205 protein-coding genes, 1 tRNA gene, 1 other RNA gene and 2 pseudogenes (2 of these 209 only partly in view) are annotated in these 228,054 nt (G+C 66.0%); 120 read left to right on the top strand and 89 right to left on the bottom strand.

Annotation, left to right across the window (positions count from 1 at the left end; translation table 11 throughout):
• From QM707_RS08730 to QM707_RS08685, 10 genes are all read left to right on the top strand, one after another.
• Window positions 1–403: the 3' portion of a GspH/FimT family pseudopilin gene (locus tag QM707_RS08730; protein ID WP_415001461.1), read on the top strand. 119 nt of this gene lie to the left of the window's left edge; only the last 403 of its 522 coding nucleotides appear in the window; its start codon lies beyond the left edge, outside the window; the stop codon is at window positions 401–403.
• Window positions 400–861 carry a type IV pilus modification PilV family protein gene (locus tag QM707_RS08725; protein ID WP_415001460.1) on the top strand — a complete coding sequence of 154 codons (462 nt, stop codon included), beginning with the start codon at window positions 400–402 and terminating at the stop codon, window positions 859–861. Before QM707_RS08730 ends, QM707_RS08725 begins: the two co-directional genes overlap by 4 nt.
• Window positions 861–1,547, top strand: a complete 687-nt coding sequence (locus tag QM707_RS08720; protein ID WP_415001459.1) for a prepilin-type N-terminal cleavage/methylation domain-containing protein — start codon at window positions 861–863, stop codon at window positions 1,545–1,547. The genes QM707_RS08725 and QM707_RS08720 overlap by 1 nt, the downstream gene beginning before the upstream one ends.
• Window positions 1,544–2,425, top strand: coding sequence for a general secretion pathway protein GspK (locus tag QM707_RS08715; protein WP_415001458.1), 882 nt, complete (start codon window positions 1,544–1,546; stop codon window positions 2,423–2,425). Before QM707_RS08720 ends, QM707_RS08715 begins: the two co-directional genes overlap by 4 nt.
• Entirely contained in the window at window positions 2,425–3,561 is a 1,137-nt protein-coding gene (locus QM707_RS08710; RefSeq protein WP_415001457.1) for a PilN domain-containing protein, read from the top strand. The genes QM707_RS08715 and QM707_RS08710 overlap by 1 nt, the downstream gene beginning before the upstream one ends.
• Window positions 3,545–4,147: a type II secretion system protein GspM gene (gene gspM / locus QM707_RS08705; RefSeq protein ID WP_415001456.1), complete on the top strand. Its 603-nt coding sequence runs from the start codon at window positions 3,545–3,547 to the stop codon at window positions 4,145–4,147. The genes QM707_RS08710 and gspM overlap by 17 nt, the downstream gene beginning before the upstream one ends.
• Window positions 4,144–4,875: a hypothetical protein gene (locus QM707_RS08700; RefSeq protein WP_415001455.1), complete on the top strand. Its 732-nt coding sequence runs from the start codon at window positions 4,144–4,146 to the stop codon at window positions 4,873–4,875. Before gspM ends, QM707_RS08700 begins: the two co-directional genes overlap by 4 nt.
• Window positions 4,876–4,879: 4 nt before the next feature.
• On the top strand, window positions 4,880–7,000 hold the full coding sequence (gspD, locus tag QM707_RS08695; RefSeq protein WP_415001832.1) for a type II secretion system secretin GspD: 2,121 nt from the start codon (window positions 4,880–4,882) through the stop codon (window positions 6,998–7,000).
• Between the two features lie 66 nt (window positions 7,001–7,066).
• Window positions 7,067–7,918: a glycosyltransferase family 2 protein gene (locus tag QM707_RS08690; protein ID WP_415001454.1), complete on the top strand. Its 852-nt coding sequence runs from the start codon at window positions 7,067–7,069 to the stop codon at window positions 7,916–7,918.
• On the top strand, window positions 7,915–8,820 hold the full coding sequence (locus QM707_RS08685; protein ID WP_415001453.1) for a glycosyltransferase family 2 protein: 906 nt from the start codon (window positions 7,915–7,917) through the stop codon (window positions 8,818–8,820). The genes QM707_RS08690 and QM707_RS08685 overlap by 4 nt, the downstream gene beginning before the upstream one ends.
• A 15-nt stretch (window positions 8,821–8,835) precedes the next feature.
• Here QM707_RS08685 and pyrF read toward each other — a convergent pair whose 3' ends face one another.
• The 3 genes from pyrF to ettA are packed head-to-tail and all read right to left on the bottom strand — an operon-like array spanning window position 8,836 to window position 11,721.
• Window positions 8,836–9,648 carry an orotidine-5'-phosphate decarboxylase gene (gene pyrF / locus QM707_RS08680; RefSeq protein ID WP_415001452.1) on the bottom strand — a complete coding sequence of 271 codons (813 nt, stop codon included), beginning with the start codon at window positions 9,646–9,648 and terminating at the stop codon, window positions 8,836–8,838.
• 16 nt (window positions 9,649–9,664) lie between these two features.
• Window positions 9,665–10,033 carry a hypothetical protein gene (locus QM707_RS08675; protein ID WP_415001451.1) on the bottom strand — a complete coding sequence of 123 codons (369 nt, stop codon included), beginning with the start codon at window positions 10,031–10,033 and terminating at the stop codon, window positions 9,665–9,667.
• 26 nt (window positions 10,034–10,059) lie between these two features.
• On the bottom strand, window positions 10,060–11,721 hold the full coding sequence (ettA, locus tag QM707_RS08670; protein ID WP_415001450.1) for an energy-dependent translational throttle protein EttA: 1,662 nt from the start codon (window positions 11,719–11,721) through the stop codon (window positions 10,060–10,062).
• Between the two features lie 184 nt (window positions 11,722–11,905).
• On the opposite strand from ettA, the gene glyA reads away from it, so the two are divergent.
• The 10 genes from glyA (at window position 11,906) to QM707_RS08620 (ending at window position 19,566) form a co-directional block, all read left to right on the top strand.
• The gene (gene glyA, locus QM707_RS08665) at window positions 11,906–13,156 is read left to right on the top strand and encodes a serine hydroxymethyltransferase (RefSeq protein ID WP_415001449.1); all 1,251 of its coding nucleotides are present in this window, start codon (window positions 11,906–11,908) and stop codon (window positions 13,154–13,156) included.
• 115 nt (window positions 13,157–13,271) lie between these two features.
• On the top strand, window positions 13,272–13,787 hold the full coding sequence (nrdR, locus tag QM707_RS08660; protein WP_415001448.1) for a transcriptional regulator NrdR: 516 nt from the start codon (window positions 13,272–13,274) through the stop codon (window positions 13,785–13,787).
• Window positions 13,787–14,266, top strand: a complete 480-nt coding sequence (locus tag QM707_RS08655; RefSeq protein ID WP_415001447.1) for a GNAT family N-acetyltransferase — start codon at window positions 13,787–13,789, stop codon at window positions 14,264–14,266. Before nrdR ends, QM707_RS08655 begins: the two co-directional genes overlap by 1 nt.
• On the top strand, window positions 14,263–15,369 hold the full coding sequence (ribD, locus tag QM707_RS08650) for a bifunctional diaminohydroxyphosphoribosylaminopyrimidine deaminase/5-amino-6-(5-phosphoribosylamino)uracil reductase RibD (RefSeq protein ID WP_415001446.1): 1,107 nt from the start codon (window positions 14,263–14,265) through the stop codon (window positions 15,367–15,369). Before QM707_RS08655 ends, ribD begins: the two co-directional genes overlap by 4 nt.
• A complete protein-coding gene (locus tag QM707_RS08645; RefSeq protein WP_415001445.1) occupies window positions 15,369–15,971 on the top strand; it encodes a riboflavin synthase in 603 nt (200 codons plus the stop codon). The genes ribD and QM707_RS08645 overlap by 1 nt, the downstream gene beginning before the upstream one ends.
• Entirely contained in the window at window positions 15,968–17,065 is a 1,098-nt protein-coding gene (gene ribB, locus QM707_RS08640) for a 3,4-dihydroxy-2-butanone-4-phosphate synthase (protein ID WP_415001444.1), read from the top strand. Before QM707_RS08645 ends, ribB begins: the two co-directional genes overlap by 4 nt.
• 63 nt (window positions 17,066–17,128) lie before the next feature.
• Window positions 17,129–17,608 carry a 6,7-dimethyl-8-ribityllumazine synthase gene (ribH, locus tag QM707_RS08635; RefSeq protein ID WP_415001443.1) on the top strand — a complete coding sequence of 160 codons (480 nt, stop codon included), beginning with the start codon at window positions 17,129–17,131 and terminating at the stop codon, window positions 17,606–17,608.
• Complete coding sequence (nusB, locus tag QM707_RS08630; protein ID WP_415001442.1) at window positions 17,605–18,066, top strand: transcription antitermination factor NusB; 462 nt, start codon at window positions 17,605–17,607, stop codon at window positions 18,064–18,066. The genes ribH and nusB overlap by 4 nt, the downstream gene beginning before the upstream one ends.
• 52 nt (window positions 18,067–18,118) lie before the next feature.
• Window positions 18,119–19,081: a thiamine-phosphate kinase gene (gene thiL, locus QM707_RS08625; protein ID WP_415001441.1), complete on the top strand. Its 963-nt coding sequence runs from the start codon at window positions 18,119–18,121 to the stop codon at window positions 19,079–19,081.
• Window positions 19,078–19,566 (top strand): phosphatidylglycerophosphatase A, encoded by a 489-nt coding sequence (locus tag QM707_RS08620; RefSeq protein ID WP_415001440.1) that lies wholly within the window; start codon window positions 19,078–19,080, stop codon window positions 19,564–19,566. Before thiL ends, QM707_RS08620 begins: the two co-directional genes overlap by 4 nt.
• On the opposite strand, the gene QM707_RS08615 is transcribed toward QM707_RS08620, so the two are convergent.
• Genes QM707_RS08615 through QM707_RS08595 form a run of 5 tightly spaced genes read right to left on the bottom strand, consistent with a single transcriptional unit; the run spans window position 19,563 to window position 24,502 of the window.
• On the bottom strand, window positions 19,563–20,162 hold the full coding sequence (locus QM707_RS08615; RefSeq protein WP_415001439.1) for a uracil-DNA glycosylase family protein: 600 nt from the start codon (window positions 20,160–20,162) through the stop codon (window positions 19,563–19,565). The two genes, QM707_RS08620 and QM707_RS08615, sit on opposite strands and share 4 nt — an antisense overlap.
• Entirely contained in the window at window positions 20,159–20,977 is an 819-nt protein-coding gene (locus tag QM707_RS08610) for a hypothetical protein (protein ID WP_415001438.1), read from the bottom strand. The genes QM707_RS08615 and QM707_RS08610 overlap by 4 nt, the downstream gene beginning before the upstream one ends.
• A gap of 11 nt (window positions 20,978–20,988) precedes the next feature.
• Window positions 20,989–22,368, bottom strand: coding sequence for an FAD-binding oxidoreductase (locus tag QM707_RS08605; protein ID WP_415001437.1), 1,380 nt, complete (start codon window positions 22,366–22,368; stop codon window positions 20,989–20,991).
• Between the two features lie 42 nt (window positions 22,369–22,410).
• Window positions 22,411–22,785, bottom strand: coding sequence for a YraN family protein (locus QM707_RS08600; protein WP_415001831.1), 375 nt, complete (start codon window positions 22,783–22,785; stop codon window positions 22,411–22,413).
• Window positions 22,775–24,502, bottom strand: a complete 1,728-nt coding sequence (locus QM707_RS08595; RefSeq protein ID WP_415001436.1) for a penicillin-binding protein activator — start codon at window positions 24,500–24,502, stop codon at window positions 22,775–22,777. Before QM707_RS08595 ends, QM707_RS08600 begins: the two co-directional genes overlap by 11 nt.
• Window positions 24,503–24,566: 64 nt before the next feature.
• Between QM707_RS08595 and rsmI the strand changes: the two genes are divergently transcribed.
• The 17 genes and pseudogenes from rsmI to lpxC all read left to right on the top strand — a co-directional run bounded on the left by rsmI (window position 24,567) and on the right by lpxC (window position 42,968).
• Window positions 24,567–25,403 (top strand): 16S rRNA (cytidine(1402)-2'-O)-methyltransferase, encoded by an 837-nt coding sequence (rsmI, locus tag QM707_RS08590; protein WP_415001830.1) that lies wholly within the window; start codon window positions 24,567–24,569, stop codon window positions 25,401–25,403.
• A gap of 117 nt (window positions 25,404–25,520) precedes the next feature.
• An RNA gene (rnpB, locus tag QM707_RS08585) (RNase P RNA component class A) lies at window positions 25,521–25,894 on the top strand.
• A gap of 381 nt (window positions 25,895–26,275) precedes the next feature.
• Window positions 26,276–26,719 carry a division/cell wall cluster transcriptional repressor MraZ gene (gene mraZ / locus QM707_RS08580; RefSeq protein ID WP_415001435.1) on the top strand — a complete coding sequence of 148 codons (444 nt, stop codon included), beginning with the start codon at window positions 26,276–26,278 and terminating at the stop codon, window positions 26,717–26,719.
• A 20-nt stretch (window positions 26,720–26,739) separates the two neighbouring features.
• Window positions 26,740–27,687: a 16S rRNA (cytosine(1402)-N(4))-methyltransferase RsmH gene (gene rsmH / locus QM707_RS08575; protein WP_415001434.1), complete on the top strand. Its 948-nt coding sequence runs from the start codon at window positions 26,740–26,742 to the stop codon at window positions 27,685–27,687.
• The gene (gene ftsL, locus QM707_RS08570) at window positions 27,684–27,953 is read left to right on the top strand and encodes a cell division protein FtsL (RefSeq protein ID WP_415001433.1); all 270 of its coding nucleotides are present in this window, start codon (window positions 27,684–27,686) and stop codon (window positions 27,951–27,953) included. The genes rsmH and ftsL overlap by 4 nt, the downstream gene beginning before the upstream one ends.
• A complete protein-coding gene (locus tag QM707_RS08565) occupies window positions 27,950–29,719 on the top strand; it encodes a peptidoglycan D,D-transpeptidase FtsI family protein (protein WP_415001432.1) in 1,770 nt (589 codons plus the stop codon). The genes ftsL and QM707_RS08565 overlap by 4 nt, the downstream gene beginning before the upstream one ends.
• Window positions 29,716–31,194, top strand: a complete 1,479-nt coding sequence (locus QM707_RS08560) for a UDP-N-acetylmuramoyl-L-alanyl-D-glutamate--2,6-diaminopimelate ligase (protein ID WP_415001431.1) — start codon at window positions 29,716–29,718, stop codon at window positions 31,192–31,194. Before QM707_RS08565 ends, QM707_RS08560 begins: the two co-directional genes overlap by 4 nt.
• Before the next feature lie 37 nt (window positions 31,195–31,231).
• On the top strand, window positions 31,232–32,614 hold the full coding sequence (locus tag QM707_RS08555) for a UDP-N-acetylmuramoyl-tripeptide--D-alanyl-D-alanine ligase (protein ID WP_415001430.1): 1,383 nt from the start codon (window positions 31,232–31,234) through the stop codon (window positions 32,612–32,614).
• Entirely contained in the window at window positions 32,604–33,686 is a 1,083-nt protein-coding gene (mraY, locus tag QM707_RS08550; RefSeq protein WP_415001429.1) for a phospho-N-acetylmuramoyl-pentapeptide-transferase, read from the top strand. The genes QM707_RS08555 and mraY overlap by 11 nt, the downstream gene beginning before the upstream one ends.
• 2 nt (window positions 33,687–33,688) lie before the next feature.
• Window positions 33,689–35,005 carry a putative lipid II flippase FtsW gene (gene ftsW, locus QM707_RS08545; protein ID WP_415001428.1) on the top strand — a complete coding sequence of 439 codons (1,317 nt, stop codon included), beginning with the start codon at window positions 33,689–33,691 and terminating at the stop codon, window positions 35,003–35,005.
• Window positions 35,002–36,081, top strand: a pseudogene (gene murG, locus QM707_RS08540) (undecaprenyldiphospho-muramoylpentapeptide beta-N-acetylglucosaminyltransferase); the annotation flags it as partial. The gene ftsW and the pseudogene murG, both read left to right, overlap by 4 nt.
• A gap of 8 nt (window positions 36,082–36,089) precedes the next feature.
• Window positions 36,090–37,535 (top strand): UDP-N-acetylmuramate--L-alanine ligase, encoded by a 1,446-nt coding sequence (gene murC / locus QM707_RS08535; protein ID WP_415001829.1) that lies wholly within the window; start codon window positions 36,090–36,092, stop codon window positions 37,533–37,535.
• The gene (locus QM707_RS08530) at window positions 37,532–38,503 is read left to right on the top strand and encodes a D-alanine--D-alanine ligase (protein ID WP_415001427.1); all 972 of its coding nucleotides are present in this window, start codon (window positions 37,532–37,534) and stop codon (window positions 38,501–38,503) included. The genes murC and QM707_RS08530 overlap by 4 nt, the downstream gene beginning before the upstream one ends.
• Window positions 38,500–39,240 carry a cell division protein FtsQ/DivIB gene (locus QM707_RS08525; protein ID WP_415001426.1) on the top strand — a complete coding sequence of 247 codons (741 nt, stop codon included), beginning with the start codon at window positions 38,500–38,502 and terminating at the stop codon, window positions 39,238–39,240. Before QM707_RS08530 ends, QM707_RS08525 begins: the two co-directional genes overlap by 4 nt.
• The gene (gene ftsA, locus QM707_RS08520; protein ID WP_415001425.1) at window positions 39,237–40,472 is read left to right on the top strand and encodes a cell division protein FtsA; all 1,236 of its coding nucleotides are present in this window, start codon (window positions 39,237–39,239) and stop codon (window positions 40,470–40,472) included. Before QM707_RS08525 ends, ftsA begins: the two co-directional genes overlap by 4 nt.
• Window positions 40,473–40,527: 55 nt before the next feature.
• Window positions 40,528–41,751, top strand: a complete 1,224-nt coding sequence (ftsZ, locus tag QM707_RS08515; protein ID WP_415001424.1) for a cell division protein FtsZ — start codon at window positions 40,528–40,530, stop codon at window positions 41,749–41,751.
• 293 nt (window positions 41,752–42,044) lie between these two features.
• The gene (gene lpxC / locus QM707_RS08510) at window positions 42,045–42,968 is read left to right on the top strand and encodes a UDP-3-O-acyl-N-acetylglucosamine deacetylase (protein WP_415001423.1); all 924 of its coding nucleotides are present in this window, start codon (window positions 42,045–42,047) and stop codon (window positions 42,966–42,968) included.
• Between the two features lie 144 nt (window positions 42,969–43,112).
• Here the strand turns inward: lpxC and QM707_RS08505 are convergent, their stop codons facing one another.
• Window positions 43,113–43,583, bottom strand: coding sequence for a DciA family protein (locus QM707_RS08505; RefSeq protein ID WP_415001422.1), 471 nt, complete (start codon window positions 43,581–43,583; stop codon window positions 43,113–43,115).
• On the opposite strand from QM707_RS08505, the gene QM707_RS08500 reads away from it, so the two are divergent.
• From QM707_RS08500 to QM707_RS08490, 3 genes are all read left to right on the top strand, one after another.
• Entirely contained in the window at window positions 43,582–44,496 is a 915-nt protein-coding gene (locus QM707_RS08500) for a M23 family metallopeptidase (protein WP_415001421.1), read from the top strand. The two genes, QM707_RS08505 and QM707_RS08500, sit on opposite strands and share 2 nt — an antisense overlap.
• Window positions 44,497–44,615: 119 nt before the next feature.
• Window positions 44,616–47,351 (top strand): preprotein translocase subunit SecA, encoded by a 2,736-nt coding sequence (gene secA / locus QM707_RS08495; protein ID WP_415001420.1) that lies wholly within the window; start codon window positions 44,616–44,618, stop codon window positions 47,349–47,351.
• 113 nt (window positions 47,352–47,464) lie between these two features.
• On the top strand, window positions 47,465–48,415 hold the full coding sequence (locus QM707_RS08490) for a Nudix family hydrolase (protein ID WP_415001419.1): 951 nt from the start codon (window positions 47,465–47,467) through the stop codon (window positions 48,413–48,415).
• Window positions 48,416–48,421: 6 nt separating this feature from the next.
• Here QM707_RS08490 and coaE read toward each other — a convergent pair whose 3' ends face one another.
• Genes coaE through pilB form a run of 4 tightly spaced genes read right to left on the bottom strand, consistent with a single transcriptional unit; the run spans window position 48,422 to window position 52,898 of the window.
• On the bottom strand, window positions 48,422–49,039 hold the full coding sequence (coaE, locus tag QM707_RS08485) for a dephospho-CoA kinase (protein ID WP_415001418.1): 618 nt from the start codon (window positions 49,037–49,039) through the stop codon (window positions 48,422–48,424).
• On the bottom strand, window positions 49,040–49,906 hold the full coding sequence (locus QM707_RS08480) for a prepilin peptidase (RefSeq protein ID WP_415001417.1): 867 nt from the start codon (window positions 49,904–49,906) through the stop codon (window positions 49,040–49,042).
• 4 nt (window positions 49,907–49,910) lie between these two features.
• The gene (locus QM707_RS08475; protein WP_415001416.1) at window positions 49,911–51,173 is read right to left on the bottom strand and encodes a type II secretion system F family protein; all 1,263 of its coding nucleotides are present in this window, start codon (window positions 51,171–51,173) and stop codon (window positions 49,911–49,913) included.
• A gap of 3 nt (window positions 51,174–51,176) precedes the next feature.
• Window positions 51,177–52,898, bottom strand: coding sequence for a type IV-A pilus assembly ATPase PilB (gene pilB / locus QM707_RS08470; protein ID WP_415001415.1), 1,722 nt, complete (start codon window positions 52,896–52,898; stop codon window positions 51,177–51,179).
• Window positions 52,899–53,023: 125 nt separating this feature from the next.
• On the opposite strand from pilB, the gene QM707_RS08465 reads away from it, so the two are divergent.
• Genes QM707_RS08465 through QM707_RS08455 form a run of 3 tightly spaced genes read left to right on the top strand, consistent with a single transcriptional unit; the run spans window position 53,024 to window position 56,316 of the window.
• Complete coding sequence (locus QM707_RS08465) at window positions 53,024–53,875, top strand: glycosyltransferase family 2 protein (protein ID WP_415001414.1); 852 nt, start codon at window positions 53,024–53,026, stop codon at window positions 53,873–53,875.
• Window positions 53,868–55,085 (top strand): glycosyltransferase, encoded by a 1,218-nt coding sequence (locus QM707_RS08460; protein ID WP_415001413.1) that lies wholly within the window; start codon window positions 53,868–53,870, stop codon window positions 55,083–55,085. The genes QM707_RS08465 and QM707_RS08460 overlap by 8 nt, the downstream gene beginning before the upstream one ends.
• 40 nt (window positions 55,086–55,125) lie before the next feature.
• Complete coding sequence (locus QM707_RS08455) at window positions 55,126–56,316, top strand: CDP-glycerol glycerophosphotransferase family protein (RefSeq protein WP_415001412.1); 1,191 nt, start codon at window positions 55,126–55,128, stop codon at window positions 56,314–56,316.
• 6 nt (window positions 56,317–56,322) lie between these two features.
• Here QM707_RS08455 and QM707_RS08450 read toward each other — a convergent pair whose 3' ends face one another.
• From QM707_RS08450 to QM707_RS08385, 14 genes are all read right to left on the bottom strand, one after another.
• Complete coding sequence (locus tag QM707_RS08450; RefSeq protein ID WP_415001411.1) at window positions 56,323–57,339, bottom strand: LicD family protein; 1,017 nt, start codon at window positions 57,337–57,339, stop codon at window positions 56,323–56,325.
• 22 nt (window positions 57,340–57,361) lie between these two features.
• Window positions 57,362–58,006, bottom strand: coding sequence for a class I SAM-dependent methyltransferase (locus QM707_RS08445; RefSeq protein ID WP_415001410.1), 645 nt, complete (start codon window positions 58,004–58,006; stop codon window positions 57,362–57,364).
• On the bottom strand, window positions 57,996–59,252 hold the full coding sequence (locus QM707_RS08440; protein ID WP_415001409.1) for an HAD-IB family phosphatase: 1,257 nt from the start codon (window positions 59,250–59,252) through the stop codon (window positions 57,996–57,998). Before QM707_RS08440 ends, QM707_RS08445 begins: the two co-directional genes overlap by 11 nt.
• Before the next feature lie 132 nt (window positions 59,253–59,384).
• Window positions 59,385–60,827 (bottom strand): hypothetical protein, encoded by a 1,443-nt coding sequence (locus tag QM707_RS08435; RefSeq protein WP_415001408.1) that lies wholly within the window; start codon window positions 60,825–60,827, stop codon window positions 59,385–59,387.
• Window positions 60,828–60,840: 13 nt separating this feature from the next.
• A complete protein-coding gene (locus QM707_RS08430; RefSeq protein WP_415001407.1) occupies window positions 60,841–62,544 on the bottom strand; it encodes an ABC transporter ATP-binding protein in 1,704 nt (567 codons plus the stop codon).
• Window positions 62,545–62,581: 37 nt separating this feature from the next.
• Window positions 62,582–63,703: a phosphonoacetaldehyde reductase gene (locus tag QM707_RS08425; protein ID WP_415001406.1), complete on the bottom strand. Its 1,122-nt coding sequence runs from the start codon at window positions 63,701–63,703 to the stop codon at window positions 62,582–62,584.
• Window positions 63,700–64,815, bottom strand: coding sequence for a phosphonopyruvate decarboxylase (gene aepY / locus QM707_RS08420; protein WP_415001405.1), 1,116 nt, complete (start codon window positions 64,813–64,815; stop codon window positions 63,700–63,702). The genes QM707_RS08425 and aepY overlap by 4 nt, the downstream gene beginning before the upstream one ends.
• Entirely contained in the window at window positions 64,812–66,113 is a 1,302-nt protein-coding gene (gene aepX, locus QM707_RS08415) for a phosphoenolpyruvate mutase (protein WP_415001404.1), read from the bottom strand. The genes aepY and aepX overlap by 4 nt, the downstream gene beginning before the upstream one ends.
• Window positions 66,114–66,281: 168 nt before the next feature.
• Window positions 66,282–68,204 carry a hypothetical protein gene (locus tag QM707_RS08410; RefSeq protein WP_415001403.1) on the bottom strand — a complete coding sequence of 641 codons (1,923 nt, stop codon included), beginning with the start codon at window positions 68,202–68,204 and terminating at the stop codon, window positions 66,282–66,284.
• Between the two features lie 16 nt (window positions 68,205–68,220).
• A complete protein-coding gene (locus QM707_RS08405) occupies window positions 68,221–70,263 on the bottom strand; it encodes a tetratricopeptide repeat protein (RefSeq protein WP_415001402.1) in 2,043 nt (680 codons plus the stop codon).
• Window positions 70,264–70,342: 79 nt separating this feature from the next.
• A complete protein-coding gene (locus tag QM707_RS08400) occupies window positions 70,343–70,774 on the bottom strand; it encodes a pilin (RefSeq protein ID WP_415001401.1) in 432 nt (143 codons plus the stop codon).
• Between the two features lie 164 nt (window positions 70,775–70,938).
• Window positions 70,939–71,370, bottom strand: coding sequence for a pilin (locus QM707_RS08395; RefSeq protein WP_415001400.1), 432 nt, complete (start codon window positions 71,368–71,370; stop codon window positions 70,939–70,941).
• Window positions 71,371–71,740: 370 nt separating this feature from the next.
• Window positions 71,741–73,105 carry a sigma-54-dependent transcriptional regulator gene (locus tag QM707_RS08390; RefSeq protein WP_415001399.1) on the bottom strand — a complete coding sequence of 455 codons (1,365 nt, stop codon included), beginning with the start codon at window positions 73,103–73,105 and terminating at the stop codon, window positions 71,741–71,743.
• Window positions 73,106–73,297: 192 nt separating this feature from the next.
• A complete protein-coding gene (locus tag QM707_RS08385) occupies window positions 73,298–74,905 on the bottom strand; it encodes a sensor histidine kinase (protein WP_415001398.1) in 1,608 nt (535 codons plus the stop codon).
• A gap of 151 nt (window positions 74,906–75,056) precedes the next feature.
• On the opposite strand from QM707_RS08385, the gene sucC reads away from it, so the two are divergent.
• The 3 genes from sucC to QM707_RS08370 all read left to right on the top strand — a co-directional run bounded on the left by sucC (window position 75,057) and on the right by QM707_RS08370 (window position 78,903).
• Complete coding sequence (sucC, locus tag QM707_RS08380; RefSeq protein WP_415001397.1) at window positions 75,057–76,220, top strand: ADP-forming succinate--CoA ligase subunit beta; 1,164 nt, start codon at window positions 75,057–75,059, stop codon at window positions 76,218–76,220.
• A gap of 88 nt (window positions 76,221–76,308) precedes the next feature.
• Window positions 76,309–77,184 (top strand): succinate--CoA ligase subunit alpha, encoded by an 876-nt coding sequence (gene sucD, locus QM707_RS08375; RefSeq protein WP_415001396.1) that lies wholly within the window; start codon window positions 76,309–76,311, stop codon window positions 77,182–77,184.
• Window positions 77,185–77,274: 90 nt separating this feature from the next.
• A complete protein-coding gene (locus tag QM707_RS08370) occupies window positions 77,275–78,903 on the top strand; it encodes an NAD+ synthase (RefSeq protein ID WP_415001395.1) in 1,629 nt (542 codons plus the stop codon).
• 51 nt (window positions 78,904–78,954) lie between these two features.
• On the opposite strand, the gene QM707_RS08365 is transcribed toward QM707_RS08370, so the two are convergent.
• Entirely contained in the window at window positions 78,955–79,800 is an 846-nt protein-coding gene (locus QM707_RS08365) for an outer membrane protein assembly factor BamD (RefSeq protein ID WP_415001394.1), read from the bottom strand.
• Between the two features lie 122 nt (window positions 79,801–79,922).
• Here QM707_RS08365 and rluD point away from each other — a divergent pair, with 122 nt between their 5' ends.
• The 5 genes from rluD (at window position 79,923) to clpB (ending at window position 86,636) form a co-directional block, all read left to right on the top strand.
• Window positions 79,923–80,918, top strand: a complete 996-nt coding sequence (gene rluD / locus QM707_RS08360) for a 23S rRNA pseudouridine(1911/1915/1917) synthase RluD (protein WP_415001393.1) — start codon at window positions 79,923–79,925, stop codon at window positions 80,916–80,918.
• Window positions 80,919–80,925: 7 nt separating this feature from the next.
• Entirely contained in the window at window positions 80,926–81,678 is a 753-nt protein-coding gene (pgeF, locus tag QM707_RS08355) for a peptidoglycan editing factor PgeF (RefSeq protein ID WP_415001392.1), read from the top strand.
• 52 nt (window positions 81,679–81,730) lie between these two features.
• The gene (locus QM707_RS08350) at window positions 81,731–82,420 is read left to right on the top strand and encodes a glycosyltransferase family 2 protein (protein WP_415001391.1); all 690 of its coding nucleotides are present in this window, start codon (window positions 81,731–81,733) and stop codon (window positions 82,418–82,420) included.
• Between the two features lie 13 nt (window positions 82,421–82,433).
• Complete coding sequence (locus QM707_RS08345) at window positions 82,434–83,951, top strand: glycosyltransferase family 39 protein (protein WP_415001390.1); 1,518 nt, start codon at window positions 82,434–82,436, stop codon at window positions 83,949–83,951.
• A gap of 102 nt (window positions 83,952–84,053) precedes the next feature.
• Window positions 84,054–86,636 carry an ATP-dependent chaperone ClpB gene (clpB, locus tag QM707_RS08340; protein ID WP_415001389.1) on the top strand — a complete coding sequence of 861 codons (2,583 nt, stop codon included), beginning with the start codon at window positions 84,054–84,056 and terminating at the stop codon, window positions 86,634–86,636.
• A gap of 37 nt (window positions 86,637–86,673) precedes the next feature.
• Here the strand turns inward: clpB and QM707_RS08335 are convergent, their stop codons facing one another.
• Window positions 86,674–87,303 carry a hypothetical protein gene (locus QM707_RS08335; protein WP_415001388.1) on the bottom strand — a complete coding sequence of 210 codons (630 nt, stop codon included), beginning with the start codon at window positions 87,301–87,303 and terminating at the stop codon, window positions 86,674–86,676.
• Window positions 87,304–87,391: 88 nt separating this feature from the next.
• A complete protein-coding gene (gene ybaL, locus QM707_RS08330) occupies window positions 87,392–89,056 on the bottom strand; it encodes a YbaL family putative K(+) efflux transporter (RefSeq protein ID WP_415001387.1) in 1,665 nt (554 codons plus the stop codon).
• Between the two features lie 149 nt (window positions 89,057–89,205).
• Here ybaL and abc-f point away from each other — a divergent pair, with 149 nt between their 5' ends.
• Window positions 89,206–91,125 (top strand): ribosomal protection-like ABC-F family protein, encoded by a 1,920-nt coding sequence (gene abc-f / locus QM707_RS08325; protein WP_415001386.1) that lies wholly within the window; start codon window positions 89,206–89,208, stop codon window positions 91,123–91,125.
• Between the two features lie 125 nt (window positions 91,126–91,250).
• Entirely contained in the window at window positions 91,251–91,559 is a 309-nt protein-coding gene (locus tag QM707_RS08320) for an FmdB family zinc ribbon protein (RefSeq protein WP_415001385.1), read from the top strand.
• Window positions 91,560–91,615: 56 nt separating this feature from the next.
• Here QM707_RS08320 and QM707_RS08315 read toward each other — a convergent pair whose 3' ends face one another.
• Window positions 91,616–92,557, bottom strand: coding sequence for a DUF3011 domain-containing protein (locus QM707_RS08315; RefSeq protein WP_415001384.1), 942 nt, complete (start codon window positions 92,555–92,557; stop codon window positions 91,616–91,618).
• Window positions 92,558–92,592: 35 nt separating this feature from the next.
• Complete coding sequence (locus QM707_RS08310; RefSeq protein WP_415001383.1) at window positions 92,593–93,714, bottom strand: diguanylate cyclase domain-containing protein; 1,122 nt, start codon at window positions 93,712–93,714, stop codon at window positions 92,593–92,595.
• A 160-nt stretch (window positions 93,715–93,874) separates the two neighbouring features.
• Between QM707_RS08310 and aspS the strand changes: the two genes are divergently transcribed.
• From aspS to QM707_RS08215, 19 genes are all read left to right on the top strand, one after another.
• Complete coding sequence (aspS, locus tag QM707_RS08305) at window positions 93,875–95,626, top strand: aspartate--tRNA ligase (protein WP_415001382.1); 1,752 nt, start codon at window positions 93,875–93,877, stop codon at window positions 95,624–95,626.
• A 111-nt stretch (window positions 95,627–95,737) separates the two neighbouring features.
• Window positions 95,738–96,355: an esterase/lipase family protein gene (locus tag QM707_RS08300; RefSeq protein ID WP_415001381.1), complete on the top strand. Its 618-nt coding sequence runs from the start codon at window positions 95,738–95,740 to the stop codon at window positions 96,353–96,355.
• A gap of 48 nt (window positions 96,356–96,403) precedes the next feature.
• Window positions 96,404–97,135, top strand: coding sequence for a YebC/PmpR family DNA-binding transcriptional regulator (locus tag QM707_RS08295; protein WP_415001380.1), 732 nt, complete (start codon window positions 96,404–96,406; stop codon window positions 97,133–97,135).
• Window positions 97,132–97,653, top strand: a complete 522-nt coding sequence (gene ruvC / locus QM707_RS08290; protein WP_415001379.1) for a crossover junction endodeoxyribonuclease RuvC — start codon at window positions 97,132–97,134, stop codon at window positions 97,651–97,653. The genes QM707_RS08295 and ruvC overlap by 4 nt, the downstream gene beginning before the upstream one ends.
• Window positions 97,654–97,813: 160 nt before the next feature.
• Complete coding sequence (ruvA, locus tag QM707_RS08285) at window positions 97,814–98,407, top strand: Holliday junction branch migration protein RuvA (RefSeq protein WP_415001378.1); 594 nt, start codon at window positions 97,814–97,816, stop codon at window positions 98,405–98,407.
• Window positions 98,408–98,430: 23 nt separating this feature from the next.
• Complete coding sequence (locus tag QM707_RS08280) at window positions 98,431–100,317, top strand: potassium transporter Kup (RefSeq protein ID WP_415001377.1); 1,887 nt, start codon at window positions 98,431–98,433, stop codon at window positions 100,315–100,317.
• 90 nt (window positions 100,318–100,407) lie between these two features.
• The gene (locus QM707_RS08275) at window positions 100,408–101,205 is read left to right on the top strand and encodes a hypothetical protein (protein ID WP_415001376.1); all 798 of its coding nucleotides are present in this window, start codon (window positions 100,408–100,410) and stop codon (window positions 101,203–101,205) included.
• A gap of 19 nt (window positions 101,206–101,224) precedes the next feature.
• Entirely contained in the window at window positions 101,225–102,157 is a 933-nt protein-coding gene (locus tag QM707_RS08270; protein WP_415001375.1) for a hypothetical protein, read from the top strand.
• A 39-nt stretch (window positions 102,158–102,196) separates the two neighbouring features.
• Window positions 102,197–103,237 carry a Holliday junction branch migration DNA helicase RuvB gene (ruvB, locus tag QM707_RS08265; RefSeq protein ID WP_415001374.1) on the top strand — a complete coding sequence of 347 codons (1,041 nt, stop codon included), beginning with the start codon at window positions 102,197–102,199 and terminating at the stop codon, window positions 103,235–103,237.
• Window positions 103,234–103,659: a tol-pal system-associated acyl-CoA thioesterase gene (gene ybgC, locus QM707_RS08260; protein ID WP_415001373.1), complete on the top strand. Its 426-nt coding sequence runs from the start codon at window positions 103,234–103,236 to the stop codon at window positions 103,657–103,659. The genes ruvB and ybgC overlap by 4 nt, the downstream gene beginning before the upstream one ends.
• Window positions 103,656–104,426: a protein TolQ gene (gene tolQ, locus QM707_RS08255; RefSeq protein WP_415001372.1), complete on the top strand. Its 771-nt coding sequence runs from the start codon at window positions 103,656–103,658 to the stop codon at window positions 104,424–104,426. Before ybgC ends, tolQ begins: the two co-directional genes overlap by 4 nt.
• Before the next feature lie 42 nt (window positions 104,427–104,468).
• On the top strand, window positions 104,469–104,906 hold the full coding sequence (gene tolR, locus QM707_RS08250; protein ID WP_415001371.1) for a protein TolR: 438 nt from the start codon (window positions 104,469–104,471) through the stop codon (window positions 104,904–104,906).
• A 6-nt stretch (window positions 104,907–104,912) separates the two neighbouring features.
• Window positions 104,913–105,815: a protein TolA gene (locus tag QM707_RS08245; protein ID WP_415001370.1), complete on the top strand. Its 903-nt coding sequence runs from the start codon at window positions 104,913–104,915 to the stop codon at window positions 105,813–105,815.
• Entirely contained in the window at window positions 105,815–107,137 is a 1,323-nt protein-coding gene (gene tolB / locus QM707_RS08240) for a Tol-Pal system beta propeller repeat protein TolB (protein ID WP_415001369.1), read from the top strand. Before QM707_RS08245 ends, tolB begins: the two co-directional genes overlap by 1 nt.
• 67 nt (window positions 107,138–107,204) lie before the next feature.
• On the top strand, window positions 107,205–107,723 hold the full coding sequence (pal, locus tag QM707_RS08235) for a peptidoglycan-associated lipoprotein Pal (RefSeq protein WP_415001368.1): 519 nt from the start codon (window positions 107,205–107,207) through the stop codon (window positions 107,721–107,723).
• A 3-nt stretch (window positions 107,724–107,726) separates the two neighbouring features.
• The gene (gene ybgF, locus QM707_RS08230; RefSeq protein WP_415001367.1) at window positions 107,727–108,533 is read left to right on the top strand and encodes a tol-pal system protein YbgF; all 807 of its coding nucleotides are present in this window, start codon (window positions 107,727–107,729) and stop codon (window positions 108,531–108,533) included.
• Window positions 108,534–108,546: 13 nt separating this feature from the next.
• On the top strand, window positions 108,547–109,209 hold the full coding sequence (gene queE, locus QM707_RS08225) for a 7-carboxy-7-deazaguanine synthase QueE (RefSeq protein WP_415001366.1): 663 nt from the start codon (window positions 108,547–108,549) through the stop codon (window positions 109,207–109,209).
• A 186-nt stretch (window positions 109,210–109,395) separates the two neighbouring features.
• Window positions 109,396–110,079 (top strand): 7-cyano-7-deazaguanine synthase QueC, encoded by a 684-nt coding sequence (queC, locus tag QM707_RS08220; protein ID WP_415001365.1) that lies wholly within the window; start codon window positions 109,396–109,398, stop codon window positions 110,077–110,079.
• Window positions 110,080–110,147: 68 nt separating this feature from the next.
• Window positions 110,148–110,223 (top strand) — tRNA-Lys (locus QM707_RS08215).
• 755 nt (window positions 110,224–110,978) lie between these two features.
• Here the strand turns inward: QM707_RS08215 and QM707_RS08210 are convergent.
• Both QM707_RS08210 and QM707_RS08205 read right to left on the bottom strand, forming a co-directional pair.
• On the bottom strand, window positions 110,979–111,389 hold the full coding sequence (locus QM707_RS08210) for a hypothetical protein (protein ID WP_415001364.1): 411 nt from the start codon (window positions 111,387–111,389) through the stop codon (window positions 110,979–110,981).
• A gap of 201 nt (window positions 111,390–111,590) precedes the next feature.
• Window positions 111,591–114,686 carry an EAL domain-containing protein gene (locus QM707_RS08205; RefSeq protein WP_415001363.1) on the bottom strand — a complete coding sequence of 1,032 codons (3,096 nt, stop codon included), beginning with the start codon at window positions 114,684–114,686 and terminating at the stop codon, window positions 111,591–111,593.
• 1,065 nt (window positions 114,687–115,751) lie between these two features.
• On the opposite strand from QM707_RS08205, the gene QM707_RS08200 reads away from it, so the two are divergent.
• The gene (locus QM707_RS08200) at window positions 115,752–116,831 is read left to right on the top strand and encodes a tetratricopeptide repeat protein (protein WP_415001362.1); all 1,080 of its coding nucleotides are present in this window, start codon (window positions 115,752–115,754) and stop codon (window positions 116,829–116,831) included.
• Between the two features lie 139 nt (window positions 116,832–116,970).
• Here QM707_RS08200 and QM707_RS08195 read toward each other — a convergent pair whose 3' ends face one another.
• From QM707_RS08195 to QM707_RS08180, 4 genes are all read right to left on the bottom strand, one after another.
• Window positions 116,971–117,462 carry a hypothetical protein gene (locus tag QM707_RS08195; RefSeq protein WP_415001361.1) on the bottom strand — a complete coding sequence of 164 codons (492 nt, stop codon included), beginning with the start codon at window positions 117,460–117,462 and terminating at the stop codon, window positions 116,971–116,973.
• A 206-nt stretch (window positions 117,463–117,668) separates the two neighbouring features.
• A complete protein-coding gene (locus QM707_RS08190) occupies window positions 117,669–118,232 on the bottom strand; it encodes a GIY-YIG nuclease family protein (RefSeq protein ID WP_415001360.1) in 564 nt (187 codons plus the stop codon).
• 27 nt (window positions 118,233–118,259) lie between these two features.
• Window positions 118,260–119,486: an acyl-CoA dehydrogenase family protein gene (locus QM707_RS08185; protein WP_415001359.1), complete on the bottom strand. Its 1,227-nt coding sequence runs from the start codon at window positions 119,484–119,486 to the stop codon at window positions 118,260–118,262.
• Between the two features lie 93 nt (window positions 119,487–119,579).
• The gene (locus tag QM707_RS08180; RefSeq protein ID WP_415001358.1) at window positions 119,580–120,047 is read right to left on the bottom strand and encodes a Dps family protein; all 468 of its coding nucleotides are present in this window, start codon (window positions 120,045–120,047) and stop codon (window positions 119,580–119,582) included.
• Between the two features lie 100 nt (window positions 120,048–120,147).
• On the opposite strand from QM707_RS08180, the gene hrpA reads away from it, so the two are divergent.
• The 5 genes from hrpA to QM707_RS08155 all read left to right on the top strand — a co-directional run bounded on the left by hrpA (window position 120,148) and on the right by QM707_RS08155 (window position 128,866).
• Entirely contained in the window at window positions 120,148–124,116 is a 3,969-nt protein-coding gene (gene hrpA, locus QM707_RS08175) for an ATP-dependent RNA helicase HrpA (protein ID WP_415001357.1), read from the top strand.
• A 198-nt stretch (window positions 124,117–124,314) separates the two neighbouring features.
• A complete protein-coding gene (locus QM707_RS08170; RefSeq protein ID WP_415001828.1) occupies window positions 124,315–126,423 on the top strand; it encodes a RelA/SpoT family protein in 2,109 nt (702 codons plus the stop codon).
• Window positions 126,424–126,459: 36 nt separating this feature from the next.
• Complete coding sequence (locus QM707_RS08165; protein ID WP_415001356.1) at window positions 126,460–126,828, top strand: cupin domain-containing protein; 369 nt, start codon at window positions 126,460–126,462, stop codon at window positions 126,826–126,828.
• Between the two features lie 110 nt (window positions 126,829–126,938).
• On the top strand, window positions 126,939–127,328 hold the full coding sequence (locus QM707_RS08160; RefSeq protein WP_415001355.1) for a BlaI/MecI/CopY family transcriptional regulator: 390 nt from the start codon (window positions 126,939–126,941) through the stop codon (window positions 127,326–127,328).
• Window positions 127,328–128,866, top strand: coding sequence for a M56 family metallopeptidase (locus QM707_RS08155; protein ID WP_415001354.1), 1,539 nt, complete (start codon window positions 127,328–127,330; stop codon window positions 128,864–128,866). Before QM707_RS08160 ends, QM707_RS08155 begins: the two co-directional genes overlap by 1 nt.
• Window positions 128,867–129,032: 166 nt before the next feature.
• Here QM707_RS08155 and QM707_RS08150 read toward each other — a convergent pair whose 3' ends face one another.
• From QM707_RS08150 to QM707_RS08125, 6 genes are all read right to left on the bottom strand, one after another.
• Window positions 129,033–129,728 (bottom strand): aquaporin, encoded by a 696-nt coding sequence (locus tag QM707_RS08150; protein ID WP_415001353.1) that lies wholly within the window; start codon window positions 129,726–129,728, stop codon window positions 129,033–129,035.
• A complete protein-coding gene (locus tag QM707_RS08145; RefSeq protein ID WP_415001352.1) occupies window positions 129,728–130,120 on the bottom strand; it encodes an arsenate reductase ArsC in 393 nt (130 codons plus the stop codon). Before QM707_RS08145 ends, QM707_RS08150 begins: the two co-directional genes overlap by 1 nt.
• Window positions 130,121–130,144: 24 nt before the next feature.
• Complete coding sequence (locus QM707_RS08140) at window positions 130,145–130,633, bottom strand: ArsI/CadI family heavy metal resistance metalloenzyme (RefSeq protein WP_415001351.1); 489 nt, start codon at window positions 130,631–130,633, stop codon at window positions 130,145–130,147.
• Window positions 130,630–130,971: an ArsR/SmtB family transcription factor gene (locus QM707_RS08135; RefSeq protein ID WP_415001350.1), complete on the bottom strand. Its 342-nt coding sequence runs from the start codon at window positions 130,969–130,971 to the stop codon at window positions 130,630–130,632. Before QM707_RS08135 ends, QM707_RS08140 begins: the two co-directional genes overlap by 4 nt.
• Before the next feature lie 81 nt (window positions 130,972–131,052).
• The gene (locus tag QM707_RS08130; RefSeq protein ID WP_415001349.1) at window positions 131,053–131,253 is read right to left on the bottom strand and encodes a YbdD/YjiX family protein; all 201 of its coding nucleotides are present in this window, start codon (window positions 131,251–131,253) and stop codon (window positions 131,053–131,055) included.
• Window positions 131,240–133,288, bottom strand: a complete 2,049-nt coding sequence (locus QM707_RS08125) for a carbon starvation CstA family protein (protein WP_415001348.1) — start codon at window positions 133,286–133,288, stop codon at window positions 131,240–131,242. Before QM707_RS08125 ends, QM707_RS08130 begins: the two co-directional genes overlap by 14 nt.
• A 135-nt stretch (window positions 133,289–133,423) precedes the next feature.
• On the opposite strand from QM707_RS08125, the gene QM707_RS08120 reads away from it, so the two are divergent.
• On the top strand, window positions 133,424–134,908 hold the full coding sequence (locus QM707_RS08120; RefSeq protein ID WP_415001347.1) for a hypothetical protein: 1,485 nt from the start codon (window positions 133,424–133,426) through the stop codon (window positions 134,906–134,908).
• 256 nt (window positions 134,909–135,164) lie between these two features.
• On the top strand, window positions 135,165–139,733 hold the full coding sequence (locus QM707_RS08115) for an RHS repeat-associated core domain-containing protein (RefSeq protein WP_415001346.1): 4,569 nt from the start codon (window positions 135,165–135,167) through the stop codon (window positions 139,731–139,733).
• Between the two features lie 649 nt (window positions 139,734–140,382).
• Here QM707_RS08115 and QM707_RS08110 read toward each other — a convergent pair.
• The 3 genes from QM707_RS08110 to QM707_RS08100 form a co-directional block, all read right to left on the bottom strand.
• The gene (locus tag QM707_RS08110) at window positions 140,383–141,342 is read right to left on the bottom strand and encodes a transposase (protein ID WP_415001345.1); all 960 of its coding nucleotides are present in this window, start codon (window positions 141,340–141,342) and stop codon (window positions 140,383–140,385) included.
• Between the two features lie 633 nt (window positions 141,343–141,975).
• Window positions 141,976–142,743, bottom strand: coding sequence for an outer membrane protein (locus QM707_RS08105; RefSeq protein ID WP_415001344.1), 768 nt, complete (start codon window positions 142,741–142,743; stop codon window positions 141,976–141,978).
• A gap of 137 nt (window positions 142,744–142,880) precedes the next feature.
• A complete protein-coding gene (locus QM707_RS08100; protein WP_415001343.1) occupies window positions 142,881–145,019 on the bottom strand; it encodes a glycosyltransferase in 2,139 nt (712 codons plus the stop codon).
• 123 nt (window positions 145,020–145,142) lie between these two features.
• Here QM707_RS08100 and mrcB point away from each other — a divergent pair, with 123 nt between their 5' ends.
• From mrcB to tsaB, 4 genes are read left to right on the top strand one after another with little or no spacing between them, the layout of a single operon-like run.
• Window positions 145,143–147,521 carry a penicillin-binding protein 1B gene (gene mrcB, locus QM707_RS08095; protein ID WP_415001342.1) on the top strand — a complete coding sequence of 793 codons (2,379 nt, stop codon included), beginning with the start codon at window positions 145,143–145,145 and terminating at the stop codon, window positions 147,519–147,521.
• On the top strand, window positions 147,518–148,027 hold the full coding sequence (locus tag QM707_RS08090; protein ID WP_415001341.1) for a hypothetical protein: 510 nt from the start codon (window positions 147,518–147,520) through the stop codon (window positions 148,025–148,027). The genes mrcB and QM707_RS08090 overlap by 4 nt, the downstream gene beginning before the upstream one ends.
• 25 nt (window positions 148,028–148,052) lie before the next feature.
• The gene (locus tag QM707_RS08085; RefSeq protein ID WP_415001340.1) at window positions 148,053–150,017 is read left to right on the top strand and encodes an ATP-dependent DNA helicase; all 1,965 of its coding nucleotides are present in this window, start codon (window positions 148,053–148,055) and stop codon (window positions 150,015–150,017) included.
• Window positions 150,014–150,715, top strand: a complete 702-nt coding sequence (tsaB, locus tag QM707_RS08080) for a tRNA (adenosine(37)-N6)-threonylcarbamoyltransferase complex dimerization subunit type 1 TsaB (RefSeq protein WP_415001339.1) — start codon at window positions 150,014–150,016, stop codon at window positions 150,713–150,715. Before QM707_RS08085 ends, tsaB begins: the two co-directional genes overlap by 4 nt.
• An 83-nt stretch (window positions 150,716–150,798) precedes the next feature.
• On the opposite strand, the gene QM707_RS08075 is transcribed toward tsaB, so the two are convergent.
• Window positions 150,799–151,125: a DUF6249 domain-containing protein gene (locus QM707_RS08075; protein WP_415001338.1), complete on the bottom strand. Its 327-nt coding sequence runs from the start codon at window positions 151,123–151,125 to the stop codon at window positions 150,799–150,801.
• Window positions 151,126–151,632: 507 nt separating this feature from the next.
• Here QM707_RS08075 and QM707_RS08070 point away from each other — a divergent pair.
• Both QM707_RS08070 and QM707_RS08065 read left to right on the top strand, forming a co-directional pair.
• On the top strand, window positions 151,633–152,202 hold the full coding sequence (locus QM707_RS08070) for an RNA polymerase sigma factor (protein ID WP_415001337.1): 570 nt from the start codon (window positions 151,633–151,635) through the stop codon (window positions 152,200–152,202).
• A complete protein-coding gene (locus tag QM707_RS08065) occupies window positions 152,199–152,627 on the top strand; it encodes a hypothetical protein (RefSeq protein WP_415001336.1) in 429 nt (142 codons plus the stop codon). Before QM707_RS08070 ends, QM707_RS08065 begins: the two co-directional genes overlap by 4 nt.
• A gap of 98 nt (window positions 152,628–152,725) precedes the next feature.
• Here QM707_RS08065 and QM707_RS08060 read toward each other — a convergent pair whose 3' ends face one another.
• A complete protein-coding gene (locus QM707_RS08060) occupies window positions 152,726–153,028 on the bottom strand; it encodes a hypothetical protein (RefSeq protein WP_415001335.1) in 303 nt (100 codons plus the stop codon).
• A 31-nt stretch (window positions 153,029–153,059) separates the two neighbouring features.
• Window positions 153,060–154,292 (bottom strand): autotransporter outer membrane beta-barrel domain-containing protein, encoded by a 1,233-nt coding sequence (locus QM707_RS08055; RefSeq protein WP_415001334.1) that lies wholly within the window; start codon window positions 154,290–154,292, stop codon window positions 153,060–153,062.
• A gap of 80 nt (window positions 154,293–154,372) precedes the next feature.
• Here QM707_RS08055 and QM707_RS08050 point away from each other — a divergent pair, with 80 nt between their 5' ends.
• The 5 genes from QM707_RS08050 (at window position 154,373) to QM707_RS08030 (ending at window position 158,343) form a co-directional block, all read left to right on the top strand.
• Complete coding sequence (locus tag QM707_RS08050; protein ID WP_415001333.1) at window positions 154,373–155,758, top strand: MBL fold metallo-hydrolase RNA specificity domain-containing protein; 1,386 nt, start codon at window positions 154,373–154,375, stop codon at window positions 155,756–155,758.
• A gap of 26 nt (window positions 155,759–155,784) precedes the next feature.
• Window positions 155,785–156,396, top strand: coding sequence for a DJ-1/PfpI family protein (locus QM707_RS08045; protein ID WP_415001332.1), 612 nt, complete (start codon window positions 155,785–155,787; stop codon window positions 156,394–156,396).
• A 147-nt stretch (window positions 156,397–156,543) separates the two neighbouring features.
• The gene (locus tag QM707_RS08040; protein ID WP_415001331.1) at window positions 156,544–157,047 is read left to right on the top strand and encodes a hypothetical protein; all 504 of its coding nucleotides are present in this window, start codon (window positions 156,544–156,546) and stop codon (window positions 157,045–157,047) included.
• 32 nt (window positions 157,048–157,079) lie between these two features.
• Window positions 157,080–157,520 carry a hypothetical protein gene (locus QM707_RS08035; RefSeq protein ID WP_415001330.1) on the top strand — a complete coding sequence of 147 codons (441 nt, stop codon included), beginning with the start codon at window positions 157,080–157,082 and terminating at the stop codon, window positions 157,518–157,520.
• 403 nt (window positions 157,521–157,923) lie between these two features.
• Window positions 157,924–158,343, top strand: coding sequence for a DUF4288 domain-containing protein (locus tag QM707_RS08030; protein ID WP_415001329.1), 420 nt, complete (start codon window positions 157,924–157,926; stop codon window positions 158,341–158,343).
• 69 nt (window positions 158,344–158,412) lie between these two features.
• On the opposite strand, the gene QM707_RS08025 is transcribed toward QM707_RS08030, so the two are convergent.
• From QM707_RS08025 to QM707_RS08005, 5 genes are all read right to left on the bottom strand, one after another.
• Entirely contained in the window at window positions 158,413–160,212 is a 1,800-nt protein-coding gene (locus QM707_RS08025) for a DUF885 domain-containing protein (RefSeq protein WP_415001328.1), read from the bottom strand.
• 64 nt (window positions 160,213–160,276) lie between these two features.
• Complete coding sequence (locus QM707_RS08020) at window positions 160,277–161,041, bottom strand: queuosine precursor transporter (RefSeq protein WP_415001327.1); 765 nt, start codon at window positions 161,039–161,041, stop codon at window positions 160,277–160,279.
• A gap of 3 nt (window positions 161,042–161,044) precedes the next feature.
• Window positions 161,045–161,686 (bottom strand): DUF502 domain-containing protein, encoded by a 642-nt coding sequence (locus QM707_RS08015; RefSeq protein ID WP_415001326.1) that lies wholly within the window; start codon window positions 161,684–161,686, stop codon window positions 161,045–161,047.
• Window positions 161,687–161,752: 66 nt separating this feature from the next.
• Entirely contained in the window at window positions 161,753–164,089 is a 2,337-nt protein-coding gene (locus QM707_RS08010) for a protein kinase domain-containing protein (RefSeq protein WP_415001325.1), read from the bottom strand.
• An 87-nt stretch (window positions 164,090–164,176) separates the two neighbouring features.
• Window positions 164,177–164,638 carry a DUF4442 domain-containing protein gene (locus tag QM707_RS08005; protein ID WP_415001324.1) on the bottom strand — a complete coding sequence of 154 codons (462 nt, stop codon included), beginning with the start codon at window positions 164,636–164,638 and terminating at the stop codon, window positions 164,177–164,179.
• Window positions 164,639–164,824: 186 nt separating this feature from the next.
• On the opposite strand from QM707_RS08005, the gene QM707_RS08000 reads away from it, so the two are divergent.
• A complete protein-coding gene (locus QM707_RS08000) occupies window positions 164,825–165,637 on the top strand; it encodes a DUF3667 domain-containing protein (RefSeq protein ID WP_415001323.1) in 813 nt (270 codons plus the stop codon).
• A 4-nt stretch (window positions 165,638–165,641) separates the two neighbouring features.
• On the opposite strand, the gene trxA is transcribed toward QM707_RS08000, so the two are convergent.
• Window positions 165,642–166,502 carry a thioredoxin gene (gene trxA / locus QM707_RS07995; protein ID WP_415001322.1) on the bottom strand — a complete coding sequence of 287 codons (861 nt, stop codon included), beginning with the start codon at window positions 166,500–166,502 and terminating at the stop codon, window positions 165,642–165,644.
• Window positions 166,503–166,640: 138 nt separating this feature from the next.
• On the opposite strand from trxA, the gene QM707_RS07990 reads away from it, so the two are divergent.
• Entirely contained in the window at window positions 166,641–167,264 is a 624-nt protein-coding gene (locus QM707_RS07990; RefSeq protein WP_415001321.1) for a hypothetical protein, read from the top strand.
• Between the two features lie 7 nt (window positions 167,265–167,271).
• The gene (locus QM707_RS07985; protein WP_415001320.1) at window positions 167,272–167,490 is read left to right on the top strand and encodes a helix-turn-helix transcriptional regulator; all 219 of its coding nucleotides are present in this window, start codon (window positions 167,272–167,274) and stop codon (window positions 167,488–167,490) included.
• A gap of 21 nt (window positions 167,491–167,511) precedes the next feature.
• Here the strand turns inward: QM707_RS07985 and QM707_RS07980 are convergent, their stop codons facing one another.
• Both QM707_RS07980 and QM707_RS07975 read right to left on the bottom strand, forming a co-directional pair.
• Entirely contained in the window at window positions 167,512–168,270 is a 759-nt protein-coding gene (locus tag QM707_RS07980) for an ABC transporter permease (RefSeq protein WP_415001319.1), read from the bottom strand.
• Window positions 168,267–169,190 carry an ABC transporter ATP-binding protein gene (locus QM707_RS07975; RefSeq protein WP_415001318.1) on the bottom strand — a complete coding sequence of 308 codons (924 nt, stop codon included), beginning with the start codon at window positions 169,188–169,190 and terminating at the stop codon, window positions 168,267–168,269. Before QM707_RS07975 ends, QM707_RS07980 begins: the two co-directional genes overlap by 4 nt.
• 129 nt (window positions 169,191–169,319) lie before the next feature.
• Here QM707_RS07975 and QM707_RS07970 point away from each other — a divergent pair, with 129 nt between their 5' ends.
• On the top strand, window positions 169,320–170,177 hold the full coding sequence (locus tag QM707_RS07970) for a hypothetical protein (RefSeq protein ID WP_415001317.1): 858 nt from the start codon (window positions 169,320–169,322) through the stop codon (window positions 170,175–170,177).
• Between the two features lie 18 nt (window positions 170,178–170,195).
• Here the strand turns inward: QM707_RS07970 and QM707_RS07965 are convergent, their stop codons facing one another.
• Genes QM707_RS07965 through QM707_RS07955 form a run of 3 tightly spaced genes read right to left on the bottom strand, consistent with a single transcriptional unit; the run spans window position 170,196 to window position 171,352 of the window.
• Window positions 170,196–170,450: a DUF1272 domain-containing protein gene (locus QM707_RS07965; RefSeq protein WP_415001316.1), complete on the bottom strand. Its 255-nt coding sequence runs from the start codon at window positions 170,448–170,450 to the stop codon at window positions 170,196–170,198.
• Between the two features lie 38 nt (window positions 170,451–170,488).
• The gene (locus QM707_RS07960; protein ID WP_415001315.1) at window positions 170,489–170,683 is read right to left on the bottom strand and encodes a hypothetical protein; all 195 of its coding nucleotides are present in this window, start codon (window positions 170,681–170,683) and stop codon (window positions 170,489–170,491) included.
• 27 nt (window positions 170,684–170,710) lie between these two features.
• Window positions 170,711–171,352, bottom strand: a complete 642-nt coding sequence (locus tag QM707_RS07955; protein WP_415001314.1) for a CsgG/HfaB family protein — start codon at window positions 171,350–171,352, stop codon at window positions 170,711–170,713.
• Between the two features lie 232 nt (window positions 171,353–171,584).
• On the opposite strand from QM707_RS07955, the gene leuS reads away from it, so the two are divergent.
• The 11 genes and pseudogenes from leuS to tldD all read left to right on the top strand — a co-directional run bounded on the left by leuS (window position 171,585) and on the right by tldD (window position 186,977).
• Window positions 171,585–174,242: a leucine--tRNA ligase gene (leuS, locus tag QM707_RS07950; RefSeq protein WP_415001313.1), complete on the top strand. Its 2,658-nt coding sequence runs from the start codon at window positions 171,585–171,587 to the stop codon at window positions 174,240–174,242.
• A gap of 10 nt (window positions 174,243–174,252) precedes the next feature.
• Window positions 174,253–176,358, top strand: a complete 2,106-nt coding sequence (locus QM707_RS07945) for a tetratricopeptide repeat protein (protein WP_415001312.1) — start codon at window positions 174,253–174,255, stop codon at window positions 176,356–176,358.
• An 8-nt stretch (window positions 176,359–176,366) separates the two neighbouring features.
• A complete protein-coding gene (gene lptE / locus QM707_RS07940; RefSeq protein WP_415001311.1) occupies window positions 176,367–176,861 on the top strand; it encodes an LPS assembly lipoprotein LptE in 495 nt (164 codons plus the stop codon).
• Window positions 176,861–177,904, top strand: a complete 1,044-nt coding sequence (holA, locus tag QM707_RS07935) for a DNA polymerase III subunit delta (RefSeq protein ID WP_415001310.1) — start codon at window positions 176,861–176,863, stop codon at window positions 177,902–177,904. Before lptE ends, holA begins: the two co-directional genes overlap by 1 nt.
• Complete coding sequence (nadD, locus tag QM707_RS07930; RefSeq protein WP_415001309.1) at window positions 177,904–178,548, top strand: nicotinate-nucleotide adenylyltransferase; 645 nt, start codon at window positions 177,904–177,906, stop codon at window positions 178,546–178,548. The genes holA and nadD overlap by 1 nt, the downstream gene beginning before the upstream one ends.
• A gap of 37 nt (window positions 178,549–178,585) precedes the next feature.
• The gene (rsfS, locus tag QM707_RS07925; RefSeq protein ID WP_415001308.1) at window positions 178,586–178,975 is read left to right on the top strand and encodes a ribosome silencing factor; all 390 of its coding nucleotides are present in this window, start codon (window positions 178,586–178,588) and stop codon (window positions 178,973–178,975) included.
• 12 nt (window positions 178,976–178,987) lie between these two features.
• Window positions 178,988–179,460 (top strand): annotated as a pseudogene (rlmH, locus tag QM707_RS07920) (23S rRNA (pseudouridine(1915)-N(3))-methyltransferase RlmH).
• Between the two features lie 59 nt (window positions 179,461–179,519).
• On the top strand, window positions 179,520–180,089 hold the full coding sequence (locus tag QM707_RS07915; RefSeq protein WP_415001307.1) for a Maf family protein: 570 nt from the start codon (window positions 179,520–179,522) through the stop codon (window positions 180,087–180,089).
• Between the two features lie 25 nt (window positions 180,090–180,114).
• Window positions 180,115–181,596, top strand: a complete 1,482-nt coding sequence (rng, locus tag QM707_RS07910; protein ID WP_415001306.1) for a ribonuclease G — start codon at window positions 180,115–180,117, stop codon at window positions 181,594–181,596.
• Between the two features lie 19 nt (window positions 181,597–181,615).
• Window positions 181,616–185,473 (top strand): YhdP family protein, encoded by a 3,858-nt coding sequence (locus QM707_RS07905; protein ID WP_415001305.1) that lies wholly within the window; start codon window positions 181,616–181,618, stop codon window positions 185,471–185,473.
• Window positions 185,474–185,534: 61 nt separating this feature from the next.
• Window positions 185,535–186,977: a metalloprotease TldD gene (gene tldD, locus QM707_RS07900; RefSeq protein ID WP_415001304.1), complete on the top strand. Its 1,443-nt coding sequence runs from the start codon at window positions 185,535–185,537 to the stop codon at window positions 186,975–186,977.
• A gap of 68 nt (window positions 186,978–187,045) precedes the next feature.
• Here the strand turns inward: tldD and yjgA are convergent, their stop codons facing one another.
• The gene (yjgA, locus tag QM707_RS07895; RefSeq protein WP_415001303.1) at window positions 187,046–187,579 is read right to left on the bottom strand and encodes a ribosome biogenesis factor YjgA; all 534 of its coding nucleotides are present in this window, start codon (window positions 187,577–187,579) and stop codon (window positions 187,046–187,048) included.
• 48 nt (window positions 187,580–187,627) lie between these two features.
• Here yjgA and pmbA point away from each other — a divergent pair, with 48 nt between their 5' ends.
• Window positions 187,628–188,968 carry a metalloprotease PmbA gene (gene pmbA, locus QM707_RS07890; protein ID WP_415001827.1) on the top strand — a complete coding sequence of 447 codons (1,341 nt, stop codon included), beginning with the start codon at window positions 187,628–187,630 and terminating at the stop codon, window positions 188,966–188,968.
• Between the two features lie 125 nt (window positions 188,969–189,093).
• On the top strand, window positions 189,094–189,429 hold the full coding sequence (locus QM707_RS07885) for a DUF4870 domain-containing protein (protein ID WP_415001302.1): 336 nt from the start codon (window positions 189,094–189,096) through the stop codon (window positions 189,427–189,429).
• 16 nt (window positions 189,430–189,445) lie between these two features.
• Here QM707_RS07885 and QM707_RS07880 read toward each other — a convergent pair whose 3' ends face one another.
• The 24 genes from QM707_RS07880 to yhbY all read right to left on the bottom strand — a co-directional run bounded on the left by QM707_RS07880 (window position 189,446) and on the right by yhbY (window position 212,426).
• Window positions 189,446–190,324 (bottom strand): polyprenyl synthetase family protein, encoded by an 879-nt coding sequence (locus QM707_RS07880; protein ID WP_415001301.1) that lies wholly within the window; start codon window positions 190,322–190,324, stop codon window positions 189,446–189,448.
• The gene (locus QM707_RS07875) at window positions 190,314–190,571 is read right to left on the bottom strand and encodes an exodeoxyribonuclease VII small subunit (RefSeq protein ID WP_415001300.1); all 258 of its coding nucleotides are present in this window, start codon (window positions 190,569–190,571) and stop codon (window positions 190,314–190,316) included. Before QM707_RS07875 ends, QM707_RS07880 begins: the two co-directional genes overlap by 11 nt.
• A 31-nt stretch (window positions 190,572–190,602) precedes the next feature.
• A complete protein-coding gene (gene tilS, locus QM707_RS07870; RefSeq protein ID WP_415001299.1) occupies window positions 190,603–191,916 on the bottom strand; it encodes a tRNA lysidine(34) synthetase TilS in 1,314 nt (437 codons plus the stop codon).
• A gap of 2 nt (window positions 191,917–191,918) precedes the next feature.
• Window positions 191,919–192,227, bottom strand: coding sequence for a hypothetical protein (locus tag QM707_RS07865; RefSeq protein WP_415001298.1), 309 nt, complete (start codon window positions 192,225–192,227; stop codon window positions 191,919–191,921).
• Between the two features lie 76 nt (window positions 192,228–192,303).
• Entirely contained in the window at window positions 192,304–193,263 is a 960-nt protein-coding gene (locus QM707_RS07860; protein WP_415001297.1) for an acetyl-CoA carboxylase carboxyltransferase subunit alpha, read from the bottom strand.
• Window positions 193,264–193,320: 57 nt separating this feature from the next.
• Window positions 193,321–196,836, bottom strand: a complete 3,516-nt coding sequence (dnaE, locus tag QM707_RS07855) for a DNA polymerase III subunit alpha (RefSeq protein ID WP_415001296.1) — start codon at window positions 196,834–196,836, stop codon at window positions 193,321–193,323.
• Between the two features lie 192 nt (window positions 196,837–197,028).
• On the bottom strand, window positions 197,029–197,670 hold the full coding sequence (locus QM707_RS07850) for a hypothetical protein (RefSeq protein WP_415001295.1): 642 nt from the start codon (window positions 197,668–197,670) through the stop codon (window positions 197,029–197,031).
• A 198-nt stretch (window positions 197,671–197,868) separates the two neighbouring features.
• The gene (locus QM707_RS07845) at window positions 197,869–198,492 is read right to left on the bottom strand and encodes a hypothetical protein (RefSeq protein ID WP_415001294.1); all 624 of its coding nucleotides are present in this window, start codon (window positions 198,490–198,492) and stop codon (window positions 197,869–197,871) included.
• A gap of 171 nt (window positions 198,493–198,663) precedes the next feature.
• A complete protein-coding gene (rnhB, locus tag QM707_RS07840; protein WP_415001293.1) occupies window positions 198,664–199,260 on the bottom strand; it encodes a ribonuclease HII in 597 nt (198 codons plus the stop codon).
• Window positions 199,257–200,396, bottom strand: coding sequence for a lipid-A-disaccharide synthase (gene lpxB, locus QM707_RS07835; protein WP_415001292.1), 1,140 nt, complete (start codon window positions 200,394–200,396; stop codon window positions 199,257–199,259). The genes rnhB and lpxB overlap by 4 nt, the downstream gene beginning before the upstream one ends.
• 4 nt (window positions 200,397–200,400) lie before the next feature.
• Entirely contained in the window at window positions 200,401–201,171 is a 771-nt protein-coding gene (lpxA, locus tag QM707_RS07830; RefSeq protein WP_415001291.1) for an acyl-ACP--UDP-N-acetylglucosamine O-acyltransferase, read from the bottom strand.
• Window position 201,172: 1 nt separating this feature from the next.
• The gene (gene fabZ, locus QM707_RS07825; protein ID WP_415001290.1) at window positions 201,173–201,643 is read right to left on the bottom strand and encodes a 3-hydroxyacyl-ACP dehydratase FabZ; all 471 of its coding nucleotides are present in this window, start codon (window positions 201,641–201,643) and stop codon (window positions 201,173–201,175) included.
• 2 nt (window positions 201,644–201,645) lie between these two features.
• Window positions 201,646–202,659 carry a UDP-3-O-(3-hydroxymyristoyl)glucosamine N-acyltransferase gene (gene lpxD, locus QM707_RS07820; RefSeq protein WP_415001289.1) on the bottom strand — a complete coding sequence of 338 codons (1,014 nt, stop codon included), beginning with the start codon at window positions 202,657–202,659 and terminating at the stop codon, window positions 201,646–201,648.
• A gap of 21 nt (window positions 202,660–202,680) precedes the next feature.
• Complete coding sequence (gene bamA / locus QM707_RS07815) at window positions 202,681–205,224, bottom strand: outer membrane protein assembly factor BamA (protein WP_415001288.1); 2,544 nt, start codon at window positions 205,222–205,224, stop codon at window positions 202,681–202,683.
• Between the two features lie 34 nt (window positions 205,225–205,258).
• Window positions 205,259–206,602 carry an RIP metalloprotease RseP gene (gene rseP, locus QM707_RS07810; RefSeq protein WP_415001287.1) on the bottom strand — a complete coding sequence of 448 codons (1,344 nt, stop codon included), beginning with the start codon at window positions 206,600–206,602 and terminating at the stop codon, window positions 205,259–205,261.
• Window positions 206,599–207,789 (bottom strand): 1-deoxy-D-xylulose-5-phosphate reductoisomerase, encoded by a 1,191-nt coding sequence (locus QM707_RS07805; protein WP_415001286.1) that lies wholly within the window; start codon window positions 207,787–207,789, stop codon window positions 206,599–206,601. The genes rseP and QM707_RS07805 overlap by 4 nt, the downstream gene beginning before the upstream one ends.
• Window positions 207,774–208,601, bottom strand: a complete 828-nt coding sequence (locus tag QM707_RS07800; RefSeq protein ID WP_415001285.1) for a phosphatidate cytidylyltransferase — start codon at window positions 208,599–208,601, stop codon at window positions 207,774–207,776. Before QM707_RS07800 ends, QM707_RS07805 begins: the two co-directional genes overlap by 16 nt.
• On the bottom strand, window positions 208,598–209,338 hold the full coding sequence (gene uppS / locus QM707_RS07795; protein WP_415001284.1) for a polyprenyl diphosphate synthase: 741 nt from the start codon (window positions 209,336–209,338) through the stop codon (window positions 208,598–208,600). The genes QM707_RS07800 and uppS overlap by 4 nt, the downstream gene beginning before the upstream one ends.
• 17 nt (window positions 209,339–209,355) lie before the next feature.
• Window positions 209,356–209,913 carry a ribosome recycling factor gene (gene frr / locus QM707_RS07790; RefSeq protein ID WP_415001283.1) on the bottom strand — a complete coding sequence of 186 codons (558 nt, stop codon included), beginning with the start codon at window positions 209,911–209,913 and terminating at the stop codon, window positions 209,356–209,358.
• A gap of 35 nt (window positions 209,914–209,948) precedes the next feature.
• Entirely contained in the window at window positions 209,949–210,680 is a 732-nt protein-coding gene (gene pyrH / locus QM707_RS07785; protein WP_415001282.1) for a UMP kinase, read from the bottom strand.
• Between the two features lie 72 nt (window positions 210,681–210,752).
• Window positions 210,753–211,163 carry a cupin domain-containing protein gene (locus QM707_RS07780; protein ID WP_415001281.1) on the bottom strand — a complete coding sequence of 137 codons (411 nt, stop codon included), beginning with the start codon at window positions 211,161–211,163 and terminating at the stop codon, window positions 210,753–210,755.
• Window positions 211,139–211,735, bottom strand: coding sequence for a D-Ala-D-Ala carboxypeptidase family metallohydrolase (locus tag QM707_RS07775; RefSeq protein WP_415001280.1), 597 nt, complete (start codon window positions 211,733–211,735; stop codon window positions 211,139–211,141). Before QM707_RS07775 ends, QM707_RS07780 begins: the two co-directional genes overlap by 25 nt.
• Window positions 211,735–212,112, bottom strand: a complete 378-nt coding sequence (locus QM707_RS07770) for an Mth938-like domain-containing protein (RefSeq protein ID WP_415001279.1) — start codon at window positions 212,110–212,112, stop codon at window positions 211,735–211,737. Before QM707_RS07770 ends, QM707_RS07775 begins: the two co-directional genes overlap by 1 nt.
• 8 nt (window positions 212,113–212,120) lie before the next feature.
• Entirely contained in the window at window positions 212,121–212,426 is a 306-nt protein-coding gene (gene yhbY / locus QM707_RS07765) for a ribosome assembly RNA-binding protein YhbY (RefSeq protein ID WP_415001278.1), read from the bottom strand.
• 73 nt (window positions 212,427–212,499) lie between these two features.
• On the opposite strand from yhbY, the gene rlmE reads away from it, so the two are divergent.
• The 5 genes from rlmE (at window position 212,500) to QM707_RS07740 (ending at window position 217,094) form a co-directional block, all read left to right on the top strand.
• A complete protein-coding gene (gene rlmE / locus QM707_RS07760) occupies window positions 212,500–213,117 on the top strand; it encodes a 23S rRNA (uridine(2552)-2'-O)-methyltransferase RlmE (RefSeq protein ID WP_415001826.1) in 618 nt (205 codons plus the stop codon).
• Window positions 213,118–213,127: 10 nt separating this feature from the next.
• Entirely contained in the window at window positions 213,128–215,032 is a 1,905-nt protein-coding gene (ftsH, locus tag QM707_RS07755; RefSeq protein WP_415001277.1) for an ATP-dependent zinc metalloprotease FtsH, read from the top strand.
• Between the two features lie 95 nt (window positions 215,033–215,127).
• A complete protein-coding gene (locus QM707_RS07750) occupies window positions 215,128–215,295 on the top strand; it encodes a hypothetical protein (RefSeq protein WP_415001276.1) in 168 nt (55 codons plus the stop codon).
• 36 nt (window positions 215,296–215,331) lie between these two features.
• Window positions 215,332–216,231 (top strand): dihydropteroate synthase, encoded by a 900-nt coding sequence (gene folP, locus QM707_RS07745; RefSeq protein WP_415001275.1) that lies wholly within the window; start codon window positions 215,332–215,334, stop codon window positions 216,229–216,231.
• A gap of 44 nt (window positions 216,232–216,275) precedes the next feature.
• The gene (locus tag QM707_RS07740; RefSeq protein WP_415001274.1) at window positions 216,276–217,094 is read left to right on the top strand and encodes a cytochrome c; all 819 of its coding nucleotides are present in this window, start codon (window positions 216,276–216,278) and stop codon (window positions 217,092–217,094) included.
• 33 nt (window positions 217,095–217,127) lie between these two features.
• Here the strand turns inward: QM707_RS07740 and QM707_RS07735 are convergent, their stop codons facing one another.
• Together QM707_RS07735 and QM707_RS07730 are read right to left on the bottom strand one after the other, a co-directional pair.
• Window positions 217,128–217,556: an ExbD/TolR family protein gene (locus QM707_RS07735; protein ID WP_415001273.1), complete on the bottom strand. Its 429-nt coding sequence runs from the start codon at window positions 217,554–217,556 to the stop codon at window positions 217,128–217,130.
• The gene (locus QM707_RS07730) at window positions 217,553–218,632 is read right to left on the bottom strand and encodes an alkane 1-monooxygenase (RefSeq protein ID WP_415001272.1); all 1,080 of its coding nucleotides are present in this window, start codon (window positions 218,630–218,632) and stop codon (window positions 217,553–217,555) included. Before QM707_RS07730 ends, QM707_RS07735 begins: the two co-directional genes overlap by 4 nt.
• A gap of 17 nt (window positions 218,633–218,649) precedes the next feature.
• On the opposite strand from QM707_RS07730, the gene miaA reads away from it, so the two are divergent.
• The 7 genes from miaA (at window position 218,650) to QM707_RS07695 (ending at window position 225,122) form a co-directional block, all read left to right on the top strand.
• Complete coding sequence (miaA, locus tag QM707_RS07725) at window positions 218,650–219,627, top strand: tRNA (adenosine(37)-N6)-dimethylallyltransferase MiaA (protein ID WP_415001271.1); 978 nt, start codon at window positions 218,650–218,652, stop codon at window positions 219,625–219,627.
• Window positions 219,628–219,843: 216 nt separating this feature from the next.
• A complete protein-coding gene (gene hfq, locus QM707_RS07720) occupies window positions 219,844–220,113 on the top strand; it encodes an RNA chaperone Hfq (RefSeq protein WP_415001270.1) in 270 nt (89 codons plus the stop codon).
• A gap of 15 nt (window positions 220,114–220,128) precedes the next feature.
• Window positions 220,129–221,445 carry a ribosome rescue GTPase HflX gene (gene hflX / locus QM707_RS07715; RefSeq protein WP_415001269.1) on the top strand — a complete coding sequence of 439 codons (1,317 nt, stop codon included), beginning with the start codon at window positions 220,129–220,131 and terminating at the stop codon, window positions 221,443–221,445.
• Window positions 221,446–221,482: 37 nt separating this feature from the next.
• Window positions 221,483–222,598, top strand: a complete 1,116-nt coding sequence (hflK, locus tag QM707_RS07710) for an FtsH protease activity modulator HflK (protein ID WP_415001268.1) — start codon at window positions 221,483–221,485, stop codon at window positions 222,596–222,598.
• Window position 222,599: 1 nt separating this feature from the next.
• Complete coding sequence (hflC, locus tag QM707_RS07705) at window positions 222,600–223,472, top strand: protease modulator HflC (protein WP_415001267.1); 873 nt, start codon at window positions 222,600–222,602, stop codon at window positions 223,470–223,472.
• Window positions 223,473–223,478: 6 nt separating this feature from the next.
• Complete coding sequence (locus QM707_RS07700) at window positions 223,479–223,670, top strand: DUF2065 family protein (protein WP_415001266.1); 192 nt, start codon at window positions 223,479–223,481, stop codon at window positions 223,668–223,670.
• A gap of 159 nt (window positions 223,671–223,829) precedes the next feature.
• Window positions 223,830–225,122 carry an adenylosuccinate synthase gene (locus tag QM707_RS07695; RefSeq protein ID WP_415001265.1) on the top strand — a complete coding sequence of 431 codons (1,293 nt, stop codon included), beginning with the start codon at window positions 223,830–223,832 and terminating at the stop codon, window positions 225,120–225,122.
• Window positions 225,123–225,158: 36 nt separating this feature from the next.
• Here QM707_RS07695 and QM707_RS07690 read toward each other — a convergent pair whose 3' ends face one another.
• A protein-coding gene (locus QM707_RS07690; RefSeq protein ID WP_415001264.1) for an error-prone DNA polymerase crosses the window boundary here: on the bottom strand, window positions 225,159–228,054 show its 3' portion. Its footprint extends 245 nt past the window's final position; the window shows 2,896 of its 3,141 coding nt (coding positions 246–3,141); the start codon falls outside the window, past its right edge — the gene reads right to left on this strand; it ends in the stop codon at window positions 225,159–225,161.

Below are 228,054 nucleotides of genomic sequence, written 5' to 3'. Positions count from 1 at the left end.
GCTGATCGTGGGCAGCGCGGCGCTGGCTGCGATGGTGATCGGCGATCGCATGCCTGGGCAGCAGTTGCGCGGCGCCGCACGCGAGGTCGCGGCGCAGTTGCGCTACACGCGGGCGCAGGCCATCGCCAGCGGACGCCCGCAGGTATTTACTCTGGACGCGCGTACCCGCCAGTGGCTCGGGCCGCAACGACGTCATGGCGAGCTGCCGCCCGAAATCGAGATCAAGGCGACGACGGCGCGCATCGAACAGCGCCAGGCGGATTCGGCCAGCGTGCGTTTCTTCCCGCAGGGCTCCTCCACCGGCGGTCGTTTCGTCCTGTATCGCGAACGCGCCGCTTGGCAGGTCGACATCGATTGGCTGACCGGGCAGGTCAACCTCAGTCGCACCGAGCCGCCGCGATGAGGCGCACGGCCGTGGTTTCGCGCCAGGACGGTTTCACCTTGCTGGAGGTGATGCTCGCCTTCGTACTGCTTTCTACGGCGTTGGCCCTGCTGATCGCGATGCTGTCCAACGGATTGCGCCAGGTGCGTCAGGCGCAGGACGAAACGGAGGCGACGTTGTTCGCGCAGTCCCTGTTCGAACAGATCGGTACGCTGGAGGCATTGAAAGCGGGCGTGCGCGAGGGCGAATTCGCCGGTGGACGCTACCGCTACCGGCTGACGGTGGAGCGGGTTCCCGATCCCTTGCCGGTGTCGGCGGCGCCAAGCCGCAGCGCGGCACTGGAATCGCTGGATTCCGCGCAACTGTTCCGTATCGACCTTCAGGTGCAATGGGGCGAAGGCGGGGCTGCGCAGCGCTTGAACTTCGTCACCCTGCGGGCTCGCGCGGCCGATGGCCAGGAATCGGGAGGCGATTCGTGATGCGGCGCGCGCGCCAACATTCCGGATTCACCTTGATCGAAGTGGTCGTCGCGCTGACCTTGTTCGTGGCGGCGCTGGTGCTGGTGTTCGGGCTCGTGCGCAGCGCGAGCCGGGCGACCGAACGCGCCGAGGCCACGGCCCAGCGCAGCGAACGCATGCGTGCAGTCCAGGGCCTGCTGCGTTCGCAACTGGCGGCGGCGATGCCGATGCCGATGCGCGTCGATGCGGAGTCCGGCGAAGCGGTTTTCCTCGTCGGCGAAGGAAGCAGCGTGGAATTCGTCGGCAACATGCCCGGTTACCTTGCGCGCGGCGGGCCGTACTGGCAGAGATTCGATCTCGTGCGTGGCGACAAGGGCCTGCAACTGCGCTTCCAGTTCCGGCAGATGACGCCGGATGGGCCGCTGGACGCCGAGAGACCGCCGCAGGTGCTGCTGGACGGCATACGCGATGCCAGTTTCGAATACCGTAGCCTGGACGATGAGATGAAGCCGGGACCGTGGACGGACGAATGGACGTATCGCGCCATGCTGCCGCCGCTGGTGCGATTGAAATTGCGTTTCGAAGACGAAACCCGCCTCTGGCCTGAGTTCGTCAGCCAGCTGCGCCTGGGTTCCAGCTACGGTTACGGCCCCTCGCCGCAGGCCGGCGATGGATTCGTGCCGCGTCAGGGAGATCTGACGCAATGAGGCGCGGGCAGAATCGCGGTGCGGCCTTGTTGATGGTGCTGTGGCTGCTGGTGCTGCTGATCGCGCTATTGAGCGTGTTCGCCCTCAGCGCGAGGACGGAAGGCCTGCAGGCGCATTACCTGGCGCGCAGCGCCGCCGCCCGTTATGCGGCCGAAGCCGGCCTGGAACTGGCCGTGTTGCGTCTGCAGAGCGACGACGACGCGCGCCGCTGGGTCGGCGACGGACGGCCGTACCGGTTTTCGTTCGAGGACGAGGCGATCGAAGTGCGCATCGTCGACGAAACCGGCAAGGTCGACCTGAATGCGGCCACCGCCGATCTGTTGATCGGTTTGATGCGCGCCCTCGGTACCGATGAGCTGCGCGCGCAGGCGATCGCGGGCGCCATCATCGATTTCCGCGACAGCGACGACCTGCTCAATGCCGTCGGTGGCGCCGAGGACCGCGAGTACTCGGCGGCGGGTTTGCCTTACGGCGCGAAGGACGCCGGTATCGCGACGATCGAAGAACTGCAGCAGGTACTGGGCATGGACGCCGAGTTGTACCGGCGCATGCGGCCTTACCTCACCGTGCATTCGGGCCAGGTGCGGCCGGACCCCACCTACGCCCAGGCCCCGGTGCTGGAGGCCATGGGCCTGACCCCGGACGAGGTGAATCGCATCGTGACCGCTCGCGAGCAGCCGCTGGGGCAGGGGCTTCCGGCCCGGCCGGATGGCGGCGAACTCGCCCCGCGCGGCACGGGCACGTATAGTATTTCCAGCCGCGCGACCCGTCGCGACGGCACCCAGGCCCGAATCACCATGACGCTGCGTCTTGGCGGCAATGGTGCTTCGGGCTCGTTATATACGCCTCTGGCCTTGCTGGAGGGAGATTCGGACTGATGCCCGCCAGCCCTGCTTTTTCCAACGCCGTGCAACCTCTGCGCACCCGTTTGCTCGACAGTCCGCTGCCGGGTTGGTGGGACGCCGGGGTCGAGGCCGTGGCGGGATTGCTGCCGCAAGGCTTGAGGCGGCGCATTGGTGCGCAGAAGCGCGCCTTGCTGCTTTCGCTGTCCGGCGAAACGCTGCGCCTTCGCGCCGAGACCGACCGTCGCATCGTCGAGCTCGGTAACTTGCCGATGGATGCGGAACTGCTGGCGAACCTGCGGGCCCGCCTGGATGCGCAGGCAGGTGGCGTCGGTCGCTGGTTGCTGCTCGATCCTTCGCAGGTGTTGCGCCGATCGTTGACGCTGCCGTCGTCGGCGGAACCGCGGTTGCGCGAGGTGCTGGCCCACGAGATCGACCGGCAAACGCCATTCCCGGCCGACCAGGTCGTGTTCGAAACGCGCGTGCTGGGCCGGGACACGGCGACCAAACAGCTTCAGGTCGAGCTGGTGGTCGTGCCGCGTGCGGTGCTGGACGCGCAACTCGAAGCGCTGGGCCCGCTGGCCGATCGCCTGGTCGGCGTGGACGTCGCCGACGGCGAAGGCGCGCGTCTCGGCGTGAACCTGTTGCCGACGGCGCAACGCGGTGCGGGCGGCGATCGCGATCGTTGGCTCAACCGCGGCCTCGTCGTCGCGACCGTGCTGCTCCTGCTGATGGCGATGCTGCAGGTGCTCGACAACCGCCGCACCGCGCTGGCCGAGGTGCGGCAGCGCGTGGACGAGGCGAACAAGCAGATCGTCGGCGTGCGTCTGCTGCGCAACAGCCTCGGCAGTTCGCGCCAGGCCGCCGACTTCCTGGCGAAGAAGCGCGGGCAACAGCCGACCATGCTCGAACTCCTGGCCGACCTGACGCGACGCATTCCGGACGGAACCTCGCTGGAAAAACTTGCGGTCAACCAGGGCAAGATCGTCATGATCGGCCAGAGCCAGGAGGCGCCGGCGCTGGTCGGATTGCTGCAAGGCTCGTCCCTGATTCGCACGCCGGCCCTGGCCGGCGCCGTGCAGCGCGATGTGCGCACCGGCAAGGATCGTTTTACCCTCACCGCCAATATGGTCGGTGCCACGGCGGAGGTGCGCGATGGCGGTCAGCGCTAATCGCAACCGTGCCGGCGTTCTTGCCGCCGTCCTGTTGTTCCTCGTCGTCGCCTATCTGGCGCTGGTGCACTGGTGGTTCACCGCGCCGCTGCTGTCGATGAGCGATGAGCTCGACAGCCTGCGCCAGCAGGAACAAGAGCTCAGGCTGGAGCTCGCGCAGCGTCCGCAGTTCGAACAGCAGCTCGCCCAGGTCCGCGAATTCGAAGCCGCCAATCCCGGCTTCCTGCCCGAAGCGAACAAGGAGCTGGCCAGTGCCGCCCTCGTGCAGCGCCTGGAGCAGGTGGTGGGAAGCGCGAGCGCGAACCCGAACGCCTGCCAGATCACGGCGCGCACGCCGTCCGAAGCCACCGAAAAAGAACAATTCCAGCGCGTCGTCGTGCAGGTTCGCCTGCGCTGCGGCATGGCCGAGTTCGCGACCGTGCTGCATGCGCTCGAAGGCGGGCAGCCGCAGTTGTTCGTCGACAACGTCGACCTGCTTTCGCGACGCAGCTACCTGGCTGCCGGCGCCGATGTCGGTGGCGCCGCGATCGACGTCGGCTTCGATCTGTACGGCTATATCAAGTCGCCGCCGGGAACGGGACCATGAGCGATTCCCTGCGCCCGGCGACCTGGCTGCTCGGTACCGCCTGCCTGTGGGCGGCGGCCGTATTCGGGTTGGCGCTCGCCGGCCTCGGTTCGCGGGTCGCACCGACGACGCTGCCGAAAGAAGGCGTTCCGACGCTTCCCAAGCTCGTGCTGCAGTCGGCGCCCTCGCGGCTGGGTCCGATGGGCGACTACTTCGACGTCGGCGCGCGCCCATTGCTGGCGCCCGATCGTCGTCCGTCCCCCGTCGCGGCGGCGGAAGGCACCAGCGATTTCGACGCCGTGCTGACCAGCGTGCTGATCACGCCGCAGCTGCGGCTGGCGATCCTGACCGACAAGCAGAACGGCAACAGTCGACGCGTTCGTCTGGGCGAAACGGTGACCGGCACGAACTGGCAGTTGGTGCAGCTCGATCCGCGACGCGCCGTGCTCGAAGGCCCGTCCGGGCAGCGCACGCTGGACCTGCGCGTGTTCGACGGCAATGGCGGCAGCGCTCCGACCGAGGTCGCGCCCGTGAACGAAGCCGAGGCTTCGACGCCGGCGCAGGACGCCAAGGCCGCGCCGGTCGCCGCCCAGCCGCCTCCGCCGCCGAAGCCGCAGGCCGCGCCGTCGCCGCCGAGCGCCCAAACCCAGGAAGACCAGGTGGCGGAAATCCGTCGCCGGATCGAGGCGCGCCGCGCCCAGATGCGTGCCGATGCGGCGCGCGAAGCACAGCAAAGCAAGAAGGACTAACGGTATCCCCATGAAAGCATCGTCCCGTTTCCTGCCGATGAGCCTGATGATCCTGTCGGCCTTGCTGACTGCCTGCGCGACCGCCACGGCGCCGCGCATGGAGCGCAATCCGGTCTTGCTGCAGCCCTCGGCGCAGGACGCCAACGGCACCGCCATCGGTTCCGGTGAAGACAAGCCCGCCTCGCGCATCACCCGCGGCAATGGCCAGCTGATCAACGAGCGCGTCGCCTCGGCGCCGCCGCCGAGCCTGGGCACGACCGGCGAAGCGACCTTCAATTTCGAGGGCGAATCGGTGCATGCCGTGGTCAAGGCGATCCTCGGCGACCTGCTGCAGCAGAACTACGTCATCGCGCCGGGCGTGCAGGGCACGGTGACATTGGCGACGCCGAAACCGGTGAGTCCGGCGCAGGCGCTCTCGCTCCTGGAAATGGTGCTGGGCTGGAACAATGCCCGTCTGATCTGGAGCGACGGCCGTTACAACGTGGTGCCGGCCGACCAGGCCGTGGCCGGCAACCTGTCGCCGCGCACGGGCTCGGCGGCCAATGCGCGCGGCTTCGAAGTGCGCGCGGTGCCGTTGCGTTTCATCTCGGCCACCGAGATGGAAAAACTGCTCAAGCCCTATGCGCGCGACCGCGCCGTCGTGCAGGTCGACAATGCGCGCAATCTCATCGTGTTGGCCGGCACGCGCGCGGAGTTGCAGAACTACATGCGCACGGTCGAGATTTTCGACGTCGATTGGTTGGCCGGCATGTCGGTCGGCGTGTTCCCGCTGCAATCGGGCGACGCCGGCAAGATGGTCGGCGAACTTGAGAAGGTGTTCGGCGAGGGCGGCAAGACGCCGATCTCGGGCATGTTCCGTTTCATGCCGTTGGAAAGCCAGAACGCGGTGATGGTGATCACCTCGCAGCCGCGCTACCTCGGCGAAGTCGAGAGCTGGATCGAACGCATGGATGCCGGCGGCGACGGCGCCCGTCTCTACGTGTACGACGTGCAGTACATGAAGGCGACGGACCTGGCGCAACAGCTGGCATCGGTCTATGGCGGCGGTGGTGGCGGAAGCTACGGCGGCGGCGCGCCTTCGCTGATGCCGGGCCTGGAACCGGTGGAAGTGCGCACCACCGATATGCCGCCTGCCGGCAACGATTCGCCGTCGTCTTCGAACGGCGCATCCTCCACGACCCTGACGATCGGCGGCAGCGAAGTCGGCGTCAGTGCGGTCGAGGAGAGCAACGCGCTGCTCGTGCGCGCCAGCCCCGGCCAATGGGAGTCGATCCGCCGCGCGATCGAGAAACTGGACACGATGCCGCTGCAGGTGCACGTGGAAGCGCAGGTGGTCGAGGTGAAACTGACCGGCGACCTCAGCTATGGCGTCAGCTGGTTCTTCGGCAATGCCGTGCCGGCTGCGAACCAGGCCGCCACCAACGCCTTCAACGATTGGCACAACACCGCCACGAGCATCCAGCCGGCGACCAACGGCGCCAGCTTCACCTTCCTCGGCCCGAGCGCGCAGGCGATCCTCAGCACGCTCGACTCCGTGTCCGACCTGCGCGTGTTGTCGGCGCCATCGGTGCTGGTGCGCAGCAATGTCGAGGCCGATTTCAACTCCGGCCAGCAGATTCCCGTCGCCAGCACGATCATCAACAACGACAGCAACACCAATATCGACAACAGCTACAGCCAGGTGCAGTTCCGCCAGACCGGCATCAGCCTCAAGGTGAAGCCGCGCGTCGGCAAGAACGGCATGGTCTTCATGGAGATCGTGCAGGACGTCAGTTCGCCCTCGGCCACCGGCCCGGTGATCGGCGGCAACGTCAGCGTCGACAACAACAAACTCAAGACCGAAGTCGCCGTGCAGAACGGCGAGACGGTGATGCTGGCCGGCCTGATCAAGACCGAAGACGGCAACGGCAGCTCCGGTATTCCCTACCTGAGCCGCATCCCGGTGATCGGGGCCCTGTTCGGCAAGCAGACGCGCGTGCAGAACCGCAGCGAGGTCCTGGTGCTGATCACGCCCACCGTGGTGCGCGATCCGTCCGAAGCGCGCAAGCTCACCGACGAGTACGGCGAGCGCTTCCGCGCGCTGGAACCGCTGCGCAAGCAGCAGTCACAGGGCAACAAGCGCTGACCGGTGCCGTCGGGCCCGAACCTTCCCGTACGCCGCCCGTTCATCCGGGCGGGGTAAGCTTCGCCGATGACCGACGATTCCCCCCTCGTCCTCGTCTGCCTTCGCAACGCCGCCGGCGAACTCGACGGTTGCCTGGCCTCGCTCGACCGCGACCTTTCTCCGCGCGATGAGATCGGCCTGGTCGGCGATGCGTCGATCGATCCGCAGATCCTCGCCCTGGTCGCGCGCTGGCGCGAAGGGACGCGCCTGCGGGTCGGCGAATACTTCCACGATGCCGAAGCCGGTCCGGTGGCCGCCTGCAACGCCGCGCTGCAGACGCTTGGCGAACGCGACGCAGTCCTGCTGCATCCGGCGATGCGCGGCACCCACGGCTGGTTGCCGCGCCTGCGCCGTGCGGCGGCCGATCCCCGGCTGGCGACCTTGTCGCCCTGGTCGAACGATGCCGAGTTCCTGTCGTATCCGAGGTTCTGCGAAGCGAATCCACCGCCGGAACGGCCGGACGAAATCGCCGAGGCCGCCGCCGCCTGGCCCGAAGCCGCCGATGTCGAACTGCCTGGTGCGGCCGGCGTGGCGATGTTCCTGCGCGGTCGCGCCGTTCGCCAGCTCGGTGGCCTCGATGCCGAGAGTTTTTCCAGCCTGACCGGCGCGCTGGGCGATTTCTCCCGGCGCGCCGCCGCCATGGGCTGGCGCAATGGTTTTTGCCCGGGCGTATTCGCGGTGAATGCGACCGGCGCGGCGACCGGCGCCAGCGGCGAGGACCTGCAGCGGCTGATGGTGCGCTGGCCGGAATTCCAGGAGCAGGTCGCGCGTTTCGTGATGGACGATCCGATGCGCGTCTGGCGCGATCGCCTTTCGGCGCGCATCGCCGAACTCGGCCAGCAGGGCCCGCAGCGCGACCTGTTCGGGCCGTCGCCATGACGACGAACGAATCACGCCACTCGTTCCAGGGCCAGCTGATCGGCGTCGGACGCGGACGCAAGCCCAGCGATCTCGGCGTGGTCATCGTCGGCTTCGAATCCGCCTCCACGATCGAGGATTGCATCCGTCGCGTACTGCGCGAGCCGTCGGTGCGCCGGGTGATCGTGGTGGACAACGCCTCCGGCGACGATACCGCCGCACGCGCCGAGGCGATCGCCAGTCGCGATCCGCGCGTGCGCGTGTCGCGCAACAGCGAAAACCGGGGCTTCGCCGCGGCCTGCAACCAGGGCGCCAGTGCGCTCGACACGCCCTGGGTCGCCTTCATCAATCCCGACTGTTTCGTCGAACTCGGCACGCTCGAGCGACTCGTCACGCTGGCGATCGATTGCGCCGGCGCCGGTCTGCTCGGCGTGGTGCAGGTCGACGAGGCCGGCGTCGAGGATCCCGCCAGCCGTCGTCGCGATGCGTCGCTGGTCGAGGCCATGCGCCATTTCGGCCGCAAACCGGACTGGTTCCTGGGTCGCGATCCGGCCGAGGACCTGCAGGAAGTCGAAGCGGTGTCCGGCGCGCTGATCCTGATGCCGCTCGGCCTGTTCCTCCAGCTCAGCGGCTTCGACGAGGATTACCTGATGCACTTCGAAGACCTCGATCTTTGCCGCCGCGTCCGTGCCGCCGGCTACGAAGTGCGCATCGCCAACAAGCTCAAGACCACGCATGTGCGCGGCGTATCCAGCCGTGCGCGGCCCTTATGGGTGCATTGGCAGAAATACCGCAGCTTCTGGCGCTACTTCGAGAAGTTCGAGGACGAGGAGATCGACGAGCCGCAACGCACCGGTTTGCGACTCGGACTGTGGGCGCATTTCGTCGCGACGCTGCCCAAGGCCTTGCTCGGTCGTTCCTGAGCCGGGGCGCGCGGCTCAGCGGTTGCGGTTGATCTGCTCGCGCAACAGCATGGCGGCATTACGCGCGGCATCGGCGAAGTCCTCGCCCTGGCTCGCATACAGGATCGCGCGCGAGGAACTGACCATCAGGCCGGTGCCATCGGCGGTCTTCGCATTGAGGACGAGCGCATCGACGTCGCCACCCTGCGCGCCGACGCCCGGCACGAGGAACGGAAGGTCGCCGACGACGGAGCGCACCTCGGCCAACTGCTGCGGCCAGGTCGCGCCGACGACGAGGGCGCAATTGCCGTTCGTATTCCATTCCTGCGCGACTTTTTCCGCCACGTGGCGATACAACGGGCGACCGTCGATGAGCAGGTCCTGCAGGTCGCCGGCACCCGGGTTCGAGGTGCGGCACAGGATGATCACGCCCTTGTCGGCGCGGTCTAGGAAGGGCTGCACCGAATCGCGGCCGAGGTAGGGATTCACCGTCACCGCGTCGGCGCCGAAACGCTCGAAGGCTTCGATCGCGTAGTTCTGCGCCGTGCTGCCGATGTCGCCGCGTTTCGCATCGAGGATCACCGGCACGCCCGGATGGTTGGCATGGATATGCTCGATCAGCCGTGCCAGTGCGTATTCGGCGCCGAGTGCGGCGAAGTGGGCGATCTGCGGCTTGAAGGCGCAGACCAGGTCGGCGGTCGCATCGACGATGGCGCGACCGAATTCGAAGACGGCGTCGGGATGTTCGCGCAGCGGGGCCGGGAACTTCGCCGGTTCGGGATCGAGGCCGACGCAGACCAGGGAGTTCGCGTCGATCCAACGCTTGCGCAGGGCTTGCGAGAAGTTCATCGATGCCTCCGGAAGGTCAGTACACGAGCGCCATGCGCGCGAGCATGGCAAGTAAGAACAGCACGAAAGCTGCGGTACGCGCGAGTATCAACAGATAGAGTCGACGGCCACGCAGACGCAACGAAGCGTCGCCCAGCGCGTCGTAGCCATGGTGCTTGAGATAATCCATCTGCGAGATCGGCAGCGGATCGTAGTTCTCGTAGTGCCGGCGGCGTATCGAATCGATCCAGTCGCGCGGCCGTGGTTCCTTCCAATCGATGGCGACGAAGAATCTCTCGCCGACCCTCGCAGAGGCGATGCCTAACAACACCGTCGCTATGCCCGAGGCCCAGCACAAGAACGTCACGACGCCGAGTACGAGAGGCGTGCGCAGCGGCTCGATCATGGCATCCGGATCGAGCATCCCGCTGCTTACTTAAGCGCCTTGTAACGCAGACGGTGCGGCCTGGCGCCTTCTTCGCCGAGACGACGCTTCTTGTCTTCCTCGTATTCCTTGTAGTTGCCCGGGAAGAACTCGACGTGCGAGTCGCCTTCGAAGGCCAGGATGTGCGTGGCGATGCGGTCGAGGAACCAGCGATCGTGCGAGATGACCATCGCGCAACCCGGGAACTCCAGCAGCGCATCTTCCAGCGCACGCAAGGTCTCCACGTCGAGATCGTTCGAGGGTTCGTCGAGCAGCAGCACGTTGCCGCCCTGCAGCAGGGTCTTGGCCAGGTGCAGGCGACCACGCTCGCCGCCGGACAGGGTGCCGACGAGTTTCTGCTGGTCGGCCCCCTTGAAATTGAAGCGACCGATGTAGGCGCGCGACTGGATCTCGACCTTGCCGATAGTGATGATGTCCGAGCCGCCCGACACTTCTTGCCAGACGTTCTTCTCGCCTTCGAGCTTGTCGCGACTCTGGTCGACATAGGCGACCTTGACGGTGTGGCCGATGTTCACTTCGCCCTGGTCGGGCTTCTCGGCGCCGGTGATCATCTTGAACAGCGTCGACTTGCCGGCGCCGTTGGGGCCGATGATGCCGACGATCGCGCCTGGTGGTACCTGGAAGCTAAGATCGTCGATCAGCAGACGGTCGCCGAAGCTCTTCGAGACGTTCTTGAACTCGATTACGCGGTCGCCGAGGCGCTCGCCCGGCGGAATGAAGATCTCGTTCGTCTCGTTGCGCTTCTGGTATTCCTGCGAGTTCAGTTCCTCGAAGCGGGCGAGGCGGGCCTTGCCCTTCGAGCGGCCGCCCTTGGCGTTCTGCCGCACCCACTCGAGTTCCTTGGCCAACGCTTTCTGTCGCGCCTTTTCGGCCGACTCTTCGCGCTTGAGGCGATCGCCCTTCTGTTCCAGCCACGCCGTGTAGTTGCCCTTCCACGGAATGCCGCGGCCGCGGTCGAGTTCGAGGATCCATTCGGCGGCGTTGTCGAGGAAGTAGCGGTCGTGGGTGACGGCCACCACGGTGCCCGGGAAGCGCGTCAGGAACTGTTCGAGCCACTCCACCGATTCGGCGTCGAGATGGTTGGTCGGTTCGTCGAGCAGCAACATGTCGGGCTTGGACAGCAGCAGGCGGCACAGCGCCACGCGGCGCTTCTCGCCGCCGGACAGCGGACCGATCTTGGCGTCCCAGGGCGGGATGCGCAGCGCATCCGCAGCGACTTCGAGCTGCTGTTCGAGCGTATCGGCGTCGCCACTGGCGAGGATCGCTTCCAGGCGCTGCTGCTGCGCCGCGAGTTTGTCGAAGTCGGCGCCTTCTTCGGCATAGGCGGCATAGACGGCGTCGAGCGCGGCCTGGGCATTCAGCAGCTCGCCCACGCCTTCTTCGACGGCCTGGCGCACGGTGTGTTCGGGATTGAGCTTCGGTTCCTGCTCCAGGTAGCCGACCTTGATGCCCGGCTGCGGGCGAGCCTCGCCCTGATAATCCTGGTCGACGCCGGCCATGATGCGCAGCACCGTGGACTTGCCGGCGCCGTTCAGACCGAGCAGGCCGATCTTGGCGCCCGGGAAGAAGCTCAGCGAGATGTCCTTGATGATTTCGCGCTTCGGCGGCACGGTCTTGCTCACGCCGATCATGGTGTAGATGTATTGCATGGTCTTCCTCGGGCTTCGCTCGCGCGCGGCCGGCGGCCCGGAAGGGGCCGTCGACGACAGGGCGGTAGGGCGGCGATTATCGCGGAAAGGCAGCTTTTTTGCGAGTTCGCCGGGCATGCCGATGGCCCTAAACCCGCGCCGGCGCTACAATTTCGCCTCTCTCCGCCCTCCCGAGGACCGCCGAATGTTCCCCCGCGACATGCGCATTGCCGGCTACGACGACGCCCTGGCCAAGGCCATCGAATCCGAACGCAGCCGCCAGGAGGACCACGTCGAGCTGATTGCGTCGGAAAACTACGCGTCCCCGCGCGTGCTGGAAGCGCAGGGCAGCGTGCTGACCAACAAGTACGCCGAAGGCTACCCGGGCAAGCGCTATTACGGCGGCTGCGAGTTCGTCGACATCGCCGAGAAGCTGGCGATCGAGCGCGTGAAGCAGTTGTTCGGCGCCGATTACGCCAACGTGCAGCCGCATTCGGGCTCGCAGGCGAACCAGGCCGTGTATTTCGCGCTGCTGAGCCCGGGCGACACGATCCTCGGCATGTCGCTCGCGCACGGCGGCCATCTCACCCACGGCGCCAGCGTCAACATCAGCGGCAAGCTGCTCAAGGCCGTGCAGTACGGCGTGAACGAGCAGGGTCTGATCGATTACGACGAAGTCGAGCGCCTCGCGCTCGAGCACAAGCCGAAGATGGTCGTCGCCGGGTTCTCGGCCTACTCGCGCGTCGTCGACTGGGCGCGCTTCCGCGCCATCGCTGACAAGATCGGCGCCTATCTGTTCGTCGACATGGCGCATGTCGCCGGCCTGGTCGCAGCCGGCGTCTACCCGAATCCGGTACCGCATGCGCACGTCGTCACCTCGACCACGCACAAGACGCTGCGCGGCCCGCGCGGCGGCATCATCGTCGCCAAGGCCAACGAGGAGATCGAGAAGAAGCTGCAGTCGATCGTTTTTCCCGGCATCCAGGGCGGCCCGCTGATGCACGTCATCGCCGCCAAGGCGCTCGCTTTCAAGGAGGCGCTGGATCCGGCCTTCACCGAATACCAGCAGCAGGTGGTGAAGAATGCGCAGGCGATGGCGAAGACGATCATCTCGCGTGGCTACAAGATCGTCTCCGGCGGCACCGAGAACCATTTGATGCTCGTCGACATGATCGGCAAGGGCATCACCGGCAAGGATGCCGAGGCGGCTTTGGGCAAGGCGCACATCACCGTGAACAAGAACGCGGTACCGAACGATCCGCAGAAGCCCTTCGTCACCTCGGGCCTGCGCATCGGCACGCCGGCCGTCACGACGCGTGGCTACAAGGAGCCCGACTGCGTGGCGCTGGCGAACTGGATGTGCGACGTACTCGACGCCCCGAACGACGACAAGGTCATCGCCGGCGTACGCGAGAACGTGACGCTGCAGTGCAAGCAGTTTCCCGTCTATGGATAAGAAACGAGTGAATAAGAACGAAAAACGAGTGGGGAGGAACGAGGAACGAGTGTTATTCGCTCGCACCGGCGTTGCTTTCTCTCGTTTCTCTTTTCTCTCCACTCTTTCCTAGCTCATGCATTGCCCCTTCTGCCAGCACGAAGACACCCGCGTGATCGATTCGCGTGTTTCCGAGGATGGTTCGACCATCCGTCGCCGGCGCGAGTGCGAGTCCTGCGGCGAACGTTTCAATACCTTCGAGACGGCCGAGCTGAAGATGCCGACGCTGGTGAAGAGCGACGGTCGGCGCGAGAGTTTCGAAGAGCGCAAGCTGCGCACCGGTTTCGAGCGCGCCTTGCAGAAACGCCCGGTCTCGGCCGAACAGATCGATGCGGCCGTGCGCGGGGTCATCCATGCCCTGCGCATGAGCGGCGAGCGCGAGATCCCGTCGCGCAGGGTCGGCGTCTTCGTGATGGAAGAGCTGAAGAAGCTCGATCAGGTCGCTTACGTGCGTTTCGCCTCCGTCTACCGCCGCTTCGAGGACGTCGCCGATTTCCGCGAGGAGATCGAGCGTCTCGAGCGCGACCTGCCCGGACTCGCGACTGAGCAGCTGCCGCTGCTCGACGAGCCGCAGAAGAACAACAAACGTTGATGATGCGCATCGAACCGATCGCAGCGCACCCCGAGCGTGTCGCTGAACTGGCCGCCTGGCATCACGCGCAGTGGGCGCATCTGTACGACGACTGGACGCTGGCGGTGGCGATGCAGGAGCTGCGCGATCACGCCAGCCGTCGCGGTATTCCGACCACCTTGCTGCTGCTGGAGGGCGACAGCCTGCTTGGTTCGGTCAGCGTCGTGACGGAAGACGCGCCCGCCTTGCAGTTCATCGGCAGTCCCTGGCTGGCCAGCCTGTATGTCGTGCCGGAAGCGCGCGGTCGTGGGCTCGGCAAGGAGCTCGTGCTGGCGGCAGTGCGACTTGCCGCCGAAAACGATGTGCCGCGCCTGCTGCTGTTCACGCCCGAACATGCGGACTTCTACCGGCGCCTCGGTTGGCAGGCGTTTCGCCGCGAAGATCTGCTCGGTACGCCGGTCGATGTGATGGCCATCGAACCCCGGAGGCTCGCCGCATGAGTGGATTCAGCGCCGACGACCACGCGTTCATGGCCCGTGCGCTGCGCCTGGCCGAACGCGGCGTCTACACCACGCGCCCGAACCCGATGGTCGGCTGCGTGCTGGTGCAAGATGGCGCAGTCGTCGCCGAGGACTTCCATCGGCGTGCGGGCGAACCACATGCCGAAGCGCTTGCGCTGCAAGCGGCAGGAGAGCGGGCCCGTGGTGCCACCGCTTACGTGACCTTGGAGCCATGCGCGCACCAGGGCCGTACGCCGCCTTGCGCCGATGCCCTGGTGGCCGCCGGTGTTGCACGTGTCGTGGCCGCGACACGCGATCCGTACGCGCAAGTGGATGGAGCTGGCCTGGCGAAACTGCGCGAGACCGGCATCGCCGTCGAAACCGGATTGATGGAAGCTCAGGCACGCGAGCTCAATCGCGGATTTTTCTCGCGCATCGAGCGCGGCCGGCCTTGGCTCCGCATCAAGCTCGGCATGAGCCTGGACGGACGCACGGCCCTGGCCAGCGGCGAATCGAAATGGATCACGTCGGAGGCCGCGCGTCTCGATGTGCAGCATTGGCGCGCGCGCAGCGGGGCCTTACTGACGGCAAGCGGTACGGTGCTCGCCGACGATCCGCAGCTCACCGTGCGATTGCCCGAAGACAGGGAGGTGATGCCGCCGTTGCGCGTCGTTCTCGACCCGGGTTTGGCGACGGTGGCACGCGGTCGTGTTCGCGACGGTAGCGCGCCGACGCTGTACCTGCACGCTGCCGGCGCGCGTGCGCCCAGAGGCTTTTCCGGCGCCGAACTCGTGGCCTTGCCGAAGGCGGGCGAGGGCAGGCTCGATCTGGAGGCGGCGCTGAAGGAACTCGGCCGACGCGACATCAACGAAGTACAGGTGGAGGCAGGCGCCACGCTGGGCGGCGCCTTGCTGCAGGCGGGACTGGTCGACGAGCTGCTGCTCTATGTCGCGCCCGTCCTGCTCGGCGACAGCGCACGACCGCTGTTCGGCGGGCTCGACATCGCCAGCATGCGCGATCGCCTCGGTTGGCGTGTGGTCGATGCGCGCCGCATCGGCGACGACCACCGCTTCCTGCTGCGACCGGCACCGCAGGCGAGCTGATGTTCACGGGACTGATCCAGGCCGTGGGTCGCATCGCAAGCCGCGAAGCCCGCGGCGGTGATCTGCGGCTGGGCATCGCTGTCGGCGCCTTGCGCATGGACGATGTGCAGCTCGGCGAGAGTATTGCCGTCTCCGGCGTCTGCCTGACCGTCGTCGCTTTCGATGCCGAGAAATTCTTCGCCGATGTGTCGAACGAAACGCTGGCGCTGACGACCTTGGGGAGTCTGGCGGACGGCGCGCCGGTCAATCTGGAGCGCTCGCTTCGTGCGAGCGATCACCTCGGCGGCCATCTGGTCGCCGGCCATGTCGACGGCGTCGGCGCGGTCGAGCGCATCGTCGAGGACGGGCGTTCGCAGCGCTGGCGTTTCGCAGCGCCGAAAGCCCTTCTGCGCTACATCGCCGTGAAGGGTTCGATCGCCGTGGATGGCGTCAGTCTCACGGTGAACTCCGCCGACGATCGCGGCTTCGAGGTGAACCTGGTGCCGCATACGGTGGCGCACACGGCCTTCGCAGCGACCACGGCGGGTTCGCCGGTGAACCTGGAAATCGATGTCGTGGCGCGTTACGTCGAACGCCTCGCGACCACCAAGGACTGGACATGAGTTTCGCTTCCGTTCCCGAACTGCTGGCCGACATCCGTGCCGGTCGCATGGTCGTTGTCGTCGATGACGAGGATCGCGAGAACGAAGGCGACCTGATCATGGCCGCCGAGCTGGTGCGCCCGAGCGATATCAATTTCATGGTCACGCATGCGCGTGGCCTGGTCTGCCTGGCGCTGACGCGCGAGCGTTGCCGGCAACTGCAGTTGCCGCTGATGGTCAGCGACAACCGCTCGCCCTACCAGACCAACTTCACCGTCAGCATCGAGGCCGCCGAAGGCGTCAGTACCGGCATCTCCGCCTACGACCGCGCGCATACGATCCGCACCGCCGTGCGGCCCGATGCGAAGCCCGATGATTTGACCCAACCCGGGCATATCTTTCCGTTGATGGCGCAACCCGGCGGCGTGCTGACACGCACCGGGCATACCGAAGCGGCGAGCGATCTCGCCCTGCTGGCAGGGCTCGAACCGGCGGGCGTGCTGGTGGAGATTCTCAATGCCGATGGCAGCATGGCGCGTCGCCCGCAACTGGAGGCCTTCGCGGCCGAGCACGGTTTGAAGATCGGTTCGATCGAAGACCTGATCCGTTATCGCCTCGAAACCGAACATACGGTCGAGCGCGTGGACGAGCGCGTCATCGATACCGCACAGGGTCCGTTTCGGCTTCACACGTATCGCGATCGCCTGACGCACGAGCTGCACTTCGCATTGATCTGCGGCGAGCCGTCGGCGGACGCACCGACCCTGGTGCGCGTGCACGTGAAGAATCCGCTTTCCGACGTGCTGCACTGGCGCCGCGCGGATTTCGGCATCAGCGCGGCCGAGGCCATGGCGGCGGTGGCGAAGGAGGGCTGCGGCGTCGTCGTCGTGCTGGCCGAAACACTGGCGCCGGCCGACCTGCTGGCCCGCATCGGCGAGCTCCCGGAGACCGAGGCCGGCAAGACGGCGCAATGGCGCCGCAACGGCGCGGGTGCCCAAATACTGGCCGACCTGGGTCTGAAGCGCCTGCGCGTGCTCGGCACGCCGCGCCGGCAGATCGGGCTGGCTGGCTACGGCCTGGAAGTGGTCGAGTACGTGCGCCTGGCCACCGACTGAGCCCTCGGGCGCGTCCGCCGGGCACGCCTGATAAACTGACCGTCCACGAGCCCAAGCACTGCCATGCCCCGTTACGAAGGCGATATCCGTCCGCTGCCCGAGGCGCGCTACGCGATCCTGGCGAGCCGCTGGAACCCGCGCATCACCGATGTGCTGGTCGATGGCGCGCGCCAGGCCCTGATCGGCAACGGCGTGCGCGAGGAACAGATCGACATCGTGCGCGTGCCCGGTGCCTGGGAGTTGCCCGGCATCGCCGCTTCGCTGGCGCATGCCCGCAGGCACGCGGCCTTGATCGCGCTCGGTTGCGTCGTGCGTGGCGAGACGCGGCACTACGAACACGTCGCCGACGAATGCGCCAGTGGACTGATGCGCGTTGCCGTCGACTACCGATTGCCGGTGGCCAACGGCGTGCTGGCGGTGGAGGAACATGCCCATGCCGAGGCCCGCGCCGGCGGCAACCTCGGGAACAAGGGCGAAGAGGCCGCTTTGGCGGCGATGGAAATGGCGCACCTGCTGCAGCAACTGGAACACGGCAAGGCATGAAACCGCATCGCAACGATGGCATCGATCCCGCCGCGCGTTCGCGCGCCCGTCGCCGCGCCCTGCAGGCGGTCTACGCCTGGCAGCTGTCGCAGTCGTCGATCGACAAGGTCATCGACCAGTTCCGCCACGAGCAGGACATGGAAGTGGCCGACCTCGAATACTTCGAGGCCCTGGTGCGCGGCGTGGAAAGCAACTGCGCCGAGCTCGATGCCGGGCTCGCGCAGTTCATCGACCGCGGCATCGCGCAGGTCGACCCGATCGAGCGCGCGGTGCTGCGCATCGCCGCCTACGAATTGAAGTTCCGCCCGGACGTGCCGTACCGCGTCGTCATCAACGAAGCGATCGAGACGACGAAGCGTTTCGGCGCCGACCACGGCCATACCTACGTCAACGGCGTGCTCGATCGTGCGGCTTTGTTCTGGCGCGCGACCGAGGCGCAGTCGTCGCGTCGCGGCTGAGCCGCGGCGTGCCGAACGTCCGGCGCCTCGCCCTGATGCATGGGATGACGACGTGGCCGAGTTCTCGCTGATCGAACGCATTCGCGCCCGCGCCGCGACGCGCGGCGATGTGTTGCTCGGCATCGGCGACGACGCGGCCCTGCTGCGCGTGCCGGAAGGGCAGGCGCTCGTCGTCAGCACCGACACGCTGATCGCGGGGCGCCATTTCCCCCGCGAATCGAGCGCGGCGGACATCGGCTGGAAATCATTGGCGGTGAACCTCAGCGATCTGGCGGCCATGGCGGCAACGCCGGCCTGGGCCTCGCTGGCCCTGACCTTGCCGTCGCCCGATGCCGACTGGCTGGACGAGTTCCTCGACGGTTTCCTCGAATTGGCGCAGGCGCATGAAGTCGCGTTGATCGGCGGCGACACCACGCGCGGCGAGTTGTCGATCACCGTGACGGTGCAGGGATTCGTTCCTGCGGACCAGGCGCTACGGCGCTCCGGTGCGCGTGCGGGCGAAGACATCTGGGTCACCGGTTCGCTGGGTGATGCTGCCGGCGCTTTGAAGCAGTGGCGTCAGGGAGGACTGCAATCGGCGAAATTGAGGTATCGACTCGACCGGCCGACGCCACGCATCGAAGCGGCGCTGGCCTTGCGCGGCCTGGCGACGGCCGCGATCGACCTCAGCGATGGCCTGGTGGCCGATCTCGGCCATGTGCTCGAAGCCAGCGGCGTCGGCGCCGAACTCGATCTTGGCCGCCTGCCGACCTCGCGCACGCTGGCCGATCACTATGCCGACGAGACCCTGCGCTGGAACCTGCAACTCGCCGGCGGCGACGACTACGAACTATGCTTCACCGCGCCGCCTTCCGACGCCTTGGCGATCGAGCAGGCGATGGCGGCCTGCGAGACCAGCGCTACCGTGATCGGACATGTGCGGCGCGAGCGCGGCCTGCTGTTGCGTACGCCGGAAGGCGAAGCCTTCGTGACGCAGTCTTCGGGCTTCGATCATTTCGGCGAGGCTGGCGCATGAACGCACCGGCTTCGAAACGCGTCGTGCTGACGCATCCGCTGGGATGGATCGCCAGCGGTTTCGGCGTCGGCTTGGCGCCCTATGCCGCCGGCACCTTCGGTTCGCTGGCCGCGTTGCTGCCTTGGTGGTTCTGGTTGCGTCATCTGCCGCTGCCGTATTACGTCGGCATCGTCGCGCTCGCTTTCGCGCTGGGCGTCTGGGCCAGTCAATGGGTCATCGACCGAACGCGCATCGAAGACCCCGGCGTCGTCGTCTGGGACGAATTCGTCGGCCAATGGCTGGCGCTTGCCTTGGCTCCGGCGGGTTGGATATGGGTCGCCGCGGGCTTCGCGCTGTTCCGCCTGTTCGACATCTGGAAGCCCTGGCCGGTGCGTTGGGCCGATCGCGAACTGCATGGTGGCTTCGGCGCGATGGCCGACGATGCGTTGGCCGGTCTGCTCGCTTGCGGATGCCTGCAATTGCTGGCGCGTTTCGTTCCGCTCTAGAGCAAGGCACCCGCCACGCGCTCGCGCAAGGCCGGCAACACCTCGCGCTCGAACCAGGGGTTGTGCTGGAACCAGGCGATGTTGCGCGGGCTGGGATGCGGCAGCGGGAAATAGCGCGGCGCGTATTCGTCCCATGCGCGGACCGTATCGGTCAGCGACTTCTTGCGTTGCGTGCCCAGGAAGTACTGCTGTGCGTACTGGCCGATGGCGAGCACCAGGCGCACGTCCGTCAACAAGGGCAACAGGCGCGGGTGCCAGGTCTGCGAACACTCCGGTCGTGGCGGCAAGTCGCCGGAAGCGCCGCGCCCGGGATAGCAGAAGCCCATCGGCACGATGGCGACGCGGCTCTCGTCGTAGAAGGCATCGCGATCGATGCGCAGCCAGTCGCGCAGGCGCATGCCGCTGGCGTCGTTCCAGGGAATGCCGCTGCCATGCACGAGCGTGCCCGGCGCCTGTCCGACGATCAACAGCCGCGCGGTCTCGGACGCCCGCAACACCGGCCGCGGTTCCAGCGGCAAGTGCGCCTCGCATAGCCGGCAGGCGCGGACCTCCGCCAACATGGCAGCGAGCGGCGTGGCCGGCGGGATCGGGTTCACGGCGCGGTCGTCGCGGCCAGCAGCGGACGCAGCCGCGCGGCATCGATGCGAACGATGCCGCCATCCCCACGCATGTCGGCTTGCTGCGAAAGCGGGCGGTCGGCCCGGACGGCCGCGCGCGTAGGCAACAGGGCTGCCTGCGTTTCGAAAGCGATCGGTTCGGCTGCACGACCTTCGATCTGGCGATAGAGGCGACCCGCAGCCAGCAGGCTCGCGTCGAGCGCGGGATGCAGGGTCGAATCCGTATACAGCTTCGTTTCCGCGTGCGCTTCGCCGTAGGCGCGTACGTCGGCACCGATGTCCACGGCTTCGGCGCTGGTGGCATCGGCGAGCTTGCGCAGTCCGCGACTGAGTTGGCCCTGCCAGATGGCATCCGGTCCCCAGGTGCCGAACAGCAGTACGCGCATGCCGTGCCGCTTCGCCAGCGCGGCGAACTTGCGATGCGCCGCGACGATCGCCTGGCATTCCGGTTCGCTGCGCGCATTCGGCTTGCCCAGGCAGGCCAACTGGCCGCCGCGCTCCTGCAGTACCAGCACCTGCCAGCGACCACTGGCGATTTCGCCGGCGGCCACGCCGTCCTGCCAGCGTTCGGCGATGCTTCCGCCGGGCGCTGCGATGAGGTCGGCTTCGTAAGAGTTCCTGCCCGGTTGCGCGTTCGCGAGTGCGACGAACAGCGCCGGCAGGTTGTTGACGTAGGTGTAGCTGTTGCCGACGAACAGCACGCGCGTCGGGGCGGCGGATTGCACCTGCGATCCCGTCGGCAGGGCGAACGCCGCAGCGAAAAGCACGATCAGGATCCGGATGATGCGGTGCATGCGATCGCTCCTCAGCCGCCGGCCGGCAGGATCTTGCCTGGATTCAGGATGCCATCGGGATCGAAGACGCGCTTGATCGCGCGCATCGCCTCCAGCGTGGGCGGCTCCAGCGCTTGCGCCATGAAATCGCGTTTTGCCAGGCCGATGCCGTGCTCGCCCGACAGTTGCCCGCCCAGCGACAAGGTCGCGGCGAATACTTCGGCCAAGGCATCGGAAGCGCGACGTTCCTGCGTCGCGTCGTCGGCGTCGTAGAGAATGTTCACATGCAGGTTGCCGTTGCCGGCATGGCCGAAGCAGACGATTCGCAGGGCGTGCCTCTCGGCGATGTCGCCAACGCGCCGCAGCAGATCGGGAATGCGCGAGACCGGCACCACCACGTCCTCGTTGATCTTGCCGCTGGCGATGCTGCGCAGGGCCGGCGACAGGGCTTTGCGCGCAGCCCACAAGGCTTCGGACTGCGCGGCATCGATGGCATCGCGCACTTCCAGGCATCCGTTGCCGGAGGCCGCTTCGCGCAACGCCGCGATCGCGGCATCCAGGGACTGGGCATCGCCGTCCGCCTCGATCATCAGCAAGGCCCCGGCATCGGGCAGCGGGACGCCGCCGAGGTCGCGCGCCAAGCGTACGCAGTCGGCGTCCATGAACTCAAGCATCGAAGGCGTCACCGGCTGCGCCATCAGGCGCGACACGGCCTGCGCGGCGGCATCGACATCGCGGTACAGCGCACGCAACACGCGCCGCTGCGGCGCCACCGGCACCAGGCGCAGGCTGGCCTCGACGATCAGTGCCAGCGTCCCTTCCGAACCGATCAGCAACCGCGACAGGTCGTAGCCGGTGGACGACTTGCTCGTCGCCGCACCGAAGCGCAACAGTTCGCCGTTGCCGGCGACGGCAGTGAGCGCGAGCACGTTGTCGCGCGTCGCACCGTACTTCACTGCGCGCGGCCCGCCGGCATTGCAGGCGATATTGCCGCCGACGCTGCAATAAGGCGCGCTGGTCGGGTCGGGCGGCCAGAACAGGCCGTGCGGGCGCAACGCGAGCTGCAGATCGCCATTGAGCAGGCCCGGTTCCACCACCGCGCAACGATCGCCGGGGCGGATACCGAGGATGCGGTTCATGCGCTCGAAGCCGACCACGACGCCGCCTTCGACCGGTACGCTGGCGCCGGTGGTGTTGGTGCCGCGCCCGCGCGCGACCAGAGGCACGCGACGCATGCGTGCCCAGCGCACGAGTGCGATGACTTCCTCGCGGGTGGTCGGCAAGGCGACGGCATCGGGCAGGGCCTGTCGGCGCGAATTGTCGTAGCCATAGGCCAGGCGTTCGGCCGGATCGTCCAGCAAGGCGCCTTCGCCCAGCAGGGCGCGTAGTTCGCTTAGCGAGGCGGGGTCCATGCGCCGATTCTAGAACCTATCCTGGCGCGTCGCTCGCAAGGACTACAGGTCGTCCATCGTGAACGCGTTGCGGATCCATTCGCATTGCAGGCCATCCGCAGCGGGCGTCGCGGCGACTACGTCGAAACGGCAGGGCGCATCGCCATGGCGCGGATTGGCCGCCAGCCAGGCCTGTGCCGCCAATGCCAGCTTGCGGCGTTTGCCGAGATCGATCGAAGCCGCGGCCCCGCCGAAACGCGGATCGCGACGCAAGCGCACTTCCACGAAGACCAGTGTCGCGGCATCGAGCATCACCAGATCGAGCTCGCCGAACGGATAGCGCGCGTTGCGTTCCAGCAACTTCAGTCCCGCGCGCTGCAGCAGCATGCAGGCGGCGTCTTCCGCCGCCGCCCCCGAGGCCTGTCGCTCAGCGGCCAGAAGTCGATTCCGTGCGCAATGCGCGTTCCGGCGCGGGGCGCGGACGCCCGCCACTGAACACGGCCCAACCCGGGTTGCGTTGCACGGTGCCGAAACTGTCGAGGCTCAATTCGCCGGTCGCGCCACGGAGGGAGAAAGACGGATCGCTGCCGAGCCGATCGAGATAGGCCGCGAGTTGCCAGGCGTCCATGCCGAAAGCGAACAAGCGTTGCGCCGGCCCGCGCGCGCTGGACAAACGCTTGGCCAGGTCGTCCGGGGCGGGCAGGTTCGAACGCTGGTCGAGCAACCAGGGCAGTTCCGGGAATTCGATGCCGTCCAGATCGCCATCGAGACGCGCGCTCGCGCCGCTGAGGATCAGCGAAGTCGACAGGCGGGGCAGCGCCGCCATCGGCGAGGTCTTCAGTTGCGAGGCGATCAGGCGCGCCGCCGGTGCTTTCACTGCGAGGAACACCGCATCGGCGCCCTTGCCGTCCTGCAGCGCCTGCGAGAGGTCGCCGACCTCGTCGCCGACGGTGCTTTCCCCGACGATCTCGCCGCCGCGCGCGCGCAGTTGTTCGCGGAATGCGACCAGCGTGCGTTGCGAACTGTCGTCGCGTTGCACGAACACGCGTACGCGACGCAGTCCGCGATCGACCAGGCGATCGGCCGTCACCAGGCCTTCTTCGTCCGGCGTCAGAGCGAAGTTGATGCTGCCCGGCGCCGTGCTCTGGCCGCGGTTGAGCGCGATCACGCCGATACCGGGTTCATTGCCGTCCAGAAGTCCGTTCACTTCTTCGCGCGCCAGCGGACCGAGGATGAGTTGCGCCCCGTCGGCGGCGGCCTGCTTCGCCGCTTTCTGCGCCCCTGCGGCGGTGCCCGCGCTGTCGTAGAAACGGATATCAGGACGGCGGCGCGTTTCGGCGTAGTACGCGGCGAGGATGCCGTCCCGCACGCTGGCGCCAGCCGAGGCCAGGCTGCCGCTGGCCGGCAACAGCACAGCGAGTCTTTCCGGCGGGCGGTAGCCATCGCGTTCGGCGGCCGGGAAGCCCTGCGTCAGCGCCAGGCCTGAGCGCGGCAACGGGAAGGGCAGGGGCAGGCCGCGCTTGCCGAGTTCTCGCGCGACGAAAGGATAGAGCGGGTCGGACGGATTCATCCCGCCGCTGCGCTGGCTCAGCTGCTGGCTGTCCAGGCGGCCGAGTTGGCGATCGATGTTGCGTGCGCCCGCGCTGCGTTCGCGCGGCGACAACCCCTGCAGCAGCCAGGCTTGTTCGGCGGCTGTTTCGAAATACATGCCGGCCGCCTCGAAGGCGCGGGCGCGCAGCGCATGCCATCGCGTGCGGAGCGCCGTAGGTACGCTGTCGCGCGATTGGCCGAGCAAGGGCACTGCATCGCCGCCGCGTCCGGCATCGATCATGAACTGCGCGCTGAGCATATCGTGCAGGAAGGCGCCGTCGCCCTGCAGCTTGCGCCGGTTCGCGAGCGCCAGCGCCTGCAAGGCCTTGTCCTTGTCACCGGCGCGCTCCCAGGCATCGGCCGCGAACACCAGCGCGCGATCGCGAGCCGGACTGCGCGCGGTGTCGGCCAATGCCTGCCAGGCAAGGGCGGCATCGCGGTACTTGCCGTCGGCAGACAGCGAAATCGCGTTCTGTTCTTCCGGACTCAGAACGACCGACGTCGTGCTGACCGTGGCGCAACCGACGAGGAGCAGGGGGATCAACAGGGCAGGCAGCAGGCGCATGGGGGGCTTCCGGGGCGATACGACTAAGATGATACCCATTCGGACCGACGAGACTCCCATGGCCGTGATTTCTCCCGGCACCCTTTATGTCGTGGCTACGCCGATCGGCAATCTGGCCGACCTGAGTCCAAGGGCCCGGGAGACGCTGGCTGCGGTGGATGCCGTCTGCGCCGAGGACACCCGGCACACCCGGCAATTGCTGGCCGCCTTCGGCCTGGAGCGGCCGCTCGTGGCCCTACATGAACACAACGAGGCCGAATTCGCTGCCCGGCTGATCGCACGCCTGCGTGCCGGCGAGAGCCTGGCCCTGGTCTCGGATGCGGGCACGCCCCTGGTCTCGGACCCGGGTTATCGACTGGTGCGCGAGGCGCGCGCCGCAGGTTTGCGCGTCAGTCCGCTGCCGGGCGCATGCGCGGCGATCGCGGCGCTGTCCGTAGCCGGGGTGCCGAGCGATCGCTTCTGTTTCGAAGGCTTCCTGCCGGCGAAGTCGTCGGCGAGGCGCGAGCGATTGCAGCAACTCGCGCGCGAAACGCGCACGCTGGTGTTCTACGAGAGCTCGCATCGCATCGAGGAATCGCTGGCGGACATGGCGGTCGTGTTCGGCGGCGCGCGCGAGGCGGTGCTGGCGCGCGAACTGAGCAAGCTGTTCGAAACCGTGCTCGGCGATACGCTGGGCGAGCTGACGGCGAAAGTCGCTGCCGACGAGAACCAGCGCAAGGGCGAGTTCGTGCTGATCGTGCGCGGTTGCGAGGACGATGCGGCTGCGCGCCTGGCGGAAGGCCAACGTTTGTACGCGAAACTCGGCGAATACCTGAAGCCCTCCCAGGCCGCGAAGCTGGCGGCTGAACTCAGCGGCGCGCCTCGGAAAGCGCTGTACGGCGGCGAAGCCGGACAGGATTGAGTGCGCGTGCTGCATGCGGGCGGCGTAGCGAACCCAACATGACCTGTACGGATGCTTCTCAGCGAGGCTGCGATGCGCGCGGCCTGATGCTGCGCCTGTGAGACAATCCGCTGTGGCGGAGTCGGCCAGACAACCGCGTCGCGACTCGATCGCGCCGAGGAAAGTCCGGGCTCCACAGAGCAAGGTGCCAGGTAACGCCTGGGCGGCGCGAGCCGACGGAAAGTGCAACAGAAAACAAACCGCCGAACGGCGGTTGCTACCCGCAAGGGCGGTGACCGTGCGTGGTAAGGGCGAAACGGTGGGGTAAGAGCCCACCGCCTGCGGGGCCAACGCCGCAGGGCACGGCAAACCCCACCTGGAGCAAGGCCAAATAGGGGGACGATGGGTTGGCTCGGCCCGTCCCCGGGTGCGCTGCTTGAGCCCTGCCGTGAGGCAGGGCCGAGAGGAATGGTTGTCCACGACAGAACCCGGCTTATCGGCCGGCTCCGCCACTTCTGTCCCCCAACGGCTCCCGGCTGGCCCAAGGCCGGTGGGTAGCGGGCTTGGTTCCGCCCGTCTACCAGCTCCTGGCCTGGCCAGCCTTACTGTCCTCGGCGCCGTTTGCGCAATCCCTCCGGTTCCACGCCCGGGCTGGCGCGCTTTTGACCAGTTCCGCCTCCCTTCCCACCGACCGAGACCGCGGTCACGACTCGGTGCAATGTCGAACGGAAACAAGACTAACCAAACGGTTCTTAAACCAGTCTCTCAAGATTGGTGCAAGACATTGATTCCCAAAGCGAATTTTCCCGATTTTTTGCTTGACAGCCCCCCGACCCAGGACTAACGTGGGCTTCCGAGGGAATTTCGGGTTTTTTGTGGGGATCAGTGGGGAAATGTTTCAGGGCGAAACGGCGATCACCATCGATGACAAGGGCCGCCTGGCTATCCCGGTCGCATTCCGGGAGCTGGTGGCGAGCGCCGGCGGCCGTCTGATCGTGGCCTACAACCCCTACGAAGCCGGCTGCCTCTGGCTGTACCCCGAAGCGGATTGGACCAAGGTCCGCGACCAGGTCATGGCGCTGCCGAACGCGAAGAAGGTGCATCGCAACCTGCAGCTCAAGCTCGTCGGCGCCGCAACGCCGGTCGAGCCGGACGGCAATGGTCGCGTGCTGATTCCCGCCAGTCATCGCAACGCCGTCGGCATCGACAAGAAGGCGGTGCTGCTGGGCATGGGCAACAAGTTCGAACTGTGGAGCGAGCAGGCGCACCTCGCGCAGATCCGTCTGACGATCGCGGAAGACGAGGTCAGCGAGGACATGCTCGATTTGAGGCTTTAACGGTGACGGTCGGGACATCTGTGGAGACGCAGAACCCGAGCCATCTACCGGTGATGTGGACGCAGGTGCTCGATGGCCTGCGCGTGATCGGGAACGGCAGATATCTCGACGGAACATTCGGTCGCGGCGGTCACGCACGCGGCGTGTTGGACCGGCTCGGGCCGGCAGGAAGGTTGTTGGTGATGGACAAGGACCCCGCTGCGATCGCGTGCGCTGCCGAGCTGTTCGGCGACGACGCGCGCGTCGCCGTATATCGGGGTTCCTTCGCCGAACTCGGGCAGTGGAGCGAAACGACCGAAGGATTGGACGGCGTGCTGTTCGATCTCGGCGTGTCTTCGCCTCAGCTCGATCAGGCCGAGCGCGGCTTCAGCTTCGGCAAGGACGGCCCGCTCGACATGCGCATGGACAACGAGTCCGGCGAAAGCGCCGCCGACTGGCTGGCGCGCGCCGACGAGAAGGAAATCGCCGACGTGCTCTGGACCTACGGCGAAGAGAAGCTCAGCCGCAAGATCGCCCGCACGATCGTTGCGCGCCGCGCCGCGACGCCATTGCTGCGCACGGCCCAGTTGGCCGAGCTGATCGCCTCGGTCGTCGGTCGCGGCGATAGCCGCATCCATCCGGCGACCCGCAGCTTCCAGGCGATCCGCATCCACATCAATCGCGAGCTCGCCGATCTCGAACGCGGTCTGGATGCCGCGCATGCGCGCCTGAAGCCCGGCGGCCGGCTCGCCGTGATCAGCTTCCACTCGCTGGAAGACCGCATCGTCAAACAGTTCATCGCGCGTCACGCGAAGGCGCCCCCGGGCAACCGCCGCATGCCGATCGCGCAGGAGTTCCACGCCAGCCTGGTCGACATCGGCGGCGCCCAGCGCGCCGACGACGAGGAAGTGGCGCGCAACCCGCGCGCGCGGAGCGCCGTGCTGCGCGTGGCGGAAAAGACGGGCGGATCGCCGCAGGTGCGCGCATGAGCCCGCGCGTATTCCTGATCGCGCTGTTGCTGATGGCGGCCGTCGGCAGCGCCGTCGGTGTGGTTTACGCGCGCCAGCAACATCGCCTTGCCTATGTCGAACTGACGCGATTGGAACGCGCGCGTGACGAACTGAACATGGAATTCGGCCGCCTGCAGCTCGAGCAGGCGACGTGGTCGGAAACCAATCGCATCGAACAGGCCGCGACCGAGCGCCTCGGCATGGCTTTCCCGCAGGACGCCGACGTGGTGGTGCTCAAACCATGAAGACCCGCGCCCGTCCTTACGACTTGAAAGTGCGCCTCACCGCGCTGGCCGGCGTGCTTGGCCTGTGCGGCGTGGTGCTGGTCGGTCGCGCCGCGCAGATGCAGCTGCTGAACAAGGATTTCTACCAGCACCAGGGCGAGGCGCGTTTCCTGCGCGAGATCCCGATTCCGACCTCGCGCGGCATGATCATGGACCGCAATGGCGAGCCGCTCGCCGTGTCCACGCCGGTCGAGTCGGTCTGGGCCAATCCGCAGGAGCTACTGCAGCACCCGGAACGCCTGCCGGAACTGGCCAAGGCGCTCGGCATTCCGCAAGACGTGCTGACCCAGCGCGTCGCGCAGCGCTCGGACAAGGAATTCGTTTACCTGCGTCGGCACATCAACCCGGACGATGCGCAGGCCGTGGTCGCGCGCGGCATTCCCGGTGTTTATGCGCAGCGCGAATTCCGCCGGTTCTATCCGCATGGCGAGGTGATGGCGCATGCTCTGGGCTTCACCAATATCGACGACCGCGGGCAGGAAGGCCTTGAGCTGGCGTTCGACGGTTGGCTGACCGGCAAGCCGGGCGCGCAGAAGATCATCCGCGATCGGCGTGGCCGCATCGTCGAGAACGTCGACCTGGTCCGCGCGGCCGAACCGGGCAAGGACCTGACGCTGTCGATCGACCGGCGCATCCAGTACCTGGCCTACCGAGAACTCAAGAGCGCGCTGTTGGCCAACCAGGCATCGAGCGGCTCGGTGGTGGTGCTCGACATCCCGACCGGCGAAATCCTCGCCATGGTGAACCAGCCCGCCTACAACCCGAACGCGCGCGAGGCTGCGATTCCCGGCACGCATCGCAACCGCGCGCTGACCGACGTGGTCGAGCCGGGTTCGGTGATCAAGGCGTTGACCGTCGCGGCCGCGCTGGAAAGCGGCGTCGACTCGAACGTCGTCGTGCCGACGACGCCCCTGGTGGTCTCCGGTCACCCGATCCGCGACGTGCACGACTACGGTCCGGTCACGCTGGAGCGCTTGCTGCAGAAGTCCTCGAACATCGGCGCCAGCCGGCTCGCGCTCAACATGAGCAACGAGCACTTCTACGACGTGCTGCATCGCTTCGGGTTCGGACAGAACACTGGCTCGGGTTTTCCCGGCGAATCGGCCGGCGTGCTGGCGCCGCCGCGCAGCTGGGGCCAGCTCGAGAAGGCGACGATCTCCTATGGTTACGGCCTGTCTGTCACGCCGTTGCAGATCGCGCAGGCCTACGCCGCGCTCGGCAACGACGGTCGGCTGATGCCGCCGACCTTCGTCAAGGGCGGCGGCAGCAGCGGTCGGCAGGTGCTCGATCCGCGCATCGCGCGCGAAGTACTCGGTATGCTGGAAAGCGTCACCAAACCGGGCGGCAGCGCCACGCGCGCGGCCGTCACCGGTTACCACGTCGCCGGCAAGACCGGCACCTCGCGCAAGTTCACTCGCGGCGGTTACGAGAAGAAGTACATCTCGCTGTTCGCTGGCGTCGTGCCGATGGACCATCCGAAATTCGCGATGGTCGTCGTCATCCACAACCCGAGCGGTCGCGACTACTACGGCGGCCTGGTTTCCGCGCCGGTCTTCCACAACGTGATGGATGGCGCGCTGCGCCTGATGGATGTGCCGCCCGACCATGTCGAGCAGTGGTACGCCAGCGAACCGGTGGCGAATGCGCCGCAGGCCGCCACCACCCCCGCGACCGCACCGATGGAGGCGCAGGATGCCGCCGCCACGCCGACGGGAGTGGCGCAATGAGCCGCGCCCTGCGCCTGCACGAATGGCTGGACGGCGAAGTTTCGCCGCTGCCTGCCTTCGATCCGTTGCTGCACGAACTCAGTGCCGATAGCCGCGAGCTGGGCGAGGGCGATGTCTTTGTCGCGCTGGCCGGCGCGACCACGCACGGCCTGCGCCATGCAGACAAGGCGCAGGCGGCGGGTGTCGCCGCCATGGTCTACGAAACGCCGATTCCCGAAGGCGTAATCGCGCCGGGGAACGCCATCGCGATCTCCGGCTTGCGCGCGAAGCTCGGCCACTTGGCCGACAAATTCTATTCGTCGCCGTCGAAAGCGCTGGCGATGACGGGCGTTACCGGCACCAACGGCAAGACCTCCACCGTGCAACTTATCGCCCAGGCGCTGCATGCCGATGGCGCCATTGTCGGCAGCATCGGTACGCTGGGCACGGGCCTGCATGGCCGCCTTGTCGCTGGCGAACGCACCACTCCCGACGTGGTCAGCGTGCATCGTCTGCTGGCGAAGATGCGCGACGCAGGCGCGACCCACGTGGCGATGGAAGTCTCGTCGCACGCGCTCGAGCAGGGCCGCGTCGACGATGTCGCCTTCAAGGTGGCGGTCTTCACCAACCTCACGCGCGACCATCTCGATTTCCACGGCACGATGGAAGCCTACGGTGCGGCGAAGGCGAAGCTGTTCGCCTGGCCGACGCTGCAAGCCGCGGTGGTGAACCTGGACGATGCCTTCGGCGCCGAGTTGCTGGGTAACGTGGATGCCGGCGTTCGCCGCATCGGCCTGAGCTCACGCGGGCACGCCGATGCCACGCTGCATGCGGACGAGCCGCAGCTTTCGCCTGAAGGGATTCGTTTCGCCCTGCGCGAAGCCGGCGAAGCCCACTCGGTGAGATCGCCCCTGTTGGGCCGCTTCAATATCGACAATCTGCTCGCTGTGGCCGGCGCGCTGCGTGCCCTCGGCTGGCCCCTGGAAAAAGCGGCTCGCGTGCTGCCCTCGTTGCTGCCGGTCGGCGGCCGCATGAGCCGCGTCGGCGGCGAACGCGGCCAGCCGCTGGTCGTGGTGGACTATGCGCATACGCCCGATGCCCTGGAACAGGCGCTGGCTAGCCTGCGCGAGCACCGGCCGCGCCGCCTGACTTGCGTCTTCGGCTGCGGCGGCGATCGCGATCGCGGCAAGCGGCCGCAGATGGCGGCGATTGCCGAGCGCGGCGCCGACCGGGTGATCGTGACCGACGACAATCCTCGCAGCGAGGAGGGCGATGCCATCGTCGCCGACATTCTCGCCGGCTTTGCCAACGCTTCCGGCGTCGAGGTGCAGCGGGATCGCGCGCTCGCCATCGCGCTTGCGTTGCGGGGCGCGGGAAGCGACGACATCGTGCTGGTAGCCGGTAAGGGCCACGAAAACTACCAGGAGATCGCGGGCGCGCGCCATGCGTTCGACGACCTGGCCGTGGCGCGGCATTTGTTGGGGGAGCGGGAATGACTTCCTCATGCCTCCGCGATCAATACGGGATTGGCCCATGAAGCCCGTCCTGCTTTCCACGGTAGCCCATTGGTGCGAAGGCCGCCATCTCGGCGATGACGTGGCCATCAGCTCCGTTAGCACCGATACCCGCACGATCGCGTCCGGCGCCTTGTTCGTGGCGCTGCGCGGCGAAAATTTCGACGCGCACGACTTCGTCGCCGAGGCGCAGACGCGTGGCGCCGCCGCTCTGCTGCTGCATCACGACGTCGAGACCGATCTTCCGCGCGTGCTTTGCGCCGATACCCAGGAAGCGCTGGGCGAATTCGCCGCCGGCATGCAGCACTCGCGCCGCGCCGTCGTCGTCGCCCTGACCGGCAGCAACGGCAAGACCTCGGTCAAGGCGTTGACGCAAGGCATCCTGTCGCGGACGGGGCGGACCTACTTCAATCCCGGCAACCGCAACAACGAGATCGGCCTGCCGCTGGCCGTGCTCGATGCGCCGGAAGACGCCGAGTTCGCCATCTACGAAATGGGCGCCGGCAAACCCGGAGACATCGCCTATCTGACCAGCATCGTTCCGCCGCAGGTCGCGCTGGTGAACAACATCGCGCCGGCGCACATGGAGCGCATGGGCAGCCTGCTGGGCATCGCCGAAACCAAGGGCGCGATCTACGAGGCCCTGCCGGACGACGGCGTGGCCGTGATCAACGCCGACGATGCCTTCGCGCCGTACTTCGCCGGCATCGTCGGCGCTCGCCGCAGCTTCCGTTTCGGCATCGAGAACGACGCCGACATCCGCGCCAGCCGAATCGTCACGGAGGCCGACGCTTCCCGCTTCCTCTTGCATACGCCTGCCGGCAGCGAAGAAATCGCGCTTCCGCTGCCCGGGCGGCATAGCGTGATGAACGCACTGGCCGCCGCCGCGATGTCGCTGGCGGCCGGCGCGCCCTTTTCGGCCATCGTCGAAGGCTTGCGGCATGCCGAGCCGGTGAAGGGCAGGCAGATCGCCCATGCGCTGGGCAATGGGGCCATCGTCATCGACGACAGTTACAACGCTAATCCCGGTTCCGTTTCCGCCGCCATTGCCACGCTCGCGCCGCATGGCGCCAGTGCGTGGCTCGTGCTCGGCAATATGGCCGAACTCGGCGAAACCGCGCCGGCGCTGCATGCCGACATCGGCCGGCAGGCGAAGCGCGCCGGCCTCGGTCGCGTGTTGACGCTGGGCGAGCTCGCGCGTGAAGCCAGCGCTGCGTTCGGCGAAGGCGGAAGGCACTTCGAATCGCAGGAGGCGCTGATCGCGTCCCTGTCGACGGAGCTGCGCGGAGGAGTGCGCTGCCTGGTGAAGGGTTCGCGTTCGAGCGCGATGGACAAGGTGGTCTCGGCCTTGCTCGATCAAAACAACAATAAGAAAACGGAGGGGACCGGCCATGCTGCTTGAACTGGCCCGCTTGCTGCAGGCCTGGGCGCGATTCTTCGCGCTGTTCGACTACATCACGATGCGCGCGATCCTCAGCGCGCTGACGGCGCTCGCCCTGTCGCTATGGCTCGGCCCGACCGTCATCGAGCGCCTCTCGCGGCTGAAGGGCGGCCAGCCGATCCGCAAGGATGGCCCGCAATCGCATTTCTCCAAGGCGGGCACGCCGACGATGGGCGGTGCGCTGATCCTGCTGACGATCACGCTGGCTACGCTGCTGTGGGGCGACCTGCGCAACCGTTATGTCTGGATCCTGTTGTCCGTGCTCGTGGCTTTCGGTGCGATCGGCTGGCTCGACGACTGGATCAAGATCGTCAAGCGCGATCCGAACGGGCTGAAGTCGCGACACAAGTACGCTCTGCAGTCGGTGTTCGGACTGGCGGCGGCGATCGCGCTGTACATGAGCGCGGACGTGCCGGCGGCGACGACGCTCTATCTGCCCTTGTTGAAGAATTTCGCGTTGCCGCTCGGCGCGGGCTTCGTAGTACTGGCCTATTTCTGGATCGTCGGTTTCTCCAATGCCGTCAACCTGACCGACGGCCTGGACGGCCTGGCGATCATGCCGACGGTGCTGGTCGCCGCCGCGCTCGGCGTCTTCGCCTATGCCTCGGGCCACGCGCAGTTCTCGCAGTACCTGCAGATTCCGGCGATTCCCGGCGCCGGCGAGTTGACCATCTTTTGCGCCGCCATCGCGGGCGCCGGACTCGGATTCCTCTGGTTCAACACCTATCCGGCCATGGTCTTCATGGGCGACATCGGCGCATTGGCGCTGGGCGCCGCGCTTGGCACGATCGCCGTAATCGTGCGCCAGGAGCTCATCCTGGTCGTGATGGGCGGCATCTTCGTCATCGAGACGCTCTCGGTGATGATCCAGGTGGCCAGCTTCAAGCTGACCGGTCGGCGCGTGTTCCGCATGGCGCCCATCCACCACCACTTCGAGCTCAAGGGCTGGCCGGAGCCGCGCGTGATCGTGCGCTTCTGGATCATCTCGGTGGTGCTGGTGCTCGTCGGCCTCGCGACCCTCAAGGTGCGCTGAAGATGAACCTTCGCGACCGCGCCAGCCAGGCACTGCGTTTCGACGACCTCGAAGGTCGCTTCGACCCGTGGCTGCTGACCGTGGTCGTGACGCTCGCGTCGATCGGCGTGGTGATGGTGGCGTCGAGTTCGATGCCTTATGCGCTGAGCAACGGTGTCGGCGCGTTCTACTACTTCAACCGCCACCTGATGTTCCTGGCCGGCGGCATCGTGTTGGCCTTGTTGGCGATGCGCACCGAAATGAAGCAGGTCGAACAGCACAGTCACCTGTTCCTCGCGCTGTGCTTCGTGCTCCTGCTGGCGGTTCTGGTGCCCGGCATCGGACACACGGTCAACGGCGCGCGCCGCTGGATCAACCTGGGCGTCTCGAACTTCCAGGCCGTGGAGGCGGTGAAGCTGATGTTCATCGTCTGGCTGGCCAGCTACCTCGTTCGTTTCCGCGACGAGATCGGCAACAGCTGGAAGACCCTGCTCAAGCCGCTGATCCTGGCCGGCGCCCTGGTCGGCCTGCTGCTGATCCAGCCGGACTTCGGATCGGCCATGCTGATCCTCGCCGTGACCGGCGGCATGGTCTGGCTCGGCGGCGCCCGCATTCGCAACCTGGCCTTGCCGGCGCTGGCGGGCATGATCGCGATGTCCTTCATCGTGCTGCTCGAACCCTATCGCGTACGCCGCCTGATCTCGTTCAGCAATCCGTTCGAAGACGCGTTCGGCAGCGGCTATCAGCTGGTGCAGGCGCTGATCGCCATCGGTCGCGGCGAAAGCACGGGCGTCGGTCTCGGCGGTTCCATCCTGAAGCTCGACTACCTGCCGGAAGCGCATACCGACTTCATCTTCTCGGTGACGGCCGAGGAGTTCGGCTTCCTCGGCGTTTGCGTCATTGTCGCCTTGTTCGCGCTGTTCGCCTGGCGGGCCTTGCGCATCGGCTGGCGCTGCATCGGCATGCGCCGGCATTTCAGCGGCTACTGCGCGTTCGGCATCGGCCTGTGGATCAGCCTGCAGGCGGTCGTGTCGATGGGCGTTAATCTCGGCGTACTGCCGACCAAGGGCCTGACCTTGCCGCTGATCTCGTCGGGCGGTTCCAGCATCCTGATGACCTGCGCCGCCATGGGCGTGTTGCTGCGCATCAGCTACGAGCTCGATCGCGCCGAACTGCGGGCCGCTCGTTTGCGCGGCGGTGCCTTGCCGATGGAGTCGGTGGGCGAGGAGGACCTCGAACCATCGCCGCAGACGGCGAACTATCGCCACGATGCCGTCGCGACGCCGCCGTTGCGCGAGCCGCGCGCGCGCGTCGAACCGAAGTTGGGAGCGCAGCGATGAGCGCGGCCCGGAACGCACCCGTGATGATCCTGGCAGGCGGTACCGGTGGCCACATCTTCCCCGGCTTGGCGGTGGCGAATGCCCTGCGCGCGCGCGACGCCGCGGTCCTGTGGTTGGGTGCGGATGGCGGCATGGAAACGCGGTTGGTGCCGGCGCACGATCTGCCGATCCGCACGATCGCGGTGCGTGGACTGCGCGGCAAGGGTTTCGCCAGCACGCTGGCGGCGCCGCTCGTGCTCTTGCGCTCGCTCTGGCAAGCCTGGTCGGTGTTGCGTCGCGAAAAGCCGCGCGCCGTCGTTAGCTTCGGCGGTTATGCCGCCGGCCCCGGCGGGCTGGCGGCCTGGTTGCTGCGTCGTCCTCTTATCGTGCACGAACAGAATCGCGCTCCCGGCATGACCAATCGTGTGCTGGCGCGTTTGGCGCGGCGCGTGCTTTGCGGCTTCCCAGACAGTTTCCCGCGCGTGAAGAACGAGACCGTCGGCAATCCCGTGCGCGCGGAAATCTCCGCGCTGCCCGCTCCGGCCGAACGCTTCGCCGGACGCGCAGGCGCGATCCGCCTGCTGGTGCTCGGCGGCAGCCAGGGCGCGCGCGCAATCAACGAATCGGTTCCGAAAGTGATCGCCGCGATGCAGTCGCAGCATCCGTTCGAAATCCGGCATCAGTGCGGCGAGAAGATGCTGGAGCAGGCCCGGGAGGCCTATGCGAACGCCGGCGTGCAGGCCAGCGTCGAACCCTTCATCACCGACATGGCCGCTGCTTACGGCTGGGCCGACCTGGTGATCGGGCGTGCGGGCGCGCTGACGATCGCCGAGCTCTGTGCGGCTGGCGTCGGCAGCATCCTGATTCCGTTCCCGGGGGCGGTCGACGACCACCAGGCCCGCAATGCGGACTTCCTGAAAGAGCGCGGCGGCGGCGACTGGCTGCGCCAGGACGGCGCGATGGATGTCGAGCTTCGCGGCCGGCTGCAGCCGCTGGTGGGCAATCGTGCGCAACTGCTGCGGTTGGCCGAAGCGGCACGGGCCGCGGCATTTCCCCAGGCGGCGCAACGCGTCGCCGACATCGTGATGCAGGAGGCCCGTCCATGATGCAGCGACGCCTGAAGGAAACCGGCGACCTGGCTCGCGCGTTCCCGCGCGTGCATTTCATCGGCATCGGCGGCGCCGGCATGAGCGGTATCGCCGAAGTGATGGTCACGCTCGGCTACCAGGTTTCCGGTTCCGACCAGAACGATTCGGCCGTGACGCGTCGCCTGGCGCAACTCGGCGCCAAAGTGCACCAGGGCCACGCCGCCTCCCATGTCGGCGACGCCGACGTCGTGGTGATCTCCAGCGCCATCAAGGCCGACAATCCGGAACTGGTGGCGGCGCAGCGCGAGCGCATCCCGGTGGTGCCGCGCGCCGAAATGCTGGCCGAACTGATGCGCTTCAAGCGCGGCATCGCCATCGCCGGCACGCACGGCAAGACGACCACCACCTCGCTGACCGCGAGCGTGCTGAAGGAGGGCGGGCTCGACCCGACGTTCGTGATCGGCGGTCAGCTGCTGTCGGCGGGCGCCAACGCCAAGCTGGGCAGCGGTCAGTGGCTGGTGGGCGAAGCGGACGAGAGCGACGGCAGCTTCCTGCGCCTGAATCCGCTGATCGCCGTCGTCACCAACATCGATGCCGACCATCTCGAGAACTACGGCGGCGATTTCAATCGCGTGAAGGCGGCCTTCTCCGAGTTCCTGCACCGCTTGCCGTTCTACGGCCTGGCCGTGCTGTGCGTCGACGACGCGGAAGTGGCGGCGTTGGCCGAACAGATGCCGCGCCATCTGATGCGCTACGGCTTCGCCGAAACGGCCGACGTGCGTGCGACCGACGTGACGCAGGACGGCAATGTCATGCAGTTCGTACTGCATTTGCCCGAGAGCGAACCGCATACGGTGCGCCTGAACCTGCCGGGTCGGCACAACGTGCAGAACGCGCTGGCCGCCGCCGCGATCGGCTGGCAGCTCGGCGTGTCGAACGAAGCGATCGCCAGCGCATTGGAGAAGTTCCAGGGCATCGGCCGCCGTTTCAACCTGAAGGGCGAGCTCTCGTTCGCGGGTACGTCCGGTCGTGGCAGCGTGCTGCTCGTCGACGACTATGGTCATCACCCACGCGAGCTGGAAGCGGTCTTCGCTGCGGCTCGCGGTGGCTGGCCGTCGCGCCGGCTGGTGGTGGCCTTCCAGCCGCATCGCTATAGCCGCACGCGCGATCTGTTCGACGATTTCGCCGCGGTGCTGTCGGGCTGCGACGCGGTCGTGCTCACCGAGGTCTACGCCGCCGGCGAAACCCCGATCGCGGGTGCCGACGCCAAATCGCTCGCGCGGGCGATACGCGCGCGCGGACGCATCGATCCGGTCGTCGTCGCCTCCACGCGCGAGCTGCCGGAACTGCTGCCCGACGTACTGCAGGACGGCGATCTGCTGCTGATGATGGGCGCCGGCGACATCGGCTATGTCGCGGCAGAAATCGCCGCCAAAGGATTCGAAGGAGCCAAGAAAGCATGAGCAGCGCATTCCGCAAGGTTTCCGACCCGCGCCAGTTCGGCCGCGTGGCCGTGTTGCTGGGCGGTACGAGCTCCGAGCGCGAAGTTTCCCTGAACTCGGGCGCCAACGTGCTCGACGCGCTGCGCGCGCGCGGCATCGACGCCCACCCGGTCGACGGCATTCCCGCCCTGATCGAAGCACTGGCCGCGAAGAAGTTCGATCGCGTCTTCAACATCCTGCACGGCAACAAGGGCGGCGGCGAAGACGGCGTGTTGCAAGGCCTGTTGGAAGCGCTCGGCGTGCCCTGCACGGGCTCGGGCGTGCTCGGCACGGCCTTGGCCATGGACAAGATCCGCAGCAAGCAGGTCTGGTTGAGCCTCGGCTTGTCGACGCCGCGTTACGCGCGCCTTTCGCCTGGACAGGATGTGCATGCGGCCGCTCGCTCGCTCGGCCTGCCGGTGATCGTGAAGCCGGCCTGCGAAGGTTCGAGCGTCGGCGTCAGTCGGGTCTTCAACGACGCCGATCTCGATGCGGCGGTCGAGCTGGCCGCGCGCTATCCCGGCGAACTGCTGGTAGAGCAGCTGATCGAAGGGCAGGAGCTAACCGTCGGCATCCTCGGCGACCAGGCCTTGCCGTCGATCCGCATCGTGCCGCCCGGCGAGTATTACGACTACCACGCGAAATACGTCAGCGACGACACCCAGTACCTGTGTCCGGGACTGGAAGGCGACGCCGAGGCGGAAATCCGCGCGCTGGCGTACGCCGCGTTCCAGGCCGTCGGCTGCAGCGGCTGGAGCCGCGTCGACGTCATGCGCGACAAGGCCGGCAAGTTCTATCTTCTCGAAGTCAACACGGCGCCGGGCATGACCAGTCATTCGCTGGTACCGAAAGCGGCGCGCGAGGTCGGCATCGATTTCGAGACCCTGTGCTGGCGGATACTGGAAACCAGCTTCAAGTCCGATGCGGGCGACGAGGTGGCGCACGGATGAGAGCGCTTCTTCGCATCGCCGCCTGGGTGTTCGCGATCGGCCTGGTCGCGTTTCCCGCGATCGCCGTCGTGAATGGCTGGATCGGCGGTGCGCGCTGGCCGATGCGTCACCTGGCGGTGACCGCCAAGTTCGAGCAGGTCAGCGACGCGCAAGTGCGCGCGGTGGTCATGCCTTACGTCAAGCGCGGCTTCTTCGCGGTCGACCTCGAATCGATCCGCACCAAGCTCGCGGCACTGCCCTGGGTACGCAAGGTCGAAGTGCGCAAGCGTTGGCCCGATCGTCTCGAAGTCACGCTGGACGAGTACCGGCCGTTGGCGCGCTGGGGCAAGGAACGCATGTTGTCGGAGAACGGCGAGCTGTTTCCGGCGCCGGCGCTCGTCTCCCCGGCCTTGCCGGTGTTCGAAGGCGCCGACGAGCGCGCCAGCGAAATGATGTCGTTCTACAGCCAGGCGCGCCCGCTCTTCCTGGCGATCGGACTGCAGGTCAATCGGGTGAACCTCTCCGCGCGCGGCAGCTGGAGCCTGGCCCTGTCTGATGGCACAGAAGTCGAAGTCGGCCGTGGCGAAACGCAGGCCCGCCTGCAGCGGTTCGCGCGCATGCTGCCGCGCCTGCGCCAGACCGACCCGCGGCCATTGCTGCGCGCCGATCTTCGCTACACCAATGGATTCGCCTTGACCTGGGGTGCCGCAGCCGCTCCGGACAAGGCCACGCAAACGCAGCAACAGGCGAGAACATGAACCGCAAAGGCGACAAATCGCTGATCGTCGGCCTCGACATCGGCACCTCCAAGATCACCGCCCTGGTGGGCGAATACGCGCCCGGTCACGAGATCGAAGTGATCGGCATCGGTTCGCACGAATCGCGCGGCATGAAGCGCGGCGTCGTCGTCGACATCGAATCGACGGTGCAATCGATCCAGCGCGCGATCGAGGAGGCCGAATTGATGGCCGGCTGCGAGATCCGTTCGGTCTACGCCAGCATTTCCGGCAGCCACACGCAGTGCCGCAATTCGCCCGGCATCGTGCCGGTGGCGGGCGGGGAAGTGACCTACGGCGATCTCGACCGCGTGCTGGAGGCGGCCAAGGCGGTCGCGGTGCCGGCCGATCAGCGCATCCTGCACGCGATTCCGCAGGAGTACATCGTCGACAACTCGCAGGAAGGCATCCGCAATCCCGTCGGCATGTCCGGTGTCCGCCTCGAAGTGCGCGCGCACCTGGTGACCGGCGCGTTGTCCGCTGCCGCGAATATCAGCAAGTGCGTCAATCGTTGCGGCCTGCAGGTGGACGACCTGATCCTGGGTTCGATCGCGTCCAGTACGGCGGTGCTGACCGGCGACGAGAAGGAGCTCGGCGTCGTGCTGGTCGATATCGGCGCCGGCACCACCGACATCGCGGTATTCGTGCAGGGCGCGATCCGCCACACGGCCTCGCTGCCTATCGCCGGCGATCAGGTCACCAACGACATCGCGCATCTGCTGCGTACGCCGACGCCGGAAGCCGAGCAGATCAAGGTGCGCTACGCCTGCGCCCTGGCACAGTTGGCCACGGCGGAAGAATCCATCCAGGTGCCGAGCGTGGGCGATCGCCCGCCGCGTCGCCTCGCGCGCCAGGCGCTGGCCGAGGCCGTGCAGAACCGCTACGAGGAAATCTTCGAGATGGTGCAGGCCGAACTGCGCCGCTCCGGGTTCGAGGAACTCGTGCGAGCCGGCCTGGTGCTGACCGGCGGCGCCGCGCGCATGGAAGGCGTGATCGAACTGGCCGAGGAAATGCTGCACATGCCGGTGCGCGTCGGCATTCCGCAGCACGTCACCGGACTCGGCGAGGTCGTCGGCAACCCGGTGCATGCCACCGGCGTCGGCCTGCTGCTCTGGGGTAGCCAGATCGAGCATCCGCATCGCCCGCGTATCAACGCCGGCAAGGCGGGAACGGTTTTTGGAAAGCTGCGGACATGGTTCCGCGGCGAGTTTTGAGTCACGGCAACAGCGATAACAAGAAAACACACATACACAGAACGAGGACACGGACATGGCACATTTCGAACTGGTAGAGAAGCTGGCCCCCAATGCGGTAATCAAGGTTTTCGGCGTCGGCGGCGGTGGCGGCAACGCGGTCGCGCACATGGTCAACGCGGGCGTCGAGGGCGTGGAGTTCGTCACCGCGAACACCGACTCGCAGGCGATCAAGCAGTGTGGCGCCAAGTTGCAGCTGCAACTCGGCGGCAACGTCACCAAGGGTCTCGGCGCCGGCGCCAACCCGGAAGTCGGCCGCCAGGCCGCGCTCGAGGATCGCGAACGCATCCTGGAAGCGCTCGACGGCGCCGACATGGTGTTCATCACCGCCGGCATGGGCGGCGGCACGGGCACCGGCGCGGCGCCGGTCGTGGCGCAGCTGGCGAAGGAGCGCGGCATCCTTACGGTCGCGGTCGTGACCAAGCCGTTCCCGTTCGAAGGCCGTCGCCGCATGCAGGTGGCGCTGAAGGGCATCGAGGAACTGGCGAACCATTGCGACTCGCTGATCACGATCCCGAACGAAAAACTCATCACCGTGCTTGGCCGCGACGCGACGATGGTGCAGGCCTTCCGCGCCGCCAACGACGTGTTGCTCGGCGCCGTGCAGGGCATTGCCGACCTGATCGTGCGCCCCGGCCTGATCAACGTCGACTTCGCCGACGTGCGCACCGTGATGTCGGAGATGGGTCTGGCCATGATGGGCAGCGGCTCGGCACGCGGCGACGATCGTGCGCAGGCGGCGGCCGAAGCGGCCATCAGCAATCCGCTGCTCGACGAGGTCAACCTCGCCGGCGCCAACGGCGTCCTGGTCAACATCACGGCGGGTCCGGATTTCACCATGCGCGAGTTCGACGAAGTCGGCCGCACGATCGAAGAGTTCGCCTCGGAAGACGCGACGGTCGTCATCGGCACTGTGCTCGATCCGGACATGGCCGACGAAGTGCGCGTGACGGTCGTCGCGACCGGGCTGAATCGCCAGGCGCAGCGCCAGCCGGTCCGCAACGGCGACCGCGACTCGCTGCGCGAGCCGATGCGGCAGCCGGTCAAGCTGGTCCGCAACGCCACCACGGGCTTGGCCGATTTCGACGCGATGGCGAATGCGTCTTCCTCGTCGATGGCTGGCAACAACCTGGGTCTGCGCGCCAGCCGCGGCGCCGAACCGTCGGCCCCGGCGACTGCCCTCGACAACGACAGCAGCTACCTCGACATCCCGGCCTTCCTGCGCCGGCAGGCCGACTGAGCCGTGTCACGCGCGGCCACCTCTGGGTTCAAGGGCCCGGTCGGCCGGCTGCGCTCGCTTTATCCCCGGCCTGGATGGCTGGGGCTGGTGTCACGTCCCCTTTGCCCGCCGGCACTGCCGGCGGGATTTTTCAGTTGGGGCAGGAACTTGTCCGGGCGGGGATTGTCCGAATGGAGCTTCCGGATGCCCGTTCTGAGACGCAGTGTTCCCTTCCTGCGGGGGCGTTCAGGGAGGGGTGTGGTATCCTTATTCGTTAATGTTTTGTGTCCTCTGTCCAGGGGAACGGCAAATTTATGATCAGACAGCGCACGTTGAAGAACGTGATCCGCGCCACCGGCGTGGGCTTGCATAGCGGTGAGAAGGTCTACATGACCCTGCGTCCGGCTGCGCCGGATACGGGCATCGTATTCCGTCGTACCGACTTCACGCCGGCCGTCGAGATCAAGGCCCGCGCCGAACTGGTCGGCGACACCAGCCTGTGCACCGCGCTCGTCCAAGGCGAAGCCCAGGTCAAGACTGTCGAACACCTCATGTCCGCCTTCGCTGGACTGGGCATCGACAACGCTTACATCGACCTGTCCACGGCCGAAGTGCCGATCATGGACGGCTCGGCCGGCCCCTTCGTGTTCCTGCTGCAATCGGCGGGTATCGAGGAGCAGAACATGGCCAAGCGTTTCATCCGCATCAAGAAGACGGTGCAGGTGGAAGACGGCGACAAATGGGCCCGTTTCGAGCCGCACGATGGGTTCAAGGTCGGTTTCACCATCGACTTCAAGCATCCGCAGTTCAGCAAGGCCACCTCCAGCGCCGAGATCGATTTCTCCTCGACCTCCTTCGTCAAGGAAGTCAGCCGCGCGCGCACCTTCGGCTTCATGAAGGACATCGAATACCTGCGCGAGCGCAACCTGGCGCTGGGCGGTTCGATGGACAACGCGATCGTGCTCGACGATTACCGCGTGCTCAACGACGACGGCCTGCGTTACGACGACGAGTTCGTGCGCCACAAGATCCTCGACGCGATCGGCGACATCTACTTGATGGGCCATGCCCTGATCGGCGCGTTCTACGGCTACAAGTCGGGCCATGCGCTCAACAACAAGCTGGCCCGCGCCCTGCTGGCCCAGACCGAGTGCTGGGAGTACGCCAGCTTCGAGGACGAGTCCGTCCTGTCCCCCACCGCGCCTACGGTGGTCATCCGGCCCGTTCCGGCCCGCTGAAGCCTGGCCGGAAACGGCGTCAAATCGGGTCAAAACTGAACCGTGGCCGGTTCATTGGCCGTTTTGCGTGGCCGATCACGCGCTTTTCACCTGAATTAACCCGGATTTAACGGCCGGGGCGAATTCCTGCGGCAGAATGCCCCCTCACCGAGTTTCAGGCAAGGACGCCAGTTTCAAGAGTTGGGCCCGGAGTTCCGGGTCGCCCACGGACTGGGCGGTCGTGCGCAATGATTCGCGTACGGCTTGCGAAAGGGGTTTGCCAGCGGTTTCACCCGGGGAGATCGGGGTCGCGGGTACCACTTTGACGACCAGCGTGCGGGCCGGCAGGCCAGCCGCGGCAGCCGCGTCCAGCAGGATGTCGGCCGAAAGCCGCAGCTTGCTCTTCCAGATCGGCGCGCTGACCAAAAAAACCAGCTTGTCCTTATCCACGTTCGCCAGGCGACATTGCCCGGCCAGCGCGGCGGGCAGGCTCTGGCGCAGCAAGGCATCGAGCCGGTCCAACCACTGGGCGCGTTCGATGACCGAACCGAGTTCGCCACCCGCCACGGCCTGCAAGGCGTCGGGAGGAGAACCGGGAGCGGCGCCACGATCCTGAGAGTGAGTACGTTTCGACATGCTGAATGTCATCATCGTATCGAAATTCCTGCGCGCCCCCCAGAAACTGGCGCTGCACGAACCGAAAGTAGCCGCTTCCGCCGCGGCAGTCGCGATCGCCATCCTGGGCCTGAGCTTCGGCGCCGGTTTCGCGGCGCGGGGCGCCAATGGCGCCGCCAAGTCCGAGATCGCGCAGCTGCGCAGCGATCTCGGCACCCAGCAGGCGGCGCTGAAGGAAGCGCGCGAGAACGCGCAGATCGAAATCAACGCCATCGCCGCGCGCGTCGGCGAGCTGCAGGCCCAGGCCAATCGTCTGAACGCGCTCGGCGAGCGCCTGACCCGCAGCGGCAAGCTCAATGACGGCGAGTTCGATTTCGAACGCACGCCCGGCATGGGCGGTAACGAAACCGTCAGCGACGCGCCGGCGGGCGACCTGCTGAAGGACCTGAATGAGCTGCAGGCCCAGTTCGACGCTTCCGGCCGTCAGCTCTCGGTGCTCGAATCGATGCTGTACAACCAGCAGCTCGAGCGCCAGTCGGTTCCCTCGCAGCGCCCTTCCAACGGCTATATCACTTCCGGCTTCGGCACGCGCTCCGACCCCTTCTCCGGCGGCCGCGCGCACCATCTGGGCATCGATTTCGACGCTAACACCGGCGACCCGGTTCGTTCCGCGGCCGGCGGCGTCGTCAGCTATGCCGGCGTCAAGACCGGTTACGGCAATGTGGTCGAGATCGACCACGGCAATGGTTACAGCACCCTGTACGGTCACAATTCGCGTCTGCTGGTTCGCGTTGGCGATCTGGTCCGCTCCGGTCAGGAAATCGCCAAGGCCGGTTCCACCGGCCGCTCCACCGGTCCGCACGTGCATTTTGAAGTGCACCAGAACGGCCGCCCGGTCAATCCGCGCCCCTTCCTGGACAAGATCGGCGGCTGAGCTTGATATCTCGGGGCCCGTCCCCAAGTTAAACTAGGCGGCCCTCCGCGAGGAGGGCCGTTCTCGTTTCTGCGCCCGGCCATCGCGCGCGCTCCCTCCCAATCCTGACCGGCTTTCCCATGCTCAACAGCTTGCTTACCCGTCTTTTCGGCAGCCGCAACGAACGCCTGCTGCGGCAGTTCCAGAAGTCCGTCGCCCGCATCAATGCATTCGAGCCGCAGTTGGAGAAGCTCGACGATGAGGCGCTGAAAGCCAAGACCGAGGAATTCAAGCGCCGGATCGCCGATGGCACCAGCCTGGACGAACTGTTGCCGGAGGCATTCGCGGTTTGCCGCGAAGCGTCGCGCCGCGTGCTCGGCCTGCGCCATTACGACGTGCAGCTGATCGGCGGCATGGTGCTGCATTCGGGACGCATCTCGGAAATGCGCACCGGCGAGGGCAAGACCCTGGTGGCGACCTTGCCGGTCTATCTCAACGCGCTGTCCGGCAAGGGCGTGCACGTGGTGACCGTCAACGACTATCTCGCCAAGCGCGACGCCGCCTGGATGGGACGTTTGTACAACTGGCTGGGCCTGAGCGTGGGCGTGGTCTACCCGGGCATGCCGCATTCCGACAAGAAGGGCGCCTACGGCGCCGACATCACCTACGGAACGAACAACGAATACGGTTTCGACTACCTGCGCGACAACATGGCGCTGGCCAAGGAAGACCGTTTCCAGCGCGGCCTGAATTTCGCCATCGTCGACGAAGTCGACTCGATCCTGATCGACGAGGCGCGCACGCCGCTGATCATCTCGGGTCCGTCCGACGAGTCGCAGGACCTTTACCTGCGCGTGAACCAGATCGTGCCCCGCCTGACCAGGCAGGAGAGGGAAGACGGCGACGGCGACTTCTGGGTCGACGAGAAGCAGAAGCAGGTTCACCTGTCCGAAGCCGGCATGGAGCACGCCGAGCGCCTTTTGCGCCAGGACGGCCTGGTGGCCGAGGACGACAGCCTGTACAGCGCCAACAATCTCGCGGTCGTGCACCACCTCAACGCGGCCCTGCGCGCGCACGCGCTTTACCAGCGCGATGTGGACTACATCGTGCGCGACGGGCAGGTCATCATCGTCGACGAATTCACCGGCCGTACCCTGCCGGGTCGCCGTTGGTCGGACGGCCTGCACCAGGCGGTCGAAGCCAAGGAAGGCGTGCGCATCGAACGCGAGAACCAGACGCTGGCCTCGATCACGTTCCAGAACTACTTCCGCATGTATTCGAAGCTGGCCGGCATGACCGGTACCGCCGACACCGAAGCCTACGAATTCCAGCAGATCTACGGCCTGGAAGTAGTGGTGATCCCGACCCATCGCCCGATGGTTCGCAAGGACAGCGCCGACCTCGTTTATCTGAGCAAGCCCGCCAAGTTCCGCGCCGTCATCGAGGACATCAAGGATTGCTACGCGCGCGGCCAGCCCGTGCTGGTCGGCACCACTTCGATCGAGACTTCCGAACTGCTGGCCGACCAACTGGGCGCCGCCAACATTCCGCACGAAGTGCTCAACGCCAAGCAGCACGAGCGCGAGGCGCATATCGTCGCCCAGGCTGGCCGCAGCAAGGCGGTTACCATCGCCACCAACATGGCTGGTCGCGGTACCGACATCGTTCTCGGCGGTTCGCTGGAAGCCGAACTGCACGCCTTGGGCGAAGGCGCGTCCGAACTGGAGAAGGCGCGGGTCAAGGCCGAATGGCAGAAGCGCCACGACGAGGTCCTGGCCGCCGGCGGCCTGCACATCATCGGCACCGAGCGACACGAATCCCGCCGCATCGACAACCAGCTGCGCGGCCGTTCGGGTCGCCAGGGCGACCAGGGTTCCTCGCGTTTCTACCTGTCGCTCGAAGACAACCTGATGCGCATCTTCGCCGCCGAATGGGTGCAGACCGCGATGCGCAAGATGGGCATGAAGGAGGACGAGGTCATCGAGTCGGGCCTGGTCACCAAGCAGATCCAGAACGCGCAGCGCAAGGTCGAAGCGCACAACTTCGACATCCGCAAGAACCTGCTCGATTTCGACGACGTCGCCAACGACCAGCGCAAGGTGGTCTACCAGCAGCGCAACGAGTTGCTCGAGTCCGAGTCGGTGCAGGACGTCGTGGCGGCCATCCGCGAGGACGTGATTTCCGAGCTGTCGCGCCGCTACGTCCCGGAAAACTCGATCGACGATCAATGGGATCTCGACGGCCTGCAGCGTGCGCTCGAGGACGAGTACGGCATCGTCGAGGACCTGAAGAAGCTGCATTCGGAACGCGAAGAGCTCGACGACGCGGCCCTGGTCGCGCACGTGCTGGCAACGGCGGAGCGCCACTATGCGGCCCGCGAAGAGCAACTGACGCCGGAGATCATGCGCCACCTGGAAAAGCACCTGATGCTGAATGTGCTCGACCAGAGCTGGAAGGAGCATCTGGCGCGCATGGACTACCTGCGCCAGGGCATCCATCTGCGCGGCTTCGCCCAGAAGCAGCCGAAGCAGGAGTACAAGCGCGAGAGCTTCGAGCTGTTCTCGGAGATGCTCGAGAAGGTCAAGCGCGAAGTGATCAACCTGCTGGCCCGCGTGCGCATCCGCAGCGAGGAAGAAGTCGCAGAAATGGAAGCGGCCGAGCGTCAGCGCCTGCAGGCGCAGTCCAATCGCATGCAGTTCCAGCATCCCGAAACCGGCGGCTTCGGCGCCGACGAGGAAGCCGCGCAAGCGCAGGCGTTGGCGGCGATGGGCGAGGGCGTGCTGACGCGGACGAACGGGCCGAAGGTCGGTCGCAACGATCCTTGTCCCTGCGGTAGCGGCAAGAAATTCAAGCAGTGCCACGGTCAACTGGCCTGACCGCGGCGGATTGAAGCAGTGACCGAGCACGGCATCCCTGCCTCGCCGAGTCACCCAGCCCTCCGCATCCTGCGGGCGTTCGGCCCGGCACGCGATGCGATCCAACGCATCGCGTGAGTAGCCGGGACCCCATCCACGTGGTCGCCGGCGTCATCGCGGATGCGCGCGGACGCATCCTGCTGGCGCGACGCACGGCCGGGCGCGATCTTGCCGGCGCCTGGGAATTCCCCGGCGGAAAACTGGAGGCGGGCGAAGCGCCGCTGGCCGCGCTCGACCGCGAGCTGCACGAAGAACTCGGCATCCGCGTATTGGCCGCCGAGCCGTTGCTGGCGGTACCGCAGCAGTATCCGACCAAGCGCATCGTCCTCGATGTCTGGCGCGTGACGCGCTTCAGCGGAAAGCCGCATGGTCGCGAGAAGCAGGCCCTGGCCTGGTCGCCCCCCGAAAAACTGCATACCTATCCGATGCCATCCGCGGACCGGCCGGTGGTGTCGGCACTGACCGAGCCGGATCGCTACCTGATCACACCGGAGCCGGGCAGCGATACGCGCGCGTTCCTGCGCGGCATCGAAAAGGCCATCGAAGGCGGCATCCGACGGATCCAGTTGCGCGCGCGCGAACTGGCGCCGGATCGCCTGTCATCGCTCGCGGAACAAGTCCGGTCGCGGTGCCGCGAACACGACGTCGAGCTGCTGCTCAACGGCGATATCGAACTGGCGCACAAACTAGGTTGCGGCGTGCACCTGCGCAGCTCGCAGCTCGCCTCGCTCGCCGCAAGGCCCCTGCCGGTCGATCTTCCCGTCGCGGCTTCCTGCCACGATGTCGAGGAACTGCGTCGGGCCGAAGCACTCGATGTCGATTTCGCCGTACTCGGACCTGTCGCACGCACGCCGACGCACAAGGAACGCGAGCCGATCGGCTGGAGTGGTTTCGCCAGCCTGCGCGAATCGGTCTCCTTGCCGATCTATGCGTTGGGCGGGCTCAAGCCGGGCGAGGTGGCGATCGCGCGCCGGCATGGGGCCCAGGGCATCGCGGCGATACGCGGCCTGTGGTCGCGCGCCTGAGCGCGTTCAAGTTTGCGCGACGGCGAGTTGCCGATAGCGTCGATCCAGTCGTTCGACGATAGCCTCCAGTGCGTCGCGTGAGCCGTCGTTGACGATCACATCGTCGGCGATCGTCAGTCGATCGAGTCGACTGGCCTGGGCAGCGATCATGCTGTCGGCCAGGGCCTCGTCGATGCCATCGCGTTCGAGCAGGCGTCGCCGCTGCAACGAGGTCGGCACATCCACCAGCAGGATGCGCTGTAGCCATGGATACGAGGAACGCCCGCCGCCTTCCGCCAGGAGCGGGATGGCAGCCAGCGCATACGGCCCACCGGCCTCCCGGCAAAGATCGCGCAGGCGCTGCCGGATGCGCGGATGGGTGATGGCCTCGAGCTCGCGCTTGGCGGCGGCGTCGGAAAAAATGATCTCGCGCAGTCGCGACCTGTCCAGTTGTCCGTCCGCCTTCAGGACGCCGTCGCCGAAGCGTGCGCGGATCTGGTCGAGGGCGGTTTCGCCGGGTTCGACGATTTCGCGTGCGACGATGTCGGCGTCGGCCACCGCGATGCCATGCGACTGGAACAGCGCGCAAATCGCCGACTTGCCCGCGGCGACGCCCCCGGTGACGGCGACGACGAAGCCGGCCATTCAGTGCGGCACGGCCCAGCGCAGGTACAGGCCGAGCAGGTCAACACCGAGGAAGAACTGAATCCAGCCCGCGATCGCCAGATAGGGACCGAAAGGAATGCGCGTCGCGCGATCGCGCCCCTTGATCAGCAGCCAGGCCGAACCGATGATCGCGCCGACCAGCGACGAGATCAGCAGGATCGGCAGGATCGCCTTGATGCCGCACCAGGCGCCGAGTGCCGCCAGCAGCTTGAAGTCGCCCGCCCCCATGCCTTCCTTGCCCGTCACCAGCTTGAACAGCCAGTACACGCTCCACAGGCTCAGGTATCCGGCGACGGCGCCGAGGATCGCCGAGACAGGATCGACGAAAACGCCGAACAGGCTGGCTAGCAGTCCCAGCCAGAGCAGGGGTTGCGTGAGCTGATCGGGAAGCAACTGCGTGCGCAGGTCGATGCCCGACAGCGCGACCAGCGCGGCCGAGAAGACCAGGCCGAGCCCCGCCTGCAAGCCGAAGCCGAAACGCCAGAGGCAGGCGGCGAACAAGAGGCCGGTCAGCAATTCGACGGCGGGGTATTGCCAGCTGATCGGAGTCTTGCAACCGCGGCAGCGGCCGCGCAGGGCGATGAAACTCAACAGCGGAACGTTCTCCCACGGCGCCAGCTTGTGCCCGCATTGCGGGCAATGCGACGACTCCACGACGATGCCGGCGGGCGCCGGCTCGTATGGCTCGTTCAGGCCGAGCAACTCGCGACTGTCGCGTTTCCACTCCCATTCCAGCCGCTTGGGCAGGCGCAGGATCACGACATTGAGGAAGCTGCCGATCAGCAGACCGAAAAACAAGGCGGCCAGGATGGCCGCCTTGGGGTGAAGCACGAAGTAATCGAGCATGCGATCAGACGGTCGCGGCCAGCTTGAAGATGGGCAGGTACATGGCGATCACCATGCTGCCGACCAGACCGCCGATGATGACCATGATGAACGGTTCGAGCAGGCTGGCCAGGGCGTCCACGGCGTTGTTCACTTCCTGCTCGTAGAACTCGGCGACCTTGAACAGCATGGTGTCGAGCGCACCGGCTTCTTCGCCGATCGAAGTCATCTGGATGACCATGTGCGGGAACAGGTCCACCTGTTTCATCGACATGTTCAACGAATAGCCCACGGCCACGTCTTCACGGATGCGCTTGACCGCCTGGTTGTAGACGATGCTGCCGGTGGCGCCGCTGGTGATTTCCAGCGCTTCGACCAGGGGCACGCCGGCCTTGAAGGTCAGGGCGAGGGTACGGGCAAAGCGGGCGATGGCGGACTGATGGAGAATCTGCCCGATCACCGGCAGCTTCAGCATGAAGCGATCGGTGAGGTGCTGGACTTTCTCGGATCGCTTGTACGCGCCGATGAAAACCACGACCGTGGCTATCGCCACGAACAGCACCAGCCACCAGTACTTCACCATGAATTCCGAGGCATTCACGTACATCATCGTGAACGCGGGGAGTTCGGCGCCGAAGTTGTCGAACACCGCCTTGAACTGCGGGATGACGAAGATCAGCAAGATAGCAGACACGATGATGGCGATGGCCATGACGCCCGCCGGGTAGAAGAGCGCCTTCTTGATCTTGCCCTTCAGCGCTTCGATGCGTTCCTTGTAGGTGGCCAGCGTATCGAGCACGGTATCCAGCACGCCGGCGCCTTCGCCGGCGCGGACCAGGTTGCGGTACAGCTCGTCGAACTGCACCGGATGCTTGCCGAGCGATTCGTACAGCGACATGCCGCCGGAGATCGAGTTGCGGATGTCCTCCAGCATGTCCTTCATGCGCTGGTTCTTCTGGCCGCCCGACAGGATCTCGAAGCTCTGCACCATCGGCACGCCCGAGGCGAGCATCGTGGCGATCTGGCGGCTGAAGATGGTGATTTCCAGCGCCGAGATGCGCGAGCCGGCCTTGCCGAAGAGCGGCTTGGGTTTCGGCTTGACGATCGTGGGATTGATGCCCTGCTTGCGCAGTTCGGCCTTGACCAGATTGGCGCTCTTGGCCGAAATCTCGCCCTTGATCTTGGTGCCACGCTTGTCCGTTCCCTGCCAGATGAAGACTTCGAACGGATTCGAGCGGGCGGCGATGGTCGCGGCGTTGCGGGCGGCAGCGGCTTTGGTGGTAGCCATGGCTTAGTCCTTGGTGACGCGGTTGATTTCCGCCAGGCTGGTGACGCCGTTTCGGGCCTTCAGCAGTGCGGATTGGCGCAAGTCGTTGATGCCGGACCGTTTGGCGGCGTCGGCGATCTGCAGGGCGTTGCCGCCCTCGAGGATGATCTTCTGGATCTCTTCCGTCATCGGCATCACCTGATAGATGCCGACGCGGCCCTTGTACCCGTCATTGCAATCGGAGCAGCCGACCGGCTCGTAGATCTTCATGCCGTTCTTGATGTCCGCGTCCGTATAACCTTCGGCCAGCAGGGCGGCGGCGGGCAACTGGACTTCACGCTTGCAGTCGTGCAAGCGGCGGGCGAGGCGCTGGGCGATGACGATGGTCACCGAGCTGGTGATGTTGTAGGGCGCGATGCCCATGTTCATCAGGCGCGATATGGTCTGCGGCGCGTCGTTCGTATGCAGGGTGGAGAGCACAAGGTGGCCGGTTTGCGCCGCCTTCACCGCGATCTCGGCCGTTTCCAGGTCGCGGATCTCGCCGACCATGATCACGTCCGGATCCTGTCGCAGGAAGGAACGCAGGGCGACCGCGAAGGTCATGCCCTTCTTGATGTTCATCTGGACCTGGTTGATGCCCATCACGCGGATTTCCACCGGGTCTTCGGCGGTGGAGATATTGCGTTCCTCGGTGTTGAGGATGTTCAGGCCGGTATACAACGAGACCGTCTTGCCCGAACCGGTCGGACCGGTCACCAGGATCATGCCGTACGGCTTGGCGAGGGCATCGAGGTAGAGCTGCTTCTGGTAGTCCTCGTAACCGAGCTTGTCGATGCCGAGTTTCGCGGCCGAACCGTCCAGCAGTCGCAGCACGATTTTTTCGCCGAACAGCGTCGGGCAGGTGCTGACGCGGAAGTCCATTTGTTTGGTCTTCGACAGGTTCAGCTTGATGCGGCCGTCCTGCGGCACGCGCTTTTCCGCGATATCCAGCTGCGCCATGACCTTCAGGCGCGCGGAAATGCGCGGATGCAGCTTGATGGGGGCTTTCGCCACGGCGCGCAGGATGCCGTCCAGGCGCAGGCGCACGCGGAAGTCGTTCTCGTACGGCTCGAAGTGGATATCCGAGGCGCCGCGCTTGATCGCATCGAGCAATACCTTGTTGACGAACTTCACGACCGGGGTGTCGTCGCCCTTGGCTTCGACGCCGGTGCTGTCGGCCATCTCGTCGTCGCCGCCGCTGGACTCGAGGTTCTCGAGACCTTCGTCGTCGCCCATGTCCTTGGTGATGTCCTCGCCCGCGACGAGAGTCTGGTCGATGGCCCGGCGCAGGCGATCTTCGTCCACCAGGATCGGTTCGACGGTGACGTTGGCGGCGAACTTGATCTCGTCCAGCGCCCGCGTATTGGTCGGGTCGGCGATGGCGACGTACAGGCGGTTGCCGCGCTTGAGCAGCGGCAGGGCCTGGTGCTTGGTGATCAGGTCTTCGCTGATGAGCTTGTGCGCGGAGAAACGCAGGTCCATCGCCGAGGGGTCGAACAGCGGGATGCCGAACTCGGTCGAATTGGCCGCCGCGATATGCGAGGAGTTGATCAGGCGCTGTTCGAGCAGGTAGACATGCGCCTGCTTCTTGGCCTTGGTCGCTTCCTCCAGGGCCTTGCGCGCGTCTTCCTCGCTCAGGACGCCGTCGATGACCAAGCGTCGGGTGAGTCCGGTGATTCCTGCCAGGTTGGCGGTAGCCGCATTCATAGCCATTTCCCCAGTCGCACTAGGACTTTACCGCAAATTCCTCAGCCCGCGTAGCACCAGCCGGGCCCGGCTGACCGGGGCCCGGCCTTCAGGGTAATCTGTCCCCTGATTTTCGGGGAGCGGAAATGCGTATTTCATTGATTCTCCCGGCAAAGAACGAGGCGGAGGGGCTGCGTCGGACACTGCCGGGACTGCGGGAACTGCTACCCGAAGCCGAATTGATCGTCGTGGACGACGGCAGTACCGACGAAACGGCTGCGGTGGCCCGGGACCATGGGGCCCGGGTGCTGTCCTCCCCTTATTCGATGGGTAACGGCGCCGCCATCAAGCGGGGTGCGCGCGCCGCCCAGGGCGAAATCCTGATGTTCCTGGATGCCGATGGGCAACATGGCGCGGCCGCCATCCCGGAACTGCTGGCGAAGCTGGAGAACGGCTTCGACATGGCCGTCGGTGCCCGCGGCTGGGATGGTCAGGCCAGCGTGGGACGCGGTCTGGCCAACGGTCTGTACAACCGGGTCGCGAGTTGGATGACCGGGCACCGCGTGGCGGACCTGACCTCGGGCTTCCGTGCCGTGCGGGCGGCCAAGTTCAAAGAATTCCTGCATCTGTTGCCGAACGGGTTCTCGTATCCCACCACGATCACGATGGCTTTCTTCCGCAGCGCCTATCCGGTGGCCTACGTGCCCATCCCGGTCGCCAAGCGGCTGGGCATGAGCCATATCCGCCCGCTTCGCGACGGCGTCCGATTCCTGTTGATCATCTTCAAGATCGCGACGCTCTACTCGCCGATGAAACTGTTCGTGCCGACCGCGGCCGTGTTCGGCTTGCTGGGACTGGGCAACTACGCCTATACGTACATCACCGAGCATCGGTTCACCAACATGAGCGCGCTGATGTTCAGCGCGGCGGCCATCGTCTTCCTGATCGGCCTGATTTCCGAACAGATCACGGCGTTGACTTACCGACGCCATGACTGAAGCGCCGCCGGAGGGCAGGCCCCGGTTACTGGTGCTGACCTCGACCTATCCGCGCTGGAAGGGCGACCCCGAGCCGGGTTTCGTGCACGAGTTGTCGCGACGCCTGGCGTCGAGCTTCGACGTAACGGTGCTTGCGCCGCATGCTGCGGGGGCTTCCGTCGAAGAAACGTTGGACGGCGTGCATGTGCAGCGTTTCCGCTACGCGCCGGTGCGCTGGGAAACGCTGGTCAACGATGGCGGCATCGTCGCGAATCTCAAGCGACATCCCGTCAAGTACTTGCTGCTCCCATTCTTTTTCCTGGGGCAGGCGCTGGCTGCCTGGCGTCTGGTCCGGCGTTGGCGGCCGCAGGTCGCGCATGCGCACTGGTTGGTGCCGCAGGGCTTCCTCGCCGGCTTGCTGCGGCGTTTCGCCGGTGGCCCGCCGTTCCTGGTGACATCGCACGGAGCCGATCTGTATGCGCTGCGCTCCGCGCCCCTGCCCGCGATCAAGCGATGGGTGGCGCGCGAGGCGACGGGCCTGACCGTGGTCAGCCACGCGATGAAGGACGAACTCGCGCGTATCGGCATCGATCCCGCGCGCGCGCAGGTGCAATCCATGGGCGTCGACCTGAAGGGCGGGTTCACGCCGGACCCGGACTGCGCGCGCGACGAAGAATCCCTGCTGTTCGTCGGCCGGCTGGTCGAAAAGAAAGGGCTCCGCCATCTCATCGACGCGATGCCGCTGATGCTGGCGCAGCGACCTGCGCTCACGTTGCGCGTGGCTGGCTTCGGTCCGGAGGAGCCGGCCCTGCGCGCGCAGGTCGCCGCTTTGGAGCTGGCCGGAAACGTGCAGTTCCTCGGCGCCATGCCGCAGGCGGAACTGCCGGCGCTGTATCGCCGCGCGACCCTGTTCGTCGCCCCCTTCGTGGAAGCGGCCTCGGGCGACCAGGAAGGGCTCGGCCTGGTCATGATCGAGGCGGCGGGTTGCGGCTGCCCGGTCATCGCCAGCGACCTGCCTGCGGTTCGCGACGTGCTCGAAGAGCGCGTCGCGCCCGGCGATGCCGCTGCGTTGGCGGAGGGCATCCTCGGATTCCTCGAACAGGACGTGGATGCGAGGCGACGCAAGGCCGAGATCCTCAGGCAGCGGCTGCTGCACCGCTTCGACTGGCATCATGTCGCCGATGGTTACGCCGACGCGTTGACGCGGGCCATGACGGCGGGAGCGCGATGATGGTGACAGGGGAGGCCGTGGCGGTCGCAGGAGGGCGCATTTGAAGCTGGACAAATCCAATCCGCGGCACTGGTGGTGGCTGCTGCGCTTCGGCTGTTGCGTGCTGATTGCGCGTCTTCTGCGCCCCTTCTTCCGGCGTTCGCGCGAACCCTCCGTCGTGGTGCTGTACGGGCATCGGCTCACCGGCAATCTTCTGGCGATCCGACGCGAACTGGCGCGCGGTGGCGCCGGCGACATTGACGCCACTTACCTGACCATGGACCGCGACTACGCCGCCGTGCTCGAAGCGGCGGGGGAAAAGGTTTGCCGGGCCGGCACGTACGCCAGTCTGCGCCTGATGCTGCGCGCGCGCGCCATCGTCAGCGATCACGGCCTGCATGTGATGGTCTGGTTGCTGGGCAGCGGCGATCTGCGCTTCTTCGACGTCTGGCATGGCATTCCGTTCAAGGGATTCGACGGCGAGGACTTCCGCGTGCAGCGCCGCTACGACGAAGCCTGGGTGGCATCGCCATACCACCGAGAGTTGTACGAACGGAAGTTCGATTTCCAACCGTCGCGCTTGCGCATTACCGGCTATGCGCGTACCGACGAGCTGACGGGTCAGCCGCTGGATCGCGAGGCCTTGTTGCGCGAGTTTGGCCTCGAGCGCTACCGCGGCCGCCCGCTCGTCCTGTTCGCGCCGACCTGGAAGCAGGATTCCGGCGACCGCAGCCTGTTTCCCTTCGACTTGTCCGGGCAGGAGTTCATGCAGCGGCTCGTCGAGGTTTGCGCGGCCAAGGACGCCGTGGTGCTGTTCCGTTGCCATCTCAACAGCGACGGCACGCTCGATGCGATGTTCGCCGCCAGCGACGTCGTGCAGGTGCCGTTCGGGCGCTTCCCCGACACCGAACGCCTCTTGCAACTGGCGGACGTCCTGATCTGCGACTGGTCGTCGATCGCGTTCGATTACCTGTTGCTGGAACGGCCGACGATCTTCCTCGAGGTGCCGCCGCCGTTCCGCAAGGGCTTCTCGCTCGGGCCCGAGCATCGTTTCGGCGCGGTCGTCGGCGACATGCCGCGATTGCTGGACGAGTTGGCCTTGGCGCTCGCGGGTGGGCCGGCCTACATGCAGGAATGGTTGCCAGCCTATCGTCGCGAACGGGAACGCATCTACGGCGACTTCGCCGACGGGAAGTCGTCGGCGCGTTGCGTCGACGCCCTGCGCGAAGCGCTACGGAAACGGGGCGAGTGAACCACGTTATCGCCGCAGGTTGACCAGCCCTCGCCAGACCCGCGCCAGAGCGTCGCGGGCGCCGCTGATCAGCGCATTGAGCCAGCGTACCGGGAGGCGCGATTCGTACTCGCGCAGTTCCTCGTCGCGATATTTCAGCCGGTTCAGGGCCAGTCGATGGCAGGCGACCAGTCGCGCATTGGCTGCGTCGATGTCATGCGCATCGGGAGCTTCGTCGGGCAGGTCTTCCAGGTGCTCGTGCCGGGCGATCCAGCGCGCCGTGGTGTGGGTGTCGATGAAGCGGATTTCGCGCGGCCAGCGCGGGCGGCCCGGGTAGCGCGGTATCCAGCCGCGCTCGAGCGCGTGCCGCATGCCCGGTTCGAGCGGCGCGTCGAGATAGGCGCCAGCGAAGTTGTATCCCTTGATGCGCGGGCCGTGGCGACGATAGGGCGTCCGCCACAAGGGGCCGTAAATGCGTTCCAGCATCATCGCCGGTTCGGCGGGCGCGAAGAATTCCCGGTCCCGGATGCGAACCTTGCAGCGGTTCTCCACGAACCAGTACGGAAAGCTCATCTTGGCGTTGAAGTAGGCGCCTTCTTCGACGTTGAATCGGCGAAGGATGCCATCGGAGAACAGCGTCTGGATGAAGAAGTCGCCGTGGAAGCGTTGCTGCTCGTCCGCCACTTTGATGATGCGCCGTTCTATTTCGTGCGGAGAGGGGGTGCCGTCCCTGAAGGATGTCATCGGCCGGGCGACCGGATATTCGAGAACCAGCGCGCGGCGGGCGAAGAGGTCGCGCGCAGCCAGGATCTTTTCGACGTCGCTGTCGATGATCTCGATGTCCCAGTCGGTGTCGTTGGCGAGAAGATCGCCGTGGCGTACCGCACCGAGCAGGGTGCCGCCGGACAACACGTACTCGATGCCGAGGGATTCCAATATCTCGTGCACCGCGCACAGCGAGGCGAACAGATCGTCCGTGGGGCAAGGGACGTAGTCGGCGAAGGTGGACTTCGCCCTGCCGCCATGGTCTTTCGTCCGGTCCATGCGCCTGGGTCCCGATATCCGGTCAGCGGTCGGCGGGTCGTTCGGCGAGCAACGCGACGAAACGAGTATTCGGCCAGCGGTTGAAATGCTCGGGATAGATATCGTCTTGGCGCAATACCTTCAGCCCGGTCGATTCGATCAGGCGCATTTCGTGCGCTGGCGTCCGGTATTCCGAGTAATAGCTGCTCTGCAGTTCCTGAGAGAGGCCGTCGACGACCACGTCCTCTGTGCGCCCCATCTGGTTCTTCACCACGAGCTTGCCGCCGGGTTTCACCCAACGGGCGATCTTGCGATATAGCCCAGCCGCTTCCTCGGCGTTGAAATAGTTCATGACGCCGAAGAGAATGACGATATCGAAAACAGCGTCGGTTTCGAAACCGAGCAGGTCGGCATTGACGATCTGGACGTGCGCAGCCGGCGTGATGAACTTCGAGAACGCCGGATACAGTTCGACCGCCACGATCTGCCCGAAGTCGTCCATGATCCGGTTGAGCAGCAAGCCCGTGCCGGCGCCGAGTTCCAGCAGGCTCGCCGAAGGATCGGCGAACTCCTTCATGTAGGCGACGTCGAACTCGGTCGAATCCGGCGCCTTGTTGCGCGTTGCGTCCGCCGATTCGATGCGTCCCGCCAAGGCGTCGTAGTAGGAGCGGATCTTCTCATTGCTCACCGATGTAGCTCCTGAAGTTCTCCTGCGCCCGATGATAGTCGGCCACGGTGTCGATATCGAACGCGCGCACGTGCAGCGCCGGAATCGGCAGCCGGTCGATCAGGCCTTCGAAGACGTTGCCGCGCACGTTGGCGACTTTCCTGCTGATCAGTCGTGCCGGGCCCGACCATTCGTAGGGCGTCCGGTGCTCACGCGTGAACCCGACGACGCCATCCGTTCGCTCGTCGACCTGCGCGAACACGGCTTCTTCGGTCACGGCCTCCGAAACGCCAAGGTACTCGCCCTTGTGCTGCAGGCACGATGCCAGGCTCTCGTGATGCACGACCAGATCGCCGTCCCAGGCGATGACGTATTCATTCGCGTAACGCGACCCCAGATACAGGCTCTGGCCGGTGCCGGTGGAGAAATAATCGTGGTTGAAGACGAACACCGCATCGTTGCGCACGGCCCTGACGGCCTGGATGACGTCCCTGGCCTGGAAACCCACGACCACGCGGATATCCTCGACGTCCCGGAAGCCATCCAGCTGCCACTGCACGAACGGCCGCTGCTCGAAATTGATGAGCGCCTTGGTCGAATTCAGTCCGAGCCGCGACCCGAGGCCCGCGCAGCTGAGCACCAGGGTGTTGCTGCCCGGTTCTGGTTCCGTCGTTCTCAATTGTTCGAGCAGGCGCAGCAGGGCGGATTCGTCGAACACGGCGAAATCGGCGACGTCGAGCACGGAGCGCGCGGGCCAATGCACGAGCCCGGTGGCGACGGCGACGTCGGCCTGCCGCATCGCTTCGGCATCGTTGTTGCCGTCGCCGATGAAGACGACCGTCTCACCCTGCGACTGCCAGTGCCTGACGATGTCTTCCTTCCTGAGGATGGACGTGAGCTTGGTCACGCGATCGTCCACGATCGTGGCTTCCGAGCAGCAGACCTGGCAATCGATCCTGCGACACAGCCCTTCGATCCACGGACGGAGGTTGCCGGTAGCGATGATGCAATCCGCCGAATTGCGCCGGATGAATTCGATGACCCCCGCGAACAGTTCCACATCGGCGAGCAGCCGGTTCATTTCCGAGACGGGATACTGTCCGAGGATGCCGACCCGGCGGATGAAGCTCTCGATGAAGGGCACGTTGCCCCGGATGGTCTCTTCCGTCAGCGCATCGATCCTGTCCTGGATGCCGAAGCGGGCGGCCATGATCGGAAGCGTTTCGTGCCGGCTGATGGTTCCGTCAAGATCGAAGATGAACTTCATTGTTAGGGTCCTGGCCCCGATGCCATGCCGGCAAGTATACCGGCCGGCGCATGCGCCGCGACCCGGGCGGGCGCGATGCCGCATGCCGAAGCCAAGCAACAGGTTGCGCGACGCCAAGTCGAATGCGTGCCGCTACCAGTCGCAGAGTTCTTCGTAGCGTTCCAGCGGATAGATGGACTGGGAGCCATTGGCAATCAGCATTCCGGTTCCGGCGGCCGGGGGGGGCGCGATGCGCGATTGCATCTCGCCGACCAGCGCCGGCGTAACGCAAGAGCGGCGCAGCAAGCGCACTTTCCAGCCAGGAAACGGCCGTGAGGCGGTGGAATAGGCGGGGTTGGGCACGCGCCAATCCGCGCCGTAGTAGGCCGACAGGAAAGCTTCGGGTTTGGCTGGTACCGTTACTTCCACATCGCGCATGCGCGCCTTGCCGGCCGGTAGGAAATCCGTTCTCGCGCAATCCAGGTTGGCGCGCGGATGGATCCACAGGCTCTCGCGCTCGCGCCACACGGCATGCACGTCCAGGTGACAGGCAGGCGCCATGCCCGGTAGGCGCAAGCGGAACAAGCGCCCTTCGCGGTTGAGCGTCACCACGAATCCGGCCCGCACCAGTTTCACCACGAAGGCCATGCCTTCGCTGCGCACCTCTTTCGACGTGGCGGCGTCGGACCAGTAGCCGACATCGAAGTCGTCGTCGCCCGGGATGAAATCGCCGCCGCGATGCTGGCCCAACAGCGTTCCGTACAGCACGAATAGGGGCGTGCCGAGTTCGGCTTCGAAAAAACGACTGGCGGCCTGGTATATCTGCAGGAAGCCACGCTGCAACTCGGCGACGCCGGGCTTGTCCTTGAGCAAGAAGCCCTTTTTGTCCAGTTTTACGTTGAGGTCGCCAACTCCAGCGGCATTCTGGCCGTGCGGGATGTCGAGCAGCGTCTCTTCGCATCCGCGGAACAGCAGCGCTCCGCCATCGGACAGGTGCAGAGAGAGTCGGGCCGACGACGGCAACGCGGCGAGCGCGTCGCGCTGGATATGTACGACCAGCAGATACAGGCCCCGGACCACTCGGCTGGCCGAGGTCTGTCGTATGGACCGGCCATCGACCAATACATCGATCTGTCTTCCTTTCACCCCGGGGCGCAGGAAGCCGTCGATGCGCAGGCCGCGATGGGTGACATGCACTTCGTAATAGCCCGCAGCGGCGTGGCGCGGCGTGTCGGTCCTGCTCGTCGGATCGGGCATCGCGCTCACGTGGAACAGCGGGTCCTGCACGCGTGGCCGCCCTTGCCGGAACCGGTTTCGCTCCGCGATGAACTGCCAGCCCTGGCGCACCAGGAACGTTCCCCGACTCGACGAGCGATCGGCGCTACGGATCGCCCGTTCGTATGCTCCGGATGCGAGGCTCCTGAATCCCAGTTTCTCGAAAGCGGCGCCGCCCAGATGGAGCAGGCTCGCCGGCGTGAGGCCCGCCTGAAGCAGGTAGTGCGCGGCACTCTTGAGTGCGCTGAGCATGGCCTCGAGCGGCAGGGGCAAGGGCCACCCTTCGCGCGCGGCGCGCGGAGCGATGCTGCTGTCGTTCATGCGCGGCGACCGCTCATAACGACAACACCTGCTGGCAATATTCGAGCGATGTTTCCTTGTGCGCGATGACGACGATCGTCTTGCTGCCTGAGAGGTTGCGGATGGCTTCGTTGAGCGCTTCTTCCGTCTGCCCGTCCAGCGCGCTGGTAGCCTCGTCGAAGAACAGGACAGGCGGGTCGCGATAGAGGGCACGGGCGATGCCGACGCGCTGGCGCTGGCCACCCGACAGGCGGATGCCGCGATCGCCGACGATGGTGTCGTACCCGTTCTGGAGTTCGGCGGCGACGAAGTCGTGGATCTGCGCCGCTCGCGCCGCTCGCTCTACCGCTTGCATGTCGATGTTCTGGCGCGGCACGCCGAAGGCGATGTTCTCGGCCACGCTGGCGTCCGCCAGGTAGATGTGTTGCGGAACATAGCCGATGGCGCGTTGCCATCCGGCGATGTTGCTTGCCGTGATGGGGACGCCGTCGACGGTCAGGCGTCCGGCTTGCGGTCGCAGCAGCCCTAGCAGCAGGTCCATCAACGTGCTCTTGCCTGCGCCGCTCTTGCCGGCGATCCCGATGCTGGCATTGGCGGGGATATGCAGATCGAAGTCGTCGAGTACCGGTTTGTCGGGTGTCGATGGATAGGCGTAGCGGATATTTTCCAGCCTGATTTCGCGCTGCGGCGCCAGGGGCGCGGCGGCAGGGGGAGAGCTCTCCTCGGGAAGGTTCAGGTCGCGCTGTAGGCTCTGAAGCGATGCCGAGGAAAACTTCAGTTTGGCGAAGCCGCGGTAGATGATCTGCGCCGCCGGCAGCATGCGGAACGCCGCGAAGCCGTACAGGCCCAGTGCAGGCAGGACATGGCCGACATCGTTCGAGCGCAGCAACAACAACAGGGCCACGGTGATCAGCATGCTGTAGCCGATCGCCTCCACCAGGTACAACGGCGACTGGCTCAACGTTTCGCTGGTCGCCATGTGGCGAGAATACAAGCGCGAGGCACGGTCGAACTTGCCGCGGTAGGCATCGGCCGAATGCGTGATCTGTACGTCCTTGATGCCGCCCAGGGCCTCGTTGCAGGCCTGGTAACGCTGGCCGTTGGCGACCTGTCGCTCACGCCCGATCCGAGCCAGGCGTTTGCGCACGAGGGTGTAGATTCCGCCATACAGTACGACCAGTACCGCGACGATGCAGGTCGCCGTCAGCGGATCGTAGTAGAAGATCAGGATCGCCATGGCCAGCACCACGGCTCCCTGGGCCAGCATCTGCGATACCGGCTTGATCAGGTTGACCAGCAGCTGGTCAACCTCGGACAGGACGTTCTTGCCCAGCAGCGAGGGGTTGCGCGTCAGGAAGAACTCGTAGGGCTGGTGCAGGTAGCGCGACAGCAGTCGCGCGCTGATCGAATGCCGTTGCAGATACACGAAACGGTTGATCAGGTGCAGTGTGATGGTCTTGAACGCGGACGAAGCGACGACCACGGCGATCGAAGCCAGGCCCAGGGCGATGGTGAAGCCGCGGTCATCCGCGAAGGCGAATCGCTGGTAAAGCGATTGCAGCATCGCGTTCTCGTGGATCACCGCCGGCCGTCCGAGTACGGACAGGAAGGGCATGATCGACAATACGCCCAGCGTTTCGGCGCCGGCCATCAGGATCACGAGGACCATCATCCATAGCGTCTTGCGTCGCTCGATAGGCGTGAAGACGGCCCAGATGTTTTTCAGGTCGGCGATCATCGGGGGGCTGTCTCGCGCACGGGTTGCGTTCGGTCGGTCAATCTGCCGATGTTGCCATGGACTCGCGCAGCACCGCCTCGGTATCGGGTGCGAAGATGAAGTTGTCGGCGCGGCCAGGCGTGTTCATCTGCGGCAACAGCGCCAGCACCTGCGCCGGCGTGGCGAAACGCCGCACGTGCTCATCCAGTCCGAGTCCGGCGAGCATGCCGGCTATCCGCGAAAGAACCTCCCGGCGCGCGGGATCCGTCGCCAGCGCATCGACGTGGCGACGCAGCAATGCCGGCAGCGTGAAGCTGCAGGCGAGTCCATGCGGTACACCGTGGTGCAGGGTCAGGGGATAGGAAATGGAATGGGCAAGCGCCGTGCGCGTGTGACTGATCGCCTGGCCCGCCATCATGCTCGCCTGCTGCATGCCGGCGCGCGCTCGCAGGTCATGGCCGTCGGCTAGTACCGTGGGCAAGGCATCGGCCGCGATGCGCAGCGCGCCCAGGGCGAGGGCTTCGCTGACTGGCGTTGCGTGGCGGTTCCACAAGGATTCGAGCGCGTGCGAAATCGTGTCCAGCGCAGGGTACAGGGTGTCGTCGTGTCCCAGGCTCAGCGTCAGCTCCGGGTCAAGCACACAGGCCGACGGGAACACCGTGTCGCCGGCGACGGAAAACTTGCGGTGCGTGCGCTGATCCCAGACCGTGGCGAAAGGCGTCACTTCCGAACCGGTGCCGGCGGTCGTCGGTACGGCAACCAGTGATATTCGACCGCTCCACGTCGCTTGTGCGCCTTCGCGGAAAACGCGATGCAGGGGATGCGCCTCTTGCGCGTCGAGGATGGCTGCGATGGCCTTGCCCGCGTCGATGGCGCTGCCGCCTCCGATGGCGAGCACCGCGACGGGCGAAGACGCACGATGGCGTTCGGCGGCGCGCTCGAGATCGTCGAGTTCCGGGTTGGGCGTTACCGAATCGTGCACGACCAAATGGCGTTCGCCCGGTCGCTCCACGAGAGCGGCTACGCGTCCCGTGATGCCGCGGCGCGTGAAACCTGCCGTCGTCACCAGCAGAATCGCGCCTCGCTCGGGCAACAATGCCGGGAGCTCCCCGAGAGCACCCGGCCCGGCGACCACACGTACCGGGTTGTAGTGTTGCCAACGGGCAAAGTCCGGACTCATCGGGCTGCTCGCATGAAGGCGAGCTTGTTCTCCTCGGGCGTGCTGGTGGGCCGGCCCAGGTCGTCGCGCGAGCCGACCGAGATGTCGATTTCGAGCAGCGCCGGACCGGGCAGGGCGCGCAGGCGCGTCCATGCGTCGGCGACGCCCGCCTCGTCGGCGGCCCGCAGATAGGAGGAGTAACCGCAGGCGCGCGCGATGGCCTCGAAATCCATGCGCCCGGCGACCGTGGGCTGCCCGCCCACCGATTCGTGCGCGGCGTTGTTGAGCAGCACATGCACCAGGTTCTTCGGCTTGAGATCGCCGATGATGGCCATCGCGCCGAGGTGCATCAGGGCCGAACCATCGCCGTCCAGGCAGACGACGCGTCGTTCCGGATTGCCCAGTGCGACGCCGAGCGCGATCGACGAGGTATGTCCCATCCCGCCGACAGTGAGGAAATCGCGTTGCGCGCCGTTGGCGCGAGCGCGCAGTTCGAACACTTCGCGCGAGGTCTTGCCGGTGGTCGAAACCACCAAGTCGTCGCCGGCGAGATCGAGCAGTTGGCGCAGGGCCTGTTCCCGACCGAGACTCGAACGCTTCTCGGCCTTGCGGCCGCCCTTGTAGTTCGCGAAGGCATCCTTGCGCACCAGAAGGGCGACCGGAGCATTGCTTTCCACCATTTTCGAGAGAGCGGCGTCGAGTGTGGGCGTCACATCGCTGTCGGCATGGAGGATCCAGTAGGGGACTTCGAGCAGGTCGAGTTGCTCGCGCGAAATGCGGCCTTGCTTCACATGCTGCGGCTCGTCGTGAACGCCGGGTTCGCCACGCCAGCCGATGATCAACAGCATCGGGACTCGGTAGACCTCCGGGTCGGCCAGGGATGTCAGCGGATTGACCGCGTTGCCCAGACCCGAATTCTGCATATAGACCGCAGCGTAACGGCCGGTGGCGAGGTGAAAGCCGAGCGCCATCGCCACGGCGTTCCCTTCGTTGGCTGCGATGACGTGGCCGACCGAGCCGCCATGGTCGTCGACATAAGCGCAAAAGCTCTTCAGCAGCGAGTCGGGAACGCCGGTGAAGAAGCCGATCCCTCTGGAAACCAGGGCTTCGAACAGTTGTTGCGGCGCGATCATTTGGTGCCCGGGATGAGTTCGAGGATGTCCTTGATCGGCAGCATGCGCGCATCGCATTCGGCCGATCGGCCGTGTTCGAGGATGGAGCGCGCCGTATCGAGCATGGCCGGGTAGGCGCTGCGCAGCAACTGGTTGGCGTAGATGACGATGTTGATGCCGTTGCTCATCAGCTCTTCTTCCGTCACCTGGTTGTAGCTCGACGGTACCGCCACCAGCGTCTTGCGATTCTCGAAGGTATTGTAGGTCCGGCAGAACTCGAAAATCTCGGCCGGCGACTTGTCCCTACCGTGGATCATGATGCCATCAGCCCCGGCCGCCAGGTAGGCGCGAGCGCGTTCGAGCGCATCGGCGACGCCCTTGCCGAGGATCAGGCTCTCGATGCGCGCGATGATCATGAAGTCGTCGGTGGCTTGCGCATGTTTGCCTTCGCGGATCTTGTGGCAGAAGTTTTCGATGCTGTCCTGCGTCTGCGGCACATCCGTGCCCAGCAGGGAGTTCTTCTTCAGGCCGGTCTTGTCCTCGATGATCACGGCCGACACGCCTAGTCGCTCTAGGTTGCGCACGGTGAAGACGAAATGCTCCGTCTGGCCGCCGGTGTCGCCGTCGAAAATCACCGGCTTGGTGGTGACTTCCAGCACCTCGCTCAACGAGCTGATGCGCGCGGACATGTCGACCGCCTCGATGTCGGGCTTGCCGCGCGCCGTCGAGTCGGTAAGGCTGCTGCCCCACATGCCGTCGAACTCGCGCTTGCCTTGCGGCGTATCCATCGACGTGTTCTCGATGATCAGCGCGCTCAGCGGATTGTGGATGTCCAGGAAGCGAATCAGCGGCTTGACGCGCAGCATTCGGCGCAACGACTTCAGGCGAAGGTTGGGCGTCGTGCCGACCTCCTTCAGGGCCGCATGCAGCGCAGTCGAAGAGATGTCTTTCGTGTACGGGACTTCGACCAGCTCGCCGCCCCATTGCGCCAGGGTGTCGATCACGCGTTGCCGCGTCTTGCTTTGCACGCCAGTGCGCCAGTCGTCGCCATGAACGACGATGTCGGGTTTGAGCTCGACTAGGTTGGGAACGTAGTCCAGCGTCGTCTGCGGTACCACGCGGCTGACCCAGCGCAACGATTCGATGATCTCGCGGCGCTGCTCGAATTCCATCATCGGGACGCGCTTGTAGCTGGCGATGGCCTCGTCGGTCAGCAGGCCGACGACGACTTCGCCATGGCGGGCGGCTTCGCGAAGGATATTGAGGTGCCCGGGGTGCACCAGGTCGGCACTCATGCCGACGTAAACGATTTTGCTCATGGGGGTCCTGAGTCGATTCTGGTGCCGGCACCCTGGCGCCTCTGCGGCGGGCGTGGGGTCCGGCTCATGCCTACCCTTGTTGTATCCGAGGCGTTCCGGCGCCGCAAGACTTGTGTGGGCTGCCAGGCTTTGGAAGGCGAATGGACGCCTGGCGCAAGAAGGCGAGGCTCAGTGGCCGGGCGCCGTCTTCAGCCGCGCCTTTTCAAGCCGGCGCTCCATGGCGTCGGCACGGGTGCGGGCCGATCCGAAACGCCCGGACTCCCGCAGGACGGCGATCTGGGCACGTGCCTCGTCGTATTTCCCAAAGGCGATCAGGACGCGGATCAGGTTTTCGCGATACTGCAGGTTCCGCGGCGCCCGCGCGCTGACTTCGCGCGCGATGTTCTCGGCGAGAGGCCGATCGCCCAGCACGTTCAACGCGTAGTTTCCGTAGACATTCAGTACTTCGAGATCGTCGCGACGGCTGAGGGCCGCAGCGAAGACCGTGAGCATCCTGCCGGGAGGGAAATGGCATCGCCGGGATATCGCGCATTCGTTCAGGGAGGCGAGGGCGCCGCGTTCCTGCGGGCCGATCGGTCGGGTCGCGAGCTTGGACGTCAGCTCATCCCACCATTCGTCCTTCAAGGGCGAGCCCGTCTGGGCGGCGAACAGCAGCAGCCCCTGGACCGGCAGCACATTGCTGTTGGGCGCACGCCGCGCGCGTTCCAGCGCGGCGAACGCTTCCTGGCCGATCGCCGAGTGCTTGTCGCCCTTCGAGAGGGCGACAAGCAATTGCGCCAGCGCGTAGGTCGCTCGCGGCGAATCGGGGTGCTTGCTCGCTTCCGTCTGGGCGAAGGACAAGGGGTCGCGCCATTCGCGCGCGCGCAAGTGCGTCAGACCGGCGTGCATGACCACCGTCACCAGCAGCACGGCCGCGCCGAGTTGCTTCCGCGTTTGGTCGCGTGGCGCCAGCAGCAGGAGATCGACCAAGGCGATCGCGACGCCCAGCGAAGCGAAGTAGTTCCGGTGCTCGAACACCAGTTCGAGCGGAATGAACGTTGCCGTCAGGGCTTGTGCGGCGAAGAACCAGGCGATGCCAAGGCATAGAAGCGGTCGCCGCGATCGCAGCGCGATGGCCAAGGCGATCAGGGACGGAACCAGCACCAGCCCGAGCAGGGTCGACGGTGGCGAGAGCAAGCCGCGCGAGACTGGGTAGTCGTCGTGATAGAGGCCAAGTTCGGACAAGGGCGGGAAGATCGTCCAGCGCAGGTAGTCGATCAGCACGCGTGGTTGGGTCAGCAACCTTTCGCCCAGGTCGAAATCCCGGCGCGCATAGGCGTTCTCCGACATCGCCTTCGGCAGCAGCCAGGCGACAGCGGCGATCGCCGGCAGCAGCAGGACGATGGCGTAGAGCCAGTGCAGTCGCCGATCGCGCCTGCCGGCAGGACCGCGAAAACCGAAGACGAAAACTTCAAGCAGGAACGAATACAACGGCAGCAGCACCGCCGATTCCTTGCACATCACGCCCAGCACGCCGCCGAACGCGAGCCCGCACACGGCCAGGCCGAGGCCCGGCATGCCCTGCATCTGCCGGTGCCGGCCCAGCACGTAGATCCACAGGCCGGCGAAGACGAAGGTATGGCTGAGGCTCTCCATGCGCTGGACGATGAACAACACGCCCATCAGGTTTATCGGGAAGAAGGCCCACAACGCGGCCATCGCCATGGCGGCCCATGTGTCGCGCCGTTCGTCGCCGCCCATCGTGCGGAGGATCGCGCGGCATAGTCCGAAGACCAGGACCGCGTTCAATGCATGGATCGCGATGTTGGCGAATTTCATCGGTGCCGGCGCCAATCCGGTGAAGTAGTGCTGGATGGCGAAGCTCAGCATGGCGAGCGGCCGCTGCAATCGGCCGGCGTTGGACGAGAACATCGCGGCCAACCAGTCGGGCCCGTCCAGATCCTTCACGTGCAGGAACTTGTTGAGCACGATGTTCGGGTAGTCGTCGAAGGCAAAGCCGCCGCCGAGGCCGGGCCAATACACGGCGAAGACGCCGACGACGATCGCCAACAGGCCGAACAGGCTCGCCTTCGATGTTCCCGTGCTTGTCATGTTCGACGGTTGGTTTTCACGGCGGGGTGGCGGGTGCATCATCGTTCGGCACGGCGTCGTTTCCGCGATCGCCACCCTCGACGGGTCGAGATGCAATCTCTTCCTGTAGTTTCCTGCGCAGTTCGCCCATCTCGTGCGGCCAGAAGCCTTGCCATTGCATTACCTTGGCATGCAGGCGCGCCATGCCGAAGCGTGGCCGCGACTGCCGGTGGCCGATCGTTTCGTATTCGTCCAGCAGGGCGAGCGCCTGCGCGTAATGCCCGTGAGCGGCGAGGAAGGCGACCATGCGCGCCGCGAAGTCCGGATTCGGCTGCGATCGCAAGGCCTTGCGATAGTGCTGCAGCGCCAGGTCCGGATCGCCGCGATGCACGGCCAGTTCGCCGAGCAGGGGTTCGAGTGTCTGGTCGATCTGGCCGATGCGCGCGATATGCGGGTTCGCGCGCGCCGCCGAGATCCAGCGTTCGACGGTGGACAGGTCCATGCCCGGGCAGGCGTTGCCGGCCGCCGCGCCGAGGCTGCGGCTCAACCAGCGGTGCGTGAGCAGGTCTTCGCCGTCGCTGCCGCGCAGGCTTCGCGCGACCGCCTCGGCTTCCTGCGTCGTAATGCCACCCATCGCACAGCGGGCATTGACGTAGTTGAAGGCGAGCTGCAGCTCGTAGGGGCGGGCTTGCCACAACGGAAGCAGGATGCGCGCGGCAAGCTCGGGTTGCTTTTGCCCCATCAGCGCCAGCGCCGCGTTGGCCTGGGCCCGCGGCGAGTCGGGATTGCGAGCCGCCCACAGCTGGGCCAGTCGATCCGGTTGCCCCCAGAGACTGGCGCGCTGCCAGGTCGTGAACGACAGGAGCGCGAGCAGGCCGATGGCAAGGGCCGCGCGCCAGGCGACCGGTCTTTGCCAACCTACGATGACGTGCGCCAGCGGCCAGAACAGCAGCATGGCCGGGAGATAGTTGCGGTGCTCGAAGTACAGCTCGAGCGGCACGACCGTGGATTCCAGCACGTGGCCGGCGAAGAAGAACAGGATCGCGGCGGAAAACCGCGGCATTCGCGAGCGCCAATGCCATGCCGCCGCCATCAATCCCAGCACGAGCATCAGACTGGGAAGCGTGGTCGCCGGTTGCCACCATCCGGTCGAGACCAGGTACTCGTCGTTGAACAAGCCGGTCGAGATCGAACGCGGGACGAACAGCAGGCCGAGATATTCGCAAAGCACGCGCGGCTCGGTGAGCAGTCGTTCTCCGATGGTCCATGCGCGATGGGCCAGGTCCTTGTCGAGGCGGAAAAGGAAGCGCGACAGGTAGGCCGCTACGGCCAGCGCGGGCAAGACCAGCAGGACGAACTCGTGGCGGCGCAGGGCGCTGCGTGCAGGTGCGGATAGTTCGGCATCATTGCGCCGAAGCGTCGTGGTCGCGAGGGTGGCGGCGAGCAAAGGCAGCAGGATGCCGTTGGCCTTGCAGAGCAGCGCGCAGAACGTGCCGGCTCCGATGCCCAGCCACATCGCCGCGATCCCGCGCGTCCCCGCGCTTTCGGCATAGCGCCGCCGTCCGTCGACGTAGACGATCAGGCCCAGCAGGGAAAAAGTCGCCGGCAAGATCGCTTCGCGTTGGACGATGTACAGCGTGGTCGAGACCAGCAGCGGATGCAGCAGCCAGAACGCGGCGGCCAGCAAGGCCACCCATCTGCCCGCGTCGTCGCGGCCGCTTAGCTGGTTTTCGAGACGACGCAACAACAGATAGAGCAGGCCGCCATTGAGCAGGTGCAGGATCAGATTCGTGCGCAGGAACGGATAGGGATCGGCCGGCCAGTCGCGGGCATCGATGAGGAAACTCAGCAGGGCGAGCGGTCGCCCGGTCGGATCGGCCGTCCCGGAGGTGAGGTAGCGAAGGAAGGAGGGCCAGTCGTCGATCGCGCCGCGCTTTCCGAGGGCGTCGAGATTGACGAAGTCGTCGAACAGGAATCCTCCGCTCAGCCCCGGCAGATAGCTGGCCCAGGCAAGCAACAGGATCGCCGCCAGGCCTGCGAGGGGCAGGAAATCGAGTTTGCGCGCGGGAATGGCGGTCATCCGTAGAAACAGGAAGGGCCGCACAAGCGGCCCTTCCGATGGTAGCCGATTGTCGAATCGGCGTAGTCGCGGCGATCCGTCAGTTGCGGCAGATCGTCGGCACCCACTTGGTCTTCAGATCGCTGGAGCGGTTGCAGACCCACTCGATGCTGCCCGAGTGCGTGATCGGCGAGAACTGCAGGGTCTGGTCGCGGATCACTTCGTTCGACTTGGGCTGGTCGAAGTGGGCGGTGATCACGCCACTGGCGACGCCGACGGACGAGACGTAGGTACCGACGATCGAGTCGGGGGCGGCCAAGCCGTAGGAGGAGTTGGACTCCGCGAAGCGGCCTTGGTTGTTGTAGAACTCGGCCACGGCGGTCTTCATGCCGTCGATCAGGGCCGAACCCTCGGAGAGCTGGGACCGGATCACGTAGTCCGAGTACTGGCTGATGGCGATGGCGGCGAGGATCGCGATGATGGCGACCACGATCATCAGTTCGATAAGGGTGAAGCCGTGCTGCGTTTTCATCTGAAGCCCCCTGGTTAAGCGCCCTAAATTCCCAGCCCGGCGAAAGTACCCGCGGCATGCTGGCTCCCAGAGTAAAAAGCAGGAAACGTGCCAACCGCCCTGTCAGAGAGGCAAAGAAAAAGGGCCGCGCAAGCGGCCCTTTCCTGGAACTAAGCAGCAGACAGTTAGTCGCGGCAGATCGTGGCGACCCACTTGTTCTTCATGCCGTCCGACTTGTTGCAAGCCCATTCGATCGAGCCCGAGTGGGTGATCGGCGAGAAGCTCAGGGACTCGGCGGTAATCGCGTCGTTCGACTTGTCCTGGTCGAAGTGGGCGGTGATCACGCCACCGGCGACGCCGACGGACGAGACGTAGGTACCGACGATCGATTCCGGAGCGGCCAGGCCGTAGGAGGCGTTGGCGTCCGCGAAGCGGCCCTGGTTGTTGTAGAACTCGGCCACGGCGGTCTTCATGCCGTCGGCGAGCGAGGAGCCTTCCGAGACCTGCGAACGGATCACATAGTCCTGGTACTGGCTGATGGCGATGGCGGCCAGGATCGCGATGATGGCGACCACGATCATCAGTTCGATGAGGGTAAAGCCTTTCTGGTTCTGCATGGTGTATCCCCTAGGGTGTGTGGTTTAAAGCTCACATGCATGACGCTGGCGTTCCGGTCCTTCAGGCGGCGCACGCCATGCACATGCGATGGTGACCTTGCATCATCCGTGCCAGAAAATCCAGTCCGGCTCGGCTTTGCGATCTGGGTCAAGTTTCGGGAAACGCAGAAAGACGCCGATTCCGGCAAGCGCGGCTTGCCTCACGCGATGCCATGCCCGGAACTGTTGAGCGGCGCACGCTTTTCGCGGCACGGGAGTCCGCCGGGCCGGCGTGGAGGCTGCGCAAGGGGGCATCAAGGAAGGCTGCTGGGCCCAAGGGCAGTTTCTGACAAATTTCGTCAGTCGCATCTGGGTTGTGAGCAAATCTTGCTCAATCCATGCCCAGCTTCTTGAGTTTGTACCGCAGCGCCCGGAAGGTGATGCCGAGATGGGCTGCCGCCTTTGTCTTGTTGTAGCGGCAGGCCTCGAGCGCGGCCTGGATGGCTTCGCGTTCGATCTGTTCGAGCGCATCAGGCAGGGCGGCCTCGGCGGTGGTGCGTGCGACCAGGCGTACACCGGTGTTCTGCGCCGAGTCGACGATGAATTCGCTGACGGCCGGTAGATTCAGATCGCCGATCTCGATGCGCGCGCCGTCGCACATCGCCACGGCGCGTTCGAGGATGTTCTCGAGTTCGCGCACGTTTCCCGGGAAGGGATAGCGCATCAAGGCGGTCATCGCCGCATCCGACAGCGGCGGCAGGTTTTCGCCCAGCTCGACGCTGAGCTTGAGCAACACCGACTCGGCGATCATCGGGATGTCTTCGCGGCGCTCGCGCAACGGCGGTACCGGCAGTTCGATCACGTTGATGCGGTAGTACAGATCGTGGCGGAAGCGGCCGTCCTCGACCAGCTTGGCCAAGTTCTTGTGCGTCGCCGACAACACGCGCACGTCGACCGGCGCTTCGTTGGGGGCGCCGATGGCGCGCACGGTCTTCTCCTGGATCACGCGCAGCAGCTTGACCTGCATGTGCAAGGGCAATTCGGCGACTTCGTCGAGGAAAAGCGTGCCGCCATTGGCGGACTGGAACAGGCCTTCCTTGTCGGCGTGAGCGCCGGTGAAGCTGCCCTTCTTGTGGCCGAACAACTCGCTTTCCATCAGTTCGGTCGGGATGGCGCCGCAATTGACAGGAACGAAGGGCGCGCCCGAGCGCGCGCCTTGTTCGTGGATCAGGCGCGCGACCAGTTCCTTGCCGACGCCGGATTCGCCGCTGATGTACACCGGAGCCTGACTGCGCGCCACCTTGGCGATGGTCGCGCGCAGCAACTGCATGCGTGGCGAGTCGCCGATCAGGCGATTGCTGGCCGGCTGCTGCAGGCGGCGTTGTTCGCCGAGATCCAGTGCACTCTGCACCAGGCGACGCAGCACCGAGAGGTCGACCGGCTTGGTGACGAAATCGAAGGCGCCGGCTTTCAAGGCGCTGACGGCGGCTTCCACGTTGCCATGGGCCGTGATCATCGCCACCGGCGTTTCCGGATGCCGCTGGCTGATGTGACTGACCAGATCGAGGCCGGTGCCGTCCGGCAGACGCATATCGGTCAGGCACAGGTCGTATTTGTCCGAAGCCAGTTGCGCCCTGGCGGAAGAGAGATCGGCGGCGGTATCGACGCGCAACCCCATTCGACCCAAGGTCAGGACTAACAACTCGCGGATGTCGCGTTCGTCGTCGACCACCAGCGCACTGCGAGTCACGGCCATCTCAGCGGAGCTCCCGCGCGGAAGACCGGCAGGGGCTGGACGGCCGACCACGGCAAAGGCTCAACGGGGCCCGTTTTCTGACATCGCGGCGGGAACTCATGGGGGAAGCGGGCAGGTCATCCGGGGGGATGGGAGACACGATAGCCGGAATGGCCGGAGGCCGGAAGCCTTGGCGCATGCCCTGGGTCCGACTCAGGCCGAGATCAGCGATTTGACCGCAGGCAGGGCGATCCTGAAGCAACTGCCGCCGGCCGGTACCGACTCGTAGTTGAGCACGCACTGGTTCGCCTCGCAGAGCTGGCGCGCGATATACAAGCCCAGGCCGGTGCCGTGTTCGCTGGTCGTGTAGAAGGGCGAGAAGATCTGCTCGGCCACTACCGGCGGGATGCCCGGGCCGCGGTCGATCACCTCAAGCACGGGCGAGGTTTCCTGCGAGTCCTGCCTTACCGCGACGGTCACCTGGGCCGGACGGCCGGGTTCGCGACCATAGGTCAAGGCGTTCTGTACCAGCACCGTGAGCACCTGGTGCAGATGGCGCGGGTCGGCCATGGCGTAGACCGGGTAGCCGGACGGATTGACCATCTGCAGCACGTCGTTCTCGAGCGGATGGCTGACGCGATACTCGTTGACGAAACTGCGCGCGAACGCCGCCAGGTCCATGCTTTCCGTCTGCGCCCGCTCGCGCCTGGCCATGCCGAGGATGTTCTGCACGATCGCGTTCATTCGTTGGCACTGCGAGTGGATGATTTCCAGCAGGCGCCGGTCGGTTTCCGGAAGATCGGGCGATTCGTCGAGCAATTGCGCCGAATAGCTGATCGAAGCGAGCGGATTGCGGATCTCGTGCGCAATGCTGGCCGACAAACGGCCCAGCGTCGTCAGCGTCAGTTCCTCGGCGCGGCCGGAGTAGATGCGGCTGTCGTCGAGGAAGATCAGGAAGAGCTTGTCCGTCAGGCTCAGTGCGACGAAACGCGGCAACACCTCGGCCAGGCCTTCGGCGAACACCATCGCTTTCGGGATGTCGCCACGACCCTGGCGCCAGTGCCACAGGCTCTGGTGCAGGGTGGGCGCGACGTCGGCGAGATCGCGTCGATCCGGCGACGGGTGGCCCAGCAGGCCCCAGGCGGCTTCGTTCGCGAGGCGGATGCGATGGGCGCCATCGACCACCAGGACGCCGGTACGCATGCGCCTGATCACCAGTTCGTTGAGCTCGGCGAGATTGGCCAGCTCCTCGCCGCGCTGCTCGGCCAGCGCTTCGCTCTTGTGCATCTGCTTGCGCAGTTGCTGGCAGAGCAGGGCGGTCGCCATGTAGGTCACCGAGAACATCATGGGCTCGGCGATCGGACGGTTCTCGGTCCCGAGCAGACGACTGAAGACGTATTCGGCGAGCAGGGCGCAGGCGGCGGCGATGGCGAACCCGATACTGGCGCTGGCGGTGAGGATGAGGCTGCCTGCGGCCAGGTTGAATACGAGGAACATCGAGATGCTGCCTTCGCCACCCTCGGTCGCGATCAGCGCGCCGGCCGCCGCCGCGATGTCGATCGCCAGCCCGACGGCCACCTGTCGGCGAAGGCGGTGATCCGGGTTGCGGCTGGCGACCAGCAGCACCGCGGAGGCGATGAGATAGACGATGGCGATCGCCTGCGCGACCAGCGGATAGGGAATGTCGACGACCCGCAGGCCAAGGGGCGTCAGCGTCGCCAGCGCCATCAGGCTCGCTTCGAGCATCCGGAACAGGGTGAAGAAATACAGCTCCTGCCGCTGCATCGTCACGCTGGTTCTGAGGGTGGTAGGGCTCGGCATGCGTGGTCGGCGCGCGGTTGCGGTTGCCATCGGGTCGGGTACCCATTTTGCCTTTACCGGGAGGGTCGGCGACAATACGCCCCCTCGTTTTTCGACGATTCGGGCGGCACATGCCCCGATCGACCCCGCTGGTTCCTTCCCAAGGTGACGCATGAATTTCCACGAATACCAGGCCAAGCAGCTGTTCGCCGACTACGGCATCGCCGTACCGACGGGTCGCGTCGCCCGTAACCCGGAAGAGGCCGTCGCCGCCGCCAAGGCCATTCCGGGCGACCTTCGGGTCGTCAAGGCGCAGATCCATGCCGGCGGTCGCGGCAAGGCCGGTGGCGTGAAGCTGGCCAGGTCCTACGACGAGGTCCGCGACTACGCCAAGGGCATGCTCGGCACCCGCATGGCGACCTACCAGTCCGCCGGCGTCGCTCTGCCGATCGACTGCGTGCTGGTTTCCGAAGGCACGGACATCGCCAAGGAACTGTATCTCTCGGTCCTCACCGACCGCGCCAGCAAGACGATCACCTTCATCGCCTCCGCCGAAGGCGGCGTCGAGATCGAGAAGGTGGCGGCCGAAACGCCGGATGCGATCAAGACGTTGCACGTGAACTATGTGCAGGGCCTGCAGCCCTACCAGTGCCGCGACATGGGTTTCTCGCTCGGCCTGAACGCCAAGCAGGTCAATCAGCTCACGAAGATCATGCTGGGCCTGTACAAACTGTTCAACGAGAAGGACCTGGCGCTGGTCGAGCTCAATCCGCTGGCCATCCTGAAGAACGGCGATCTCGCCGTGCTCGACGGCAAGATCAATTCCGACGACAACGCCACCTTCCGTCATCCGGAACTGGCGGCGATGCGCGACATCCGCCAGGAAGACGAGACCGAAGTGCTGGCCAGCCAGCACGACCTGAACTACGTGACCATGGACGGCAACATCGGCTGCATGGTCAACGGCGCCGGCCTGGCTATGGCGACGATGGACGTGATCGCGCTCAACGGCGGTTCGCCGGCCAACTTCCTCGACGTCGGCGGCGGCGCCACCAAGGAGCGCGTGACCGAGGCGTTCAAGCTGATCCTGAGTTCCGACAAGGTGAAGGCGATCTTCGTCAACATCTTCGGCGGCATCGTGCGTTGCGACATGATCGCCGAGGGCATCATCGCCGCGGTCAAGGAAGTCGACGTCAAGGTTCCGGTGATCGTTCGCCTGGAAGGCACCAACGTCGAAGCCGGCAAGGAACTGCTGAAGAACAGCGGCCTCGCGATCACGCCGGCCGACGACATCAACGACGGCGCCAGGAAGGCCGTTGCGGCCGCCAAGGGCTGAACAGCGTAGGAGCGACGCGAGTCGCAACCTCGAACAACACTCCCGTCGCGGCCGCGGCCGCTCCTACGGAAAGAACCAGGAATACCCAATGAGCGTCCTGATCAACAAGAACACCAAGGTCATCGTGCAGGGTTTCACCGGCACCCAGGGCACCTTCCACGCCGAACAGATGGTCGAGTACGGAACCCAGGTGGTCGGCGGCGTCACGCCGGGCAAGGGCGGCACGACCCACATCGGCCTGCCGGTGTTCAACACGGTGCGCGAGGCGGTGGACGAGACCGGCGCCGACGCTTCCGTCATCTACGTGCCGCCGCCGTTCGCGGCCGACGCCATCCTGGAAGCGGCCGATGCCGGCATCCGCGTCATCGTCTGCATCACCGAAGGCATTCCGGTGCTCGACATGCTGCGCGTGAAGAACACGCTGCGCGGCTACGACGACGTCGTGCTGATCGGTCCGAACTGCCCCGGCATCATCACGCCGGGCGAGTGCAAGATCGGCATCATGCCGGGACACATCCACATGCCGGGCAAGATCGGCATCGTTTCGCGTTCCGGCACGCTGACCTACGAAGCGGTGAAGCAGACGACCGACGCCAAGCTCGGCCAGTCCACCTGCATCGGCATCGGCGGCGACCCGATGCAGGGCATGAACTTCATCGACTGCCTGCGACTGTTCCAGGACGACCCGCAGACCGAGGGCATCATCATGGTCGGCGAAATCGGCGGCAGCGCCGAAGAGGAAGCCGCCGAGTTCATCGCGCAGTACGTCACCAAGCCGGTCGTCGGCTTCATCGCCGGCGCCTCGGCGCCGGCCGGCAAGCGCATGGGCCACGCGGGCGCGATCGCTTCGGGCGGCAAGGGCACGGCGGCCGGCAAGTTCGAGGCGTTGGAGAAGGCCGGCGTCACCACGGTGAAATCGCCGGGCGACCTCGGTGCGGCCATCGCCAAGCGCCTGCAGGGCTGAACGCGCCGCCGACCGCGACGCAACGATGGCTGACAAACACGAAAGGCCGCGCTAACTTGGCGCGGCCTTTCGCTTGATGGATACCGACGGATGACGATCCGCATCGCGCTGGCCCAGTTCGATTTCCCGGTGGGCGACATCGCCGGCAACGCCGCGCGCATCGCCAGGATGATCGACGAGGCGCGCGATACGCATCATGCCGACTTGGTGCTGTTCCCCGAACTCGCGCTCTGCGGATATCCGCCGGAAGATCTGTTGCAGCGCCCGGCCTTCCTGGCCGATTGCCAGCGCGCGATGGATTCGCTGGCGGCCTCGGTGCACGGCATCGTCGTCGTCGTCGGTTGGCCGCAGGCGGTGGGCGCGGTCGTGTTCAACGCGGCCAGCGTGTTGCGCGACGGTGCGATCGAAGCGACCTATCGCAAGCAGGAATTGCCCAACTATGCGGTATTCGACGAGCGGCGCTACTTCAGCGTCGATCCGGACGGCGAGGCCTGCGTCTTCGATGTCGCGGGCGTTCCGGTGGGCCTGGTGATCTGCGAAGACCTGTGGTTCGCCGAACCGCTGGCCCGCACCGTCGGGGCGGGCGCCAGCCTCGTCGTCGTACCCAACGCTTCGCCCTACGAACGCGGCAAGCTCGAACAGCGCGATGCCTTGCTGGCCCAGCGCGTGCGCGAAACCGGCGTCGGCCTCGCCTACCTCAACGTGGTTGGCGGACAGGACGAAGTCGTGTTCGACGGCGCATCGGATCTCGCCGATGGCGATGGCGGTTTTCATCCGGCCGCGAAAGCGTTCGAAGACCACTGGCTGGTTGCCGACTACGACGCGCAGTCGCGGTGTTTCGCCCGCCGCCTCTGGCCGGAAGAAAGCGATGGCAGCGCCGAATCGCTGGCCTGGCGCGCGATCGTGCGGGGCATCCGCGATTACTGCGGAAAGAACGGCTTCGGCAAGGTCTGGCTCGGATTGTCCGGCGGCGTCGATTCGGCCCTGGTGCTGGCCCTGGCAGTCGATGCATTGGGCGCGGAGAACGTCAACGCCGTGCGCATGCCTTCGCGCTACACGGCCGATCTTTCCAACGATCTTGCCGAAGTGCAGGCGCGCAAGCTGGGCGCGACCTTGCACGCGGTGCCGATCGAAACGCCGTTCCAGGGCTTCCTGGATGCCCTGGCGCCCATGTTCGCCGGCCGTGCGCCGGACACTACGGAAGAAAACCTGCAATCGCGCTCTCGCGGCGCGATCCTGATGGCGCTATCGAACAAGTTCGGCGGCCTCGTGCTGACGACCGGCAACAAGAGCGAGTATTCGGTTGGCTACGCGACCATCTACGGCGACATGTGCGGGGGATTCGCGCCGATCAAGGATCTGTACAAGACCGAGGTGTTCGCCCTGTGCCGCTGGCGCAACCGACAGGGCGACGGCGAGGTGATCCCGCAGGCGGTGATCGATCGGCCGCCGTCGGCGGAACTGCGCGAGAACCAGAAGGACCAGGACTCGTTGCCGCCCTACGACCTGCTCGACGCCATCCTCTATCGCCATGTCGACCAGGAAAAATCCGGGGCGGAAATCATCGCCGAGGGCTTCGATGCGGAGGTTGTCCGCCGTGTGCTGCGCCTGGTGAAGATCAGCGAATGGAAACGGCGGCAGGCCGCGCCCGGGCCGAAACTTTCGCGCCGGGCCTTCGGCCGCGAACGGCGCTATCCGATCACGTCGGGATACGGCTGATCGCTTCGAGCGATCCGTTACAAAAAACCCCGCCGAAGCGGGGTTTTTTTCTTACTTCATTTCGCCGGCGAAGGGATTCAGCTGGCGCCAGAAGCCCTTGCGTCGCGGCCAATCGCCGGAGAGGTAGGGGTGGTTGGGGTAATTCTGCTGCAGCACGCGCTTGGCATCGGCATTCAGCGTTTCCTGGCCGAGCTTGTCGTACGAAGCCGCCATCAGCGCCACCGCGTCGCCGTCGTATTCGCTCTGGGGGTAGGTTTCCAGGGCGTACTTGCCGCGCGCCGCCGCCGAGACATAAGCGCCGCGACGGTAGTAGTACAGGCCGACGATGATGTCGTGGCGGGCCAGCAGATTACGCAGATAGACCATGCGCTGGCGCGCATCGGCGGCGTAACGGCTGTTCGGGTAGCGACGGATGACGTCGTTGAAGTCGTTGTAGCTCTGCGTCGGGCTGGCGAGGTCGCGCTGCGACAGGTCCAGGCGCGCCAGGCGGGTGAAGATGGTGCGCTCGCGATCGAAATTGATCAGCGCCTTGAGATAGTAGGCGTAGTCGATGTGACGATGGCGCGGATAGGTGCGGATGAAACGGTCGATGCCCGCCGTGGCGTCCTCGAGCTTGCCGGTCTTGAACTGGGCGTAGACCAGCTCGAGCTGCGCCTGTTCGCTGTAGGGGCCGAACGGGAAGCGCGCGACGAGGCGCTGGTAATACTTGATCGACTTGGATTCGCTGCCCTCCACGAGGTATTCCTTGCCGCGGGCATACAGCGCCTCGACCGGCAGGGTCTCGGTCTCCGGCTCGGTGTCGCCGCCGAACCAGCCGCCGATGGTCTTGCAGCCGCCCAGACTCAAGGCGAAAGCCACGAACAGGAATACGCGCAGGGCGACGGAGAGACGAATCATCGGGCCGAATTTCTCTGGGGGCTGCGGGGCAGCAGTTGAGGGATAATAACCGAAAGCTCCGAGCCGCCTCCATGAAGGGCCCGGGGTCCGTCCGGGGCCTGGCCCCTACCCGAGGCCAAGGCATGAATCCAGGCGCCAGCCATTCCGACGATTCCGAACACGAGCTGCTCGAGGCCGAGGTGCCGCTGGAACTGGCCGGCAGGCGCTTCGACCAGGCGCTGGCCGAGATGTTCCCGGAATTCTCCCGATCCCGCCTGACCGAGTGGATCAAGACCGGTCAGGCCTTGCTCGACGGCGAAACCGTCAAGCCGCGCGATCCGGTTCGCGGGGGCGAGGCCGTGTTCCTGCGCGCCAAGACCGAAATCGAGGTCCGTTCCCTGCCCGAGGCCATCGATTTCGAGCGGGTTTACGAGGACGAGGACCTGCTGGTGATCAACAAGCCGGCCGGGCTGGTGGTGCATCCCGGTGCGGGCAACGCGTCGGGCACGCTGGTCAACGCCCTGCTGCATTTCGATCCGCGCATGGCCGAATTGCCGCGTGCCGGCATCGTGCACCGCCTCGACAAGGACACCTCCGGCCTGATGGTCGTGGCGCGTTCGCTGCGGGCGCACGCGGCCCTGGTGGAGCAATTGTCGGAACGCGAAGTCCATCGGCAGTACGTGGCCGTGGTGGTCGGGCCGATGATCGCCGGCGGCACCGTGAACGCGCCCATCGGTCGTCATCCCACCGATCGGCTGCGGCAGGCCGTGGTGAAGGAAGGCCAGGGACGCGATGCGGTCACGCACTATCGCGTGCGCGAACGCTTCCGCGCCCACACGGTGGTGGAGTGCCGGCTCGAAACGGGCCGCACGCACCAGATCCGCGTGCACATGATGCACGCCAAGCATCCGCTGATCGGCGATCCGCTGTACGGCGGATCGTTCAAATTGCCGAAAGCGGCGACGCCGGATCTGGCCGAGGCCTTGCGTGCGTTCAAGCGCCAGGCGCTGCACGCCGAGAAGTTGGAGTTCGAGCACCCGGTGGACGGCCGCACGGTCAGTACGCAGGCTGCGATTCCGCCCGACATGCAGGCCCTGATCGGCGCCCTGCGCGCCGACACGGCCGCGTTCAAGGGCTGAGCGGGCGATGGCGGGAGTGCTTGCGGCCGACTGGCCCGCGCCGACGAACGTGATCGGGCTGACGACGCAGCGCGACGGCCCCGGCGTGTCGGAACGCCCGTTCGACCGCTTCAATCTCGGCATCCGCTGCGGCGACGATGTCGCCTGCGCCACGGAGAATCGCCACCGCCTTCGGCGGGCGCTCGAACTGCCCTCGGCGCCGAACTGGTTGCAACAGGTGCACGGCGTGGCGGTCGCCCGTTTCGACGCTGCCGTAACGCAGGACGATCGCACGGAACCGGTCGCCGACGCGTCGGTGACGTCGACGCCGGGCTGCGTGCTGGCGGTCCTGACCGCCGATTGCCTGCCGGTACTGTTCTGTGCGGCCGACGGCAGCGAAGTCGGTGCCGCGCACGCGGGCTGGCGCGGCTTGGCGGCCGGCGTATTGGAAAGCACGGTATCGGCGATGCGCACGCCGCCCGCGCGATTGCTGGCCTGGCTGGGGCCGGCGGCGGGACCGACCGCCTATGAAGTCGGCGACGAAGTGCGCGAGGCTTTCCTCGCTTCCGATGTCGCCGCGGCTTCCGCCTTCGCCTCGACCCGTGCGGGGCATTGGCGCGTCGACTTGTACGCATTGGCGCGACAACGCCTGGCGCGCGTCGGGCTCGATCGCGTTTTCGGCGGAGGCCTGTGTACGATTTCCGACCCGCAGCGCTTCTATTCCCATCGGCGCGACCAGAGTACCGGCCGCATGGCCAGTCTGATCTGGATGCGCCCGTGAGTCCCTGGCGGCAGGCAGCCCCCTCCTGTCGCGACCATCCAAAGGAACGGTCTTGAAGCTTTCCGTCGTCATTCCCTGCTACAACGAGACCGCCACGATCGTGGCGCTGCTCGAGGCCGTGCGCGCGGCGCCATGGCCCGACATCGAGGTGATCGTTGTCGACGATTGTTCTACCGACGGCTCCCGCGATCTGCTGCAGGCGATGCAGCCCGCGTTGTACGACCGCCTCGTGCTGCACGAACGCAATGCCGGCAAAGGCGCTGCTTTGCGCAGCGGCATCGCAGCGGCCACCGGCGATGTCGTGCTGATCCAGGATGCCGACCTCGAATACGACCCCCGGGAATACCCGCGCCTGCTGGCGCCGATCGTCGAGGGCGAGGCCGACGTCGTGTACGGCTCGCGCTTCATCGGCTCCGGGCCGCATCGGGTCCTGTACTTCTGGCATCGCTTGGGCAATGGCCTGCTGACCCTGATGTCGAACATGTTCACCAACCTCAACCTCACGGACATGGAAACCTGCTACAAGGTCTTCCGTCGCGAGATCATCCAGTCGGTGCGCATCGAGGAGAACCGTTTCGGTTTCGAACCGGAGATCACCGCCAAGATCGCGCGGATGAATTGCCGGATCTACGAGATCGGCATTTCCTACCGCGGCCGCACTTACGAGCAGGGCAAGAAGATCGGCTGGAAGGACGGAGTGCGCGCGATCTACTGCATCATCAAGTACAACCTCTTCCGCTAGGGCGGCCGTCCGCGTGAGCGACTCGAGCGCAGAAACCCCGATTTCCTCCGGCGCGCACCGCCAGTCCGGCGCCGGCCCGCTCATCCTGCTCGGCGTGCTGATGGCGGCCTTGGTGGTCGCGGGAACGCCTTGGGGCGTGGGCATGACGCCGGACTCGATGGCCTACGCCGCCGCCGCGCAAGCCCTGGTCGATACCCTGGATTTTTTGGCCTTGCCGCCCAAGTGGCCGCCCTTGCTGCCCTTGCTTCTCGCGGCTGCGACGGCGATCAGCGACGACGTGCTGGTGGGTGGGCGTTGGATCAACGCGCTGGCGGGTGCCTGCAACCTGGCCCTGGCCGCCTATCTGCTGCGGCGCTGCGGTGCCGGCGCCATCGCAGCCTGTTGCCTGGCCCTGCTCCTGGCCGTGCAGCCCGGGTTCCTGCACATGCATCTCGTGCTGTGGTCGGAGCCGATGTTCCTCGCGTTCGCCTTGCTCGACGTCGTGGCCTTGGAGCGCGTCCTGTCGCGACCGGGAGATGCGCGTTGGCGCGCATTGTTGGTCGTCGCTTGCGCGGGAGCGATGTTGACGCGCTATGCCGGCGTGTTCCTGTTGTTGCTCAATGCCGCCGCGCTATTGCTTCATGACGGCGAAGGGACGAGGGTTGCGCGCCTGCGCGTCTTGCTGCTGACGTCGGTGCTTCCCTTGTTGCCCTTCCTTGCCTGGTTGGCGTTCAACGCCTCGCGCGGCGCCGGTTCGCTGGGCCGCTCGCTGGCCTGGCATCCGCCCGGACCGGCTCACTTCGCGGATGCGAACCGGGTGCTGTCGGGCTGGTTGCATTTGCCGCGCGCCGCCGGTCCCGTCGTCGTCCTGGTATTGCTCGCGGCGGCCATCTGGCTGGTGCGGCGGAGCGTTCGCGGCAGGGCGGAGCGGTCGAGCATGCCGATGATCGTGGCGCTCTATGCGCTGGCCTACGCCGCCTTCATCCTGTTCTCGATTTCGCTACTGGACTTCCAGACGCCGTTGGACGAGCGCATCCTGTTTCCCCTGCTGCCGATAGCGCTGGCCGTTGCCGTGGCGTGCCTGGCGGCGATCCGGCGCAAGTGGCTGTCCAGGGTCGGGCTGGCCATGCTCGTGGTCGCGTTCGCCCTGAATGTTCCGGCCGGCCTGTTGTTCTGGTCGATCAGCCGGAGCGAAGGAATCGGGTTCGCGTCGCATTCGGTGCGCGATATGTACATCCTGCGCTGGATGCGCCAGGTGCCGGCGAACTGGCCGCTGCTGAGCAATGCGCCGGAGCTCATCGCCCTGCACATGCATCGGAAGGCGGGAATGCTGCCATCGCGTTTCCAGCCCAATTCGCTGCGACCCAACGCGCAGCACGATGCGCGTTTGCGCGAGCGCGCTGGACGCGCGCGACTCATCGTCTATTTCCACTCGGTGAAATGGCGCGACTACCTGACTACGCCGGAAGAGCTGAATCGGCTGGAAGGCTACAGGATGATCTACGACGATGCCGATGCTACGGCATGGATACGCGAGCCGGCGCCACGCTGATCGCCGGCTGTCGGGCGCTCCGCAGTTGCCTTGAATTCTCGATTTCCGACCGCATGAATCCGGTATCGCGGCCTGGCCGCCCCGTTTCCGGACGACCTCCCCATGCGGATGGAAAAACTGACCTCGCGCTTCCAGCAGGCCCTGAGCGACGCGCAATCGCTGGCCGTCGGTCGCGACCACAATCTGATCGAACCCGTACATCTGATGGTCGCCCTGATCGACCAGCCGGGCGGGAGCACGCGCCCCTTGCTGGCGCAGGCGGGCGTCAACGTCGCCCTGCTGCGGCAGCGCCTGGGCGAGGCTCTCGATGGCTTGCCGAAAGTCTCGGGCCAGGAGGGCAACCTCAGCGTCGGCAACGAACTGGCGCGCCTGCTCAACATCACCGACAAGCTAGCGCAGCAACGCGGCGACGCTTTCATCGCTTCCGAGCTCTTCGTGCTCGCTGCGATCGACGACAAGGGCGAGCTCGGTCGCGCATTGAAACAGGCCGGCGCGAACAAGGCGAAGATCGAACAGGGCATCGACGCCCTGCGCGGCGGCGAGAAGGTCGGCGATGCCAATGCCGAAGAAAGCCGTCAGGCGTTGGAGAAATACTGCATCGACCTGACCGCGCGCGCCGAAAGCGGCAAACTCGATCCGGTCGTCGGCCGCGACGAGGAGATCCGTCGCACCATCCAGGTGCTGCAGCGGCGCACCAAGAACAATCCGGTGCTGATCGGCGAGCCCGGCGTCGGCAAGACGGCGATCGTCGAAGGCCTGGCCCAGCGCATCGTCAACGGCGAAGTGCCTGAGGGCCTGCGCGGGCGACGCGTGCTGTCGCTGGACATGGGTGCGCTGATCGCCGGCGCGAAGTTCCGCGGCGAGTTCGAGGAGCGCCTCAAGGCGGTGCTGAACGATCTCGCCAAGCAGGAAGGCAATGTCATCCTGTTCATCGACGAACTGCACACGATGGTCGGCGCCGGCAAGGCCGAAGGCGCGATGGACGCCGGCAATATGCTCAAGCCCGCGCTCGCGCGCGGCGAGCTGCACTGTATCGGCGCGACGACGCTGGACGAATACCGCAAGTACGTCGAGAAGGACGCGGCGCTGGAGCGCCGCTTCCAGAAGGTTTTCGTCGGCGAACCCTCGGTAGAGGACACCATCGCCATCCTGCGCGGCCTGAAGGAACGTTATGCCGTGCACCACGGCGTCGAGATCACCGATCCGGCCATCGTGGCGGCCGCGACGCTGTCGCACCGCTATATCGCCGATCGCCAGTTGCCGGACAAGGCCATCGACCTGATGGACGAGGCGGCCTCGCGCATCCGCATGGAAATCGATTCCAAGCCGGAGGAGATGGATCGCAAGGAACGTCGCCTGATCCAGCTCAAGATCCAGCGCGAAGCCTTGAAGAAGGAAAAGGACGCCGAGTCCCGGCAGCGCCTGTCCGATCTCGAAGCCGAGATCGAGAAACTCGAGCGCGAGTTCAACGACCTCGAAGAAATCTGGAAGGCCGAAAAGGCCACGCTGACCGGCGCGACGAAGATCAAGGAGCAGATCGAGCAGGCCAGGCTCGATCTCGAAGCCGCACATCGCGCGCAGGACTTCGCCCGGGCCAGCGAGATCCAGTACGGCCGCATGCCGGAGCTGGAGAAGCAGCTCAAGTCGGCGCAGGAAGCCGAGACCAAGGGCTTCCGCCTGCTGCAGGACAAGGTGACGGCCGAGGAGATCGCCGAGGTGGTCTCGCGCTGGACCGGCATCCCGGTCAGCAAGATGCTGGAAGGCGAACGCGAAAAGCTGCTGAAGATGGAAGATGCGCTGCATGCGCGCGTGATCGGCCAGGACGAAGCCGTGAAAACGGTTTCCGATGCGATCCGGCGTTCGCGCGCCGGCCTGTCCGATCCGAATCGACCGAACGGTTCCTTCCTGTTCCTCGGCCCCACCGGCGTCGGCAAGACCGAGCTGTGCAAGGCGCTGGCGGAGTTCCTGTTCGACTCCACGGACGCGATGGTCCGCATCGACATGAGCGAGTTCATGGAGAAGCACGCGGTCAGCCGACTCATCGGCGCGCCCCCGGGCTATGTCGGTTACGAAGAGGGCGGTTACCTCACCGAAGCGGTGCGACGTCGCCCCTACAGCGTGATCCTGCTCGACGAAGTCGAGAAGGCGCACGCGGACGTCTTCAACGTGTTGTTGCAGGTGCTGGACGACGGTCGCCTGACCGACGGCCAGGGCCGTACGGTCGACTTCCGCAACACCGTCATCGTGATGACCTCGAACCTGGGCTCGCAGTACATCCAGGAACTGTCCGGTCAGGGCGATGCGGCCTACCTGGAAATGAAGGCGTCGGTCATGGCGGCCGTGCAGAGCCATTTCCGTCCGGAGTTCATCAACCGGCTCGACGATATCGTCGTGTTCCATCCGCTGGAACAGGAGCAGATCCGATCGATCGCGCGCATCCAGACCGCCGGCCTGGCGCGCCGCCTGGCCGAGCGCCAGATCCGCATCGAGATCAGCGACGCCGCCCTGTCGCTACTGGGCGAAGCGGGTTTCGATCCGGTCTACGGCGCGCGGCCGTTGAAACGCGCGATCCAGCAACAGCTGGAGAACCCGTTGGCGCAGAAGATCCTCGGCGGCGAATTCGCCGCGGGCGATGTCGTGCGCGTGGATGCCAAAGCCGGAGGCCTGGTGTTCTCGAAGGAGTGAATGCGCAACGGGCATCGCCCTTTGCAGCGGATCCCGACTACTCGCTGAGCGCCGGCTTGTCCGGCGCGACGCATTTCAGGAAGTGGCTGGTGTCGCGCATCACGTTCGCCTTGACGTCCTTGGCGTCGCGCTTCGAGTAGTACTCGACCAGGGCGCGCAACCGGTCGCGCATGTCCTTCGATGCCGAAGGTTCGATCAGCCGTTCGACGATGGCGTCCTCGGCCATTCCCCGCTTGCGGTAGCCGGGTACGACGACCGACAGGTAGTAGGACAGCAGGTAGCACACGCCGCTACGCTCGGCATCGAGCGGAACCTGGCGCGCCGCGAGGCAGCGCACGAAGGTCGAGCTGCCCCAGGCGGGCATCGAACTCGGCTTGGCCTCGTAGATGACGCGCAATCTTTCTTCGACCAGCGCCTTCGGCGGCGGAGCCTTGCCGGGCGGCAGGGAGGTCATCGCGCGTTCGACCGCCTTCTCCAGCGGTTGACCGCTGGAGTACAGGGAGTATTCGGCCAGTCGCAGCGAGGATTCTCCGCCGCAGGCCATGGTGAAGGCGACCTGCTCGCGGTTGAGTCCGTACATGGTCTGCTCCGCCCGGGCCGGCGGGGCGAATACCGTCGCGAGTACCGTCGACAGCGTGAATGCGGCGAAGGCGATCCTGTGGTTCATTCCGGGGTCCGACGATGACGAGCGCCTAGTTTGCCGCTTCGGGGGCGACGCTGACAGCGCCGAACTGAACCTCGCACAACCACCGGGTTCAAGCGGCCGGCATCGCGGCCGGCGCCGCCATGACCATTTCCGCCAGCGAATGCGCCAGTTCGCGTTCGGCCATCACGACGCCATCGGCGCCGTGTTTCATCAGGTGTTCGACCTCGGCATCGCTGTGCGCGCGCGCCAGCAGGGTCAGGGCCGGGTTAATGGCGCGCAGCTTCGCCAGGGTCTCGCCGGCTTCCAGCGGTTGCGGAATCGCGAGGATGGCGATGCGTGCCTTCCCGGGCTGCGCTTCGGCCAATACCTGGTCGGAAGCGGCGCTACCGCGGATACCGGGGATGCCGGCGGCATGCGCCCGCACAACGTGATCGATGTTGTCGTCGATGATGAGCACGGGCATGCCGCGGTCGCGCAGCAGCCCGGCGAGCGTGCTGCCGACGCGGCCGTAACCGATGACGATGGCATGCGCATCCAGGTCGAGAGACGGCCCGGGCGCGGCCTCCTTCGGTGGCAGCGGCGTGCCGGCGATGTTGCGTGCCTGCCAGCGCGCCAGCCAGGTGAACAGGAAGGGGTTGGCGATGATCGACAGCAGGGCGCCGGCGAGGATCAGATCGTGGCCTTGCTGCGAAAGCATGCCCTGCGCGAGTCCCAGGCCGGCGAGGATGAAAGAGAACTCGCCGATCTGCGACAGGCTGACCGCGATCGTCAGCGCGGTGGCGACGGGTAGTTTCAGCAGTCGTACGATCGCGAAAGCGATGGTGCCGTTGCCGATGATGATGATGGCCAGCGTCGCCAGCACCAGCCAGGGATGCGCGATCAGGATGCCCGGATTGAACAGCATGCCCACCGAGACGAAGAACAGCACGGCGAAGGCATCGCGCATCGGCAGCGAATCGGCGGCGGCCTTGTGGCTCAGTTCCGATTCGTTGAGCAGCATGCCGGCGAAGAAGGCGCCGAGCGCGAACGAGACATCGAAGAGTTTCGCCGCACCGAAGGCGACGCCCAGCGCGATCGCCAGCACGCACAGCGTGAACAACTCGCGCGAGCCGGTGGCGGCGACGCGTTCGAGCATGGACGGAATCACTCGGCGTCCGACGATCAGCATCACCGCGACGAAGCCCGCGACCTTGACGAAGGTCAACGCCAGCGCGGCCCAGATGCTGCCGCCCTTGCCGTCTCCCGCGCCCATCGAACCGGCGACGGCCGGCAACAGCACCAGGGCCAGTACCATCGCCAGGTCCTCGACGATCAGCCAGCCGACGGCGATCTTGCCGCGTCGCGTATCCAGCAGGCGGCGTTCTTCCAGCGCACGCATCACCACCACGGTACTGGCGACCGACAGGGCCAATCCGAAAACGAGGCCATCCATCGGCGACCAGCCGAGACTCCAGCCGAATCCGTAGCCGAGCAGGGTGACGAAGGCGATCTGGGCGATCGCGCCGGGCAGGGCCACGGTTCGAACCTCCATCAGGTCCTTCAGCGAGAAATGCAGCCCTACGCCGAACATCAGCAGGATCACGCCGATCTCGGCCAGCTCCCCGGCGATTCCCGCATCGGCCACGAAGCCCGGCGTGAAGGGGCCCACCACCATGCCGGCGAGCAGATAGCCCACCAACGGGGGCGTGCGCAGGCGCTGCGCCAGGCTGCCGAAAAGGAAGGCCATCACGAAACCGATGGCGAGCGTGGCGAGCAGGGGCATCGAATGGGGCATGCGACTCCAGGGTTTGGGCGGACGCGCGGCGGAAACCCACGCCGGCAACCCCGAATTTAACCGATCGACCGGCCTCGGTCTCCCCATGCCCGCAGGATGGTCACGCTGCAGCCCTGCGGTTCGTTCCGGGCTGGTAGAATGCGCGATCTATGATTTCCCTGAAGAACTTCGCCCTGCGGCGCGGCGAACGCCTGCTGCTGTCCGACGTGAATCTCGCCCTGCACGCCGGTTGGCGCGTGGGTGTGATCGGTCGCAACGGCTGCGGCAAATCCAGCCTGTTCGCGACCATCCTCGGCGAAGTCGAACCCGACCGCGGCGATCTCGATTTGCCGGGCAAGGTGCGCATCGCCAGCGTCGCGCAGGAAACGCCGTCGCTGCCCGATCCGGCCATCGATTTCGTGCTCAGCGGCGACGAGCTGGTGTATTCGATCATCCGCGCCGAAGCCGAGGCCATGGATCGCGAGGATTACGACGCGGTCGCCGAAGCGCACCAGAAGCTCGCCGAGATCAACGGCTACGACGCCACCGCGCGGGCCGGTCGCTTGCTGCATGGCCTGGGCTTTCCGGCGGAAACCCACGCGCGTCCGGTGTCAGATTTCTCCGGCGGCTGGCGCGTGCGCCTGAACCTCGCGCGTGCGCTGATGTGCCCGTCGGACATGTTGCTGCTCGACGAACCGACCAACCACCTCGACCTCGATGCGGTGCTGTGGCTGGAGCAATGGCTGCTCAAGTACACCGGCACGCTGCTGATGATCTCGCACGACCGCGAGTTCCTCGATGGTGTCTCGACACATACCCTGCACCTGCACGAAGGCAAGGCGAAGCTCTATACCGGCGACTACACCAGCTTCGAGCGCCAGCGCGCCGAGCAATTGCGCCAGCAGCAGATCGCCTTCGAGAAGGAGCAGGCCGAACGCGAGCACCTGCAGAAGTTCATCGATCGATTCAAGGCCAAGGCCAGCAAGGCCAAGCAGGCGCAGAGCCGCATGAAGCGCCTGGCCAAACTCTCCGGCACCGAGGCCGTACGCGCCGAGCGTGCGTTCCGCATCAATTTCGCCGAGCCGGCGAGGCTGCCGCATTCGCTGATCCGCCTGAATCACGTCGATGCGGGTTATCGGGTTGCAGCTGGCTCAACCGGAAACCCAGCGTCGGCGGTGGGAAGTGACTCGCCGAAAGCCGTTACGATCTTGCGTGACATTGGTTTCGGATTGGAGGCCGGCGATCGCGTCGGCCTGCTCGGCCCGAACGGCGCCGGCAAGTCCACGCTGGTGAAAACCCTGGTCGGCGAATTGCCCTTGCTGACCGGCGAGCGCGTCGCGCATCCGGACCTGCGCATCGGCTACTTCGCCCAGCACACGGTGGAAAGCCTGCACGAAGGCCAGAGTCCCCTGTGGCATCTGAAGGAAATCGCGCCGGACGCCGGCGAACAGGTGCTGCGCAACTACCTCGGCACCTGGAATTTCGTCGGCGACCGCGCTTTCGAATCGGTGGACGGCTTCTCCGGCGGCGAACGCGCGCGCCTCGCGCTCGCGCTGATCGCGTATACGAAGCCGAACGTGCTGTTGCTCGACGAACCGACCAACCACCTCGACCTCGACATGCGCGAAGCGCTGGCCGAGGCGCTCAGCGATTTCGACGGCGCCATCGTGCTGGTTTCGCACGATCGCCATCTGATCGGCCTGGTCTGCGAAACCTTCTGGCGCGTCGCCGACAGCAAGGTCGAGGAATTCAACGGCGACCTGGACGAGTACGCGGCCTGGCTGCGTTCGCGCGGCTCCGAAACGAAGGCGCCGAAGGCCGAGAAAGCCGCGTCGCCGGCGGCGGAAGCGAAACCGGCGAAGCCAAAGCCCGCATCGGACGTGGGCAGCAAGCGCCTGCGCCAGGTCGAGGAACGCATCGCCGTGCTGCAATCGGAACTGGCGCATATCGAGCACGAGCTGGCCGATCCCTCGCTCTACCGCAGCGACGGCGGCGGCGCCCTGCTGCAGTTGAGCGAGAAGCAGGCGGCACTGGTGCGCGAGAAGGATACGCTGGAAGCCGAATGGCTTGGCCTGTACGAAGCGGGTTGATGGTGGATGGTTGGTGGGAGGAATGCCATCGACCTCGCTGTCCACCACCAACCACGAACCACGAACCACGAACCACACACCATCAACTACCCATCACTCACTAACTCTCCACTCGTTCCTCGCTTATGCCCATCTACGCCTTCGAATGCGCCGCTTGCGGACACAGTTTCGATCGACTGCAGCGCATGTCCGATCCGGATCCGACCGTCTGCCCGGAATGCGGTGCCGAACAAGTACGCCGGCAGCTGACCGCGCCGCAATTCCGCCTTTCGGGCGGAGGCTGGTACGAAACCGATTTCAAGAAAGACGGCGACAAGAAGCGCAACCTCACCGGCAAGGATGAAAGCGCCGGCAAGACCGAAAGCAAATCCGAGGCGAAGAGCGAAAGCAAACCCGAAAGCAAACCGACGCCTCCGGCGAAATCATCGGAATAGGCGGGCAGAAAGAAGGCCGGGTTTCCCCGGCCTTCCTTTTTTACTTCGCCGCGCTATCAGCGCGATACGCCGAAACGGCCGCGACAACCGTTATCCACCCACAGCTGGCCGTTGCGATAGCCCCAGGTGCGACCTTCGACGCAGGCCGTCTTCGACAGCTGTTCGACCAAGCGCGGGCGCCCGTTACGATCGATCCAGGCACAGGTGCGATAGCGGCCATCGTCGCTGGAGCAGGTGACGTTGTAGCCCCAGTTGCCGCCGCCACCGCCGCCACCCCAATTGCTGTCCTCGAACTTGGCGCGGCAGCCGCGCGCGACCCAGACATAACCCGGACCCTGGCCCCAACTACGGCCTTCGATGCAGGCGTTGTCGGACAGCTTGCGCACCAGGCGCGCCTGGCCGCGGAAGCCGGTATTGCACTGGCGGTAGCGCATGTCTTCGCTCTGGCAGATCACTTCGCGCTGCCCGCCCGGGCCTCCCGGCCAGGTCGGCCAGCCGCCGCGGTCTTCGGAGAAGCGGGCGCGGCAACCTTCATCGACCCAAACCAGACCGGGGCGAGAACCCCAGTTGCGGCCCTCGATGCAGCGCGTGTCGGAGAGCTGCGCGACGAGGCGGGCGGGGCCGCGGTACGGCGTGCGGCATTCGCGGTACCGGCGATCGCTGCTCGAGCAGATGATGTCGTTCTGCTGCCAACCGCCGCCGGAGGGCGGACGCCATCCGCCGTTGTTGTTGCCGCGCAGGGAATCGGCGATGTCGGAGCGGATGCGGCTGAAGGTCCAACGCTGCGCGCGAATCATGTCGAGATAGAAATCGAGCTGATCGTCGGGGATGTTCCGGCCGCGCGACTGTTCGCGATACTCGCGCTCGATCGCGAATACCTGCTCGGACGTGGACAGCTGACTCATGTTCTCCGGCGCGTACGCGCGCTGCTGCGCGACGGCGGGAGTGGCGCTAAGGGCCAGCAGTATCGAAAGGCTGGCCAGCAACATCCTCATCATGGCTTGTTCCTCCTGGTGAACAACGATGCCTCGGGTCAATGATTGCGCGTGCCGCTGGCTCTGGGCTGAACGGCCCGATGCAACGCCGGGCCCAGGGCTTCGGACCAATGCACGAGACGGTCCCGGCCCAGGTGCTTGGCTTCGAGCAAGGCCAGGTCGGCGCGATGCAGCAGATCCGACAGGCTCTCGCCGGGCTGCCAGCCGGCGATACCGACGCTGGCCGTTACGCGCGTCTCGCCGATGCGCAGGGCGGCGATTTCGCTGCGCAGCCGTTCGGCCAGTGCCTGTGCTCCCTCGGGATCGCAATCGCGCAACAGCAGCGCGAACTCCTCGCCACCGAGGCGACCGATGACGCGCGTATCGTCGGCCAGCGGCAACATGCATTGCGCGACCGCGACCAGGAGCTGGTCGCCGACGCGATGTCCGAATTCGTCGTTGACCTGCTTGAAGTGATCGAGGTCGAGGAACAGCGCGGCGAAAGGACGCGGCTGCCGCTCCAGTCGCAGGATCAGCACTTCGCCGAGCTCAAGGAAATGCCGGCGGTTGAGCAGCGAGGTCAGGCTGTCGATGCGCGCGCGTTCGGCCAGCTCTTCTTCCGCCTGGAAATAGCCGCGACGCGCTTCGTCGATGGCCGAATGCAGGGTGAGGGCGACGACGATGCCCAGCGCGGCCTGCACCACATAGGCGATCCAGACCGTGCTGCCGGCCAGCGCATGCCAGAGCGCCACCGATCCCGCCAGATAGGCGAGCAGGGTGGATACCAGGACGGTGCTGCGTCTTGCCCAAAGGGGCGCGGTCACCAATGGCGTGGCGATGAAGATCGGCAGCACGAGGGCGAGGGCGCCATGGCCCGGCAGTGTCAGGAAGGCGCAACTGAGGATGAACACCGTCTGTAGCGCGAGGCCGGCCCAGGCGAAACGGATGGGGTCCTTGAGCCGGCGCATCAGCAGACCGAGTGCGATCATCGCCGTCGCGCCCGCCAGGAAGGCGGGGCTGCCGAGCAGATCCAGCAGAGGTTTGCGCAGGATGAAAGCCTGCAGAACGCCGAACAGGGCAAGCATGGCCGGCGCAAACAGAATCACCAGGCGCAGGCGCTGACCCTGCCAGCGGAACATGCGCAGGAGATAGGCCGACTCGCGTTCGGGGGTGAAGGCCATGGGACTTCCCAGGTCCGCCGGTTGTCAGCCTGCGCCCGAACGGTCCGGACCGCAAGCCGGCGGGCCGGCCGGCCAGGAGGGCTTGCCGTGACCGGGGCAGGGCGCGGGCGTCTCTGGCAAAATAGCGGGCTGTTTAGGCCCCTGCGGCCCGGAGAATTCCATGCGTACCCATTACTGCGGTCTCGTCGACGAGACGCTGATCGGCCAGACCGTCACCCTCTGCGGCTGGGTCAACAAGGCCCGCGTCCAGAGCCACCAGGTCTTCGTCGACCTGCGCGACCACGAAGGCATCGTGCAGGTGCTGGTCGAAAGCGACCAGCCCGCGCTGTTCGCCGCGGCATCGGCCCTGGGTCACGAGGATGCGGTGCGCATCGTCGGCGTCGTGCGTGCGCGCCATGCCGTCAACGACAAGATCCGCACCGGGCGGATCGAAATCGTGCCGACCGCGATCGACGTATTGAACAAGGCCGAGCCGCTGCCCTTCCATGCGCACGAGAATCCTGGTGAGGAGACGCGCCTGAAGTATCGCTATCTGGATCTGCGCCGTCCCGAGATGCAGCAGATGATGCGCACGCGCATCCGCCTGGTGCAGTCGCTGCGCCGCTGGCTGGACGAGCGCGGTTTCCAGGACATCGAAACGCCGATCCTGACCAAGGCCACGCCGGAAGGCGCGCGCGACTTCCTGGTGCCGGCGCGCATGCATCCGGGCGAGTTCTACGCCCTGCCGCAATCGCCGCAGCTGTTCAAGCAGATCCTGATGATGGCGGGCTTCGATCGCTACTACCAGATCGCGCGCTGCTTCCGCGACGAAGCCCTGCGCGCCGATCGCCAGCTCGAATTCACCCAGCTCGACATGGAGTTCGCCTGGGTCGGCGAGCGCGAGGTGCAGGACACCGTCGAAGAGATGATCCGCGTCGTGTTCCGCGATGTGATGGGCGTCGAACTCGCCACCGAGTTCCCGCGCATGCCCTATGCCGAGGCGATGCGCCGCTATGGTTCGGACAAGCCCGATCTTCGCATTGCGCTGGAGCTGGTGGACGTGGCCGAACTGGTGAAAGGCAGCGAATTCGCCGTGTTCAGCGCGGCCGCCAACGACCCGCATGGCCGCGTCGCCGCCCTGCGCATCCCGGGCGGCGCGTCGCTGTCGCGCAAGCAGGTCGATGACTACGCCGCGCATGCGGCCAAGTACGGCGCCAAGGGCCTGGCCTACATCAAGATCGCCGAGAACGGCGAGGTCAGTTCGCCGATCGCCAAGTTCTTCGCCGAAGACGCCTTCGCCGCGTTGATCCGGCATGTCGGCGCCGGCAACGGCGATATCGTCTTCTTCGGCGCCGGCGCCTACAACAAGGTGTCGGACTTCATGGGCGCGCTGCGCCTGAAGGCAGGCAAGGAGTTCGGTCTCGTCGCCGAAGGCTGGGCGCCGCTGTGGATCACCGATTTCCCGATGTTCGAGTGGGACGAGGAAGAGCAACGCTACGTCGCCCTACACCATCCGTTCACCGCGCCCGCGGTGGACAGCATCGACGATCTGCGCGCCAACGCCAGGACGGCGGTTTCGCGCGGCTACGACATGGTGCTGAACGGCAACGAGATCGGCGGCGGCTCCATCCGCATCCATCGCCCGCAGATGCAGAGCGCCGTGTTCGAACTGCTCGGCATCGGCGCCGAGGAAGCGGAGGCCAAGTTCGGCTTCCTGCTCGACGCGTTGAAATTCGGCGCGCCGCCGCACGGCGGCATCGCCTTCGGCATCGATCGCATCGCCGCCCTGATGGCGGGCACCGAATCTATCCGCGATGTCATCGCCTTCCCGAAGACGACGACGGCACAGTGCCTGATGACCGGTGCGCCTTCGCCGGTGCCGGACAAGCAGCTGGCCGAAGTGCACATCGCCGTCCGTCCGAAAGCGGACTGAAGCGGGCAGGACCGGTGGTCAGCGCCGGTCTTCCGACCAGCGGTCGGTCCAGCCCCGGACCGACGGCCCTCCGATCGGATAAGCTCGCGCGAATTCCCTGGCGCCCGGCGCATGCCCGAAACCGTCCTCCTGCTGCATGGTCTGATGATGCGCGGCCCGATGCTGTTGCCGCTGGCAGGCCGTCTTCGACGACGGGGATTCCGTCCGCTGCTGTTCGGCTACCCGACGCTGTGGAATGCACCCTCGCGTGCGATGGACAAGCTGGCGATGCGGCTCTACGAGACCGGCCAGGACACCGTGCATATCGTCGCGCACAGCCTCGGCGGGCTGATCGCGATCGAGACCATCAACCGCTACCAGCAACTGCCCCAGGGGCGCGTCGTCTGCCTGGGCGCACCGATCGCCGGCAGTTCCGCCGCGCGCGGCCTGGCGGACAAGGGCCTGGGTTTCGTCGCCGGCAAGAGCGGCCCGCTGCTGCGCGGCGGCCTGATCCAGCTTCCCGAGAAACGACAGATCGGTGCGATCGCCGGTTCGCGATCGGTCGGCCTCGGCAAGTTCTTCGGCGGCCTGGACGGCATCAACGACGGCACGGTCGGCATGTGGGAAACGCGCCTGCCCGGGCTGGCCGACCATATCGTCGTTCCTTCCAGCCACTCCGGCCTAATCCTGTCGCCGCGCGCCGCCGAAGTGACGGCGAACTTCCTTGAAACCGGCCGCTTCCAGCCTTGAGGGCGGGCGCCGGTATAATTCGCATCATCCGGGAATACGAGAAGAATCATGGGCAGATTGATGGCCATCGAAGGCCGCAAGAGCGCGCAGGACGCCAAGCGCGGCAAGGTCTTCACCAAGCTCATCCGCGAACTCTCCGTAGCCGCGCGCGCCGGCGGCAGCGATCCCAAGGCGAACCCGCGGCTTCGCCTGGCGATGGATCGCGCGCTGGCGGTGAACATGGGCAAGGATGTCATCGAGCGCGCGGTCAAGAAGGCGACCGGCGAGCTCGAGGGCGTCAGCTACGAGGAAATCCGCTACGAGGGTTACGCGCCCGGCGGCATCGCCGTCATCGTCGACTGCATGACCGACAACAAGGTGCGCACCGTGGCCGACGTCCGCCATGCCTTCAGCAAGTGCGGCGGCAATCTCGGCACCGACGGTTCGGTGAGTTTCATGTTCAAGAAGCTCGGCGTGCTCAGCTACGCGCCAGGCGCCGACGAGGATGCCGTGACCAATGCCGCCATCGAGGCCGGGGCGGACGACATCGTCGTCTATCCGGACGATGCTTCGATCGAAGTGCTGTGCGCGCCCGAGGTTTTCGAAGAGGTGAAGTCGGCGATGCAGGCCGCCGGACTGGCGCCGGACGAGGCCGCCATCACCCTGCGCGCCGACAACGATGTCGCCGTCGCCGGCGAAACGGCGCAGCAGGTCGTCAAGATGATCGACATGCTCGAGGATCTCGACGACGTGCAGAACGTCTACCACAACGCCGAACTGGGCGCCGACGCCTACAAGTGACCCGCATCCTCGGCATCGATCCGGGTTCGCAGCGCACCGGCGTCGGCATCGTCGACGCCGACGCGTCGGGTCGCGCCACGCATGTCTTCCATGCGCCGCTGAAGCTGCTCGAAGCCGAGAGTTTCCCCTTGCGCTTGAAGAAGTTGCTGGACGAACTCGGTGCGATCATCGAACAGTATCGGCCGGACGAGGTGGCGATCGAGAAGGTGTTCATGGCGCGCAACCCCGATTCGGCGTTGAAGCTCGGCCAGGCCCGCGGCGCGGCGATGTGCGCGGCGGTCATGCGCGACCTTCCGGTGCACGAATACGCCGCCAAGGAAATCAAACTCGCGGTCGTCGGCAAGGGCGGGGCGGAGAAGGTGCAGATCCAGCACATGGTCGGCGTAATGCTGAATCTTCATGGCAAGATCCAGTCCGACGCGGCCGATGCGCTGGCCGTCGCCATCACGCATGCCCACGTTCGGGCGACCGCGCAACGCATCGGCGTCAGCGCCCGGCAGGTATGGAGCCGGAAGTGAGTATTCACGCCGATGTGCCGCGGTTCGGCGTAAAAGCGCCGATGAGCGCTTGCGCGAAGAGTGCGTGCTGTGCGGGTGAGCAACCGATGAGCGCTTGCGCGAAGAGTCCGTGCTGTGCGGATGGGCAACCGATGAGCGCTTGCGCGAAGAGGTCAAAAGAATGATCGGACGGTTGAAAGGCACCCTCGTGCACAAGCAGCCGCCCTGGCTGATGATCGACGTGCACGGCGTCGGCTACGAACTCGAAGCGCCGATGTCCACCTTCTACGACCTGCCGGAACTCGGCAAGGAAGTCGTGTTGCTGACGCATTACGCGCAGAAGGAAGACGCGGTCGCGTTGTACGGCTTCCTCAGCGAAGGCGAACGCCGCTTGTTCCGCGACGTGCAGAAGGTCAGCGGCATCGGCGCCAAGATCGCGCTCGCCATTCTCTCCGGCGCCAGCGTGGACGAATTCGCACGGCTGGTGCAGGCCGGCGATGTCACGGCGCTGACGCGCATTCCGGGCATCGGCAAGAAGACGGCCGAGCGCATCGTCGTCGAACTGCGCGACCGCGCCGCCGATTTCACGGGCGGCGCGCCGCCGGTCGCCGGCCGAGGCGTGGCGAACGACCCGGTTTCCGAAGCCAGCGTGGCCCTGCAGCAGCTGGGTTACAAGCCGGCCGAAATCGCCCGGATGGTGAAAGAAGCGGCCGCCGGGGACAGCCCGGAGGAAATCATCCGGAAAGCGCTAAAATCCGTCCTTCGCAGCGGTTGACCAGGCCAGGAAGCCTAGACCCCATGTCACAACAGGCGCATGGACACGGCCCGCAACGGGCCCTGCCGCTGATCGTCGGCGCCATCGGCGTCGTCTTCGGGGACATCGGCACCAGCCCGCTGTATACGCTGAAGGAAGCCTTCGGCCACCAGTACGGCCTGCATCCCGATTCGACCAACGTGCTCGGCGTCCTGTCGCTGGTGTTCTGGGCCATGTTGCTGATCGTCACGATCAAGTACGTGATGGTGGTGATGCGCGCCGACAACCGCGGCGAAGGCGGCATCCTCGCGCTGATGGCGGTGGTGCAGCGCAGCCTGCCGATCGCCTCGCCGCTGGCCTATACCGTCGGCATTCTCGGCATCCTCGGCACGGCCCTGTTCTTCGGCGATGCGGTGATCACGCCGGCGATTTCGGTGTTGTCCGCCGTCGAGGGCCTCGAAGTCGCCGCGCCACGCATGCACCACTATGTCGTGCCGATCACGATCGGCGTGCTGGTCGCGCTGTTCCTGTTCCAGCGCAAGGGGACGGAGAAAGTCGGCCGCATCTTTGGGCCGGTGATGATCCTGTGGTTCCTGTCGATCGCCGTGCTCGGCGTGGCGCAGATCCTGCGCAACCCCACCGTGCTGCAGGCCTTGAACCCGTATTGGGCGGTGCAGTTCTTCGTCCATCACGGGCACGCGGCCTGGCTGGCGCTCGGCGCCGTCGTGCTCGCGGTGACGGGTGGCGAAGCCTTGTATGCCGACATGGGTCATTTCGGCCGCATCCCGATCCGCAAGGCCTGGCTGTTCTTCGTGATGCCGGCGTTGATCCTCAACTATTTCGGCCAGGGTGCGCTGGTGCTCGCGCATCCGGCCAAGGTCAACAATCCGTTCTACAACCTGGTGCCGGATTTCCTGCTGTTCCCGATGATCATCCTGGCGACGATGGCGACGGTGATCGCTTCGCAGGCGGTGATCTCCGGTGCGTTCTCGCTGGCGCGTCAGGCCATCCAGTTCGGCTACCTGCCGCGCTTCAAGCTGGTGCATACCTCGGCGGAAACCATCGGCCAGGTCTACCTGCCGTGGATCAACCGCATCCTGCTCGCCTCGGTCATCGTGCTGGTGCTGACGTTCCGCAGTTCGACCAATCTCGCTTCCGCTTACGGCGTCTCCGTTACCGGCGCGATGCTGATCGATACCTTGCTGCTGCTGATCCTCGCCTCGGCGCGTTGGCGCTGGCCGGGTTGGGCGATCGCGGCCGTGGGCTTGCTCTACCTGACGATCGATGGCGCGTTGCTCAGCTCGAACGCGATCAAGTTCTTCCACGGTGCCTGGGTGCCGATCGCGCTCGGCCTGGCCGTGTTCACCATCATGCGCACCTGGCGCCGCGGCCGCGATCTCGTGCGCGAGCAGGTCAATCGCGACAGCCTGCGCATCGAGCATTTCGTCCAGAGCGTGATGGCCGAGCCACCGGTGCGCGTCGCCGGCACCGCCATTTTCATGACGCCGTCGAACGACTACATGCCGCCGGCGCTGCTGCATAACCTCAAGCACAACAAGGTGCTGCACGAGCGCAATGTCTTCCTCAGCGTCGAGACGGTGAGCGTGCCGCGCGCCGACGAGGGCGAACGCGTGGCCTACACGGACCTCGCACAGGGCTTCGCTCGCCTGACCCTGCGCTTCGGTTACATGGAAGACCCGGACGTGCCGAAGGCGCTGAAGCACTGGAACATTCCGGGACCGTCCTTCGACCCGATGGATACGACCTTCTTCGCCAGCCGCGAGGCCCTGATCGCCAAGGCCGACCACGGCATGGCCCTGTGGCGCGACAAGCTCTTCCTGGTCATGTCGCGCAACGCCACCCCCGCCACCGAATACTTCGGCATTCCCGGCAATCGCCTCGTCGAACTCGGCACCCAGGTCGTGATCTGAGTTTAGTCGGCCTGTCTGCCCGCTTGCGTCGGAGTTCCTGATCGGTCCTATACTCGGCCACCGTCATGAAACGGTCATGGGGAGAGGGGCATGAAACGGAAGCTGGCTTGCTTGTTCGCGTTCGCGATGATCGGGTCGGCCCAGGCCGGCGGACTGCCCATCGGCAAGGAGTGGGTCGGCGACAAGCCGCTGCCGCCGCCCTATGGCGTGGGCGTGGATTTCTTCCACATGAACCAGGGCTATGAAATCGAGTCCCTGCAGTTCAGCCTGCCTGGCGTGCCGGCGATCCCGGGCAATCTGGTCAAGGTCGAGAGCAGCATCCAGCACCGCGACCTGAAGTTCGACGCCTGGGTATTCCCCTTCCTCAACGTCTTCGCCTTGTACGGCAAGGTCAACGCACGCACCGACGTGGACCTGCGCGGCGTGCCCACCGCGCAACTCGGCCTGCCGCCGCTCGCCGTCGTGCCCGTGCACTACCAGGGCAATGTCTATGGTGGCGGATTGACGCTGGCCTATGGCGGCGACCACTGGTTCACCTCGCTCACCGGCTCGTGGACGCGCACCAGCCTCAGCGGCGATTTCGACAGTTCGGTGAGCTCGCGCAGCTTGCAACCGCGCGTGGGCTACTGGAACGGGCCGTTTTCGGTCTGGGTCGGCGGGCAGCAGATCAAGACCGAAGAAAAGCACGCCGGCAGCATCCAGCTCATCCAGGGCTTCCCGCCGATTCCGTTCGCGGTGACCCTGCACGAGCAGGCGAACTGGACGCCGATGGCCGGTGCGCGCTACGTGTTCAAGAACAATTTCGAACTCAGCGCGGAATTCGGCGGCGGCGAACGTCGCACCAGCCTGGTCAACGGCACCTGGCGTTGGGGCGGCGGTTCGGACTGAAGCCGACGCCGAGCGCGCCTTGCGCCTTCGCACCGTGCTGCTGGCCGCGGTCGTGGCGATCGCCACGGCCAGCGTCGGCGCGGCCTACGAAACCGACCAGTATTCGAACCGGCTGACGCCCCTGGCCGATGCCGGTCCGGCGCTGGATCGCGAAGTCAACGCCGCCATCGTCGACATCGCCGCGCAGTGGAAAGGCCCGCGCGACGACAACCGTTTCGTGATGGCGGTGTTCCACCGCATCGGCGGTTATTACTGGGTCGACCGGCTCGAACGCTGGGCGATGGATTCGCCGGAAGTGGAGAAACTGCCGACGCCGCGCCGGCAATCGGTCTACCACGGCCTGCCGCTGCGGACCACGCGGGTCGCCGGCATATTCGGCATCGGACCCACCTTTCGCGTCGGCGACACGCTGGTCGGCTCGGACAAGATCGGCCATTTCCTGTCGCAGGGGCGCAAGTTCTGGCAGCGCTGGCATCGTCGACGCGACGAGGCCGGGCCGGCGCGTACGTCCGCCCGGATCGAAGGCGGCATCTTCGGCGGCGTCACCACCGGTTCGTACTCCAACGCCGATGTCGTGGCCAACTATGAGGGCTATCGCTTCTACCGGAGCCTGTTCGAAGACGAGGTGGTGCCGGGCAAGCCGGCGATCCTGCGCTGGCAGGACGGGCATTGGGTCGTGCAACGCCCCTTCGCCTGGCGCGATCACGTCAACGCCTATTGGGACGAGGCCCTGAACCCGAACGCCTATTCGCCCGGCCTGCGCCGCGCGATGCTCGGGCGCTTGCGCGATTTCTGCGGCGACTACGCCCGCATGCCGCAGAGCTATGCGCTCGCACCGAACGAAGACGCCGCGCTCGCCGCGCGCTACGCCGGCATCGGGCTGCGACCCGATCCGGCCCTGCGACTGGACGCGGTCTGCGCCGATGCGCCGGAGGCCGCGGCGGCGAGGTAAACTGTGGCCTCCGCCCGCGTCGGGCGTCCGGCAGTCAGCATGAACGATCGCGTCGTCGCCACCGAGTCCACCCGCGAGGACGAAGCCGTCGAGGCCAGCATCCGGCCGAAAAAGCTCGACGAATACCTGGGCCAGGAAGCGGTCCGCGAACAGCTCAAGATCTACATCGAAGCCGCGCGCGGCCGGCGCGAAGCACTCGACCATGTGCTGATCTTCGGGCCGCCGGGCTTGGGCAAGACCACGCTGTCGCATGTGATCGCCAACGAGCTCGGCGTTAACCTGCGCCAGACCTCGGGCCCGGTGATCGAGCGTGCCGGCGACCTCGCCGCGTTGCTGACCAACCTGCAACCGCACGATGTGCTCTTCATCGACGAAATCCACCGCCTGTCGCCGGTGGTCGAGGAAGTGCTGTATCCGGCGATGGAGGATTTCCAGATCGACATCATGATCGGCGAAGGACCTGCCGCGCGCTCCATCAAGCTCGACCTGCCGCCTTTCACGCTGATCGGCGCCACGACGCGCGCCGGCCTGCTGACCGGTCCGCTGCGCGATCGCTTCGGCATCGTGCAACGCCTGGAGTTCTACACGCCGGAAGAACTGACGCGCATCGTGCGGCGTTCGGCCGGCATCCTCGGCATCGACTGCGATGCCGACGGCGCTGGCGAGATCGCCCGCCGCTCGCGCGGCACGCCGCGCATCGCCAACCGCCTGCTGCGCCGTGCCCGCGACTACGCCCAGGTGCGCGCCGGCGGCCATATCGATCGCGACGTCGCCGATGCCGCGATGGGCATGCTGAAAGTCGACCCGGCCGGTTTCGACGAGATCGACCGGCGCATGCTGCGCATGATCATCGACAACTTCGACGGTGGGCCGGTCGGCGTGGAATCGCTTGCGGCGGCGCTGAGCGAGGAGCGCGGTACGCTCGAAGACGTCGTCGAGCCCTACCTGATCCAGCAGGGCTACATCGTGCGCAGCGCGCGCGGTCGCATGGCCAGCCAAAAAGCCTACCTGCATCTTGGCCTGCGCCCGCCGCGGCGCAACACCGACGTCGATCTGTTCGACGCGCAGGGCGGCGAATGACGGGCGTCGCAGCGCTTCCGTTCAGCTTCCCGATAAGGGTGTATTGGGAAGATACCGACGCCGGCGGAGTGGTCTATCACGCCAGCTATTTGCGTTTCCTCGAACGCGCGCGCAGCGAGTGGTTGCGCGCGCAGGGAGTGGCGCAGCAGGCCCTGCGCGACAGCGAGGACCTGGTGCTGGTGGTGCGCGAAATGCGCCTGGATTTCCTTCGGCCGGCCAGGCTCGACGACGAGTTGCGAGCGACGGTCGTGCTCGGCGAGCGTCGCCCGGCCAGCTTCGAAGTCGCGCAGGAACTCTTCCGCGGCGAAGAGTGTCTGTTGCGTGCCGGGGTGCGCGTCGCCTGCCTGCAAGCTTCCAAATTCCGACCGCGGGCCCTGCCGGATTGGCTGGTGCCGGCTCCACAGACTGGAGTGAACCGATGAACCCCTTTTCCCTCTTGCTCACGGCCGCACCGACCACGGCATTGCCGGCCGAGGCGCAGGCCGCCGCGCAGACCGTCGCCAGCGAGAGCGGGTTGAACTACATCCAGCTCATCTGGCATGCGAGCCTGCCGGTGCAACTGGTGATGGTGCTGCTGTTGGCGGCCTCGGTGCTGAGCTGGTTCATCATCTTCGGCAAGATGGGCGTGTTCTCCCGCGCCAACAAGGATGCCGAGGAGTTCGAAGGCCGCTTCTGGTCGGGCGCGGACCTCAATCAGCTCTACCGCACGGCGACGGAGCGCAATCGCATCGTCAGCGGCCTGGAGGCGATTTTCGAAGCCGGCTTCCGCGAGTTCACCCGCCTGCGCCAGCAGAAGAAGAACGTCGATGCGCGCACCCAGCTCGAGGGCGCGCAACGCGCCATGCGCGCCACGCTCGCGCGCGAGGTCGATGCGCTCGAGCACAATCTCGAGACCCTCGCCAACGTCGGTTCCACCGCGCCTTACGTCGGCCTGGTCGGCACCGTGTTCGGCATCATGGTGTCCTTCCATGGCCTGGCCAACAACAAGCAGGCCACCATCGCCAGCGTCGCGCCCGGCATTTCCGAGGCGCTGATCGCCACCGCGATGGGCCTGTTCGCCGCCATCCCGGCGGTCTGGGCCTACAACCGTTTCGCCACGCGGGTCGAACGCCTGTCGGTGCGTTACGAAAGCTTCACCGAGGAGTTTTCCTCGATCCTGCAGCGGCAATCGCATTCCGACGAGGGCTGAGCGCTAACCCCGGTCCCGCCACTCGCCCGTTGAGGAAACGCCATGAGCGCCGCCTTCATCCGCCGCCACCGCAAGCGCAAGCTGAAATCCGAGATCAACGTCGTACCGTACATCGACGTGATGCTGGTGCTGCTGATCATCTTCATGGTCACGGCTCCCTTGCTGAACCTCGGCGTGGACATCGACCTGCCGAAGTCCAATGCGAAATCGGTGGAAACGAAGAAGGATCCGATCGTCGTCAGCGTCGATGCCGAAGGCGGTTATACGCTGAAGCTGCAGGATGCCGGTCGCGAGCGCGTAGATGCGGCGCAACTGGCCGCCAAGGTCGGCGCGGTGGTCAAGGCCAATCCCGATATCGCGGTCTTCGTGGCCGGCGACGGCAAGGCAAGTTACGACACCGTCTACCAGGCCATGGTCCTGCTGCAGACGGCCGGCGTGCAGAAGGTCGGGCTGATGAGCAAGCCGACGGAAACGCGCTGAGCAACGATGGAAACGCGCGCCGACCAGACCCGCGCCCTGCTGCTGACGCTGTTGCTGCATGCGGTCGGCATCGTGCTGGTGTGGCTGAGTTCGAGCTGGTTCTGGTCGTCGCGAGCCGATGCCGCCGCGGGAGAACCGATCACCGCATCGCTGGAAATCTCGTCGGCCGACCTGCGCCGCGCCGAACAGTCCATCGCCGACGCGGCGAAGGCAGCGCGCGAAGAGCAGTCCGCCAAGCCGCAACCGAATCCGTCCCCGTCGCCGCAGGACAGCGATACCCCTTTGCAGCCCAAGCCGCAGGCGCCGCAGGACCAGCCCGATACGGTGGACCAGCAGGCCATCGACCGTCTTGCGATCGAGAAGGCGGAAAAGCTGCAGCGCGAGCAGGAAGAACGCACGCGGCAGGAACAGGTGGACCTGACCGAGGACATCGAGCGGCAGCAGGAAGTGGAGCGGCGGCAGCGCGCGCGCGAACAGCTCGAGGCCATCCGGCGTGAGCGCGAGCAGGCGGCCCAGACCACGCGCATGGAAGAGCAGCGCCTGCGCCAACTCGCCGATCGTCAGGCCGCGAACCCGTCGCCGCCTCGCGATCCGGCCCCGCAAGCGGGCAACCGCGGCATGGACGAAGGTCTGCTGGCGCGTTACATCGCTGCGCTGAACGCCACCGCGCGCGCGAACTGGAATCGATCGATGGCGCCGGAACTGGTGCGTTGCAAGGTGCGTTTTACCCAGCGCATCGGCGGCGAGGTCATGCGCGTCGAATTCCTCGAATGCCCCTTCGATGCGGTGGCGCGCGATTCGGTCGAACGCGCCCTGTTCAAGGAACCCATGCCCTACCAGGGATTCGAATCCGTCTATCAGCGCCAGGTCACGCTGACGCTGTGTTACCCCGAGGAGTCCTGCCAATGATGAAACGATTGCTGCGCAATTTCGTGCGGGCGCTCTGCCTGCTGGTTCCGATGGCCGCGGCGCAGGCGCAACAGGGCGCGCTGGACATCGGCCTCGTGTCCGGCAACGAGTCGGCCCTGCCCATCGCCGTTATCCCGATGCCCTACCAGGGCAGCGCGGTGCAGCCCGACACCGACGTCGCCGCGGTGATCCGCGCCGATCTCAATCGTTCCGGCCAGTTCCGTTCGCTGGCCGAAGCCAGCCTGATCGAACGACCGTCGCGCGGCAGCGACATCAAGTTCCCGACCTGGCGATTGCTCAAGCAGGACTTCGTCGTCGTCGGCCGCGTGCTCGACGATGCCGGCGGCGGTTACCGGGTCGAATACGAACTGTGGGACGTCGCCAAGCAGGACCGCCTGATCGGCCTCGCCGTCGGCGGCCGCGCGCGCGGCATGCGCGACGTGGCGCACCAGATCGCCGACCAGATCTACGAAAAGATCCTCGGCGTGCGCGGCGCCTTCTGGACCCGCATCGCGTATGTGACTGCCACCGGCGTGGGGCAGGGCATCCAGTACTCGCTGATGGTCGCCGACTCGGACGGTTTCAATCCGCAGACCGTCGTGCACTCGCGCGAGCCCCTGCTGTCGCCGGCCTGGAGCCCGGACAGCAAGCGCCTGGCCTACGTCAGCTTCGAGCGCGGCAACTCCACCATCTATATCCAGGAACTGACGACGGGCGCGCGCGAAGTGGTCGCCAGCTTCAAGGGCATCAACGGCGCTCCGGCCTTCTCGCCGGATGGCCGCAGGCTGGCCCTGACCCTGTCGCGCAGCGGCAACCCCGAGATCTACGTGATGGACCTGGCCAGCAAGGGCCTGACCCAGATCACCAACCACTACGGCATCGACACCGAACCGGTCTGGCTGCCCGACGGCCAGAACCTGCTCTTCACCTCCGACCGGGCCGGCAAGCCCCAGGTCTACCAGGTGGCGGCCAGCGGTGGCGAGCCTCGCCGGATCAGCTTTCAGGGCGATTCGAACGCCCGCGCCAGCGTCTCCGCCGACGGCAAGAAGATCGCGATGGCGCAGGGTTCAGGTAACATCTACCGCATCGCCGTGCTCGACCGCAGCTTCGGCGGCAGCGGCCGCTGGCAGACGCTTTCGCCGGGGAACCTCGACGAATCGCCGAGCTTCGCGCCCAATGCCAGCATGTTGCTGTACGCCACCAAGGAAGGCCGCAAGGGCGTGCTGTATTCGGTTTCGGCCGATGGCAAGGTCCGTCAGCGCTCCACGATCGCCGACGGTGATGTCCGCGAACCCGCCTGGTCCCCGTTCAGGCAACGCTGAACGAGGCTCGTTCACACTGGCCCGGCAGGATTCGCAAAATATTTCGACAAGGAGATAGGGGAAGCCCATGAACACCACCACCCGTTTGATGCTCGCTCTCGCCGTCAGCCTGGCGCTGGTCGCCTGCAGCAAGAAGGTCAAGGAGTCCCCGGACAGCGGCACCGGCACCTCCGGTAACACCGGCGCCGACACCACGCCGATCTCGACCAATGGCCGCTTCACCCCGGCCGATCTCGAGACGCATGCCTGCCTGCGCCAGCGCGTGGTCTATTTCGATTTCGACCAGGACACGCTGAAGCCCGACTTCCAGGCCATCATCACTTGCCATGCCAAGTACCTGCAGGATCGCCCGGAATCGCGCATGACGCTGGAAGGCAATGCCGATGAGCGCGGTACGCGCGAATACAACCTCGGCCTCGGCGAGCGTCGCGGCAATGCCGTATCCAGCGCGCTGCAGGGCAGCGGCGGCTCGGCAGGCCAGATCAACGTGGTCAGCTACGGCGAAGAGCGTCCGACCTGCCTGGATTCGGGCGAGGACTGCTGGGCGAAGAACCGCCGCGTCGAAATCGTCTACACCACCAAGTAAACGATGAAGCGCATCGTCCTGAGCGCGCTGTGTGCGGCCGTCCTCGTGGCGGCCGCACCGGTATCGGCGCAGAAGCTGAGCCTGGCCGAGCGCGTGACGGCGCTGGAGCAGAAATCTGCCGCCGCGTCGCAGGGCAGCAGCCAGGCCAACGTGGACCTGCTCAATCGCCTGACGCAGTTGCAGAGCGAGATGCAGGCCCTGCGCAACCAGGTCGAACAGCTGCAGAACGAGAACGAGCAGCTCAAACAGCGCGGCCGCGAGCAGTATCTCGATCTGGATTCGCGCCTGCAGCGCCTGGAAGGCGGCGACGCCACCGCTTCGGCGCCGCGCAACGCCGCGACCGCCCCGGCAACGGCGCCGGTCGCGAGCCAACCCAGCGCGCCGGTGCGCAACGCGGCCCCGGCGGCCGGTGCGCCCAGTGCCGCCGATGAAGCGGCCGCGTATGGCGCCGCCTTCGACCAGCTCAAGCGCGGCGACTACGTCGAATCCGCGCGTGGTTTCCGCAGTTTCCTGGAGACCTATCCGCAGGCCTCGCTGGCGCCGAACGCCTGGTACTGGCTCGGCGAAAGCTATTACGTTACGCAGAACTACGACGTGGCGCTGGAATCGTTCGAGCGCCTGTTGCAGCAGTTTCCCGATTCGAACAAGGCGGCCGACGCGCTGCTGAAGAAAGGCTATTGCCTGCTTGAACTCAACCGCGCCGATGAAGGCCGCCGTGCCTTGAACGACGTCGTCAACAACTATCCGGATTCCGACGTCGCAAGGCTGGCCCAGAGCCGCCTGCGCGCGCTGAGCCTCGAAGCGCGCTGAGTCCCGGCGCGCCATGACAACCGAAGCTGCCGCCAGCGATCGCCTTCGCCTCACCGAGATTTTCCTCTCGGTGCAGGGCGAATCGCGCAGCGTCGGTTGGCCCACGGTCTTCGTGCGCCTCACCGGTTGCCCGCTGCGCTGCCAATACTGCGATACCGCCTACGCCTTCCATGGCGGGCAATGGTGGGAGATCGACGCGATCCTGGCCGAAGTGGCGAAACACGGCGTGCGCCATGTCTGCGTGACCGGCGGCGAGCCGCTGGCGCAGAAGCGCTGCATCGGCCTGCTCTCGCGCCTGTGCGACGCCGGCTACGAAGTCTCGCTGGAAACATCGGGTGCGATCGACGTGTCCGAAGTCGATGAACGCGTGCACCGTGTGGTCGACCTGAAGACGCCCGATTCGAAGGAGCAGTCGCGCAATCGCCTTGAGAACATCCCGCTGCTGACGCCGCGCGACCAGGTGAAGTTCGTCATCTGCAGCCGCGGCGATTACGAATGGGCGCGCGAGATGCTGGCCGAACATCGCCTGGCCGAGCGTTGTGAAGTACTGTTCTCGCCCAGCTATGCGCAGGTGCCGGCCCGCGAACTGGCCGAATGGGTCATCGCCGACCGCCTGCCGGTGCGCTTCCAGATGCAGCTGCACAAGCAGCTTTGGGGCGAAGAAACGGGGCGCTGAGGCCTTTCCCATGGTCCAGCCAGCACGGCTGCGGACGCAGGAAGTTGGCGGGAATGCTTCGATCGCGACCTTCGGCGATAGGGACGTCGTCGAAGAGCCTACATGGACGTATTCACGGCGTGTCGCGATCGGAGCGTTCCGGCGAATTCCCTCGTCGACGTCAGCCAATTCGGCGACAATACGCCCATGAAGAGAGCCGTCGTCCTCGTTTCCGGTGGCATGGATTCCGCCGTCACTCTGGCCATCGCCCGCGAGCAGGGGTTTTCCTGCCATGCGCTCAGCGTGCGTTACGGCCAGCGCCATTCGGCTGAACTCGACGCCGCCGCCGAACTCGCGCGCCTGCAAGGGGCCGCCGAGCACAAGACCGTGCACGTGGACCTGCGCAGCATCGGCGGCTCGGCGCTGACCTCGGACATCGCCGTGCCCGAGCACGACGCCGATGAACCGCTCGACGCCGGCATTCCCGTGACCTACGTGCCGGCACGCAACACCATCATGCTGTCTGTCGCACTGGGCTGGGCCGAGGTGCTCGGCGCCGACGACCTGTTCTGCGGCGTGAACGCGGTGGACTATTCCGGCTATCCCGATTGCCGGCCCGAATTCATCGAGGCTTTCGAGAAGCTTGCGCGGCTCGCGACCAAGGCGGGCGTCGAGGGCCATGGTTTTCGCGTGCATGCGCCGTTGATCCGCATGTCCAAGGCCGACATCGTGCGCGAGGGGCTGCGCCTGGGTGTGGATTTCTCCCGCACCGTTTCCTGCTATCAGGCCGACGCCGACGGCCGCGCCTGCGGCCGCTGCGATGCCTGCCTGCTGCGCGCCCAGGGTTTTCGCGCCGCCGGCGCCGTGGATGTGACGCGTTACGCGGGCTGAACCTGCCCGTTTTTCCGGCGGTTTTCTTGCCCGGAAGGGCCGCTGCCCCTAAACTACGCAACCCCGCGGGGCCGTTAGCTCAGTCGGTAGAGCAGAAGACTTTTAATCTTTTGGTCGAAGGTTCGAATCCTTCACGGCCCACCACTCTTCGAACAGACTTCTCGCGTGAAGGATTTCCGGCCGCGCACTGTACGCGCGGCGTTCGAACGAGCGCGAACCTGCGGTTCGCAAGCAACTCGTTCTCACCCTTCACGGCCCACCACTCTTCGAACAGACTTCTCGCGTGAAGGATTTCCGGCCGCGCACTGTACGCGCGGCGTTCGAACGAGCGCGAACCTGCGGTTCGCAAGCAACTCGTTCTCACCCTTCACGGCCCACCACTCTTCGAACAGACTTCTCGCGTGAAGGATTTCCGGCCGCGCACTGTACGCGCGGCGTTCGAACGAGCGCGAACCTGCGGTTCGCAAGCAACTCGTTCTCACCCTTCACGGCCCACCACTCTTCGAACAGACTTCTCGCGTGAAGGATTTCCGGCCGCGCACTGTACGCGCGGCGTTCGAACGAGCGCGAACCTGCGGTTCGCAAGCAACTCGTTCTCACCCTTCACGGCCCACCACTCTTCGAACAGACTTCTCGCGTGAAGGATTTCCGGCCGCGCGCTGTACGCGCGGCGTTCGAACGAGCGCGAACCTGCGGTTCGCAAGCAACTCGTTCTCCCCCTTCACGGCCCACCACTCTTCGAACAGACTTCTCGCGTGAAGGATTTCCGGCCGCGCGCTGTACGCGCGGCGTTCGAACGAGCGCGAACCTGCGGTTCGCAAGCAACTCGTTCTCAATTCGCTGAAAGCGGCTGATCGCTTCCGCGCCGATTCTTTTTGGGAGAGCGAATCGAGAGCGCGTCAGTTTTCGTAAGCGCGATAGTAGCCATCCATTTCCATGACTCCGGCGGAAACAGACATTGCCTCGAACTTCCGGCCGTCGACTTGCCGTTCCTTTCGCCTGATGACGCGAATTACGCCGAAGCGATCCATCGTCAGATCCAGACCGCTAACGGAGCTAGAGCACATCGTCACGCCGGGGCCGCCGACCAGGCACAAACCCGCGTCCAGTCCGGTTTTCTTTTCGAAGTGCTTCAGCTTGTCGCCAACTTTCACATACGGCGCGAGGCGGGCCAGCATTTCCTGCTTGGAAAGGTCGGAGTACAGGATCGAGGAAATTTCCGCCGGCCGGACAGGCGGATCGAGTGGCGTGATCGTGGCGCAGCCGGCGAGAAACGCAGTCAGGATCGAAACGTTGGCGATCGTTCTCATTTCGTAGGCGCCTGATGGTTGAGCCGGGCCGCGTCGCTGCGACACCAAGCCATCGCCGGCAGCGCATGCCGGTAGGTGGTGAGGCAACGAAAGGCATGCCTGCCACTCTATCCGGTGCGCCGAAGTAGTGTCGATAGCGCCGTCGCTGGAGCCGTTGTCACCGTATTCTTCTTCTGGGAACGATATGCCCGGCCCGGCTCCTCACGCCACCACGCGCCGCTGCGTATCGAGCAGCCGGCCAGCCGCTATCGGGTCCAGCGGCGGATGCAGCAGGAAGCCTTGCAGGGCATCGCATCCCAGACGCAGCAGCAGTTCGCGCTGCACCTCGGTTTCCACGCCTTCGGCGACCACCGACATGCCGAGGTTGTGCGCCAGATTGATGATGGTGCGAACGATCGGTGCATCCTCATGCCCCGGCGTGGCGTCGGTGCCGATTTCGCGCACGAAACTCTGATCCACCTTCAGCTTGCCGATCGGCAGCTTGTGCAGGTAGCTGAGCGAGGAATAGCCGGTGCCGAAGTCGTCGATCGCCACACCCACGCCGAGCTCGCGCAGTTCGATGAGATTGGCTGCCGATTCCTGCACCTTCTTCAACAGCAGCGTCTCGGTGATCTCCAGCTCCAGCGCCTCGGGCGGCAACTGCGCATCCTGCAGGGCGCGGCGCACGCTGTCGACGAAGTCGGATCGGTTGAACTGCAGCACCGACACGTTGACCGACATGCACAGGTTCGGGTGGCCCGCCCGGCGCCAGTGCGCCGCCTGTTCGCAGGCCTCGCGCAGTGCCCATTCGCCCATCGAAACGATCAGGCCATTGTCTTCGGCCAGCGGAATGAAACGCGAGGGCGAAACCTCGCCGAGCGACGGATGGCGCCAGCGCAGCAACGCCTCGAAAGCCAGCACATTGCCGTCGGCGTCGACCTGCGGCTGGTAGGCCAATGCCAGCTGGCCGAGCTGCATCGCATAGCGCAGGTGCCATTCCAGTTCCATGCGCTCGCGCGCCAGCCGGTTCATTTCCGCGTCGAACCACTGGAAGTTGTCGCGCCCCACTTCCTTGGCGCGGTACATGGCGACGTCGGCGTTGACCATCAGCGTGGCCGCTTCCGCGCCATCGTCCGGATAGAGGCTGACGCCCAGCGACATGGTGACGAACAGTTCCCGGCCCTCGAGCTCGAAGGGCCGGCGCATCGCCTCGACGATGGTCTGCGCCACGCGGATGGCATCGCGCGCGTCCTCCAGTTCGGTCAGCACCAGGGTGAATTCGTCGCCGCCTACGCGCGCCAGCGTGTCGCTGCCGCGCACGCAGCCGGCCAGCCGCGCGGCGACCTGGCATAGCAGCGCGTCGCCGGGCGAATGGCCCAGGGTATCGTTGATGTGCTTGAAGCGGTCCAGATCCATGTACAACACGGCGACGCGGCGGCCGCTGCGTTGCGCCTGCGCCAGCGCCTGGCCGAGGCGGTCCTGGAACAGCAGCCGGTTGGGCAGACCGGTGAGCGCGTCGTGTTGGGCCTGGTGCGCCAGCTTGTCGGTCAACTCGCGATGTTCGATGGCCACCGCCGCCAGCCGGCTCACCGATTCCAGCAGGCGACGGTCGCGGTCGCTGCACTCGCGCGGTGCTGTCCCAAGCAGGTTGAGTACGCCAAGAACGGCGCCCTTGGCCGACAGGATCGGCATCGACCAGCAGCATTGGATGTTGAAGTCGTCGCGCATCCGATGCATGCGCGTCCAGGCCGGGTGCGCCGTGGTGTCGGCGACCAGCACCGGTTCACCGGAGGTGACCGCATTGGAAAAGTCGAGGCCATCGGGCGAGCGCAGCACGGCGTGCAACGTCCGGATGTAGTCCGCCGGCATCGACGGCGCCGCGGTACCGGCACGCTTGCCGTCGCGCAACAGGGTGAGGCTGCCATGCATGCCGGGGCGCTGGTGTTCGAGGGCCTCGATCACATGCGCGAGCACCGCCGGCAGCGGCTCGTCCTGCGCGACGAGTTCGAGGATGCGCGCGCGATCGCGTTCCAGGGTTTCGTTGCGTTTGCGCGAGGTGATGTCGAGGCAGGCGCCGGCCAGGCCGGTCACCTCGCCGTTCCCGTCGCGCAGGATCTCGACCTTGTCGAACAGCGTGCGCACCTCACCGTCGGGGCGCACCACGCGCGTCTCGTGGCTGAAGTCCTTCTTCTCGCGCGTCGCGCGCGCGAAGCGCTCGACCATCGGCGCGCGATCCTCTTCGGGCAGGCGACGGATGAAATCGCCGAAGGAGGGACGGTGCATGGCCGGGTCCACGCCGTAGATGCGGCACAGCTCGTCCGACCAGGTCAGCGTTTCGGTGGCCGCATCCCAGTTCCAGCTGCCCAGGTGCGCGAGGCGCTGCGATTCCTCCAGCCGCGACTCGCTCAGGCGCAGCGCCATTTCCGCCTGCTTGCGTTCGATGGCCGCGGCCACCTGGCCCGACACGAATTCGAGCAAGGTCTTGTCCGATTCCTCGTAGTGCACTTCGCCGGAATAACTTTGCACCACCAGTGCGCCGATCGTGCCCGACTGGGTCTTGAGCGGAACGCCCAGCCAGTGCGAGGACGCCGTGCCGACGTAGCCGTCCTCGCGATAGACGCCTTCGTTGGGCGTTTCCGGGGTGAACAGCAGCGCAATTCCCAGGCGCACCACGCGTCCGGACAGCGTGCTGTCGTCGAGTTTGGTCGCAGGCGGCGGCGCGTCGTGTTCGTCGACGTAGTAGGGGAAGCTGAGCTCGTCCTTACCGCGGTCGTAAAGCGCCACGAAGAAGTTCCTCGCCGGCAGCAGCTCGTCGACGATGTCGTGGATGCGGCTGAACAGCGTCGACAGCGTTTCCGCCGACTGCGCGGCCTCCGATATCCGGTAAAGCGCACGTTGGGTGCGCTCGTCGCGCTTGCGCTGGGTGATGTCCTGCACCACGTAGGAGAAGCGCGGTCGCCCGCTCGGCCCCGCGCCCAGGTGCGTCAGCGTCACCTGCCAGTGCAGGTGGCTGCCGGGCACGTTGCTCGCCTGTTCGAAATTGACCGGCTGCCCCGTCCGCAGCGCCTCCAGGTACTTCTCCAGCCACACGCCGTTGCGCGGGCCGCTCAAGCCCAGTTCGCTGATGCGCTTGCCTTGCAAGTCCTCGAGCTTCATGCCGTTGGCGTTGGCGGTCGCCTGGTTGACCGAGACCAGCAGAAGGTCCTCATCCTCGATCAGCTCGGTGATGCCCATCTGGAAGGGCGCACCCTCGAAGAACGAGCGCAGCACGGTCGGGTCGGGACCCGATGCGTTGTGCTCATTTCGTTCGCCGCCCATACCTGGTCCCCTGCCGACGCCGATTCCGCCCTGACGTCTTGCCAGCATAGACCTATCCGGTGCCGGGCAATAGGCGCTGGCCTCTCGGTCGTTCGACGGGTGGGCGTGGCAGGCGCTCGTCGGCGTCGAGTAGGAACACGACCGAGTCATGACGCGATGTTGCTACTCAGAGCATCAGGTCGGTGTCAGAGAGTACGCATGTCTGCGTCAGCGAACATCGATATAGTGGGTGTCCTGTGCTTTTTGCAGGAGGGCGTCAATGCAGTACTTGCAGAAATCCGTTCTCCGGTAGGCCTGTGACCCAATGCGAGGATGATGTTCAAGGGGGCGATGCTGTGTACGACAATCCCAGAAGACCGTTTGGGGGCTGATCATGCTAAGGGAACTTGCCAAGTTTTCTGCGATCGGGTTTTTCGTAAGCTCCATGACAACGCTATGCGGCGTTCTTCTCGGAGCAAGAAATTTCCCGAAGGTCTCTTCTGGCGTTTCCGAAGATATTCTCTCTGGGGTCGATCTGCTTAGCTATTTTCTTCAAAATCCAAGATTCGGGTTGAGCTTGGTGACACCCATGTTCCTGCAGATTTTCATTGCTTGCGTCATATCGATGATTATTGCGCGCGTGATGCTCGCGCGTTCGCGTCTGCCTTGAAAAGAGAAAAGGAAAAAGATAAAGGGCACCCACTTTCTTGTTGTCAGGCCTGATCTGAAATGAATGCGTCGCCTTCGGGCGGCGTTTTCATTTTCCACGAGCGTGATGCGTTTGTGCTGCCCACACACCATCCTCCCTCGCGGGCAGCGGGGCCCTGCCTAGTTGCTCAGTCCGCTTTCGACAAAACCGTCGCCAGGCCAATGCTCTTGCCCCATCGCTGATGCACGACCAGTGCTAGGTAGTCGCCGAGCCTCAATGGCAGGCAGGCGGCCAAGAACTCGGGTCAGAGTACATTTCCCGGCTTGCTCTCGATCGGACGATCCCACTCCCTTCCACGGGAGTTTTTTCGCGCCTGACCTGGGCGCATACTGACCCCAGATCCTCGCCGCGGGGTGTCGGCCCCGCAGGGATGGCTGATGCGCCGCCTGTATCTGTCGCTATTGCTGCTGGGCCTATGGCCGGCGCTCGTCTGCGCGGCGGTTCCGGCCAGGGGCGACGCGTCGCGCACGCAGATAGACGCCGCGCTGGCCTTGCCGTCGGTCTTGCGCGAGCAGACCCGCGAGCGCCTGCCCAGCGTGGGCTTGACCGATGGCGAACGGGTTCAGCGCCTGCTCGACTACATGATCGCCGACGAGGGCCTGGGCCTGCGCTATCGAGAGCAGCCTTCCCTCGACGTGAGCGAGGCCTATGCGACGCGACAGGTGAACTGCCTGTCGTTCACCCTGTTGTTCGTCGCGATGGCGCGCACGCAGGGCTTCGATGCCTTCGTGCAGGCGACCGATCAGGCACTGGCGATGGAACTGGTGGGCGACACCCTGTTGCGCGCCACGCACGTGAACGCCGGCGTGATGATCGATGGCCGCGAGTACACGGTCGATGTCGGATGGCGCGCCTTGCTGGCCGGGCATCCGCCGAAAAGGATCAGCGATGCCCAGGCGGTGGCAATGCTGCGCAACAACGAAGCCGTGGAGCGTTTGCAGCAGGGCGATGCCGTCGGTGCCATGCCCTTGATCGAATCCGCCTTGGCGCTCGATCCGGACAGTGCGATGGCCTGGAGCAATGCCGGCGTGATCCGCAGCCGCGCCGGCCAGCGCGATTCGGCGGAGCAAGCCTATCTGCAGGCATTGAAGCTGCGTCGCACGCATCTGGGCGCGTTGAGCAATCTCGTCCTGCTGTATCGCAGCACCGGCGCGGAAAAGCAGCGGCTCGCCTACGAAGCCCGGCTCGAGCGCGCGCAGAGCCAGGACCCGTTCACCCAGTTCCTGATCGCGCGCCAGTTGGTGGGCGCCGGCGCTTACGAGGATGCGGTAGCGCGTTACCGCCGCGCGATCCGATTGATGCCGGACGAACCGGCTTTCCACCGCGGCCTGGCGGAGGCTTATCGGCTGCAGGGGCGCGACAGCGCGGCCGAGCGATCGCGCCATCGGGCCGACAACCTGTACTCGCGCAAGATGCGCGGCGGGGGCGTGCGTCGGGCGGAGCCGGATGCGGGTTGAGTCGGAAGAAGCGATAGCGCGCAGACTTGCAGATTCAGCCATGCGCCCAGGAGACGCGCATGCGTCTCTCGGCCAAACGGACGAGCGAGAAGCGAAATAGTCCGTCGGATGTAGAGCGAGAATCGCAGGTCGCTTGCCGTCAAGCCGGATGCGCCTGCCACCACCGGAATTCCTGCACCTTGGACTGGCCGACGAGGCGCGAGAGGCTGGTCGTGAACTCTTCCAGCCGATCGATTCCCGCAATCACCAGGGCATCGCCGGATGGCAGGTTCACTCGCGTCGCGCGCACGCGGCCGCCTCGCCGTGCCACCTGGACCGAGACGATGGAGGCCAGAGGAACCTCGGCTGTGCCATCCGGCCCGAACAGGCGCAGGGCATCGGTCGCCAGCTCGATTCCCATCTCGCGCATTTGCGCGGCCGAGCGTCGCGCCTCCTGCACGTTCCTGTATGCCTGATAGGCCGAGGCCACACCGATGACGCCGAAAATGGCCGCAGCGATCCAGCTTTTCATCACGGCCGAGCCGACAGCGATCGCCGCCACCAGCAGCCCAGGCACGAGCGCACCGGCGATGGCGGTGCGTTGCCCCGACAGGATGTGCTCGGCGCTGTAGCGATAGGTGCTGTTCTGCATGGATTCGTGGTTTCGGCTAGATCGATAGGCGAGAGCGGAAGATAGCCCAAGCCCGGGAGCGTTGTCAGAATGCGTTTCCCGCGATGAGCCCTCCGTCTATTTTTCGTGGGGCCTTGAGGGGCGAGGGGTCGGGGGCGAGAGCTTGCAATAGACATGTCGCTACGGATCTTGCTGGGCTCTTCAGCCCAGCCTGCATCCGTTCTCGCTCAGGATAAGTTGCCTCGCAACGCCACCGGCAGTCGCGCACTGACGTCCACGCCGAAATGACGGTACGCATCGAGCGCATCGGATAATAGCGAATGCGCCGCCGCAGGCAGCGGGTCGCGCAGTGGTCGGTCGGGGTCGATTCCGTGCTGGCGCAGCACTTCGCTGGCCCAGTCGTGCAGTTCGTTGCGTCGCGATGTCAGCGCCTGCTTGAACCACTCGCGCGCCGGTTGGTGCAATCGATGTCCCGCTTCACCCAATTGCATCGCCGCGGTGCTGAGTGACGGATAGGCGCCGCGATACCACTCGGTATAGCCACCGGCCTCCAGCCGGATCGTCAACGGCATCGGTGCGCGATGCACGGCGAACTCTTTGCGGAAGCGGCGTTCGATCGCCGCGGCGTCTTTCTGCGATTCGGTTTCGACCAGCAGGGCGCGATCGAAATCGAAGGCCTCGTGGAAGCGGCGGCTGAATTCGCGCGCACGGCGCAGCGGGTCGTTCGAGATGCCGAGCTTCAACCAATCCTCGGTGTGCAGGGGCAACAGATAGACGTAGCCCTGGGCCATGGCGCGAACGCCGCTTTCGCCGGGCGGTCAGTCGGCGGGGCGCCAGCGCGCCAGTTCGAGCTTGGCGATCGTGCCGTGGTGCACTTCGTCGGGGCCGTCGGCGATGCGCAGGGTACGGATCATCGAATACAGATAGGCCAGCGGGAAATCCTCGCTGACGCCGGCGGCGCCGTGCGCCTGGATGGCCCAGTCGATGATCTGGCAGGCCATCGCCGGTGCGACGACCTTGATCATCGCGATCTCGGCGCGCGCCGCCTTGTTGCCCACGCTGTCCATCATCGACGCGGCTTTCAGCGTCAGCAGGCGCGCTTGTTCGATCAGGCAGCGCGATTGCGAGATGCGCTCGTGCCAGATGGATTGGTCGGCCACCGGCTTGCCGAAGGCCACGCGGGTCTGCACGCGTTTGCACATCAACTCCAGCGCGCGCTCGGCCGCGCCGATCGTGCGCATGCAATGGTGGATGCGGCCGGGGCCGAGGCGGCCTTGTGCGATCTCGAAGCCGCGGCCTTCGCCGAGCAACAGGTTCGTCGCCGGCACGCGCACGCCGCGCAGTTCGACTTCCATGTGCCCATGCGGCGCATCGTCATAGCCGAAGACGCCGAGCGGGCGCTTCACTTCGATGCCGGCGCTGTCGGCCGGCACCAGGACGATGGACTGCTGCTGGTGCGTGGGCGCCGTCGGATCGGTCTTGCCCATCACCAGGAACAGCGAACAGCGCGGATCGCCGGCGCCGGATGCGTACCACTTCAGGCCGTCGATGACGTAGTGATCGCCGTCGCGGCGGATCGAGCATTGGATATTGGTCGCATCCGACGAGGCGACGGCAGGTTCGGTCATCAGGAAAGCCGAGCGCATTGTGCCGGCCAGCAGGGGTTCGAGCCAGCGATCCTTCTGCGCCTCGTTGCCGTAGCGTTCCAGCGTTTCCATGTTGCCGGTATCGGGCGCCGAGCAGTTGAATACTTCGGCGGCCCAGGGCACGCGGCCCATGATTTCGCAGAGCGGGGCATATTCCAGGTTCGACAGGCCCTGCGGCGCGCGTTCCGAACGCGGCAGGAACAGGTTCCACAGACCGGACTTCCGCGCCAGCGGCTTGAGTTTTTCGATCGTCTGCAGCGCCTGCCAGGCATTGCCGGCGCGGCGGTTGCTCTGAACTTCCTCGAGGTAAGCCCGCTCGTTCGGCACGATGTGTTCGGCGAAGAAGGTTTCGAGCTGGGCCCGGAGGGCTTCGACGCGGGAAGAGTGGGCGAAATCCATCGGGAACCTGTGTTCGTTGACGAAGGCGGCGCGAGGGCGCCAAGGCATCCTAGGCAGCGTCCGCGGCAGGCGCAAGCCGCGCGCGGGGCGCGCTCAGGACAGCAGGGAGCGCAGCATCCAGGCCGTCTTTTCGTGCGCCTGCATGCGTGTCGTCGCCAGGTCGGCGGTCGGCTGGTCGTTGGCCTCGTCGGCGCGCTTGAACAGCTCGCGCGCGGTCTTCGCGCAGGTCTCGTGGCCAGTCACCAGCTGCTGCACCATGCCCTTCCAGTCCGGCACGCCGGTCTCTTCCTTGATCGAACTGAGCTTGGCGTATTGCGCGCCGGAGGCCGGTGCGAAGTGGTCCAGCGCGCGCATGCGCTCGGCGATTTCGTCCAGCGCCAGCCACAGCTCGTTGTACTGCGTCATGAAGCTCAAGTGCAGGGCATTGAACATCGGTCCGGTCACGTTCCAGTGGAAGCCGTGCGTTTTGAGATACAGCGTGTAGGTATCGGCCAGCAAGCGCGCGAGGCCGTCGGCGATCTGCTTGCGGTCCTTGGAGGCGATGCCGATGTCGATCTTCATGTCAGTTCTCCGGGCGAATGGGAAAATCCAGCCTACAACCGTATCCTATGCCTGTGAAATCCCTGTTTTCGATGCTTCCCATCGACGTTTCCTATCGGACATGAGTCGCCCGGAAGCCCCCGCCACGCCGCGCCTCGACCTGGCCCTGAGCCGGGACCAAGGCCGGCTGCGCCGCATGCAGTCCCGCTTGCGCGAGAAGCCGGGCGACGACGCCTTGCGGGCGGCCTTCGTGCAAGCGCTGATGGCGTCGGTGGCCGAACGCGAGCGGCGCGAAGCGCAACGTCCCGTCCCGGAGTTCGACAACGACCTGCCCATCAGTCGCGAAGCCGAGACCATCATCGGGCTGATCCGCCAGCACCAGGTCGTCGTCATCGCCGGCGAAACCGGCTCGGGCAAGACGACGCAGTTGCCCAAGCTCTGCCTGGCGGCCGGCCGCGGCGTCGCCGGCCTGATCGGCTGCACGCAGCCGCGCCGCATCGCCGCGCGCGCCGTGGCGCGGCGCGTGGCCGAAGAGCTGAAGACCCCGCTGGGCGGGGCCGTCGGTTACCAGGTGCGCTTCACCGAGAACGTCGGCGAGCAGACCTACGTCAAATTCATGACCGACGGCATCCTGCTGGCCGAGATCCAGAGCGATCGCTGGCTGTCGCGTTACGACACGCTGATCATCGACGAGGCGCACGAGCGCAGCCTCAACATCGATTTCCTGCTCGGTTACCTGAAACAGCTCGTGGCCAAGCGCCGCGACCTGAAGCTGATCGTGACCTCGGCGACGATCGACACCTCGCGTTTCGCGAAGCATTTCAACGATGCGCCGGTGCTCAGCGTCGAGGGCCGCAGTTATCCGGTCGACGTGCGTTACCGACCGCTGGAGGAAGTGGGCGAAGGCGATCTTTCCGGACGCGGTTCCGAGGAAACGCGTCGTGGCGACCGCACGATGAACGACGCCATCGTCGCGGCGATGGACGAGATCACGCGCGAGGATCCTCTCGGCGATACCCTGGTCTTCCTGCCGGGCGAACGCGAAATCCGCGATGCGCACCTGGCCCTGTCGCGGCGCAAGTACCGCAATACCGAAGTGCTGGCCCTGTATGCGCGATTGTCGGCGAAAGACCAGGACCGCGTCTTCCAGCCGGGGCCGCAGCGCCGCATCGTGCTGGCGACGAACGTGGCCGAGACCTCGTTGACGGTGCCGCGCATCCGCTACGTGATCGACCCCGGCGCCGCCCGCGTGAAGCGCTATTCGCCGCGACAGAAACTCGACCGCCTGCATATCGAACCGATCTCGCAGGCCAGCGCCGACCAGCGCAAGGGCCGTTGCGGCCGCGTCGCCGCCGGTACCTGCTATCGCTTGTATTCGGAAGCGGATTTCCAATCGCGTCCGCGTTATACCGATCCGGAGATCCTGCGCGCCTCGCTGGCAGGCGTGATCCTGCGCATGCTCGATCTCGGATTGGGTCGCGTCGAGGACTTCCCCTTCATCGACCCGCCCGATCCTCGCGCGATCAGCGATGGCTGGCAGACGCTCTCGGAACTCGGCGCTGTGGCGGCGGGCGAGGGCAACGAACGTCGCCTGACGCCGATCGGCCGCGAGATGGCGCGGCTGCCGATCGATCCCAAGCTCGCGCGCATGCTCATCGCTGCGCGCCAGCATGGCGTCTTGCGCGAGATGCTGGTGATTGCCGCCTTCCTCGGCATCCAGGACCCGCGCGAGCGTCCGGCCGATGCGCGCGAGGCCGCCGACCAGGCGCATGCGGCCTTCGCCGATCCGACTTCCGAGTTCCTCGGCGTGCTGAAGCTTTGGGAAGCGTATCGCCTGGCGCACGAAGACCTGACCCAGTCGAAACTGCGAGGCTGGTGCGAGAAGCACTACCTCGGCTTCCTGCGCATGCGCGAATGGCGCGAGCTGCATCGCCAGCTGCGGCTGAGTTGCGAGGAGCTGAAGTGGGAGGAGGCGCCTGCGTCTGTCGATGAGAGCGAAACGGCCCGACTGCGCGGCGGCGATGACACCAGCTTCTACACCTTGTTGCATCGTGCGTTGATCGCCGGCCTGCCGAGCCAGATCGGACATCGCAGCGAGAAGGGGCTTTACGACGCGCCGCGCCAGCGCAAGTTCCAGATCTTCCCTGGGTCTTCGTTGTCGAAAACGCCTCCCGCATGGTTGCTGGTCGCCACCATGCTCGATACCCAGAAAGTCTGGGGCCTGATGGCGGCGAAGATCGAGCCCGACTGGGTCATCGCCGAACTGTCGCACCTGCTTGCACGCAAACACTTCGATCCGCACTGGTCTCGCGCGCAGGGACGGGTGCTTGGTTCCGAGCAGATCAGCCTGTTCGGCCTGGTCTTGGCGCCGAAGAAGCCGGTGCACTACGGCGGCCTGTATCCGGTCGAATCGCGCGAGATCTTCGTGCGCCAGGCCTTGTTGCCGGGTGAGATCAATACGCGCTCGGCGTTCGTGGCGCGCAATCTCTCCACGTTGTCGAAGGCGCAGGAAGAAGAGGCCAAGCAGCGTCGTGCCGGCCTGATCGCCGACGAGGATTGGCAGGCGCGCTGGTATCTCGACCGCCTGCCGCCCGAGATCAACAGCGTGCAGGGCCTGGACAGCTGGTATGGGAAGCTGGCGCCGGAGAAGAAGAAATCGCTGGAATGGTCGCTGGCCGACCTGTTGCCGGGCGAAGGCAGCGAAGCGGATCGTTTCCCGAAATATTTCGCGCTCGGCGATGCGAGGCTGGCGCTGCATTACCGTTTCGAACCCGCCGCCGAAGACGATGGCGTCACGCTCGATGTTCCCCTGCATCTGCTCAAGGCGCTCGACCCCGCGCGACTGAGCTGGCTGGTGCCGGGCCTGGTGGACGAGAAGGCCGCCGAGCTGATCCGGTCCTTGCCGAAAGCCCTGCGCCGCAACTACGTGCCGGCCCCGGATTTCGCCCGCGCCTTCGTGCAAGCCTATCCGGCCTCGACGCGTAGCGCCGGCGGCGAAGCCGATGCCGACGACCTCAAAGGCACGCTGTCGCGTTTCCTGACGCGCACGACCGGTGCGCCGGTGACGGCGTTGGATTTCGACGAACAGGCACTGGCGCCGCACTTGCGCATGAACCTGCGCCTGGCCGATCGCGGCCGCGTGCTGGCGATGTCGCGCAATCTCGATGAACTGAGGCAGCGTTTCGGCGAGCGCGCCGAACGTGCGTTTGCCGAACAGGCCGGCGAGCGCCTCGCACGCGAAGGCCTGCACGAATTTCCCCACCAGTCGATTCCCGCGCAAATCCCCGGTGCGGCCGGCGTACCCGCGTATCCAGCGCTGGTGGACGACGGCGACACCGTGGCCCTGCGCGTGTTCGCCGATCCGGTCGAGGCGCGCGAGCAGCATCGGCGCGGCGTGCGGCGCCTGGCCGAGTTCGCGCTGGCCGAGAAGGTGAAGCAGTCGCGCAAGCAGTTGCCGGTGTCGCCGAAGCTCGGTCTGTTGTATGCGGCGATCGAAAGCGCGGAGCGTCTGCGCGCCGATATCGTCGAAGCGGCTTTGGCCGCTGCGCTCGGCGGCGAGTTGCACGGCATTCGCGACAAGGCCGCCTTCGATGCTCTGGTGGCAAAGATCGGTCGCGAGCTGTTCGCCGAAGCCATGCAACGCCTGCAGCTGGCCGAAGCCGTGCTGGCCCTGTACGCCGAGATCAAGCCCCGGCTCGAATCGCCGTTGATGGGTTGGGCGCGTGGCAATCTCGACGACATCGCCACGCATCTGCGTAGCCTCGTGCACCCGGGTTTCCTGCGCGAAACGCCGGCCAGCCTGCTGGCCGAATACCCGCGCTATCTGAAGGCACTGAAGCTGCGCGGCGAGCGTGCCCTGGCCGATCCGGTGAAGGACCAGGCGCGGCTGCTGGAACTGCGACCGTATGCCGAGGCGCTGGAACGCGCACGCGAAACGGGGCAGGGCGGGCGCGAGGCCTGGCAGGAGTTCCGCCAGGACCTGGAAGAATTGCGGGTGCAGACCTTCGCGCAGGAGCTGGGCACACGGCGTCCGGTCTCGCACAAGCGCTTGGCTAAGCAGCTCGAAGGCTTGAGCCGTAGCACGGGTTGAGCGCCGTCGGTGCGATACCCGGGGTTGTCCATGCGGAGAATTTCCCCCGGGTTCATTCCTCAACCTGGGCTACGAACTGCCGGACACCACTCACCACCAATCACCAACCCGTCCTGGGTTGTGTCCTCGCACGAGTCCCGCTAGCGTGGGGCTGTCCCTGCATCGCCCCCTGCCGTGAGTCCGAAAGCCGCCCACTTCCTGCTCTCCGACTGGCTAGATCGCCAGCAGGCTGCCTTGCCTGCGGTTTGGGTCGCGGCCGTGCGCGAGCGCGAAGGCATCGCCTTGCCTGCGCTGGCCGCACCGGTCATCGAATTGCTGGATCGATTGCGTGCCGATGCGGAAGTGCAGTTGGCGGCCTTGCTGCATCTTTCGCCCGAACTGCGTGCCCTGCACACGCCTGAACGCGCGAAGGCAGCGCCTGGCCTGGAACTGCTGCTCGATGGGCTGCGCGCGGCCGAGCAGGTCTGGAGCCTGCATGCCCAGCGCGAGAGTCGCGGCAGTGCCGAAGGCCTGCGTCGCCTGCTGCTGGCGATCATCCGTGACCTGCGTGTCGTCCTGATCCTGCTGGCCGAACACCTCGCGCGCTTGCGTGCGGCCGGCAAGGCCCCACGCGAAGAACAGATGGCGCTGGCCCAGCTTGCCGTCGATATCCATGCGCCGCTGGCGAACCGTCTCGGCATCTGGCAATTGAAGTGGGAACTGGAAGACCTCGCCTTCCGCTACCTGCAGCCGGAAACCTACCAGCGCATCGCCCGTCTGCTCGACGAAAAACGCGGCGACCGCGAGCGTTTCATCGAGGAAGCGAAACGCCGCATCCGCAAGCTGCTGGCGGACGAAGGCATCGATGCCGATGTCGCCGGCCGACCGAAGCACATCTACAGCATCTGGAAGAAGATGCAGCGCAAAGGTGTGCCTTTCAGCGAACTCTACGACGTACGCGCAGTGCGCGTGTTGGTCAACGACATCGCCGACTGCTACGCCGCGCTCGGCCTGGTGCACCAGCTCTGGGCACCGATCCCGTCCGAGTTCGACGATTACATCGCCCAACCCAAGGGCAACGACTATCGCTCGCTGCATACCGCCGTGGTCGGGCCGGAGGGGCGCAACCTCGAGGTGCAGATCCGCACGCGCGAGATGCACGAACACGCCGAGCTCGGCGTCGCCGCGCATTGGCGTTACAAGGAGGGCGGCAAAGGCGAGGCCAGCTTCGAACGCAAGGTCGCCTGGATGCGGCAGCTGCTGGATTCGCGCGATGGCGACGAGGAAAGCGAAGCCGGGTTGCTGGCAGGTTTCAGCACCGAGCTGATCGAAGACCGCGTCTATCTGCTGACGCCGCGCGGCGAAGTGGTCGACTTGCCGAAAGGCGCGACCGTGCTCGATTTCGCCTACGCCGTGCACACCGAAGTCGGGCATCGTTGCCGCGGCGCGAAGGTCAACGGCCGCATCGTGCCGCTGGATTTCCAGCCCGGCAGCGGCGATCGCGTCGAGATCATCACCGGCAAGACCGGCGAACCACGCCGCGATTGGCTGTTGCCGGCCAATGGCTTCCTCGCCACCGGTCGCGCGCGCGACAAGGTGCGCGCCTGGTTCCACAAGCTCGATCGCGCCCGCAATCTGCAGGCCGGTCGCGAGTTGCTGGAGAAGGAACTGCGCAAGATCGCGATGCTGCAGGCCGATCTGGCGCCGGTACTGGAGAAATTCCACCTCGCCTCGCTGGAGGAGCTGCATGTCGCGCTGGCGCTCGGCGACATCGGTCCGAGCCAGGTCAGTCGTGCGCTTCACGATCACGCGCAGGCGCAGAATGCCGCACCAGCGGCGCCCACGCGCGCGGCACCGCGCAAGGCGCGCAAGGAAGACGGCAGCCGCTTCACCGTCGAAGGCGTCGGCAACCTGCTCGTGCAGCTGGCGCGTTGCTGCCAACCGGTGCCGGGCGATGCCATCGTCGGCTATCTCACGCAGGGGCGCGGCGTCAGCGTGCATCGCCAGGGCTGCGTCGCGGTCGAACGCCTGATCGCCGCGAAGCCCGAACGCGCGCTGCCGGTGAATTGGGGGCGTGTCGCCGGTTCGCGTTACGAGGTCAATGTGCTGATCCGCGCCTACGACCGCAAATGGCTGCTGAAGGACCTGACCAACCTGATCGCGCAGGCCGAGATCAATATCCTCGGCATGAACTCTCAGGTCGATCCGACGCGTGGCCTGGCCGAAGTGCGCGTCGCATTGAACGTCAACGACTTCCAGCAACTCAGCGAACTGCTCGGCCGCCTCAACGCCGTGCCCGGCGTGCAGGAGGCGAGACGGCTGGGCTGAATGACGTAAGATGGTACTCGTCTGAAGGAGCATGCCATGTCCGCCATTTCGCCACGCGACCTCGCCGCCGCCCTGACCGAACTCTGGTCGCCGCGCGTGATCGGCGAACTCGACGACAACTACGTCAAGGTCGCGAAGGTGGAGGGCAGCCTGGCCTGGCATAGCCACGAGGGCGAGGACGAGCTGTTCTACGTGCTCGACGGCGTGTTCCGCATCGAGATGGAAGAGCGAACGGTGGTGCTGAACCCGGGCGAGATGTTCGTCGTGCCGAAAGGCGTCCGGCATAACCCGATCGCCGAGGAGGAGTGCTTGATCCTGCTGATCGAGCGCAAGTCCACCCTGCATACCGGCGATGTGCGAACCGAAAAGACCCGCTCGATCGACGAACAGCTGCGGGCGCTCTAAGCACGCGAAACCCCTGTCGGGGCTCGTAGCAGAGCGGTTTTCCATGGGCGCTTGACAATCTACTAATCAATTAGTACTAATATCGCCGTACATACCCTGGCGGCGATCCGATGGACCATCCCAATCCCACCGAAGGCGAACTGGCGATCCTGCGCGTGCTGTGGTCGCGCAAGGAGCCGATGACGGTGCGCGAAGTGCATGCCGTGCTGTCGAAAGGCAAGGACACGGCCTATACCACCGTGCTGAAAATGCTGACGATCATGGCCGAGAAGGGGCTGGTGCAGCGCGACGAGAGCGAGCGCAGTCATACCTACCGCAGCGTGCATGCCGAGCCGGTGGTGCAGGCGTCGCTGCTGAAAGACCTGATGCGCCGTGCTTTCTCGGGGTCGGCGCTGACCCTGGTGCAGCGTGCGCTCGACGATCAGATGGCGAGCCAGGAAGACCTCGATGCGATCTCGCGTCTGATCGCCGACGCCAAGGCGAAAAAGAAGAAGCGTTGATGGATACGTTGTCCGTCGCCCAGTTCGGTATCGCGCCGGCCCTGGCCTCGGCGCTGCTGCATTCGCTGTGGCAACTGGCCTTGCTGGGTTTCGCCGCCGCCGGCGTGCTGTCCGCGATGTCGCGTTCCAGCGCAGCCCTGCGCCATTCGGTGGCGATGGGTTTCCTGCTGTCGATGTTGTTGCTGCCGTTGTTCCAGTTCTTCCGTTTTCTGGGCGTGTCGAGCGGCAAAACCGAAGGCGGGCTGTTGCCGATGATCGGCATGCAGAAGCTCGATCTGGGCGCCGGTGTATTTGCGCAGCAGTCGGAACCGTTGGCTGGCCTTGTCGTGGTGGCCTGGCTGCTGGGCGTGGCCCTGATGCTGCTTCGGCATGCAGGCGGATTGCACTACCTTCGTCGTCTCGAACGCCAGCCCTGGCAACCCTTGCCGGAAGACTGGCAGCGGAGCGTACAGGCCTTGCGCCAACGCATGGGCATCGCCCGCGACATCGTCGTGCGCCTGTCCGCCGATGTCGCCGTGCCGTTCACCGCGCGCCTGCTTCGTCCAGCGATCTGGTTGCCGCTGTCCCTGCTGACGCGCACGCCGCCGGAGCAACTCGAAGCGCTGATCGCGCACGAACTGGCGCATATCGCGCGCAAGGATTGGTTGTGGAACGGGTTGCAGTGCCTGATCGAATCCCTGCTGTTCTTCCACCCCGCGGCGTGGTGGCTCGGCCGGCGCATCCGGCAGGAACGCGAAAACGCCTGCGACGATCTGGCGGTGGCGGCCTGCGGGGACGCCATCGTGTTGGCGGAGGCGCTGGCGGCGCTCGAATGCCAGCGCAATCTGCATTCCCCGCGTCTTGCACTTGCCGCCCAAGGGGGCTCACTCATGCAACGCATCACCCGATTGTTGTCGGATTCACCCACGCGGGCGCGCTGGGGCGCGAGGGCCGCGCTCGGCCTGCTCGCCTTCGCCGGCGTCGCACTCGCGATCCAGGTCGGCGTTGCCGGCGGCGCGATGCCCGAGCTGCACGTCATGTCGACCAGCGACGATGGCAAGCTCGGTCCTGGCGACGTACGCGAAATCACCGCGAACGGGATCGATGGCAAGCGCTTCTACCGCGCCAGCGTCGATGCGAACGGCAAGTTGACCGAGCTCTACCAGGAGAACGGCAAGACCCTGCCGATCGATGCGAAGACTCGCGCCTGGGTCGACAAGCTCTCGCGCGCTGTCGTACCGCCGCCGCCCCCGCCGCCTCCCGCGCCACCGCCGCCGCCGGCACCACCGCCGCCACCGGAACCGCCCCTGTTGTCGGATGTGCCGGAAACCAAAGGCCTGTTCGAACTCATCGCTGCCGATCCGCGTGTGTTGGCGAAAACCGGTTCGCCGGTCGCGCTCTCGCACGATGTCCCGGATGGCGAAATACACGCCGACGAAACCGGCGGCACGGCCGAACTGCGAATGAAGCTCAAAGGTCCCGAGGGCATCGCCATCGTCGACCTGACCGCCACGCGCACGAACCGCCAATGGAAGCTCGATACCCTTGCTGTCCGCTGACCTTTTTTTGCCCTAACCTACTAACAGGTTAGTAGGTTAGGGCCTTTCGCCTGCATTCCGAACTGATACGAAGATGGAAGCGATCGCAGAGCATCGCGAGGCACCAGATCGGTCGCTCGACGATGTCGATGCGTCGCCACCGCCTTCGTCTCTGCGACGGCTTTCGCTACCCGGGCGGCGTCGTTTCCGGAAGGAGCTTCGGCGTAGGCAAGTTCGGATCGAGCACTTTCGCGATGCCAAGCGCGAACACGGCGCCGACACATTGCGCCAGAACAAAGGCGCCGACGTCCTGCAGCCGGATGCCTGAGAAACTGTCGGTGAACGCGCGCGCCAGCGTGAGGGCGGGGTTGGCGAATGACGTGCTCGCCGTAAACCAGTAGGCGGCGAAGATGTAACCCGCCACCAGGAAAGGCATCGCCGTCGGGCGATGCCGTCGCGCCAGCAGGATGGTCAGCAGCAGGCCGAAGGTCGCCACCGCCTCGCTCAGCCACTGCCCAGCGCCTGTTCGCGTGTGCGAACCGACTTGCAGCAAGGGAAGGTCGAACATGGCGTGGGCCAACAGCACGCCGGCGATCGCCGACACGGTCTGTACGAGCAGGTAGGCGATGGCGTCGCGCGAACCGATCTCGCCGCGCCAGCGCATGGCCAGGCTCACGACAGGATTGAGATGCGCACCGGAGATCGGTCCGAGGATGGAGATCAGCACATACAACGCCGCCGCGGTGGCGGCGGCGTTAGCCAGCAACGCGACCGCATCGTTGCCCTGCGACAGGCGTACGCCCATGATGCCCGAGCCGACCACGCAGGCGAGCAGCAGCATCGTGCCGATCGCCTCGGTCGCGAGTTTACGACCGAGCGCCATCAGAGTTGCGCCAGCAGCGTTTTCACGCGCGAGGAGATCTCGTCGCGGACCGCACGATAGGCATCGTCGTCCATCTCGCGCGGATCGGGCAGGTTCCAGTCCTCGCGACGCCTGGCGGGAACCCAGGGGCAGCTGTCGCCGCAGCCCATGGTGATCACCGCATCGAACTCGCCGTCGATATCATCCAGCGATTTCGAGGCGTGCGCGGACAGGTCATAGCCGAGTTCGGCCATGAAACGGATCGCTTTCGGATTGATGCGACCCGAAGGGCGCGAACCGGCGCTCAGCGCATCGAGCGCTTCGCCGCCGTGGAGACGTGCGAAGGCCTCGGCCATCTGGCTGCGGTTGGCGTTCTCGACGCAGACGAACAGAACGCGTTTTTTCGGATTCACGATGGGGTCTCGCGTCGTGGTCGCTTAGCAGCAGACCGAAGCCGGCGCACAGCACGGGCCGCTCTTGTCCGCTCGCGGCTTCATCGCCGACACGTTCGGCGTGCAGGCGGCGCCATCGGTGGCACAGGCCGCTTCGCCCGCGTAGTAGGTGGTCGCTTCGCCGAAGGTATGGAAGGTTTCCCAGCGCGTACCTTGCGGATCCTCCGTCCACAGTTTGTCGGAGCGCGCATAGCAGCAGACGGTCGCTTCTTCCGGAATCACGCTGCCGCCGGCGGCGTCGAGACGTCGGCCAAGCGTCGCCAAGCCATGCTCGTCGTCGACTTGGATGCCGAGGTGATCGACGCCGGGGTTACGGCCGGTATTGGAGATGGCGAAGTTGATGCGGGGGTCTTCCAGCATCCACTTGGCGTAGTCGTTTTTCACGACGGTTGGTTCGGTAGCGAAAAGGGCGGAATAAAAACGGATGCTCGAGGCGAGATCGGCGACATTCAGATGCACGTGGAAGCGATTCATGGGACGGCTCCTTTCTTTCGTGGCGTACAGGCAGTCGCCGGGGTGCAGTCGGCCGCACCCGCGCAACAGTTTTCGGTGAGGTAGGCAAGCAGGGCGTTCATCTGCGTGTAGTCGGCGCGCACGCGGATCACGCGGCCTTCGCGCTGGTCGATGACCAGCTTCGCCGCGCGCAATACGTTCAAATGCGCGCTCAGCGTGGCGGGCGGCAGGTCGAGCAGATCGCGCAGCTCGCCGACCGACAGTCCGTCCGGCCCGGCCTGGACCAGGCGACGGTAGGCGGCGAGTCGGGACTCGTGACTGAGCGAACCCAGGGCGGCAAGAGCATCGGCGGTCTTCATAATTCCAATATTCCAGAAATATGGAAATATGTCAACATGCCTTAGGGAAATTGGCCAACAGCGCCGGTCATCAGGTTTCGGCTAGCAGCAACGCCCGCCGGTGCCGCGGTAGCGCGCGGACTGGCGGTCTGCGAAGAATTCGGCGTAGCTCATCGGCTCGCGTTCCGGATGATGTTGCCGGGCGTGGCGTAGATAGGCTTCGTAGTCGGGCACGCCGATGGTGATGCGCGCGGAGTCGCGTGCGCGTCGCCACAGGCGGCGGAGCAGGTCAGGCAGCGACATGCGGCGTCTCCTGCGCGGTGATGCCAGGCGCGCGATAGGCCTTAAGCGCGGCGCGCAATCCGAGTACGACCAGCGAGATCACCAAGGCCATCAGAATGACGGTCAGCGTGGCGTTGACGTAGTCGTTGCGCAACACCTGATGCATCTCGTCCATGGTCTTGGCCGGCGCCAGCACTTCGCCATGCGCGATGGCGTCGGAGAACTTGCGCGCATGCGCGAGGAAACCGATGCGCGCGTCCTCGTGCATCAGTTTCAGCCAGCCCATGCTCAGGGTGCAGATCACCAGCCAGGTGGTCGGCAGCAAGGTGACCCAGATGTAGCGTTCGCGTTTCATCTTGACCAGGCAGACGGTAGCGAAGGTCAGCGCGATGGCGGCCAGCATCTGGTTGGCCATGCCGAACAAGGGCCACAAGGTATTCACGCCGCCGAGCGGATCGATCACGCCCTGGTAGAGGAAATAACCCCAGGCCGACACGCAGAGCCCGGTCGCGAGCACATTGCCGACCCAGGAATCGGTGCGCTTGAGCGGCGCGTAGAAACTGCCGGCCAGATCTTGCATCAGGAAGCGGCCGACGCGCGTGCCGGCATCCACCGTGGTCAGGATGAACAGGGCTTCGAACAGGATGGCGTAGTGGTACCAGAAGGCGAGCATGCCTTCGCCGGAGAAGATCTGGTTCAGGATCTGCGCCATGCCGACCGCCAGCGTCGGTGCGCCGCCCGTGCGCGAGAGCAGGGTGGTTTCGCCGATCTCGTGCGCGGTGGTCGTGAGCATCTCGGGCGTGATCACGAAGCCCCACTGGCTGATCGCAGCGGCGGCCGAATGCACGTCGGTGCCGATCAGCGCCGCCGGCGAGTTCATCGCGAAGTACACGCCGGGCTGCAGGGCGCAGGCGGCGATCAGCGCGGTGACGGCGACGAAACACTCCATCAGCATCGCGCCGTAACCGATGAAACGCGCATCGGCTTCGTTCGCCAGCAGCTTCGGCGTCGTGCCTGACGAGACCAGCGCATGCCATCCCGACACCGCGCCGCAGGCAATGGTGATGAACAGGAAAGGGAACAGGCCGCCGGCGAAGACAGGGCCGGTGCCATCGACGAAACGCGTCACCGCCGGCATCTGCAGTTGCGGCATCGCGATCACGACGGCGCCGGCCAGCAATACGACGGTGCCGATCTTCAGGAAGGTGCTCAGGTAATCGCGCGGCGCCAACAGCAGCCAGACCGGCAGCACAGCGGCGAGGAAACCATAGCCGATCAACATCCAGGCCAGGGCCTTGCCGTCGAAGGTGAACATCGGGCCCCAATGCGGATCGGCGGCGACGATGCCGCCGTAATGGATCGACAGCAGCAGCAAGACGACGCCGATGATGGAAACCTCCAGCACCTTGCCCGGGCGCAGCCAGCGCAGGTAGACGCCCATCAGCAAGGCGATAGGAATCGTCATCGCGACGGTGAAGGTGCCCCAGGGGCTGATCGCCAACGCCTTCACCACGACCAGGGCCAATACGGCGAGCAGGATCATCATGATCATCAGGATGCCGATCAGGGTGATCGTGCCGGCGGCCGGACCGATCTCGCGGCGGATCATTTCGCCGAGCGAACTGCCGTCGCGCCGCAGCGAGAAGAACAACATGACGAAATCCTGCACCGCGCCAGCGAGCACGACGCCGAACAGCAACCACAGCAGGCCGGGCAGGTAGCCCATCTGCGCGGCAAGCACGGGCCCGACCAGCGGACCGGCGCCGGCGATAGCGGCGAAGTGATGGCCGAACACGACCCAGCGATCGGTCGGCACGTAGTCGAGCCCATCGTTGCGGCGCACGGCGGGGGTGGCGCGCGTACCGTCCAGCCCGAGCACGCGATCGGCGATGAAACGGCTGTAGAAACGGTAGCCGATCATCTGTATCGCGACCGTCGCGCCGATGACCCAGGCGGCGTTGACGGTTTCGCCGCGGCGCAGGGCCAGCACGCTCAGGCAAAAGGCGGCGAGGGCGGCGACGCCCCACCAGAACAGTTTCTTCAGGACGGAAGGCATGCGCGGCCGGTCGGGTGGGGAGTCGGCCGATAGACTGCCACGGAACCGGCGTTAAACGCGATGCACGGGATCGCGCCGGGACGCGGGTCGGCGCGTCGTAAGATGCGGCATGCCTTCGATCCCCCCGAATCGCTGATGGCGCCCCGTTCGCCCGCCCGCTTCCTCGGCTGGAGCGCGGCCGCGATCGCATTGTCGGCGGCGGTCGCGCTGGCGGTCTGGCGCGAGCCGCTCGGTCGTTTCCTGTTGCCCGATCCACGATTGAACCAGCGCCTCGCGGCCGCCGATGCGGCCCTGGCCCGCGGCGAACTGACGCGAGCCGACGGCAAGGGTGCGCGCGAACTGTATGAGGCCGTGCTGGCGGCCGATCCGGATCAGTTGGCCGCGCAACAGGGGTTGGCGCGGATACGCGCGGCCGTACTCGTCAACATCGACCGGGCCCTGCGCGCGCATCGCCTGGAAGAAGCGCGCACGCAGCTGGGCCTGGCCGCATCCTTGTCGGTGCCGCAAGAACAACTGCAGCCGTTGCAGGCACGTTTGCTCGAACTCGATCGATCGGCCGCGCGCCTGCCCGAATGGCTGGCGGCGGCGCAACGTCCCGGCGCGACGGCCAAGCAGGCGCTGGAAGCGTACGAGGCCATCCTTGCCGTCGATGCCGGCAATGCGATCGCATTGGAAGGCCGAAGCGAGGTGCTCGGTCGCGAACTCGAACGTGCGCAGGCCCTGTTGACGCAGCGTCGTCTGGCCGAGGCCGAAGCCATCGTCGCCGCCGTGATCGCACGCGATCCCGCGCATCTCGACTTGCCGGAGGCGCAGGCCGCGCTGGGCGAAGCGCGCGATCGCCGGCAGCGGCAGCTCGCAGGGCTATTGCGCACCGCCCAACGCGACCAGCGTGCCGGGCGATGCGAACGCGCCGCCAAGCGTTACCAGCAAGTGCTGGCCGACGATGCCGGCAGGCTCGTCGCAAGAGAAGGTCTGCAGGCCTGCGCGAGCAAACTGCTGCAGCGCGCAAACGAACAGATCGCGCGACAGGATTTCGCCAGCGCCGAGCGCGGGCTGGCGCAGGCGCGTTCGTGGTCGCCCGAGCTTCCCGGCCTGACTGCCGCGCGCCGGCATCTGCGCCAGGCGCGGGCAGATCAAGCGCGCCTGCAGACGCGTTCTCAGGTGACGCAGTTGCCGCAACTGCTGGCCGAGGCTCGCGACGCGATCCGCACCGAACATTTTCTCGAACCGCCCGGCGCCAGCGCCTGGGATCGCCTGCGCGTTGCGGCCTCCATCGCACCGGGATCGGAGGAGCTGAAAAAGGTACAGAACGAGTACCGCCGCGCGGCGCGTAGTTGCCATGAGCAAGGACTCGTCGAGAACGATCTCGGTCGCGCACAAGCCTGCCTGGAAGCCCTGGTCGCGATCGATCCGGGCGATACACGCCTGGTACCGGCGCGACTGCAGTTGGCCGAACGCTGGTTGGCCTACGCGGAAGAGCGTATCGGCGCCAGCGACTTCGTCGCCGCACGGCGCGCGCTGAATGCGGCGCAGGCCATCGATGCTTCGAACGCGCGACTGGCGGCGATGGAAGCGCGCTTGCGCCAGGCCGAGGGCGTGCCGCAGGCGAGGCAGCCTTAGGGCGTGTCGCCTCGCACAATCCATCGCGCGCGCATGCCCGTTGGAAAGTTCGGTCCGTTTGTCGTCGGAGTTCCGGCTGACGCCAATCAGCGACTCAGGTCGGCCTGAGTGCGCTAGCAGAATCCCTGGGGAATGAATACGTAAATAGTTCACACATGAGCGCGAGACGGCGCTCACAGATTCACCGTATTCCTCCACGCCTTCCAAGTCCTGCGGCTCGAATCGGAGGCACTTGTAATCGTGGGAACGCCTGATCGTGAAAGCGCTGCTCAGAATCGTCGTGCTGCTTGTCCTGTCCTTGTCATGGGCTGCGCCCACGAAGGCCGACACCATCGAGAATGCGTACCAAGCCTGCTACGACCAGATCGCGGACGCCTATGACTGGGCGAGCACCGAGTGGCCGAACCATACCGTCAAGAAGGACACGCTTCACTGCTATCGCTACGTCGATGGCGACGACCGCATCTTCATCAAGACTGGCGGCGACCTCTGGATATGGAGAGACCTGAGTTATTCGACACAGACCACCTACTACTTTTGCTGCCATCACAAGTCGAAGGTGCAGGTGACGCAGGATTGCCCCGTGGACAAGGTCTGGGTCACGCAGGGTACGAATACGACGGGCCTGAGCGGTAGCTGCGAGGACCCGCCGCCGCCGGATCCGCCGCCGACGGCAGAGGAGTTCAAGTCGCTCGGCTTCGTCGACTGCCCGACCGGCAAGTGCCCGATGTACGGCAATCCCATCAACAGCGGCAACGGGAACAAATTCCAATCGGAAGTCGATATCGCGACGAGCGGCCTTCTGGGGTTCACGCGCTATTACAACAGCGCCGCCACGGCGGCCTCCCATCTGTTGGGGGCGCACTGGACGCATACATATTCGCGCAAAGTCGTCGTGGACGACGACGTCGCCATGGTCTGGCGACCCGATGGCAAGCAGTTCCAGTTCGTCTTGACGGGCGGCAACTGGGTGCCGGATGCCGACGTGGTAGGCACCCTGCAGCGCTTTGTCGACGGTGGCGGTGCGCTGACCGGCTGGACCTACGAGGCGGAAGACGCACGCCAGACCGAGAACTATGACGCGCTCGGTCGCCTGACCAGCATCGTGCGCCTGGGCGGCGAGTCCGTGACCTTGGTTTACAACGGCGGCGTCATCGAGAACAACGACGACGACCATCTGTTGACCAGCGTTACGGACCAGAGCGGCCGCAAGCTGGTGTTCACCTATGATGCCGATCGCCGCATCGACACGCTGAGCGATGCCGCCGGCGCCGTCGTCACCTATCACTACGACACGACAGGCCGTCTGGTCGGCGTCGATTTCCCGGGTTCGACCAGCCGTAGCTACCTGTACAACGAGTCGGCCCATACCTCGGGTGCAAACCTGAGCTACGCCTTGACCGGCATCATGGACGAGGAGCTTCAGCGCTACGCGACCTTCAAGTATGCCGCCGACGGCCGCGCGATCTCGACGGAACACGCTGGTGGCGTGAACAAGTACACGATCACTTACGGCGCCGAGGGTTCGGCGCTGGTCCAGCGGCCGAGTGGCGTGATCGCCAGCCTGGAGTTCGTGGAGATCCTGGGGGTCAGCAAGATTTCCGGCACCGAGGAAACCTCCGGTTCGACGACCCGAGCCAACAGCTACTCTTTCGACGCCAACGGCCGTATCGATGTTACCGCCGACGCCTCGGGGATCCAGACCGACCGCGACTTCAATAGTCGCGGCCTGCTGACCCAGGCCATCGAGAACACCGCCAACACCGGCAGCACGCGCCGCACGACGCAGACGGACTGGCACTCGACCCTGGCGATTCCGACCGAGACCCGTCTGTACGACAGCGCCTCCGCGTTGCCCGGCACGCTCAAGTCGCGCAGTACCTATGCCTACAACAGTCGCGGCCAGGCGACGGCCGTCTGCCAGATCGATGCCTCCAACAGCACGGCGATGGCCTACAGCTGCGGCAGTTCGGCCAATGCGCCGACCGGCGTACGCCAGAGCCGGATGATCTATTGCGAAGCCGGCGACGTCACCGCCGGCACCTGTCCGCGGGTCGGCTTGCTGATTTCGGTCGATGGTCCGCGCACCGATGTGACAGACACGACCGCGTATACCTACTACGCCAGCGACGACAGCAGCTGTGCCGGCTCGCCGACGACCTGCCCGCATCGCAAGGGCGATCTGTGGAAGGTCACCAACGCGCTTGGCCAGGTCAGCGAGATCCTGGCCTACGATGCCACCGGCCGGGTGCTATCGACGAAGGACATCAATGGTGTCGTAACGGATATCGAGTACAACGGTCGCGGCTGGCCGGCGGCCCGCAAGGTCCGCGGCACCAACAACAGCTCCGAGACGGACGACTCGATTACCCGCATCGACTACGACGACACCGGCGCGGCGACGAAGGTAACGGAGCCCGATGGCGCCTACCTCAGTTTCACCTACGATGCCGCCCATCGCCTGACCGACGTGACCGACAACCTCGGGAACAGCCTTCACTACACGTTGGACAATGCCGGCAATCGCGTGCAGGAGGACAGAAAGAACAGCGGTAGCACGGTCAAGCACAGCTTGTCGCGTGTGTACGACACCCTGGGTCAGCTCGAAACCGTGGCCGATGCCTATGCCACGCCGGCCGACTTCACCTACGATCTCAATGGCCAGCCCGACACGGCGACCGATCGGCTCGGACGCATCAGCGACAACGACTACGACGCGCTGGGCCGCCTGACGCAATCGATCGCGAACACGGCAGGCTCCGGCGCCGAACGCCCGGTGACGGGTTTTGCCTACGATGCGCGCGATCATTTGACGACGGTGACTGATCCGAAGGGCCTGAACACCACGTACACCTACGGCGGCCTGGATGACCTGACGCAGCTGGTCAGCCCCGACACGGGCACGACCACCTATAGCTACGACAGCGCCGGTAATCGCACGGACCAGACCGATGCGCGTGGCGTCACGAGCAACTACAGCTACGACGCCTTGGGGCGGCTGACCGCGCAGACCTTCCCGACCACCGCGCAGAACATGGCGTTCTACTACGACACGGCCGAAACGGTCTGTGCGACCGGCGAGACCTTCACGGCCGGGCGGCTGACGAAGTTCAGCGATCAGTCGGGCAGCACGAAGTTCTGCTACGACCGTCGCGGCAACCTGGTCCGGAAGGTACAGGCCACGGGCTCGAATACCCATACGACCGGCCTCACCTACGATGCGGCCGACCGCGTCACCGCCATCAGCTATCCGAGCGGGGCCATCGTCACCTATCTGCGCAATGCCAACGGCCAGATCGAGCGCGTGGACGTCAAGCCCTCCGCGAGCGCGAGCCAGGTCACGGCGGTCAGCGCCGTCACCTATCTGCCTTTCGGCCCCGTGAATACCTTGACCTTCAACAACGGCCGGGTGCTGACCAAGGCCTATGACCTGAACTATGGCATCGACAGCGTCAGCGACTCGGCGACGACGAATCCGCTGAGCCAGGATTTCACTCTGGACGTGCAGGGGAATGTCACCGGTCTGACCGAGCGCACCAATGCCTCGACGACGGTCACGCGTACCTATACCTATGATGGCGTGGATCGACTGACGGCGCAGAAGAACGGCAGCGCGACGGTCGAGGGTTTCGCCTACGACGCGACCGGCAACCGTACCAGCAAGACGGTAGGCGGCACCACTAATTACAGCTACGCGTCCACCAGTCATCAGCTGACCAGCGTCGGAAGCACCTCGCGCAGCTACGATGCCAATGGCAACCTGACGCAGATCGGCACGGGCGCCAATAGCTATCCGAAATACACGTACTACGATTTCAACCGAATGAAGAATGTATTGGTCAAGCCAAACTTTCTGGTTCAGACGACGACTTATCTGTACAACGCGCGCGGCGAGCGTGTTCAGAAGTCATCCGGAGCGGCGGACAAGACCCAGTTCGTTTACGACGAGGCTGGACACTTGATCGGTGAATACCAGGGCTCAGGCAATCGCAGTCGTGAATACGTGTGGCTGGGCGATACTTTGGTGGCGGTCATGCAGGACGATGGAACTACTGCGACGCATTTCTACGTCGAGACCGACCACCTCGGTGCGCCGCGTGCCATCGTCGCGCCCAGCACGAACACCATCGTCTGGCGCTGGGATATCAATCCCAAGGCCTTCGGCGAAAACGCGCCCAATACCGATCCCGATGGCGATGGCACCGCTTTCCGGCTCTTCAATCTGCGGTTCCCGGGGCAGTATTACGACGAGGAGTCGGGCCTGCACTACAACTACTTCCGCGACTACGAGCCAGGCACGGGACGGTATGTGCAGAGTGATCCGATTGGGTTGGGGGGTGGGGCGAGTACATATGGATATGTTGGCGGCAATCCGCACAAGTTTATTGACCCATCCGGACTAGATCTTGTCCCAAGGGAGCGGAGAGGTATGGCTTGGTCCTCAGGGCCTGTAGGGACTCTTGATGGAATGACTGGTACGCGACATGTGCGATCGAATCCGCCACTGAAAATTGGTCCAATCGGCGAAGTAGATGATACTGTGGGTCACTATTGCGGGACGCTGGGTCGCCCCTGCGGGCAGGCGCCGAAATCGTGCCCTAGTAGTGCGCCGGATCCTCTTGCCAGTTGCTTAAGCAAATGCGACGAGGACTTGCGAGCTGCGCTGAACAAGGAACTGGATCGGTACACTGATGATGTCTGCGACCGGGGCACTGAATATGGCACCTGCGAGTGGCAGGCGATCACGAGGCACATGAGTCTGGACTACTTGGCGCGCGAAAGAGGGAGCCAATGCCGGAGAGCTTGTCTAGGGTCTTCAGAATGAAAAAGGTTTAGCAAGAACTAAGGACACCCACTTTTCTCTGGTGGATCCGCTGCAGAGCGAAAACGCCGCCCAAGGGCGGCGTTTTTTCACATTTTATGGTGACGACGCGTTTGCATCGCCAAAAAGATTGCAGTTCTATTGACTAAGGTCGAAGCGGGTACGTACTGGGGTAATTAGTCATGAAAACAATAACGGCACTACTGTTAATGTTGCTCTGTTTGCTTGGGTGCGCGCATTCTTCGCGTGTATCACCACGGGCATATGTTTTCAGTGTGACCGTTCAATGCGAGGTTGGGCAGTTGATAGTTGTCCAGACGGTGTCAAACGCTGGAATGAAGGAGATGATTGTCACGGAAAACCAAGTTCCTTGGTCGACCGGAGAGAATGGGGCCTATTTCTCCATTCGGGATGCTTTTGCTGATCCAAAGAACTAAGGACACGCACTTTTCCCTGGGGAGGCTAAGGACACGCACTTTTCTCTGGCGGGTCTGACGAAAAGAACTAAGGACACCCACTTTTCTCTGGTGGATCCGATGCAGAGCGAAAACGCCGCCCAAGGGCGGCGTTTTTTCACATGTGATGGTGACGGCGCGTTTGCATCGCCCACACGCCATCCACCCTTTCGGGCTTGGCTGTCACGCTTTCGGGCTCAGTTCGTTTTCGCCAGCGCCGTTGCGATGCCGATGCCTTTGATCCACCGCTGATGCAACCGCGCGGCCCAGTCGGTCAGATCCTGTACGTCACCGACAATGCGCCAGTAACCCGAGCCGATCGCCTTCACTCGTACGGCCCAGCGATCAGGATGGGATTCGAATCGTTGCAAGATGCTCGGCGCGTGTTTCGGAATGGCTCCGCGTTTGTCCGGCCTGACCTGCCTGCCTGTCCATTCGACCAGGGCCAGGTAGTCGCCGAGGCTTAGCGGCAGGCAGGTCGCGATCGAACCGGCGATGGGCTGCAGCCGGCGGGCGAGTTGGGCTTCATCGGCCGCGTCTATCCGGGCCTTCACGCTCGTGTGCCGAGAGCGATCCAGGCGAATTGCCAAGCCCGACCGGATGGGGTTCAGATCCACATAGGCCATCGCGGCGAGCAAGGCCCGTTCATCGCACAGCACTTGGGCCTTGAACCTTCCCTCCCAGAAGCGACCCTTGCAGCCGTCCTCGCCATTGGCGGCGCGCGCAATGGGCTCGGCTAGGCATTTCATCAGCCAGGACAGGTCCGACAGGCGAGAACGGATTCGCTGCAGCCGTTCGGGTTGCGTCATCAGCAGGCGCTGTTTGAGTCCACGTGCTTGCTCTGAATCCTCCCGAGGCGGGAACAGGCGTACCCAGCGCGCGGCTACGGCCTCGTCGCTCCAGCCATCAACCACGGCCGGATCGATCTGTACCACGAGGTGCAGATGGTTGCTCATCACGGCATAAGCGTGGATGGCGATGGCGAAGCACTCGGCCAGCAGGAGAAAGCGCCGTTCGATCCAGGCCTTGCGGTGCTCGAACGACTGACCGGTGTGGCGATCGATACCGCAGAGGAAAGCACGCCGCACGCAGCGTTGTACGCAGTGATAGGTGCCGGGCCCGCCGGGCGGGATGAGAGAAGCACGTGCGATGGTCATGCGTCGAACATGACGAGGACCGTGCAGGTGAGCTATCGGAAATGTCTGAAGCGGGAGTCAGCGAACATCGATATAGTGGGTGTCCTGTGTTCTTTCTGTACTATTCAGAGGAAAAAGGGGACGGCGTTAGTTCGTTCTATTGGCTGCTCCGCGCAGCTGAGGCAGGGGATGCCCAGAGCCGGCTGCTAGTATTATCGGTGCTGGAGGAAAGCAAGGACTACCACAATCGAGCTATGGGGCGGTTTCTCCGAGACAGGTGGAAAACGGCGAGCCCATAGTTTCTGTTTCGATAAATGGGGTCGGAGCAATTAAGTCGCTCATAAAAAGGAAGACTAAGGACACGCACTTTTCTGTGAGGGGTCCGATGCAAAGCGAGTTCGCCGCCCTTGGGCGGCGTTCTTGTTTGGGATGGGCACGATGCGCTTGCGTCGCCCACGCGCTAGCCTCCCTTCCGGGCTTGGGGGTTCAGCTTTCGGGCTTAGTCCGCTTTCGCTAACCTGGTTGCCAGGCCGATGCCCTTGATCCATCGCTGATGCAGGCGCGCGGCCCAGTCTTTTCCCTGTATTGCAGGACGCGCAATGAAAAGAGCCCGCTTTCGCGGGCTCTTTTCATCACCAGGCGTATCGCTGGGAATCAGAAGCGATAGTTCACGCCGACGCGGAACACGCTCAGGTCCAGGTCCGAGGTGTGCGTGAACACGCTGCTCGGCCAGGTGTCGTCGACGTCGGTCGTCAGGTTGTTGCTGGTGCCGCCGACGGTGTCGAAGTCGGCGCGCAGGTATTCGGCCTTCAGCGACCAGTTGTTGCCGAAATCGTGTTCGTAGCCGACGCCGTAGATCCAGTCGTCCTGCGTATGCGAGGCGGAGTAGGATTCGCGCGCATCATCGTAGGTGTCGGTGAAGGCGTCGTCGATCTCGATGTCGACCTGGGCCCAGCCGGCGGTGAAATAGAACAGCGAACGATTGTGGGCGTAGCCGATACGCGCACGCAGCGTCTTCAGGTCGTCGGCCGACGTCTTCTCGTACACGGTGAACGTGGTCGGCGCGCAGCAGGGATAGGCCGCGCTATCGCTGCGGCTGTCATCGGCATTCAGGGCGGTCCAATCGGCTTCCAGGCCGAGCACGACCGAATCCCACTGCCAGTTGTAGCCGAACGTCAAGCCGCCGGCGAACCCGCTCGGATCGACCTGACCGTTGCCGGCGGCGGTGATGGCGGGCGTGCTGGTGCTGGAGAAGTAGCCGCTGTTGCTGTAAGCCGGCGAGGTGGTGACATCGGAACTGCCGTCGGCGTGGCCGGCGGTGACGCCGACGTAGAAGCCGCTCCAGTCGGTGGTATCGGCGAGCGCGGGGGCGCTGGCGGCGGCGGACAGGGCGAGGGCAAGGACAAGCTTGCGAAGCGTCATGGCGTTTGCATTCCTGGTTTTGTTGGGGGCGATGGCTGGCGCGGCGCGAGTTCGCGGCCACATTCGCCATCGCAGCCTATAGACGGAGATCGCGACGACCACAGGACAGCCACACGCGAAAAAACTTCGGGCGCGGTTCAGTTGCGCGGCGTAAGCGCCGCCAGCAGGCCTTGCAGCGTTTGCCTGGCCGCTTCCGGCGAAAAATGCCGTTGCGTGTTCTCCAGTCCGCCCACCCGCAGGCGCTGCCAGAGCGAATCGTCGGTGTACAACCGAACCACGGCGTCGGCGAACGCCGCCGCTTCGTCGGCGACGAGGACGTTCTCGCCATCGTGCAGGCGCATGCCTTCCACGGCGCAAGGCGTCGCGACCACCGGCAGGCCGCGCGAGAGGCTGTGATTGATCTTGCCCTTGACGCCGGCGCCGTAGCGCAACGGCGCGACGCTCAGTCGCATGCCGTCGATCAGCGCGTCGAGCATCGGCACATGGCCGTGGAAGACGACGCCGGTGCGTTCGCCCAGCGCGACGATGCGCGCTGGCGCATCGCCGCCGACGAGATGCACGCGTAGGTCGGGAACCTGTTCGCGGATGCGCGGCAGGATCTCGTCGACGAACCACAGCGCCGCGTCGACGTTCGGTGGATGCCGGTAGCCACCGACGAAGACGAGGTCGCGGCGCGACGCGAAATCCGGCGTGCGCTCGTCGCTGCGGTGGATGTTCGAGACGATCTCGACCTTCGCACCGGGCACGAGCTCGCGCAGCAGCGCCTGTTCGTGCGGGCTGACGACCCAGGTGGCATCGGCAGCTTGCGTCAGGGCCAGCTCGCTCTCGCGCGAACGCTGCGCGGCCTGAGCGGCGGCCTGGTCGCCGGTTTGTGCTGCTTCGCGCTCCTCGCGCAGGAAGTGCAGGTCCACCGTATCGAAGACCAATTGCGCCTGCGGTGCATGCTCGCGCAGCAGGCGCAACAGGGGCGATAGCACGTAGTGGCGCGAAACGACGATCAGGTCGAAGCGCGGGCCGTGTTCGCGCAACCAGGCCGGCACGTCGCCGATCCAGGGATGCCACCAGGCCTCCACGCCGAGCTGCTGCAAGGCCAGGGTGTAGCCGCCGTCGTGCGCGAGGTTCTCGGCGAAGAAACTCACCGAACAGCCCTCTTCGCAGAGCAGGCGCAGCAAGGCGAGCATGCGCACCGAGCCGGAATCGCGATCCGGCGTCGGCGTGCAGGCGTCGATCACCAGCACGCGGCGACGGCCGCGGTGCACGGAGGCATCGGTCTGGCCGCGCCAGGCGGCCGGCGCGTGCTGCGTCGCCAGTTCGTGCTGCCAGCGCTGGCGGAAGCGCGACTGGTTCGTGATCTGGTGCGCCTTCACGCCCTGGGCGGTATCGGTGCCGGCGGTCGCGCCCTCGTAATGCACGACGACCGAAGCGGGCTGGTAGCGCACTTTCAATCCGGCGCGCCGCACGCGCATCGCCAGGTCGGTGTCTTCGTAATACGCGGGCGCGAAGTGCGGATCGAAACCCTCGAGCCGCTCGAACAATTCGCGTCGCAGCGCGATCGCCGCGCCCGAGCAATAGTCGGCCTCGCGCAAGAAGTTGAAGGTCGGATGCGCCGGGTCTTCGAAACGTCCGACGTTCCAGGCGCTGCCATCGCCGAAGACGAGGCCGCCGGCTTCCTGCAGACGGCCGTCCGGATAGACCAGCTTGCTGCCGGCCAGCCCGGTGTCGGGAAAGGCCTGGAAGGTCGACAGCAGGGCGTCGAGCCAGCCCGGCTGCACGGCGGTATCGTTGTTGAGGAAGACCAGATAGTCGCCGCGGGCGATGCGCGCACCGGCATTGCAGGCGCCGATGAAACCGAGATTGCGTTCGTTGCGATGCAGTCGCAGGCCGGCGACTTCGGCCAGCACGTCGGCGCTGCCGTCCGGGCTGGCATCGTCGACCAGGATCACCTCGAAGCCGGCGGCATCGCCGCATTTCGCCAGGGCCTTCAGGCAATGCAGGCTGTAATCGAGTTGGCCGTAGGCCGGCACGATGACGCTGGCGCGCGGCCGGGCAAGGAAGGGGAAGGACAGTTCGCGCGCCGATACCGGCTCGGGATACAGGCGCAGCGGAGCGGGGGCAGGGCGCGAGCGGTAGCGTTCGCGGATCGCCGACCAGGTCGCGCGAACGCCACGGGTGCGCAGGCTGGCCAGGCCCCGACGGAACAGCCCGAACCATCGATTCAGGCGGTAGGCCATGCCGCTGGCCGACAGTCGGCGTCCGCCGTGCGTCGCGTCGGACATCAGGCGCACCGCGACGAGCGGATACCGGCCCGGCGGGAGAGGCAACGGCCAGTGCGTCGATTCATCTTCAAGCACGAATCCGGGTCGGAGGGCCTGATAAACTGCCCGAATCGCCCATTTTAAATGATCGCCGCCTTGCGCGAAGAAGACGAAGACGACGCCGAGACAGCCGACGTTCACCGCCCCTGGCGCCGCTGGGTCCTTCGTGGATCCCTGCTGGCGCTCGGCCTGCTGGTGGGCATCGGTATTCCCTATGTCTGGTACATGGACAAGCAGGTGCGCAACGAATTCGCGCAGCTGCAATGGCAGGTGCCGACTCGCGTGTACGCGCGACCGCTGCAACTGCAGGCTGGCGTTCGACTCGATGGCGATACGCTGGAGATCGAACTGACGTCGGCGGCGTACCGCAAGGACGGCAGCGGCCAGTTGCCCGGCACGTATGCGCGCGATGGCGGTCGTTTCAAGATCGGCACGCGCGCCTTCACCGACATGGACGGTCCGGTCAATGCGCGCCGTCTCGACGTCACGGTGTCGGGTGGTCGCGTGGCTTCCGTGCGCGACGCCGAGAGCAAGCGCAAGCTCGACAGCGCCAAGATCGATCCGGCCCGCATCGCCACCTTGTACGGCAACAGCGAGGAGGAGCGTCGGCTCATCCGCCTCGAGGAAGCCCCGGAACTGCTGATCACCGGCCTGCAGGCCGTCGAGGACCGCAACTTCAAGCACCACCACGGCATCGACCCCTGGGGCGTGATGCGCGCGATCTGGGTGAACCTACGCGAGGGCGAATTCGAACAGGGCGCGAGCACGATCACGCAACAGATGGTGCGCAGCCTGTTCCTGAGCAACACCAAGACGGTATCGCGCAAGCTCAAGGAAGCCCTGTACGCGCTGATCATCGAAGCGCGTTTCGACAAGAAGAAGATCCTCGAGGCGTATCTCAACCAAGTCTATCTTGGCCAATCGGGCAACCAGTCGATCCGCGGCGTCGCCGCCGGCGCCGATTTCTGGTTCGGTCGCGAGCTCAACACGCTCAAGACCGAGGACATGGCCCTGCTGGTCGGCATCATCCAGGGCCCCGGTTACTGGGATCCGCGTCGTTTCCCCGAGCGTGCGTTGAAGCGCCGTGCCATCGTGCTCGGCGTCTGGGAAGAACTCGGGCTGATCACGGCCGAGGAAGCCAAGCGCGCGAAAGCCGCGCCGCTCGGCGTCAGCAGTCGTCCTGGCGTGGCGCGCAACCGCGCACCGGCCTTCATGGACCTCGTGCGCCGGCAGCTCGCGCGTGACTATCCGGCCGACGCGCTGCGCGGTGCCGGTCTCAGCGTGATGACGACGCTGTCGCCCTCGGTGCAAACCCTGTCCGAGCGCGCGGTCGCCACGACGCTGGCGCGCATCGAACGCAAGCAGGGCCCGGCATTGCAGTCCGGCATGGTCGTCACCGACACCAGCGGCGGCGAAGTGCTGGCCATGGTCGGCAGCCGCAAGGCCGACGAACACGGCTTCAATCGCGCGCTGGAAGCGCAGCGCCCGGTGGGCTCGCTGCTGAAGCCCTTCGTCTACCTGCTCGCCTTGGCGCAGCCGGATCGCTATTCGCTGGCGAGCTATGTCGAGGACTCGCCGGTCGAAGTCACGCAACCGAATGGCAAGGTCTGGCGCCCGCAGAATTCCGACGGACGTTCGCACGGTACGACGACGGTGGCCGGTGCGCTTGCGCATTCGTACAACCAGGCGACGGTGCGCGTCGGCATGGACGTCGGTCCGGAGCGCATCGCCGAACTGATGAAGGTCCTGGCCGGCCTGCGCGCCGAACCGAATCCTTCCCTGATCCTCGGTTCGGTGGATCTGTCGGTGCTGTCGATGACGCAGATGTACCAGTTCCTCGCCTCGGGCGGGCAATTGCAGCAGTTGCGTGCGGTGCGCGGCGTGCTCGATCCGAAAGGCAAGGCGATCAACCGCTACGACTTCAATGCCGATCCGGCCCAGGCCGGCGATGCTGTCGCCGCGCGCCTGGTCACGCTGGCGATGCAGGGTACGGTGACCTACGGCACGGCGAGCCAACTGCAATCCGATGGCTTGGGTTCGTTGCAATCGGCCGGCAAGACCGGCACCAGCAACGACAGTCGCGACAGCTGGTATGCCGGTTTCACCGGCGATCATCTGGCCGTCGTCTGGGTCGGCAACGACAAGAACGAACCGACTGGCCTGTACGGCGCCACCGGCGCGATGCGCGTGTGGTCGGCGCTGTTCACCAAGTTGCCGTCGGAGCCGCTGCGCGTCGGCAGCGAAGGCATCGAATGGGCCTGGCTCGACGCCAGCGAATACGCGACGACCGAAGAAGGATGCCCCGGCGCGCGCCGTGCCGCCTTCGTCAGCGGCTACATGCCTCCGGAACACAAGACCTGCCAGGAAAGCAGCTGGCTCGACTGGTTCCGTCTCAATGGCGATGGCGCACCCCCGCCTGACGGCGCCGCTCCGCCGCCTCCCGCCGAGGAGCCCGTGCAATGAGAACTCTTCTGGGCATCAGCCTCTGCCTGCTGCTCGCGGCCTGCGACAGTACGGGCGGCAATACGGCGACGAGTACCACGCGCAAGCTGACGCCGGCGGAGATGCTGGCGCAGGTGCGCGCCTCGGGAAAACTCGGCAACGAACTCGATGTGCAACCCTGGCGCGATCCGCAGGTGGAAGACCTGCGGCAGGCGGCGACCGCGGCGGAATCGCGCGGCGACATGGCGGCGGCCGACCAGGCGCTGCAGGGTGCGCTCGCCATCGCCACCGACGATCCCGACCTGCTGCAGTGGCGCGCCGAACTGGCCTTGCTTCGTCGCGACTGGGCCCAGGCCGAACAACTTTCCCTGCGCTCATACGAAAAAGGTCCGAAGCTCGGCGGTTTGTGCCGGCGCAACTGGAGCACGGCGCAGTACGCGCGCGAAGCGCGTGGCGATGCCGTGGGCATGGGGCAGGCGCAGCAGCGTGTCGCGACTTGCGCCGTAACGCCCCCGCCGCGTTACTGATGGGGATGGCGCAAGAGCGCACTGCATGCGCGACCTGATCGAACGCACGCGCGCCGCACTCGGCGCCGACGGCCCGCTAGCCGACCGCTTGCCGGGTTACACGCCGCGCGAAGCACAGCGCATGTTGTCCGAAGCCATCGCCGAAGCCATGGACGATCGCGACACGCTGATCGCCGAAGCCGGCACCGGCACCGGCAAGACCTACGCCTATCTCGTGCCGGCCCTGTTGTCGGGCGAGCGCGTCATCATCTCGACCGGCACGCGCGCCTTGCAGGACCAGCTCTACCATCGCGACCTGCCGCGAGTGCGCGCCGCGCTCGGCGCCAGCGCCAAGACGGCGCTGCTGAAAGGCCGCAGCAATTATCTTTGCCGCTACCGGATGGAACAGGCCAAGGGCGAGAAATTCGTCAGCCGCGAGGTCGCGGCGCAGTTCCAGCGCGTGGTCGCCTGGAGCGGCCGCACCACGCGCGGCGACCTGGCCGAACTGTCGGACATGCCCGAAGACAGCCCGCTATGGCCGCAGGTCACCTCGACGGCCGACAACTGCCTGGGCGGCGAATGCCCGTTCTGGTCGGAGTGTTTCGTCGCGAAGGCGCGCAGCGAAGCGCAGGCCGCCGACGTCGTCGTGGTCAATCATCATCTGCTGCTGGCCGATCTCGCGATCAAGCAGGAAGGTTTCGGCGAGATCCTGCCGGGTGCCTCGGCCTTCGTATTGGACGAGGCGCATCAATTGCCCGAACTCGCCGCGCAGTTTTTCGGCGAAGGCGTCGGTGCGCGCCAGCTATTGGATCTGTCGCGCGATGCGTTCAAGGAATGCGCCACCACGCCCTCGGCCTTGGCGACGGTGCAACAGCCGGTGCGCACGCTCGAACACGTGGTGCGCGAGCTGCGCCTGGCGATGAACGACTTCGCCCAGCGCGGCGCCGCGGCGAGGTTGCTCACGCATACGGCGGCCTACGGGGCGCTGGTGGCGCTCGATGCGGCGCTCGACGATTTGCGCGCCGGCCTAGCGCCGCTGGCCGAAACCTCGCCGGGTTTCGCCGCCTGCAGCGATCGCGCGATCGACCTGCTGGCGCGGTTGCGACGCTGGAGCGAGGCGGAAGAGGGCGACGAGGAAGTACGCTGGTACGAGTTGACGCAGCGTGGCTTCACCTTGCAGCGCACGCCGCTGGATGTTTCGGCGCCCTTGCGGCAGTACCGCGAGCAATCGCGCGCCGCCTGGATCTTCACGTCGGCGACGATGGCGGTCGGCGGCGATTTCGGACACATCGGCACACGGCTCGGTCTGGACGATCCACGCGAGTTGCTGCAACCCAGCCCGTTCGACTGGCCGCGCCAGGCCCTGTGTTTCCTGCCGCGTGGATTACCCGAACCGAACACGCGCGGTTATGGCGCGGCCCTGATCGATGCGGTCTGGCCGGCACTGGAGGCCTCGCGTGGTCGTGCCTTCCTGTTGTTCACGTCGCATCGCGCACTGCGCGAAGCGGCGGAGGCGCTGAAGGATTCGCCCTGGCCGCTGTTCGTGCAGGGCACGGCGCCGCGGAATGTCCTGCTCGAACAGTTCCGTCATTCGGGACATGGCGTGTTGCTGGGCGCCGCGAGTTTCTGGGAGGGCGTGGACGTGGCCGGCGATGCGCTTTCGCTCGTCGTCATCGACCGCCTGCCTTTCGCTGCACCGGACGATCCGGTGCTGGAAGCGCGACTCGAAGCCGTGCGTCGTTCCGGCGGCAACCCCTTCCGTGACGAGCAACTGCCGCAGGCGGTGATCTCGTTGAAGCAGGGCGCGGGCCGACTGATTCGCAGTTTCGAGGATCGCGGCGTGCTGGTGCTCTGCGATCCCCGCCTGATCGGCAAGAGCTACGGGCGACTGTTCCTCGACAGCCTGCCGCCGCTGCCGCGCACGCGCGATATCGCCGACGTGCAGGCGTTTTTTGCGCAAGAATCGGATCGGGTCCAGGACGGCGGCGCCGCCGTGGAGTTGTCGGCATGAAACTGCTTGCCATCGATACCAGCACCGAAGCCTGCTCCGTCGCGCTGAGCGCGAACGGCGAGATCAGCGAGCGCTACGAGATCGCACCACGTCGGCATACCGAGCTGGTGCTGCCCTGGGCCGACGAACTGCTCGCCGATGCCGGCGTCGCGAAGGCGCAGCTCGACGCGATCGCGGTCGCACGCGGGCCTGGCGCCTTCACCGGCGTGCGACTGGCCGTCGCCATCGTGCAGGGCATGGCGCTGGCCCTGGATCTTCCGGTGATTCCGGTGTCGACGCTCGCAGCTCTGGCTTTGCGTGCGCCGGAGAGCGATAACGGCACATGCATCCTGGCGGCGATCGACGCGCGCATGGGCGAGGTGTATCTCGGCGCGTTCGAGCGCGATGAAGCCATGCTTGTTCGTCCGCTAGGCGAGGAATGGATGGCCGCCCCGGCATCCCCGAATATGCCCGAGCGTGGAAGCTGGATCGGTGTGGGCAGCGGATTCGCCGCGGCCGACGGCGCATTGAAGCATGCACTGGACGAATCCCTGGAACATTGCGATGACGCCGCTTTGCCGCATGCCGCCGATGTCGCGCGCTTGGCCGCGTTGGCCTGGGCGCGCGGCGAAGCGACCGCGCCGGATTTGCTCGAACCGGCCTATCTGCGCAACAAGGTCGCGCTCACGCTGGCCGAACAGCAGAAAGCCCGCGGCTAGCGCGGGCTTCTGCTTTCGGAACGACGCCCCACAGCGGCTGCTGACGAGTTCGTAGGCTGGGCTGACAAGACCAGCTCGCCGAATCAACGCGGCTTGTTGCTGACGAAGTGATAGATCAGCATGCCGATACCGGCCGACGCGATCAGCAGGCCGAACACGGCCGGGTTGTCGGTATTCATGTTGAAGCCACCGACGAGGCCGAAACCGGCGCCGATCGAGGTCAGCACGATGCCCCACTTCAGCGCCGACAGGCGGCGGGACTGTTCGTCGGCCACCAGCATGGCCTTGATCAGGTCTTCCGAAACATTGGTCTCGGCGTAGCGGCGACGCACGCGGCCGTCGATGACGAACTTGATGGCCAGGGTGATGCAGACGAACAGGGAAATCGGAATCAGGTACTCGAAGGGCATTGGGGTTCTCCGTCGGGGCGGGCGGGTTGCCCGTTTGTGGCGATGGACAGGGGGAGGGCGGGAACGGTTGCAGCTATTTCGTTCCGGCTAGCCGCGTCGGGTCGCACTGGCCGCCTGCCCGCTCGGTCGAAGGGCCGTCCGTGGCGGCTGACTCGCCAAGCACGCCGAGTGCCGACGACCGACCGCGACGCGCTTGCCCGGAATCGGCAGCGTCTTCCTGACCACCGAATCCGGACGCTACGGCATCCTGCCTCCGCTGCCATCGCGAGCCGCGGTCGGTCGTCGGCGCGTCACGCGAGGTGCCGGCGTTCGACCCGCCGAAGCCTCCCGGCAGCGAAGGGCACGACGCCCGTAGCGTCAGCGAGTCGGTGGCCATGGATGGCCTTCCGACCGAGCGGGCAGGGAGGCTTCAAGGGGCGGACGGCCCGCGCCGAACTCCGGATGCTCGGCTTGGGAGATTTCGGCGTAGGCTGCAACCGTTCGCCCGGAACCGGTATCCCTCCTGCGATGAGCGAGGACGAAGACATCGTGGCGGCCGTGCTGGCCCGCGCCCCCGGCGCGTTCGAGCGCCTGGTTGGGCGCCACCAGGCCTTGGTCTGGCATATGGTCTATCGTCTCGTGCAGCACCCCGAGGATGCGCGCGAGGTCTGCCAGGACGTCTTCTTCCGCGTCTACGACCGCCTGCACCAGTACCGCTCGGAAAGCTCGCTCGCCACCTGGATCGGCCGCGTCGCCTATTCGGTCGCGGTGCGGCATCTGCAAAAGAAGCGCATCCCCACGGTCAGCGCCGAGATGGACGAGGACGGCGAGTATTCGATGTTCGACCACGTCAGCGACGGCTTCGACCTCGAATCGGCCTGCGCCGACAACGAATTGATGGGGCACCTGGGCGAGGCGCTGGAAACACTGCCGCCGCTACAGCGCACCCTGATCACGCTCTATCATCTGGACGAACTGGGCATCGGCGAGATCGCTGCAATAACCGAACTGCCGGAAGGCACCGTCAAGAATTATCTTTTCCGCGCGCGGCAGAAGCTGCGCCAGCAACTGGAACGGAAACTGGGAGTGCTCGCATGAACAGCAATCAACGCGACGAAGCCGAACGACTGCAGGCCGAAGCCGAACGCGCCGAACGCGAAGGCCGTCCCGCAGGCATCGATCCGGCCGTGGACGCTTATCGCCTCGTGCAGCGCGCCGTGGTCAACGCGCCGATGCCGCCGGTCCCGCTGGGTTTCGCCCAGCGGGTGGCCGCGCGCCTGCGCGCCATGGAAGAAAGCGCGCGCGTCGAAAGCGGACTGACCGGTTTCCTGATGCTGGCTTTCGTCGCCGGCGCCGCCTACTTTCTGTTGCCCACGATGGGCACCTGGATGCCGGATTTCCAAAGCACGCTGCCGCATTTCCCGTGGACGATGGCGATGGCGGCGGGCTTGGCCGTACTCGTGGCCTGGGGCGTGGATCGCGGCTGGGTGGCGACGCATCCGCGCATGAACAATTCGCGTTGACTCGCAGCCCGGGTTGTAAAACCCGGGGTCGTTTTTGCCGGTGTGTTTCCCCGGGTATCGCGCCGCTGGCGCTCAACCCGGGCTACGGGCAAGCACCGTCAATCCGTCACCGTCACATCCTCATCGAAGCTCGCCGAGTAGGCCTCGCCGCTGCGGCGATCCGCGCGCACTAGCGATGCGGAGAATTCGTCGCCCGAGACGAAGCCGATCTTCAACCACTCGCCCTCGATGGCGACCGACTGCACCTTGTGTCCGATCAGCGCCAATACCGGCTGGCTGGATTCCCGCGCGCCGAAAGCGGAGAAAGAGCAGGCCGTGAAGCGGAAATCGGCCGAATCCTCGTCGGCGTAGGCCGCCATCACGGTCATGCCGACCAGGCGTTTCAACGATTCTTCGCTCATGCGCGCTCCCCTTGGCGAATCATGGCGCGAGTCAGAGTTCCATGCGCCAGCCCAGCGCCAGCATGCGTTCCTGCAGGAACGCATGGCCGAAGCGTTGCTGGTACTGGATGAAACCCGAATGTCCGTGCGTGAAGACGAAGACGCTGCCGATCGCGACTTCGCCCCAGCCCTTGTCCGGGTCTTCGGTATTGAAGCTGACGCCGTTGCGCGCGACGTCGGAGGCCAGCCGCAGCGTGACCTGGCGGCGCGGATTGCTGAATTCGTTGAACCAGCTGACGCGCGCCATCGGTTGCCAGACGCCCCAGTCCTGCGAGAAGGCGCGGCTGATGCCGAAATCCACATGGCCGCGGCGCGTGTCGATCTTGCGGCCGGGCACCAGCAGGTCGAGACCGATGCCGCCGGTTTCCTGATAGGCCTCGATCGTCGTGCGGCCGCCATCCATGCCGATCGCGACGCTGGGATTCCAGCCCTTGTACGACCACTGGCCGTTCACCGCCACGCCTTGCACGCGCCGCGAGGCATCGGGATTCGCCGTCGCCATGCCGCTGATCGTGATCGAACCGGGCCCGAAGGGCAGGGTGTAGCGAATTTCGCGTTGCAGCTCGTAGTCGCCGTTGAGCCAGCCGGCGTAGGCGTCGACGCTCCAGTGCTGGCCGAGCGAACGGCTGGCCGTGACGAGCACACCGGAAAAGCGCGTATCCACCGCGCCGGCGGTGCCGTCGTAATCGAGGCTTTCGCGCACGTGGTTCAGCGCCAGGCCGACGCTCCAGCGATCGTTCGGTTGCCAGTCGACGCCGGCGGTCAGCGAGCTGGTATCGGCCGCGAACGCAGCTTCGTTCTGGCCGGCGCGACGGTCCAGCCGACCGATGTCGCCGGAGACGAAGATCGACCAATGCGAAGCGATCTCGCCGTCGAGCTGCATCGACAGGCTGCCGTCGTAGTTCTGGCGGAATTCGGCCGCGACCGACGGGCTGCCGACTTGCGGAATGGACAGGCCAAGGGAAGAACCGGCGGTATCGCGCGTGGCCACGCGCGCCTGGCCGGGAATTTCGTTGAGGCGCTGGCCCAGCGCGGCGATCAGGTTGGCGTTCGGCGCGCTGGAGTTCGCCGTTTCGTCGCAGCGCGTGGCCAGCAAGGTGCCGGCAACGGACGTCAGGCAGATGGTGTTCCACTTTGCAGCCAAGGCCTGGGCCGGCGTTTGCGCTTCGGCGCGTCCGGCCTGCAGGGCGGCGAGCAAGGCAAGGGGCAGGAGGGCGTAGCGCATGGTCGTCTCCGGGGTATGGCCCGAGTCTAGCAGGGCGCGCGATGTGCTCAAATGTGGGCAGGACTGGGCAGGAGCCGGCGATGCGCGTTGTCTTCCATGGGGCGGCCGGCGAGGTCACCGGGTCCTGCCATGAGGTGTTCGCGGCCGGCCATCGATTGCTGCTCGACTGCGGCATGATCCAGGGCAGCGAAGCCGACGAGGCGCGCAATGCCGAAGCCTTCGGTTTCGATGCCGCGGCGCTCGACGCCGTCGTGCTCAGCCATGCGCATATCGACCATTGCGGCCGCCTGCCGCTGTTGGTGAAGCGCGGTTTCCGAGGCCCCATCCATGCGCAGGAAGCGACCGCCGACCTGCTGCGCATCATGCTCGAAGACGCCGCTTCTCTGGCCGAGATGGATGCCGAACGCGACAACCGGCATCGTCGTGGCGGGCATGCGCACCATCAACCGCTGTTCACCCGGCACGATGTCGAAGCGGTGATGCGACAGGTGCAGTGTCATCCGTATGGCGAGAGCCGCGAGATCCTGCCGGGCTTGCGCCTGTGCCTGCGCGATGCCGGCCATATCCTCGGCTCGGCCTGCGTCGTGCTGGAGGCCGACGAGGATGGTCAAGTGCGCACCCTCGTGTTCTCCGGCGATATCGGTCCGCTCAATACGCCGATCCTGCGCGACCCCGATCCGCCGCCGCGCGCCGACCTCGTGCTGATGGAGTCGACCTATGGCGGTCGCCTGCATCGCGAACGCGCCGAAACCATCGCCGAACTCGGCGACGTGTTCGCGAAAGCCTGGAAGGACGGCGGTAACGTGCTGATCCCGGCCTTCGCAGTCGGGCGCAGCCAGGAATTGCTGTACTGGTTCGCGCGGAACTGGGACGAGTGGCAACTCGGTCGCTGGAAGATTTTCCTCGACAGCCCGATGGCGGCGAAAATCGTCGAGGTTTACGACCGGCACGAGGATCTGTTCGACGCCGATGCGCGTCGCGTCTGGCAGAGCCGACCGAATCCGTTTCGCTTGCCGAACCTGCGTTACTGCATCGACGCGGCGGAATCGAAAGCGATCAACGAGGTGCGATCGGGCGCCGTGATCATCGCCGGCTCGGGCATGTGCAACGGTGGTCGCATCCGCCATCACCTGCGGCATGGCCTCGGCCGCAGGCAGAACCATGTGGTCTTCGTCGGCTACCAGGCGCATGGCACGCTCGGGCGACGGCTGGTGGACGGCGCATCGCAGGTGCGCATCTTCGGCGAAGAGATCCAGGTGCACGCGCAGCGCCACACCGTCGGCGGCCTGTCCGCGCATGCCGACCAGCGCGGCCTGCTCGACTGGTACTCGCGCATCGTCGGCCATCCGCCGGTCGCGCTGGTGCATGGCGAGGACGAAGCCCGCGAGGCGATGGCGAAGAAGATGAAGGAAGAATTCGGCAATCGCGTGACGCTGGCGAGGCCGGGAATGGAGTTGGAGGCCTGAGGCTTGGCGGCCCAGGACTGCACACAATGCATATCGCGATCCTCACCTTCCAGGGCTTCAACGAACTCGACTCGCTGATCGCGCTCGGCGTGCTGAACCGCGTCAGGAAATCGGACTGGCGCGTGACGCTGTGTTGTCCCGACGCGGAAGTGACCTCGATGAGCGGCGTGACGCTGCGCGCGCAATCGGCACTGGAAGATGCCGCCGCCGCCGACGCCGTGATCGTCGGCAGCGGCGTACAGACACGGACGATCGTCGATACACCTTCCCTGATGCAGCGGCTCGCGCTACGCCCTGAGCGGCAGCTCGTCGCGGCGCAATGTTCAGGCGCGTTGGTCCTGGCCAGGCTCGGCCTGCTGGATTCCATTCCGGCCTGCACCGACCTGACGACGAAGCCCTGGGTGCAGGAGGCGGGCGTGGAAGTGCTGAACCAGCCCTTCTTCGCACGCGGCAATATCGCCACGGCCGGCGGCTGCCTCTCATCGACCTATCTGGCAGCATGGGTCATCGCGCGCAGCGAGGGGCTGGAAGCGGCCGCTGCGGCGCTGCACTACGTGGCACCGGTCGGCGAGAAGGAGAGTTTCGTCGCGCAGGCGCTGCGCAATATCGAGCCCTATCTGCCGGTGCAAGGCGCATGAGCGCAGCAGGAGGCATTGCCGCTTCGACAGGTGGGAAGCCCTGTGGGGCCCTGACCTACCATAGGGCAACTTGGAGTGATGTGTCGAAATGACGTCTGCAAGCCGAAATGCACCCCACCGTTTTTCTCGCATCCCCAGGAGATCGACATGAAAGTACTAGCTGCCGTGATGGCCATCGGCTTGGCCTTGACGCAAAGCGCCGCCGCTTCGGACGCCAAGCCGGTCGACCCGGGCGATCTTCCCGAGTTCTTTGCCGGAACCTGGACGGTGGAGGGGCTTGAAGACAGCTTCCGCGAAACCTGCGAATGGCTTTCGCCGAATTCGTTCCTGATCTGCCGCGGCACCGATAGCGATCCGAAGAACCCGGGTCAATGGATCACGCTGCTCGGCTACTCGCATGCCGAGAAGATGTACAACTTCACCGCCTTCGACGGCGGCGGCGGAAAGGCCGTGTTCTCCGGCTGGCTGCGCGACGACGTCTGGATATTCACTTCGGAACAGTTCCTGCACGGCAAGATGAGTCGGCTGCAAGTGACCATCACGCCGACCAAGGACGGTTACATTTTGCGGGAAGAGGAATCGGTGAACGGCGGCCCTTGGAAGGTCACGCTCGAGGAAAAACATGTTCGGCTGCCGAAGGCGGGCAAGTAGGTGCGGCGGCACGAGATACGGATTCAGAACTCATGAAAATGCTTTCCCTGCTCGGTAAGTCGCTCAAGAACGACGAAGTCATCGAACTGCTCGAGGCCTACGACGTCGATGTGATCTATGCCTTCGATCGCCTGCATGAGAACAGCCCGGACGTGTATTGGGCGTCGATCAATGACCTCGGGTTGCAGCTTCGTTTCGATGAGAGCCAACGCCTGGACACCATCTTCTGCCACGTGCTGCCGCGCGAGGGCTTCGGTCCTATCCTGACCGAAACCATTGGCGTTCCGATCTTCGATTCCTACGTGCTCGCCGAGCAGGCCTGTCGGCGCGACGGCCTGCAATACAAGTCATCGTCTTCGCCGGGTGCCTGGCTGAAGATCCTGACGCCCGGTCACGACGCGCATTACCAGTTCAAGGACGGGCGGCTTGCGATGGTGACGCTGATGCTTTCCGTTTCTGCGCAGAACGCCTGACGGCATCGGTGGCTGAATGAGCGAAGGCCAAAGGATAGGGCAGGTGCGACCGAGCGATCGGAGGATGTGGTGGCTCGTTCCGGCCGGGTTGGCGGCGATCAGTGGTATCTACTTTCTCGCGGACGCGTTTGGCTGGTGGTGGAAATACATGAAGGAGGCCGGTAGTCCGACGCGACATGAGTATCTCATCGGTGTTTTCCTTAGCTCTGTTTTCGCCCTGCCTTTCTGGATTTTCGCCTCCTGCCTTGCTTTCCCTGCGCGCAAGTCGATTTCGCGGAGAGCGAACTTCGCAATACACGCTCCGACAGTAATCTTGTCCATAGCTCTACTTCTTACAAACCTCGTCCCAATGCTGGTGCTTCTGTTTGATGGTCTTGACTAAGCGAGGGCTGTGAAAGTGGTCATGGTCGATGAGACGTCAAGGTACGCCGCAAAGCTGCTTTTCCAGTTCCGTATCGAGTTCGATGGCGAATCGGGCACGATGCGCCTATGCGAAGAGCGCATCCTGCTGCTGCATGCGAAAAGGGCCAAGCAGGCCTTGTCGCTGGCGAAGAAACGTGGGAAGGCCGCGCAGCACCGTTTCCGGAACGACGCTGGCGGCATGGTGAACTTCGAATTTGTGGGGGTGCTCGACCTGTTGCGGCTAGGTTCGGAATGCGAGGAAGACGAGGTTTGGTACGACATCACCCGGCGAAAGCTGCCCATGGAGCGCTCCGCCACCATCCTTCCCGCCGAACGGGAGTTGAACGCCTTTCGCGAAGAAGAGATGTTGGGGCTAGCATCCGCGACTGCATCTCGCGGTAGTCGGTCTCGCCGGCGCTGACGCCGACGAGACGTGCGTAGGGTGGGCTCAAGCCCACCCTTCGCATTACCCCCGGAATCGCGTCGCAGATCAGCCCTTCTTCGACGCGATCCACCGATCGATCTTGGCCTCGAGCACGTCCAGCGCCACCGAGCCGTCCTGCAATACCTGCGCATGGAATTCGCGCGGATCGAATTTCGGGCCCAGCGCCTTCTCGGCGCGTGCGCGCAGTTCCTTGATCTTCAGCTCGCCGATCTTGTAAGCCAGGGCCTGGCCGGGAATGGCGATGTAGCGCTCGGCTTCGGAGACGGCTTCGGTTTCACTGGTGGCGGAGTTCTCCAGCATGTAGGCGATCACCTGTTCGCGCGTCCAGTTCTTGCTGTGCAGGCCGGTATCGACGACGAGGCGTATCGCACGCCACAGCTCCGCCTGCAGGCGGCCGAAGTACTGGTGCGGATCGGTATAGACGCCGAGTTCCTTGCCCAGCGATTCGGCATACAGGCCCCAGCCTTCGGCGAACGCCGTCTCGCCGCCGAAGCGGCGGAATTTCGGCAGTTCGCCGAGTTCCTGCTGCAGCGCGATCTGGAAGTGATGGCCCGGAATCGCTTCGTGCAGGAACAGGCTTTCCGCATCCCAGGTCTTGCGGCTGGGCAGGTCGTGCGTATTGACGTAGAAGATGCCGGGGCGCGTGCCGTCTTCGCTCGGGCCCTGGTACTGGCCGCCGGCGGCGGAGGCCGCGCGGAAGGCTTCGATCGGCCGGATCTCGAACGCGGCCTTCGGCGTCAGCGAGAAGAGTTTCGGCACGCCGGCATTCACGCGCGCATTCAGCGCGTTGTAGGCCTTCAGCAAGTCTTCTTCGCTGGCGAAGGTGTAGCTGTTGCGGTCGGTCATGTGGGCGAAGAAGGCTTTCAGGTCGCCGTTGAAGCCGACCTGCTTCATCACCTCGCGCATTTCGCCCTGGATGCGCGCCACTTCGCGCAGGCCGATGTCGTGGATCTGCGCCGGCGTCAGCTCGGTGGTGGTCGACGCCTTCGCGCGGAAGGCGTACCAGGCGGCGCCATCGGGCAGGGCGGCGAGGCTGACGGTGTCGCGGCAATGCGGCAGGTAGTCGTCGGCGACGAACTTGCGCAGGCCGCGATAGGCCGGCATCAGCTTGCCTTCGATCAGCGCGCGGTACGACGCCGTCAGGCGCGCCTTGTCGGCATCGGAGAAATCGGCGGGGAAGTTCGTCACCGGGCGCCAGAACAGCGTGTCTTCGGGCTTATCCTTGATCAGCGCGTCGAGCTGCGGCAGCACCTTCACCATCAGCGCCTTCGGTTGCACGACGCCGTCCTTGATGCCGGTGCGCATGTTGGCCTGCATCGTCGCCAACAGTTCCGGCAGGTGCGATGCACGCGCCAGCCAATTGTCGTAATCCTTCACGGTCTTGAAGGGCTGGGCGCCGGAGCCGGAGCCGAGTTGGGCGAACTGGCCGGGCAGGCCGCCGAACTGGTTCAGCGGCTGCTTCCAGCCGGGATAACGCGTGGCTTCGATGTCGTTCTTCAGGTCGCGAACGAAGATGTCGTGCGATAAACGCGCCTGCCCATCCAGGCCATCGGGGCTGATGGCCTGGATGCGCGCCAGCCAGCGCTGGTTGAAGGCCAGCGTCAGCGCACGGTATTCGGCCGTGTAGGTGTTCGGCAGTTGGTCGTTGTAACGCGGGTCGCCGACGTAGGTTGCGCTGAGCGGGCTGAGCTTGAGCGATTCCTCCCAGTACTCGGCGTAGAGGCGATCGAGTTCCTTGGCCTTGCCGCTGGCTTCGGAGACGGCGGCAGGTACTTCGGAAGCGACGGCGAAAGACACGGACGAAAGCGCCAGTGCCAGCGCGACGGCGAGTTTGTGGATGCTCATGGATTGCCCCTTCAGGAAGGATTCGAGCTTGCCCCGGCCGACGCGGGTCGGCACGGGCTGGAAGTCATGCGCGGGCGGCCTCTTCGCGCAGCCGGGCGGCCTCGGCGTCCCCGAGATAGGCCTGGATGCCGCGCCGCATCGCGTACAGCATGGGAATCAGCGCCAGCGCCGCGCTCATCTTGTAGATGTAATTGAGGGTGCCCACGGCCAGGAACAAGCCCATGGACCAATGCTGCGGGCCGATGACGAAGGCGATGTAGAGCACGACGAAGCTGTCGACGAACTGCGACACGGCCGTCGAACCGGTTGCGCGCAGCCAGACGAAGCGTTCGCCGGTGGCGCGCCGGATCCGGTGGAAGATGCCGACGTCGATCAACTGGCCGAGCAGGAAAGCGATGACCGACCCCCAGATCGTCCACAGGCCCTGGCCGAAGACGGCGGCGAAGGCCGCCTGGTAGTCCGGTACGCCCTGGTCCTGCGCGACGCCGACCCACCAGCTCGCCGGCGCGAGATGGATGGCGGCGAAGGCGAAGGCGAAGCCGTACAGGATCAGGCCCACCGCCAGCCAGCTGATGAAACGCACGCCGCGCTTGCCGTAGTACTCGTTCACCGTGTCGGTGAGGATGAAGACGATCGGCCACAACAAGGTGCCGGCGGTGAAATTCAAGGAACCGCTCTGGCCGAACAGGTTCCATTCGAACGGCTTGAGTCCGAGCGTATCTTCGAGCGCGAAAATCTTCACGCCGATGAATTCGGCCAGCACGGCATTGGCGACGAAGAATGCGGCCAGCACCACGAAGAGTTTCTGCGCGCGGTTCATTCCATACATCGTTCAATCCTTTCGGGCGAAGGGAATGCGTTCGGGCGCGACGGCGCCACCGGAAATGATGAAGGTCATGGCCTGGTCCACCGTCCAGTCGGTCGGCGTGAGCTGATCGGTCGGCACGATTTCGAGATAGCCCGAGGTCGGGTTCGGCGTGGTGGGCACGTAGACGGCGGCGAGTTCCTGCCCGGTCTTTTCGTCGAGCAGGATGCGGGTGACGAAGCCGATGGATTTCATGTCGCGATGCGGGAAGTCGATCAGCACGACGCGCTGCGTGCCGTCGGGTTTGGTCTGCAGCAGGTCGAGCAGTTGTCGCGCGCTGCCGTAGACGGTTTTCGCCAGCGGAATGCGCGCGATCAGCGCCTCGAACCAGGACAGCAGGCGTTGCCCGACCACGCGTCGCGCCAGAGCGCCGACGACGATGATCAGCGCGAGCGTGGCGACCAGGGCGATGGCGGTCTGCACCCAAGGCGCGGCCAGCCAACCGAGCATCTGCGGATCGCCAGCGGCGAGCCGCGCGGTGATCGGCGCGATCACCGGCTGGCTGATGCCGGAAAGAAGGGCGAAGACGAACTTGAAGACGATCCAGACCAGCCAGATCGGAATCAGGGTCAGCAGACCGCTGATGAAGTAGCGTTGCAATCGGCGCATCGGGGGCGTTCGGCTAGGAGCAGGGGGGCCTGCACAGCATACCCGGCGCTGCCTTCGATCGCTGGATCAGTCGGCTTCGCGCACCAGGCGGATGCCGATGTCGTCGTAACCGTAGCCGACGTCGAAACCGCTGGTCTTGGTCGGATCGGCGCGGTTCGGGCTGTCGCGCCAGCTTACGCCACCGACCTGGTGCCGCGAGCAGCTTCCGGCGCAATCGTTCAACCATTCGCGCACGTTGCCGCGCACGCCGAGCAGGCCCAGCGGGCTGGACGCCCCCTGGTTGGTCGGCACCGTGCCTTCGCTGCCGCAATCGAGCTTGCCGTCGCGGCAAGCGTCGCCGCTGCCGCGATAGTTCGAGATCAGCTGCCATTCGGCGAAGCTCGGCAGGCGATAGTTCTCGCCCGTGCGCTGGCTCAGCCACTTGGCGTAAGCGCTGGCGTCCTCGTAGCTGACGCAGACCACCGGATGGTTGCCGCTCTGGGTGAAGCCGGGATCGACCCAGCTGCGCTTCTTGATCGAGATCGGCGCCAGGCGGTTGCGGCAGCGGGCGTTCGGACGACCGGTGCTGCTGGCGAATTCGGCGTAGCTGCTGCGACTGACTTCCTCGCGCATGACCGCCAGGCCGGGACGCAGGTTGACCATCGCCGGGCCACCGCCGCGGGGTGTCTCGGCCTTCGGTGCCTGCGCGACCACGGCTTTCGACCAGGCCGGCTCGAGCAGTTTCGGATCGACTTCCAGCATGCGGGCCATCGCCTTGCTGCGGTCGATGGCGGCGCCATCGTTGCCGCGGGTGGCGCGTTCGAGACGCGCGACCAGCAAGCTCGGCAGGCCGTCGCGGAATTTCTTCCAGGCCGGTTGCTCGACGAGTTTGTTGTCGCGCGCGAACTTCTTGCCGCGTTGGTAGAGGCTGGTGACGCTGTCGTCGCGGTTGGCCGCGATGCCTTCGTTCATCGCCGTAGCGAGGCCGGCGACGATCTGCTCGCTCAGCGCGGGCAGTTCCGGATTGTCGGCGTCCAGTCGCCGCGCGGCGGCGAGCGAATCGATGGCGTTGCCGCCCGGCGGCAGGCTGAAACGTTTCTGCGCGATCTGGCGCTTCACCGCGGAAATCTCCCGCGCGCCGATGATGGTCGGGTCGTAATCGAGCGGCGTCACCGCAACGCTGGCTTGCACGGCGGCGAAGCCCGCGCCGGTGTTCCCGGTAGCGGCGATCGCATCGCCGGGAGCCGCGGCTTCGCTGCCGGCTGGCGTTGGCGCGACGCCGGGGTCGGTGGCGACCGGCGGCAAGCCCGTCGCGTCCTGCGCGATATCGGTCGATACCGGCGGAGCGGGTTCGACGATCGCCGGCGTCGGTGCCGGCGCCGGCTTGTCGGGCACGGTGGCGACTTCGGCCGGCTTGGGTTTGTCGGTGTAGAAATCCGGGGTTTTCGCCGCTTCGCGTCCGCGCAGCATCAGTACCGCGACGATCACCAGGGCGAGGCCGCTGACGCCGAAGATCGCCGGCTTCAGCCAGGCGCGCGAGGAAGACGAAGCGGGCTTGTCGCCATCGACGACCATGCGTTCGCGATTGGCGATCTGGTTGAGCGCGCCGAGCATCTGCTGCGCGTTGCGGAAGCGGTTGTCCGGCGCCTTCGCCATCGCGCGGTCGATCAGCGGCTGCCAGTGCTTCTTCTCCGACGGCAGGCGCGGGATCGGATCCTGCGCATGCATCAGGGCCAGCGACAGCGGCTCGCTGGAAAGATAGGGCAGGCGACCGCTCAGCAATTCGAAAGCGAGCACGCCGACGCTGTAGAGATCGGCGCGGCCGTCCACCGCTTCGCCGCGCGCCTGTTCCGGCGCCATGTAGCCGCCGCTGCCGACGGCGAGGCCGGCGGTGGTGATGCGGGACGAGTCGCGCTTGGACAGGGCGATGCCGAAGTCGGTCAGCAACGGACGGTCGGCATTGTCGAACAGGACGTTCTCGGCCTTGACGTCGCGATGCACGATGCCGCGCGCATGGGCGTATTCGAGCGCCGACAGCAGCGAGCGCAGCACTTCGACCACTCGGGTTTCGTCCGAAGTGAAATCGCGCTGGCCGAGATGGCCCTTGGCCAGGTAAGGCAGCACGTAGTACAGCAACCCTTGCGGCGTGCGTCCGACCTCATGGATGCCGACGATGCACGGGTGCTCGAGCTTGGCGATCGTGCGCGCTTCCTGTTCGAAGCGCTGCTTGCTCTTCTCGTCGGTCAGCGCCTCGGGCGCCATGACCTTGACCGCCACCTGGCGGTCGAGCGACTCCTGCACGCCCAGATAGACGTAGGACATGCCGCCCTTGCCAATGCGCCGCAGAACCCGGTAACCCGGGATCTCGGGCATGAAGCTGGTCAGCAAGGCCGACAGTTCTTCCGGAGAAAGCTCTTCTTCCATGGGGGAGGCAGGAAAGTCTCGGGCGCGGATTCCGGAGCATAAGCCAGCCGACGCCGAGCGGGAACGGGGTCCTTTGAAACGGACGTCTCAGTTCGCGGGTCGCTGGTCGCGTTTGAGTCGGACATAAAGGCGTTTTCGCACCCGGGCCACCCGCTCGCCGGAGGCGTCGAGAATGTCGGTCTCGAACCAGCGCAGGATCTTCTCGCCGCCGGCCGCCGCCTCGCGCAATTCGGCCAATACCGCCTCGGGCAGGTCGAATTGCGCGGCCACGGTGCCACGACCCGGCTTCAGGAATTCGATCTCGCCGGCCTGGTCCCAGACCAGATAGTCGCGGCCCAGGCGTTGCAGGACCATGATCATCCAGAAGGGGTCGGTCATCGCGAAAAGGCTGCCGCCGAAATGGCTGCCGACGTAGTTCCGGTTGAACCAGCGTTGCCGCAGCTCGACCCGGGCCCGGCTCCAGTCCGGCGCGAGTTCGGTGACATGCACGCCGCTCAGCAGGAAGGGCGGCCAGAGGTTCATGTAAAGGCGCAGGATGCGGGGGCTCATCGGGCTGGCTATGCTCAGGGACCGGGGTCGAGCTTGCCATACGCAGGCGTATTGAGGAAGTCCATGGGGGAAGCCGAGACGTCCGAAAGCCGCTGCGCGAACTGCGGCGCCCGCCTGTCTGGGCCGTTCTGCAGCCAATGCGGGCAGCGACGCTTCGTCGAAAAGGATCGCCGCTTCGGGCATCTGATGTCTCAGTTCGCCGAGGCCGCCACCGACCTGGACGGGCGCTTCTGGCGCAGCCTGCGGGCTTTGATGCTGCAGCCAGGCCGGATCGCCGCCGATTACATGCTCGGCCGTCGCGCCCACTGGATGTCGCCGTTGAGCCTGTTCCTGTTCGCCAACGTGCTGTTCTTCTTCGCGCCGGGCCTGACCGACCTGACCTTGGGGCTCGAGCAGCAAGTCCCCGAACGCGTGCTGCGCGAGTTCCGAACGATCGATCAGCAACAAAGCAACCGCACCTACGGCGAGCAGATGCATAACGTCGTGACCGCGCCGTTGGCGCGACAGGCGATTCGTCGGGCGCAGGCGCGCAGCGAGGCGGCGGGCCGTCCGTTCGACCTGGAGAAATTCGCCACGCGCTACCACGCGCAGTCCGATTCGATCGGCAAGCTGCTGGTGATCGTGCATGTGCCGGGCATCGCGCTGGTGTTGATGCTGGCGACGTGGCGGAAGCGGCGCTACTACGCCGAGCATTTCGTGCTGGCGCTCAGCCTCGTCGCATTCACGCTGCTGTTCGTGCAGCTCGTCGTGCATCCCAGTGCGTGGCTGTACCAATGGGCGATGGCGGCGGTGGGATCGCCGCGCGGCATGCCCGCTTACGTGGCCTGGCTGCTGGTCGCGATCAACGTGGCGTATTTTTCCGCCGCCTGCCGGCGTTGTTATGGCGGCGGCTGGATATTGGCTCTTGTACGCGGCTTCTGCGCCTTTGCCGCACTGGGCGTGAGCAGCCTGTTCTTCTACCGAGGGCTGCAGCTGCTGATCACATTGTGGACGATGTGATGTTTCAGAACAGCAGCGAGGCCATCTTGCGCCGGTAGGCGCCGACGAGGTCCTCGTCCTCGATGATGCGGAAAGCGTCGATCAGCGACTTCTTCGCCAGTTGCTCGCCGTAGTTTCGGTCGCGCCGCAGCATCTCGAGGAACTGCTTCAGCCCGCCTTCCGAATCGCCTTCGACGATCAGTCGCACGCCGAGCAGGTGACGCGCACGCAGATCGTTCTCGTCCGCCGCGATCGCCGCCAGCAACGGTTCGCGCGGCGGCGCATCCTGCAACAACGCCGCGAAACCGAGGCGCGCGCGGGCGCGCACGCTCCGGTCGTCGGTCGCCAGGTTCGCGGGCAGTGCATCGAGCAACTTCTCGGCTTCGTGTGCCGCGCCGGTCTTCAGCAAGGCGAGCGCGAGGTCGAGCTTGAGTTCGTCCTTGTCGGGTTCGGCCGCGACGGCCTGACGCAGGCGCACCACCTCTTCGTGCGGATCGACGACGACGGGCGCAGCCTCTTCGATCGGAGCTTCCACCGCTTTCGCTTCGATGCCGTGGTGCTTGAGGAATTCGCGCAACTGGCCTTCGGTCAATGCGCCCGGGAAGCCGTCGACGATCTGGCCGCCCTTGAGCAGCATGACGGTGGGCACGGAGCGGATCTGGAAATAACCGGCGAGTTGCTGCTCCTGATCGACATCGACCTTGGCCAGCAGGAAGCCACCGGCGAATTCGTCGGCGAGCTTCTCCAGGATCGGGCCCAGCGTCTTGCAGGGGCCGCACCAGGTCGCCCAGAAATCGACCAGGACCGGCACCTCTTTCGACTTCAGGATCACCTCCTGCTCGAACTGGGGCAGGGAGGCGTCGAAAACGTAGGCGGAAGCGGTCATGGGCGGGGCTTCGGATCGTGAGGGTCTGCGCTGCAGATGGTGCCAGTCCGGCCGCCCCTCAAGCCAATGTAATCTTTACTTGACATCGGCCGAGCAACATGTAATCTGTACATTACATTTAGTAAAGAGGAGAAGACAATGCGTTGGCCTGCATGGGGATTGGCTGGATTGGTGGCGCTGGCGGGCCTGGCGTTCTGGTTGTTGCTGGCGGGACCGGATCGATTGTTCGGCCTGGATACCGGCAACGTGGGCATCGCCCTGACGGCACTGGTCGCATGGTCGGCCTTGCATGGCGTATCGGTCGCTCCCCGATCGGAGATGGAGAACGCGGTGTCGCCCGGGGAGTGGAAAGCCTGGGTCGGCGTCGGCTTCAGCGCGCTCGGCATCGCCTATTTCCTGTCGAAGGCGCATCTGTTCGCCGGCGCGACCGATCTGCGCGACGTGCAGGCGGTGGGGCGCAACCTCGTGCTGATGCTGATCGCGTGGACGGTGCTGGGCTGGCTGTTGGAGAACCGCTGGAAAGGACGCGTCCAGAAGGACGAGCGCGATCGCGAGATCGAGAACGACGCCAGCGGCTGGGGTCGCGGCGCGCTGGTGTTCGTGGTGATCGGCGTAGCGGTCATGTTGGGCCTGTCTCCGGCCCGCAAACTGGAATGGGCCACGCCGATCGCGGTATCGAACCTGCTGGTGTTCGCGTTGATCTGGAGCTGCTTCGTCGAATACGTCGTGACCGCGCTGTCGTACTGGCGCGACCGGCGCTGAGGCTGCCATGGGCACGACACCGATCGCGAATCACATCCGTCGCCTGCGTTTCGAACGAGGCGAGATGACGCAGGAAGAACTGGCGCGTCGTTGCGGCGTGACGCGCCAGACCATCATCGCGCTGGAGGCGGGCAGGTACGCGCCCTCGCTGGAACTCGCCTTCCGCATCGCGCAGGCGTTGGACGCGCGTATCGAGGCGGTCTTCGAATGGAAGCAGGAGGCCTGAAAGACGCCCCGCCCGCGCCGATCAATCCACGTCGCGGCGAATGAAATTCCTCAGGCCGAGCAGGGTGACGACGAGTCCGCCCACGAGCCCGGCGATCACGACGAAATCGAGGTGCTTGCCTTCGCCAGCCATCACCTGCACCGGCATCGACCACGGATACCAATGGCCGAAACGCGCGGACTGCCCGATCAGGAATCCCATCACCGTCGCCGTCATGCCGACGGACACCGCCACGGTGAAACTGCGCCAGCGGATCGAGATCCAGGTGTGCAGGGCGGCGACGAGCAGCGAGGCGGCGAACATCGCGGCCACCGACTTCCACATCAGCGCCCAGGGCGGTGGGCCGCCGATACCGAAGGCCGGCTGCGTCAGGCTGACGATCCAGCCACCGATCGGCGTGAGCAACACCAGCACGACGAACGCGGCGGCGATCATCGCGACCAAGGCCACGGCCTTGGCCAGATAGTGCGAGGCCGTCGGAATGGGAAGCGCCAACAGCTGTTTCCATTGCCGTTCGCCATGTTCCAGCCCGGCCAGCAGGGCCGATTGCAGGGTGATGAACAACGGCAGCATCAAGAAAGCCCACAGGCCCATCACCGACAGGGCAAAACCGCGCCAGGCATCGGCCGGGTCGACATCGCGCACGGGCACTTTCATGAAGGTCAGTTGCAGGGCGTAGAGAGCGACGACGACGCCCGGCGCGATCAGGCACATCCAGAGCGCCAGCGTGCCGCGCAACTTCACGGTCTCGGCGGAAAGGGCGCGAACGACGGCGTTCATGCGGCATGCTCCAGTGCGGCATCGACCGTCAGGTCGAAGAACAGGGATTCGAGCGACGCGGTTTCGCGCGCCAGGTGCGAGACGGCGATGCCCTGGGCGACCAGAAGACGGTTGATCTCGGCTTCGTCGCGCTGCGCCAGCGTCACCGCCAGCATCTGCGTATCGAGCCATTGCACCGATTCACCGAGTTGCCGCAATGCTTCGGCGGCCTTCAGCGGCGCGTCGCAACCGAGCAGCAGCCGCGGCTTGCTGCGGCTGCGCAGTTCTTCCAGTCGGCCTTCGAAACGCAGGCGACCGGACTGCAGCACGCCGACATGCGAGGCGATCTGTTCGATTTCGCTCAGAAGATGACTCGAAACGAAGACGGTCAATCCGTCTTCGGCCACCAGGCTGCGCAGCAGGCGGCGCATGTCGAGGATGCCGGCGGGGTCCAGCCCATTGCTCGGTTCGTCCAGGATCAGCAGTTTCGGTCGGCCCAGCAGGGCCAGAGCGATCGCCAGGCGCTGCTTCATTCCCAGCGAGTATTCGCGTACGCGGCGGTGCGCCGAATCCGTCAAGGACACGCGCTCCAATGCCTCGTCGATGCGCGAACGCGGTACGTCGAGCAGGCGACGCGTTACTTCGAGGTTGTCGCGGCCGCTCAGATGGCCGTACAGCGATGGCGATTCGACGAGGGCGCCGACGAGGCCGAGCGCATCGCGCGAATCGCGCCGCATCGCCTGGCCGAACAGCGCGATTTCGCCGCGATCGGCGCGTAGCAGGCCGAGCAGCATGCGGATGGTCGTGGTCTTGCCGGCGCCGTTCGGGCCGAGGAAACCGTAGATCGCGCCGGCGGGCACGTTCAGGTCGAGGTCGCGCACGCCGTGGCCGCCCGCGAATTCACGGGTCAGCCCACGCGTGCCGATGGCGGGTGTGGTCATCTTGGGTTTACGTGCCAGGGGATGTCCCGCATCTTCCGCTCGTCGCGTTCATCCGCCATGTGCCGGAGGTTCACCAACCATCGCCCGGCCGGCGTAGACTCGATCCATCCAGCAGAGATCCGTTCTTCGATGAAATACCTGCTCGCCTGTTCCTTCCTGTTACTGCCCGGTTTCGCCTGCGCCGATACGCGCATCGCCTACACCGTCGAGGGCAGTTGCCCGGCATTGGCCGAGCGCATCGAGATTTCCGGCAGCCTGCTTCGCCTGGACTCGCGTTACGACGGCCAGCTGGTCACCTCCCTGTTCGACGGCGGGGAAGACACGGTGACCTCGCTGATGCACGACCAGAAGCAGTTCCACCAGATGGAGGTGGACGCCGATGCGGCCGATTACACCGCCGATGTCCTCGGCAGCACGATGACCTACGTCGACCGCCAGATGGAAGCGACGATGGCGCAGATGAAGAAGAGCTGCGAGCAGATGAAGGCGCAGACGCGAGGACGTGGCGTCGTCACCGCTTGCGACAACATGCCCGACTTGCGTTCGATGATGAGCCAGGCCACCGGTGCGACGCCGCAGCTCAAGCCCGAAATGCGCGAAACCAACCGCGAGGATAGCGTCGCCGGCGCGACGTGCCGTTGGACGGAAGCCTGGCAGGGCGAGATGAAACTGCGTGAGCAGTGCGACGCCGACGTCGCCTCGCTGCCTCTGCCCGACGGCGACCGCGGCGGCTTCGCGCGCGGCATGCGGGTGATGATGAGTTACGGCGACGCCTTCAAACCGGTCGTGGATCGTTTCGCCATGGGCGACCCGAATCCGATCCCGATTCCGGGCAAGGGCAAGTTCACGCTGGCAGGTCAGTGTTTCGATGCCACCGGCGAACGGGTAGGGCACTATGCCGCCGACATCGTGGTCGGTCCGATCGATCCGCAGCGTTTCCAGGTGCCGACGGACTACACGCCGATGATGCAGGCGGATCCGCAGTAGCGCCGACTCGCGTCGCGCTCAGGCCGCGTCGCCGCGGCCGCAGCCCCCGGGGTTGAACACGCGTTCGGTCGAGGCCGGATATTTCCCGAGCAGTCGCGCCGCGCGCGTCGGCCGGCGGGCGAAATCGCCGCCGCAGTTCGGGCAGACGCCGCCGAGCTTGCCCTGCGCGCAATCGCTGCAGAAGGTGCATTCGAAGGAACAGATCCAGGCCTCATCCGAGTCGGGCGGCAGGTCCTTGTCGCAGCATTCGCAACCGGGTCGCATTTGCAGCATGGTTTCGTCCTAACCAGTGAGTCGGCAAGAAGCGCCAGTCAATCCCCGCCACCGTCCCCGCCGCTGTCGCCACCGCCGCCATCGGCATCGTGATGGTGCGGGCCATGGCTCCCGCCATCGGAATAGGACGAGGCCGAGGGATCGTCCGGCGTCTTGCGCTTGCCATGGTTGTAGAAGAACACGACGGCGATGATGGCCGCCACGATCGCGATGATGAACCAGGCTACCGACATGGGCTTCTCCCGTCTGGATAACCCAGTCTAGCGCTTGATTTCCATCGCCTTGCGCGTGGCGTCCTGGCGGGCGCGTTCACGGGCCTCGAAATCGGCCAGGCAGGCGTCGCGGCGGACCATCGCGCATTCGAGGTAATCGACGATCTCGATGACGGCCGCGCGCACCGCGCGCTGGTCGGGGCCGTTCTGGTTCATCGCGCCGGCGTAGGGGTCGACCTTCTCGCCACCGGGCGTCTTGCCTTCGATCGTGCGGGCGTAACGGATCTCGCCGGTCGTCGTGTCGATCACGCGCAGGTCCACGGCGAGATAGCCGCCTTCGGAAGTCGATTTCACGCCGGCGCCGACGCCGAGGAAGCCGCGCTTGTACTGCGTGTTCACCTTTTCCTCGAAGGCGGTCACCGTGCCGGTGACCAGGTATTGGGCGCCGGTGAGCTTGCCGATGGCGATACTCGTCGCCGCCGAAACCATGCCCGTGGCGGACAGGTTCTGCTCCTCCATCACCGCGCGCAGCTTCTGCCGCTCGACGATGTTGAAGGCCGGGCGTGCAGACAGTTCGTTCGTGAGCATCGTCGTCATCGCGCGGCCGGCGCCGCCCTGCATGAACATCGCTCCGGTTTCGTCCTGGAACTTCAAAACGCCGATGATCGGGCGCGAAGCCGGGACGGGCATCGCGGCAACCGGGGCTGGGGCAGGCGTGGTTTCGGCGGCAGGGACAGCGTCGGAAGCGGCGGGCGACGGCTGGGCCGAGGCCGACCCGGCGACGAGGAGGAGGGCAAGGATCAGGGGCTTCATGGACGCATCTTAACGCCGCCCGGGCGCCATTCCGGCCAATGGGTTAGGCCCGAGCCGGGCCGCAATGCTACCCTGAACGCCGTTGTCTTCAGCTTTCGCCTCCACCCCCATGCAAGCCACCCCCGAATCGGGCGTTTACGACCCGAAGGCGGCCGAGTCCGCCGCGCAGCGCCATTGGCAGTCCACCCGTGCTTTCGAAGTGAAGGAGGACGCGGGCAAACCGAAGTACTACTGCCTGTCCATGCTGCCTTACCCCTCGGGCGCCTTGCACATGGGGCATGTGCGCAACTACACCATCGGCGACGTGATCAGCCGCCATCGGCGCATGTGCGGCTACAACGTGCTGCAACCGATGGGTTGGGATGCGTTCGGCCTGCCGGCGGAAAACGCCGCGATCAAGCACCAGACCGCACCGGCGGCGTGGACGTACAAGAACATCGAACACATGAAGGCGCAGTTGCAGGCGATGGGCTATGCCATCGACTGGACGCGCGAATTCGCCACCTGCCGGCCGGACTATTACCGCTGGGAACAACTGATGTTCACCCGGCTGTTCCGCAAGGGCATCGTCTATCGCAAGAACTCGGTGGTGAACTGGGATCCGGTCGATCACACCGTGCTGGCGAACGAGCAGGTGGTCGACGGCCGCGGCTGGCGCAGCGGCGCGATCGTCGAGAAGCGTGAGATTCCGCAATGGTTCCTGCGCATCACCGCGTACGCGCAGGAGTTGCTCGATGGCCTTGATGCGCTGCCGGGCTGGCCCGACGCGGTGAAGACGATGCAGCGCAACTGGATCGGCCGCAGCGAGGGCCTGGAAATCCAGTTCGCCGTCGAAAACGAAAGCGAACCGCTGACGGTGTTCACGACCCGCCCCGATACGCTGATGGGCGTGACCTATGTCGCCGTCGCAGCCGAACACCCGCTGGCGCTGAAAGCCGCCGCGAACAATCCGCATCTCGCCGCCTTCATCGACGACTGCAAGGTCGGCGGCGTGTCCGAGGCCGAACTCGAGACGCAGGAAAAGCAGGGCTGCGCCACGGGCCTGCATGCGATCCACCCGATCAGCGGCGAGAAGCTGCCGATCTGGGTCGCCAACTTCGTGCTGATGGGTTACGGCACCGGTGCCGTGATGGCGGTGCCTGGCCACGATGCGCGCGATTTCGAGTTCGCGCACAAGTACGCGTTGCCGATCAAGCAGGTGATCGCGCTGCGCACGCCGTTGCCGCCGCATCTGGCGCCGGAGCTGGCCTACGACCCGGAAAAGTGGAAGGACTGGTACGCCGACAAGACCAACCCGGCTGCGATGTGCGTGCATTCGGGCGAACTCGACGGCATGGATTACCGCCGTGCGTTCGACCACCTCGCCGACAAGCTCGAAGGCGAAGGGCGTGGCACGCGCCGCGTGAACTTCCGCCTGCGCGATTGGGGCGTGAGCCGCCAACGCTACTGGGGCTGCCCGATTCCGATCGTGTACTGCGCGCAGTGCGATGCGGTGCCGGTGCCGGAAGAGCAGTTGCCGGTTGTGCTGCCGGAGAACGTCGCGGCATCCTATTCAGGAGCGGGCGGCGTGCAGTCGCCGATCAAGGCCGATCCCGAGTGGCGCAAGACGACCTGCCCGCAATGCGGCGGCCCGGCCGAGCGCGAGACCGACACCTTCGACACCTTCATGGAGTCGAGCTGGTATTACGCGCGCTACACCTCGCCGGGCGCGAACGATCTGGTGGACGAACGCGCGAACTACTGGTTGCCGGTGGACCAGTACATCGGCGGCATCGAACACGCGATCATGCACCTGATGTATTTCCGCTTCTATCACAAGCTCATGCGCGACGCGGGCCTGGTGAAGACGGACGAGCCAGCCACCAACCTGCTCTGCCAGGGCATGGTGATCGCGGACACGTTCTATCGCGAAACGGCCGGGCACAAGGACTGGATCAACCCGGCCGACGTGGACGTGAAACTCGACGAACGCGGCCGCGTGATCGGCGCGACGCTGAAAGCCGACGGCCAGCCCGTGCTCATCGGCGGCAGCGAGAAGATGTCGAAGTCGAAAAACAACGGCGTCGATCCGCAGATCATGATCGAACGTTACGGCGCCGACACCGTGCGCCTGTTCTCGATGTTCGCCGCGCCGCCGGAACAGTCGCTGGACTGGAACGAGTCCGGCGTCGAAGGCATGTCGCGTTTCCTGCGCCGCCTTTGGTCGCAGGCGCATCGACACGCCGTCGGCGGCGTTCCGCCGACGCTGGACGTCGCTGCGTTGACCGCGGGTGGCAAGGCCTTGCGCCGCCAGTTGCACGAGACCATCCAGAAGGTCGGCGACGACTACGCGCGCCGCTACACCTTCAACACCGCGATCGCCGCGGTGATGGAACTGCTGAACGCACTCGGCAAGTACGACGAAGCCGGCGACAACGCCCGCGCTCTGCGCCAGGAAGCCCTGGAAGCGGTGACCCTGCTGCTGAACCCGATCATCCCGCATACCTCGCACGCCCTGTGGCAGTTGCTCGGCCACGCCGAAGCGACGATCGAGGACATCGCCTTCCCGACGGCCGATGCCTCGGCGCTGGTGCGCGATGCGCTGACGCTGGCGGTCCAGGTGAACGGCAAGCTGCGCGGCACCATCGAGGTCGCCGCCAGCGCCGGCAAGGAAGAGATCGAGAGACTCGCGTTGGCCGAAGCCAACGTCGCGCGTTTCCTCGAAGGGCAGACGGTGAAGAAGCTCATCGTCGTGCCCGGCAAGATCGTCAACATCGTCGCAGGCTGAACGCAACGCAATGAGTACCCCTGGAATTGGAATTGAAACCGCCGTCGGCCTGATGCGCAACGGCGACCTGACCGCGGCCGAGCGCGTTTGCCGCCAGATCCTGCTGACCGAGCCGGGTCGCGGCGATGTCGTGCAACTGCTCGGCGTCGTATTGCTGATGAGCGGCCACGCCGCCGAGGCGGAACGGCAGCTGGACCTGGCTACGCGACTGGATCCGTCGTCGGCCATCGCGCAGTACAACCGCGGCAACGCGCTCAATGCCCTCGGGCGGCATGAGGAAGCGGTGGTCTGCTTCGAGCGCGCCACCGGCATAAGGCCGGAACTGGCCGAGGCGCACTGCAATCGCGGCAACGCCCTGTCGCGCCTGTCGCGCTGGCAGGAGGCGATCCTCGCCTACGATGCCGCGCTGGCGCTGCGCCCGGCCCTGGTCGAAGCCCTGAACAATCGCGGCGATGCCCTGCTGCGTCTCGGTCGCGATGACGAGGCGCTGGCCGGTTTCGACGCGGCGCTGGCGATCAAGCCCGACCATGCGGCCGCCTTGAACAATCGTGGCAATGCCCTGCGTCGAATGGGTCGCGCGCAGGAAGCGCTGGCGGCCTACGATCGCGTCCTGGGCCTGCGCCCCGATCTGGTCGACACGCTCGACAACCGCGGTCTGGTATTGCAGGAACTGGCGCTGTTCGATGCGGCACTCGCCAGTTTCGATCGCGTCGTGGCGCTGGCGCCCGGTCGCGCCGGCGCGCTGTTGCATCGTGCCGGCGTGTTGCGCGACTTGCGCCGCTTCGACGAAGCCCTGGCCGACTGCGATCGTGCATTGAGCATGCGTCCGAACGACGCTGCGGCGTTCAATGCGCGCGGCATCGTTCGCCACGAAGCGCGCCAGCTCGACGCCGCCGTCGCCGACTACCGGCGCGCGCTGGATATCGATCCCGGCCTCGCCGACGTCTGGAATAACCTGGGCAATGCCCTGCACGATCTCGACGGCATGGAAGAAGCCGAAGCCGCTTATCGCAAGGCGCTGGCGGTGCGGCCCGATTACGCCGAGGCCATCGTCAATCGCGGCCTGGCCTTCATGGACCGCCGCCGTTTCGACGAGGCGATGGCGGATTTCGATCGCGCGATCGAACTGCGACCGGCTTATTCCGAGGCCTATAAGCGCCGCGGCATCGCGCGCCTGCTGCAGGGAGATTACGAAACCGGTTGGGCCGATTACGAAGCCAGCCAGCGGCATTGGCGCGAGCGCAATCCGCATCTGGTGCAGCCGATCCCGTATTGGAACGGCGAAGCGCTGGCCGGCAAACGCATCCTGCTCAGCGAGCCGAACGGATTCGGCGACACCATCATGTTCTTCCGCTACCTGCGTCCGATCCTGGAGCAGGGCGCCGAAGTCACGTTCCAGGGGCCGCGCAGCCTGTTCCGGCTGCTTTCGACCTGTTCCGACCGCATCCGCTTCATCGAGGAAGTCGACGACCCGACGCGTTACGACTACCAGAGCGCGCTCTGGAGCCTGCCTTACGTCTTCGGTACGCGTCTGCAGGATGTTCCGACGGGCATTCCCTACCTTCAGGCCGAACCCGAGCGGGTGCAGCGCTGGGCGGAAGCGCTGGACCCGGCGCAGTTCAACATCGGCATCTGCTGGCAGGGCAATCCGGCGCGCAAGATCGACGCGGCGCGTTCGATCCCGCTGGCGCATTTCCAGGCATTGGCCTCGGTGCCGGGCGTGCGCCTGGTGAGCTTGCAGAAGCACCATGGCCTGGACCAGCTCGAACGCGTGCCGGTCGGCGCCAAGGTGCAGTTGCTCGGCGACGAGTTCGACGCCGGCGCGGATGCCTTCCTCGATACGGCCGCGATCATGCAGAAGCTGGATCTGGTCGTCAGCTGCGATTCGGTCGTGAACCACCTGGCCGGTGCGCTGGGGCGCCCTGCCTGGATCGGGCTAAGATACGTACCGGAGTTCCGCTGGATGCTCGATCGACCGGATAGTCCGTGGTATCCGAGCCTGCGCCTGTTCCGGCAACCCGCCATCGGCGACTGGAGCGCGGTGTTCTCGGCGATGGCGGGCGAGTTGCGCAAGATCTCGGGCAAGTCCGGTCGCAAGTCCGGCAAGCAATCCTAGGAGTCAGCATGCGTCGCATCCTTACCGTTCTGGCATTGGTACTGGCGCTCGGCGCCTGCGGGTTCCATCCGCGCGCGCAATTGCTGATTCCGGCCGAGTACGGCGCCATGCGGGTGGAATCCGGCGATCCCTACGATCCGCTCGCATTGGGACTGACGCGGGCGCTCGAGCGCAGCGGCAATCGGATCGCCGGCAGCGGCGAACCGGCCACCGTGCTCAAGGTCTCGTCGCAGACCTGGGATACCTCGCCCGTTTCGGTCGACCAGTTCGCCCAGGTTCGCGAATACGCCACGCGCTATCGCGTCGAGTTCGTGCTGGTGGGTAGCGACGAGAAACCGTTGGGCGAACCGCAGCGCATCGAGCTGACGCGCGAATACTCCTTCGACCAGAACGCATCGGCGGGTAGCCCGGCGGAGCAGGAGCTGATCCGCAAGGAGCTGCGCCGCGACATGGAAGCCGCGATCCTTCGCCGCGTGGACGTGTTGCTGCGCCCGAAGCGCTAATGGAGCTTCGCCCCGACCGTCTGGAAAGGCAGCTTGCGGGCGAACCGCTGAAACCGGTTTACCTGATCGCCGGCAGCGAACCCCTGCTGGTGCTCGAATGCGCCGACGCCGTGCGCCGCCGCGCGCGCGAGGAAGGTTACGGCGAACGCGAAGTCTTCGATGCCGAAGGCAGTTTCGACTGGAACACGTTGTCGATGGGCTTGGCCTCGCTGAGCCTGTTCGCTTCGCGACGCCTGTTCGACCTGCGTCTTCCGAGCGGCAAGCCCGGACGCGACGGCAGCGAAGCGATCCAGGCGTATTGCCAGAATCCGCCGCCCGATACCGTGCTGCTGATCACCGCGCAGGACTGGAGCCGCGCGCATGCCGGCAAGTGGAGCGAGGCGATCGCCGCGACGGGCCATGTCGTGCCGGTCTGGCCGATCAAACCGCACGAACAGGACGAATGGTTGCAGAAGCGATTGCGCGCTCGCGGATTGACCGCCACGCCGCCCGCGCTGGCCCTGCTGGCCGAGCGGGTGGAAGGCAATCTGCTTGCGGCCGCGCAGGAGATCGACAAGCTCGCGCTCCTGCTCAAGGGCGATGCGCAGGCGCGCGCCGACGCCATCGATGCGCCGACGATGCGCTCGCTGATCGCCGATTCGTCCCGCTTCGATGTCTTCGGCCTGATCGAAACCGCCCTGTCGGGCGATGCGCAGCGCAGCGTTCGCATGCTGCACTCCTTGCGCCGCGAAGGCGAGCAGGTCGCTGGCCTGATGCCGATGATCGCGCGCGAACTGCTGTCCATCGCCGGGCTGGCGCGCATCAAGGACGACGGCGGCAATCTGGCGGGGGCGATGCGCGAGGCGCGCATCTGGGAAAGCAAGCAGGCAATGTATCGCCGCGCGATCGACCGGCATCCGGCCTCGCGCTGGGAATCTTTCGTCGGCGAAGCCGGCCGCATCGATCGCATCGCCAAGGGCCGCGACGCCGGCGATGCCTGGCTCGGCCTGGAGCGCCTGCTGGCGGCGATGGCCGACGCGCGGGCGCGGCGATTGTTGGCCTGATGTTGCGGTTGTTCTACGGCGGTACCTTCGATCCCGTGCACAACGGGCATCTTGCCGTGGCCGCAGCGGCGCATGCCGAACTGTCGGCCGACGTCGTGCTGTTGCCCGCCGCCGATCCGCCGCATCGTCCGCCGACCGGGGCGAGTGCGGCCCAGCGCAGCCAGATGCTGCGCCTGGCGGTGCAGGCGCTGCCGTACTGTCGGGTGGACGAGCGCGAATTGCGCCGTGCCGGCCCTTCCTACAGCGTGGATACGCTGAAGGAGATCCGTCGGGAGATCGGTCCCGACCAGCCGCTGGCCTGGCTGCTGGGCGCCGATTCGTTCCGCAGCCTGGCCAGCTGGCACCACTGGCGGGAACTGTTCGGGCTCGCCCATTTCGTCGTCGCGATCCGGCCGGGTCACGACATCGATCGGCTCGCCGAACCGCTGCATTCGGCCTGCTCGGGTCGCTGGACCGAGCAGGCGCAGGCGCTGGCCGCGACGGCGGCAGGGCGGTTGTATCGTCTGGTCCTGCCGCCGCGTCCGGAATCGGCGACTGCCGTCCGTCGCTCGTTCGCGACGGGCGAGGGCGATCTGGGATGGTTGCCGCCGGCCGTGGCGGCTTACGTGCGGGAACAGGGGCTGTACCGGTCGCAGGGGATATAATGCTTCCGCCGCCCGCCAGGGTTTCCGAGACAGCGCCTTGACCACGCAAGCCCACGTCATCAAGACCAAGATGCCCGACCCGGCGCCGTCGCCGGAGACCTTGCTGAAGCTGGTGCATTCCGCGCTCGAGGAAATGAAAGCCAAGGATGCTGTCGAGATCGACGTCCGCGGCAAGACCAGCATCGCCGACTACCTGGTGGTCGTGTCCGGCACGTCGACACGGCACGTGAAGTCCGTCGCCGACGAAGTGGTCAAGTTCGCCAAGAAGGCCGGCGTCATGCCGCTGGGCGTGGAAGGCGAGCGCGAGGCCGAATGGGTGCTCGTCGATCTCGGCGACGTGATCGTGCATGTGATGCTGCCGCGCGTGCGCGAGTTCTATGCGCTCGAGCGCCTGTGGACGGTCGGCGACCAGCCGCCGGAAGATTGAGCCGGGCGCGCGATGAAAGCGCGCCTCATCGCTGTCGGCGAACGCGCCCCCGGCTGGGTGGCCGAGGGTTTCGCCGAATACCAGAAGCGTCTTTCGCACTGGTTGCCGCTGGAACTGGTCGAGATCGCGCCCGGCGTGCGCGGCAAGGGTCGCGATGCGGCGCGTGCGACCGCCGATGAAGGCGCGCGCGTGCTGGCTGCATTTCCGAAGCAGGCGCAGGTAGTCGCGCTCGACGGCCGCGGCAAGCCCTGGTCTTCCGAACAATTGGCGCAGCGGCTCGAAGCCTGGCGCCAGCAAGGCGGCGATCTGGCGTTCCTGATCGGCGGGCCGGAAGGGCATTCCGCCGACGTGCTGGCCCCGCCGCGCCGGAACGATGGTCGCTGGGTCCGCTCACGTTGCCGCACATGCTGGTGCGCCTGCTCGTCGCCGAGCAGCTCTATCGCGCCTGTTCCTTGCTCGCCAACCATCCCTACCACCGCGCTTGATGCCAGAAGTGCGAAGGCCGCGACTGCCGCCAGCCGGCCCTACCGGCTATGCTTGCGGCATGCTTTATCTCGCCTCCCAGTCGCCCCGGCGACATGAACTCCTGAACCTCATCGGTGTCGAACACGGGCGATTGGACGTGGACGTTCCGGAGGTTCGTCAACCGGGCGAGCCTCCGGCCGATTACGTGAACAGGGTGGCTCGCGAGAAAGCCGGCGCCGGATTGCTGAAGGTGTTGGCGACGCCGCAGGCGGTCGTGCTCGGTGCGGATACCGAAGTGGTGCTCGGCGACGTGGTGTACGGCAAGCCCGTCGACGATGCCGACGCGGCGCGCATGTTGCGAGAATTGTCGGGACGCACGCACCAGGTGATCACTGCCGTCTGGCTGGTCAGCGCCGGGCGCGAAGAGCATGCGGTCAGCGTCTCGGACGTGAGTTTCGCCGCGCTCGACGAAGCGCAGATCGCGGCCTACCTCGGTAGCGGCGAAGCGATGGGCAAGGCCGGCGCCTACGCGATCCAGGGTCGCGCCGCCACCTTCGTCTCGCACCTGTCCGGCAGCCACTCGGCGGTGATGGGGCTGCCCTTGCATGAAACTGCGGTATTGCTGCGCAAGTTCAAGCTGTTGCCCTGAAATCGACGTCAGAAACGGGAACGCCGTGTCCGAAGAAATACTCATCAACGTCACGCCGCGGGAAACCCGGGTCGCCCTGGTCGAGAACGGCATGCTGCAGGAACTGCACATCGAACGCACGTCGCGTCGCGGCGTCGTCGGCAACGTCTACAAGGGCCGCGTGCAACGCGTGATGCCGGGCATGCAGGCCGCCTTCGTCGAGATCGGGCTGGAGCGCGCCGCCTTCCTGCACGCTTCCGACATCCTGCGGCTGACGCAGGCGCAGTCCGGCGAGGGCGAAGAAGCGATCGCGCCGAGTCCGCCGCCGCCGATCACCTCGCTGGTGCACGAAGGGCAGGAAATCGTCGTGCAGGTGGTGAAGGATCCGATCGGCAGCAAGGGTGCGCGCCTGACCACGCAGATCTCCGTGCCGTCGCGCTACCTGGTCCTGCTGCCGCATTCGCGCGTGATCGGCATCTCGGCCCGCATCGAGGACGAAGCCGAGCGCCAGCGCCTGAAGGCGCTGATGACCGAACTGGTGGAAGGCAGCGGCGTCGGTTACATCGTGCGCACCAATGCCGAGGGCCAGACGCCGGAAGCCCTGGCGGAAGACGTCGAATACCTGCGCCGTGCCTGGCGCATCATCGGCGAAGCCGGCAGCAGCGCCGAAGTCGGCGGGCGAATCTACGAGGATCTGTCGCTGCCGCTGCGCGCCGCGCGCGACCTGATGCGCAAGGACGTGGACAAGGTTCGCGTCGATTCGCGCGAAACCTGCGACCGGCTTCGCGCTTTCGCCGGCCAGTTCATGCCCGATTTGGCGGAGAGGGTGGAACATTATTCGGGCGAGCGACCGATCTTCGACCTGTACGGGGTCGAAGACGAGATCCAGCGCGCGCTCCTGAAAGAAGTGCCGCTCAAGTCGGGCGGCTACCTGATCGTGGACCAGACCGAGGCGATGACGACCGTCGACGTGAATACCGGCTCCTTCCTGGGCCAGCGCAACCTCGAAGAGACGGTATACCGCACCAATCTCGAGGCCGCGCAATCGGTCGCGCGCCAGCTGCGCCTGCGCAATCTCGGCGGCATCATCATCATCGACTTCATTGACATGACCGACGACGAGCACAAGCGGCAGGTGCTGCGCACGCTCGAGAAGGCCCTGTCGCGCGATCACGCCAAGACCACGGTCTACGAGTTCTCGCCGCTGGGCCTGGTCGAGATGACGCGCAAGCGCACCACCGAAAGCCTGGAACGGCAGCTCTGCGAGCCATGCCACGAATGCGGCGGCCGCGGCAGCCTGAAGACGGCGGAAACGGTGATCTACGAGATCTTCCGCGAGATCACCCGTGCGGTTCGTCAGTTCGAGGCGCTGCAGTTGCTGGTGATCGCCTCGCCCAAAGTGGTCGGCAAGATCACCGACGAGGAATCCTCGGCGGTGGCCGAGCTGGAGGAGTTCCTCGGGAAGTCCATCCGCTTCCAGGCCGACGAGCAGTACGCGCAGGAACAGTACGACGTGGTGCTGCTCTGATGGCGGATCGCTTCCGCCGATGAAAGCCGTCCTGCGCCGCCAACTGCGGCACTGGCGCCGATGGTTCGGCTACGGTTCGCTGGTGCTGCTTATCCTGCTGGCGACCCTGGTCGGCGTGGTGAACCAGTTGTTGCCGCTGGTCGAGCAGCATCCGCAGCAGATCGCCCGTTGGCTGAGCGAGCGCGTCGGCGAACCGGTGAGCTTTTCCAGCGCGAAGGCGGTGTGGACGCGGCGTGGCCCCTTGTTCACGCTCAGCGACCTGCGCGTCGGCGAAGGCGACGACGTGCTCGACATCGGTCGCGCGCAGCTGCAGGTCGCGGTGTATTCGGGCCTGTTGCCCAACCGGCCGCTGACCGAACTGAAGATCCGCGAGCTCGCCCTGACCGTGCAACAGGAAGCCGACGGTCGCTGGCATGCGATCGGATTGCCCGGCGAGGAGCAGGCCGATCCGCTCGAGCGGCTCGAGGGTTTCGGCGAACTGCAGATCGAGAAAGCGCAATTGACGGTACGCTCCTTGCGCAGCGGCGTGGACGTGCGCATGCCGCGCTCCGATGTGCGCGTACGCGTCTACGAAGACCGCGTGCGCGTCGGGGCCAGCGTCTGGGCCGATCTGGGCAGTCCGCCGGTCACCGCCGTGCTCGACATGGACCGCGAGCGCCGCTCTGGCCGGCTCTGGGTCGGCGGCCGGGATATCGCCCTGGCGCATTGGTCTTCGGCCTTTGCCAGCCTCGGCCTCGTGCCTTTGGGCGGCAAGGCCGAGGCCGATGTCTGGTTGCGTCTGGAGCAGCAGCGGATTGACGACATCATCGTCGATGCGGACATCGACGAGGCTTCGTGGCGATCGGCCGATCGCATTCCGATCGGCGGCGGAAAATCCGACTATGCCCGTGCGCAGTTCGAACACCTGCGCGCGTTGGCGCGGTGGCGATCGGAACAAGGGCAGTGGCAGCTGGGCGTGCGCGAGTTCGAGGTGCGCCAGGAGGGGCGCGAAGCGCGGCTCGACGGCTTGCAGGTTCGCGGTGGGCGCTCGTTCGCCGCCCGCGCCGATTCGCTCGACCTGCAGCCGCTGGCCTCGCTGCTGTCGCTGACGAAGGAGTTGCCGGTCGGCCTGCGCAGCTTCCTGGCGCGATCGCAACCGAGCGCGGTATTGCGCGACGTTCAGATGAGTCGCGGCATCGGCGGCCGATTGCGCGGCGGCTTGCGCGTCGAGGCGTTGAGTCTGCAGGCGGCCGGCACGCGGCCCGGTTTCTCCGGTTTGTCCGGACGCATCCGCTTCGACGAAGACGGCGGCGTGATGCGCGTCGAATCCACGCCGGTGCGATTCGAATGGCCGACCGAATTCCGCGACGTGCTCGATGTACGACTCAGCGGCACCCTGGGTCTTTGGCGTCGCGACAAGGATTGGGTGCTCGGCGCGACGGGCCTGGGCGTCGATGGCGAGGGTTACGATGCGCGCGCCCGTTTCGAGATCGGCTTGCAGGCCGATGGCAGCAAGCCCACGCTCGACCTCGCCGCCGACCTGTCGCCGTCGGATTTCGATGTGGCCAAGAAGTTCTGGCTGCGCGGCATGATGCCGAAGCCCGCGGTGGAGTGGCTCGATCGCGCCCTGGTCGAGGGCGATGTGATCGGGGGACGCGTCGCCATCGGCGGCGATCTGGACGATTGGCCTTTCCGCAACCGTGGCGGCGCGTTCGATGCGCGCGCGCAGGTGCGCAACGCCACCCTGAAGTTCCAGAACGACTGGCCCGAGGGCAGGAAGCTGGATCTCGACGTCGTATTCGACGGCCCGGGTTTTTCCGTCGCGAGCGGCAAGGGAGAACTGCTCGGTACGCATGTCCGCGAACTCACCGGCGGCATCGAGAACTTCGGCCACACGCCCCTGGACCTGCACATCGTCGCCGACGGCAAGGCCGAAGATCTGCGCAAGCTGCTGATCGCCAGCCCGCTGAATCGCCGCTACGGCGAGCACCTGAAGGCCGCCAGCGTGGATGGCGAGGCCGATGTCGCGCTCGACCTGAGCCTGCCGCTACAGGCCGGCAAACACGATGCCCGCATCGCCGGTTCGCTCGACCTGACCGATGCGGTGTTGGCCGATTCGCGCTGGAACCTGCGCTTCACCGGTGTTTCAGGGCGTACACACTTCGATCAGGACGGTTTTGCGACCGACAATCTGTCCGTGCGCCTGGACGAGCAGCCGGCGGTGTTCAATTTGCGCGTGGGCCGTCATGCCGACGATCCGACGCTGGCCGCCCGGGCCGATCTGACCGGCAGATTTTCCGCACAGACCTTGTTGCAGCGTTACGAAGGCATGGCCTGGTTGCGACCGCGCTTGAGCGGACAGGCCGAATGGAACGTCAGCGTCAGCGTGCCGGTCGCTGGTGCGGACGGAAAGACGCCACCGTCGCGGTTGCTCGTGCGCAGCGACCTGCAGGGCGTGGCGATGGCCCTGCCGGCGCCTCTGGACAAGTCGCCGGAACGAACCTGGCCGCTCGAGCTGCAAGCCAGCTTGCCGCTGGAAGAAGGGACGCTGCAGCTGCGCCTTGGCGAAACCATGCGCTTGCGCGGATTGATCCGGGAGAACAAGCCTTTCACCGGAAGCGTGCACTTCGGCGGGGGCGAACCGGCGGCGATGCCGGCGCGCGGCCTGTCGGTGCGCGGCAACGTGCCGGTGCTGGACAGCACCGGTTGGATCGCCTTCTCGACGCAGGGCGAGGGTGGTTCGCTGCTCAACGACATCGACGTGCGCGCCGCCCAGTTGCAGCTGATCGACCGCGGTTTCGCCGACACCCATCTGCAGCTGCGCCGCGCGGGCAATGCTTCCGAGATTCGCCTGGAAGGCGTCGGCATCGAGGGCACGGTGAACCTGCCGTCGCAATTGACCGACGGCGTGCAGGGACGATTCTCCAAGCTGCATCTGGCGGCGCAATCGGTCAGCGCGCAGGCCGAAGCGGCTCGCGTGGCGAACGCGGGCGTCGAGCCGGGCGTGCCATCCGCGCCCGCTGCGGCCAGCATCGTCGAAGTGAGCGATCCATCGACGCTGCCACCGCTGCGTTTCAATATCGAAGATCTGCGTTTCGGCCAGGCACAACTGGGGCAGACCGAATTGGTGACGCGGCCGATTCCCGCCGGCATGCGCATCGAGAAGTTCGAGACTCGCGCCAAGACCCTGTCGCTGAGCGTGGCAGGCGAGTGGGTGCGCGAAAACGAGGCCACGCGTTCGAACATGCGGCTGGATTTTTCAGCCAACAACCTCGGACAGATGCTCGATGCGCTCGGTTTCGCCGGCATGGTGCAAGGGGGCAAGACGCGCGCGACGCTCACCGGCAGTTGGCCCGGCTCGCCCGGCGCTTTCAGCCTGGCGACGATGAACGGCACCCTGCGTGCCGACATCGGCGAAGGACGCCTGCTCGACGTCGAACCGGGCGGCTCTGGCCGCATGCTCGGACTGATGAGCATCGCCGAGATTCCGCGACGCCTGAGCCTGGATTTCAGCGATTTCTTCTCGAAGGGTTTCGCCTTCAATTCGGCGCGCGGCGATTTCGTTTTCAGCGGCGGCAAGGCGCGAACCGACAATCTGCGGGTCGACGGCCCGGCCGCCGAGATCCGCGTCAGCGGCACCACCGGCATGCGCGACCAGACCTACGACCAGCGCGTCGAAGTGCTTCCGAAGGCCGGTAGCGTGTTGCCGGCGATCGGCATGCTGGCCGGCGGCCCGGCCGGCGCCGCCGTCGGACTGGTGGCGCAGGCGGTGCTGCAGAAGCCGCTGAAGCAGACCACGCGCGTGGTCTACCGCGTCACCGGTCCGTGGCAGAAACCCGACGTCGAAGTCATCGAACGCGGGCCGGCCAAGTCCGCCACGGCACAGGCACAACCCTGATGCAGGCTTGCGTCGTGCCGTATCCGCCCGCATCTAGTCCCCATCTCCCAACGAGTCTTCCATGAACTCATCGCTTGCCCGCGCCGAATCGCGCCTGCTTTCCCCGACCGGTCTCGGCCTGGACGACGTCGATCGCGCCTTCTCGCGCTTGCTGGGCCCGGGCGTCGACGCCGGCGATATCTACTTCCAGCACAGCCGGCGCGAGAACTGGACGGTCGAGGACGGCATCGTCAAGGACGGCGCGCATTCCATCGAACAAGGCGTCGGCGTACGCGCCATCAGCGGCGAAAAAACCGGGTTCGCCTATTCCGACGACATCCGCGGCGAAGCCTTGATCGAATCGGCGGCGGCGGCGCGTGCGATCAGCCGCGAGGGTTCGACGGTGAATTCGGGCCAGCGCATCGTCGTCGCGGGGCGCGCGCTCTACACCGGCGAAGATCCCATCGACGGCATGCCGGCCGAAGACAAGGTGGGCAAGTTGCGTGAGATCGATGCCTGGTTGCGTGCCGCCGATCCGCGCGTGCAGCAGGTCATCGTCAGCCTCGCCGGCGCCATCGATACCGTTCTGGTCGCGCGCAGCGACGGCACCGTCGCCGCCGACGTGCGTCCGCTGGTGCGCTTCAACGTACAGGTGATCGTGCTGCAGAACGGTCGGCGCGAGTCGGGTTATGCCGGCGGCGGCGGACGATATTCGTACCAGGAGCTTTTCTCCGGCGGCCGTCCGGAATCGATCGCGCGCGAGGCCCTGCGTCAGGCGCTGGTGAATCTGGAGGCGGTCGACGCGCCGGCCGGCACCATGCCAGTCGTGTTAGGCCCGGGCTGGCCCGGCGTGCTGCTGCATGAGGCCGTGGGACACGGCCTGGAAGGCGATTTCAACCGCAAGGGAACGTCGGTGTACTCGGGGCGCATCGGCGAGCGCGTCGCCTCGCCCGGCGTCACCATCGTCGACGACGGCACGCTGGCGTCGCGGCGCGGTTCGCTGAACATCGACGACGAGGGCACGCCGACGCAGTGCACGGTGTTGATCGAGGACGGCGTGTTGCGCGGCTACATGCAGGACACCTTGAATGCGCGCCTGATGGGCATGGCGCCCACCGGCAACGGGCGGCGCGAGAGTTTCGCCAGCCTGCCGATGCCGCGCATGACCAATACCTACATGCTGGCCGGACATCACGATCCGGCCGAGATGATCGCGTCGGTCGAGCGCGGCCTGTACGCGCCGAACTTCGGCGGCGGGCAAGTCGACATCACCAGCGGCAAGTTCGTCTTCTCCGCCAGCGAGGCCTACCTGATCGAAAACGGGAAGATCACACGCCCGGTCAAGGGTGCGACCCTGATCGGCAACGGCCCGGAGACGATGACGCGCGTGAGCATGATCGGCAACGACCTGCAGCTCGACGCCGGCGTCGGCATCTGCGGCAAGGACGGTCAGAGCGTGCCGGTCGGCGTCGGCCAGCCTTCGTTGAAGATCGATGCGATGACGGTGGGCGGCACGCAGGCCTGATGAATCGGCCGGCGAAAATGCTCGACGGCGGATCGCACAAGCGGATGCGCGCCCCTCGCCAGGCGCGGTCAGTCCTGCGCCGGCGTTTCGGCCATCAGCTCGCGCAGTTCGCGGAACAGTTCGCGGTAGGCGTGCGGCGGACGGTTCTGCAGTTTTTCCTGGTGCGCATTGCGCGCCAGCTGGCGCAGGTGCTGGCGATCAGCCTGCGGGAAATCCTGCAACAGTTCCGACAAGGCGACGTCGCCCTCGGCGATCAATCGGTCGCGCCAGGCTTCGATCCGGTGCAGTGCAGCCGATTCGCGGCGGGTATCGGCCTTGTCGTGCGACAGGGCCGCGCGGATGGCGTCGAGCGCGGATTCATCCTCCCGTCGCAGGTTCTTCGCCAGGAACTGCGTCTGTCGCTTGCGGGCGATCTGCGCGGTGATGCGCTGGCAATCCAGCACCAGGGCCAGCAGCTCCTCGCCCAGCGGCAACTGCGCCAGCCGCGCCGGCGTCTGCGCCATCAGCGCGGTCGCCAGATCGAGCACGGCCAAGGCTTCGCGGCGTTGTTCGCCGCGGCTGGGGCCCAGGAATTCGCCGGTGTCGTCGTCGATGCCGCGCATGCATGAATGAAATAGGGAGACAGGCATAGTATGGACACCCCCACGCAGATCACCAAACCCGGTCCCGCCTACGCCGGGCATCTCGCCGGCTTCGCCGAGGATGTGCTGCGCCGTTGCCGCGAGCGCGGCGCCAGCCAGGCCGAGGTATCGCTCAGCGAAGACCAGGGACTGGCGGTCAACGTGCGCATGGGCGACGTCGAAACGGTCGAGCACACGCGCGACCGCGGCGTGGCGGTAACGGTGTACTTCGGCAAGCGCAAGGGCACGGCCAGCACCGCCGACCTGCAGCCTGCCAGCCTGGAGGCGACCGTCGACCAGGCTTGCGCGATCGCCCGCTTCACCGAAGAGGATGCCGCAGCCGGCCTGGCCGACCCGGACCGGTTGGCGACGAGCTTTCCGGATTTCGATCAATGGCATCCCTGGGATATCGATGCCGAATCGGCGATCGAACTGGCCTTGCAGGCCGAAGCCGCCGGGCGCGCCGTCGACCGGCGCATCGGCAATTCCGATGGTGCCGCTGTCAATACCGGCCTGAGCGTGGCCCTGTACGCGAACAGCCATGGTTTCGTCGGTGCCGAGCGCGGCAGCCATCATTCGATCTCCTGCTCGCTGATCGCCGGCAGCGGCGATGGCATGCAGCGCGACTACTGGTACAGCAGTGCGCTGTCTTCGCTCGACCTGGAGGCGCCGGCCAAAGTCGGTCGGCGAGCCGCCGAGCGCACGCTGGCGCGACTGGACCCGCGCCCGATCGCGACCGGCGAATATCCGGTGCTGTTCGCGCCGGAAATGGCGCGCAGCCTGGTCGGCCACCTGCTGGGCGCGGTATCGGGCGGAGCGCTGTACCGCAAGGCCAGTTTCCTCGTCGACAGCGTCGGTACGCGGCTGTTCCCCGAATGGATGAAACTGCGCGAACGGCCGCATCTGGCCCGCGGCCTGCGTTCGGCCGCCTTCGATGCCGACGGCGTGGCGACGAGCGAGCAGGACCTCGTGCGCGATGGCGTACTGCAGCGCTATGTGCTCGGCACCTATTCGGCCCGCAAGCTCGGCCTGTCCAGCACCGGCAATGCCGGCGGCATCCACAACCTGGATGTCGACAGCAATAGCGAGGGCTTGGACGAGCTGGTCGCCGGCTTGTCGCGCGGCCTGCTGGTGACCGAGTTGATGGGCCAGGGCGTGAACAATCTGACCGGCGACTATTCCCGTGGCGCGGCCGGCTTCTGGATCGAGAACGGCCGGATCGCGCATGCCGTCGACGAGATCACCATCGCCGGCAACCTGCGCGACATCTTCCTCGCCATCGAAGCGGTGGGCGCCGATATCGACCCGCGCTCGCATATCCGCTGCGGCTCGATCCTGGTCGGTCGCATGATGGTCGCCGGCGAGTCCTGACCGGTCGGGGCCTTCCCTCGCGTTTTGAACTTTGCTTGCCCGGCCGTGGGTTGACATGGCGCGCCCGGCAGCGGACATTCACGGCAGCCGCACCGTACGGTGCGGCCCTTCTGGAGGGGAGAGCAATGAGCGAAGCTTCGCAAGACGACAAGACCATGGGCATGGTCGCGCACCTGTCGGGAATCCTGATCGGCTTCATCGGGCCACTGGTGATCTGGCTGATCAACAAGGACAAGGCCGACAAGGGCTGGCTGAACAGCCAGGCCAAGGAAGCCCTGAATTTCCAGATCACCGTGACGATCGCCTATATCGTCGGAATGATCCTGACCATGGTGTTGATCGGCATTCTGGTGGTTTTCGGCGTCATGATCGCCAACCTGATCCTGTGCATCATGGCCGGCCTGAAGGCCAACGAGGGCGTGGATTATCGTTATCCGTTCGCCCTGCGCCTGATCAAGTAATCGCTGCTCGCGCGGGTCAGTAGGCCCGCGCCACGGCGAACTCGGCGAGCCGGCGCAAACCGTCGGCCCGCTCCGAAAGCGGCCCCAGGGCCGCTTTCATTTTTTCCGAAAGCTCCGCCAGCAGGCGCTTGGAAGCCTCCAGCCCGAGCAGCGCGACGTAGGTCGATTTGTCCTGCGCGGCGTCCTTGCCGGCGGTCTTCCCGAGTTGGATGTCGTCGGCTTCGACGTCGAGGATGTCGTCGCGGATCTGGAAGGCGAGGCCGAGGTCGGCCGCGAAACCATCCAGGCGTTCCAGCATCGCCGCATCGGCGGCGCCGACCAAAGCCCCCATGCGAACGCTGGCGCGTATCAGTGCGCCGGTCTTCAGCGCGTGCAGGCGTTCGAGATCGGACCGCGCGAGCAGGCTGCCGGTCGCATCCATGTCCAGCTGCTGGCCGCCGCACATGCCGAGCGAGCCGCTGGCGCGGGCCAGCGTATCGATCAGTACGAGGCGCGTCTCTGCCGGCGCGGCGACGTGCGTCAGCGTTTCGAAGGCGAGCGATTGCAGCGCGTCGCCCGCGAGGATGGCGGTCGCTTCGTCGAAGGCGACATGCACGGTCGGGCGACCGCGACGCAGGTCGTCGTCGTCCATCGCCGGAAGATCGTCGTGCACCAGCGAAAAGGCATGGATCAATTCGATCGCCGCAGCGACGTCGTCGAGCGCACCCTCGTCGGCGCCGAACAAATGGCCAGTGGCAAAAACCAACTGGGGGCGGATGCGCTTGCCGCCATTGAGGCAGGCATGGCGCATGGCGGCGTGCAGGCGCGCGGGTATCGCCGTGGCGGCGGGCAGGCGACGTTCGATCGCGGCTTCGGCCCGGGCCGCCCAGGCGGCCAGGCGGGCCTCAGTCGACATCGCCGGAGAATTCCTGCGCGGCTTCGGGCTGGGTCGGATCGGCCAGCAGGCGCACGCGCTGTTCGGCCTGCTCGAGCGCACTCTGGCATTGGCGGTAAAGCGAAACGCCGCGCTCGTAGGCCGCCAGCGATTCGTCCAGGCTTTGCTCGCCCTGTTCCATCTTCTGCACGAGCTGTTCGAGCTCGTCGAGCGAGCGTTCGAATTCGGCGACGGGCGAGGGCGGCGAGGCGGGGGTTTTGGCGGCCATGGCGAAAGTGTGCGAGTCCGCCGCGGGGCGGTCAATGCCGCCAGCGCAACTGCAGGCCGCGTTCGCCGAGCCAATCGTGCATTCGCGCGGAAATCGCCAGATCGGCGGCCGCCAGCAGCTCGCCGTCGGCGGCGAACAGCAGGGGCAGGCGTCGCCGCAGCCAGGGTGGAACGCCCAGGTCCTGCAGCACATGCTTGAGGCTGTGCGAATGCTTGCGCCCCGCAAGGCGGATGCGCTCGCCGCCCTGGCGTGCGGCGATGCGAAAAGCCGAGCCGGTTTCAGCGGCGCCGACAAGCGTGCCCGCGCTGGCGGACTGCAGTTCCAGGCGGTCGCCCGTAGGCAGGGGCAGCGGATCGACGCCGTCCCAGTGGCAGCTCCATCGCAGCGCGAGCCCGTCCGATTGCGGCTCGGCATGCAAGAGATCGCGCCAGCGCCGGATCACATGCCCGGCCCAGTGGCATTCGGCTTGGGCGTCGGGCGCGGCTGGCAATAGTTGATGTTCCAAGGTCGCGACCGCCATGGCGGGCAGCGGCGGGTAGCCGAGGGTTGCGATCCACAAGCGCAGGACGCGACTTCGCGCCGCGGCTGTTTCGGCGAGCAAGGGCGAAACCCGCAAGGCCTGCGGGTCGGCGGTTCGCGCGACGGCCAGCCGACCGGAAGCATCCTGTTCCAGGGCCGTCGCTTCCTCGGCCAGCAAGGCCGCGCTGCGGGCCAGGCGTTCGCTCGCCGACGGCCAGCGCGCCCGCAACAGCGGCAAGACGCGATGGCGAAGGTAGTTGCGATCGAGGCGTTCGTCCGTATTGGACGTGTCATCCACCCAAAGCAGCGCATGAGCCCGTGCATAAGCGAGCAGTTGCGCGCGCGGCACGTGCAGCAAGGGCCGCCAGAGGCGTCCGCCTGCGAATTCGCGTTCCGCGCGCATCGCCGCCAGGCCATGGCTGCCGGAGGCGCGCAGCAGGCGCAACAGGACGGTTTCCGCCTGGTCGTCGAGATGGTGTGCCAGCGCCAGGCGTTCGCCCGGCTGCAGCTCCTGCGCGAACGCGGCGTGGCGTGCGTTGCGCGCAGCCGCTTCCGGACCATCGCCGTTGCTGAGGTCGACGCCGGCGCGATGCACGGCAAGGGCAATACCCAGTTCCGCGCAAACCTTCCGGCAATGCGCGACCCAGTCATCGGCCTGCGGCTGCAGGCCGTGATGTACGTGGATGGCGCGAAGCCCGGCGAGTCGGATCGCGGGCGTCGCCGCCAGCGCATGCAGCAGAACGGTGGAATCGAGGCCGCCGCTGAAGCCGACGAGCGTCGCGGTACCGGAGTCGAAGCTGACTGGAAGCGTTCGCGCGGCGCTCATCGCTACTCGACGTCGAGCTCCACGCCACCGACGAAACGAGCCGCGAGATTGTAGAAAACGGCCGAGAGCAGGCCGCCGATGAAGCCCATCAGTCCGTACATGATCGGGAAGATCACGACGGCGGCCAGGCCGAGTCCGGCCATGAATCCGGCGCCAGCGGCGCCCTCGGCACCTTCCTGCGCCGCGAGGCCCGCCATGCCGCCGACCATGCTCACCAGACCGAAAATCGCGCCGACCAACAGACCGATGCCGCCGTACATGAGACCCATGAGCTTGCCGAGGGACAGTGCCCCCACGCGTTTGACGATCATGCCGTTCTCCCTGAGTGGCCGCCGGGCTGGCGGTCGTCGCACTCTAGGGCCGCCTCAGCGGCAGGGCAAGCGAGATTCAGGCGGTTTCGTAAGCGCCGTAGCTGCGCAGGCGTTGGTAGCGCTGTTCGAGCAGCGTCTCGATGTCGACCTTCTCGATCGCCGCCAGTTCTTCGAGCAAGGTCTGCTTCAGCGTCGCGGCCATTGCGGTGGGATCGCGATGGGCGCCGCCGAGCGGCTCGGGCACGATGCGATCGATCAGCTTGTGCTCGATCAGGCGCTGCGCCGTCAAGCCGAGCGCTTCGGCGGCGTCCTTGGCCTTGTCGGCCGACTTCCACAGGATCGACGCACAGCCTTCCGGCGAGATCACCGAGTAGGTGCCGTACTGCAACATCAGCGTGCGGTCGCCGACGCCGATGGCGAGCGCGCCGCCGGAACCGCCTTCGCCGATGACCGTGCAGATCACCGGGATGCGCAGTTCGGCCATTTCCAGCAGGTTGCGGGCGATGGCTTCCGACTGGCCGCGCTCTTCGGCGCCGATGCCGGGATAGGCGCCGGGCGTATCGATCAGTGTGAACAGCGGCAGGCCGAAACGTTCGGCCATCTTCATCAGACGCAGTGCCTTGCGATAACCCTCCGGGCGCGGCATGCCGAAATTGCGCCGGATCTTGCTCTTGGTATCGCGGCCCTTCTGGTGACCGATGATCACGCAGCTGCGTCCGTCGATGCGTCCGAGGCCGCCGACGATGGCTTCGTCGTCGGCGAACGCGCGGTCGCCGGCAAGCTCGTGGAATTCGTCGCAGATCAGGCCGATGTAATCGAGCGTGTACGGGCGCTGCGGATGACGGGCCATCTGCGAGATCTGCCAGGGCGTCAGCGACTGGAATATCTCCGCCGTGCGTGCCCTCAGCTTTTCCTGCAGGCCGGAAACCTCGCTTTCGATGTTCACGGCGGGGCCGTGGCTGGCCCGGCGCAGCTCCTGGATCTTCGCTTCCAGGTCGGCGATGGGCTGTTCGAAGTCGAGGAAGTTCGGATTCATGCGGGGGTTCAGGCAGGCATTGGGGGCAAAGTCTAGCAGGCCGGTCGCCGGGAGGACTCAGCGCTCGGCGGCCCAGGGCCGGTGCAGGGCCAGGCTGACGCCGCTGATGCCGGGCAGGGCACGCAGGGCATTGATCAGCTCCGCGTCGCTGCGCACCGAATTGCTGCCGTTGAGGTCGATCGTTCCGCGCGAATCGGCGGTCAGCAGGTCCAGGCGCAACGGCGTGCCGCCGGGGCGGAAACCGGCCAGGGCGTGCTGCAGGCGATCCCAGACGCCTTGCTGGCGCAGATCCACGGTCAGCGCCAGCCGGCGGCCATGCTGGCTGCATAGCGCACGGAAATCCCAGCATTGCCTCGCGCGCAAGGAAAAGCCGCCGTTGAACGTGTCCTCGCGCAGGCTGCCCTCGACGATGACGATGCGATCGCGCGACAGCAGCGAGGCGTGCTCGCCGAAACTGTCGCTGAAAAAGGCGCATTCGAGCCGGCCCTGCCGATCCTCGATCTGCACGAAGGCCTGGCTGTCGCCGCGGCGCCGCACGGCCGTGACCAGGCCGGCCAACACGACCTGCGCTTCGCCTCGACGGTCCTTGCGTTCGCTCCACAAACGGTCGACTTCGCCGAGGTGGTAGCCGACCAGGGCGGCAAGTTCGTCCTTCCAGGGATCGAGCGGATGGCCGCTGAGGTAGTGGCCCAGGGTTTCGCGTTCGCCGAGCAGTTTCTGCTCCAGCGTCCAGTCGTTGGCGGTCGGCAGTTCGATATGGATCGTCGGCGCATCGCCACCGCCGCCGAACAGGGATGTCTGGCCGGCCGCGCGTTCGTGCGCGAGCTGTTCGGTCGCGCGCAGGACTTCCGGCAACTGCAGCATCAGCGAGGCGCGGTTGGCGCCGAGCGAGTCGAGCGCGCCGGCCTGCACGAGGGCTTCGATGACGCGACGGTTGAGCTTGGCCGAATCCACGCGCTGGCAGAAATCGAGCAGGTCGCGGAACTGTCCTTGTTTCGATCGCGATTCGACGATCGCCTCGCAGGCGCCGCGGCCCACGCCTTTCACCGCACCCAGGCCATAGCGCACGGTGCGCGCATCGAGCGCCTCGAACATGTAGCCGGAAGCGTTCACGTCGGGCGGCAGCACCTTCAAGCCGCTGGCGCGCGCGTCGTCGAGGAAGTTGACCACCTTGTCGGTGTTGTCCATGTCCGACGACATCGTCGCGGCCATGAACTCGGCCGGATGGTGCGCCTTCAGCCAGGCGGTCTGGTAGGCGACCAATGCGTAGGCGGCCGAGTGCGACTTGTTGAAGCCGTAGTCGGCGAACTTCTCCATCAGGTCGAAGATGGTCGTCGCCACGCGCGCATTGATGCCATTGCTTTCGGAGCCGCCTTCGAACTTGACGCGCTCCTTCGCCATCTCCTCGGGCTTCTTCTTGCCCATCGCACGGCGCAGCAGGTCGGCGCCGCCGAGCGAATAGCCCGCCAGCACCTGGGCGATCTGCATCACCTGTTCCTGGTAGACGATGACGCCGTAGGTCGGCTTCAGGATCGGTTCCAGCAACGGATGCGGATAGCTGACTTCGGCGCGGCCGTGCCGGCGATCGATGAAGTTGTCCACCATGCCGGCGCCGAGCGGGCCAGGACGATACAGCGCGGCCAGCGCGATCAGGTCCTCGAACACCTGCGGCTGCAGCTTTCGGATGTAATCCTTCATGCCGCGCGACTCGAACTGGAACACCGCGGTGGTGTCGCCGCGCGACAGCAGGGCGTAGGTCTTCGGGTCGTCCAACGGCAGGGCGAGGATCTCCAGCGGCTCCGTGCCCGCGGCGTTTCGCCGGGCGTTGATCGCCTTCACCGCCCAGTCGATGATGGTCAGCGTGCGCAGGCCGAGGAAGTCGAACTTCACCAGGCCGACCGCTTCGACGTCGTCCTTGTCGAATTGGGTGACGACGGACTTGGCCGTTTCGCCCTTGCCCACGTGTTCGGCGAAAAGCGGAGAGAAATCGCTCAGCGGGCGCGGCGCGATCACCACGCCGCCGGCGTGCTTGCCGGCGTTGCGCGTCAGGTCCTCCAGCTTGAGCGCGAGGTCCATCAGGTCGCGCACGTCGTCTTCGTCGTGATAGCGCTGGACCAGTTCGCCGGAGACGAGGTTGTTGTCCTTCTTCGCCGCATCCGAGCGGCCGAGCGCATCGTCGAGGGTGATGCCGAGCGTGTTCGGGATGAGCTTGGCGATGCCGTCGACGAAGCCGTAGGGCAGGCCGAGCACGCGGCCGCAGTCGCGCACGACAGCCTTCGCCGCCATCGTGCCGTAGGTGATGATCTGGCTGACCTTGTCGCGGCCGTACTTGCGCGCGACGTAGTCGATCACCTCGTCGCGGCGATCCATGCAGAAGTCGATGTCGAAGTCGGGCATCGACACGCGTTCCGGATTCAGGAAGCGCTCGAACAGCAGGTCGTAGCGGATCGGGTCGAGGTCGGTGATGCCGAGCGACCAGGCCACCAGCGAACCGGCGCCGGAACCGCGACCGGGGCCGACCGGGATGTCGTTGCGCTTACCCCAATTGATGAAGTCGGCGACGATCAGGAAGTAGCCGGGGAAGCCCATCTTGACGATGACGTCGAGTTCGGTATCCAGGCGGGCGTCGTAGTCGCTGCGCGCCATGCCCTCGGCCAGCGCATAGGTCGCGAGACGGCGATCGAGACCGGCATGGGCTTCGTGCCGTATCCACGATTCGAGCGTATGCCCTTCCGGCACCGGGAAATCGGGCAGGTAGTAGGTGCCTAGCGAAAGCTGCAGGTTGCAGCGCTTGGCCAGCTCCACCGTGTTCTCGAGGGCTTCGGGAACATCGGCGAACAGGGCCGCCATTTCCTCCGGCGATTTCAGGTACTGCTCGGCGCTGAAATCGCGCGGCCGGCGCGGATCGTCGAGCACGCGCCCGGTGGCGATGCAGACGCGCGCCTCGTGCGCGTCGAAATCGTCGCGCTCGAGGAAGCGCACGTCGTTCGACGCGATCAGCGGCAGGTCGAGTTCGTCGGCCAGCGCCAGCGCGGCGTTGTTGAAGTTCTCCTCGCCGTCGCGGTGCGTGCGCGTCAGCTCCAGGTACAGGCGATCGCCGAAGGCGTCTCGCCATGTCCGCAGCCGGTCGCGCGCGAGTTCGGACCGACCGGAGGCGACGGCGGCGCCTATCGGGCTTTCGCGGCCGGCGATCACCGCGAGACCGTTGTTCTCCTGCAGCAGCCACGATTCCCGTATCGCGACGAAATCGCCGTGATGGCCTTCCAGATAGGCGCGCGTCAGCAGCCGCGACAGGCACAGGTAGCCGGAATGATCCAGGCAGAGCAGGGTCACGCGCGTCGGCGCTTCGTTTTCTTCGCTGATCCACAGGTCGGCGCCGGCGATCGGTTTCAGGCCCGCCCCTTCGGCGGCCTTGAAGAATTTCACCAGCGCGAAAAGATTGCTGGTATCGCTCACCGCCACGGCGGGCAGTCCGAGCTGCGCACAGCGCTGCACCAGCGCCGGCAGGCGCAGCGTGGAGTCGGTCAGCGAAAACTCGCTGTGCAGGTGCAGGTGAACGAAGGAGGGGGCCATGCCGGACGCCGTGGGCAGGGGGTCAGCTTAGGCGCGGGGGTAGGCCCGGACAAGGCTTGACAGGGCGGATCGAACGGCAGGCATGGGCCCGAAAAAACGCCGGGGCGGGTCGCCCCTGATTGCGACCCGCCCCGAACGCCAGACGTGCTCTGGATTTGTCGGACGGCGATCCTGTGGATCGCCCCCTGGTACTCAGTAAACGCGGAACGGCCGGTTCAGGCGCTCCGTGCGGGCATAGCCGCGGGCATGGATCTCGCGACGCTGCAGCAGGGTATTGGCCTTGGCCAGGCAGTCGTTCTCCCAGGCGGCGCGGCGCTCGGGCGCACTGCCGCGCGGCTGCTGTTCGCTGCGGAAGCGGCAGAAGTCCAGGAAGTCCTGCACTTCACCGGCGAAGGCTTCCCAGCTCAGCTCGACCAGCAACGCATCGTCGAGATGGCCGATCAGCGGCAGATCGTCCGGGATCAGGTCGTCGAAGCGGTTGAGGTAGTCGAGCAGCACCCGCGCGCGCTCGGCGAACTCGGGGCTGACGTGCCAATCCTGGTCGTGCAGCAGGCGACGCAGCTGCTCGACGCGCGCCATGCGCTGGTTGATCGTCGCCACCGCGATGTCGGTCGGCAGCGTCTGCAGCCAGCGCGCCAGGCTGGCGATCTGGTCGGCATGCACGCAGGGCGCCGATCCGGCGACTTCCTGCAAGGCTTCGTTGAAATCGTCCATCGCATCGTCATTGATCGCGACCGAACCGATACTCAGGCGGCGCGACTGCGTGCCTTTCGGCGGAAGCGCCAACGGCAGCGACGGCGTGGCCTGGAAACGGGGGCGCGGCAAGGTGTTCATGATGTCCTCTTATCGGGGCTGGATGCCCGTCTTGTTTGTTGGATGCACGAACAGTCTGAAGGGTTGCAAGGAATTCCTCGCGGGCCTTTGGTCGCCATGACCTTCGGACTATCCGGTGCGCACAGCAGACATGCTGGTGGCACGGGACATTGATACGCAGGAAAAGCGCCGGACAGGACACTGCGCGACAGGCACGGTTCAGCCGACGTGGAACAACGCGTCCGGCGGGCCGAAATCGACGTAGTGGCGCTCGCGAACGCGATGCAGCTGCGCCCACAGCGCGCCTTCTTCCAATCGCATCGTTAGCCAATCCTGCGTGCCCGCCGGCCGATCGCCGCGGTTTTCGCTGCGATAGCGGTTGAAGTCCTGGTAGTCGGCCAGTTCTTCGGCCAGCATCGGCCACACCAGTTCGACGAGCAATGCGTCATCGAGGCGGCCGTACCAGGGCACGTCGTCCGGAATGAGGTCGTCGTTCTCGCGCACGTAGTCGAGCAGGCGCGCGATGCGTTGCTTTTGCGCATCGTCCAGCGTCCAGTCCTCGTCGGCGAGCAGGGCTTCCAGCTCCGGCAAGCGGTCGAGCCGGGCGTCGAGCAGGCGCTGGCGTTCGTCCAGCGGTTGCGACTGCAGCCATCGCGCAAGGCTGGCGATGGCATCGGCATCGACGTGCGGCGCATCGGCGTGCAGTTCGTGCAGGAAGTTGTTGAAGCGTTCCATCGCGACGGGCGAGAGTTCGAACGGACCGGCGACATGCCGGCGATGCGTTTCGCGCGCGTTCGGGAGTGGCAGGGAAGAGCCGGCAGGGCTCGGGGCATTCTGGCGCATGGCAGCCTCGCTGCCGGCCGCGGGAGGGGAGCTGCGTCGGCTGGTCGGCTTGCGCCGTCCGCAGCACGCATCGTTCGCCGGATGCGGGATCAGCATCGCGCGATGCCGGCGCACGCGCACCTGTCGAACGTCACCACGACCTATGGCGTTCAGCCGATGTAGGGAAAATATTCAGAACAGCTCGGAAGGCTGCAGCGCCGCGCGCACGGGCGCGAAGCTGCGGCGGTGCTCGCTACATGGGCCGTGCATGCGCAGCGCGTGGAGATGCTCCGGCGTCGGGTAACCCTTGTGCCGGTCGAAACCGTAGCGCGGATGTTGCGCGTGCAGCGCGACCATGTGCCGGTCGCGCGCGACCTTGGCCAGGATGGATGCCGCCATGATCGCCGGCTCGCGCGCATCGCCGCCGACCAGCGCCTGCGCCGTGCAAGGCAAGGTGCGCGGCAGGCGATTGCCGTCGATCAGGGCATGCGCCGGAACCGGCGATAGCGCGTGCAACGCGCGCGCCATGCCGGCCAGCGTCGCCTGCAGGATATTGATGCGATCGATTTCGGCCGGCGGTACGAATTCCACGTGCCAGGCCAGCGCCTCGCGCTGGATCAGCGGGAACAAGGCCTCCCGCGCGGCTTCGCTCAGCGCTTTCGAATCGCCGAGGCCGTCGATGGGACGGCGTGGATCGAGGATGACGGCAGCGCAAACCACCGGCCCTGCGAGCGGGCCGCGACCGGCTTCGTCCACGCCGGCGACCAGTCGCGTCGTGGCCGTTTTCATCGCGCGCCGAGCAGTTCGGCGATCGCGTCGGCAGCCTGCGAGGACGCGTTTCGACGCAACTTTTCGTGGATGGCGAGAAAACGCGGCTCCAGCGTTTCGCGCGCTTCGGCGTCGTCGAACCAGCGCAGCAGGGCGGCCACGAGATTCTCCGCCGTGCAGTCGTCCTGCATCAGTTCCGGCACCACCGGTTCGTTCGCCAGCACGTTCGGCAGGCTGTAGCGATTGACCTTCATCATGCCCAGGCCCATGACGATGCGATAGGTCAGCGCGGAGATGCGGTAGGCCACGATCATCGGCCGTTTCGCCAGCATGGCTTCGAGCGTCGCGGTGCCGGACGCGAGAAGGACGACATCGGAAGCGATCATCACGCGGTCGGCCTGTCCGTCGATCAGCCGGGCCTCGGCCAAAGGCGTCGCGCGCATCTGCGCTTCGATTTCCGATCGGCAGGCGGCATTCGCGGCCGGGATCACGACGCGCAGATCGGGTTTGCTTTCCGCCAGCAGGCGCGCCGATTGCAGGAACACCGGCAGCAGGCGGCGGATCTCGCCGAGGCGGCTGCCGGGCAGCAAGGCCAGCACGGGCGCGCCCTGCGGCAGCGCGAGGGTTTCGCGCGCCGCGTCGCGATCGGGATGCAGCGGGAAACTGTCGGCCAACGGATGTCCGACGAAGCGCGCATTCACGCCATGGCGTTCGTAGATCGGCGGTTCCATCGGGAACAGGCACAGCACCAGGTCGGCGCTGTCGCCGATTTTCCTCGCCCGGCCCTGGCGCCAGGCCCAGATCGACGGGCTGACGTAGTGCACGGTGCGAAGGCCCGCACGCCTGAGCTTCTTCTCCAGCCCGAGGTTGAAATCGGGCGCATCGATGCCGATGAAGACGTCGGGTTTCCAGTCCAGCAGGCGTGCATGCAGGTCTTTGCGCAGTCGCAACAGGCGCGGCAGGTGCCGCAGCACTTCGGCGAGCCCCATCACCGCCAGCTCGTCGCTCTCGTGCCAGGTCCGCATGCCTTCGGCGCGCATGCGCGGGCCGCCGACGCCGGCGAATTCCGCCGAAGGAAAACGCTGCTTCAGTTCGCGCAGCAGGCCGGCACCGAGGAGGTCGCCCGAGGCTTCGCCGGCGACGAGCGCGATGCGCATCGCGTCAGCGCAACAGGCCGCGCTCGCTGCGCTCGATGAATTCGAGCATGCGCCGCACGTCGTCCGACTGGCCGGCGCTTTCGGCCAGTTCCTGCTTGGCTTCGGCCAAGGGCTTGCCCGACATGTACACCGCCCGATACGCACGTTTGATCGCCGCGATGCGCTCGGCATCGAAGCCGCGGCGCTTCAGGCCTTCGGCGTTGATGCCGCGGGGTTCGGCGTATTTGTCGGCGACCATCAGGTAGGGCGGCACGTCGCCATTGACCAGGCAGCCCATGCCGATGAAGGCGTGTTCGCCGATGCGGCAGAACTGGTGCACGCCCGCGAAGCCGCTCATGATCACCCAGTCGCCGACGGTGACGTGGCCGGCGAGGGTGGCGTTGTTGGAAAACACGGTGTCGTTGCCGACGATGCAATCGTGGGCGATGTGCACGTAGGCCAGGAACAGGTTGCGGTCGCCGATCTTGGTCAGCCCGCCGCCGGTGCCGGTGCCGCGATTGACGGTGACGAACTCGCGAAAGGCGTTGTCGTCGCCGATGACGAGTTCGGTGCGCTCGCCGGCGAATTTCTTGTCCTGCGGATCGCCGCCGACGGCGGCATGCGAATGGAAGCGGTTGCCGCGACCGATGCGCGTGGGGCCGGAGATCGTGCAATGCGGGCCGATCACGCAGCCGTCGCCGATTTCCACCTCGGCGCCGATCACCGCATACGGTCCGATCTCGACATCCCGGCCCAGGCGCGCGCCGGGGTCGACGATAGCGCTCGGATGAATCATCTCAGCCGCGGCCCTCGGCGCAAAGGATCTCGGCGCTGGCCACTTCCTTGCCGTCGACGCGGGCAACGCTCTCGTACTGCGCCATGTTGCGGATCTGCCGCTTCAGCCTGACTTCGAGCATCAGCTGATCGCCGGGCACGACCATCTTGGAGAAGCGGGCGTTGTCCACCTTCACCAGGTAGAACAGTTTTTCCTGCTTGCCGGTGTTGCCGTCGTGCTGCAGCGAGAGCTGGGTCAGCAGCCCGCCGGCCTGCGCCATCGCTTCCACCACCAGCACGCCCGGCATGACCGGATGACCGGGGAAGTGCCCCTGGAAGAAGGGCTCGTTCGCCGTGACGTTCTTCATCGCCAGGATGCGCTGGTGCGGGTCGAGCTCGAGCACGCGATCGACCAGCAGGAACGGATAACGATGCGGCAGCAGCCCCTGGATACGGGTGACATCCACGGGCAGCGCGACGGGGGTTTGGCTCATGCTCAGTCCTTGGCCTGGGGCAGGGCGCCAATTTTACGCGCCAGCGCGTCCAGATGCTTGAACCTCGCGGCATTGCGCCGCCAGTCCCGGCTGGGCTGGACCGGCGTGCCCGAGGAATATTCGCCCGGCGACTGGATGGAATGGGTCACCAGGGTCATGGCCGTCACCAGTACCTTGTCGCAGATTTCGATATGTCCGACGATGCCGGTGCCGCCGCCGATCAGGCAATAGCGGCCGATCCGGGCCGAGCCGGCTACCGCCGCGCAACCGGCCATCGCCGTATGGGCGCCGACGATCACGTTGTGGCCGATCTGCACCAGGTTGTCGAGGCGCACGTCTTCGCCGAGCACGGTGTCCTCGATCGCGCCGCGATCGATGCAGGTGTTGGCGCCGATTTCGCAGTCATCGCCGACCACGACGCCGCCCAACTGCGGCACTTTCAGCCAGTGGCCGTCCTGCATGGCGAGGCCGAAACCATCGGCACCCAACACGGCGCCCGGGTGCACGCGCACGCGGCGCCCGAGGCGCACCCGGGTGACGAGCGTGACACGGGCGATCAGTTCGCTGTCGCCGCCGACGATGCAGTCGTCGCCGATGACGCAACCGGGTCCGACGAACGCGCCGGCTTCGACGCGCGAGCGCGCGCCGATCGAGACGAAGGCGCCGACTTGCGCGTCCGGCGACACGATCGCATCGCTGGCGATCGATGCGGACGCATGGATGCCCGGCTGCAGGGCCGCGCGCGGCTCGAACAGCGCGGCGATGCGCGCGAACGCCGCGTACGGATCGCGCGCGATCAGGCAGGAAACCGGGCAGTGCTCGGCATCGTCGGCGCCCAGTACGATCGCCGCCGCCGCCGTGTCGGCAAGCTGGCTACGGTAACGGGGATTGGCGAGAAAGCCGAGTTGGTCGCCCGAGGCGCCGGCCAGCGTGCCGACGCCGGCGATCTCTGGATCCGTATCGCCGCGCCGTTCGAGTTCGAAACGGGCGGCGAGTTCGGAAAGGCGATAGGGCATCGCTTGGCCCGGTGGCCGGTCTTACTGCTGGTTGCCGAAGGTGAATTGCAGGCGTTCGACCTGATCGCCTTCTTCCTTGCGGATCGGCACGGCGAAGCTGATCGAGATCGGACCCATCGGCGACTGCCATTGCAGCGCGATGCCGGTGGTGACGCGGAACTTGTCGATGGCGAAATCGTCGCGTGCGCCGAATACGTTGCCGTAGTCGACGAAGGCAGAGATGCGCGCTCCCGGGCCGCTGAACAGGCGCGGCAGGTAGAACTCCACCGAACCGGTCGTCTTGATCGGGCCGCCGAGCGGCTGCAGGCTGCCGTAACCGGGGACTTCGTAGTTCGGACCCAGCGTATTGGCCTGGAAACCGCGTACCGAACCCGGGCCGCCGGCATAGAAATGCTTGAAGAAGGGCAGGCCGCAATTCTGGCCCGTGCCGGCGATGATCGCGCCGGTGTAGGTGTGGTCGTAGCAGGTCTGCTTGGCGGTGTTGCCGTAGCTGTCGCCGTAACCGACATCCACTGAGGTCCGCATGATCAGCCACGGCGTCAGCGGCCAGAACTTCTCGAACTCGTAATTGAGCCTGTAGTACTCGAGATCGCTGCCCGGCAGGGCGATTTCGCCCGACAGCCGATGCAGCGTACCGCGCGTCGGGAACAGGTAGCTGTCGCGCGTGTCGATGGCCCAGCCGGCCTTCAGCGTCCAGGCATTGACCGTCCACTGGCGATTGCCGCCGGTCAGCGGCAGCGGATCGATCGTGCTCAGGTCGCCGTCGTCGTTCTCGCGCGGCGTGCAGGCCGGTTTGCCGGTCGTGCCGCAACCCAACGCTTCGTCGCCGTCGTCGTCGGTGTGTACCGTGCTGACGATCGGCGTGCGCTGGCGGTCGCCGAGCGAATCGACCAGGTAATAGACCACCGGCAGTGGCGTCAGGCCGTCGGTCGTCGTGATCTGGTTGCGGTAGATGCCGAACGCGGTGCTGATGCTGGTGTTCTCGGACAACGGGATGCCGAAGCTCACTTCGCCCGCCGCGTTGCCGGCCGAGTAGCGTGCCGTCGTCGTCGTCGAGGTGTCGTAGTCGCTGTAGCTCAGGCCGTAGCCGACGCTGATGCCGTCGTCGGTGAAGTACGGGTCGATGTAACTGAAGGAAATGCTGCGCGAATAGGTGTTGTTCTGCACGCCGACGGAGAAGCGGTTGCCGGAGCCCAGGAAGTTGTTCTGCTGCAATTGCACGCTGGTGATCAGACCGCCGTACTGCGAATAGCCGACGCCGAACGTGAAGCTGCCGGCATTGCGTTCCTTCACGGTCACGACCACGTCCACCTGGTCCGGGCGTCCCGGCACTTCCGGCGTGTCGACTTCGACGGTCTCGAAGTAGCCCAGGCGCTGCAGGCGGATCTTCGAACGGTCGATCGCCGCCTGCGAGTACCAGGTGGCTTCGAACTGGCGCATTTCGCGACGCAACACTTCGTCAGCCGTATTGCTGTTGCCCTTGAACAGGATGCGGCGGACCTGCACGCGTGGGCCCGGCTGCACGACGAAATTCACCGCCACGGTCTTGTTGGCGCGGTCGACTTCGGGAATCGGATTGACGCTGGCATGGGCGTAACCGAGGTTGGCCAGGGTCGTGCTGATGGTGTCGTTGGTCAGTTCGACCAGGGCCCGCGAGAACACGCTGCCCGCCCGCATCATCACCAGCTTCTCGATCTCTTCCTGCGGCAGGATCGTCTCGCCCGAGACCTTGGCCTCGGAAACCTTGTACATCTCGCCTTCGGTGATGTTGGCGGTGATGTACATGTCCTGCTTGCTGGGGCTGATCGAGATCTGGGTGGACTCCAAGTTGAAGTCCACGTAGCCGCGATCGAGGTAGTAGTTGGACAGTTTTTCCAGGTCGCCCGACAGCTTCTCGCGCGAGTACTGGTCGTCGCGCTTGTACCAGGACAGCCAGTTGGTGGTGCCGGACTCCCAGTTGCGTCGCACCAGGCCCTCGGCGAAGACGTTGTTGCCGACGATGTTGATGTCGCGGATCTTGGCCGGCTTGCCCTCGGTGATCATGATCTTCAGGTCGACGCGATTGCGGTCGAGCGTGGTCACTTCCGGGTTGATGATGACGCCGTACTTGCCGCGATTGTTGTACTGCCGGGTCAGTTCCTGGGTCAGGCGGTCGAGGTTGAGCGGGTTGTAAGTCTCGCCCTCGGACAGGCCGATCGACTTGATGCCCTTCATCAGGTCTTCGGTCTTGATTTCCTTGTTGCCTTCGATCGACAGCGTGTTGATGGCCGGGCGTTCGGTCACGCTGACGACCAGGATGCCGCCCTGGCGGTCGAGCTTCACGTCGCTGAAGAAGCCGGTGCGGAACAGGGCGCGGATGGCCTCGTTCGCCTTGTTGCGATCGAGCTGGTCGCCACGCTCGACCGGCAGGTAGGTGAATACGGTGCCGGCGGAGATGCGTTGCAGGCCGTCGATTCGGATATCCGAGACGGTGAAGGCCTCGAAGTTCTGCGCGAAAGCCTGCCCGGACAGGGCGGCGGCGAGGGCGAGGGCAAGGAGGCGGCGGCGTGCGTTGTTGCGCGTCATCATCGGTCCAGATTGGTGGCGGCAGGGCCGTGGGTCAGGTGATTCGGAAGATTCGCAGGACATCATTCGTGTTTGCCAGCAGGATCAGGCCGAGCAGCAGCGCCAGGCCGGCATATTGGCCGGCGATCAGCACGCGTTCGCTGACGGCTCGACCCGAAATCAGTTCGGTAAGGTAATACAGCAGGTGCCCGCCGTCCAAGGCGGGGATCGGCAGCAGGTTCAAGATGCACAGGGTCAGGGACAGGCTGGCCATGAAGAAAAGCAGGCGGGCCGCGCCCTGGCTGGCCTCGGCATTGGCGGCCTGCGCGATGCCGATGGCGCCGCTCAGGTTCTTGGTCGAGGCCTGGCCCGTTACCAGCCGTCCGAGGAAGGACAGGATCGTCTGCGTCTGCCGGTTCGTTTCGCGCAAAGCGGCCTTCATGGCCGCGCCGACCGGGTGGCGGATCAGGACCGCCGTGGGCGCGACGGGCGCAATGCCCAGCCGACGCACGGTCTCGGAGCCTTCACGCTCCAGCTTGGGCGCGATGTTGACCGTGAGCTCACGCCCCTGGCGACGGAAACGCACGGACACGGGTTCGCCGGCGGGAGACAGGCGCTGCAGCGTGGCCGGAATCTGATCGAAATTGCCCACCGGCACGCCGCCCAGCGAAAGAATCTCGTCGCCGGGCTGCAACTTGCCCGTGGCGGCGGCGTCTGCCGTCAGCGAGCCGACGACGGCTGGCGGCACGGGGCGCCCGGACAGGCCCATGGCGCCGAACGGGTTTGTCTGGTCGAAATCCGGCGCCAAACGATCCAGCCGCAGCAGGCGGTTCGCGCGTTCGCCGCTGCTCGTCTGGATATCGAGGCTGATCGCTTCGCGATCGATCGCGGCGATCACCAGGGCGGGCAGGGCATCGTCCCAGCTCACGGTAGTCTCGCCGCCGATCGCCAGGATGCGGTCGCCCTCGCGCAATCCGGCCTCGGCGGCCAGGCCGCTGGTCTTGCCGAGCATCGGCGGGAAACCGGGCACGCCGATGACGAAGGCAGCCCAGAGCAGCGCGACGCAGAGCAGCAGGTTGGCGATCGGACCGGCGGCGATGATGGCGATGCGCTTGAGCGGAGGCTGCTGGTTGAACGCGGAGGCGCGTTCGGCTGGCGCGACTTCGGTTTCGCGGTCGTCGAGCATCTTCACGTAGCCGCCGAGCGGGATCATCGCGACCTGGTATTCGGTACCGTCGCGCGCGGTGCGCGACCACAGCGCGCGACCGAAGCCGACGGAGAATCGCAATACCTTCACGCCGCAGCGGCGCGCGACCCAGTAGTGGCCGAACTCGTGGAAGGTCACGAGCACGCCCAGGGTCACGATGAACCAGAAGAGGCTGCCGAGGAACTCGCTCATTGAATGCCCATCTTGCGCAACAACTCCCCGGCCCGTCGCCGCGCTTCGCGGTCGCTGGCGAGTAGGACACCGAGATCCGCGGCGGGTTCAATGGCCTGTGCGGCCAGGGTCGCCTCGATCAGGTCCGGGATGCCGAGGAAGGGCAGGCGACCTTCGAGGAAGGCGGCCACCGCGACTTCGTTGGCCGCGTTCAGGATGGCTGGCGCGGTACCGCCCGCGCGCAGCGCATCGAAAGCCAGCCCCAGGCCGGGAAAGGCCTGGAGGTCGGGCGGCTCGAAATCGAAGCGCGCCAGCGCGGCCAAGTCCAGCGGCGCCACGCCCGAATCGATGCGTTCGGGCCAGGCCAGGCCATAGGCCAGAGCCGTCCGCATGTCGGGATTGCCGAGTTGCGCGAGCACGGAGCCGTCCACGTAGTCCACCAGCGAATGGATCACGCTCTGCGGATGCACGACCACTTCGATGCGATCGGCCGGCAGTCCGAACAGATGATGCGCCTCGATGACTTCCAGCCCCTTGTTCAGCAAGGTGGCCGAGTCGACCGAAATCTTTCGCCCCATCACCCAGTTCGGATGGGCGCAGGCTTCCTCGGCGGTGACGTTCGCCAGCGAGGCGCGACTGCGGCCGCGGAAGGGGCCGCCCGATGCGGTCAGCAACAGCCGGCGCACGCCTTCTCGCGATCCGTCGCCCGGCATGCACTGGTAGATGGCGTTGTGCTCGCTATCGACCGGCATGATGCGGGCGTTATTGGCGCTGGCGGCGCGCATCAGCACGGCGCCGGCGAGCACGACCGATTCCTTGTTCGCCAGCAACAGGCGTTTGCCAGCCCGCGCTGCGGCCACCGTGGAAGCGACGCCGGCGGCGCCGACGATCGCGGCGATCACCGTGTCGTTGTCGTCGCTGGCGGCGATCTCGTCGAGTGCGCCCGCGCCCGAACGCGCTTCGGTCGGCAGGCCCAGGTCCTTCAGGCCGTCGCGCAGGGACGCGTAGGAGGATTCGTCGGAAACGATGGCGACATCGGGACGGAAGCGATCGCAGATCGCCAGCAACTCGGGCACACGCGAGCGCGCACTGACGGCATGCATGGCGAAGCGATCCGGATGGCGTGCGATGACGTCGAGCGCGGACGAGCCGATCGATCCGGTGGCGCCCAGCAGGGCGATGCGGCGCGGGTTCAGAGGCCCAGCCATACCTTCGCCACCACGAATACCGGCAGTGCCGCGAGCAGGCTATCAAGTCGGTCGAGCAGGCCGCCGTGCCCGGGGATCAGGTTGCTCGAATCCTTGGCGTCCGCATGTCGCTTGAGCAGGCTCTCGAAAAGATCGCCGACGACCGACATCAGCGCCGTCACCAGGGTCAGCACCAGCATCTGCGGCAACAGGTTCCACGTCAGGCCCAGCAGAGGCAGGGCCACGAGCGCGAGCAGCAGGCTGCAGGCGAGCCCGCCGATCAGGCCTTCGCGCGTCTTGCCAGGGCTGATGCGCGGCGCCAGCTTGACGTGACCGAAGCGCACGCCGACGAAATAGGCGCCGGTGTCGGCGGCCCAGGCGATCGCCAGGGCGAACAGGGCCCAGCCGGCGCCATGCGGCGTACCGGCATGCAGCCAGCACAGCGCGGCCCAGGCCGGAATGGCACAGAGGCTGCCGGCCAGCAGTTTGATCGCGCGATTGAGCGGCGTATCGGCCGAAGCGAACTGATAGCTGGCCAGCCAGATCAGGACGAACAGCCACCAGGCGGCACCGATCACGCTGAGCAGCTTGAGCGTGAACAGCCCATGGCCGGCGCCCCAGATCACGGCTGCCATCAGCATGGCATTGCCGGCGAGATAGGCCAGGCGCGATGTCCTGTCCTTCAGACCGGCAAGCTCGGCCCATTCCCACAGGCCCATCATCAGCAGGCTGGCCAGCAGCAAGGCCAGCCAGGACGTCGGCAGCCACAGCACGGCCGCAATGGCGACCGGCGCCATGATCACGGCGGCGACGATGCGCGTGCGACGACTCATGCCCGCGCTCCCTGGCGCACTTGTTCGCCGGTCAGTCCGAAGCGGCGTTCGCGATTGGCGAAGTCGTCCAAGGCCTGGCGCAACACGACTTCATCGAGGTCGGGCCACAGGGTTTCGGTGAACCACAGTTCGCAGTAGGCCAACTGCCAAAGCAGGAAGTTGCTGATGCGCAAGTCGCCGCCGGTGCGGATGAACAGGTCGGGTTCGGGCTGGTCGGCCAGCGACAGGCGGGCGGCGAGCAGGGTTTCGTCGATCTGCGAAGGGGTCAGTCGCCCCGCGGCCACTTCCTCGGCGAGCGCGCGCGCGGCGCGCGCGATGTCCTGCCGCCCGCCGTAGCTCGCGGCGATATTCAGCGTCAGCGCGCGGTTGCCGGCCGTGAGGTTCTCGGCGCGCGCCATCTTCTCGCGGATGATCGCGGCGAATTCGTCGCGCTGGCCGATGAAGACGATGCGCACGCTGCGGCGATGCAACTCGTCGACTTCCGAATCGAGCATGCGCAGGAAGAGTTTCATCAACGCACCGACTTCCTCCGCCGGCCGGTTCCAGTTCTCGCTGGAGAAAGCGAACAGCGTCAGCGCCTGGATGCCTTCGGCAAGGCAGAAATCGAGGCAAACCTGCACGGCGCGCGCGCCGGCGCGGTGGCCGAGCGTGCGCGGCCGGTTGCGACGCTCCGCCCAACGACCGTTGCCGTCCATGATGACGGCGAGGTGGCGCGGCTTGCGTGCGGGCGGATTCATCGGGCGGACGTTCCTGCTCAGACCGCCAGAAGTTCCTGCTCCTTCGCCTTCACCGCATCGTCGATGTCCTTGACGAACTTGTCGGTGAGCTTCTGGATCTCCTCCTCGGCCCGCCGAACTTCGTCTTCCGACACGTGCTTGTCCTTCAGCAGTTCCTTGACGTGCTGGATGGCATCGCGGCGCACGTTGCGCACGGCGACCTTGGCGTTCTCGCCTTCGTGGTGCACATGCTTGCCCAGTTCCTTGCGGCGCTCCTCGGTCAGCGGCGGCAGGTTGATGCGGATGACCTGGCCGGCGGTGTTCGGCGTGAAGCCGAGGTTGGAAGCCAGCAGTGCCTTCTCGACCGCGGCGACCATGGCTTTTTCCCAGGGCGTGATGGTCAGCGAACGGGCATCGGCGACGGCGATCGTCGCGACCTGCGACAGAGGCATGTCGGAACCGTAATAGTTGACCTTGATGTGGTCGACCAGCGCGGTGGTGGCGCGCCCGGTGCGCAACAGGGTCAGCTCGTGGCGCAGCGCATCCACGCTCTTGGTCATGCGGGTCTGGGCGTCTTTCTTGATCTCGGGGATCATGGTCTGGCTCCGCGCTAAGTCTCTGTGTATCCGGATTATAGGTCGCCGCCGTGCACCAGCGTGCCCAGCGGCTCGCCCTGCAGGATGCGCATCAGTGCGCCCGGCTGCAGCATGTTGTAGATGCGCAGCGGGATGCGGTTGTCGCGGCACAGCGCGAACGCGGCGGTGTCCATCACCTGCAGGTTGCGCGCGATGACCTCGTCGTAACCGAGCGTGTCGAAACGCTTCGCCGTGGGGTTCTTCTTCGGGTCGGCGTCGTAGATGCCGTCGACCTTGGTGGCCTTGAGCAGCAGGTCGGCGCCGATCTCGCTGGCGCGCAGCGCCGCGGCCGAGTCGGTGGTGAAAAAGGGATTGCCAGTGCCGGCCGCGAAAACCGCGATGCGGCCTTTTTCCAGGTGGCGGATGGCGCGCCGACGGATGTAGTCCTCGCAGACCTCGTTGATCTTGATCGCGCTCATCACGCGCGCGTAGCCGCCGAGCTTCTCCAGCGCATCGGCCATGGCCAGCGCGTTCATCACGGTCGCCAGCATGCCCATGTGGTCGCCGGTGACCCGGTCCATGCCGCTGGCCGCCAGGCCCGCGCCGCGGAAGATGTTGCCGCCGCCGAGCACGAGGCCGATCTGCGCCCCGGCCTGCTGGGCCTGGATGATTTCGGCCGCCAGCGCCTTGAGTACCACCGGGTCGATCCCGTAGTCCTCGGCGCCCATCAGGGCCTCGCCGGAGAGCTTGAGCAGGACGCGACGGTACTTCAGGGGCTGGTCTGTCATGGGCGATTCCGGCGCGGGGGCAAACAGCGGGAGTTTAGCTGATCGCGGGCCGGGCCCGACAGCGCGGCCGTCTCAGCCGCCGTCCGGTGACGCGGCCGGTTCGAAGATCGCGTACAGCTTGCGCGCGCGTTCGAGCACCTGCCAGGTGCCCGAGAAGCCTGCGGGTACGACGAAACTGTCGCCGGCGCGGACTTCCATCGCGTCGCCTTCCTCGTCGCGGATCAGGATGCGCCCCTCCAGCAGGTGGCAGAACTCGTGCTCGCTGTATCGGACTCGCCAGGTCGCTGGCGCGGCCTCCCAGATGCCGCAATGGAACTGGCGGCCCGGGTCGGAATACAGGTTGGCGACCCCTTGCCGGGGGTCGCCGGCGATGAGCCTGGCGGCATCGACCTCGTAGCGATCGCTGGCGGCGGTGTCGGCGGGAATTCGCAGGATCGGCATGCGGGCCTCGTTCTCGTTCAGGGCTTCGTGGGCGTCACGCATAGGGACGTGCCGCGATGATGGTCCGTTCCCCAGGTCCTGAAACCGGAGGTGTCGAGGTGGATCTTGCCTGCGCGATAAAAGCCGAACCCCCAGGCCAAGGCGGGGCCGCGCTTGCGCCAGGCCTCGCACAGGCGTTGGACCCCTGCCGCGTCGCTCTCGATATCGAGGTCGAGCGCGGCGTTCGCCAGATGGCGGCTCGCCTTGCTTCCGCCTTCGCAGCGATTCAATGCGGGTTGGCGATAGACGGACGCAACTTCGGCCTGGATAAGCAGGCCGGAACGCTTCAGCTCGCGCAACAGTCGCAGCGTTGGAACGATGTTGGGCCAGGACGCGCGCGGCGGAACCGCGAATTCCTCGGCATCGCAGGGACGCCAGTGGCGGCCGGTGCGCAGCAACTGCTCCAGCGGCACGACACCGCCGACGCGCTGTGCATCCAGGAAAGCGGAATAGGCCGCGACATGGTTCGCGTGCGCCTCGCGCCATACTTCGAAACGAGGACGCGAATCGCCGCATGCCAAGCACAGCAGCGGCAGGATCAGGACGAATGAGCGCAGGCGTCTGCGCCGGTGCATCAGCTGCCCGGCAGCAGGAAGGCCGCGACGACGCGCCGGCCTTCGGCGGCGAGCACGTTGAACGTGCGTGCGGCGGCGGCGTTGTCCATGACTTCGATGCCGATGCCCCGGGTCAGGCAGGCGGCCATGACGGCCGGCTCCGGAAACTGCAGGCGAGCGCCACTCCCGAGCAGCACGACCGCTGGCGAGAAAGCCAGAACGGGGTCGAGATCCTCCGGTGACAGCTCTTCGACTCGTCGTGGGCGCCAGTCTTCGATCAACTCGCTGGGCGCGAGGACGAAACTGCGGTCCAACCGGCGTTCGTTCACCAGCACGCCGCCGGCATCCACGCCGCGCAGCAGGTAGCGGAAATCGGTCGGCTCGAGGTTGAGCTGCATCGCGCTCGTCAGCCCTTGGGCAGGATCACCAGCGGTTTTTCCTTGCGACGCCGGTAAAGGATGGCGACATGGCCGATACGGCCGACCAGGGCGGCGCTGGACTGCCCGGCCAGTTCCTCGATCCAGGCGTCGCGCACCTCGCGATCGTCCGCTGCGACTTTCACCTTCAGCAGTTCGTGCTGTTCCAGAGCCACGTCGAGCTCGGCGATGAGGGCGGGCGTGACGCCCTTGGCGCCGACCAGCACCACCGGTTTGAGTTCGTGCGCGAGGCCGCGCAGATAGCGCTTCTGCGGGTTGGAAAGGGCGATGGACATGACGTTCGGGCCGCGGGTGCGAAGGGGCGAAAGGGTATCATGGGCGCATTCACGACCCCGCCCACGCACCCGCATGACCCGCAGCAAGAGCAGCCAGCGCTGGCTCAAGGAGCACTTCGCCGACCCCTTCGTGAAGAAGGCGCAGGCCGAAGGCATGCGTTCGCGCGCGGCCTACAAGCTCGAAGAGCTGATCGAGCGCGACCGCCTGCTGAAACCGGGCATGGTCGTCGTGGACCTGGGCGCCGCGCCGGGCGGCTGGTCGCAGGTGGTCCGGCGCCAGCTGGGCGACAAGGGCCGGGTATTCGCCCTGGATATCCTGGACATGCCGCCGATCGCCGGGGTCGAGTTCGTTCACGGCGATTTCAGAGAGCCCGGGCCATTGTCGCAGTTGGAAGCCCTGCTGGACGGGGCCGCGGTGGACCTTGTGCTTTCCGACATGGCCCCCAATATGAGCGGTGTGGATACCGTGGATCAGGCGCGGGCGATGCATCTGTCCGAACTGGCCCGCGATTTCGCTGACGAACACCTGCGGCCGGGCGGCAACTTCCTGATCAAGCTTTTCATGGGCGAGGGTTTCGACGCTTACATGAAAGACCTGAAGGGGCGCTACGCGAAGGTGATCACCCGCAAGCCGGCGGCCTCGCGCCGTCGATCGAACGAAGTGTACGCGCTGGCTACCGGCAAGCGCTGAGGGAGTAGGAATGAACGACCTGGTCAAGAATCTGCTGGTGACGATCGCCGTGCTGCTAGTGCTGGCGACCGCCTACCAGAGCTTCGCGCCGCAGTTCGCCGCCGAATCGAAGGAAGTCACTTATTCCGACTTCCTCGACGAGGTCTATGCCGACAAGATCAAGCAGGTCGAGTTCGCCGGTTCCGGCAGCGTCAGCGCGACCGTGGTCAAGTTCGAGCGCCAGGACGGCAGCAAGGGCATGTCGATCGGTCCCTACGACCGCGAACTCGTCAACGACCTCGTTCGCCACAAGGTTTCCATCGTCCAGGAAAAGCCCGACACCGCGCCTTCGGTGCTGCAGGTGGTGCTGACCTTCCTGCCCTACGTGCTGATGTTCGGCTTCATCTATTTCATCTACCGGCAGATGCAGCAGGGCGGTTCGCGCGGCGCAATGACCTTCGGGCGTTCGCGCGCCAAGCTGCAGGGCGAGGATCAGGTCAAGGTGACCTTCGCCGACGTCGCCGGTTGCGACGAGGCCAAGGAGGAGGTCGGCGAACTGGTCGAGTTCCTGCGCGACCCCGGCAAGTTCCAGAAACTCGGCGGCAAGATCCCGCGCGGCGTGCTGATGGTCGGCCCGCCGGGTACCGGCAAGACGCTGCTGGCGCGCGCCATCGCCGGCGAGGCCAAGGTGCCGTTCTTCAGCATTTCCGGTTCCGATTTCGTCGAGATGTTCGTCGGCGTCGGCGCATCGCGCGTGCGCGACATGTTCGAACAGGCGAAGAAGCACGCGCCCTGCATCATCTTCATCGACGAAATCGACGCGGTCGGTCGCCATCGCGGTTCCGGCATGGGCGGAGGCCACGACGAGCGCGAGCAGACGCTGAACCAGTTGCTGGTCGAGATGGACGGTTTCGAAGGCGGCGAAGGCGTGATCGTGATCGCCGCGACCAACCGCCCCGACGTGCTCGACAAGGCACTGCTGCGTCCCGGTCGCTTCGATCGCCAGGTCATGGTCGGCTTGCCCGACATCAAGGGCCGCGAGCAGATCCTCAAGGTGCACATGCGCAAGGTGCCGTTGCACGACGACGTGCGCGCCGACGTGCTGGCCCGCGGTACTCCCGGTTTCTCCGGCGCCGATCTGGCCAACCTGGTGAACGAAGCCGCGCTGTTCGCCGCGCGCCGCAACAAGAACCAGGTCGACATGCAGGATTTCGAGGACGCCAAGGACAAGATCTACATGGGTCCCGAGCGCAAGAGCATGGTCATGCGCGAAGAGGAGCGTCGCAACACGGCCTACCACGAGTCGGGCCACGCGGTGGTGGCGATGTCCCTGCCGAAGGCCGACCCGGTGCACAAGGTCACTATCATGCCGCGCGGCTGGGCCCTGGGCCTGACCTGGCAGTTGCCCGAGCACGACCGCCTGAGCAATTACAAGGACAAGATGCTCGAGGAGCTGTCGATCCTGTTCGGCGGACGCATCGCCGAGGAGATCTTCGTCGGCGAAATGTCGACCGGCGCCTCCAACGATTTCGAGCGCGCCACCAAGCTGGCCCGTAGCATGGTCACCAAGTACGGCATGTCCGACTTGCTCGGCACGATGGTTTACGCCGATACCGATGCCGGCTTCGGCGTGCAGAACAAGACGATTTCCGAGGCGACGCAGCAGAAGGTCGACGCCGAGATCCGCCGCATCCTCGATGAGCAGTACGGCGTCGCTCGCCGCATCCTCGAGGACAAGCGCGACGTGGTCGAGGCGATGGCCGGCGCGCTGATGGAGTGGGAAACCATCGACGCCGAACAGGTGAAGGCGATCATGGAGGGCCGCAAGCCTTCGCCGCCGGCCGGCTGGGTGGAGAAGCCCGGCAAGGGCGGCGACAAGGGCGGCAACTCGCCGAGCACGACGCCGGACTTCGGTGGCGCCGCGCCGCAGACCTGACTCCTCGCGCCGACGGCATCGCGCAAGTCACAAAGGACGGCTTCGGCCGTCCTTTCTCTTTGACGCCGTCCTGTCGACGGCCAGGAGAGACCGAGATGAGCGAACAAGCAACCAGCCGCATCTGTCGTGGCAAGACGCCTTGGCTGGCGATCGGCGTGGGCATCGGCACCGCGCTCGGAGTAGCATTCGGCAATACCGCGATGGGTGTCGCGCTGGGCGCGGCGCTCGGTGCCGCATTGCAGGCGCTGTTCCACGCGCGCTGAGCACTGCATCCCATGGATGGCCGAGGAGGATAGCCCATGTTCGATATCACGCCTTCGCTCGACTGCGGTGGCCGTCGCCTGGTGCTCGACCGGCCGCGCATCATGGGCATCGTGAACGTCACGCCGGATTCGTTTTCCGACGGCGGCGCTTTCGCCGATACCGACTCTGCCGTCGCACATGCATTGAAGCTCGCCGAGGAAGGCGCCGACATCCTCGACATCGGCGGCGAATCGACGCGGCCGGGCGCGCGCCAGGTGCCGCTCGACGACGAACTCGCCCGCGTCATCCCGGTGATCGAGAAACTGGCGAAGGCAACGGGCTTGCCGATCTCCGTCGACACCTCGAAGCCGCACGTCATGCGCGCCGCCGTCGCCGCCGGTGCCGGATTCATCAACGACGTGCGCGCGCTGCGCGGCGAAGGCGCGATGGAGGCGGCCGCTGCGCTCGCCGTGCCGGTTTGCCTGATGCACATGCAAGGCGAGCCTGGAAACATGCAGTCCGATCCTTCCTACGACGATGTCGTCGGCGAAGTGCACAGCTTCCTGGCGCAGCGCATCTTCGCTTGCGAGATGGGCGGCATTCCGAAAAAGAACCTGGTCATCGACCCCGGGTTCGGTTTCGGCAAGGCCACGACGCACAACCTGCAGCTGCTGGCGCAGCTGAGGCGTTTCGTCGAGCTTGGCGTGCCGGTGCTGGCCGGTCTGTCGCGCAAGCGCAGCATCGGCGAACTGACGGGCCGGGAAGCGGCGAGCGAGCGCGTGTTTGGTTCCGTCGCTGCGGCGCTGATCGCGGCGCAGAACGGTGCCACGATCCTGCGCGTTCACGATGTCGGCGCTACCATCGACGCGTTGAAGGTCTGGAACGCCGTGGCGGCCGTACCGATGCCGCGGGGGAAACCGAGCGCACCGGCCATCCGATGGCCGGACGACGACTGAGCCTGCGTTGCTCGAGTGGGTATCGGCCGAAACACGGAGCACGCATGAAAGGCGGGATGTCGACGACGATCGCGTTGTTGTTGCTAACCGCCTGCTCTGGCGAACCGGCGCCAACGACGACTTCGACCGCGCTGGACGAATCGACAAAATCTCCCGCATTGGTCAAGGGCGATCCGGTCGAAGGCCTGCGCGTGGCGACGCGCGTCGGTTGTAACGGTTGTCATGGCGAGCACGGCGGCGGCGAGGCGCTCTGGAGCGAACCGGGGGAATTCAGCCTGGTTGCGCCCAATCTCACCGAGAAACGCGAACTCTACGACGATGCCGGATTGGAGCGATTGTTGCGTCATGGGCAGACGCACGACGGCCATGTTCCGTTCGGCATGCCGGTCAAGATGTTCCAGCACCTAAGCGACCGGGAAGTGCGCGATATCGCCGCCTGGCTGCGCTCGCTGCCCGAGGCCGCCAACCCGACGCTGGAAAACAGCTGGTTTTCCGACGACATCGCCAAACAGATCAAGGACGGCACGCATCCCTATTCGGAAGACATGCAGCCCGATCCGGGCAATCTGCCTCCTGGCGAGCCCCCGACGGAAACGCTGGCGCTGGGCCGCCATCTCGCGATGACCAGTTGCGGCGAATGCCATGGCTGGGACCTGAACGGATTCGAAGGCGACGATGCGCCGTCGTTGATCGTCGCCAAGGCCTATTCGGCCGAGAACTTTTCCCGATTGATGCGCACCGGACTCACCGCGAGCGGCAAGGAATCGAAAACGGGTCTGATGAGTGGCGTCGCGCGCTGGCGTTTCAAGCCGATGAGCGATGCCGAGATCGCCGCGCTGAAGGCCTATCTGGATTCGCGCTGACCGACCGACCAGGTGCGGCAGATGTTTCCTGCGTTACGACCGGACGCTGATTTGCCTGTCTTCCAGGCCAAGTTCTTTCAGGATGCCGACGACATCCATCATGTCCGAATACTCGGCCTGCGGGTCGGTCCTGACCTCGATGATGATGTCATTGATCTGGTGCGGTTGTGGCGGCAGGCGAATCGCCTGTCGCAGTTGCGTCGCGGGCATCTCGTGGCCGTTGACCTGCACCAGGCCGGACGCCCCCACTTCGATGCCGACACGTTCGAGGTATTCGCACCGTTCTCCGAAACACAATACGCAACCACGAGATTGGTCGTTTTCGAGCGTCGCAGTACGGCCCGGCATCGCGACCATGATCACGACCATGACGGCCGCCAGCACGCCAACCAGGGGCACGACATTGATCAGGGGCATCACGCCGGTGCGACGGCGGTCGGCTTCTTCGTTGTCGAGGTTCATGCGGAATGGGCCTCCGCCCTGAATCGCAGCACGCGCGGATCGATCACCCGTCGCCACAGCGGCGGGAACAGGGCCAGCACGAACATCGCGGCATAACCGCCCGGTAACTGCGGCGAATCCGCATGATGGCGCAGGATCGAATAACGCCGCTTCGGGAAGGCATGGTGGTCGGAATGACGCTGCAATTGGAACAGCAGCAGGTTCGACAGCGCGTAGTCCGAATTCCAGGAATGCAGGTGCGTCGTACGTTCGTAGCGCCCGTCGGCCAGGCGCTGCCGTTCCAGCCCGTAGTGCTCGATGTAGTTGATGACCTCAAGCGTGCCCGCCGCGATGACGCCCTGGGCGAGGAAGAACAGCAGACCCTTGCCGTCGAGCGCGAAAAAGAACGCGGCCGCCAGCGCCAGCCAGGCCGCCGTCCACCACATCAGTTCGTTGCGCCACGAAAGCGGCGAATGCCCGAGCTTGCGAAGTCGCAGTGCTTCGAGCGACCAGGCATTGAGCGTGTTGCGCCACATCGCGCGCGGCAGGAAATGCCAGACCGACTGACCCAAGCGTGCGCTGGACGCATCCTCCGGCGTCGACACGTGCACGTGATGACCGCGCAGATGCTCCACCTTGAAGCCGTGGTAGCCGACGCTGGACAGCAGCAGGCCGCCGAACAGCGGTTCGAGTCGGCCGTCCTTGTGGATCAGTTCGTGCGCGGTATTGATCGCCAGCACGCCGCCGACCACGCCCTGCGACAGCAGCCAACCGATGTTGCCGAACCAGCCCAGTTCGGCCTGCACGAACCAGGCGCCGGACCAGGCGAGCAGGGCCAACTGCACGGGCAGTGCGAGCAGGGTCAGCGCCCGGAACCAAGGTTGCAGCGCGACTTCGCGCTCGCGTTCGGCCGGCACGTTCGCGGCATCGTGGCCGAGCGAATAGTCGGTCGCCGGCAGCAGCACGAACAGGAAGAACAGCGGCCACCACGTCAGCCATTGTGCGTCGGGCGCGCGCGACAGCAGCCACGCGGCCAGCGGCATCTGCGCCGGCACCGCGAAGACGAGCAGGAAGGCGAGGGCTTTCAGGCGATGCATGGGCCGATCATAGCGCCATGCGGTATGTTGCAGCTCCGCCACAGCCGCCCGTTCCCGTGATCGATTCCCGTCCCCTCGCCATCGCCCTGATGGGCCCGACCGCCTCGGGCAAGACCGCGCTCGCGGTCGAGTGGGCAGAGCGCCTGGGTAGCGAGATCGTCAGCGTCGATTCGGCCCTGGTCTATCGTGGCCTGGACATCGGTGCGGCCAAGCCCGAGCCGGAGTTGCGCGTGCGCGCTCCGCATCGTTTGATCGACATCCGCGACCCGCATGAAACCTATTCGGCCGCCGAATTCGCCGCCGACGCCTTGCGCGAAATGCAGGCGCTCTCCGCCGGCGGCAAGCCGCCCCTGCTCGTCGGCGGCACCGGACTGTATTTCCGCGCCCTGCTGGACGGCCTGTCCGAGATGCCCGAAGCCGATGCCGGCGTTCGTGAACGGCTCCGCGAAGAGGCCGCCGAGCGGGGCTGGGCGGCGCTGCATGCGGAACTGCTTCGCCTGGATCCGATAGCCGGCGCGCGCATCCACGCCACCGATCCGCAACGCATCACGCGCGCGCTGGAAGTCCATCGGCTCAGCGGTCGGCCGATCAGCGACTGGCAGCAGGCGAAGGCGCATCGCTCCTTTCCGTTCCGTGTGCTGAAGCTGGTGCTGGCGCCGGCCGATCGCGCGGTCCTGCACGAACGCATCGAACGAAGGTTCGATGCGATGCTCGCGCAGGGCTTCCTCGACGAAGTGCGACGCTTGCGCGCGGACTCGCGCCTGCACGAAGACCTGCCCGCGATCCGCGCCGTCGGTTATCGCCAGGCTTGGCGACACCTCGACGGCGAAACCGACGCCACGACCTTCCGCGGGCAGGCGATCGCCGCGACCCGCCAGCTCGCCAAGCGCCAATACACCTGGCTGCGCGGCGAGCTCGATGCGCGCTGGTTCGATCCTTTCGGACAGCGCGATGCGCTCGAACAGGCGCTGCGGACCTTCCTCACTCGCCCCTGAGGGCGCGGCCGTGTAAAGTGGCATCGTCGATCATCGGCAGGATCGCGACCAGGAAGGTCGCGACCGGGGCGCATCCCGCGACCCCGGCGCAGGACCGGCTTTCGCCGGGCCCTCGCATCCCAAGCATTCCGGAAGGATGGCTCGATCGACATTGGCGGCCTGGACTATTGGCCGCGCACCGCGCCCGATGGCGCGCATAACTACAACGGAGTCCGTATGTCGAAAGGCCAGTCGCTGCAAGATCCCTTCCTCAATGCCCTGCGTCGCGAGCGTGTGCCGGTTTCGGTCTATCTCGTGAATGGCATCAAATTGCAGGGCACGATCGAGAGCTTCGACCAGTTCGTCGTCCTGCTGCGCAACACGGTCAGTCAGATGGTCTACAAGCACGCCATCTCGACCGTCGTGCCGGCCCGCAACGTTCGCGTTGGACCCGGCGGCGGTCATGTCGCGGCGGCCGACGAAGAGGGCGGCGCCGTTGAAGACTGAGGCGCCTCGCCGCACGTGATCGAACGAACCCGCAAGGGCGAGAACGCGCTGCTGGTGCAGCCGTATCCGCCCGGTCCGCAAGACGCCTCGCTGCTCGAAGAATTCACCGAACTCGCGCGCAGCGCGGGCGCGACCGTGGTCGGTGCCGTGACGGCGCGCGTCGAACGCGGTAGTCCCTCGCACTACATCGGCAGCGGCAAGGTCGAGGAAGTCTTGTCGGCCTGCGATGCGACCGACGCCGACGTCGTCCTGTTCAACCACGCCCTGAGTCCTGTGCAGGAGCGCAATCTCGAGAAGGCCCTCGGGCGTCGGGTCGTCGATCGTACCGGCCTGATCCTCGACATCTTCGCCCAGCGCGCCGCCTCGCATGAAGGCAAGCTGCAGGTCGAACTCGCGCAGCTCAAGCATCTGTCGGCGCGCCTGGTGCGCGGCAGCGCGGCGGGGCTGGACAGCCAGCGCGGCGGTTCGATCGGCCTGCGCGGCCCTGGCGAAACGCGGCTCGAAACCGATCGACGCCTGCTGCAGAAGCGCCGCGAAACGCTGGAGGCGCGCCTCGAGAAGGTCGAAGCCCAGCGCAGCCAGATGCGACGCGCGCGCGTGCGCAACGCCATTCCGCGCGTGGCCCTGGTCGGTTACACCAATGCCGGCAAGTCGACGCTGTTCAATGCGCTCACTGGTGCCGGCGTTTACGCCGCCGACAAGCTTTTCGCCACGCTCGACCCGACCGTGCGTCGCATGCAGGGGGCGGGCAGTACGGTCGTGCTCTCCGATACCGTCGGTTTCGTCCGCGACCTGCCGCATGAGCTGGTCGCTGCGTTCCGTTCCACGCTGTCGGAAGCGCGCGATGCGGACCTGCTGCTTCACGTCGTCGACGCCTCCGACGAGCATCGCGACGAGCGCATGCATCAGGTCGACGAGGTCCTGCGCGACATCGGCGCCGGCGAGGTGCCGCAGTTGCTCATCTTCAACAAGATCGACCGGCTCGAGGACGGCAGTGCGAGGCACGACGTCCCGGCTCAGGGGCCGGAACGCCTCTGGCTATCGGCCAGGACCGGCGAAGGGTTGGAACGGCTGCGCGATTCCCTGCTGACCCGGTTCGCCGACCGGCGCCTTCAGGCCGAGCTGAGGCTGGGGGCGGGCGAGGGTAGGCTGCGCGCGCGATTGCACGATCTGGACGCCGTGCGCGAGGAGGCTGCGGACGAGGCAGGCTGGCGCTTGAGCGTCGATCTTCCCCTGGCCGTGGCCGAGCGCCTGGCCCTGGAAGCGGGCGGACATGCGCTGGCCCCCTTGCTTGTGGCCCCCACAGCCCCTACCTACAATTCCGACGATTGACTGAAACGGCCGCCCACGCGGTCCGCATGGAGCAAGCATGGCCTGGAACCAGCCTGGAAAGGGCGGCCAAGACCCCTGGCGCGGCAAGAACAGCCCCAATCCGGTGGATGCCTTCTTCGCGCGTCTGCGCGAGATGTTCGGCGGCGCGGGCGGCGGAGCCGGCCCGATCGCCTGGCTGCTGCCCCTGCTCGGGTTGCTGGTCGTGATGAGCAGCTTCAAGCTGATCGACGAACAGGAGCGCGGCGTCGTGCTGCGCCTCGGCGCCTACAGCCGCACGATGACGCCCGGCGCGAATTTCAAATGGCCCTGGCCGATCGAAACGGTCACCGTGGTCCCGACCACGCGCATCCAGCAGGTCGACGATCAGGTGCGGGTGCTGACGCAGGACGAGAACATCGTCGACATCAAGTTCACCGTGCAGTACCAGGTCGCGAATCCGCGCGATTTCCTCTATGCCTTCCGCGACGACCTGATCGCCGACGGCAAGCGCGAACAGGGCCGCGAGACCCTGCGCAACGCCGCCGAGAGCGCCGTGCGCGAAGCCATCGGCAACCACACGCTGGACACCGTGCTGCTCGATCGCGAGAAGCCGCAGACCGCCGCCAGCGAACATCTGCAGGACACGCTCGATTCCTACCACACCGGTTTACTGGTGACCGCGTTGAACCTGACCGACGCCCGCCCGCCCACCGAGGTCAAGGAGGCTTTCGACGAAGCCAACCGGGCGGCGCAGGACAAGGAAAACACCATCAACATCGCCAAGGCCTATTCGAGCAAGGTATTGCCGGAAGCGCGCGGCGTCGCGGCGCGCATCACCGCCGAGGCCGCCGGCTACCGCTCCGCCACCATCGCCAAGGCCGAGGGCGACGCGCAGCGATTCCGCCAGCTCGCCGACCAGTACCGCAAGGCGCCGGAAGTCACGCGCAAGCGCCTGTTCCTGGAAACCATGCAGGAAGTGATGGCCAAGAACCCGAAAGTGGTCGCTGGCCGGGGCAACATCCTCTACCTGCCGCTCAACAGCGGCGCGGGCGCGCCGCCGCCGGCGAATGCCGCGCCGCTGACGCAATTGCCGGAGGTGCGGGCCCTGCCGGAGCAGCCCCGTCGCCTGAACGACGAACGACCGCCTCGCGAGTCGCGTGAAGGAGGCCGCTGAGATGCACAATCCCGTTTCCTATCTGATCGCCGGCGTCGTCCTGCTGCTGGCCTTGCTCAGTTCCGTCTATACCGTCAGCGAAGGCCAGACGGCCATCGTGCTGAATCTCGGCAAGATCGTGCGCAGCGACCTCAAGCCCGGCCTTCACTTCAAATGGCCGGTGGTGGAGGAAGTGCGCAAGTTCGACCAGCGCATCCTGTCGTTGGACGACGCGCCGGATCGTTACCTGACGACCGAAAAGAAGGACGTCGAAGTCGACTTCTTCGTCAAGTGGCGCATCAAGAACGTCACCACCTTCTACCGCAACGCTGGTGGCGGCGACGAGGATGCGGCCAAGGCGCGCCTGCGCCCCCTGGTGCGAAAAGCGCTGCGTGGCGAGATCAACCGACGCTCCTTGCAGGCCGTCGTGTCGAGCGGGCGCAGCGACCTGACCGGCAGCCTGCTGAAGGCGATCAACGCCGAGGCGGCCACGCTGGGCATCGTCGTGCTCGACGTGCGCATCAAGCGCATCAACCTGCCGCAGGACAGCACCGTGCTGGAGAACGTCTTCCAGCGCATGCGCACCGATCGCGAGAAGGTCGCCAACCAGCTGCGCGCCGAAGGCGTGCAGGCCTCGGACGGCATCAAGGCCGACGCCGACCGCCAGCGCCAGGTGATCCTGGCCGACGCCGAACGCGATGCGCAGAAAGTGCGCGGTGAAGGCGATGGCCGCGCCGCTGAAATCGGCGCCGCGGCCTACGGGCAGGACGCCGAGTTCTACGCTTTCTACCGCAGCCTGGAGGCCTATCGGGCCAGCATGGGCGATGGGCGGACGACCCTCGTGCTGGATCCCGAGTCCGAATTCCTGCGTTACTTCGGCAAGGACGGCCGCTGATCCGGGATGCCTTCGGACCTGCTCGCCGCGCTCTGCCTGGTGCTGCTGATCGAAGGCCTGTTGTTGTTCGCCGCGCCGGAGGCCTGGAAGCGCGCGGTCGAGCAGTTGGCCGCGCAGCCGGCCGTCCGGCTGCGCACCTACGGCGGCTTCATGGTCATCGCCGGACTGGCTTCCCTGTACCTGGTCCGCGGCGGCTGACCGGCCCCCACGCGGCGCGTTCCCGCGTATAATTTCGAAAAGCCGGGGCGACCTCGGCTTTTTCTGCGTCTGGGGTTCGGGTTTTCGCCGGATCGCCGGACCGTCGCCCACGAAATCACCGCCCCTCGGGGCAACGAATTCTTTTGCGGAGACAGGGTCATGGGTCAGTCGGTCGTAGTGTTGGGCGCGCAGTGGGGCGATGAAGGCAAAGGCAAGATCGTCGACCTGCTGACCGAGGAAATCGGCGCCGTCGTGCGTTTCCAGGGCGGCCATAACGCCGGCCACACGCTCGTCATCGGCGGCAAGAAGACCGTGCTGCACCTGATCCCGTCCGGCATCCTGCGCGAAGGTGCGCTCTGCCTGATCGGCAACGGCGTCGTGCTGTCGCCGGCCGCGCTGCAGAAGGAAATCGCCGAACTCGAAGGCAATGGCGTCGAAGTGCGTTCGCGCCTGAAGATCAGCCCGGCCACGCCGCTGATCATGCCGTACCACATCGCCCTCGATCAGGCGCGCGAAAAGGCCGCCGGCGGCAAGGCCATCGGCACCACCGGTCGCGGCATCGGCCCGGCCTACGAAGACAAGGTCGCGCGTCGCGGCATCCGCGTCGCCGACCTGAAGTATCCGGCCGAGCTCGCCGAGAAGCTGCGCACGGCGCTCGACTACCACAACTTCGTGCTGACCAAGTACCTTGGCGTCGACGCGGTGGATTTCCAGAAGACGCTGGACGAGGCTGTCGCTTTCGGCGAATACGTCGAGCCGATGAAGGCCGACGTCGCCGGCATCCTCCACGACCTGCGCAAGCAGGGCAAGAAAGTCATGTTCGAAGGCGCGCAGGGTTCGCTGCTCGACATCGACCACGGCACCTATCCCTACGTCACCTCGTCGAACACGACGGTCGGCGGCGCGCTCGCCGGTACCGGCGTCGGCGCCGATTCGATCGACTACGTGCTCGGCATCGCCAAGGCCTACGCGACGCGCGTCGGCGGCGGCCCGTTCCCGACCGAACTCGACGACGAGATCGGCCAGGGCATCCGCGATCGCGGCGCCGAATACGGCGCGACCACCGGCCGCCCGCGCCGCTGCGGCTGGATCGATCTGGTCGCGCTCAAGCGCGCCGTCGCCATCAACGGCATCAACGGCCTGTGCATCACCAAGCTCGACATCCTCGACGGCATGCCGTCGCTGAAGATGTGCATCGCCTACAAATACCACGGCAAGCAGAGCGAATACGCGCCGCTCGATGCGCAGGGCTGGGACGAATGCGAGCCGGTCTATCTCGAATTCCCGGGCTGGAACGAAAGCACCGCCGGCGTCACCGAGTGGGACAAGCTGCCGCCCGCCGCGCGTGCCTATCTGCGTGCGCTGGAAGAATTGTCGGGTTGCCCGCTGGCCATCGTCTCCACCGGCCCCGACCGCAACGCGACGATCGTGCTGCGCGATCCGTTCGCCTGATCATGTAGGGTGGGCCAAGGCCCACCCTGCGTTGCGTCAATGAAAATCGTGCGACGCGACCTGCAGCGAACCCAGTAGCGGGCTCAGGTCGTGCAGGCGTTGCGCGATCAGGTGGCGCACGCCATCCACCGTTTCCCAACGGCCGTCCACCGCCAGCAGGCGCGAGCCGACGAGTTCGCGCCGTTGCCGTTCGGCGATATCGCGCCAGACGACGACGTTCACGCAGCCGTCCTCGTCTTCCAGCGTCACGAAGGTCACGCCGGTCGCCGTCTGCGGGCGTTGCCGCAGCGTGACCAGGCCGGCATGGCGCACCGCGCTGCCATGCGGCAGGGCTTCCAGTTCGCGCGAAGGATGGCAGCGTCTCGCGCGCAGTTGCCTGCGCAGCAACTTCAGCGGATGCGCGCCCAGCGTCGTGCCGACGCTGGCGTAATCGGCCAGTACCGCTTCGCCCGCGTTCGGCGGCGCCAGCTGGACGTGTTCTTCCTGCACGGCCTTCGTGCCGGCGAACAGGGGCAGTACCGCTTCGACGCCGCTGGCGTTCCAGCGCGCGCGATTGCGATGCCCGGCCAGTCCGCGCAAGGCATCGGCATCGGCCAGGCGATCGAGATCGCGACGCGGCAATTGCGCGCGTTCGGCCAAGTCGGCGACATCGCGGAATGCCCGCTGCGTGCGCGCCGCCGATAGCCGTCGCGCGGCGTCCTCGCCGAAGCCCGACAGCTGGTTGAAGCCGATGCGGATGGCCGGCTGGTCATTCTTGTCCTCCCTGCGCGGCCTGTCGCCACTGTGCGGTTCCAGCATGCAATCCCAGTCGCTGTAGCGCACGTCGAGCGGACGCACTTGCACGCCGTGCCGTCGCGCATCCTGCAGCAGCTGGTCCGGCGTGTAGAAACCCATGTGGGTCGGCACGTTGACCAACGCGCAGGCGAAAGCCGCCGGCTCGTGGAACTTCAGCCAGCAACTGACGTAGGCGACGAGCGCATAGCTGGCCGCATGCGACTCGGGAAACCCATAACTGCCGAAGCCCTTGATCTGTTCGAACAGGCGCTCGGCGAATTCGTCGCTGTAATGATTCTTGCGCATGCCGGCATAGAGTTTCTCGCGATGGCCTTCCAATCCGCCGTGGCGCTTCCAGGCCGCCATCGCGCGGCGCAACTGGTCGGCTTCGCCCGGCGTGTAATCGGCGGCCACCATCGCGATCTCCATCACCTGTTCCTGGAACAGTGGAATGCCCAGCGTTCGCTCAAGCACTTTCTCCAGGGCGGGCGAGGGATATTCGATCGGCTCCTTGCCCTGCCGCCGTCGCAGGTAGGGATGCACCATGTTGCCGGCGATCGGCCCCGGCCGGACGATGGCGACCTGCACGACGAGATCGTAGTACTTCGCCGGTTTCAGTCGCGGCAGCATCGACATCTGCGCGCGCGATTCGATCTGGAAGGCGCCGACGGTATCGGCGCGCTGGATCATGCCGTAGACATCCGGGTCGCCGACCGGAATGGCGGCCATGTCGGCAAGATCCCGTCGGCCATGCGCGCGCAGCAGTTCCAGGCAGCGCGAGATCGCGCCGAGCATGCCGATGCCGAGTACATCGACTTTCAGCATGCGCATCGTGTCGAGATCGTCCTTGTCCCATTGGATCACCGTGCGTTCCGGCATCGCCGCATTCTCGATCGGCACCAGTGTGTGCAGGGGCGCATCGCTGATGAGGAAACCGCCGGGATGCTGGGAAAGATGGCGCGGGAAGCCGATGAGTTGGGCGGTGACCGCGAGGATGCGGCGGATGGCCGGGCTGTCCGGATCGAAACCGGTTTCGCGCACGCGATCATCCGAAGGCACGTCGTCGTCCCAGCGACCGACCGTGCGCGCCAGCCGATCCACCTGGTCCGGCACCAGGCCCAGGGCCTTGGCCACGTCGCGCAAGGCGCTGCGTCCGGAATAGGTGATGGCCACGGCGGTCAGCGCCGCGCGTTCGCGGCCGTAGCGACGATAGACGTACTGGATGACCTCTTCGCGCCGGCTGGCGTCGAAGTCCACGTCGATGTCGGGCGGTTCCTTGCGCTCTTCGGAGATGAAGCGCTCGACCAGAAGGCGCATGTGTACGTCGCCCGGATTGACGGCGGTGATGCCGAGCACGAAGCAGACGACCGAATTGGCCGCCGAACCGCGCCCCTGGCAAAGGATTCCCTGTGTGCGCGCGAAACGCACGATGTCGTAAACGGTCAGGAAGTAGGGCTCGTATTCGAGCCGGGAAATCAGACCGAGCTCGTTCTCTATCTGTTTCTCTATCTTCGCGCGGATGTCCGCGGGAATGCCCGTGGGCCAGCGATCGGGAAGATGCTTTTCCACGAGCGCGCGCAGCCATGTCGTCGGCGTATGGCCTTCCGGCACGACCTCTTTCGGATACTGGTAGCGAAGATCGTCCAGCGTGAAATCGCAGCGATCGGCGACGGCCAAGGTCTCGGCGAGCAGGTCGGGAGGATAGATCCGCGCCACGGCCTCGCGCCTGCGCAGGTGTCGCTCGCCGTTCGGGAACAGCAGGTCGCCGGCTTCGGCCACCGGCGTGCGATGACGGATCGCCGTGATGGTGTCCTGCAATGCGCGTCGTCCGCGCGCATGCATGTGCACGTCGCCGCTGGCGACCAGGCGCAGGTCGAGCCGTTCGCCAAGGCCGCGCAGTTCGCGCAGGCGTCGTTCGTCGTCGGGCCCGTGGTGCAGTTCCGCCGCGATCCAGGCGCGCTCGCCGAAAATGCGCCGGACCCACTCGCCGTGCCCGATATCCGGAGAGTCTCCCGGCGGCCACAAGGCCAGCACGCCCTCGTTCCCTTCTTCGAGATCGGCGCGCAGCAGGCGGTAATCGCCTTTCTCCGCGCGTCGCCTTCCCGTCGTGATCCAGCGACAGGTCGCCTGGTAGCCGACCAGGTTCTGGGCAAGCAGT

The organism is Arenimonas sp. (assembly GCF_047602345.1).
Taxonomy (GTDB): Bacteria; Pseudomonadota; Gammaproteobacteria; order Xanthomonadales; family Xanthomonadaceae; genus Arenimonas.
Note: the sequence above shows the minus strand (reverse complement) of the source record. Positions and strands in the feature narration are given on the sequence as shown.

Bases quoted from the DNA above. Each gene is read 5' to 3' on its own strand.
- QM707_RS08725 (WP_415001460.1), top strand. From the start codon at position 400: ATGAGGCGCACGGCCGTGGTTTCGCGCCAGGACGGTTTCACCTTGCTG.
- QM707_RS08720 (WP_415001459.1), top strand. From the start codon at position 861: ATGCGGCGCGCGCGCCAACATTCCGGATTCACCTTGATCGAAGTGGTC.
- QM707_RS08715 (WP_415001458.1), top strand. From the start codon at position 1,544: ATGAGGCGCGGGCAGAATCGCGGTGCGGCCTTGTTGATGGTGCTGTGG.
- QM707_RS08710 (WP_415001457.1), top strand. From the start codon at position 2,425: ATGCCCGCCAGCCCTGCTTTTTCCAACGCCGTGCAACCTCTGCGCACC.
- gspM (WP_415001456.1), top strand. From the start codon at position 3,545: ATGGCGGTCAGCGCTAATCGCAACCGTGCCGGCGTTCTTGCCGCCGTC.
- QM707_RS08700 (WP_415001455.1), top strand. From the start codon at position 4,144: ATGAGCGATTCCCTGCGCCCGGCGACCTGGCTGCTCGGTACCGCCTGC.
- QM707_RS08690 (WP_415001454.1), top strand. From the start codon at position 7,067: ATGACCGACGATTCCCCCCTCGTCCTCGTCTGCCTTCGCAACGCCGCC.
- QM707_RS08685 (WP_415001453.1), top strand. From the start codon at position 7,915: ATGACGACGAACGAATCACGCCACTCGTTCCAGGGCCAGCTGATCGGC.
- pyrF (WP_415001452.1), bottom strand. From the start codon at position 9,648: ATGAACTTCTCGCAAGCCCTGCGCAAGCGTTGGATCGACGCGAACTCC.
- QM707_RS08675 (WP_415001451.1), bottom strand. From the start codon at position 10,033: ATGATCGAGCCGCTGCGCACGCCTCTCGTACTCGGCGTCGTGACGTTC.
- ettA (WP_415001450.1), bottom strand. From the start codon at position 11,721: ATGCAATACATCTACACCATGATCGGCGTGAGCAAGACCGTGCCGCCG.
- glyA (WP_415001449.1), top strand. From the start codon at position 11,906: ATGTTCCCCCGCGACATGCGCATTGCCGGCTACGACGACGCCCTGGCC.
- nrdR (WP_415001448.1), top strand. From the start codon at position 13,272: ATGCATTGCCCCTTCTGCCAGCACGAAGACACCCGCGTGATCGATTCG.
- QM707_RS08655 (WP_415001447.1), top strand. From the start codon at position 13,787: ATGATGCGCATCGAACCGATCGCAGCGCACCCCGAGCGTGTCGCTGAA.
- ribD (WP_415001446.1), top strand. From the start codon at position 14,263: ATGAGTGGATTCAGCGCCGACGACCACGCGTTCATGGCCCGTGCGCTG.
- QM707_RS08645 (WP_415001445.1), top strand. From the start codon at position 15,369: ATGTTCACGGGACTGATCCAGGCCGTGGGTCGCATCGCAAGCCGCGAA.
- ribB (WP_415001444.1), top strand. From the start codon at position 15,968: ATGAGTTTCGCTTCCGTTCCCGAACTGCTGGCCGACATCCGTGCCGGT.
- ribH (WP_415001443.1), top strand. From the start codon at position 17,129: ATGCCCCGTTACGAAGGCGATATCCGTCCGCTGCCCGAGGCGCGCTAC.
- nusB (WP_415001442.1), top strand. From the start codon at position 17,605: ATGAAACCGCATCGCAACGATGGCATCGATCCCGCCGCGCGTTCGCGC.
- QM707_RS08620 (WP_415001440.1), top strand. From the start codon at position 19,078: ATGAACGCACCGGCTTCGAAACGCGTCGTGCTGACGCATCCGCTGGGA.
- QM707_RS08610 (WP_415001438.1), bottom strand. From the start codon at position 20,977: ATGCACCGCATCATCCGGATCCTGATCGTGCTTTTCGCTGCGGCGTTC.
- QM707_RS08605 (WP_415001437.1), bottom strand. From the start codon at position 22,368: ATGGACCCCGCCTCGCTAAGCGAACTACGCGCCCTGCTGGGCGAAGGC.
- QM707_RS08595 (WP_415001436.1), bottom strand. From the start codon at position 24,502: ATGCGCCTGCTGCCTGCCCTGTTGATCCCCCTGCTCCTCGTCGGTTGC.
- mraZ (WP_415001435.1), top strand. From the start codon at position 26,276: ATGTTTCAGGGCGAAACGGCGATCACCATCGATGACAAGGGCCGCCTG.
- ftsL (WP_415001433.1), top strand. From the start codon at position 27,684: ATGAGCCCGCGCGTATTCCTGATCGCGCTGTTGCTGATGGCGGCCGTC.
- QM707_RS08565 (WP_415001432.1), top strand. From the start codon at position 27,950: ATGAAGACCCGCGCCCGTCCTTACGACTTGAAAGTGCGCCTCACCGCG.
- QM707_RS08560 (WP_415001431.1), top strand. From the start codon at position 29,716: ATGAGCCGCGCCCTGCGCCTGCACGAATGGCTGGACGGCGAAGTTTCG.
- QM707_RS08555 (WP_415001430.1), top strand. From the start codon at position 31,232: ATGAAGCCCGTCCTGCTTTCCACGGTAGCCCATTGGTGCGAAGGCCGC.
- mraY (WP_415001429.1), top strand. From the start codon at position 32,604: ATGCTGCTTGAACTGGCCCGCTTGCTGCAGGCCTGGGCGCGATTCTTC.
- ftsW (WP_415001428.1), top strand. From the start codon at position 33,689: ATGAACCTTCGCGACCGCGCCAGCCAGGCACTGCGTTTCGACGACCTC.
- murC (WP_415001829.1), top strand. From the start codon at position 36,090: ATGCAGCGACGCCTGAAGGAAACCGGCGACCTGGCTCGCGCGTTCCCG.
- QM707_RS08530 (WP_415001427.1), top strand. From the start codon at position 37,532: ATGAGCAGCGCATTCCGCAAGGTTTCCGACCCGCGCCAGTTCGGCCGC.
- QM707_RS08525 (WP_415001426.1), top strand. From the start codon at position 38,500: ATGAGAGCGCTTCTTCGCATCGCCGCCTGGGTGTTCGCGATCGGCCTG.
- ftsA (WP_415001425.1), top strand. From the start codon at position 39,237: ATGAACCGCAAAGGCGACAAATCGCTGATCGTCGGCCTCGACATCGGC.
- ftsZ (WP_415001424.1), top strand. From the start codon at position 40,528: ATGGCACATTTCGAACTGGTAGAGAAGCTGGCCCCCAATGCGGTAATC.
- lpxC (WP_415001423.1), top strand. From the start codon at position 42,045: ATGATCAGACAGCGCACGTTGAAGAACGTGATCCGCGCCACCGGCGTG.
- QM707_RS08500 (WP_415001421.1), top strand. From the start codon at position 43,582: ATGCTGAATGTCATCATCGTATCGAAATTCCTGCGCGCCCCCCAGAAA.
- QM707_RS08505 (WP_415001422.1), bottom strand. From the start codon at position 43,583: ATGTCGAAACGTACTCACTCTCAGGATCGTGGCGCCGCTCCCGGTTCT.
- secA (WP_415001420.1), top strand. From the start codon at position 44,616: ATGCTCAACAGCTTGCTTACCCGTCTTTTCGGCAGCCGCAACGAACGC.
- coaE (WP_415001418.1), bottom strand. From the start codon at position 49,039: ATGGCCGGCTTCGTCGTCGCCGTCACCGGGGGCGTCGCCGCGGGCAAG.
- QM707_RS08480 (WP_415001417.1), bottom strand. From the start codon at position 49,906: ATGCTCGATTACTTCGTGCTTCACCCCAAGGCGGCCATCCTGGCCGCC.
- QM707_RS08475 (WP_415001416.1), bottom strand. From the start codon at position 51,173: ATGGCTACCACCAAAGCCGCTGCCGCCCGCAACGCCGCGACCATCGCC.
- pilB (WP_415001415.1), bottom strand. From the start codon at position 52,898: ATGAATGCGGCTACCGCCAACCTGGCAGGAATCACCGGACTCACCCGA.
- QM707_RS08465 (WP_415001414.1), top strand. From the start codon at position 53,024: ATGCGTATTTCATTGATTCTCCCGGCAAAGAACGAGGCGGAGGGGCTG.
- QM707_RS08460 (WP_415001413.1), top strand. From the start codon at position 53,868: ATGACTGAAGCGCCGCCGGAGGGCAGGCCCCGGTTACTGGTGCTGACC.
- QM707_RS08450 (WP_415001411.1), bottom strand. From the start codon at position 57,339: ATGGACCGGACGAAAGACCATGGCGGCAGGGCGAAGTCCACCTTCGCC.
- QM707_RS08440 (WP_415001409.1), bottom strand. From the start codon at position 59,252: ATGAAGTTCATCTTCGATCTTGACGGAACCATCAGCCGGCACGAAACG.
- QM707_RS08435 (WP_415001408.1), bottom strand. From the start codon at position 60,827: ATGAACGACAGCAGCATCGCTCCGCGCGCCGCGCGCGAAGGGTGGCCC.
- QM707_RS08430 (WP_415001407.1), bottom strand. From the start codon at position 62,544: ATGATCGCCGACCTGAAAAACATCTGGGCCGTCTTCACGCCTATCGAG.
- QM707_RS08425 (WP_415001406.1), bottom strand. From the start codon at position 63,703: ATGAGTCCGGACTTTGCCCGTTGGCAACACTACAACCCGGTACGTGTG.
- aepY (WP_415001405.1), bottom strand. From the start codon at position 64,815: ATGATCGCGCCGCAACAACTGTTCGAAGCCCTGGTTTCCAGAGGGATC.
- aepX (WP_415001404.1), bottom strand. From the start codon at position 66,113: ATGAGCAAAATCGTTTACGTCGGCATGAGTGCCGACCTGGTGCACCCC.
- QM707_RS08410 (WP_415001403.1), bottom strand. From the start codon at position 68,204: ATGACAAGCACGGGAACATCGAAGGCGAGCCTGTTCGGCCTGTTGGCG.
- QM707_RS08405 (WP_415001402.1), bottom strand. From the start codon at position 70,263: ATGACCGCCATTCCCGCGCGCAAACTCGATTTCCTGCCCCTCGCAGGC.
- QM707_RS08400 (WP_415001401.1), bottom strand. From the start codon at position 70,774: ATGAAAACGCAGCACGGCTTCACCCTTATCGAACTGATGATCGTGGTC.
- QM707_RS08395 (WP_415001400.1), bottom strand. From the start codon at position 71,370: ATGCAGAACCAGAAAGGCTTTACCCTCATCGAACTGATGATCGTGGTC.
- QM707_RS08390 (WP_415001399.1), bottom strand. From the start codon at position 73,105: ATGGCCGTGACTCGCAGTGCGCTGGTGGTCGACGACGAACGCGACATC.
- QM707_RS08385 (WP_415001398.1), bottom strand. From the start codon at position 74,905: ATGCCGAGCCCTACCACCCTCAGAACCAGCGTGACGATGCAGCGGCAG.
- sucC (WP_415001397.1), top strand. From the start codon at position 75,057: ATGAATTTCCACGAATACCAGGCCAAGCAGCTGTTCGCCGACTACGGC.
- sucD (WP_415001396.1), top strand. From the start codon at position 76,309: ATGAGCGTCCTGATCAACAAGAACACCAAGGTCATCGTGCAGGGTTTC.
- QM707_RS08370 (WP_415001395.1), top strand. From the start codon at position 77,275: ATGACGATCCGCATCGCGCTGGCCCAGTTCGATTTCCCGGTGGGCGAC.
- QM707_RS08365 (WP_415001394.1), bottom strand. From the start codon at position 79,800: ATGATTCGTCTCTCCGTCGCCCTGCGCGTATTCCTGTTCGTGGCTTTC.
- rluD (WP_415001393.1), top strand. From the start codon at position 79,923: ATGAATCCAGGCGCCAGCCATTCCGACGATTCCGAACACGAGCTGCTC.
- pgeF (WP_415001392.1), top strand. From the start codon at position 80,926: ATGGCGGGAGTGCTTGCGGCCGACTGGCCCGCGCCGACGAACGTGATC.
- clpB (WP_415001389.1), top strand. From the start codon at position 84,054: ATGCGGATGGAAAAACTGACCTCGCGCTTCCAGCAGGCCCTGAGCGAC.
- QM707_RS08335 (WP_415001388.1), bottom strand. From the start codon at position 87,303: ATGAACCACAGGATCGCCTTCGCCGCATTCACGCTGTCGACGGTACTC.
- ybaL (WP_415001387.1), bottom strand. From the start codon at position 89,056: ATGCCCCATTCGATGCCCCTGCTCGCCACGCTCGCCATCGGTTTCGTG.
- abc-f (WP_415001386.1), top strand. From the start codon at position 89,206: ATGATTTCCCTGAAGAACTTCGCCCTGCGGCGCGGCGAACGCCTGCTG.
- QM707_RS08320 (WP_415001385.1), top strand. From the start codon at position 91,251: ATGCCCATCTACGCCTTCGAATGCGCCGCTTGCGGACACAGTTTCGAT.
- QM707_RS08315 (WP_415001384.1), bottom strand. From the start codon at position 92,557: ATGATGAGGATGTTGCTGGCCAGCCTTTCGATACTGCTGGCCCTTAGC.
- QM707_RS08310 (WP_415001383.1), bottom strand. From the start codon at position 93,714: ATGGCCTTCACCCCCGAACGCGAGTCGGCCTATCTCCTGCGCATGTTC.
- aspS (WP_415001382.1), top strand. From the start codon at position 93,875: ATGCGTACCCATTACTGCGGTCTCGTCGACGAGACGCTGATCGGCCAG.
- QM707_RS08300 (WP_415001381.1), top strand. From the start codon at position 95,738: ATGCCCGAAACCGTCCTCCTGCTGCATGGTCTGATGATGCGCGGCCCG.
- QM707_RS08295 (WP_415001380.1), top strand. From the start codon at position 96,404: ATGGGCAGATTGATGGCCATCGAAGGCCGCAAGAGCGCGCAGGACGCC.
- ruvA (WP_415001378.1), top strand. From the start codon at position 97,814: ATGATCGGACGGTTGAAAGGCACCCTCGTGCACAAGCAGCCGCCCTGG.
- QM707_RS08280 (WP_415001377.1), top strand. From the start codon at position 98,431: ATGTCACAACAGGCGCATGGACACGGCCCGCAACGGGCCCTGCCGCTG.
- QM707_RS08275 (WP_415001376.1), top strand. From the start codon at position 100,408: ATGAAACGGAAGCTGGCTTGCTTGTTCGCGTTCGCGATGATCGGGTCG.
- ruvB (WP_415001374.1), top strand. From the start codon at position 102,197: ATGAACGATCGCGTCGTCGCCACCGAGTCCACCCGCGAGGACGAAGCC.
- ybgC (WP_415001373.1), top strand. From the start codon at position 103,234: ATGACGGGCGTCGCAGCGCTTCCGTTCAGCTTCCCGATAAGGGTGTAT.
- tolQ (WP_415001372.1), top strand. From the start codon at position 103,656: ATGAACCCCTTTTCCCTCTTGCTCACGGCCGCACCGACCACGGCATTG.
- tolR (WP_415001371.1), top strand. From the start codon at position 104,469: ATGAGCGCCGCCTTCATCCGCCGCCACCGCAAGCGCAAGCTGAAATCC.
- QM707_RS08245 (WP_415001370.1), top strand. From the start codon at position 104,913: ATGGAAACGCGCGCCGACCAGACCCGCGCCCTGCTGCTGACGCTGTTG.
- tolB (WP_415001369.1), top strand. From the start codon at position 105,815: ATGAAACGATTGCTGCGCAATTTCGTGCGGGCGCTCTGCCTGCTGGTT.
- pal (WP_415001368.1), top strand. From the start codon at position 107,205: ATGAACACCACCACCCGTTTGATGCTCGCTCTCGCCGTCAGCCTGGCG.
- ybgF (WP_415001367.1), top strand. From the start codon at position 107,727: ATGAAGCGCATCGTCCTGAGCGCGCTGTGTGCGGCCGTCCTCGTGGCG.
- queE (WP_415001366.1), top strand. From the start codon at position 108,547: ATGACAACCGAAGCTGCCGCCAGCGATCGCCTTCGCCTCACCGAGATT.
- queC (WP_415001365.1), top strand. From the start codon at position 109,396: ATGAAGAGAGCCGTCGTCCTCGTTTCCGGTGGCATGGATTCCGCCGTC.
- QM707_RS08210 (WP_415001364.1), bottom strand. From the start codon at position 111,389: ATGAGAACGATCGCCAACGTTTCGATCCTGACTGCGTTTCTCGCCGGC.
- QM707_RS08205 (WP_415001363.1), bottom strand. From the start codon at position 114,686: ATGGGCGGCGAACGAAATGAGCACAACGCATCGGGTCCCGACCCGACC.
- QM707_RS08200 (WP_415001362.1), top strand. From the start codon at position 115,752: ATGCGCCGCCTGTATCTGTCGCTATTGCTGCTGGGCCTATGGCCGGCG.
- QM707_RS08195 (WP_415001361.1), bottom strand. From the start codon at position 117,462: ATGCAGAACAGCACCTATCGCTACAGCGCCGAGCACATCCTGTCGGGG.
- QM707_RS08190 (WP_415001360.1), bottom strand. From the start codon at position 118,232: ATGGCCCAGGGCTACGTCTATCTGTTGCCCCTGCACACCGAGGATTGG.
- QM707_RS08185 (WP_415001359.1), bottom strand. From the start codon at position 119,486: ATGGATTTCGCCCACTCTTCCCGCGTCGAAGCCCTCCGGGCCCAGCTC.
- QM707_RS08180 (WP_415001358.1), bottom strand. From the start codon at position 120,047: ATGAAGATCGACATCGGCATCGCCTCCAAGGACCGCAAGCAGATCGCC.
- hrpA (WP_415001357.1), top strand. From the start codon at position 120,148: ATGAGTCGCCCGGAAGCCCCCGCCACGCCGCGCCTCGACCTGGCCCTG.
- QM707_RS08165 (WP_415001356.1), top strand. From the start codon at position 126,460: ATGTCCGCCATTTCGCCACGCGACCTCGCCGCCGCCCTGACCGAACTC.
- QM707_RS08160 (WP_415001355.1), top strand. From the start codon at position 126,939: ATGGACCATCCCAATCCCACCGAAGGCGAACTGGCGATCCTGCGCGTG.
- QM707_RS08155 (WP_415001354.1), top strand. From the start codon at position 127,328: ATGGATACGTTGTCCGTCGCCCAGTTCGGTATCGCGCCGGCCCTGGCC.
- QM707_RS08150 (WP_415001353.1), bottom strand. From the start codon at position 129,728: ATGGCGCTCGGTCGTAAACTCGCGACCGAGGCGATCGGCACGATGCTG.
- QM707_RS08140 (WP_415001351.1), bottom strand. From the start codon at position 130,633: ATGAATCGCTTCCACGTGCATCTGAATGTCGCCGATCTCGCCTCGAGC.
- QM707_RS08135 (WP_415001350.1), bottom strand. From the start codon at position 130,971: ATGAAGACCGCCGATGCTCTTGCCGCCCTGGGTTCGCTCAGTCACGAG.
- QM707_RS08130 (WP_415001349.1), bottom strand. From the start codon at position 131,253: ATGTCGCTGCCTGACCTGCTCCGCCGCCTGTGGCGACGCGCACGCGAC.
- QM707_RS08125 (WP_415001348.1), bottom strand. From the start codon at position 133,288: ATGCCTTCCGTCCTGAAGAAACTGTTCTGGTGGGGCGTCGCCGCCCTC.
- QM707_RS08120 (WP_415001347.1), top strand. From the start codon at position 133,424: ATGGCGCCCCGTTCGCCCGCCCGCTTCCTCGGCTGGAGCGCGGCCGCG.
- QM707_RS08110 (WP_415001345.1), bottom strand. From the start codon at position 141,342: ATGACCATCGCACGTGCTTCTCTCATCCCGCCCGGCGGGCCCGGCACC.
- QM707_RS08105 (WP_415001344.1), bottom strand. From the start codon at position 142,743: ATGACGCTTCGCAAGCTTGTCCTTGCCCTCGCCCTGTCCGCCGCCGCC.
- QM707_RS08100 (WP_415001343.1), bottom strand. From the start codon at position 145,019: ATGTCCGACGCGACGCACGGCGGACGCCGACTGTCGGCCAGCGGCATG.
- mrcB (WP_415001342.1), top strand. From the start codon at position 145,143: ATGATCGCCGCCTTGCGCGAAGAAGACGAAGACGACGCCGAGACAGCC.
- QM707_RS08090 (WP_415001341.1), top strand. From the start codon at position 147,518: ATGAGAACTCTTCTGGGCATCAGCCTCTGCCTGCTGCTCGCGGCCTGC.
- QM707_RS08085 (WP_415001340.1), top strand. From the start codon at position 148,053: ATGCGCGACCTGATCGAACGCACGCGCGCCGCACTCGGCGCCGACGGC.
- tsaB (WP_415001339.1), top strand. From the start codon at position 150,014: ATGAAACTGCTTGCCATCGATACCAGCACCGAAGCCTGCTCCGTCGCG.
- QM707_RS08075 (WP_415001338.1), bottom strand. From the start codon at position 151,125: ATGCCCTTCGAGTACCTGATTCCGATTTCCCTGTTCGTCTGCATCACC.
- QM707_RS08070 (WP_415001337.1), top strand. From the start codon at position 151,633: ATGAGCGAGGACGAAGACATCGTGGCGGCCGTGCTGGCCCGCGCCCCC.
- QM707_RS08065 (WP_415001336.1), top strand. From the start codon at position 152,199: ATGAACAGCAATCAACGCGACGAAGCCGAACGACTGCAGGCCGAAGCC.
- QM707_RS08060 (WP_415001335.1), bottom strand. From the start codon at position 153,028: ATGAGCGAAGAATCGTTGAAACGCCTGGTCGGCATGACCGTGATGGCG.
- QM707_RS08055 (WP_415001334.1), bottom strand. From the start codon at position 154,292: ATGCGCTACGCCCTCCTGCCCCTTGCCTTGCTCGCCGCCCTGCAGGCC.
- QM707_RS08050 (WP_415001333.1), top strand. From the start codon at position 154,373: ATGCGCGTTGTCTTCCATGGGGCGGCCGGCGAGGTCACCGGGTCCTGC.
- QM707_RS08045 (WP_415001332.1), top strand. From the start codon at position 155,785: ATGCATATCGCGATCCTCACCTTCCAGGGCTTCAACGAACTCGACTCG.
- QM707_RS08040 (WP_415001331.1), top strand. From the start codon at position 156,544: ATGAAAGTACTAGCTGCCGTGATGGCCATCGGCTTGGCCTTGACGCAA.
- QM707_RS08035 (WP_415001330.1), top strand. From the start codon at position 157,080: ATGAAAATGCTTTCCCTGCTCGGTAAGTCGCTCAAGAACGACGAAGTC.
- QM707_RS08030 (WP_415001329.1), top strand. From the start codon at position 157,924: ATGGTCGATGAGACGTCAAGGTACGCCGCAAAGCTGCTTTTCCAGTTC.
- QM707_RS08025 (WP_415001328.1), bottom strand. From the start codon at position 160,212: ATGAGCATCCACAAACTCGCCGTCGCGCTGGCACTGGCGCTTTCGTCC.
- QM707_RS08020 (WP_415001327.1), bottom strand. From the start codon at position 161,041: ATGTATGGAATGAACCGCGCGCAGAAACTCTTCGTGGTGCTGGCCGCA.
- QM707_RS08015 (WP_415001326.1), bottom strand. From the start codon at position 161,686: ATGCGCCGATTGCAACGCTACTTCATCAGCGGTCTGCTGACCCTGATT.
- QM707_RS08010 (WP_415001325.1), bottom strand. From the start codon at position 164,089: ATGGAAGAAGAGCTTTCTCCGGAAGAACTGTCGGCCTTGCTGACCAGC.
- QM707_RS08005 (WP_415001324.1), bottom strand. From the start codon at position 164,638: ATGAGCCCCCGCATCCTGCGCCTTTACATGAACCTCTGGCCGCCCTTC.
- QM707_RS08000 (WP_415001323.1), top strand. From the start codon at position 164,825: ATGTCTCAGTTCGCCGAGGCCGCCACCGACCTGGACGGGCGCTTCTGG.
- trxA (WP_415001322.1), bottom strand. From the start codon at position 166,502: ATGACCGCTTCCGCCTACGTTTTCGACGCCTCCCTGCCCCAGTTCGAG.
- QM707_RS07990 (WP_415001321.1), top strand. From the start codon at position 166,641: ATGCGTTGGCCTGCATGGGGATTGGCTGGATTGGTGGCGCTGGCGGGC.
- QM707_RS07985 (WP_415001320.1), top strand. From the start codon at position 167,272: ATGGGCACGACACCGATCGCGAATCACATCCGTCGCCTGCGTTTCGAA.
- QM707_RS07980 (WP_415001319.1), bottom strand. From the start codon at position 168,270: ATGAACGCCGTCGTTCGCGCCCTTTCCGCCGAGACCGTGAAGTTGCGC.
- QM707_RS07975 (WP_415001318.1), bottom strand. From the start codon at position 169,190: ATGACCACACCCGCCATCGGCACGCGTGGGCTGACCCGTGAATTCGCG.
- QM707_RS07970 (WP_415001317.1), top strand. From the start codon at position 169,320: ATGAAATACCTGCTCGCCTGTTCCTTCCTGTTACTGCCCGGTTTCGCC.
- QM707_RS07965 (WP_415001316.1), bottom strand. From the start codon at position 170,450: ATGCTGCAAATGCGACCCGGTTGCGAATGCTGCGACAAGGACCTGCCG.
- QM707_RS07960 (WP_415001315.1), bottom strand. From the start codon at position 170,683: ATGTCGGTAGCCTGGTTCATCATCGCGATCGTGGCGGCCATCATCGCC.
- QM707_RS07955 (WP_415001314.1), bottom strand. From the start codon at position 171,352: ATGCCCGTCCCGGCTTCGCGCCCGATCATCGGCGTTTTGAAGTTCCAG.
- leuS (WP_415001313.1), top strand. From the start codon at position 171,585: ATGCAAGCCACCCCCGAATCGGGCGTTTACGACCCGAAGGCGGCCGAG.
- QM707_RS07945 (WP_415001312.1), top strand. From the start codon at position 174,253: ATGAGTACCCCTGGAATTGGAATTGAAACCGCCGTCGGCCTGATGCGC.
- lptE (WP_415001311.1), top strand. From the start codon at position 176,367: ATGCGTCGCATCCTTACCGTTCTGGCATTGGTACTGGCGCTCGGCGCC.
- holA (WP_415001310.1), top strand. From the start codon at position 176,861: ATGGAGCTTCGCCCCGACCGTCTGGAAAGGCAGCTTGCGGGCGAACCG.
- nadD (WP_415001309.1), top strand. From the start codon at position 177,904: ATGTTGCGGTTGTTCTACGGCGGTACCTTCGATCCCGTGCACAACGGG.
- QM707_RS07915 (WP_415001307.1), top strand. From the start codon at position 179,520: ATGCTTTATCTCGCCTCCCAGTCGCCCCGGCGACATGAACTCCTGAAC.
- QM707_RS07905 (WP_415001305.1), top strand. From the start codon at position 181,616: ATGAAAGCCGTCCTGCGCCGCCAACTGCGGCACTGGCGCCGATGGTTC.
- tldD (WP_415001304.1), top strand. From the start codon at position 185,535: ATGAACTCATCGCTTGCCCGCGCCGAATCGCGCCTGCTTTCCCCGACC.
- yjgA (WP_415001303.1), bottom strand. From the start codon at position 187,579: ATGCGCGGCATCGACGACGACACCGGCGAATTCCTGGGCCCCAGCCGC.
- QM707_RS07885 (WP_415001302.1), top strand. From the start codon at position 189,094: ATGAGCGAAGCTTCGCAAGACGACAAGACCATGGGCATGGTCGCGCAC.
- QM707_RS07880 (WP_415001301.1), bottom strand. From the start codon at position 190,324: ATGTCGACTGAGGCCCGCCTGGCCGCCTGGGCGGCCCGGGCCGAAGCC.
- QM707_RS07875 (WP_415001300.1), bottom strand. From the start codon at position 190,571: ATGGCCGCCAAAACCCCCGCCTCGCCGCCCTCGCCCGTCGCCGAATTC.
- tilS (WP_415001299.1), bottom strand. From the start codon at position 191,916: ATGAGCGCCGCGCGAACGCTTCCAGTCAGCTTCGACTCCGGTACCGCG.
- QM707_RS07865 (WP_415001298.1), bottom strand. From the start codon at position 192,227: ATGATCGTCAAACGCGTGGGGGCACTGTCCCTCGGCAAGCTCATGGGT.
- QM707_RS07860 (WP_415001297.1), bottom strand. From the start codon at position 193,263: ATGAATCCGAACTTCCTCGACTTCGAACAGCCCATCGCCGACCTGGAA.
- dnaE (WP_415001296.1), bottom strand. From the start codon at position 196,836: ATGGCCCCCTCCTTCGTTCACCTGCACCTGCACAGCGAGTTTTCGCTG.
- QM707_RS07850 (WP_415001295.1), bottom strand. From the start codon at position 197,670: ATGAACACCTTGCCGCGCCCCCGTTTCCAGGCCACGCCGTCGCTGCCG.
- QM707_RS07845 (WP_415001294.1), bottom strand. From the start codon at position 198,492: ATGCGCCAGAATGCCCCGAGCCCTGCCGGCTCTTCCCTGCCACTCCCG.
- rnhB (WP_415001293.1), bottom strand. From the start codon at position 199,260: ATGAAAACGGCCACGACGCGACTGGTCGCCGGCGTGGACGAAGCCGGT.
- lpxB (WP_415001292.1), bottom strand. From the start codon at position 200,396: ATGCGCATCGCGCTCGTCGCCGGCGAAGCCTCGGGCGACCTCCTCGGT.
- lpxA (WP_415001291.1), bottom strand. From the start codon at position 201,171: ATGATTCATCCGAGCGCTATCGTCGACCCCGGCGCGCGCCTGGGCCGG.
- fabZ (WP_415001290.1), bottom strand. From the start codon at position 201,643: ATGAGCCAAACCCCCGTCGCGCTGCCCGTGGATGTCACCCGTATCCAG.
- lpxD (WP_415001289.1), bottom strand. From the start codon at position 202,659: ATGCCCTATCGCCTTTCCGAACTCGCCGCCCGTTTCGAACTCGAACGG.
- bamA (WP_415001288.1), bottom strand. From the start codon at position 205,224: ATGACGCGCAACAACGCACGCCGCCGCCTCCTTGCCCTCGCCCTCGCC.
- rseP (WP_415001287.1), bottom strand. From the start codon at position 206,602: ATGAGCGAGTTCCTCGGCAGCCTCTTCTGGTTCATCGTGACCCTGGGC.
- QM707_RS07805 (WP_415001286.1), bottom strand. From the start codon at position 207,789: ATGGCTGGGCCTCTGAACCCGCGCCGCATCGCCCTGCTGGGCGCCACC.
- QM707_RS07800 (WP_415001285.1), bottom strand. From the start codon at position 208,601: ATGAGTCGTCGCACGCGCATCGTCGCCGCCGTGATCATGGCGCCGGTC.
- uppS (WP_415001284.1), bottom strand. From the start codon at position 209,338: ATGAATCCGCCCGCACGCAAGCCGCGCCACCTCGCCGTCATCATGGAC.
- frr (WP_415001283.1), bottom strand. From the start codon at position 209,913: ATGATCCCCGAGATCAAGAAAGACGCCCAGACCCGCATGACCAAGAGC.
- pyrH (WP_415001282.1), bottom strand. From the start codon at position 210,680: ATGACAGACCAGCCCCTGAAGTACCGTCGCGTCCTGCTCAAGCTCTCC.
- QM707_RS07780 (WP_415001281.1), bottom strand. From the start codon at position 211,163: ATGCGTGACGCCCACGAAGCCCTGAACGAGAACGAGGCCCGCATGCCG.
- QM707_RS07775 (WP_415001280.1), bottom strand. From the start codon at position 211,735: ATGCACCGGCGCAGACGCCTGCGCTCATTCGTCCTGATCCTGCCGCTG.
- QM707_RS07770 (WP_415001279.1), bottom strand. From the start codon at position 212,112: ATGCAGCTCAACCTCGAGCCGACCGATTTCCGCTACCTGCTGCGCGGC.
- yhbY (WP_415001278.1), bottom strand. From the start codon at position 212,426: ATGTCCATCGCCCTTTCCAACCCGCAGAAGCGCTATCTGCGCGGCCTC.
- rlmE (WP_415001826.1), top strand. From the start codon at position 212,500: ATGACCCGCAGCAAGAGCAGCCAGCGCTGGCTCAAGGAGCACTTCGCC.
- ftsH (WP_415001277.1), top strand. From the start codon at position 213,128: ATGAACGACCTGGTCAAGAATCTGCTGGTGACGATCGCCGTGCTGCTA.
- QM707_RS07750 (WP_415001276.1), top strand. From the start codon at position 215,128: ATGAGCGAACAAGCAACCAGCCGCATCTGTCGTGGCAAGACGCCTTGG.
- folP (WP_415001275.1), top strand. From the start codon at position 215,332: ATGTTCGATATCACGCCTTCGCTCGACTGCGGTGGCCGTCGCCTGGTG.
- QM707_RS07740 (WP_415001274.1), top strand. From the start codon at position 216,276: ATGAAAGGCGGGATGTCGACGACGATCGCGTTGTTGTTGCTAACCGCC.
- QM707_RS07735 (WP_415001273.1), bottom strand. From the start codon at position 217,556: ATGAACCTCGACAACGAAGAAGCCGACCGCCGTCGCACCGGCGTGATG.
- QM707_RS07730 (WP_415001272.1), bottom strand. From the start codon at position 218,632: ATGCATCGCCTGAAAGCCCTCGCCTTCCTGCTCGTCTTCGCGGTGCCG.
- miaA (WP_415001271.1), top strand. From the start codon at position 218,650: ATGCGGTATGTTGCAGCTCCGCCACAGCCGCCCGTTCCCGTGATCGAT.
- hfq (WP_415001270.1), top strand. From the start codon at position 219,844: ATGTCGAAAGGCCAGTCGCTGCAAGATCCCTTCCTCAATGCCCTGCGT.
- hflK (WP_415001268.1), top strand. From the start codon at position 221,483: ATGGCCTGGAACCAGCCTGGAAAGGGCGGCCAAGACCCCTGGCGCGGC.
- hflC (WP_415001267.1), top strand. From the start codon at position 222,600: ATGCACAATCCCGTTTCCTATCTGATCGCCGGCGTCGTCCTGCTGCTG.
- QM707_RS07700 (WP_415001266.1), top strand. From the start codon at position 223,479: ATGCCTTCGGACCTGCTCGCCGCGCTCTGCCTGGTGCTGCTGATCGAA.
- QM707_RS07695 (WP_415001265.1), top strand. From the start codon at position 223,830: ATGGGTCAGTCGGTCGTAGTGTTGGGCGCGCAGTGGGGCGATGAAGGC.